The following is a 230,686-nucleotide window of genomic DNA, read 5'->3' on the forward strand; positions in this document are numbered from 1 at the left end:
CTTCGGCAATGGTCTGCAGTTCCCTTAGTTTGAGAGCTACAGGTATGTCCTGGTAGAGCTGTGCAGCATCTTTCATCTTTTGTGCAGCCATGAACTCACCCTCCGCAAGAATTATGCGTGAACGCTTTTCCCTTTCGGCTTCTGCCTGCTTTGCAATTGCACGAAGCATGGTATCATCGATGCTCACATCTCTCAGAGTGACTCCCGTGACCTTGATTCCCCATGGGTCTGTGGAAATATCGAGCAACTCCTGTATGTCCTTATTGATGGTCTCACGTTCTGATAGGAGCTGGTCAAGTTCAATCTGCCCGATAACATCCCTGAGGGTTGTCTGGGAAAGCATGGATGTTGCGAACTTGAAGTTCTCGACCTCTGTGATTGCAGCATCAGGTTTGAGGACCTTATAGTAAATAACAGCATCAACAGCCACAGTAACATTATCTTTTGTGATGACTGCCTGTTTTGGAACGTCAATAGTTACAACTCGCAGATCAACCTTCATCACTGTATCGATGATAGGGATGATAAGGAAAAGTCCTGGTCCCTTTACTCCGCTAAGTCGTCCCAATCTAAAAATAACGACTCGCTCGTATTCTTTGACCATTTTGAGCGCTTGAGTTAAGATGATAACTCCAATTACAAGTATAGGTATTATGTATTCTTCTATCATGGTAACCTCCCCCAATTTATATGGAAGAAGTTATCATAAAAAACTATTGCTTGTGGCAGTCTTCGTATAAGCAAAGACATTAAATCTAACATAAACAATTAAGACTTGATACAATGAGAGAAGAGTGTACTGAATGTGGAGGAAAAGGATATGAAGTTCTCTCCACTGAGAAATGTCCTGAATGTAAAGGCGCGGGAAAATCAAAGTCTGTTAACCTCATGAGCCTTTCACAAAAGGACGTGAACAGTTTTTTGAAAGATGGTTCAGTTTGCCCGAAATGCGGTGGAAGCGGGGAAATTGAAGTAAGAAAAACATGCACGGCATGCAATGGCAAAGGTGCCTTCTATAAATGTGATATATGTGGAAAATCCATTGATGGTCCTATCAATGGAAAGGAAGCTTGCAGTACCTGTGGTAAGGTGGATATCGTTCATGTGCTGGACAATTCCTGCAATCAGGATGAGCTTGAAGTCGGGAAGATGTACCGTGCTACTGTGAACAACCTTGCGAACTTCGGTGTTTTCGTAGATCTGAATTCCAACCTTCGCGGTCTGATACACTCGAGCAATCTTAGTACTCCTCTTGAGGCAGGAGCTACTGTTGTCGTTGAAGTTAAGGAAGTTCGTCGTGATGGCAAGATGGACCTGATCCCAAGGCAGGTCAAGGATTTCAACATCGTGGAAGTTGAAAAGGAAATACCTATCAGGAAGTCTATAGAGCTCGATAAGTTCATTGGTAAACTTATCAAGGTAGAGGGTGAGGTCATACAGGTCAAACAGACTGGTGGCCCTACTATATTTACAATATCTGATGAGGAAGGTCTCATTTCCTGTGCCGCCTTTGAGCGAGCAGGAGAGCGTGCCTATCCGGAGATCGATGCCGATATGATAATAACCGGTACAGGGGAAGTAACATCCCGTGCTGACAGGCTTCAGGTAGAGGTCAAGAGCATGAAACGTCTCACCGGTGCAAAGGAGGAAGCTGTCAAAAAGCGGATCGATGAAGTGCTTGACAAAAGAGCGGAACCTTCAGAGATCGAATTCCTTGTAGAAAGCGAGATACTTGAAAAGCTCAGGCCTGCAATGCGCCAGGTGACCAAGGAGATCAAGAAGGCTATAATGAGGTCAAAACCTATCCTTCTTCGCCATCATGCTGATGCCGACGGAATGACCGCAGCAGTAGCCATCGAGAGGGCTATCCTTCCGATGATCAGGGAGATAAACGGACCTGATGCAGAATATCATTATTACAAGCGTGCACCATCCAAAGCACCATTCTACGAAATGCCGGATGTTACCAAGGATATATCCTATGCACTCGAAGATGCTGCCAGACATGGGCAGAAACTTCCACTGGTTGTCATGGTGGACAATGGTTCCACAGAAGAGGATGTACCAGCCATGAGGCAGGCACAGGTCTATGGCATAGACATGGTTGTCGTAGATCACCATCATCCGGATGAGATCGTTGACCAGTACCTTCTCGGTCATGTGAACCCTGCACACGTTGGCGGGGATTTCGGAATGACCGCGGGAATGCTTGCAACAGAAGTTGCACGTATGATCAATCCTGATGTGACGGATGAGATCAAGCACCTGCCTGCAATTGCTGCGACAGGGGACCGCTCCGAAGCAGGTGAAGCAGAGGCTTATAAGCAACTGGTTGCTGATAAATATTCTCAGAAAGACCTCAAGGACATTGCACTGGCACTTGACTTTGAAGCATACTGGCTCAAATTCAGTAGTGGAAAAGGCATTGTGGATGACCTCATGGATCTTGGTGATAAGACCAGGCATAAGAAGATCGTGAACTTGCTCTGTGAACAGGCAAATACCATGATCGATGAGCAGTTGACCGCATGCATGCCTAACGTCAAATCCCAGGACCTGCCAAACGGTGCAGTCCTAAACGTCCTGGATGTTGAGAACTATGCACATAAGTTCACTTTCCCTGCACCAGGCAAGACCTCAGGTGAAGTGCATGACCGCATGTGCCAGAAACTTGAAGGACGTCCGGTCATCACTATCGGATACGGCCCTGATTTTGCTGTGATCCGCTCAAAAGGTGTTCTTATGAACATCCCACAGATGGTACGCGAGCTTCATGAGGAGATCGTGGGTGCCGGTGTTAACGGTGGCGGACACCTTGTGGTTGGAAGTATCAAGTTCGTAGAAGGGATGCGTTCTGAGGTGCTTTCCAAACTGGTGGAAAAGATCGGTTCTGTGGGAGTGGAGTGAAACCTCTCCCTCATTAATTATTTAAAAAAATCTAAAAAACGTTTTTCTAAAGGATCAAAAGGGGATATTCCCCTTTCAGTCCACACGTGTGATACGTACCAGTGAGCTCATTGGTACATTGGCTATTGAATCTGAGTTCATCTTGTCCAGAATTACAGCTATGGCGACAGGATTTGCATCTACTTCGCGAAGTTGTTCCACCACGTCTGTGATAGTAGCACCCGATGAGACAACATCATCTACGATTATGCAGTTCTTTCCTCTTACATCGGCGAAGTTCCTGCTAAAGATGCCTCTCTGACGACTCTTTTCTTTCTGGTCATCATAGTCGTGGAAAATACCGAATTCAAGTCCGAGTTCTTCTGACATTATTGTAGCGATAGGTATTCCGCTAAGCCCGATCCCTATCACGACGTCAGCTAACTGATCGGTCTTCTCAAGTGACTCTGCAACCATATCACAGAGTGCCTGTGATACACATTTGAGCCTGAAAGAACTCTGTCCGATGCTGCTCCAGTTCACGGAGATGTCCTTTGGTGCAGGAGCAACGACGTCCTTCTTTGAACGTGTCAAAAGCCATGTGACGGTTTCCCGGGATACGTTGAGCTCGTTTGCTATCTGGCCTGTGACAAGGCCGTTAGCTTGCAATTCAACTGCTTTCTGGATCATTTCTTCTATATTGTTCATATTATCCCAGCTTAAATCTCAATTAGAAATATTGTATTCTCTTTCTTTCACCTTGTTATAGGTCATATCTACGGTTATAGTTTTCTTTTCCTGACCTTTTTCAATGGTGACCCACAAACAGGGCATTCCTCACCTTCATCGAACTTACGCCTGCATGCAGTGCACTTCTTTCCCCATACAAGGACATCACGTATCTTCTTCTGTGCAATTGGCTTGAATTCAATACCAAGAACTGATGCGACGTTCTGTACAGCATAATCATCTGTTAGCAGGATAGAGTCCTCTTTGTATTCAAATGCCTTTGCGAGGATATCGATGTCTGTATCCGAAAGCTCCTCGACGTCACGCGTCTCTTTGGCAAGCGAAACCACCTTTTTCCTGATGTCAGGGTCAGGCTGTTCCACCCGGGTACCTGTCTCACAGGCGATCTCAAATCGCATAAGGGCTTCCTGACTCTTCATCTCATTCCTGACAGTAGGTACTGTTATGAATTCTGAAGGGTTGCCATCATAACCATAGATAAAAACTGCGGAGTCTGTAATATAGAATGTCATATTTGTTTAGTCCAAGCCTGTGTTCATATTTTGATATTTCTCATCAGGCTTATAACTATGCATCCTTCCCTTCACTGGGAGGATGGCAATATGATGTCGATTCCGGAACTTCTGACCTCGAATTGCCGGATGCCGGTATCGTGTGCACTTCCACGCATTTTGATAACGGAGATCGTCTTTTCGGTATGTCCTTCTTCTTCTCTAAGGGAAAGGAGGACAGATGAATCCATTCCATAGTCATTGAAATCCCGTATCGTTTCGTTCATATCAGTTATTTGTGCAAACATTGATGTGATACCGTTGGACCTGAAGATGTCTGCAAGGAGCTTGATATGGTCCTTCGCATCAAAAGGAGTCATAAGGTCGCTGAAAACATGGATATCGTCCACAAAAATGCGTTTTATATCCATTTCCTTTATCATTGACCGGAGTTTGATGGCATGTTCTCCTGCTTCAAGGTCTGAAGGCTTGGTGTAAAGGACATTGACGAGTCCGGAGGAAATATGGCCACTAATATCATGTCCTATAGACCTTGCATTGTTGATCGTCTGTTTATCGGATTCGACAAAGGAAACGATCATGCCTTTTTCACCGGCGTTTGCTCCCTCTGCAATGAACTGGGTTCCGATGGTTGTTTTACCGGTGCCACAGCTACCGGATATGAGCATTGTGGAACCTTCGAAAACCCCTCCTTCTGTCATACTGTCAAGCCCGGAAAGTCCTGTTGAGACGCGGGTGGTCGAATATGGTATATCGGGTTCAGGCAGTTCCTGATTGTGGAGTATCACGCCTTCATCTGTTATTGTAAATGGATGTTTGCCGGTCCTGTACCCCTGCCCTCTCAGCTTAAGTATCTCAAGGTGGCGCACCCGGCGTTTGTTAACTTCATCATCCGAGAGGTAAATGACACCATCGGAAACATGGCTAAGGTCGCTTGTCATAAGTTCTTCTTCTGTGAACTCTCCGGTGGCAATTACCAGAGCATCCCATTTTTTCATGCGCAGGAACAGATCATAATAGAACCTGCGTTTTGCTTCCTTGTCAAGTGTGCTTCCAATAGCTGTTATCGGGTCAATGACAATTCGATCCGGCTTTATCTTTTCGATGGATTCCTCGAGGTTCCACATGAACGAATAGATGCCTTTGTCAAGTGTCTCAGTGCCGATAGGTATGTAGTTCATATTGCCGGTGGACAGCAGGGATATATTGTAAAAACTGAGCTTTGACATGAAGTTGTTGACCATTGCAATAGGTTCGTTCAATGATGTGACATACATGCATACTTCCTTTTTCTCGGAAGCAGTAAAAATAGACTGCATTGCAATTGTGGTCTTTCCAGATCCGGCCGGACCTGCGATAAGTATGGCAGAAGGTTTTGGGAATCCACCCTTCAGGATCTTATCAAGTCCCAGTATCTCCGATCTCATCAGATTCATTATAGCACCTACAATATATTAATAACAATTTCTGTGACTACTGTATTAAAGGTTATGTTACATACATTGTATTTGAACGTGAAATCTTAATATGGGGCTAGCCATAATAGTGCTCCTATTATATCATCAAATGGAACTTGATAGCATGGACATTGAAAATGCGAAGGACATTATTGTGGATTTTATCGGGACAAAGCTGGGTGAAGCAGGCATCTCCGGAGCTGTTGTAGGCATCAGCGGTGGCATCGATTCAGCACTGGTGGCATACCTTGCTGTTGAAGCGCTGGGTGCTGAGAATGTACTGGGCATCCATATGCCGGAGAACGCTACTCCCGGATCCGAAGTAAATGATGCAAAAGAGGTTGCAGAAAGGCTGGGTATCGACTTCAAGATCGTTAATATCTCTGACATCCTTGCTACTTACAAGGATACGATGCCTGACATTTCTGAAGCCACAGCTCCTGTTGATGGTAACCTGAAAGCAAGGATCAGGATGTCTGTACTTTACTACTATGCCAATATGCTTGGCAGTGTCGTCATGGGTACCGGCAACAAGACCGAGATCCTTCTGGGATACTTCACAAAATACGGCGATGGCGGTGTTGACCTTGAACCCATTGGTGACCTTTACAAAACCGAGGTCAGGGAAATGTCAGAAATGCTTGATCTGCCTGAAAGCATACTCAACAAGGCACCTTCTGCAGGATTGTGGGAAGGCCAGACCGATGAGGAAGACCTTGGTGTTCCCTACGAGACAATCGACAAGGTCCTTGAACCGATCCTTGCAGGTGAAGGTCAGGAACGTGTGAGTGCAAGACTTGGAGTTCCCATGAAAGACATAACTTCACTGATGAAGCGCTTAAGGCTCAATATGCATAAAAGGACAACCCCTCCTATAGCTGATCTCGATGAGCTTCGGGAAGACTGAAATATCATCTTGATGGGAATATCTTCCCTTCTTCTTCCTTTTTTTCTTTCACACAGCGTACAAGGGGCATTGCAAGATGCCTGCGTGCGCATGGGGGGACCTCATATGTTCCTGTTTCAAGGTCTCTTTTCACTTCTACACGTTCAGCTGAATCCGCAGATGTTCCACACTTCCTGCAACGATAACCCTGCCCTTTGCCTGCGGATTTCATATTCTTGCCACATTCCGGGCACGAAGGGTTAACGGATTTATATTTTTCTGCAAGGGATATTATCTTTAATTTTTCGATGTTCAGTGTATTGTTCTTGACACTACCTGAGAAGACAATCCTGTCTCCCGGGATGAACTTACGGGCAAGTTCCCTGAAGTTCTTGGTAGGCTCATAAGCAGCACAGTCCATCTCGTCTCCTGAATCGTCCCGGATGGAGAATATTGTATGTCCTCCTCTGATGGTCTCCGGATCGGTTGCCACCGTAACTTCGATGGTGTAGGAGTGGAGGTCCCTGATGTCCGAAATCTTTTCTACAGGTATAAGGTGCAGGTCTGTCCCCTGGTCTGTCCGGTATACCATGTGTCGTTCCACAGGTTCGGAGCTTATCATCTGTGAGGTTCTTGTGACCACATCGATGCTGTTACCACGGATGCCGAAAAGCACAGGGTCTCCTGCATGCGGGATACAGACCACAAGGTCGTTTGCAAAGTCCACAGTATCCCATGTGTCCGGATATGTTTCCAAGTCTGCTTTCCTTACACTCTCCTCATCAACTTCCCTTGGTGTTCCCCATGCATTCTTTTCCCTGTATGCAAGGTACTCGTAAGTGTGATCCCAGCCAAGATTTAGCATGGCACCGCAGGCAGCAAGGGCACCGATAAGCCCCCTTCCATTCTTCAATCCCTTTGATGGAAGGCCAAGTTCTGAAATAAGGTTCTTTGCATCCTCTATTTCCAGTACCTCCCGTACAGCCTGCATGAAAAAGTTCCCGAGTGCTTCCTTTACCCTTTCCTGTTTTCCTTCGGGGATGAACACGATTCCCGGGTTTGTCATATCGCTTTGAAGTTCTGCCAGCTCTTCCACTCTTGAGATAACATGTTCCATGACCTTTTCCGGTTCCCTGGTGTCAATTTCAAAGGCTGTAGATGCATTTCCACGAGTCTTGTAGGGTATTGTCGGATTGAGGCGTATGAGTATCGGGCTGTCTATGATATCACCGTACTCTTTCAGCTCATCCATTAGCATTGCACACAGGTACGTAGTGCACATTCCCTCTCTGGAATCGGTATCATCTATAGCTATGATCATGTTCTCTTGTTCCGTGTTCGTTTATATACTAACAAATACCTTTATATAGATGTGCAATCAATCATTTATCGCAATGACAAAGGATATTCTGATACATCAGATCATTGAAGTATTGGAACGCGCTGATTTCACGGTTTCAAATCGATGTAATATCAGGCCTCGGAGCTTCGATCTCGCTGCACGTCAGGATAATACGCTCCTATTCTGTAAGGTCTTATACAACATTGACGGTCTGAACGAAGAGACTGCCCGGGAGATGATAGCTCTGGCAGAGTATCTTGGTGGTTATCCGATACTTGTGGGTGCAAAGACACGTGACCAGATGCTTGAGGATAGCGTAGTGTATATGAGATACGATATACCTGCGTTGAATGTCCAGACGCTTTATGACTATTTTGTGGAGAGTGTTCCCCCTCTCGTATCCGCAGCACCCGGTGGGCTGTATGTGTCCATCGACGGTGATGTGCTGAAGAATGCAAGAATGGACATCTCTATGTCACTGGGAGCGCTTGCTTCCGAGCTTGGAGTATCCCGGCGTACCATCAGTAAATATGAAGAAGGGCAAATGGATGCTTCAATTGACATTGTATTGCATCTTGAGGAGATACTTGATGTTGCACTTGCAAAGTCCATTGATATCTTGCGCAGCTTTGAAAAAGAACTGGAACCTGCAAGTGTCAAGGAAGAAGAACCTGAGAGGGCTACTCCTCCAAATGACAATATCCTGAACCTTATCTATACACTGGGCTATGATGTCCTTTCAACGAACCAGGCCCCATTCAAGGCAGTGTCCAAGGATTATTCCAGTACTTTCCTCACAGGTGTTAGCGAGTACAGCAATGCAATGCTAAAGCGAGCCCACCTCATGAGCAGTATATCGGATGTTATCCAGACACAATCTGTTTTCATTGTGGAAGGTAAGAGCAGGTATGAGTCCGTGGAGAACACAGTTCTTATTGAGAGGGATGAACTTAATTCATTATCCGATGCAGACGACCTTGAAACCCTTATTAATGAGAGGGCAAGGCACAGAAAGGAAAACTGATCGGACGCACTTTTATTCCATAAGTTGCTTTTTAGTTTTTTTTCTGGAAAAACGTGATCCGGGTATTTCTGCTTATATAATCCCAAAACTCTAATATATAGCAATCTCGTATGGGTGAGCAATGACTCTCAATATTGCAGTTCTTGTCTCTGGACGCGGTTCGAACCTGCAGTCCATTATTGATAACATTGAAAATGGCTATATTCCGGATGCTGCCATCAAAGTGGTTGTCAGTGATAAAGGGGATGCCTATGCACTTGAGAGAGCTAAAGATAACGGTATTGATGCGGTATTCGTGGATCCTTCGGCATTTGGCGGAAAGAAGGGCTATGAGGAAGAGGTTCTTAGGAAGCTTGCAAAATATGATATACAGCTGGTTCTCCTTGCAGGATACATGCGTATCATTGGCAGGGATGTAATAGAAGCTTATAAGAACCGTATGATGAACATCCATCCCGCACTTTTACCATCCTTCATGGGACTGCATGCACAGAAGCAGGCATTTGATTACGGTGTCAAGGTTGCCGGCTGCACAGTGCATTTCGTCGATGAGGGTATGGATACCGGACCAATAATTCTCCAGAGATGTGTTCCCGTGCTTGAGGGGGACACCGAGGACACTCTTGCAGACCGCATCCTGGAACAGGAGCATAAGATCTATCCAGAGGCCGTAAAACTGTTCGCAGAGGACAGATTGAAGGTGGATGGTAGGATCGTATCTATCTTATAATCAATTGATCAATTTAAAACGATAGCTATCAAAGGAACGATAAACTATGTCTTATATCTCAGATATCGACCCAGAAATTGCCAATGCATTGGAATTGGAGGCAGAGCGCCAGGATTACAAGCTGAACCTTATTGCTTCAGAGAACTACACAAGCCGTGCGGTCATGGAAGCACAGGGCTGCATTATGACCAACAAGTACGCAGAAGGTTATTCCGGAAAGCGCTATTATGGTGGTTGTGAATTTGTTGATATTGCAGAGACCCTTGCTATCGAGAGAGCAAAGGAGATCTTTAATGCAGAACATGTGAACGTCCAGCCACATTCCGGCTCAGGCGCAAATATGGCAGTTTACTTCTCTGTGCTTAAGCCAGGCGACAAGATCATGTCAATGGATCTTTCCCATGGAGGTCACCTCTCCCACGGAAGTCCTGTGAGCTTCTCCGGCCAGCTCTACAACATCGTGCCATATGGTGTTTCCAAAGAGAACGAGATGCTTGACTACGATGCACTCATGGAGATGGCAAAGGAAGAGAAGCCACAGATGATCGTTGTAGGAGCTTCCGCATACTCCCGAACCATTGATTTCAAGCGCTTCAGGGAAATTGCAGATGCTGTTGGGGCATACCTGCTTGCAGATGTCGCACACATTGCAGGTCTCATCGCTGCCGGTGTTCATCCAAACCCATTCCCACATGCTGACTTTGTGACCACCACCACACACAAGACCCTCCGTGGTCCAAGGGGTGGAATGGTAATGTGCAAGGAAGAGTATGCAAAAGGTGTCGACAAGGCAGTTTTCCCGGGAATCCAGGGCGGCCCCCTTATGCACATCATCGCTGCAAAGGCAGTTGCATTCAAGGAAGCACAGAGCGAGGCTTTCAAGAAGGACCAGGAACAGACAATTAAGAATGCAAAGGCACTTTGTGCAGCACTTCAGGAAAGAGGCTTTGATATCGTCTCCGAAGGTACTGACAACCACCTCATGCTCCTCAACCTCAACAAGTACGACATCACCGGAAAGGATGCAGAGGTTGTCATGAGCAAGGCAGGTATTGTGATCAACAAGAACACCATCCCATTCGAGACCAGAGGTCCATTCATTACAAGCGGACTTAGAGCAGGAACCCCTGCTTCAACAACCCGTGGAATGAAGGAACCTGAGATGATCGAGATCGCTGACTTCTTCGAGACCATCCTCAACAACAAGGACAATGATAAAGTTCTTGAAGCAGTCAATGCGGATGCACAGGAACTCTGCAGCCGTTTCCCGATCTACGAGCACTTGAAATAAACAAATAAGAAGGTGAACTGCAATGTCTGACGAGGACCAGAACAAGATCATTGATGGAAGAGCTGTTGCAAAGAAAGTGGAAGCTGAAGTTAAGGAAGGAGTTGAGAAGCTCAAGAGTGAAAAAGGAATCACTCCCGGACTGGCTACCATTCTTGTAGGCGATGACCCTGCATCAAAGATGTATGTGAGGTTAAAACACAAAGCATGTGACCGCGTAGGCGTTTATGCAGAGGATCACCCGCTTCCTGAGTCCACGACCCAGGAAGAACTTCTTGACCTTATCAGTACACTGAACGCAAGGGAGGATATCCATGGTATTCTCCTGCAGCTTCCGCTTCCCGGACATCTCAATGAGCAGGAAGCAATGAACGCCATTGACCCTGCAAAGGATGCGGACGGTTTCCACCCCTTCAATATGGGTCAGCTTCTCATCGGTATCGAGGAACTTGTTCCATGCACTCCAAAGGGTGTCATCCGTGCACTTGAGGAATACAATATTGACATACAGGGTAAACATGCAGTGATTGTAGGTCACAGCAATGTGGTCGGAAAGCCAATGGCTGCAATGCTTGTGAACAGGAACGCCACTGTTTCTGTGTGCCATGTATTTACTGAGGATACCTCTAAGTTCACGAAAGAAGCAGACATCCTTGTGGTTGCCACGGGTGTGAAGCATCTAATCAAGGAAGACATGGTGAAGGAAGGCGCTGTGATCTTTGATGTTGGTATCACAGAAGAGAACGGTAAGGTCTACGGAGACGTTGACTTTGAGAACGTCATCAAGAAAGCTGCTCTGGTTACCCCGGTTCCAGGCGGAGTTGGTCCTGTGACCATTTCCATACTCATGCAGCATGTCCTGATGGCAGCACAGAAGACTGCTTAAAGGCAGTCTCCACTTTTTCTTTTCAATCGTATTATATATAATCGATAAAAACTCATAATCACTGGTTATACAATGGTTGTTGACGTTGACATATGTGGCTTGAAAATAGGCGATGATCACCCCGTACGCTTAATGGGTGTTATAAACTTAAGCCGTGAATCTTTTTACAAGGGATCTGTGGTGGATACGGATTCCGTTCTTGATGTTGCCCAAAAGATGATCGACGATGGAGCCACCATCATCGACCTTGGTGCAAGATCCACCTGGCCGCTGGCCGATCCTATTACTAAACAGGAAGAATGTGACCGTCTTTTACCTGCACTTGAACTTCTGAAGGACAACCTGGATGCTGTGATCTCAGTGGACACTGTGTTCTCGGACATTGCGGAGAAGGCGCTGGAAAAAGGTGCTGACGTTGTCAATGATGTTGCAGGTTTTGCAACAGATGGCGGTATGCTGGATGTGGTTGCAGACCACGGCTGTCCGGCAGTTGTAATGGCAGCGGGAAAGCTTCCCGGCGATCCGCTGGGAATGGATGCCATCATGCGTTCCCTTGACGACATCCTTGTTCGTTCCGAAGAGCGTGGAATTGATACTGACCAGCTTATCCTGGACCCTGCCATCGGCAAATGGGTGCCGGAAAAACTTCCTATGTACGACCTTGAGACCATCGACCAGTTCGATCGTCTGAAAGTGTTCGAAAAACCACTTCTTGCAGCCATCTCTCGCAAATCGTTCATCGGGGATCTGCTTAACAAGCCTGCAACCGAGCGCCTGTACGGCAGTCTGGCAGCAGCAGCGATCGTTGTCCAGAAGGGGGCACATATCATTCGTACTCATGACGTGGCAGAGACACTTGATGTGGTACATATCGCAGGCGCCATACGCAGCAGGCAGCCGATAGTGGAGGAGGACGGCTTCGAGGTCAGTGTGCTGGACATCGCAAATCCCGACGATGCAGCTCTTGCAATGCGAAACATCGGTGTTACCGGTACGGGTTCCATTATCATGAAAGGTAAGACAGTGAACCGTGTTCTACGCATCAGCAACATCACCACCACCGAGGCCCTGATCATAAAGCAGGAGATCCTGGCACGTGGCGGGGATGCCGCGCTTGAACGTGATGCTGTTTCCCATGAGACCGAGAAGACCGATGTCATCGTAATGGGCACATTGCTCCAGGTCAGGAAACTTGCCGATAAGCTTGAATGCCAGGCAAGGAACCTTCCGCTGATATCAAAGATGATCAAAGAAGCACTGAAACAGGAATCTGATATTGAATACTCCTATATGAGTAAGATCTGAGGAAACCATGATAATCTCATCTTCCAAACCCTTTAGCGAGATCCTTGACATGCTTTCGGACAAGGAGTCCGTCTTTATCGTAGGCTGCAGCGTATGCGCCGCCAAACAGCATGTTGGAGGAGAACCTGAGGTCGAGGAAATGGCATCTAACCTTAAGGACGCCGGAGTGAACGTGATCGGTGGAATCGTTGCAAAGGCAGCATGTAGTGTCCGCTCACTTGAATATCTTGAGGAACTTGCACCTAAAATAAAGGATGCCGATGCGGTGCTTGTCATGGCATGTGGAAGTGGTACTTCCAACATCGCACGTTTTGTGGACGTGGATGTTTATCCTGCAAATAACACCGAATCCCTGGGTGCTATGACAGGGGATAAGGTCATACACCATTTATGCGCCATGTGCGGCCAGTGCACCATCGCCCAGTTCGGTGGCGTCTGTCCCACAGCCCAGTGTCCCAAGGAACTGCTCAATGGTCCCTGCGGTGGTTCCATGGATGGCAAGTGCGAAGTTGATCCTGAGAAGGATTGTGCCTGGGAACTTATCTACGAACGTCTTGAGAGGATCGGAAGGCTGGATCTGCTGGACGAGGTCCGGGATGCGAAGGATAGGCTGGTGAAGTAAGTATTTTATTTTTAGTCTGGTACAGGAGAAAGGAAGGGCTGGCACCACCTTCCAGTTCTTTGATACTGGATTATATTCTGAAATCCCGATCTGCTGATTAACTAGCTAAAATGGCAGGTTCGGATTCCGATATAACTCTTTCCACATCTGCCTTTATTGTCGGACTAATAAAGCATCTTTTGTATTTCCCATCGTTTTTAATATCTACAAGTCCTTCATTGTTCATGTCACTAATATGCCAGTGCACAGTACTTTTGTCCAGACAAAATTTCTGAGTTAGGTCCTGATTTGTTATTCCCGGTTCACGAAGAATGGAAATCAAAATGAATTTTCTTGTATCATTTCGAAGGAAGAATGCAATTTTTTGTTCTGTGTCGGAGTGTTTATAAGAATTCTTAAAAATCATTACCACTCTTCCTTTCCTTACACATTTTACTTTGTTGTAAATCTGAAGCATTTTCAAATGGTATTTGATAGTACCTCTGTTCAATTTGAGTTGTCTTTCAATGTCGGATATTGTAGTTCCAGGATTAGCTGTTATAAATTCGAGAATTCCATCCCGATTTTGATTTTTGCAGTTTTCTTTTACTCTTCCGAGCAATAAAGGCAGGAACTTGTAAACAGCTAGCGAGGCACCCAATAACCCGGAGATATAGGCTATTTGAAGGGATAACGGGATTTCCCAGAAAGTCAGAGTGGTGGTGGCGCCACCTTTATACATGTCCATGTCAGGATCAGGATCTAAAATAATTTCATACTCGCTTGCAGTGGCTAAAGCGGAACTGCAAACGAGTATGAACAGTAATAATAGAATCCATAAATTTTTCATAACACTGGTAATAATTTTCAGATATAATAATCTTCTGTACCTGAAACACTATAACCATAAACCTCATGATGCCATGTTCCGATGTCAATTCCATCTGAATTTCTTATCGCAAATTTAATTCTTCCATCGATGACACCATCGGAACTGTCATAGTATGTTCCGATTAACTGGCCACTCGGAGTGTGCACTTTTAACCTGAGCGAATCGCTTGTATCGCCCCAATTCAGATCAACATATAAAGCAGTTGTGTAGGAACTGATCGGTACACCATGCCAGTTTGTTTCTCCCTGTGTTATAGTGGTAGTTACCCATCTTGGTGTAATCGTAATGTCTGACTTGACAGGAACGATGGTATATCCGTTGTCCTGACTGGCGGTAGCTGCGGCAAAAGATACCGTTATAAGCATTACCATTAGTAGTAATCCAATTTTTCTGATCATCTATATCCTCCGAAATTTTACAATTCATCTTGTAAAAAAACAGGATATAAGTTTTGTGTCCATATCATCCAACTGAAAAGGAACAGTTGGATGATATGGACAGATTATATTTATACAAAGTCAACTCAGGAAAATAAGACATCAAAAAGATGTTTGATGGAGTTCAAATAATCGGTTTCATGTGTATTTGAACTCCACGAGCCCTGAGGCATTGCATTGTTGGTTTTGACATATTTAAAACTTGCTTGTGCCTCTGGAGTAAATTGAATGAGGTAAATAAAATGAAAAGTAAAGGAATTAGAATTTGGTCACTACTCATGGCTCTCTTGCTTGTGAGCGTGTTGTCTGTATCCGCTGCTAGTGCAAATGAGATTTCCCAGAATGATTTAGAGCTAAAGAATGCAGAATCATTAATTACCGACAAAAGTACTGCCTCTGGCTTCGTAATGTTTTCAGATAAATCATCTACAAGATCAGGAGTTACTTATGATTTAGATGTCACCATCACTGGAGTTAAATCATCTGGAAGTTACTGGTATAATCTTAATGGTGATTCTACTGCAACAGCATCTGAAAACATTGATTATATTCAGGCATCTGGGACACTCTTAGGTCCAACACTTACTGCCAACTATGGACCAGTAGGTCGCTACAATGATGATTCAGTAGTTGCATCTGGAACATTAACTGATTACTATTTCTGGCAAACAACATATCAAAATCAAGGACATGGAATGTATAGAATAGATGGAGTGAATTATTATCTCGACTCGACAGCATCTATTACGACATAAAGCCAATTAATAATGAATGAAAAAGGAAGGTGTAGAGTAAATGAGTAAAAAGGAATTAGCCATTCTTCCTTTTTTTATTTTTTTTGTAATTACTATTTGTTTATATGGTTGTTTTGCAAATGAACAATCGAAAGTAAATCTGAATACTACTTCAGCTAAAGAAAGTCTTCTTAATGGGACCAGTATTTACGGTTATGAAACAGCATATGCTGATAAAAGTTTGAAAAATATATCATCAATTTCGATGGATGAAAGTCAACCGGAGATCCTAGAAATTGAAAAATTAAAAGTTCCAGGTACAATTGCTATGGCAATATCAGAGTCCTATCCTTTCAAAAGAAATGAGGTTTGGAACAAGTCATATATTAGAAAAGGAGATTCTCTTAAAAGCTATGTTTTTCTAGCAAATTATAAAAATGAATCACATGATTTTTTGATATTTAACTTAGTTAATTACACGCAGAAGCCAAGTTATTTTGGAGAAAATTCATCTACAATTCACCATCTGACGTTGGAAAAAGATAGTTATATTGTTTTTACATTAGAAACACAACCCTTCGAACAAGTTGGAGAGGAGCTTTTTCAAGTAGCTGTAGTAATCGATCCTTATGAAGCCGAACCGACTGGCAAATACGGATTTTTGGATACGGGCTATTTATACCTGTCTCCAAAGGTATTGGTAAATGTAACTAAGACAGAGATGGAAACAAACATATTTATGAATGATGTGAGGGTGTAAATTTGAACAAGAACACAATCGAATGGGTACTCATCGGAATTATAGTTGTAACAATAATCACAACAGCATTTTATATGGGTCAACTATTATGGGGTATAGCTGCAATAGCTATTGTTTTTTGGCTTTTCATGTTATTTGATTGCCTTCAACGAAGCACAGAAAATTTTCCTCGCACAGGAGAACATGAGAAATTGATCTGGCTAATCGCCTTAGTTTTCTTGAATTTTATAGGTGCAATACTGTATTACTATATGGTCAAAATACAGGGCAATAGTCTAAAAAAACCAGAAGAGTAGATTTATTAAAAAACACAACGCTACTCTATTAAAGAGGATTCCGATAAACCTACATTCGCTTAATTTATGGATTATAAACAAGTGCTCAAATTCTAGGTTTAATCGAAATCCTCAGGAATTTATGATATTGTTTAATTCAGTTATTTTGTTTAAGTTCGACAAAATAACCATAAAATATTTATAATGTACTCAATATCAAAAAGAGTAACAAATTGTAAAGAGTTAATGGGCTCAGCCAGTCTTGAAGGAATAACTGAAGTCCCTGTGCATGGAGGTTTCCATATCGATTACATCCTGAAAGAAGAATTGTGGCGCTCAGTAGCAGTACTCCCTCTCTCTTTTTTGGGGATTTGTGTGCTCGATGAAGCCGGAGTTATTTCAATCAGCGCTTTATCAATTTTCATTCTGGCTTTCTTTGTAACGTTTGTCCACGTTTCATTCATGGTCTGGTACAGGAGAAAGGAAGGTCTGGCATTCTCTAACATTACGTTGATACTGGACCATCTGTTAAGTTCAAGGTCAAATGATAAGTGAATTAAAATTCGATTTAAGGTCAATTTGATCTTGCTTTGGGAAAGAATGTTTGGATAAGATCCAGGTTCTGATAAAATGTATGAGCTATCTTCTAAAAAATTAATATTCATAACAATAAGCCTGATCCTGGTCATCAGTCTAATATCAGCTTTAGTCACTTTGCCTGCAGAACCTTATCACTCAAGCAATGAGTTCAAGTTTTCAGAATTATTTAATACATCTTTTCATAAATATCCGGTTCCTTTGAGTAGCTACTCTGCTTCAAGTGGCTATATCGATTCAGTCATTGATTCCACATCCCTTCGTATTGATCCTCAAAATGTGATCGGTTTAAGCGAGTTTGGAGCAGCAAATATTATACTTATCGAATCTGAGGGGAATATTACTGAAATAATCGCTGATGACAGAGCCAATGTTCTGGAAATAAATGCCCTTGAGATGAAACCAGTTGGCTCAAGAGAATTTTCTGCTACAGGAAATCTAATGGAGAGCACAGTAATAGAATTATATGAACTTGAAATTCTCTTGCCCGATCCAGATAAATCCTCCTCTCTCACTGTAAGTGCTCTTGAGATATCCCATGAAAGCTGGGAAGACCAGATTGGTTGCAAAGGGGACAAGAATAAAGATGTTTACATTGAAGGACTGTTTTTCATTGATAGTTCCGACAATGTGCTTGTTGTGGGAAATTCAGAGGTACTTACAAATTGCACACTGTTGTCGGTTACTGAAAATAAAGAGCACTCACAAAGTGGCAAGACTTTTGGAGAATTTTATAATTCAGTTAAGTGGGAAAGTAAAGGTCTGTTCATATGTTCTAAATCCGAACGAGAACCACATATTGTAGTTGATAAATTTATCACCATCAAAACATGGGTTGCAGAAGATTCATGGCTCATCCTGGGTCTATTCTGAATTGCACATCTTATGGACATGTAATGCTATTCTCAGGATGCCCCATTCTTGTTTGAGCATGCTTTTTTGCTAACTAAAGTTGAAAAGAATGTAAAAATTGGGGATTAACGCAAAGGTACCAATAAAGAACAATTTGATGAAATGGATATAAAATATTTATACTGCTTGGCACTTAGAACAGAATACGACATTGTAAAGACGTTGTGATATTTGAGAATTCTTGACAGAACAGCCAATCCGCATATCAGGGTATAATCTCAGGTTTTACTGTTTACTCCTATGGCTACGTCTTTGTTTCCGGATCAATGGGTTCAAGAGGATATTGCATGAAACTAAAGCTATTTCTGGGATTACTGTTAGTTATCGGCATGATCGGGTCCGGATTGGCAGTTGAAGAAAATGCAGAACAAAGCAATGAGTCTGTTGAAGGGCAGTTGCCAGGAAGGGTCCTGACACCGGACGAAGTAATGGAAGTTTTTGGCAATGCTACGTGGGATTTTCAACTACCCGATGAAGCACCGGATGATTGTATTGTGCGTTCACATGAAGGCACAGAATATGTGTATATGGTACGCAATTTTTCAGATCCGATTTCGCTAATAGAACTAAATGAAGCAAGGGACGATGTGATCAATAGCTATCATGTGAATACGTCGGAGAACGGAGCTTCATATGGTTCTATAATGTATTCAGTACCTCAGGTTCCGGAAGGAGGACGCATTGTAGCGTACTGTTTTAGAATTGATGATGAAGGGATAACAAGTCACTATGTGGGAATTGCGGGTGACGAAAGGTCCGTATTAAAGATCCATGAAAAGGCAGAAATATGGTACAACAATGAAGTTCTGGAGCTGGAAAATGCAGAAGCAATTACAACTGCTGACGATGAACTCATTTCCAATGGCTCAGGCCAGTTCTCATCTGAAAGTTATACAATGGATGAGGATAGGCTCGAGATTGCAAATAAGTTGTATGGTACCGACATTACATATGGCGAATACATTAAGCAGGTCTTCCCTGAAACATACAAGGAATTTCCATCACCTTCTGAAGAAAAACTCTATAATATGGATATGATATGGCCGAAATCTCCCCGAGGAATCAAATTAGTTGTCTGTGTTCTTGTTTTGGCGTTTTTCATGGAGAAAATTCTGGAGAAACTGGATTGATCCGGTTGAAGTAACAGAGCTAAACAGGGAAAATACAATGATTTAAGGCAAAAATTGGTGGGATTGTAAAGTTTAGGGTTTCAAGGATTGAAGCTTATAAAATTGAAAGAAAGCAAACTTGGATGTGTTTTATAGTGATTTGAAAGACAAGGAAGTGATAGAAAATGAATAAGCTAATTGGAGTGCTAATTGCGATTATGTTGGTAATGTGTCTTACATCATCTGCAAGCGCAGCAGCTAGTGAGAATGAGACTTTTGTTGAGGATGCTGCCCAACTAAGACTTGAAGAAACCAAAGAGAGATTGGGGGAAGATGCTGTCCAGGAAATGGAAGATTATCTTGAGTTGCAAAAGAACTTGCCTGCTGTGGTAAGAGCTATGCCGGGAGGTGGTAGTGCCTTAGCTTATGCTGGAACAAATAATGATAGCAGGGTTGTCTATCTAAACTATATTGATGGCATGGATCTTTCTGATGAGGAGAAGGTAGAGTATAAGAACAAACTTATTGATGTCTGGGATCGATATCCAGATGATATAATGGTTACTGATTATGCTTTCATGGCAAAGATGGCTGGTTTGATGGAAGAGGAAGCTAAGAAAGTTAGGGATGAAGCCCATTTCGACGAAGATGGAAATCTTGTGATCATAGTCAATGAAACAACACAGGAAGAACCCGGGACAAACAAGCAAACACCGGGCTTTACCTCAATAATGCTCATTATCGGACTGTTGTTATCGGCAAGGAGTAGAAAGTGATGGGTTTTGTGACAGTATGGAACGAAAAAATATAATTGGATTTATGGACAAAAGAAAAATCATCTATTTCACTCATGGAGAATTGTATGGACCTGAAAACAATGAACAAACTTTCACGCATTATTGCCATCATTGCAATTGTTGTTGCTTTCTATAACTTTTATCTTTCGTGGACTAAAGATGAGTCCAGTCCACTCCTTTTCTGGACAGTTATAGTTCTTGTCCTTCTCTCCGCGATCATTCATGAGTTCATCAAAAGGAATAGTTGAACCCTGACCTTCCCCACTGTCGCGATGCATTTAAAAACCAAACCTACATATTTACCCCACGATGCTATCAACTTTCAACGATGCGCTCAATTCAGACCGCTTCATTGTGACCGCAGAGGTGGCACCTCCGAAGGGCACCGATATCTCAGCGGTACTTGAGGATGCAGACCTTATCAGGGGATGGGTGGATGCTATCAATATCACTGACAACCAGCGTGCGGTAATGCGCATGAGCCCGGTAGCCGTAGGTAAATTATTGATGGATGCCGGTCATGAGGTGATAGTGCAGTTCACCTGCCGTGATCGCAACCGTCTGGCATTGCAGTCCGACATCTTGGCGGCATCGGCCCTTGGTATCAGTAATCTTTGCGTGATGACAGGGGATTATCCTACCAAAGGCGACCATGCGGGCGCAAAGCCGGTGTATGATCTTGATTCTGTACAGCTTCTCTCAGTTATTACTAAAATGATGGATGGATATGACATGGCAGGCAATGAGCTTGCAGGTGCTCCATCATTTACTGTGGGTGCGGTCTCCAATACGGATGCAGCACGCAGGATGCAGATGATAAAACTTCAGAAGAAGATCGATTCAGGTGCACAGTTCATACAGACACAGGCGGTCTATGATGTGGAAGGTTTTGTCGAGTTCATGGATTCGTTCTCTCACCCGGATGTGCCGGTAATAGCAGGGATCATCCCGCTGCGTTCAGCAGGAATGGCACGTTTCATGAATGCCAATATTCCCGGAATAAGGGTTGGTGATGAGATGATATCCCGCATGGAGGATGCCGAATACCCTGTTCAGGAAGGGCTTGAGATATCTGCTGAAAGTATCCGAGAGCTCCGGAAGATGTGCAGGGGAGTCCACCTGATGCCTATCGGTGGCAATTCCAATACTCAGAAACTGCTTGAGATGGCAGGAATTACCGCTTTACAATAATTTATACTGAATTTATAATTAATTTACAAAAACGACATTTAAGAGTAGAATAACATGAGATCCACACAGGTAGAATACGCAAAGAACGGCACGCTGACTCCGGAAATGGAACATGTGGCCAAAGTTGAGTCCATTGATGAGGAAACTGTACTGGCACGGGTTGCTGATGGAAGTCTTGTTGTGATGGTTCGCGAAGGCTGTCCGCCTGTTGCGATCGGCAAAGGGGCGACCACGAAGATCAACGTTAACCTCGGAACATCTTCAGCAAGCATTGATCCCGAAGCAGAGCTGGAAAAGGTAAAGATCGCAGAGAAATATGGTGCAGATACCATCACAGACCTTTCAATGGGTGGCGACATCTCTGCCATCAGGAAGATGGTCTTTGACAACACTACCCTTCCAATTACCACTGTGCCTGTCTATCAGGCCGTGGTGGAATGCGGCATGAAGGATGTTACGGGGGATGACGTGCTCTCCTATCTCAAAAAGCAGGTGGATGAAGGGGTAAGCTCTGTTGTTGTCCATTGTGTGGAAAAGCAGATGCTTGAGAAATTAAAAGGCACAGGCCGTATCATGGGAATGGTCTCAAAGGGCGGTTCCTTTACCAGTGTGCTGATGCTCAAGGATGGCTGCGAGAACCCGTATCTTGAGAACTTCGATGAGGTTCTTTCAATATTGAAAAAGAACGATGTTGTCCTCTCCCTGGGGAACACCATGCGAAGTGGTTGTGTTCATGACCTTTGTGACAGTCCGCAGATGATGGAGATCAAGACAAATGCAAAGCTTGCAAAGCAGGCAAATGAAGCAGGTGTACAGGTAATAATCGAAGGCATGGGCGGCCATGTGCAGGCAAATGACATTCCTGAGCACATCAAAGCGCACCGCTCCCTTTCCGAATTCCCGCTTTTCGTGGCAGGTCCACTGCCAACTGATGTCGGTATGGGATATGACCACATCTCCGGTGCCGTGGGTGCAAGTATCGCCAGCGGCAACGGTGCAGATTATCTTTGCTACATCACTCCTGCTGAACATCTTTCTCTTCCAACACCTGAACAGGTCAGGGAAGGGCTCATTGCTTTCAGAATCGCAGCGCACATTGGTGATTCAATGAAATACGGTCTGGACGAGAGGGACAAGCTCCTTGCTGACAGGCGTGCGAAGTTCGACTGGGACGGGCAGATGGAGCTTGCACTTGACCCTGATAAGCCAAAGGGAATGTGCCCGCAGACAGGTCCCTGTTCCATGTGCGGTGAATACTGCGCTATCAAGATAATGTCCGATTATTTATCCGGCGGTGTATGAATTGAGCTTTGACCTTCCTTCTATGCAGATCATTGGTGTACGCACTCCCCTGATCAAGCCCGGCGATGACATTGTGAATATGCTATGTGGATCACTCAACGAAAATGAGATCTTCCTGCGAGACGGGGATGTGCTGGTGCTGGCAGAGTCTGCGGTAGCCACAGCAGAAGGAAGAATGGTCGACCTTTCTACGGTCATTCCTAGCAAAGAGGCAGAGGAACTTGCAGGCAAGTATTGTGTGGATTCCCGGGAAATGGAACTTGTCCTGTGTGAATGCGATGATATCATCGGTGGCGTTCCGGGAGCAGCTCTTACTATCACAAAGGGAACCCTTTCCCCGAATGCAGGTATCGATGGCTCCAATGCCCCAGAGGGATATGTTGTCCTTCTGCCTGAGAACGCACAGAAGAGTGCAGCCAGGATCCGTGCCGGTATGGAGGAGTTCTGCTGCTGCCATCTCGGAGTGATAGTCGGGGACAGCCGTACGCAGCCCTTGCGCCTTGGGTGCGTGGGTATGGCACTGGGGACATCAGGCATCGTTCCTGTGGAAGATGCAAGAGGCTCAAAAGACCTGTTCGGAAAACCCCTTAACATCACACGCAAGGCGGTCGCGGACAATCTGGTCTCCGCTTCCCAGCTGTTGATGGGTGAAGCAGATGAATGTATTCCGTGCGTCCTGATACGTGGAGCACCTGTGAAGATGGTCAAGGGTTCGGAAGAAATGCCTATTTTCACTCCTGAGGAGTGTATGTATTACAGCAATATCAAGCAGAAATAAGTCGCTTGGTATTAATTCTTTCATATGGGGTATTAATTAATATTCTCTTTATTTGTTGCCGTAGACCAAAATTATTTATAGAATAACAACATGGTTTTGTGTGAAGCATACAATACCCTTTTTACTTTTACAAAACCAAAGGTGATTATCAATGAGCAATGTAGTAGTATTGGACTTTACCGCAACATGGTGCGGACCTTGCCAGATGCAGAAACCGATCCTTGAAGAGCTCGAAGGCGAGATGGGCGACAAGGTAGAATTCAAGATGGTGGATGTCGATCAGAACAATGCCCTTGCAGGCAAATACGGTATCAGTGCAGTTCCAACTCTTATCATTGAGAAGGATGGTGCTGAGGTCAAGCGTTTCACCGGTGTGACAAGTGCCGATGTACTTCGCTCAGAGCTTAACCAGCTCTTCTGAGCTTTTCCTTTTCCTCCACATATTCATTCCCTCTTTTCCCTTATTTTATTCTTTTTAAGTTCTTCATTCTGACAACATGTAAATACCTTGATACATATCCGGTAAACTGAGGTATCACTTGGACAGGCTGATAGATATGGGTGTTCTGGCATGCCGCCAGAAGAATTCGCGAGGAACTTTCAAGCCCCATCTTGCCGTAAGGTTCAGGTCAGAAGATGGGAAGGTTTGTACTTTTTCAGTTGATTCCACACGTGTCCCGAAAAAACAGCCTCAACCGGATGCTTATCTTATAACTCATGCTCATTCTGATCACCACGGGAAATCTGCCATGCTCTCTGAGCTTTCGGTCTGTACTGATAAGACTGCAGTAGCGCTTGAGATCCGGCACGATCGTAAGTTCAAAGGCAAGGTTGTTGACATGTGCGGGTCCATAGAGGTCAATGGCACAACTGTACGGACATATCCCACAGGGCATACTGCAGGAGCAGTTGCATTTTACTGGGTAAATGATGTCGGAACACGCATACTTGTCACAGGGGATGTGAAGGACCCTTCCGCATTGCCAAAATGTGATCTGCTGATCACCGAGGCAAATTACGGAGACCATTCCGACCCGTCATGTCACTTCGAGGATGACCTTGAGGGCTTCAGGAGTGCTCTGGATTCCGGTCCCCAGGTTGCCTTTGGAGCATACGCTTTTGGTAAGGCACAGCGAGCGGTGGAGCTTTTGCGTGAGATCGGCCATGATGGTCCTATTGCCATGGAAGAAAAATCCCTGATGCTTTCAAACAGGCTTCTGGACGAACCCGGGGAGCTTGTGGGATTGGGCGAGTTTGATGAAGATGTTGTTTGCATCGTGCCTCCGTGGGACCTGGGTAAGCTGCCCCGTAACATGGCCAAATATGTGATGACTGGCAGGCAGGACTATTATTATCCCTCCCTCCAGATAAGTGATCATCTGGACGCGAACGGACTTGTGGATATGGTCGAAAGGATCGATCCTGAAATGACTCTGGTATATCATCCGGGTGGAGATCGCCCCGGTAAATTTGCATCTCACCTGAACAGTATTGGGAGAGGAGCCGTTTGCCTTGAGGATGTTGACAACATTCTTGGCAATGACACCCTATAATTTGTAAATATGTAATTTTCGACGATTTTTGTGCTTCAGGAATAAACGTTTATATAGGTTCTGATGTTTATAACACCCAATCATATTTATCCCAGGAGAAGAAGCCAATTGAAAAAAGAAAGCAAAAAGAAGTCAGGTGGCACAAAGGATAATGCAGATCAGTCTGACGCTCCTGTCGTCTCAAAGCCTAAGATTATCAAGGAAAAGACACCTGAGGAACGTAAGGCAGCCCATGTAGAGGGTATAGTCAAGACCGCCATCGCTGCATTCATTGGTATGATCGCAGGATTTGGTGCCTTCTACAGGTTCGGTGCAGGCACTGAAACTCCCTGGTATGCGGCATTGGTTATCATTGCTGTACTGGCATATTATGCGCAGCGTGTTATCTATCCTGCTATCAAGATAGACACGAAGGAGTTCGGTCTCAAGGGCTGGTTCTACGTAGAATTCATCGTAATTGACTTCTGTCTTGTGACATGGACGCTGTTGTTGAACTGACACAGCCCATGATCCTGCTTTTTTTGTATTTACACAGCCATTTCAGCTCAGTTCAATTAGTTTGATTAATTTAATTAATTTATACACTTCATTAAATAACTTCAGTGATGTCCCATGCGAATTGCAATATTGAACAAGGATAGATGCCAGCCAAGGCGATGCAGCCACGAATGTGAAAAATACTGTCCGAGGGTCAGGACCGGCGATGAGACCATTGTCTTTGGAGACGACGGCAAGGCCATCATCTCCGAGGAACTCTGTGTAGGTTGCGGTATCTGTATCAACAAATGTCCTTTTGATGCTATTATGATAATCGGTCTGCCTGAAGCATTGACCGAACCGACCCACAGGTATGGTCCCAATGGATTTGCCCTGTATGGACTCCCCACGCCTCAGGTAGGTAGGGTTACCGGTATCCTCGGACCTAACGGTATCGGTAAAAGTACCTCCGTGCAGATACTTTCAGGAGCTGTTGTTCCTAACTTCGGTGGCGATAACAACGACTGGGATAAGGTTCTGGAACACTATTCCGGGACTGCTATGCATGATTATTTCAAGGATGTCATCGATGGCAAGATCAAGGTATCCCAGAAACCACAGTATGTGGATATGATCCCGAAGGCTTTCAATGGTAAGACCCGTGATCTACTGGAAGGTACTGATGAGCGCGGTGTACTGGATGAGCTTGTTGAAAGGCTCGATCTTGCTCCTATAATCAACCGCAATATCGGAGACCTCAGTGGTGGTGAACTGCAGAGAGTTGCCATTGCAGCCTGTGCCGCAAGGGATGCTGACTTCTACTTCTTTGATGAGATCAGTCCATATCTGGATATTTACCAGCGAATAAACTCTTCAAAGCTTATACAGGAACTTTCAGCCGAAAAGGCAGTTCTTGTTGTGGAGCACGATCTTGCTATACTGGATATGCTTTCGGATGTTGTTCAGGTAGCCTATGGTGTGCCTGGCGGGTACGGTGTAGTGACCCATCCAAAAGGTGTGCGTGTAGCTATCAATCAGTACCTTAAGGGTTTCCTTCCTGAAGAGAACGTCCGTATCCGTCCGGATGCCATTACTTTCGAGGTCCACCCTCCGCGTGTGGAAACAGACATTGCCTCACTTGTGGATTACAGTGCATTCTCCAAGAAATACGGTGATACCTTCTCACTGGAGACAGATGCCGGCTCCCTTAAACAGGGAGAAGTTATCGGTATCGTAGGTCCGAATGGTATTGGTAAATCCACCTTTGTCCAGATTCTTGCAGGGGAGATCGAGCCTGATGAGGGCGAGATGGACATTGATGTTTCCATCTCCTACAAGCCACAGTATATCAAAGGTGAAGACACGATGCAGGTGCAGATGTTCCTCAGGAGCATTACCCGCAGGTTCGATACAAGTTACTATCAGGCAGAAGTTGTCAAGCCACTCCAGCTTGAACCTCTCTTTGAGAAAATGCTCAATGATCTCAGTGGTGGTGAGTTGCAGAGGGTGGCCATTGCTGCATGTCTCTCAAGGGATGCTGACCTGTACATCCTTGACGAGCCAAGTGCACACCTTGATGTGGAACAGCGTTCCCTTGCCACAAAGGCCATCAAGAGATTTGCTGAGAACAACGGTAAGACCGCTCTGGTTGTAGACCATGACATCTACATGATCGACATGCTCAGCGAAAGGCTGATCGTATTTGAAGGTGAGCCTGCTGTTTACGGTAAGGCACATCGTCCATCGAGCATGCAGGATGGTATGAACAAGTTCCTTTCAGACCTTAATATTACATTCAGAAGGGATGAGGATACAGCACGTCCAAGGGTGAACAAACAGGGTTCCCGTCTGGACAGGGAACAGAAAGCACAGGGTGAATATTACTACAGGCTGGATGAGTGAAAGCTCATCCTATTATTTTATTAACCTTTTATTTCAGTCTTTTATTTTCATTAATTTCTTATTTTATCGATCTCTTGTTCTTTGAAAGGTACCACGTAAGGAACTCTGTATAGAGTATGATCCCTATGATACTGGACCAGACGAAAAGCAACAGGTGATAGTTGTTGATGGGAACAAGTCCTCCGGCAAGCCTTGCATGTTCATATGCCAGAAATGAGTTTGCAGTTTCAGGCATGGCAACAATGGTGACCAAAGGGACTAAAAGCAGGACGATGGCTGCCATTAAAGAAGAGTAGTTGACAAGCAGATACAGCACAATAGCGGCGAACAGTGCGAATACCAATACTGCTGTGCCTATTCCAACAATGTCCGTTCCAGATCCTCCTTTAGTTTCTGATAAATTTTATGTTATGCGCTTACTGCAACCTTTTACAGCTATTCAATGCGACCTGCGTATATAAAAATATGCAATAAGCGGGACTATGGAAAGAACACCTGCTATCGTGGCAAATGCGGATAACAGGAAGCTGGCATGTCCTCCTCTTGAGAGGGGCTCATACTCGTTTTTGATGTTCTCACTTTCCATGTTCATTTCAGCTGGTTCAAGTGAGTAAACATAAAGCTTCTCAACGTTCGATCTGAATGTGCCCTGAATATCATCTTCATCGGTGTAGTAAACCATTGCAGGTGGCAGGTCTATGATGCCTTCTTCCTGTGCAAGCATCGTATAGGTGAGACGTTTTTTATCTCCTGCTTCAAGTGAGCCTTCCCAGCTTTTCTCTCCGCTAATAAATTTGAATCCTGCGGGAATGTCATCCGTTAAAGAGACTTCAACATCGATCAAGCCGATATTTGTGATAGTTACTGTTACGTCTACCTCTTCTCCTATGTAAATATCACTGAGGCTAACATCTTTTTCGATCTCCAGTAATGCTCCTTCAACATCGATGGTCACTGCAGCGCCATCCGATACAACGCCATAAGTTTCCCCTTGCGAGTACCAGCTTGCAATTGCAGGTTCCAGTTCATATGTCCCGGCGACTGTAGGCAATGCCTTGTATCGTATATTCTCTGATCTTCCGGCACCAATGAATACTGTCCAGTCCGCTGATTCAATTCTTATGGGCATGAAAGTTGAAGGTATCGGATCATGTATGTTAACTTCATGTCCAATACTTGCATTGTTGTAGAGCACCATCTCGACGATGATCTTTCTTTTAGTTTTGTCCTCTTCTGTCAGAAGATTGGTATCAATTGTTTTTTCAATAGAGATGTACGGTTTCACAATGGTCTGTGCTGTGGTGGAATTTTTGTAGTTGTTTCCCCTGTAGTCATAACCGTCAACGTTCACATCGATCACTATGTTCTCTTTTTCCGGTGTTTCGGGTAATGTGAGATTGACGGGTATCTTGTGGATCTTCAATGTATCAAGCATTGCAAGCTCGTAGCTTACCGGATCAAGTTGTCCGTCACTGGCAGATGCAGTGATGGTTAGACCCCTTGCAGGGATCGTTCCTGTGTTCTTCAGGTATATCTCAAAAGAAGCAGGTATGTTCGGGGAATACTGAGCTCCAAGGGCGTTGATCTCTATTTTGAAGTCCGGTTCGCCAGGCTGGTATGGCTGTAAATTTATCTCCTTTCTGTCCCTGTCGATGTATCTGACCCTTAATAATATGTCATCGGAATACTTTTTGTAGGCATTTGTTTCGTACTCATCAACATACTTTTTTCCATCAATTGTAACTTCTATTGTGGCAATGGTATCGCTAACATTGAGCAATTTGATGATGGCATTGTCTACCTGTGCCGTATCTTCGACTGCAAGTTTCCGGCTCTCAGTCGGTATCCATACAAGTTCGTATTCATGAAGGTACAGTTCGAGAGTAACCTTTGTTCTGTCAATTGAAAGTGTTCTTACCGTGAGGTCCTTGTCATAGACGAACTCATTATTAAGCGAATCATCTGCAAAGAAGCTCTTCTGAAATTCCCCGTTGACATATAGAAGTAATGTAGCGGAAAAACCGTCTTCCTCTTCATTGATCTCGTGGAGCTTGACGGTGTATTTTTCTGCGGGTGCTCTGTCTCCTGTTGCAAGATCAAAGACCCCCTGATGCACCCAGATCTCCTCATACTGGAATTCATCTGCAGCGGAGGATATGCCTGTTAAAAAAAGGACTATCAGGATTGCAAGAGCAATACGCTTTAAATACATTAGCCGTTTTTTATGTGGCTCATAGCGTTTAAATATGCCGTTCAGAGTGACGATGGTTACAGGTCCTTTTGAACATATACTCTCATCCTTCAACAACATTTAATTAGAGGACATTCATTACCTAAACTATGCTTACAAAGAGGATTATCCCGTGTCTTGATGTCACCCTTGATTCAGAAGGTGGCACCGTTGTCAAAGGTGTTGAGTTTGTAGATCTCAAAAAAGCCGGCGATCCTGTGGACCTTGCTAAACGCTATAATGAGCAGGGTGCGGATGAACTTGTTTTCCTTGACATTACAGCATCCCATGAAGGACGCTCAACAATGATAGATGTGATCGAGCGTACTGCTAACGAGGTCTTCATCCCCCTGACAGTTGGTGGGGGGATAAATTCTGTTGAGGATGTCAGGCAGATACTGCGTGCAGGTGCAGATAAGGTATCCATCAACACTTCTGCGGTGAAGAACCCTCAGCTTATCAAAGAGGCTTCTGATATATTTGGTTCCCAGTGTATTGTGACAGCTATCGACTGCAAACGCAATCCGGATGTTGAGAACAATCAGGACAAAACAGTTCTCGAGCTTGAGGACGGAACTCCTGTATGGTATGAAGTTGTGATCTATGGTGGTCGCAAACCCACAGGCCTTGATGCTGTCCAGTGGGCGAAGAAGGTAGAAGAGCTTGGTTCCGGCGAGATCTTGCTGACAAGTATGGACCGCGACGGCACTTATGATGGTTTTGATATCCCGATCACAAGAAAGCTTTCAGAAGAGCTGGAGATCCCTATCATTGCTTCCGGCGGCGTCGGGAAACCTGAGCACATGTATGGAGGTTTCATTGATGGTAAGGCCGATGCCGGACTTGCTGCCAGTATCTTCCACTTTGGGGAGTTCACTGTGCGTGATGTGAAAGAAGCACTGAGGAAAAAGGACATACCTGTCAGGCTTTGATCGCATTTTATCCTGATAACATTTAAGGAGCTGACAATATGGAGATATCAGAATTCCAGAAACTGATGTATGACCTGTACGCACACAATGATAAACGCAGAGGAGCTGCTGCCACCACTCTCTGGCTGGTCGAGGAGATCGGGGAACTGGCAGAGGCAGTTCGCAGGGAGGACATGGAGAACCTGAGGGAAGAGCTTGCAGATTGTTTTGCCTGGATAGGCGCTCTGGCAAACCTCTTTGATATCAATCTAGAGGAAGCATTCCTGGAAAAGTATCCGCTTGTATGTCCTACATGCGGGAAGAACCCATGCATTTGTACTGACTGATCTTTGAGATGGAGTCTTTTGGTTCCATCCAGTTTTTATTTCTACGGATTTGTTCAAAAAGTCTCATTATAGCTTAAAGATCTAAAAAATAAAGAAGATAAAGGAAGAATCTCAGTTCTTCCTTTTCCGGAACAGACAGACAAATTCCAAAATAAACACAGATGCGAGCATAGTAAATCCTGGGATACCTTTTGATTCACTTGCAGGAAGCTCTTCTCCTGAGGGTTCAGTGCTATTAACAGTACTGAGTTGCTCTTCTGCTGAGGTGGTATTGCCTGTTAAAGCTTCAGAATGCATGTCCGCTGCAATAGCAAATGGTGAGAATCCGGGGGTTTTCGCCTCAAAGTAAATGTATGCTCCATCTTCATCGACCTTGGTTGTGGAAAGCTGGTTCCATTCCTCCTCACTATAATGGTATAATGAAATACCGGATACGTCAATACTATTTTCTGAGAGCCATTGCTTACTTACCCTGAAGCCTATTACAGCATCTTCTATCTTATCATCACCAAATGCAGCATTACCGACCCAGATGTTCATGTTCTGATATACGATGCCCGGAGCCTGTGAATCTACAAGCTTTGAAGTATCTTTTAAGACCTCAATAAGTGTGCTGATCTGACCTGCATTGTCTACTCCCTTAAACTGAACATAACCGATGTGGCATTTTTCTTCATTGAATTCGTATCTGGATAACTTTCCTGCAACCACATTAGAAGCTGCAGCATCTTTCACAAGAATGTTCTCAAAAGCTTCACCGGTAGCACCGCCACCACCACCGCTACTAGTGGATTTGCTACCAGGGGATTTATTCTCGTCAATATCAGTAATTTTCAACGCAGTTGACACTTCTTCAGACCATGCACCATCGTTATCCTGTACACTGAAGTAAATGGTGTGTGTACCGACTGAAAGACTGGACGTGCTGAAATTAGCAGAAGTGTTCAACTGACCGTCAAGACTGGAAGTCCAGTTGTAGGCTACAATTGTACCATCTGAATCTGTTCCGGATCCATTGAATATTACTGTCACACCTTCAGGGCTTCCACCCATTGCAATCGAGCCAATTGTTGCAATAGGCGCTACGTTTGGTTTTACATAGGTGGATTCTGTAAATGGATAAAATCTTAAATTTGAACTATTGTCTGCAATTCTCAATGCAATATTTTCTGTTAGATACAAGCTTTTGCCACTTGATAAGTATAGATATCCAGATAATTCCATTGTTATCGTTTGGTCATCAACAGAAGAAACGGCTAACCTTCCAAATCTGTCATCCACATTAATTTCTATAACTTCTTCAGACAATTGCCAGACACCATCAATAATTATGAAATTGCCTGACTGATTAACCTCATCTACATGGAGCATCAATGTAAGAATATCACTCTCATTTAGCATATCCTGCTCGTAATACCATGTCTTATCTGACGTATTTGCATTAATAATTGTGTCATCAACGAACGTACCATTCCTGGTCAACTCGAGCCAGACATTTTCACCATTAACATCGATTTCCTTTGGAGTGACCACATACCCTTCTCCGAGATTTAGTGAATCACCAATTCCGATTATATTAATGCTATTATCATCGATTATAAGTTTGGTAAGGATAGATGCATTGGTGATTGGAACATACTCTTCACCCAAAAATCCAATCTTTTCATATGTAAAATCCATTAATGGATCAGATTCCATCCTGAAGTCGAATTGTGGTTGAATGCCCGGGACTATGGTAGTATTATAGATAAGCTCTCCTATATCAGCATCTAGCATTCTATCCATGTTATCTACTCCGTGAACAGTCAGCACTTCGGATGTAGCATTATTATCAAGATCATACCAGAAGCCAGCAAATGAATTTGCATTCCATGTATAAGTTTTATCTGAAGACGGTGAATCAATAACTGTTCCACGTACTTCATAGATACCTGATTCAGTTTGCTTCTTCTTTAAGTAGAACCTCAATGAAGGATCGTCTGCAACCTGTAATTCAAAGTTATCCATTAAATTATTAGTACTGCCGGCATCCAGAACTATATCCTCATCAAGTTCCATTGTGAGTGCAGTATCATTGACAGAAGACACAACCATCTGACCGTATTTATCATCTGCATTAATTTCTGTTACCTGGTCAGATATCTGCCAGATATCGTCCAAAATTACACAAGGATCATCCTGCCCATATACTGTACTCACATGGATCATCAAGGTAACAACATCCTCCTCACCAGACATGTCCTGCATGCAATACCAGGTCCTGTCTGACGTAGGTTGACTAAAGCTTGCATTAATAATAGTGTCATCCACGAACGTCCCATTCTTGGTCAACTCGAGCCAGACCTTTTCACCATCAACATCAATCTGCCTTGGAGTGATTGCATATCCCTCTTGAAGTTCAAGTAACTGCCCGGTTCTTAAGGTATGCGCATCGTCGTTGTCCGCAAGCAGTTTTGTAAGCTTATCTGGTGTATTATTCAATGGAACATACTCTTCACCAAATAATATCAACAATGGATACTCACTAGAATAACCCATGAATTCGACTTCTTGGATTGTTGTTGTATAGACAAGACCTCCTTGTCCAATTGTCCTGTCTGAGACAAATGATCCGCCGTAAATTCTCAAAGTTTCTGTTGATATATTATCATCAATATCATAGTAGAATCCAGGGAAATCTACTGCAGACAGTTCTAAGAAATCCGTATCTTGTTGACCAATAATATCATCAAGGTCAGTGCCGCTAAACACGGGGCTCCTGAGTTCATGCATTTCTTCAACGATTTGTCCATTTGAAATTAGATGTTCTGATAATGCATCAAAGAACACTGGGGTATAGATTCCGTGGTTTACATAAAAAGCCTGGATTATCTCGTTGATATGTGGAGTTCCATCGCTCAAGTCGCCGTTGTCATCATCGACTATCAATATAGCTTCAAGAAATTCCTGGAAGTTCTGAGGTTCGAGCTTCATGGCTCTGATTATCAGTTCGTCTGCAAGTTCAGCACCCAGAGCCACCCTCATATCCCACATGGCACCTGATACTATAAGGCCATCATAATGAACCTCTCCCATGATATCAGAAGGATATTTATTGTTGTTATTGAGATTTGTGATGCCTTCTGTGTCACCAACACAGAATTCTTCTGAGTTAATGGGATCATTGTTGATCGTAGACCCAAAATAATCCGCCCATCCTTCATTGAGGGCACCCGATTCATCCCTATAAGGCAGATATGTTGTATAGATATGATCGACAACGCAGTGTGTGTACTCATGGTATATAACATCGCTAAGGATGGCGAAAGACTCATAGTATTCGTTCCCTCCATAGAAATATATGTCCGTCCCATCTGACATTGCATTCCCACTAGATGACCCATACTCCACGGTTGCAATGGTCTGGTAGTCCATGGAATTTATGTCAAAGGGGCTGCCTTTTGTGAAGTAGTCGTGGATCACATTGACATGGTAGAAAACATTTGACTCCTCTCTCTTGTCGGATGTATCCATATCAGCCCAGTTCCAGTCATATATTGGTGCGGTCAGATCAAATTCAATGGAGGCATCTTCCTGATCCTCGTTGACAACCTTCACATAGGGACCACTAAGCTCTGAATATATGGTTGCGTTCTCGCTCAGGTCCGTGATGTTGTAATATCCATTTTTGTCAGTTGTTGTTAAGGGGGAGGATAATGTCTCAGCTTGAACACTGAATCCACTTAGGTTCCAGTTCCCATTTAAATCCTCAAGATCATCTGAGAATACCATTCCACTATCACTGGTCACTGTAATGTTGTCTGCATAAAATCCGTTTTTAGAAACACCAAGATCAGTATCATACAAGAATCCGATCCATGCCTGTTTCCCATCCCAGTCTGATATGTCTATGGATTTATCTGTCCATGAGGTCTGATATCCTGTATAATTTGCAAGATTGGTGAAATTATTTCCATCTTCTGAAATGATCACATATGCATAATCATAATTGTATTCAATCTCATACTTTGTGCTGAAATTAAGTTTGGAATTGACTGCACCGGTAAGGTCAATGGGTTCAATTGTTATTGCAGAATTTTCCAGGTAGTCTCCACGCCCTGAATAGAGCACCCTCTTCGGATCTCCAATGATTAATGATATTGTCTGGTTCCAGAAAGGCACATCAACTGGATCCTGCGAGGGGTATTCCTGATATATCCTTCCTGTTACGTTGCCTTCAATGCTGTATGAAAAGATCTTATCATATTTGTGTAATACATTTCCGGTGGTTGCATCTACAAAATATGTCCATGATCTTAAAGGCTCTTTAATGGTAGACAGATCGACCATATACACAAGATGGTACTTATTGGCATCTTCTATCTCCACCGGATAGATTACCAGTGATATGTCCTTTGTTTTGATAGTTTTTGTCTGTGGGGTGGACTTTCCGGACATTTCACTGAGCGAGGTCGAACTCAATGGTATGGAAGGACCTGTGACCTCGATCCCGAGATCATCACTTATTATGGAAAGTGCTTCAGCCTCGGTAATTGTGGGTTTTGTTGGTGCTGTTATGTCCTGAAAATTGTTTGAATCCACAGCTACGACCTTCCCATCATTAACTGTGATTCCCACTCTTGAGGAGTATACAGGAATTCCCTCATATGACTGCTGATATACGATATTGCTAATTCCGTTCTTTCTTTCATATAGGGATGTGTCATGATCTTCTTTTACTAACTCGATCTCAGAGGAGGCAAGACCGAATATCTGTTCGTTTTCAACAATGAAGTTCCTGACCAAAGATTCTGTAATCTGTTCAGTTTGAATAAAAGATGTAGGTGAGAATTGATCATTTTCCTGATCTGATGGAAGAAGTTCTATGCTGCCTCCGATCATTCTATTTGGCAGGTTTGAGTCTTTGTCTGTTGAAACTAGCCAATTTTCACCGTATTTTGCATTAAATAGTTCTTCCTTGCTGGAAGTAGATTGATCATTTATAAGATAATTAGTAACGACTTCATCCTGTGAAGTGTATAGTTTATCACCGTCAGTATCGTAATGGTATTGCTGCAGGGTATCAAATTCAGAATTGTTATTTTCATCAGCAATTGCATTTGTAGATAATATCACTATAAATAATAATACTAATAATATTTTATTCATGTCCTGACATTTCAAGTTATATTATTTAACTATATACATAATTACAGGGGCATGTTAATTTTTGACAAAGTAGGGGCTTGTTGGATAACCCTTTGAGCATTTATCTGTATTTTTCAGTAATTCCCTGATTCTGCAGAAATTTTTGTGAATAAATGAGTGAGATTTTCTCACTTTTTCTTCTTTTGCCACGTTGAATCATGCTTATATATGTTCAGCTGTTTGATAGCAATTATATAGGTCACTATTATTGGAACTTCATCAGACATGACTGCTAATACAATGATTAAAAAACCTGAACTTCTGGCTCCTGCAGGCAACTGGGAATCCTTCATAGCTGCTGTGGAAAACGGCGCAGATGCTGTCTATCTTGGTGCGAAGACCCTGGGTGCAAGGGCTTATGCCGGCAATTTCACCCTTGAAGAGATACAGGAAGCTATCGATATTGCACATCTTCGCGGTGTCAGAGTCTTTGTTACGGTAAATACTTTGGTCAAGGATGAGGAGATCGGAAGAGCTGCAAAAATGCTGTGTTCTCTGAGCGAATACGGTGCAGATGCTGTCATTGTCCAGGATATCGGGTTGCTTTCTCTTGCAAAAGAGGTCGTTCCCGAACTTCCGATACATGCAAGCACCCAGATGACCATTCATAATAGTGAAGGTGTACGTTTTCTTGAGGATCTCGGTGTCAAAAGGGTTGTGCTTGCAAGGGAAATGTCCCTTGAAGAGATCAAGGCAGTAAAGCAGGCTAGCAACATCGAGATCGAAACCTTTGTTCATGGAGCACTTTGCATCTCCTATTCAGGCCAATGTCTTCTTAGCAGTATGATCGGAGGCAGGAGCGGTAATCGTGGGCATTGTGCCCAGCCCTGCAGGAAGATGTACGAACTGGAAAAGGACGGTGAGCTGATCGATACCGATGGGCCTTATCTATTGAGTCCCAAAGATCTTAACACAACAGAAATGGTGCCACATCTGATCGAAGCAGGTGTGGATTCCTTCAAGATAGAAGGCAGGATGAAAAGGCCTGAATATGTGGCAGGTGTCGTGAGCACATACAGGCGTTTGATCGATCGCTACATGGCTGATCCGGATTCGTATTTTGTATCTCCGGAGGAGTCCCTTGTACTTGAACAGCTTTTCAACAGGGAATTCACTGACGTTTATCTTGAAGGTACATCAAGGACAGGTATGATGAGCCGCGAGCAACCATATAATCGCGGTGTGGTCGCAGGTACTGTTGTGGGCTATAACGGCGATGACAGGAGGATCATAGTAGAGCTTTCCACAGAACTGGAATTGGGCGACGGTATCGGTGCTGAAGGGTTGGAAAATGCAGGTGAGAATATCACCCGCATTGTCCTGGACGGCAAAGAAGTTGATTCCGCTACAGAAGGCGATGTCGTTGAGATCCCGTTCTTTGAACAGGTTCGTTCCGGGAGTTTTATCTACAGGACCATGGACCGGTCCTTAATGGACTCACTGAAAAAGACATTCATATCTCCAAAGCCGATTCGAAAAGTGCCTGTGAAGCTCCGGTCAGAGGTCGCTGCAGGTTCAGTATTGCAGCTGGAAATGGTGGATGCTGATGGCAATGCGGTGTCTGTGGATTCTGATTATGTCGTTGAGGTCGCCCAGAAGAAACCGACAACCCAGGAGCAGGTCATCCAGCAGTTCTCAAAACTGGGTAATTCTGTTTTTGAGCCGGTAGGTATGGATGTGACTGTTACTGGAGATGTATTCATCCCCATAAGGGCACTTAACGATATCAGGAACATGGCAGTTTCCCAGCTGGAAGCTGCAAGGATAGAAAAAGGGCGACGTAACCCCAAAGGAAGCTGTAATACTCCTGATGTTGTCTGTGAGGAAGTGCATCCGTATAAGGCCCTGCTGGTTGTAAGTGTAGATGATTCCAGGAGACTTGAGGGTGCTATTGATGGCGGAGCAGATGTAATCTATATCGGAGGGGAAGTTTTCAGGGGTCGCGAACCTCTGGACATGAAGGAAGCCTTCGAGAAGTGCAGAAGTGAGGGTCGGAAGATCTATGTGAACACCCCGAAGATCGTATCGGATGAAGATATGGGGCATGTGCAGGAAACACTCAAATTTGCAAAGGAGCTTGGTTTTGATGGTGCAGTGGTCTCTAACTACGGTACATTCAGGCTTGCAAAAGAAGCAGGTATGAATGTGGTCGCTGATAGTCCAATGAATGTGTTCAATATAAATTCATATGCATCCATAAAGCAGCTTGGTGCAGATTCGGTGGTATTGTCCCCGGAAATGTCATTGTCCCAGGTAGAGGATGTCGCACAATGTGGCTCTGTGGAGTGCATTGTTCACGGAAGGCAGGAGGTCATGGAATCACGTTACTGTATGCTCGGTGACCTGTTCAGTACAGGGGCTGGCTGTTCCTGTCCGTGCGAGGATGGGGAGTTCGAGCTCTACGATGAGAAGGAGTATTGTTTCCCGCTTCTCATGGACAACGACTGCAGGATGCATGTGCTGAACTCAAAAGAGCTGTGCATGATCGAGAGCATTGGCAAACTTGTCAAGGCAGGTGTAGCAGCGGTGAGGATCGAGGCAAGGACCATGGATGCTTCGAAGGTGAAAAAGGTCACACAACGATATCGTGTTGCTCTGGATGGTAAGAAGAAGGCTGGCAAATGCAAGGACATTACTGATGGCTATACTTCAGGCCATTACATGAGGGGAGTTCTATGAAGATCTTCCTTTCTGGTTCCATTCGTGGGGGAAGGCAGATGCTTCCCACATACCAGTTCATTTGCGGGTATCTTCGCAATAACGGTCATGAGGTCTTGAGCTGGCATGTAGCTCACGATGGGGTCGAGGCGACGGAGTCACTCATGAGCGAGAGCCAGATCTACGAACGTGACATGGGTTTTCTAAGGACAAGTGAATGCATGATCGCAGAGGTCAGCCTCGCTTCCACAGGCGTTGGTTATGAGGTATGTTCCGCTATCAACAAGGCTATTCCTATTCTCTGTGTCCATAAACCGGATTCTAACGTCTCTGCCATGATACTGGGGAATACCAATTGCAACGTTACTGTGAAAGAGTATTCTGGTAATGAGGACCTCGAAGTTATCCTTCGTGAATTCCTTTCATCTTTTTGAAGTAACTGTTAAATATCGTTGACATCTATTTTCAATAGATAAACATGGTAATGGAAATTATAGTAGTACTGGTGGCTATCATAATAGCTCTTCTTCTGTACAAGGTGCTGAAGACTGTCAAGAACATGGTAGTGAACACCGTATTGGGTGTGATTCTCCTTCTGATCGCCAACTTTGCACTGGGTCTAAACATTGCTTTTTCATGGGTTGTGATACTGGTCTGTGCATTCACAGGAGTGATCGGAGCAGTTCTGATAGTGCTTTTAGCATATCTCGGTATCTTCTTCTGATACCAGCTGGATAGTTCCGTTGACCATATGGCGGGTGTGTGACTCGCCCTTGAACTTTTTTTCCGTAATTACATCATTGATGTCCAGCATCCCGAAGTCCCGGAATAGGTGCTCAACTTCTTCTTTTGTAAAATAGTGGTAGATTATCCCACTCTGGCGTACAAATGTGTGGGGTTCAATGGCATCTCCTCCATATCGCATATCCTTTATCCCGAATACTTCCAGGAAGATGGTACCTCCAGGTTTCAATACTCGCTTGAATTCTGATACTGCCTTTTCACGCTCATTTTCCAGGAGGTGCTGTAATACTCCGAAACAAACGACTCCCTCAAAGCTGTTGTCTGCAAAAGGAAGGTCTGTTATTGAGGATACTGCATGGTGTGCTTCACGTTCACGTTTTGCAAGATATTCCCTTGAAGCTTTTAGTGCTGTGGGAGATACATCGATGCCTGTGCAATCGTAAAAATTAGATAAGGGGAGAAGGTGGCGACCTTTCCCCGAGCCTGCATCAAGGATACGGCATCCGTCAGGGATGCGGGAGCGGATCGGTTCGATCGGTGCTGCTCCGCCCCATCTGACATGGGCATATTCCCTGTCCCATGCTGAAAAATGAGAGGTGGATGCCGGTCCTTGTGTCATGCTCTTATGGTCTGTATGTTGATGCTTCACTGAAGCGTTTTGCAAGGAAGTCCTGGTCGATTGAAGACAGGAACCATCCTGCTTTTGGTCCTGACTGCTGGCCAAGCACTGAGGTGTAGATTGCCTTGAACATCTCCTTAGGATTGATCTCCAGCTCATCTTCGGCTACGCCAAGCTTTTCAACGATCTTAAGGTGGAGGTCAGACCCTGCTTCCTTTGAGGAATAGACAAGGTTGTGATAATCCTCACCTGTAAGTTCGCCGCTGGCTTCAATGATCTCAGATAATGCTCCGAGGAATGCCTGCTGCACATCAGTGAGCGTTGCGGTCTGCTCAGGAAGTTCATCCTTTACGCTGAACTTTGCGAATGGTGGTGCATACATCTCAAGCCAGTTGGAGACATTGTTTGTCAGTTCCCTGATACATTTCTCGTTGGTTGTATCGTATCCTGCACGTTCCACGATCTTCATGATCTTCTCAAAGTCACCATGTGCTACCTGGGAGATGGTGGTCATGTGCTTGAACGGGATATCCGTGTGGCAGATACCCTTTGCATGGGAGAGCTCCAGCACACGTTTGTCGAGACCTTCCAGATCATCCTTGGCATTGAGACGCTCGTACTCGTCCACAAGTGTGAGCAGTGGTTGTGCGGGGTCGAACTTGATGTGTTTTTCAGGTTTTGTGCGCATGATAAGATAGCGCAGTACCTCAGGCGGTACGACCTTGAGCATATCGGAAATTGAGACGACTACACCGGTGGATGATGACATTGCACCTTTCTGTCCCAGCATGATCCACTCATAGACGATTGGTTGTGGTGGCTCGTGGTCGAATATCTCGCGAACGATTCTCTTTCCTGTGTCATAGGAACCGCCTCTGGAAGCATGGTCCTTTCCGAATGGTTCGACTGTAACATTCATCATCTTCCATTTTGCAGGCCAGTCCACACGCCAGGTAAGCTTTCCGCCTCCTGCCATTGGTACTGTTCCCTTGTGACCACATGAACAATCATATTCAACTGTCTCTGCATCCGCATCGAATCCGGTGACTATGGCTGTGTTGATCTTTCCACATTCCTGGCAGATCGGGTTGAACGGGCTCCACTCAGGCAGAACATCCTTTCCTGATACTTCCTTGAGGATCTTTGCGATATCATCTCTCTTGATAAGTGCTGTCTTGATGGCCTCGACGAACCTGCCGCTCTTGTAAAGCTGGTCTGCACGGTAAACCTCCGGGTAGATGCCGAGCTTTTCAAGGCCTTCAAGGAAAGGCTTGAGGAAGTGCTCTGCATAGTTGTCACATTCACCGCAGGGACATGGGATCTCGGAAATTGGTTTTCCGACATGTTCTGCATAGCTTTCCGGAAGGAAAGGATAGACCTTTCGAAGCGGGTCGAAGTTGTCAGCCATGTAGATGAATTCGGCCTCAGCGCCTTTTTCCACAAGCGTCCTGTATGCTGCATCTGCGGTAACGACCTCTCTCATGTTTCCGATATGTATGTGGCCGGAGGGGGTGATCCCTGTGGATATCTTATGCTTTTTCCCATTTTCCAGGGCTTCGTCAGCAACGACCTCTGCCCAGTGTTTGATCTCTGCCATTGATTATCACCATGTGTATTATCTGATCAGTATAAGTGTTGAAATCTCATGATCTATCTTTGGATCTGAGGAATATCTGCATGTTCTCTTTTATATATAACATGTTTCCTTTTGCCGAAGATCTTGCTGTCACGATGCAGCAACCTGATGTAAAAAAGGATAGTAGACCACCGCAGTGGTCACAATTGTATTCGTAGATGATCGGTTTGAACAATTAAGGTTCTGAAAAGCTGTTCCTCATTCTATTATTTCTGTAGGGATCTCTTCCAGGTCGCAGAAGTTCGAAGTAAAATTGTAAGCTCCTGCATTGATGAACACGATCTCATCACCGATCTTCGGTTCGTCCTTAAGGTACACACGGTACCTGAACAGGTCCATTGAGCATGGCGTACTGCCCTTGATGACGTAAGGTTTGCCGGCATTGTTTCCAACTTCGCCTTCAACTCTCAGTTTCACAGGTACGAGGATCGCATCCATGTCACTGTTGTAGACGGAAGCGTTCACAATGATGTTGTTGTCATAGACGCCTGTGATATAGGTGATGAGCTTCCCGGCAGGTGCTGAAATGAACCTTCCCGGCTCTATCATAAGCTGAATCTCTTTCTCATGAAGCCATTCCCGAAGCTCGGTAAGACGCCTGAAAATTCCTCCGATGACATCGACGTTGGTATTGGCATATTCTGATGGCAGGCCTCCTCCGATGTTGAGGATGTCGATGGCCTCAAGCGTTTCTTCTGACAGCACATCCTCGATGTCCTGCTGGATCTTCCACTCGTTGACGTTCTGTGTCTTCCTGTGGAAATGTACTCCAAGCTGTTCGATGTGGGGATCGTCCTTGAGCTGTGCCACCCTTTCGTTGATGACATCGGATGTCATTCCGAAAACGAAATACCTCTCGGTCCTCAGGGAATGCTCCTTGAGCTTCAGGCGGAGCAGAAGTGTGATCTTCCAGTCGGTGGGCTCGATGGTCGAGAGCAGGACGTCCAGGTCGAACTCATTGTCAACTGCAAAGGAGCGAATGCCTCTCTCATAGAGGTCTTCTACGATCTCGGAGGTCCAGCCCTGTGCAAGGAAAAGTACCCTTGACATGTCCTTTAAGTGCTTGAGTTCGTTGATCATGTGCACGCTAAGGAACCCGTCGGTGTTCTCCTCGATCATCGGGCTGACCCTTGGGTTTGTCTTAGAGCTGAAGGCGGGGATGTCCACGACTTCCCGGACCTTTTTGTATTGCTCAAGGACTACTTTTTTTGATAATGTGAATTTTGGTGATGGGACGGTCGGGCTGCTCATGTGTTCGCTCCTCTGTCCTCATTGTTCCTTTTCAGGCTTTCCAGCAGACCGTCCTCTGCAAGCTCATCAAGTGCATGTATCATGGCAAGCGGGAATGTGATGCTCACGTCTCCAATGACCGTGGCGACATCGCTCTCGTCCTTGACCTTCCCCCATGACTTCGCTTCGTTGGTGTTGGCACCGGACATGCTTCCCGAGGTGCGGTGAGCAGTTGTCATATATACTGCGTATTCGGCACCTCCGTTGAGGAGTGTGCTCAGGATGGCATGGTGTTTTGATATGGATCCGCCCAGTGCGATGACACCTTTGCGGTCATCGAAGCTGCTTGCGAACAATATGTTACCGAAGTCCTTGACAACATCTACCATGAAATCAGGATGGTCCTGCTGGAACAGGTATAAGTGGAAACCGAATGCACCGTCGGTGATGGCCGGGCAGAATATCGGTACGTCGTTCTTTGCTGCCTGGTAAAGGATGGAATTCTCGTCATCGAGCATCAGTCCGATCTCACGCAGCATCTCGGAAACCGCCCAGTGCTTTTGTTTTTCGTAAAGTTTCTTGAGGATCCTCTCGATGAGGCTCTCGAAGTTCATGTAGCTCTCATTTTTGATAAGCAGGTTTCCCACACGGTTAATGCCTTTTTCGTGCAGTTCCACATCATCTGTTTGGAACGATCCAATCTGGAAATCCTCTCCGGTGGCCTTCATTATGTCCTCTTCAAGACCGCCGACAGTGGTAACGATCACATCGGCAATTCCCAGTTCGATAAGCTGGGCAAAGAACCCTCTCAGGCCTGAGGTGACCATGTTCGAGGTAAATGTCAGGAATACCTTTGCAGAATCCTTTTTCATCTTAACTATTACTTCGGATGCCCGCTGGAGCTCAACGCTCTGGAATCCGATGTGTTCGTAGGAATCGACAAGCTCTGACACTCGCATATCCTGTTTCCATTTTAGGTCCTTCACTTTTACCATTAAAGATCACCGTTAAGTATGGGGGTGATGGAATCCCGAAATCATATATAAATGTTGGTCTGCTTTCTTGCAGTCTGTCTATCGAAACATATTTATCTTTCTCTTTAATAGGCTCTCTATGATCCCGAAAAAAGCGTTTGTGGTAAAAGGTACCGGTGTCCATAAGGACAAGCTGGCTTCATTTGAGCTTGCATTAAGGGACGGTGGGATCGAGAAGTTCAATCTTGTAACGGTTTCGAGCATACTGCCTCCAAACTGTGATGTTGTTTTAAAAGATGAAGGTCTTGCTGATCTCAAGCCCGGTCAGATCGTTTACTGCGTCATGGCAAAAAACCAGACGGATGAACCAAGACGTCAGATCGCAGCAGCCATCGGGAATGCTGTTCCTGTCAAGAGCAAAGATTACGGTTACATTTCCGAGCATCATTCTTTTGGAGAGGATGAGAGGACCGCAGGAATCTATGCCGAAGACCTAGCAGCAACCATGCTTGCTACAACATTGGGAGTTGAGTTCGATGCAGACTCTGCATGGGAAGAGCGCGAGCAGGTCTATAAGGCAAGTGGTCACATATTTGATACCACTCACTATTGCCAGTGTGCCCAGGGGGATGAAAATGGCTTGTGGACTACTGTTGTTGTTGCAATGGTATTTGTGATATGATGGGGTATGGGATGGTTGTAAAATCCGAATGATTTTCGGCATGCCGAACCAAAATTTATATATCCAAATCATGGATTATAGCCACTCATTACATTATTGTGTGAACGAAAATGACTGCAGATCGCATTGAAGAATATCTTGAAACGATACTCTCACTTAGTAATAACGGCGAACTTTCTGTTAAGAATAAAGATATAGCTGATGAGCTTGGCGTATCGCAGGCCGCAGTTTCCGAAATGGTGCAAAAGCTTACCGATGAAGGAGTAGTTGATCACCAGCCATATCATGGTGTCCGGCTGACCAATGCCGGTCTGTTGCAGGCGAAAAAATTAAAGCGAAAGCATCATGTGATCGAGAAGTTCCTTTCGGATGTCCTGGAGATCGATCCAGAGGTCTCACATAACGAGTCATGTGGCCTTGAACATGCAGTATCTGACATTGTTGTAGAAAGCATGTGCAGGTTCATGGGAAGTAATAACATTGACTGCAATCCCGTTGATGAGGATGAATGCTGCCTTTTCAAAGAGAACTATGTTGCATTGTCCGATCTCAAGGAAGGCGACAGTGGTACAGTGGTCATGATGACCTTACCTGATTCTTCCAAAGAACGTCTGACATGCCTTGGGCTCATAACCGGGGAAAGTGTGGACGTCAAGCGTAAGCAGAAGCAGGGCTCGACCTCTATCCTGACACGTGGAACAGAGATAGCTCTTGGAAATGAGATCGCCAAGAAGATCTTTGTACGTCTGGGTTCAAGAAAGAGGTATCCACGCGGAAGTGGTAGAAATTAAATCCGGTTCTGAGACTGTTACTGAAAGTTCTATTTCTTCCAAATATGATGTTACCATGGCCTTTGTGGGCAATCCGAGCGTGGGTAAAAGTGCCTTCTTTTCACGCCTTACAGGCATTGGTGTGGTCGTTGCGAATTATCCGGGAACCACGGTGGAACTTACACATGGAAGTATCAATGCAGGTTCCAAGAAAGTGGACGTTGTGGATCTGCCTGGAATATACTCCCTGGGAGCTTCCACGGAAGATGAGAAGGTCTCAAAAAGGTATCTTTTGAGGGAATATCCTGATGTTATCATCAATGTGGTAGATGCTACCCGGCTTGAAAGGAATCTCTACCTTACATTACAGCTTTTGGAACTGGATATCCCAATGGTAGTGGCTTTAAACCAGATGGATTCCGCAAAAGAGATGGGTATCGAGATCGACGTTGAGAAGCTTTCAGATTATCTGGGAGTTCCTGTGATCCCAACAGTTGCTACCAAAGGCCTTGGACTTGATGATGTTGTTCTTTCAGCTCTTGAAGAGGACCTTTCAACTGGGAAAAGACGCAGGGTACATTATGACAATCACATCCTTCGTGCCATTGAAAAACTGGATACAGATTTCCCTGAGATCGGTTATGGGATCAAGGTCAGGGCGCTTGAAAGGGATGAAGAGTTCGTTAAACTGAGTTGCCGTCCCCATGATGGCGACCTTTTGCTTGCTACTTCCGGATCTATTACAGAAGATATCGAAAAAGCTCATGGGATGCAGATATCGGATACCATTGCACGCGATCTGTATGGAGAATCAGGATACATTGTTGATCGGGTTACGACGCAGGTCGAGCACAAGATCACGTTCAAGGAAAAGATCGATTCTATCCTGACCTCTGAGTATGTGGGGATAACCGGTCTTATCATTGCTATTTTAGTTACGTTCTTTGTTGTTTTTACACTGGGTGGTTTCCTTGAGGAGGGGATCGTGTCCCTGTTCGAAACCTACCTTATCTTCCCTGTTGAGGAGATGCTTACAGGTTCATCTCCTATTTTCAGGAACGTTATTATCTATTCCCTTCTGGGAATTGAGGCCGGGTTTGCCATCGCAATTCCGTATATTGCAGTGTTCTACATCATCCTCTCATTGTTCGAGGATTCGGGATACCTTACAAGAGCTTCCTTCCTTCTGGATAACTGGACCCACAAGGTGGGTCTTCATGGCAGGGCTGTCATTCCATTGATCCTTGGCTTAGGATGCAATGTGCCTGCGATCATGTCCACAAGGGCTCTTAATACCATGCGTGAGAGAAGGATTGCATCGGTACTGATAGCACTGACGCCATGCTCTGCAAGGACCGTGATCATTCTGGGACTTGTAGGAACGTTTGTAGGGTACTGGGCAGCAATTTCAATATATGTACTCGAACTTGTGATAATCTTCGGTACTGGCTGGGTCCTTGGCAAAGGGCTTTCAGGTGAAAAGACCGGCTTGATAATGGAGATGGCACCATTGCGCAGACCTGACCAGAGGGCTACTTTGCAGAAGACATGGTTGCGTGTACGAGAGTTCGTTTATGTGGCGTTCCCATTGCTGGTGGCAGGCAGTGCACTGCTTGGACTGCTTGATGCGGTAGGTGTACTTGACATATTCCAGAATGCGGTCGAGCCTGTATCTGTGGGCGTATTTGGATTGCCTGCATTTGCAGCAACTGCTCTTATCTTTGGTATACTCCGAAAGGAAATGGCATTGCAAATACTGGCGGTGCTTGCTGGTACTGCAAACTTTGCACAGGTGCTGACCCCGCTGCAGATGTACTCCTTCGCGGTCATAACAACGATCTACATTCCATGTGTTGCAACCATTGCAATACTAAAACATGAACTTGGCTGGAAAGATACCGGTGTTATCGCAATGTTCACTATTTCCCTGGCACTGCTGGCAGGTTTCCTGATAAATATGGCAGGTATGATGCTTTGAAAGGATGTTTTTGTAAAAATATCCTCAATTTCCTATTTCGGCAGATATTAATAGTACCTAAACAAAGTTTACTATAATGACCCGTATTACAGCTACACCACAAAAGAACTCTATAAGTGCTCTGATCGATATCTTTGAAATGAGCAATATGCGCGAACCTTTCCTTGATGAGGTAGGTAGCATGCTTGAGGTGATGGGCACCCATGGTTCAATTACAGAAGGAGCTGTGGCTTATGAAGATGAAGAGATCTACCATGTTCACACAATGAGCATCATGGCACCTCTGAAGAAAAAATGAGTTTTGAAAATAATATGGCTTAAATGCTCGAATTTAAGAGTTCTTCAATGTCCATATTGATCTCAGGGGTAGAATCCCTGTAAAAACTGTGGTCACGTATGATATTCCCATCCATTGTGATGCTATCAAGGTGGCCATACCAATATATTACCATTCCTGTACCATAATCCCTTTCGTAGTACTGGAACTGTTTTTTAAGATAATGGGCATGTTCTCTTTCATCCCCGAACATTGCTTTGCTCTCGATCCAAAGAATTTCCACATCATCAACGTAGATTGGCTCATCCAGCAGGAAATCCGGGGTCTTTTGCATTCCCATTTCCCTCAGGTCCTCTTCAGTGCTGAAACCAAGTTCCTTGTAGTTAAGCCATTTTTCAATAATTTCTTCTCCCATTTGGCCCCGGATAGACTGGGCTTTATGTGCTTCAGGGGAAAAGAAATGGTCCTCATTTATCGCTTCGCTTATCTCTCTTGCCAGGCGCTTATCTTCAAGTGAATCGAGATGTTTCAGGACATACTTCTTAGAGTAACCAAGCTCCTTGATGATCACTGAAGCCATGAGGGTAGCCGGAACTTCGTTGTCCTTTGCCAGTACAATGATGCTTATGCCTTTGTTCCATAAGTAGAGATAGTTCCTGCTCTTGCTCTGGAGATTGTGCATCTTCCTCTTGACCTTAGATACTATCTTTTGATTGAGTATTGCAGCAATAACTCCTGCAGGCTCATTGAACTTCATCGCCAGATCATCGATGTTTTCCGGTCCATTCACATTTTCATATATCTGGAGATATGTTCGTTTATCCATTCTTTACCTCTTTGTCTTTGAAGGTATGCAAGAGAACACAATCATCACATTGTTTCTTTCCACAGTAGTTCTTGGCATATTCTACTATCAAAGCATGGTATTCCTTGTATAGTGTTACATCTGATGGAAGTTCTGTCTCGAACAGCTTTTGAAGTTGCATATAGTTGCCTTCGATCCCGATACATTTCATGATGCGGGTGGTGTAGGCATCTATAACGAACTTCGGCTTATCTGCAGCATAGAGGACAATACTATCTGCCGTTTCGTTTCCCACACCGTTCAGGGAAAGCATAAGTTCTCTCAGTTCATCCGTGGGTAACTGGAATATGTTAGCCATTCCTTCTGTAGCAAAGAACTCTGCAATGTCTTTCAGGCGTTTTGCCTTCTGGCGATAGAAACCACAGCATCGAACAAGCTCTTCAATATGTTCCACATCTGTATTTGCCAGTTTCTCAGGCTCTATGAGGTCGGAACTTTTGAGAGCATCTATTGCTTTCTCAACATTTGTCCATTTTGTCTGTTGTGTCAGTATTGTTCCGATAACAACCTCAAAAGGCGTGTCAGCCGGCCACCATTGAAGATGCCCGATCATCCCGAGAAGTGTCTCGTAGATGTCACTGACCAGTTCGTTTTGCATCTGGCTTAAAAGATGTTTTCTTATTATATAATATGGGCGTTTGGTTATAAAAATGTTAAAAAGTAGAAAGAAGCTGAGAGTAAAATAAAATATTTACTTCTCTGCTATACGATGTGAGTTAAAGTTATTCGCAAACTTCAATTCCAGAATTCCTTCTCATAATCTTCAGGAAGGTCATCAAGATTCATCATTTTGTCAAGTTTGCTTTTTTCTGCATGATCTTCCTTTTCAGAAATATCATTTACTCCCTCATCTGCCTGTTCTGCCACGACGTTTTCATGTGAGTGGATAACCGTTGTGTGTTCGGTTTCCATCACAATTTCTTCCTCGATCACAGGTTTGAAAGGGATCGTTTCTTCCATTTCAGTTCTGACAACTGGCTGTACAGGTTCCCTTTCATATTTCCTTTCCGGGAATGGTTCCGGTTTATATCCAAGGCGCATGCGGGTTTCTTCGGCATAGGTGTCGGACACGATGTCTGAATGGTTGCCTTGTTTGTGAGTTGAACTGTATCCGATGGTGCAGTTCTCCTCGCCTGTCCTCCAATCCACATGGAATAGGTGGCAGTTCTTTCCCTTGCATTCTAATTCGTTGTCCAATGGGCATATTTCGGGTAACACCATGTAAAAACCACTCCGGGTCTGTTGTCTTTTTATAATTTCTTCAGGAAATCTGCAATAAGAGGTGCAACACTGATGTGACTTTGTGCTTTTTCCAGCGTGTCGGTCGCAATGACCTCATGTACGCCTGCATTGTAAAGTCTCAGGACACCGTTTTTGGTGAGCACCGGGTGTACGCATGCAATGTACACGTCCTTTGCACCCTGGCTACGTAGCAGTTTGATTGATTCTGCCATGGTCCCGCCGGTTGCGATCATATCATCGATCAGTATTACATCTCTGCCTGTAACATCGATGTTCTTTGTCTTGATGGTAACCGTATCTCCGGAAAGTCTTGTCTTCTCAAGATAGTCGTACTCGATGCCAACATCTTCGGATGCACTTTCTGCAAGTGCAATAGCACCAGCATCAGGGGAAACGATCAAGGGGTTTTCCAGATTAAGTGACCTGATGTAGTTACCCAGAAGGTGGGATGCATCAAGATCGAAAGAATCGGCACTGAAATGTTCAAGTACGCTCTTTTCGTGAATATTTACGGTGATGACCCTGTCCGCTTTGATGGTGCGGGCAATGGCACGTGCACTGATGGCTTCTCCGGATTTGAATATCCTGTCCTGTCTGGCGTAGCCCATGTAGGGTATTACCACAGTGATGGTAGGTGCATCTTCGCATGCATCTATCAACTGCAACAGGGAAATAAGGTCAGAATCAGTGGGCGTGCTCTGGATGATCGTGACATCATCAGTTATGTCTTCAAGTACTCTTGTGTAAACCTCTCCATCAGGGAAACGGTTGAACTCACAAAGTGACGGTTCCATATTTAGTTCTCTTGCAACCCGTGATGCGAGCAACTGTGATGCAGGTCCTGCTATGATTTTCAAAGAATGTGCCTCTCCAGTATAATTTTATTGATAGTGATAAAGTGGTATTAACAATAATTCCCCTTTATTACATTGAACCATTAAAAGTCATTGGTTTGTCAGTTGTTCCTTGACCTTCTTGACAACATGTATGTCTTTGATAGCAGTAGAAGGATAGTTCCCTGTATCATCCTTTTCAGCGGATTTGACCATATCCCATATCGTAAGAAGTGCTATGGAGACTCCGGTGAGAGCTTCCATTTCAACTCCGGTCTTTCCTACAGACCTGACCTCAACATTAGCTGTAACGTCCGAATCTCCAATCTCAAATTCCACATCAACTGATGTGATGGGTATCTGATGGCACATGGGTATCATTTCAGGTACTCTCTTTACCGCTAATATAGCAGCAGTCCTTGCAGTTGCAAGGACATTTCCCTTTTCAACGGTTCCACTTCTGATACTTTCGATGGTCGGGTCCGTAAGACTGATTCTTCCGGAAGCCGTTGCATACCTGCTCACAATGTCCTTGTTACTGATGTCGACCATGTATGCACGGTCATCCTTTATATGGCTAAATTCCTGCATCTGATACTTCTCTCCACTTAGTCGATACGCACCTGTTTTCTCTGGTCATAATCTTCGACAGCATCTCCCACCTTTGTGAGTAGATCCTTTGCCTCAGCGATGGAAAGTTTCACTATTTCCTCGTCCTCTCCATGGCTGACAACTATGCGTACCCTGTTCCTTTCAATATCTACTGTTATATTTCTGCTTTTATCCATTTTACCACTCCCTTTATTTCATAACATCTGTAATCCTGTCTATAATATCAGTAGCAATCAGTCCATTACCCTTTTCTTCAAATGCGAGGTCTCCTGCTGCACCATTAATAAAAGCTGCACAACATGCTGCTTCCATTGGAGAACTTATCGCAAAGAGCGCCCCTGTAATTCCTGCGAGCACATCGCCAGTGCCACCGACCGTCATTCCTGCATTACCGGTATTGTTGATGGCAACCCTTTCTCCGTTGCTGATGGTGTCTTCCTTACCTTTAAGAAGTACGGTCAGCCCATTCTCTTTGGAAAATGCCTGCACATCATCTGGCCCGTTACCTCCAAGTGATCTGAATTCCCCGGCATGCGGCGTGATGATCATTGTTGTATCTTCGGGAACGGGCAGTTCGATGCCGTAAAGTCCATCAGCATCCACAACCACTTTCTTACAGAAAGGTATTATCTTTGAGATCGCTGCTTTTGTCCTGTCTGCTCTTCCAAGACCCATTCCAATGACCACTACATCATGTGATGTTATCAGTTCGGCTATCTTTTCAACATCCTCTTCACAAAGGATATCTGATGAAAGTTGTCTTACTATTATATTAGGGGAATATGATGCAATAGTTTCTGCAACACTGGCAGGAGCAGCTACGGTGACAATATCAGCACCTATTCGCAACGCTGCCATGGCTGCAAGTGCCGGTGCACCGGAATAAGGTCCGCCTCCAACGATAAGTATCCTGCCGGAATTGCCTTTGTGGCTATCTGCACGGCGCCTTTGAAGGACTTTCAGGTCCCCTGCTCCGACGCATTTTTCTGCATCTTCACATACTCCGATATTTACGACTTTAACCTCGGAAGTATATTCGCCGGCAAGGGATGTCGTAAGTCCTGTCTTCATTTCATGAAAAGTGAGGGTAATATCTGCGATCACTGCTTTGTCAATCTCTCCTCCATCGGGGTCAAAGCCTGATGGTACATCAACTGCGATCACCGGTTTACCTGATCCGTTGATCAGATCGATGATGGTGGATTCTGTTTCTCTCAGTTTTCCGCTGATCCCGGTTCCAAGCAGTGCATCTACAATAATATCGGAATCATCGATCCATCCTGTATTCTGAAGTTGTGATGCATCTGTGAGTTCAAGGGTCCCTTTAATACTGCAGTGTTTGAGGATATTGAAGTTATGTCTTGCATCATCTGTCCTTATGTGGCTTGACTGTCCTGCAAGTACGACATAAACCATTATTTTCGGATCTGATGCCAGATGTCTCGCAGCAACGAACGCATCTCCTCCGTTGTTCCCCCTGCCTGCAATGAAGAGGACCTTTCCGCTCCCGATCCGCTCCTTTACTTCGCGTGCAATGGCAGCTCCTGCATTTTCCATAAGTTGCAGTCCTTTGAGCCCAAGATATTCACAGTTGGCATCGATTGCCTGCATTCGCGAAGATGTTATCGACCTCATGTTCCTCTATTATTCTTTAGTTTGCATTGTATTTAGATGTATCAATAATGTTACTGATCTTGGATGATGTCCGGAATAAGTTCGATGTTGTTCCCGATGACCTTTTATTCCTGTACATTTTTTCACCGAAAGAACCTTAATACTGGATAAAGAATTATAGCTTACAAGGAGGTATAACAATACCCGCTTTAAAAGAAATGGATGCCCCGGTCAAGAAATGGTTGAATCCAACATATCTGATACTTGGAAGTGGAAGTATCGGTTTTGCTGTTGCAAAGGAGCTTCGTGAGCTCGATAAAGACCTTATAATTATTGACAGGGACACACAAAAGGTAGAAACACTGCGTGAAGAGGCATATGAGGCCTTCGCAGGTGATATTTCAGATCCTGATATTTTTCAGCATGTAAATCCAAAGGAACTTTCCGGAATACTTGTTCTGAGTTCTGATAATGATGCCAATAAAAAGGCACTTGAAAACATAGCCAGTCTGGAACTGGATGATACTTACTGCGTTGCCAGGGCATCTGATGTCATAAGTATGCAGGAGATGGACGGACTTGGTGCAGATCTTGTTGTAATGCCTTCAAGACTGGTTGCAAGATCGGTCGCAAGGTCTCTGGGTCGTGCAGAATCCCTGCGCCGTGGAAACAAATTGTCCCAGTGGTTCAAAGGAATTTCCGGCAAAGACCTTGCTATTGTAGTTCATGATAATCCTGATCCGGATGCAATTGCCAGTGCTCTTGCACTGCAAAAGATCGCGGATTCATTTGATGTGAGATCATCTATTCTGTACCATGGTGAGATAGGCCATCAGGAGAACAAAGCATTCGTAAACCTCCTTGGTATTGACCTTAACAGGATGGAAGAACACAATATCTCTGAATTTGATGATATTGCAATGGTGGATTGCGCTGTGCCTGGTGCTAATAACATGCTCTCTTCGGGTACGCATCTTGGCATCGTCCTTGACCACCACCCTCTGGGGGAGATTGAGATCGATGCTGATTTTGTGGATATTCGCCCCAACGTAGGAGCATCCGCCACAATACTTACCAAGTATCTCCAGGAGCTTAATATCGAAATTGAAAGTGAGCTTGCAACGGCTCTGCTTTATGGTATCAGGACTGATACACTGGATTTCAGGAGAAACACGGATTCAGCAGACCTGTCTGCAGCAGCATTCCTTTATCCTCTGGCTGACCATGAGATACTGGACCAGCTTGAACGGCCATCCATGTCTCTTGAGACACTTGATATCCTTGGTGAAGCCATTATTAACAGGCAGGTGATCGGCAGTTATCTCCTGACCAATGTTGGTGTAGTTCGTGACCGTGATACACTTCCGCAGGCATCTGATTATCTGCTTAATCTTGAAGGGGTTTCAACATCCATTGTTTTCGGGGTTTCCGAAGACCGGATCTTCCTTTCAGGCAGAAGCAATGATATCAGGGTCAACCTCGGTGAAGTGCTCAGGAAGGCCTTCGGAGAGGAAGCCGCAGGAGGTCATTCAAATGCTGCAGGAGCCCAGATCCCGCTTGGAGTGTTCAGCGATATAAAGGATCGTCAAACACTTCTGAGGCTTGTCAACGAAGCAGTTGTTAAGAAATTCCTCAATGCGATAGGTGTTGACGAGACTGTAGAATAAATCTTCTGATACTTAATACGAATAACAGACCATGTTCTCTAATTACCGGCAGTCTTTGATCAAAGGCCTTCAGGAAGAGCTTGAAGCTGCCGGCTCTATTTTAATTGAAGATATTGCATCACAGATACGTGAGATCGGTTTCTCATGTCGGATGTGTGGAAGCTGTTGTAAAAGATCAGGCGGTGACAACCGTGTTTTTCTTACATCTGCGGATAGGGAAATGCTGGAAGGGTGTTCGACATGTCCTAAAGATGCTGCTATTCCAATGCTTCCGGATGGGATGGATATGTACTCTTCATCTTCCGTTCGTGAACATCTTCATGAGTTCGAGCTCGATTCGAAAGGACGGCTGAACACTTTTGGCTGGATGCTTAAAAGGAAGGAGTCGGGAGACTGTCTTTTTCTTGGAAATGATGGGGGGGTCAGTGGTGAAGATGACCTGTGCAATGATGACTTTTGCGAAGGTAACGTTCACAACCGATGCAGTATTTATGCTAACAGGTCGATGCTTTGCAGGACCTATCCTTTCTATATCAACAATGGGGAGTTAAATACCTCTGAGTGTGAGGGATTGGGAGATGATATCTCTTATGAGGATTCCATTATTCTTGCAAGGGATCTGGTCGAGAGGTATGTTACAGAAATAAAAGATACGACCCTTCTCTATGAAAATTTTGAGGAAATACATACCTCTCCTGGCTCGCTTGATATTTTCAATAATATCCTTTCAGGTGGGGATCTCAGCTTTGTTGTTCATGATTGTACTGGAATGTCCATCTTTTCACTTAAATTATATGAGTGACCATGTTCATCGATTGTTTTATTTATAAGATATGCCTTAATTGGACTGATTACCATGGCCAATAGTAATGATCATCCAATGACGATCTCAGAGAAGATCTTCTCCAAAGCTTCAGGAAAACCGGTGAAAGCAGGAGAGTTTGTACTTGCGAACATCGATCGTGCAATGACTCACGACATCACAGGACCACTCGCAGTAGAGGGTTTCTACGACATCATGCGTGACAAGGAAGAGAAAAAGGTCTGGGACCCAAGCAAGATCGTGATCGTTTTTGACCATCAGGTCCCTGCTGATTCTCTCCATGCATCTGCAAACCACATTATGCTCCGAAAATTTGCAAAGGAGCAGGACATACTGAACTATGACGTTTATGAAGGTGTCTGCCATCAGGTCATGCCTGAGATGGGGCATGTAAGGCCCGGTGATCTTATCGTGGGCTCTGACTCACACACATGTGCATATGGTTCCCTTGGTGCTTTCTCTACCGGTGTCGGATCGACCGATATGGCAGCAGTTTTCGCATCCGGAAAGCTCTGGTTCAAGGTTCCTGACACGATCAGGTTCGAGGTTAACGGAAAGCTTCCAAAAAATGTCTATTCCAAGGATCTCATCCTGCACCTGATCGGCGATGTCGGTGCAGAGGGCGCCAGGTACATGGCAGCTGAATATGCCGGTTCCGCCATCGAGGATCTTTCGATCTCAGAACGTATGACAGTTTCCAATATGGCAATTGAAATGGGTGGAAAAGCAGGTATCATCGAACCGGACAAGGTAACAGAGGCATACCTCCAGGAGCGTATTCCTGATTACAAGCTGGATCCATACTGGAAATCCGATGATGAAGCAGAATATGCAGAGTTCCATGACTACGATGTATCTGATCTTGAACCACAGGTCGCATGTCCTCACAATGTTGACAATGTGAAGCCGGTAACCGAAGTTGAAGGTACTAAGCTTGACCAGATCTTTGTTGGTTCCTGTACCAACGGTCGCTTTGAGGATATCAAGATCGTGGCTGAGATGATGGGTGATGAACCAGTCGCAAAAGGCGTACGTCTGCTTATCATTCCTGCATCAAGGACAGAATACATGAAGGTACTGCGTGCAGGATACGTAGAACAGTTCATGGAAGCTGGTGCAATGGTCGAGTCCCCATGCTGTGGTCCATGTATGGGCGGGTCCTTTGGTCTGCTCGGTGATGGCGAGGTCGGTCTGGCAACATCCAACCGTAACTTCAAGGGACGTGAAGGTAGTCCGGAATCATTCGTATATCTTAGTTCACCTGCAACCGCTGCAGCATCTGCACTTACAGGCGAGATAACTGATCCAAGAAAGATCTGAGAGTTACCTCTCAGTTCTCTTTTTTTATTTGGTGACCAAAACAGATATATCTGAATATTGATTACTGAGTCAAGACGTTGGATTATAAACCAACATGATTCCGTCATATTTTGTAGGATTACAAGCCAACGTCACATTGCTTCTTATCCTTAGAATCATTATCTTCTTAAAAAAGAAAGCTGATCCGTTATTTCTGGAACAGCTGTTTGATTATGTCTCTTGCACTGAGTATTCCTATCGGTCGGTAGGAAGCACCTACGGTCTCTTCGGACATGACGATCAGGCGGTGTACTTTTTTATCAACCATCAGGTCTGCAGCATCATGAACGGTGGAGGATGGGCTTATCGTTTCTACTGAGTCGGACATAATGTCTTCAACTGAAGATATCTCCCAGTTCTTGTCCTTCATTTTGCGTAGGATATCTACATCAGATATGACGCCAAAGGTTTCACCGTTCTCTTCTATAGCCACTATGGCAGAGACATTATTGTCTGCCATTGTCCTGGCTATTTCAACAGCATTTGATTCCATCGGTACCGTTACTACTCCTCTTGTCATAACGTCTTTGACCTGCATGTTTTCTGCTATCAATTTCCTTCCTCCTTATTATCTCCGGAATATTCAGTGTTTAGTATTCAGCGTTCGATACCTACAGCATATGGTTACTGTTACAATATTTATTTTTGAAGAACTAGGTATAAATAAGCATCGGGTAATTGAAATCCTTTTTAAAGGAGTAGCACAATAGCTAAGTTATCCGATCCTAGGTTCCGGAAAAATGTTTAATAATTAAATTTACAACAAAAAAATGTTTATAATGGAGTTTTCCCAATGGCTGATGCAGATATGTCTGTCCTGAACGAAGTATTTGATGTGATAATGGATCGCAAGAACAATCCTGTTGAGGGATCATACGTTTGTTCTCTTCTTGAACACAGGAAAGGGATCAATAAGATCCTTGAAAAAGTGGGTGAAGAGACTGCAGAAACGATCCTTGCTGTAAAGGACGATGACAAAAAAGAGATCATCTACGAGACTTCTGACCTTTTGTTCCATCTTCTTGTCATGCTGGCGGCAACAGGTGTAAGCCTTGAAGATATCTCTGAAGAAATGAAAAAAAGAAGGCATTAAGGTCGTATCAGTATACGACCAATTCATGCAATACGTCTGTTTTTGAAATCATTCCTTTTGGAACTCCCTCAACTGTGACAATTAGTCTGCCGATGTTGTGATCATCGAACATTTTCACAGCATCACTGAGGGACGATTCGCCGTCTATTGTGATGATGTTCTTCGTCATGATATCTTTTACTTTGAGGTTGATCTTGCCACTTGCAAGAGTTTCCCCGATATCCATGAAAGTTGCTATGCCTACTATCCTTCCATGCTCTTCTACCGGAGCACCATGTATCTTATTTTTGATAAATACACGTGCAGCTTCCTGAATGGTTGCGTTTGCATCGACCGAGATCGTATCTTTCTTTATATAATGCTTAACTGACTTCTTTGGCAGGGAAACCATTTCGGTTATCTTGAACAGTAACAGATTTTCTGTATCATCTCGTCCAACTACCTCTCCCCTTACTATCAGGCGGTTTACCGGTGTGGGTCCTACCTGAACAAGGTCTCCTCCGGCGAATTCCTTGATATTTCCTAGCACTTTCAGTCTGCCGCTGCACATTTCAGGATGCCTTACTGTTGTAAAACTGATCTCTGCAACAGTAGCTCCCTTGACCATGTCCTCATTTCTGTATAGTGGAACTTCGGCTTCCTTGTCCATGGATGTAACATTCAGTGCTTCATATGCTGCACCTGTAGCGCGATAACCGCCTTTTGGACCGGGTACACCTTCGACTAGTCCCAGCATCTTGAGTGATTGCATCTGGTTCCTTACGGTACCGGGGTTCCTGTCTATAAGCTCAGCGATCTCTTCGCCTTTTACTGCTGAATCCTTCTGACGTTGAAGGTTGATCAATTCGATAATTATCTCTTTTTGAATAGGTGTAAGTTCCATGAGATCACCGTTTTCTTTCGATAAACTTACTCAAAAGAACTATATATACATGTTGTAGGATTTGAAATGGATGATAATGAAAAATACTTCTCAAGGAACAAAACTATATAGCTTACGAGAGTTTCAGCCTGAATATAAAAGGTAAAAATTATGATATTTGAGAAGATTCACACTGTCCCTACTTCTGATGAACTTATAGACAAGGCATTTCGAAGAGCTACGCGTGCAAAAGCAGGCAAGACCGTAAGGGACAAGGATAGTGCCATGAGGGCGCATGAATCAATGATCATGACCTCCGGTAACATTCTTTCTGATAACCTGTCGAACATTGTCAGGCGTTTCCCGAATTTTGATGACCTCCCTGAATTCTATTATGAGCTCGCTGACATAGTGGTAGGTGTTGATGATCTTCGTCAGGCCCTTGGTGGGGTTGACTGGGCAAGTAACAAGCTCCATGAGATATCCAGGGAGTATGTTGGTAAGATCCGTAGTAGCAAGGATCCTGTTTCAACACGTAAAGAGGCATTTGGACGTATGGGATCTATAATGTCAACTGTCAGCAAACACCTCGTTTTCCTGAACGAGGCCCGCAATCTGCTGAGGACGCTTCCTGATGTGCGTGATGAGCCTACCATTGTTGTGGCCGGCTATCCGAACGTGGGAAAATCCAGCTTTGTTTCAATGATCACCGGTGCAAGTCCTGAAGTTGCATCCTATCCTTTCACAACTAAAGGTGTTCTGATCGGTCATTTCATGCGAGGTCTTGAACGTTATCAGGTGATCGATACTCCTGGTCTTCTGGACAGGCCGATGGCTGAACGAAATGATGTTGAAAGGCAGGCAGTAACTGCTATTAAATACCTGGATGCTGTTGTGCTCTTTATCCTCGATGCAAGTGAGACATGCGGTTATGAGATTGAAGACCAGAAGCGCTTGCTGGATGAAGTTGTCCAGAACTTTGAACTGCCGGTCTACGTGGTGGCGAACAAATCTGATCATCCAAGGTTCGAACTGCCTGAATTTGTAGATGTGAAAATGTCTACTGCTACTGGTGAGAACATTGATTCCATTGTAGACAAGCTTGTCGAAATGATCGACGAGAACAAAAAAGAAAATGAAGATGATCAGTCTCTCTTTGACTGATTAAAGTACTTTTTTCATGATCTCAAGTGCCCTGTTGATATCCTCCATGGATGTGGCATAAGAGATCCTTATATAACCGTCACCGTTCTGTCCAAAGGCAGTTCCGGGTACTACTACAACACCGTTTGATATCAATTTTGTAGCAACTTCTGCACTGTCATCCACCTTTGGGAACATGTAAAATGCACCTTTTGGTGTTTCACATTCCATTCCAAGCTCATTGAGACCTTTAACAAGTACATCCCTGCGTCTTTTGAACTCGTCACGCATTTCAAATACTGATTCCTGTGGTCCGGTGATGGCTGCAAGTGCAGCTTTTTGTGCAATTGAGTTGGCACAGGCCTGTACGTACTGGTGAACTTTCAGCATCTGTTCAGTGTATTCCTGATTGGCAGCAGTATAGCCCACGCGCCATCCGGTCATGGAGTATGTTTTGGAAACTGCATTGATGGTGATCACATTATCCGTGAACTGTGCAGGGCTTACGTGTTCCCCTTCATAGATGAAGTACTCATAGACCTCATCAGAAATGAGAGTGACATTATGATCATCTGCAATATCTGCATAAGCCTTCATATCGGCTTTTGAAAGTACTCCGCCGGTGGGGTTACATGGGGAGTTAACGATAATTGCTTTTGTTTTCGGAGTGATTCTCTCAAGAACGTTCTCCGGTCTCATTGTCAGGTCTTCCCCGAGCGGAACTCCGACAACTTTTCCTCCCATAAATCCCGTTAGTGCATTGTATGATACAAATCCGGGATCTGCGATCATGACCTCGTCACCGGGATCGACAAGTGCTGCAAGAGCTATCTCGAGTGCCTCGGATGCTCCGGATGTTACTATGATGCCGTCCGGGCTGACCTCGAATCCATTGTCCCGTTCGAATTTGCGGCTCAATGCTTCTCTTAATTCTACAATGCCTGATCCGTAGGTGTATCCTGTAAATCCCTCGTTAATGGCATCGATGGCTGCCTGCCTTATGTGTGCAGGCGTGTCAAAATCGGGCTGGCCAAGGCCAAGGTTGATAGCATCTGATCCGGCAGCTTCGAACATCTTCCTGATGCCGGATATATCTACATTGAGAACCCTTTGTGCAAATTCTTTGGAACTCATGTCAGATCCTCTTTACTCAAGTTTGGCGTGACGTGATTTCAGATCGTCCTCGGAAGCTCCGGTAATGGAGATAAGTTCTGCTACCATTGCATCCAGGAAAACGAGTGATGATATCTCAAAGGATGTTCCAAGTGGTGTGAGGTGTGAATATTCTCCTCGCATATGCCTTTCGAGGTAGCCTCCGGTATCGTCCTTTGTTCTTCCTTTGATCTCCATGGCGATGTCAGAAAGATTGCCAAGGGTTGATTCCTTGTTTGATGTTACTGTGATAAGGGTTGCACCGATATCTTTTGTGATCCTGCCAAGGTCTGAGATAGATCTTGTTTCTCCTGATCCGGATATTGCAATTACTGCATCTCCTTTACGGACTGCAGGAGTAGTTGATTCTCCGACGACATAGGATCGCAGTCCAAGGTGCATCAGGCGCATTGCAAATGCTTTTCCCACGAGACCGGAACGACCTGCTCCCATGACAAAGATGCTGTCAGCTTCCATGATTTGTGTTAACATCTGTCTGATGTCTTCTTTGTCAATGCTTTCGGCTACACTTTCGAGATGATGTGCCATAAGCTCGATGGATGAGATCAAATGTTCGCACTCTGTTGAAGATATTATATCTTTCATTAACTATATTCCTCCTGCACTTAAGGGCAAGTATCAGCGCTTACCTTACTCTTTGTATATAATCTCTTTTATGCTCCAGCCTTTTATCTTCCTGAATTCATCTGAAAGCTTGGTAATATCCGAATCGTCGCCGTTCCAGTAGATGTCCAGATTAGCATCACCGGTCTTCAGTTCTTCGATAATATTCTCTGCCAGGTGGAACAGTGCTTTGTTGCTATGGAATGGCACATTGAACATGGCGCGATATCCATTATCTGCTTTAGCATATGATACCAGCACATATCCATTGCTTTCATAGTTGGTTATGGAATCAAAATCACAAATAAGCTCGGTTTCGTAGACTGCTGATTTATCTACTTTTGAGATGGCAATAAGGGTCTGGCCTACTACGACATCAGGGGTCTGCCGGCCAAACCATACCGATATCTTACCATAAGTGCAGACCACATTCACGTCGTCACTTCCCATCTCATAGGATGAAAGGGAATGGACCTGGACGTTGGTCCTGGATCTATCGTAAGAGTTTTTCATTAATTTACCACGCGGTTATTTGTTTGACACAAGTGCACTTATCATGTCACGATCTTTTTTCAGTGTTTTTAACTTATTTGCAGGCCCAATTACAGTAAGTCTGGTGCGTACAACATTCTTCTTGAACAGCTTTCCGATCAACGAGCCATCTGGTTGTGAAGGGTAACTTTCCATTTCAATGCCTGCAAAGTCATCCGGCTGGATCTGTGTCATGGTCATTTCGATAAGAGTTGCCTCCTCTTCGGGAGTGAGTCCTTTCTCAAGAACAAGGATCTTGCCACTCTTGACCTCGTCTATAATAAATCTGATCTTCTCAACAGGTGGCATCTTTGCAAGCCTGTCCTCTGAGACCAAGTCCATTTGAATACCCTGCATTGCGATCACCCAAACCTCTTAGCGATCTCATCATAGAAAGTTTCTATGTTCTTTCCTTCAAGGGCTGATATTGCTACCATTGGATGCTGTGGGAATGCTTCTCTTATTGTAGATGGGGATGACTCCGGCAGATCTACCTTGTTCGCAACGATCAGCAGAGGCAGGCTTCGTGCTTCCATGTTGCCTATGACCGTTACATTGACCTGTGTGTAAGGGTCTTCCGTAGCATCCATCACCAGGATAACTCCGTCAAGGTTCTCCAGCCATTTCACAGCTTCAATAACACCTTCAGTAGCTTCCTTTGCTCTTCTCTTGGATTCTGCTTCATTCATACCCTGTTCCATGAACTCATGGAAATCGATCTTGGTAGCAAGACCCGGGGTGTCAATAATATCAAGGCTAATGGAACCGCCGTTGGACTGTATGGTCACACCTTCTCTACGCCTTGCACGGCGTGTTTCGTGAGCAATGTGTGAAACAGAACCCATTGCGTCACCGGTCCAGTCCCTGACTATCCTGTTTGCAAGAGTTGTCTTCCCGGCATTAGGCGGACCATAGATTCCTATCCTTGCATTCTTTTTGTTAAACAACTTCTTGAAGAAGTTTGAAAAATTTTTCTTAAAAGATCTTATTACGCCCATCCATTTCCTCCGAGTTAGATCGTGATATCTACTAAAATCTATGATGATTTGATATTACTCATACCTTATAAATAATCGCTTAAATTTTCATTTGATCCTGTTCCGTCCTGACCTCATTGGACCATTATTTGCTCTGGACAATTGCCATTGACAGATTGATCGCAAATTCTGCAATATTTGCCCCGTACTCTCCTATTCTGTCGATACTGTCTGCCACGGTCCCCAGCGCCACAATCGCTTCAGGGGAATCAAGGTCAAGAAGTGATGCGTTCAGTTCATTTATCCTTGCTTTCGTACCATCGACCTTTGATATCACCTGGTTGGCAAGATCAGTGTTCTGGTTGTATAATGCATCTATGGCATCTTCCACCATATCCCTTGAAGTGGTGCTGGAGCTTTCGATGAGTGCCATGGTATCTGCCGGTATCGGGCTGTCAAGTGTGGCTGCTATCTTTGCTATCTTGAATGCGTGGTCTGCGATACGTTCCAGTGAACTTGCAGAAAGACGCAGGTCGTGGTACTCATCAATTGTGGTCTCTGATGTATCGGGAAGGCGGCTTCCCCGAAGTACTGTCCTGAACTGTTTTGAAATAAGCAGGAAAAGCCTGTCCACTTCGTCATCACGTTCGATAACATCAAGCGCAAGGTCGTGGTCCTGGGTTTTCAGTGCCTGCATTGCGTCCTTCAACATTGAATTTGATATCAGGAACATTCTCCTGACACTTTTTTTAATTGAAACCTCGTTGGGATTCAAAAGGTCCTGGATCAGCACAGAGTTTGCGGTCTCTTCGATGATCTCCGGCCCAATGAGCTTGTAACAGATGTTCCTTATGATCTTCTTTTGCTCAGCCTGTATTCGGTTGGCCCTGATCTCAATTATGTCCGGACCCGATAGATATGCTGCTATCAGCAGCCTTACAAGTTCGTCTCCAAAGCATGCGTTAACATCAATAATATTCTTTTTTTTAGAGTTTCTGGAACTTCCCTCAGCTGCAATGTTTAGGGTTCCATCTTGCTGTGGCTGGAGCGTTACCTGTGAACCAGTTGTAATTCCGGCACGTTCGGCCCACTTCTTTGGAAGGGATACAATATATGTGGATCCGCCGGTCTGCTGTATTTTTCTAGTTTCCATATAATCCGCCTATCTCAGGTCATAAATCTATGTATGAGTATATAGTTTGGCGTGTGTATATATGTTTAGGAAAAGTTAGGTTAGATAAGTAAAAAATATTGTTAAAAAGCATGGTTTGCTGATATGATCTTCAATATCCATACTTCCCAATAAGTGGCACAAAAATAACAGCTCCCCAAGACTTGTAGCTGACCTTGCCTTTCATATCTTTTTTCACAACGACAAGTTGCTGCTCACCATTGCCTACCGGGATCGCCATTATGCCTTCAGGTGCCAGCTGATCAATAAGTGGTCGTGGAACTTCCGGTGCTGCAGAGGTCACACTGATCCGTTCATAGGGTGCATGTTCGGCTAGGCCACAGGACCCATCGTCCTGAAGAACGGTGACATTCCTGTATCCTGCTCTTTTGAGGTTCTTCTCTGCAAAATAAGCCAGCTCGGGTATGCGTTCCACTGTATAGATGTGACCTTCATCTCCTACAAGTTCTGCCATAACAGCAGCATTGTAGCCCGACCCACTTCCAACCTCCAGGATCTTCATTCCACTGGAAATGTCCAGCAGTTCACACATGATCGCGACCATGTGTGGTGCCGAGATCGTCTGGTCATGCCCGATAGGGAGGGGCATGTCCATATATGCGGTCTCCTGAAATCTCTCAGGTACAAAAAGGTGCCTTGGGACGTGCATCATCGCGCCAAGGACTCTGTCACTGATCCCGTTTATCTTCAGGGAATCTATCAGTATCTTTCTTCTCTCTTCGAACTCCATGAAGTCTTTGCCTCTCCCCATCCTCTTTTATGTGCTTCGGTAGCAAAGATACGTTTGATATACTTAGCAGGAACTCGATCTCCTTTACGGGACTGGAATCCTCCATCCCTTATCTTGATCTTGGTTATGTGGAAATCCTTCCTTTCAGCATTGTAGTTCTGGCCTACAACGAACTCGAATTCTCCCGGCACTCTTTTTTCCACAGATGTCGATCCGTTGCGGACCTTTATTGATATCTTTGTGGTAACTTCGTCTGTGGCACGTCCCCAGATTACATCGATGTTCTCGATCGCTTCCCGGTCTAACCGACGACCGCCTGATTCGATAGCAGTGACGATGATCGGGTATACCTCATCTGCTTCTTCATCATCTACCACAAGTTCGTCATCGATATAGATCATTTCTCCGGCGTCGATGTCTGTGTGAAGTGTGAATGAAACGTCATCCTTGCTGACGATAACCTTAACTTTAACAGGCTTTTTTTCTTCGATTGTAGCGGGATGCACTGCTCCGCATTCGTGGCATTGGACTACAGGGTTCTGTCCTGGTCTTAAAACATCATGTCCCACTGCATCCTTTGGTGAACACATTGGGCAAACTACTATTATTTCCTCTGTCATGGTCTCTGTCCATATGATTGTTGGGGGTGTGTATAAACTTAACCATGAAGAAATATCAGTTCATTGAAGCAGCGTGTGCAGCAATGAATTCGCGGATAAGTTTTGTACCAAGGATGGCAGTTTGGCCGCTGTCATATTCGGGTGCGATCTCCACTACATCGAAACCCACTGACATGGGGGCAAGTCCTCTTACGATATCTCTTACTTCCACAGAACTAAGGCCGAATGGTTCCGGTGTTCCCAGTGCAGGTGCATATGCAGGATCGAGGGCATCCATGTCCAGTGACAGGTAGATGCTGTCGCAGTTAAGATATTCCTTTATTTCCTGAACAAGTACTTCGGGTCCCTTGGTAGCGACATCCTCAGGTGTATAATAACAGATGTCATTATCTTTTGCGAAATCCCATTCTTCCCTTGGGCCACTTCGTACACCTATGGTCACATAATTATCAGTGACCTCGTCACGTATATGTCTTGACACGCAGGCATGGTTGTACTTCACACCTTCAAATTCATCACGAAGGTCAAAATGTGCATCCAGTACGACAACTCCAAATTCTCCATCTGCGTTCTTCGCACAGGCTTTAACACATGGTAGGGTAAGGGAGTGTTCTCCGCCCATCATTATGGGTATCTTTCCTTCATCAGTAATTCCAATGACGTCCAGATAGAGCTCACTAAGCACATCTTCGACCAGAACTCCTGCTTCGAAGTTCCCTGCATCATATATGGGAAGCTCAGCAAGATCAATGTCAAAAAAAGAGTTATAACTTTCAAAATTTGCAGAGGCACTCCGCATAGCATCCGGAGCCCATCTGCTCCCGGCACGGAATGAGGATGTACGATCAAATGGTACTCCAAAAAGGACATACTCGGCAGATTCGGGATCTGCCAGTGCATCCATCATGCCAGGCCGGTAGAACATATTATCCCTTTAAAAAGGGTTTATCTAAGGTCGATCTTCATCTTGCCCATGGATGTAAGGTATGTGATATCTCCGCCTTCAACGACTCTGTCCTTGAACTGTTCAGGGACGGATAGTTCGAATGTGGAGTAATCTTCCATGTCCATGAGTTGAGCAACATCTCCGGAAATGGACAATACCTGTGCTGTCTTACGTTCTACGATTGGAACGTATGTCTTGGCGGAAACTGAGCTTATAATGGAACGCTTCTGACCGTCGAAGATACCAATTGCTTCGATTCTTGCCTTTGCGGAACCATGCTTACCTGGTTTTGATTTTGTGATGCTCTTGATCACACATGGTTCATCACCTTCAAGTACGTACTTACCTTCTTTAAGTTCTTTAACCTCTACCTGCTGTTTCATTTATGATCCTCCTGTCACTCGTAAAAAAGCGTCAAGTTTTTTATTAATGGATAAATCTGTGCTTATAATTCTACGTTCTGTATAAGAAGTTAACGTATAAAGCCTTTCAAATGAGTGGAGGTTTCTAAACTATTTAAATTAATGTCCTTCTGAACGTTCTTTTCAGCTATCATTTAAAAGCCCAAGTTCTTCAAGCTTTCTTTTTGAAGGCTTTCCACTTTGATGCCAGTCCCGGAAGTGGAATAATCAGACAGAACGCCCTCAAACGCTTTCCTTTCATTTTTATCTCCGGGTAATTGTTCTGCTCAATTTTACAACGTGGCGGTCACTTCATCTCTTTGAGAAGTTCATTCTCAAGCCGCTTCCTTCTTTTGTGATATCGTAACCAGCCTACTCCAAGATATCCTGATATCCCAATGGCTATCAATATGCTTATGACTATAAGCGGATAGGTTGTTTCTACAAGAAGTGGATTCAGATTCTCCCTTTGCTCATAGGTGGGGTACATAATGTCCCTTATGTCATTGCTGTGGCCAAGTCCAAGGGCATGACCAAGTTCATGAGTGACAAGTTGTTCCATATTGTCATCGCCGTATTGTTGCCAGGAATAACCTTTGTAATCCCCTACCTCCAGGACGATGTCTGCGTGGACGTATCGACCATTAGCGATCATCGGTCTGCAAAAACCGGCAACTCCTTCTTCTGCACCGGTGACCTCTTCCATATTCTCCACCCACATTATGTAGATGTCTGCATCAGAAGTATTGGTAAGTTCAAAAACAGGTGTGTAACTAAGCTTTCCGTTTCCACCATTTTCCCAGTATTCCAGGGCCCTGATCACCGTGGGTTGATATGATGGGCTGTAATGCGGGGGTGTGTTCTGCTCATCTATATACACTGTAATTGGGGAATGGTCCCATGGTTCTTCTAAGAATTTGGGATATTCCTTTTCACCTAACAGGCTGGAACCCGGAATTACAAGTGCAATTATAAGCAGTGCTATGATTATTATTTGCCTGGTGTTCATAATCTCTCATTCGTTGCAAAGTTGCTTGCTACATTAGAGTTTATTTTCAAAGGATAAGTCTTTTTTGGAAGGGACTAAATTCCGGAAGTTGATAGTATACTTTGAGCCTGAACTTCCATCAATATGGATCTCGCCCTGGATCTGTTCTACAAGTTCATTTACCAGTTTTAGGCCAAGGGTGTCTGTTTCTAATATATCCTTTACAGAGAATCCAATGCCATCATCTTCTACTATAAGGGTGAAACGATCGTCAATTTGCTGGAAACTAATGGAGATGGTTCCCTTTCCATCCGAGAAAGCATATTTGAAACTGTTTATAATAAGCTCATTTAATATCAACCCCAGATTCGTTGCGGTATCAAAGTTCATGAAAATGTCCTTTGATTCGATATTTATGTCTATTAACTCGATCTGGTGTTCGTTCATGTGCTACAGGTAGTTCACGACATCCTGCACATAATTGGAAAAATTGACTTTTCCCTTCTCTTTTGAACGGTAAATTCTCTCATTGGCAATTGCGATTGAATGGACTCTGTCCCTGCTTTTCTCGAAAGCACTGGCAATATCCGGGTCACTGAATTTGGATGACTCAAGGTCAAGAAGGCTGGAAATTACCTGAAGATTGTTCTTGATCCGATGATGTATCTCCTTCTCATGTATCTCCTCTGCTTTGATAAGTGCCTCTTCAGCCCTTTTTCTATCGGTTATGTCTTCCCCCGAGCATAAGACTCCGATGATCTCTCCCTCTCTGTCATGCAGGAGTGAGTTATGCCACTGTATGTGTCTCTCCTTGCCATCCAATCTCAGAATTGGGGCTTCGAAGCTTTCTAAGCCTTCTGTATTCCCTCCGATAAAACGGTAGAATTGTTCAATTCCCTCTTTTCTGTATCTTTCGGGCACCAGTGTTTCGTAAAAGTCTGCTCCGATCAAAGAACCATCTCTGCAACCGATTATCTCGCATCCTTTTTTATTCATTAGCTGGATCTTTCGGTCAGTACCAAAAACCGTGATCATAACTCCGGCAATGTTCAGGTAATTGCGTGCAAGGTTGCGTTCAGATTCATTCTTCTCGTTAAGTTCCTTGATCTTTAGAAGTGATCGGATCCTTGTTTTAAGTTCCAGCTGATCAACAGGTTTTGTCAGGAACTCATCAGCACCGGCTTCAAATCCTTTTATGCGATCTTTCCTGTTTGAAAGGGCGGATACTATTATCACAGGTATAAATTGGGTGCGTGGATCATTTTTCAATATGTTGCAAACTTCGTATCCTTCTATATCAGGCATCATAATGTCTATCAGAACAAGGTCGATGTCTTCTTTTTTAATGATGTCAAGACCCTCTTTTCCATTGTAAGCAGTTAGTACTTCATAGTCAGAGGTCAGGTAGGCCTCCATCAGTTCTAAGATCTTCTGGTTATCATCGACAACCAGTATTTTTGGTAAAGTGTGGTTCTGCAATCTAGTTACCTTCCTGTGGATAAAATTGTTCTATTGAAGGACACTTACTAACGTAACAAGTTTCCTTTGCTAACCTTGTATATATAGTAAACTATTATCTTTCGGTATGATATATTTCTGAAAAGTATCATCTCTTTTTTTCTATTTTTGACACGTTGGTATTTGGAGGAAACTTGAAATATCTTGATGAAAACCTCCTCCTATGCGTAAGATCATTTTGAGTCTGTTCCTCTTAAGTTCCATCCTTTCACTATCAGGATGTGTTGGCCCTGATGAGGCAGCTCCGGAGCTAACTGTTACTTTTGCAAATGTGACAGAGGTTATCGATGGGGATACCTTTGTCATATCTACTGGTGAGAAGGTCCGTCTTATCGGGGTGGACACTCCTGAAAGGGGGGAGCCATATTATGATGAAGCAAAACAGTATATGATCGACAATCTTCCTGGAAGGACGGTCAGGCTCGAAGCAGATGTGAGCGATACGGATCGATATGGACGTCTGTTAAGATATGTCTGGCTTGATGGTAGTATGGTGAACAATGATCTGGTGCTTTCGGGATTGGCGGTTTCAAAAACCTATGAGCCGGATACATACTATCAGGATCAACTGGAGGGCTCTGAATCCTATGCAATGGAAAGGGGCGTAGGATTATGGTCTGAGGCAGCCTCTCAGGAAGTATCAAAGACTATTATCTCTTATCTTGATGCAGGAAAATATGTGGGGCAGACGGTAACTGTTGAGGGAACTGTGGTGCGCACAACAAAACATGATGGGAATGGTATTATTTACCTCAATTTCCATGATCCTTATGAAGGTTATTTTACTGTCGTGATCTGGTCGGAAGATTGGGACCGGTTCCTGCAGAGTCCTGAGGTTTACTATGATGGCAAGCATGTGATGGTGACCGGGAAGGTCATTGAATACAAAGGCAGTCCTGAGATAATTGTTGAGAACCCTGCTGAAATTGTTATCGTAAGTGATTGAAAGGATCACTTCTCTTTTTTGAGAACATAAGATTAATAATTGGTTATGTCGAATCATACCAACATGCAAAAAAGCATAGCTGCAGTTTTTGATAGTGCAGGAACCCTGTTACACATGTATCGTGTGGCAAAGGATATTAACAGCGGGAAAACGATCACAGGTGTGGAAAGTACTGCTCTTGTAGCTCAGCGCAAGGGTCGTGCACTGATAGTGCTTCATACAGAGCCGGCTGTGATCCTTAGTGTTGACCGCAACATGCGCGTTATTGATTTCATTGAAGATCATGGGGTAGCTATCGATATAAGTTGTGCAAGTATTCCTTTTTCTTTGGACGAGGCTTATGATATAATCAAGGATAGCAATATTAAGATAGGTGATATCCTTCAGGTGGTCGATGCGGTGAAGGTCCATTGCCCTAAAATATTCTATGTGGCAGCAGGCATAATCGTTGATAGAAATGATCACACTGTTCCATATGTCCTAAGTACAGGAGGCCGAATGTTCCATGATACTAAGGGTACCATCGATCAATTGAAAGCACGCGGGGTGGATGTTTATATTGCATCAGGTGACAGCAGACGAAATCTCAAGCAGCTTGCAGGATGCATCGATATACCTATGGAAAGGGTGTACGATATTGCCACTACCCGCGAAAAGGCACGTATAGTTCTTGACCTGAAAGAGAAATATGACCGTGTTTTGATGGTTGGCGATGGTATGAATGATATCCTTGCCTTGAGGGCTGCGGATATTGGCGTTGTAACGCTTCAACAGGGGGATGAACGCCCCGAAAAACTGGAGAGATCTGCAGATGTGGTGATCAGGGATATCAGGGAAGTTCTGGACATCGTTGATTCTCTGTAATGCAATTTTTGCTGTTGTCTGAATGCGGTATTGCTTCGTTTGATATTGTTTTTGAATGTTAACGGCGATATGGCAATGCGTTATGTTTATGTACTGCATTATGTAATGCTGATATATCCGTAGAGGATAAATTCTTAATAATGTTTCAAATTCAAACGTAGTATAAGCGACACTTTAGCGGTTTTGTACAGAAAGTACAAATCTGTTAAGTAGCATAAAATATCATGTAACAAACAGGTACTTACGCTCAGCCAATATCGGAGGAAAGCAAATGTCATTGTTCATTGAGGTCAAAGACCTGACTATATCTTATGATGGTGTTAATGTTCTGAAAAACATTAATCTTAACATCAATGAAGGTGAGGTCATTGGAATTTTGGGTCGAAGTGGCGCAGGAAAAACCATCCTGATGCACGCTTTGAGGGGAGCCGAAGAATATGAGAATATCTCTGGTTCGATCATCTATCATTTGGCAAGATGTGATAAATGTGATCATATCGATCCGCCAAGCAAGGTAGGTGAAACATGCCGTCACTGTAAGGGTGACGTGATGAAAGCATTTGATGCGGACTTTGTTGCATTGTCCCTTCATGCTCACGAACGCAAAAACGTTTCCAAACGGATCGCAATCATGCTCCAGCGTACGTTCGCACTGTATGGTGATGACCAGGTAGTTGCAAATGTCATGAACTCTCTTACTGAGATCGGTTACACTGGTAATGATGCTATGTCAAGGGCAATGGAGCTTCTTGAGGATGTACGATTGTCCCATCGTATGATGCATGTTGCACGTGACTTAAGCGGTGGGGAAAAACAGAGGGTAGTTCTTGCAAGACAACTTGTAAGAAATCCAATGCTGCTTCTTGCTGATGAACCTACAGGTACCCTTGACCCAAGGACTGCAGATGTTGTCCACGATGTCATCGAAAGGGCTGTTAAGGCTTACAACATGACCATGGTAATTACATCTCATTGGTCCGATGTTATCGAGGAGCTTGCAGACAAGGCCATCATCCTCGACGATGGCGAGGTCGTCATGGAGGGTGATCCCCATGAGGTCGCAACTGAGTTCATGAAGATGGTATCACACATTGAAAAGAACGAAAATATCGTTCTTGGTGAACCTATTATCGATGTAAAGAACCTTGTTAAGAAATACATCTCTGTTACCAGGGGTGTCGTACATGCTGTCAATGATGTTTCCTTTGAAGTAAAGGAAGGAGAGATCTTTGGTCTTGCAGGTACCAGTGGTGCAGGGAAGACAACAACCTCTGAGATCCTCATGGGTATCGTGCAACCTACAAAAGGAGATATTCGCGTGCGTGTGGGTGATGAATGGATCGATATGACAATTCCGGGTCCTGACAACAGGGGTCGGGCTACCAAATACATGGGTATCCTGCATCAGGAATATGGACTTTACACTCACAGAAGCATTATTGATAACCTGACAGAGTCTATCGGCATCGATCTTCCTTACGAGCTTGCAGTTCGCAAGGCAATAAAAACACTAATTGCTACCGGTTTCTCTGAAGAGAAGGCAAAGTCTATCCTGCCAAAGATGGCTGATGACATTAGTGAGGGTGAGAGGCACAGGGTTGCTCTTGCACAGATCCTTATGAAAGAGCCAAACATCATTGTGATGGACGAACCTACCGGTACAATGGATCCTATCACTAAGATAGAGGTTACAAGGTCCATTCTTAAGGCACGTGATGAGATGGGTGACACATTTGTTATCGTTTCACATGACATGGATTTCCTGCAGGAAGCATGTGACCGCGTTGCCCTAATGAGGGATGCTAAGATAGTAGCTGTTGGCGAACCTAATGATGTTCTTTCCCAGCTTACCGAGGAAGAACGCTTACTTGTTGCGCAGGAAGCATAAGTTTAAAATTGAGCTCCCTATATTATGTAGTGGAGGCGATAATCCTGAGCGGTAAGATTAGTGTTGAGGTCAATAATAATCAGGTAGCATTGCCCCCGGGTTCTACTCTGGGGGATGCTATTAAAGCATCGCAGGCTCCTTACAGGAAAGGTACCGCTATAGGTATTCTTAAGAAGGACGAAGGTCGCAAAAGCGGTGCTATAATAGATTATGTGGTGAAGACCTCGAAAGGGGACTTCAGGATCGAACTGGAAGGCGATTCAGCATCTGCCGATGTATGGGCAGAGCATTTTAATGAATATGAAGGTACAAAGGTTCGTTGGGATTCCAGGGATGCATTGGCATTTGGTCCCTTCAAAGCTGACATTGTGCCAACTCATTCTTTATTATCACTAAACAAATATGATGTTGTTTTCGGAGCAGGCGGCCTTGACCCGGATAACACTCATATGATAATTGCACTGGAGGACCATTCTTCGGAATATGGTACTCCGGAAGATGGTATTTTTGGTAAGGTCGTAAGCGGGATAAATATCCTGTCCGAGCTTGGCAGCGGTGACAGCATAATTGGCATTGAGCCTGCTCTGGAATGGGAAGAGACCGGAGAGCATGTGTGTACCACTGACCTGAATACGGTCATTGAGGAAGGTTTCAGGATATTCACTTACATAGAGGTCGAGATCGACCCGGAAGCACCTGAGGGTGCAGAACATTTCTTTGCGTTGACGCGAGATGGTACCTTCGATGTGGGATTTGTTTCAAGCTCTTTTATTTCTGATCATTCATTGCATGGCGAGATGTGCAAATTTGAGAATTTTGATCCCCGGACAAAAGGTTCGGTATGGGTCAGGACAGTGGGTTACGGGACTGGAAAGATGTTCATCGCTAAGGATGACAGGCCTGCAAGTATCATGCATTCGGTTGTAGGAAATCTTTCTCACGGAATAGAGCTTGTCCAGATGGCAGAGTCCGACCAGAAGCTGATGGTGAAAACCTCTCCTGAACCGGTCTGGCTTTTAGGCCTGTCCTTTAAGGAAGCTGAAGATAAGCTTTCATCTCTTGGCATTGAGCTTGTAAAGCAGGGTTATACTGAAGATGATGCTGTTATCGTTGAGCAGAAACCTGCACATAGTATTGATGTTCTGAAGGAAGGAAAGGTGGAAGTTGTAGGTGTTCCGGACTCAAAGCTTGTGAACGTTGAACTTTATGACGAACTTGCTCCCAAGACACTTGATTTCTTCAGGCATGCTATCGACCTTCAGTTCAAACCGGTTGGTGCACTGCCCATCATGATGACGTATGAGAATACGTACATCTTCAAGGCAGAGAAATCCGCTGAAAAATACAAGGAGATCCTGCCCGAGAACGTTCCTCAGGGAAAGGTGGCAGCAGGTGAACTTGGTGTTACTAACCAGGCAGCAAAAAGGCATGGTATGGTCGGTGTGAAGCTTGAGGACGATGACATGTTCGGTCCTACAGGTGAGAAGTTCACAAGTACGAATATCATAGGCCGTATCCTTGAGCCTGAAAAACTTAAGGGCATGAAGGACGGGGATATAATGTATGTTATTGAAGCTACAGGGAGTGATCAATGATGGCTGAAGCTATTGAGGATAATATCACCAAGATCGTTGTGATAAGTTCTGACAGCGTCCTGCCAATGGACGCAGCCATGAAGGTATATGAGTCCGAGGACGCCATCACTATCAAAGAGACCTGTTTCGGGACAATGGTGAATGGTCCCAGGGATGCTGTTAACAGGGTTGTGGAAACCCTCCGCTCCATGGACCGCAATCACATATTTGTTAAGGAAAGGGGCTTTAAGCCTGGTGCGGAAGTAAGATGTCGTGCCGGAAGGGGCGGTGGCCCAAGGCCTGGTTTCCATTTCCTGAGGGAAGAGGTTAGCATGCTTCCAATGATAGGCAGGGCACTGGACGAGTATGATGCCGGTGAGCCGCTTGAAGAAAAGGAAGTTCCCCAAAAACTGGATGTATCGAAGTTGAAAAAGATCATTGATTCAGAATTATGAGGTGTTATTTTGGCAAAAGTTATCATTTATCCAACAAACAGCCTTATCCTTTCCGACATGGTCGAGAGATTCGGGCATGAGCCTCTTGCTATGATGGAGAAGATACGCGAGAAGATCACTACAGTGGGTGTGGATTCTCCTCCTTTGAACATAACTCCCGAGGGACCAAAGCATGGTCTGAAATATGCAGCTGTGGAAGTTCCGGCAGGTGTCAGGGGCAGGATGTCCATCATTGGTCCGCTAATCGATATTGCGGAAGCTGCAATTATTGTCGGTGATGCGTCCATAAGCTTTGGATGCATGGGATGTGCACGTACAAATGAGCTGACGAAGTTTCTCATAAGGGAGAAGGACATTCCTGTTCTTGAAATACAATATCCTCACACGGAAGAGGAAGGAAAGGCTTTCGTGTACAATATAGCAGAGTTCCTGAAAGCCTTGCCAACCGGGGGTGATGATGAATGAGTGAAAAAGATCAGGTATTGATAGCACTTGTTTCATGTGGAAGTGAGTATGCAGGTGTCCAGAAAGAGCTGGAAAGTGCTGCAAGCACCCTGAATGCAAAGTTGGTCTACCCTGAGATGGATGTTGCATCACTTGACACAATAGGTATGGAGTTTGGGCTGGAAGTCGCAAGCCCTGACCTGAAGCTCATGATGGCAAGGGCAAAAGCAGTTGTAGAAGGCGTTGCCAAGGTGGATGGTGTGTTCGTGACATCATGTTTCCGCTGTGCAGAAGCTGCTATTGTCAGGAATGAGATCCGCAGGTATATTTTCCAGAACTCAGGGCTTCCTGTTATCAGTTATTCATTTACTGAACGTACTACGGCAGCAACTTTGCTGACCCGTCTTGAAGCACTGACCACCATTGCAAGAAGGAAGCACTTACTTGCCAGGGAACATCAGGTCGGCATCACTGCCGGAATCGATTCCGGCTCGACCACAACCAAGGCAGTTGTGATGAAGGACGATGAGATCATCGGTGAGGGCTGGGTCCCGACAATCAAGGTTCTTGAAAGTGCGGATACTGCTCTGCAGCAGGCACTGGACCAGGCAGGATTGAAGAGGGAAGATCTCCAGGCAATAGGTACTACCGGTTACGGTCGTTTCCTGATAGGTGAGCATTTCAATGCTGATCTTGTGCAGGAAGAGATCACCGTGAACTCAAAAGGCGCCGTTTATCTTGCAGGCAAGCAACAGGGCAGTGCAACTGTCATCGATATTGGCGGAATGGACAACAAGGCCATATCCGTACAGGATGGTATTCCCGGCATGTTCACAATGGGTGGTATCTGTGCCGGTGCTTCTGGTCGCTTCCTCGAGATGACCTCTAAGCGTCTTGGTGTTGAGATCACAGAACTTGGTGACCTTGCTGTGCGGGGTATGGAAAAGAACGTGGAAATGAACAGTTACTGTATCGTTTTCGGTATCCAGTCCCTTGTAAACTCCCTTGCGAAAGGTTCGATCCCTGAGGATGTAGCCGCTGCAGCTTGCCACAGTGTGGTCGAGCAGATATTTGAACAGCAGCTTCAGGAAGTGGAAGTTAAGGAACCACTCATCCTTGTAGGCGGTTCTTCGCTCATTGCAGGTGTTCCAAAAGCCCTCGGCGATCTTTTGAAGGTCGATGTGCTCGTGCCTCCACATTCACAGCTTATCGGTGCTGTGGGTGCAGCACTTCTGTCATCCGGTTTTGTAAAGGGGTGATCTTCATGGAACCCCTTGAGATATTCATTGTAGAGACTACCGAGCCTTCTGAGGCAAAAGCATACGAAAGCATAATGAAGGATATTATCTCTGAGCTTGCTTTTGTAAGGACCATTGGTAGGATAAAAGTGAGGATAAGGCCCGAGGACTCGCTGTTCATGATGGCCATCGTCCTTCGTAGTGGTCTTCCTCCTATAAAGGCAAAGGAGATATCGTCTACCGAGCTCGACAGGCCCGGATCAAAGGTGGTAATCACTGTGACGGATGAGAAGACGATCCCTCAATTCCTGGAAAAACTATGGACACAATTTGGAAGGGCGAATGTCATACAGCCTCAGAGGAATCTGATCGAGGTGATCTCTGATGACCTGGAGGCAACTGAAGATTCAATCGGTGATATTGTTGTAGATGATCCGGAAAAGTCCCTTCGTGAAAGGCTTGCGGATATGGCAATACGTGCCACTCCTGAGGGTTTCAGGATACGTTACCATTCTCTTGATGATGGTAAGTTCATATTTGTGGCATCAGAGGATACTATGCAACAGGAATGGATAGACGAGGCCCGTGTAATGCTTGAAGATCTGACAGGAGATGATGTTAATGGCAGCAGTGCTTGAACCATATATCTATGAAGGCGGTATTCACAAACACAGTCTCATCCTTGAACTGCTGGAAGACCTTGGTGGTTATCTTGTACAAAAGACCCCTGCTTCCACAGAAGTAACCCTTGTCATGCTTATTCCGAAAAAAGATGTTCCTCTTGTGGAGGAACTTTGCAATAAATTGCTGGGGAAACTTACTTCTGCCCCTCTCACAGGTACTGAGATCGCAGTTGTATCACCTACCCTGGCTTCACATCACCTTCCACATTCAGCATGTGATGTTGCAGAATTCCTGCGTCGAGGAGGTGCAAACACCAACATGATAGGTCTTGCAAGAGGAATGGGAAGAAGGGTAGCACTTTCAGCAGACTATGAAAGGAGACTTATCAACGAGCACGATGTTGCAGTGTTCTCCTTCGGCACTTTCAAGGATTGTATCATCAACAAGAAGCCAAAGCTCTTTGAAGGGATCGACATTCCGATAATTGTTACCGGTGGACCGGACCTTAAAACAGAGGATGTTCCCGGTTGTGATATCTATGTGGGGGGTATTGGCAGGGTCGCCCACAGGATGAGGAAAGGCCCTGAACTCGATGCAATGGATGTACTTAATGAAAAGGTCGGTGAGATCATAAACCTCAAGAGGGAGAGGATCTCAAAAGATCCGCTTGTTGTGCTTCCTGCAAGGCTGATGAAGGAAGTGCAGGAGCAGGTTCCTGATATCCATGATGTTCTTACACCCGCACCAATTACACTTCAGCTCGATGGAATGAGGGTTAAATTGCCGTTTGAAGAGTATCATGAAGCTATTGGTAACATTGAGTTTGATGAAGGTTTCAAACTTTCAGATATTGCGGACATCATGCCTTCAAAGATGAAGAACTATGTTCTGATAAAGATCAAACGCAGGTCTGAGGTAGGATCAATAATTTAATTATATTAGTAGTAGTGAGGATCATTATGGATTTCGAAAAGATCAGGGAGATTGTGGAAAAAGAGCCTGATGAGGCAGTTTCGGAGGTATTGGAGGGTGTCAGGGAAAGATATGGTGAGGTTCCCTATATCCTGAACTTCATGAAGGATATGCCAGACCTTCTGATACCAAAAGTGATGTATGACAATTCCATCATGAGGGAGTTCGAAAGGCTTGATCCCAAGACCATCGAACTGATATGTATCGGCGTTTCTTCTGCAATTCGCTGTGATCACTGTATGAAGATGCACATTCGTGTGGCACACAGGCTCGGTCTCACAAAAGAAGAGATATTTGATGCTGTCCTGATCGGTGGCGCAATGTCCAATGCGTCTGTCCTTGCAGAAGGTACCAGAGCTCTTGATCTTGAGTTCAATGGCTCGAAACCCGACTGTGATGAGGAATGTGATGTCTGTAACATCGCTCCCGGTAATAATCGCAATGGCTGTAAGGTCGACAATGAAGATTAATTTTCATTGATGTATCACTAACAAAAAATGAGTATCAACAATTAATAACAGAAATGAGTGATGTCCACTTTGACATTTGACATTTAACATCACTCTTTGTCATTTCTATTTGTATCTAAACTTCTGATCTTTGCTCTATTTCTTATCTGTTTGTTCTTATCCAAGGATCGGTGTTCCTGAGAGCAGAGCACCTGCAATGTATCCAAGGATAACTCCGCCATTTAGGAATGGCAGTCCTGCCTGTGGTTTTCCTTTCATGACGAAGATGCTCAGTGCAAAGAAACCTATGATCGTTCCTATCATTGCTCCAAGGGCAGGCTGTGAGATAAATCCGGTGTGCTCGATGAAGACATTTGCTGATACGACCAGAACTGTGGGCATGACCGCATCGCCCAGACCCATGAAGAATGCATCCCTCTCGCCTTCTGCTTTAAGGCTGTCTTTTATGAATGAATAGTTCAGCTTTTTTGGGATGACGAACAGAATGGGCAGTTTCAGGTCCATGACCCCTTCTGCAAGAGCTATCATGTGTTTTGTCTTGTAGACTGAAATGGCATCATATATTGCCAGCAGGCTCAGGAGTACTATGGCGGGGACTATCCCGAAGGATATTCCAAAAATAGAACTTGCAGCTGCTCCGATTATTATGCCTGTGATGTCGATGACATACCATTCAGGAAACTTGTAAAGCAGTGCTGTCAGGCCTATTGCAAGGGGAATTGCAATTGCATTGCTCATCGCCGGGTTGAATCCTAGGATGAAGAATATTGGATAGAATCCATAGTAGACGGTTGCTGCTACTGCAAGAAGTATTGTGAGCTGTATGACCCATTTCATGTTCCTTTTGATAGCCATAAGCAGAAGGAACGTGAATACAAGTATGAATCCGATATAATACAATGAATTTGCTGTAGATTCGGGATTTTCCACAGCCCTCATTCCCAGATCTTCCATGGGGGATGCCAAGAAAAGTGCTAAGGACTGTACAACCAGTATTAATCCGGCCATTACGACCATTGGAATGTAATCCCGGAATGTGTCTTTTTCAGAACTCACAATATATGCTCCCTTTCTATCAAAATTTCTCTGGAAATCTAAATATCTGCACAGTATTTAATAGTATGTAAGAATTATAATACGTATCATCAGCAAAATATTGCTGCAAGCATTTGTAAATGAGGTAAAAATGATGGATACTCGGGACATTGTATTTTCACTTGTGATGGTTGTATCGTCTTTTGTGCTGACCTATGAATGGCTGGGTAGGTTCAAATATAGTCCTGCAAACTCTCTGATCATATTATCTGCCATTGTTATGGTAGGTGCATTGGCTGCTATGATCCTCTCTGTGGACATAAGGCTTCGAAAGATCGAAAAGAGGCTGGATGAGAAGGAACGTTCTCTTCGCATAAACGTGCAGAGCATTGAAAGTTCAATGGACAAGAAGATGAATGAAGTTATCACTGTGGTCGATGAAGCAATGGATACAATGAATAGGAGAACATATCGCTAATCTCCTATCTTTCTATTCTCTTATTAATTTAAAATTGATATTCAAAATCAGTATTAATTTATTGCAACAGTCGACAGATGCCGTAAAGCATATTAATGTGGCAGTATTATGTGGACTATATTATAGTACTAGATTTATTGGATTGTTATGTTATAGGGGAGCGTATATGCGCATTAATTTAGAACCGATAGGCATAATCAAGAAAGCTGGAAAATATTCAGAGGTGCTTATATACTCTGAATTTGAGCAGGTTGTAAAGAACCTTGTTTCTAAAGTTGGGAAAAATCCTGTTTGTGGTCAGGAGCTATTGATTGTACATAAGAACGGTAAAGGTGATGATGTACATCAGGTGGAAGTAACTAAAACAACAGTTCTCGACCGTGTAGGTAATATCCTTAAAGTTGGCAAGATCAATGCACACGACGATTCAGTAATAGATGTGCGTATCGATGTCAATGAGGACTTTTCGGGAAACAACTGACTTTTTTTACAATAAGCAGGTAACATGGGCACGGATATTGGGGATCTGCTTCAGAAACATACTGTTGAAATAGCTGAGCTTTCAAACAAGGTCGTTGCTATTGATGCCTATAATACACTTTATCAGTTCTTGAGCATAATCAGACAACGTGACGGCACTCCTCTGAAAGATTCAAGCGGGCAGGTAACATCCCACCTTTCAGGTATCCTTTACAGGTTCACGAATCTCATTGAGAGCGGTGTCAAGCCTGTTTTTGTTTTTGATGGTAAACCTCCTGAGTTCAAATCCGGTACCCTTGAAAAGCGTCACGAGATACGCGAAGCTGCAAGTGCAAAATGGGAAGGTGCCAAAGCACAGGGATTTGAGGAAGAAGCATACAAGTATGCTCAGGCTTCATCAAAGGTCACTAAGGAGATCATTGAGGATTCGATAAGACTTCTGGAGCTAATGGGCATACCCTATGTGAAAGCACCTTCTGAAGGGGAGGCACAGGCTTCCTATATGGTACGTAAGGGGGATGCTGACCTCATTGGTTCGCAGGATTATGACTCTCTGCTCTTCGGAGCACCTTCTGTTGTACGGAACCTGACAATAACCGGTAAGAGGAAACTCCCTCGCAAGAACCTTTATGTGGATGTTAAGCCGGAGCTGATATCTCTTGAGGAAAGCCTTGAAGAACTTGGTGTGACACGTTCACAGCTCATCGATATTGCTATGTGCATAGGGACCGATTACAATCCGGGGCTTGAGAACATCGGTCCGAAAAGGGCTCTTAAATTTGTAAAAGAACACGGTAGTATCGAAGGTGTTCTGTCCGAGACCGGCAAGGATATCGAGGATCTTGATGCCAAAAAGGAGTTCTTCATGAACCCTCCGGTAACTGATGATTATGAACTTAAATGGAAAAAACCTGATCGGGCAGGGATCATTGATTTCCTTTGCAAACAGCACGATTTTTCAGAAGATAGGGTAAATAAGGTACTCGACCGCCTTGAAGCTAACATGGGTGGCGGACAGAGTACTCTTGACCAGTGGTTCTGATCGCAGTATTTCTGACTGGTTTGTTAGTTCTCTACTCATTTTTTAGTTACGGCATTTCTGATTATTCTTTTATTATCAGGGAATGACCTGTCATTTCGGCTGGCTGTTCTATGTTCATGACGTTCAGGATGGTGGGGGCTACATCCGAAAGCCTGCCCTTTGATAGTGAAATTCCTTTGTCCTTTGTAACATATACAAAGCGAACCGGGTTACTTGTATGTGCAGTGTGGACGTGTCCTTGCTCTGTGGAGTGATCGACCATCTTTTCTGCATTTCCATGGTCAGCCATTATCATGGCCTCTCCTCCTGCTTTCAAGACACGGTCGACTATCTTTCCAACACAATCATCAACGTCTTCCACTGCTTTGATGGCAGCTTCCATTATTCCGGTGTGTCCGACCATGTCCATGTTCGCCAGATTCAGTATGATCACGTCATAATCATCGGATCCTATCTTTTTGATGAGCTCTTCGGTGACCTCGTATGCACTCATTTCAGGTTTGAGGTCATAGGTAGCAACCTTTGGCGATGGGATCATGCATCTTTCCTCACCTTCGTTCTGTTTTTCCACTCCTCCGTTGAAGAAGAATGTTACATGGGCGTACTTTTCAGTTTCTGCAATGCGCAACTGCTTTATCCCTGCCTTGCTGAGGACCTCTCCGAGTGTGTTCTTAAGTTCCTCTGAAGGGAATGCAATGGGCACTGTCAGTTTTTCATCATATTCGGACATGCATACGTAGTGAACTTCAGGATGCACCTTGCGTTCGAATTTATCGAAATCGTCGTTTACAAAGGCGTATGTAAGCTCTCTTGCACGGTCAGGCCTGAAATTGAAGAATATCACGGAATCATTATCTCTGATCGTGGCAACAGGTTTTCCATTCTCATCGACAATCACCGTAGGTTTGATGAACTCATCATCCTCATCTCTTTCGTAACCTTCTGAAATCGCGGATACCGGGTCCTTTGACTGAAATCCTATTCCCTGGGTGATGGCATCATATGCTGCCTGTACACGATCCCAGCGGTTATCCCTGTCCATTGCATAGTATCTTCCAGCGACTGTCGCTGTTCTTGCACACCCTGTGGATTCGCAGAGCCTGACGTGCTCTTTCATATCTTCAAGAGCTGCTCTTGGCGGAACATCGCGACCATCAAGGAATGCATGTATGTAGATCCTGTCAAGTCCTTTGTTCTTCGCAAATTCAATGAGTGCACGCATGTGGTCCATATGGCTGTGTACTCCTCCATATGAAAAAAGTCCCATCAAATGAAGGGCTGAACCTTTCTCCTTTGCATTATTGATAGCTTCCAGCAACACAGGGTTTTTGAAGAAATCTCCGTTGACAATATCCCGGTTGATACGGGTCAGGTCCTGGTAAACAACACGTCCTGCTCCTATGTTCAGGTGCCCTACCTCTGAGTTCCCCATCTGCCCTTCAGGAAGCCCGACGTCCTCTCCCGAAGCACTGAGTATCGTATCTGGATACTCCTCTACCAGATGATCAAGGTTGCTGGTGTCAGCCAGTGCGATGGCATTTCCTTTATCTTCCGGTGAGTATCCCCAGCCGTCCAGTATCATCAAAAGGAGTGGTCTTTTAGTTAATTTCATGGGGGTTAGAATGTATTGATGATAATTAAATGCACGGATTTTATTTTCATTTCCGATAATGTAGCTAAAAACAAGGATAGGCTATTTCTATATGTATGATATATAGCAGAATCCGGACTTACAAGTGGAATTGCTGACCAATTTGGGCAAATTTGAGATTTCCAAAAGCAATATTCACACAATTTCATAATAATTGATGCTAATAAAGAAACTCAGGGTTTTCATGGACTCTCAGTAACTAATGGATGAAGAAAAATGAGTTACAAGATAGGAATTATGGGCGCTACTGGTGCAGTGGGCAGGGAAATCGTCGAAGTTCTTCATGACAGGAACTTTCCTGTGGAAAGCTTAAGGCTCTATGCATCCGAGAGAAGTGCAGGTAAAACGATCGAGACACCTTTCGGTGCCATCACTATTGAAAATGCCGGCTCGGCAGATTATTCACAGCTTGACATTGCATTTTTTGCGATCAGCGGGGGCTGGAGCAAGGAGAATGCCAAAAAGGCAACAGATGCAGGTTGCTACGTGGTCGACAATAGCAGTGCATTCCGGTATGATGATGCGGTGCCATTAGTTGTTCCTGAGATCAATACTGATGCTATCGGTGACTCTAAGCTTATCGCCAATCCTAACTGTACGACTGCCATTGCAGCCATTCCTCTGTACAACCTCCACAAGGAGTATGGTCTGAAGAAGGTCATCATCAGCACCTATCAGGCTACCAGTGGAGCCGGAGCTGCAGGAATGAGCGAACTGACCGAGGAGACCAGAAACTATCTGGAAGGCAAGGATGTCAAGAACGAGGTCTTTGCTCATCCTATTGCCTTTAACACAATTCCGCACATCGACAGTTTCCAGGACAACGATTACACCCGTGAGGAGATGAAGGTCGTCTGGGAAACCAGAAAGATATTCGGTGAACCTGATATAGCTATCAGCTGCACATGTGTAAGGATTCCTACAATGAGAGTACATGGGGAAAGCATAGTGATCGAGACCGAAAAGGCGATCTCACCTGGGGATGCAAAGAAATTATTGGGCGAAATCGAGGGCGTTGAACTAAAAGATGATATTGAGAACAACGTTTACCCGATGCCACTGACTGCCACCAAAAAGTATGATGTGGAAGTTGGCAGAATCAGGCAGAACCTTGTATTCGGTGACCACGGTCTAGAGTTCTTCGTATGTGGTGACCAGATCCTCAAAGGCGCCGCTTTGAATGCTGTGCAGATAGCTGAAAAACTTTAACAAAGGATCTTGTATTTGCTAAGGTTAAGGGAACTCATACGTAGTTCTCTTTCCTCTTACTCTTCTTTTTCGGTTTAATCTTGTTCTCCTTAATACTCATTTTCCTAAGTTTCATCTCTTCTGAATATTTGAATTTTCTTGAATATTCTCCTCTTTTTATGGAGCAAAATCTTTTTTTGATAACTTCCCATATTCTTGTCTATGGATATCAGGGACGTCGACTGGAACGAAGTTTGGAAGGAACAGATGAGACTCTATAATGAAGTGGATGGGTCATTGGAAAAGGTGGATATCTGGGAGACCAAAGAAAGTGCCAGGAGGTACTGGGAAATGTCCAGGGACAAAGGCGCTGCCAGGATAGAGCATACTCTAAGTGAGATTGACCTTAAACCGGATTCACGGGTCCTTGATATAGGCTCAGGACCAGGGGCACTTGCAATTCCTATCTCCAAGCGTGTCAGGGAAGTTGTTGCTGTCGAACCTTCTGATGGTATGATGTCCGTTCTGCAGGAAAATATTGATGAGATGAACATCGACAACATCCGATGCATACACAAAGGCTGGGAAGACATCGATATCGAAGAGGTGGGGGATGACTATGATGTTGTCATTGCTTCCTATTCGCTGAGCGTTCCAGATATCAGGCAGGCCTTTGAAAAGATACAGGCAGTTTCCAGCGGGTCTGTCTATATTTACTGGTTTGCAGGGGAAACCTCCTGGGATAAACAATATAGTGCCATATGGCCTGCCCTTCACAATGAGGAATATCACAGCTCGCCCAAGTGCAACATAATGTACAACGTTCTCTACGATATGGGCATCTATCCTAACATGAACGTGTTTCCGATAGAGCGAAGTATGTTCTTCTCTTCACTGGAGGAAGCTGTAAAACACTACATTCCACACTACAGGGCATACACTCCTGGAAAACTAGAGATCCTGAGGGAATATCTGGGTACGGTCCTGCCCCGGAACGAGGATGGTTCCATCCTGCACATTGGTGATACGATGCGTGTCAGGATGTGGTGGGACAACAGCAGCAATAACCACAACAACAATACTAAAAAGTAACAAAAATAATGGCAACGATAGCAACAGCTGACGTTCAGTTCTTCCATCGTTGTATCATGCAATGGTGTCCTTAAAAGCGCTGTATTCCTTTGCCAGCATTACGAATGTCACAAGGAATGAGAGGCTATCGGATATCGGGAAAGCTATCCAGATTCCTTTCAGCTGGTAAAATTGGGGGAGTATCAATACCAGGGGTATCAAAAAGAGGACCTGTCGACTGATGGAAAGGAAGAATGCAGGTCTTGCTTTTCCAAGTGTCTGGTAGATGGATGCTCCTACTATCTGGAATCCGACAAATGGCAATGCAAGCACCATGATGCGTGTGGCAGACCTGCCTGCGTCTATCAATTGCTGGTCTGTGGTAAAGATGCTGAACAGCTGGGATGGGAATAGGAACAGTAACAGGAATCCTGCCATCGATATTACGGTGGTGACCTTTATGGCAAGTGATGTTGAGCTAATGACCCTGTCAAAGTTTTTAGCACCATAATTAAATCCTACAATAGGCTGCAATCCCTGCACTATGCCTATCATTGGCATAAATGTGAACATGAAAAGGCGGTTGACAACACCAAAGACCGCTATGGGTATATCTCCTCCGTATATCGCCAGTGCATTGTTTATTACAATGATCATCAGGCTTCCTGATGCACTTCTTGCAAAAGAGGATGTTCCGATGGTAATTGTCTCTCTGAAAACATCTGAATGAGGGATGAGGTTACTTGCATGAAAGTTCAGGCTGCTCATTCCAGTTCTGAAATAATGTACCAGATAGATGGCGCTGACTGCCTGAGATATCACTGTTGCGATGGCAGCACCCTCTATTCCCATATCAAGGCCGAAGATGAATATAGGGTCTAGTATTATGTTCAGTCCGGCAGATATGAGCATTGTCAGCATGGCAACCTTTGCATTGCCTTCTGCGCGAACTATATTATTGACTGTCATTGAGAATGCAAAAAAGATCGTCCCGTACAATATTATTCTCGTATAGTCAAATGCGAATGGCAGGATTGTCTCAGTAGCGCCGAACAGTTTCAGAAGGGGTACAATGTAAATGCTTCCCAGTACTGTGATAAGTATGCTGAGTGCCAGTATTGCAGATATGGCATTCCCAAGTGCAATATCAGCACGTTTGTAATCCTTTGAACCAAGGCTTCTCGATATTATGGAAGCACTTCCAATTCCAATTGTAAGTGCAACTCCCATTATTATCATCTGGATCGGGAATGCTATTGTAATACCTGCTATTCCTTGTACACTCTCAGTCCCCAGTGCTCTTCCGACAAATATTGTGTCCACGAGGTTGTAAAGTGCCTGAACTACCATCCCTATGGTTGCTGGCACTGATAGTTTGAAAAGGACCTTTGAGATGCTTTCTTCTGCAAGCATCCGGGCTCTGGGGTTCATTGGTGTTTTCCTCGAAAAGGTTTGGTGGTGAGAAAGAAAACACCTTATAAAACAGTTCCGTATTATCTCTTTTTACGGATATTGTGGCATCGATCGTCTATCAATAGGGGTATGGTCTCATTGGGCTGTATCTCATTGTAGAAAAAAACAAGTGCCATGGATGACCACTCGATCCTGATCTTTCTGGGGCTGTCCTTTCCGGGAGCTATATGGTCTAAGATGCTGATCTCGTCTGCAAGATCATAGCCAAAAGTTCTGGCATTTGCAGATTCCATTTCGGGAAATTCCTGTATAAATATGTTCGAAATAAATTTGCTTACTACTTCTCTTGAATGTCCGATCACATTTGTGTCGCAGGAGCCGATGTGTATGTTCAGGCCATTTGTATCAGTCCAGTAATGTGAATTAGGTCTGAATAGTACGTTTCCGGATGGTTCAAAGGGACCGTTTGATCGAGATCGTATATCCATCATCTTTAGTTTCCACATGTTCTTCGGGTTGGAGGATTCCTTGTAGCAGGTTCTGGTGTTTCTCTACTGATTTCTATCTGTATAGTTTGTGATCTCTGTCGGGATTGAAGGACAATAGTTTTTCATTTTCAGCCTCTTGAGTTATCAGGATTTGGTCATTCAATAACTCATTCGACCATCCCGAAATCTTCGTTTTTCTGCTCTTTCAGATCCTTTCCAGATACTTCATCCGGATAGTGTAATACAATTGGTAGTTATTTTTCCAAGGGTATATATTAGTGATTTAGTTATTTCTTAGTTGAGTGGTCTAAATTAGTCCAATGGTATAATCATATTTTACTTTAATAATATCTGGAAGTCCACTACTATTATACCCATGGCTGAAAAAACAGTAATTTCCACAACTCAGTTAAGCTATCCGAAAAACAACAACAATAGCAGCAATCACTTAGTTCTCCCGGACATTTCTAGGCTATGGCCAACCCTGCATCTGTTGAACAGTTCCACGCTGGTTTCAATTTCAGGGGCTTTGAGGATATATCTTGCTTTCCTTCTGCTCCAGATGCAATTCAATCTTCTCTCTTGTGTTGCAGGTGGGTTGGTCGTCTATGCAGTATATACACTGGATCGTGCACTTGATTCTGAAGAAGATGCTGTCAACAGGTCTGAGCTTACAGGTGCGAGAAGGGATGTAGCACTTTTCGTTTCGTTGCTTGCATTTTTAGCAGGTGCTTATTTCCTGTTCCTCGATGGAATATTACTTCTCGCATTCCTTCCTCTTGTTACCGGTTATCTTTACAGTAAAGGGCTAAAGGTCGGCAAATACCATTTAAAACTAAAAGGTGGTCTTGGAGTAAAAAATCTTGTTGTGGGTACAACATGGGGTGCCTTCATTGCCGGTATTGCAGGCTGGTATGCTGAGAGTCTTTTCCCTGTGATCGCAGTTTTCCTTTTCTTTGGGATCAAACTTTTTGTTAATTCATCTGTCTATGACTTCAAGGACATTAAGGGTGATGCTCTTGCAGGCATCAAGACTCTGCCAGTGAGTCTTGGTCCACAAAGGACCCGTGATCTCCTGCTGGGCATGCATCTGTTCTCGCACTCTCTTCTGGGACTTTTGATACTTTCAGATACCATTGCCTATGAGCCTATTATTCTGGTCTACAGCTTCCTCGCAGGAATGATCTGCATACATCGGTTCACAGTACCTACGGAAAATGAGTCAAAGGGCAGAATGCACAAGCGCCTGTTCGTTGTAGATGGTGAATCAAGTGTGGTGGTAGGATTAAAGGCATTTACAGGGATGTAATTTCCCTTGCCTCTTTTTTGTAATGCTCAAAGAGTTCCTTTCCCCAGTTTGCAATGGTATCTCCTGTGCCTACCAGATCTCTTTGTGGGTCATAGCTCCCATTCTTGAAAAATAGGGACAGGGAAAAGAAGTTGTCAGTTGCGACGAATGCAACCTTCGCATTGTCAATAAGGTAAAGCCTTGTTGTGTCTGAATCCAAACAGCTCTGCATCATTTCGGTGTACTCATTTTTCACTTTTTCAAAGACGTTCCTTGTTAATATAAGGGATGTGGGTACGTTGTTCTTTGAAAGGTTTGAGAAAAATTCCGGATAGCTCGGTATGAATATTGATGAAACTCCGTAGACCTCTTTTGCTTCGGCAATACTATTAATGAATATCTTGTGGGAATCGTATATGTTCTCAAGACCTTCTTCATGGATGGAACACTCACCAAGTTCACATATTCTGTCAAGAAGGTGTTGTGGAATGCCTTCCAGGATGTGTTCTTTCCAAAATGCCTCATTTTTCTCTATTGAGTGAAGTGTATCGACCAGTGGTCTCAGGTATTTGGCTGCAACTCTGCCAATGGGGGTTATGTGATACTCTTTTTCATCCTTGTAGATAAAGTTGGCAGCTTCCATTTCTTTCAATCGGGGTGAGATCTCTGGAGAACTGACGTTAAAATGTTCCCTTATTTGGGATAATGATCGTGGTCCTTTTTCTAATAGGAACAGGAGGTCCTTTCGTTTTTCAGAAAATGTTAAAATGCTTAGTAGCCCTGTTGATTTCAGTTGCATCAACTCCATGGGTGATTGTGTATCAATTGTATATATAGTTTAGGAAATCTTATTTATATATTCCTGATTTGCTGATGGGGTCACAAATGTGAAATTCATATGACCTCATCATTGTGAGGTCACATGATATCGATATGTTTTATTTGTAATCTATTATTCTAATATTTTTACTGAAATACAATTAGACGTATTTGAAACCACATTGGGCTAGCTAACTCCATAAAAATCAAAGGATACAAAAAATAAGGGAATGTGTAGTTATGTACACATTCTTTTTTGTCTTTCAGTGCAGGAAGTGTCTCATTCCTGTGAAGACCATGGATATGTTCAGGCGATTTGCAGTGGTGATGACCTCATCATCCCTGATCGATCCGCCCGGGGATATGATGTATCTGATGTTGCTTTCGTCAGCATGAATTATGCTGTCGTCGAATGGGAAGAAAGCATCTGATGCCATGACACATTCGGAAAGTATGGATTCCCAGTACTCTTCAAAGGGCATATCCGGCTTTTCCCTTTCATAGATCTTTTCAAGGTTCTCTTTTGCTTTTGTGGTTGCAAGCTTGCGGATGGAATCAACACGGTTTGGTTGTCCTGCACCCATGGAAAGCATCACGAAACATCCTTCACTATATTCATATGCCAGAGTTACAGAGTTTGACTTTGTACTCTTACAGGCAGCGATACAGAACTCTGATAGTTCCCGCTTCTCTTCAGGGTATTGTGCATCTGTCACACAGTCCCATTTCTCGTAGAGGCCGATGTTCCTTTGCTGTTTCAGCATGCCTCCAATGACATACTTGTATGTGCTATCTGTATCAAAGCTCTCATTGAACTGTGGAAGCTCAAGCAAGCGAAGGTTTGCGCTTTTTTCCTTCAGGTATTCCAGTGCATCATGCTCGAATCCAGGTGCCAGAATGATCTCGACGAACTTTCCTTTGAGGAATTCTGCGGATTCCATGTCGAATACGGTGTTCGTACAGATTATACTGCCAAAGGCGGATATTGGGTCGCCGTCCCATGCATGCTGCAATGCTTCAGTAAGGGTATTTCCAGTTGCAAGTCCGCAGGGGTTATTGTGCTTGACAATAGCAACAGCTGGTTTCTTGTTCCCGACCTCTTTGATGGTCTGGAGTGCATTGTCGGCATCAACGTAGTTGTTATAGGAAAGCTCCTTTCCATGCAGTTGTTTTGCATTTGAGAGTGCAGGACCTTCAATTCCCTTCTCTTTGTAAAATGTTGCTTCCTGGTGCCAGTTCTCACCATAACGCAGTTTGACACCATCTGTGAAGTTCATGCGTAGAACATCCTCTCCAAGCAGTGTTTTGCTCAGGTATGTGTCAATGGTGCTGTCATAGTCCGCAGTGTGGCGGAATGCCTTTACTGCAAGTGTTTCCCTTGTCTGGTCAGAAACAACACCGGATGATCTTAATTCCTTGAGGATATGTCCATAATCATCGGGGTCGCATACTACGGCAACAGATGAATAGTTCTTTGCAGCAGAACGTAACAATGTAGGTCCGCCAATATCGATGTTCTCGATCGCCTCTTCCAGGTTAACACCTTCCTTTGAGATGGTTATCTCAAATGGATAGAGGTTGACTGCAACCATGTCGATAAGCTCTATTGATTCCTTTTCTGCTTCTCCCATGTGTGAAGCATCTTCCCTAAGGCACAAAAGGCCACCGTGTATCCTTGGATGCAAGGTCTTTACACGGCCTCCCATCATTTCAGGGAATCCTGTCACTTCTGAGACATCGGTAGTCTCAATACCCGCATCACGGAGCATCCTTGCAGTTCCGCCAGTCGATATGATCTCTATGTTCAGTTGCTCCAGTCCTCTTGCAAACTCTACGATTCCAGTTTTGTCAGAGACGCTCAGCAGTGCTCTTTTTACCAAAAAATCACCAAATTATGTTGTTATATATTATGTATAAACGTTCTGGTTGGCCAATGTGGTACATTGGTCCTTTCAGCCAAATTTCACGATCGGGCAAATGTCAATACAGGCGCCACAGTGGATGCATGTTTTTCCAATGACTGCTTTTTCGTCCTTGATGGTGATGGAGTTGTTTGGGCATTTCCCCACGCAGACGCCACAACCCATGCATTTCAGGGCACGTCTGACAGATCTTTCCACATTGGTCATGAATTTGCGTGCACTCTTCTCGTCATTGCCTCTTGCAGTGATAGTTCCTGAGGCAAAGATCTGTGCACGGTCATCTTCATGCTGTACTGAAGCCACTCCCTCAATATAAGCAGGCTTTCCGGCAGCACGAAGCTGTCCGGTGCTTTCAATAAGTTCCATATCAAGTGCAATGCCAAAACTACCTTCTGCAGACATTCCACCTTCGCGACATGGCCTGTATCCGGAGGTCACAGCAAAGTTCAGGTCGCCCTTTACTTCGCTCTTTGGTATGATATTTATCCCTTTCTGTTTTGCCACTTCTGCAATGGCAGGCGGCAGGGTTTGCCATCTCCACAATCCGTGGTCCACCCATTCTTTTGAGAGTCCCATACGTTCTGCATATTCCAGCAGGTAGTCATTAAGTCTCTTTTCCATCTGTGGGTGTGTTTCCTTTAAACGCACAATGTCTGCCAGTGATGAGGACGGGCACAGCCAGCATCCGATTCTGTCAAAACCGCGTTCATACATCACGTTGTATGGTACCTTTGTCTTGAAAATATAAAGCCAGACGTGCATTGCGGTCCAGTCCTGTATTGGGGATGCACCCACCTGGTTTCCTACCCATGGGTTCTTCCACACACGTTCGCTCTTTGCCCGGGCATCGGACTCATACTTTCTCTGGCCGATAAAAGTGAGACATCCGTTCTCGTAGTTCTCTTCGATTATCTGTGTGATGGGGCCGAGCTTACATACCTTGCAGCACCAGCGTGCTTCCACAGATGGCGGTCCAAAATTATCAACGCTGTCCCAGAATGCTTCCTTTGCATCTTTTGTCCTGAGTGGTCTATTGTATAATTTCTCGATCTCTTTTACATTTTCGATGGTTTCAGGGAATTCCAGTCCGGTATCTGCAAAGAGAAGATCATAATTTTCCAGGCATTCACTTGTCAGCTGTAGTACCGCAAGACTGTCCTTGCCACCGGAATATGAGACCGTGACCGGTTTTTTAACGGTTTCGTTGACGTTTTTGATAAATGAATGTGCTTTCTCCTCAAAACGATCGAGGATTTCCGAGTTTGCCTCTACGGCATCGTCCCAGGTCTGCCCACCTTCCGGAACGTTCAGTTTCTCAGGCTTGCCTTTCCAGCGGGTCTTGACTCCGACACCACGCTTGTGTTCCAGCATATCGGCACCTGACATGCGTGCTCGACCGGCAGCGATGATATCTCCTTCGGGGGTAAGTACGACCGTTTCATCGGAATTCTGTATCTCAGGGTCGGCATCAACGATTCCCGGTGCAAGTACGCTTGCACCCTTTAATATGAAATTCACAGCTCCGCTGTCCAGTACGACCCATCCTCTCATATCTTTGAGGTCCTTCCCTTCGAAAAGACGTCTTGCGCCGGGCAGTCTTGGCAATAGTACCCACTGGAGTTTCTCTATCTCAAAACGAATGCTTGCGAGAACTTCTCCATCAACGATGATCTCTTCCATCCTGTCATCGTATGGGGCTTTGTTCATCACAACAAGATGTCCTTCCGGTATAAGCGGTGCGTTGAACTGCTTCATTGAAACGGCATTGATGTTATCTATATCGTACTGGAATGCCGGACGTATATCTCCGGGAGGGGTGACCTCTACCTTTTGAGTGCTCTCTCCACAACTGCATTTCTTCCCAAGTACGGGTACATTACAATTACTGCACCAGTGGAGAAGCAGTTTTCCAAGATATACAGGTTTTGACATCGTAGATGGTCACTGGAAGAATGCATAAATAGGTTTTGGGTGCTGTAACCTTCTCAAAAGAGTTTGGAAGCAAGGGATGACTTCTTAGTAGTGCAGAATTTTGCAAAACTACAATATTTGCAGATAGGCCCTTCTTTCTTTTCAGGCAGGATACCTTCCTTTATAGTGTCAACACGCTTTCGTATCTTCAGGACCTGTCGGCGGTCTTCTGGTCTGATCTTAACTTTTCGGATATTCCCATGTCTTGCGTATTGTACAAAACCATGCTCGACACTATCCTCGTAGTTGTCCTCGAGAAGCATCGCAATAGCTGCAATGTGGATCCTGTCATTTGCCCAAACGCCGGAATCCGGGTATTTGCCTGTTCTGATACTAAGTGGTACCATCTTTTCTTTGTAGTGCACGATTGCAGAAGGTATGCCTGTCATCTTCAATTTATCAGAATGCAGCACTGGCTCTGTACGACATGGTCTTATCATCTGTATGATCTCTTCCCGGCCATGTTTCCTGATAGATTCCGAAAGGTTCGCAGCAATGCTGTCGATCTGCTCAGAAACAATATTTTCAGCAGTTTCCAGTACTTTGTGAGGTAGGTCCCGTAGTTCGGTAGAATATATTAGTTCCAGCTCGGCCTTTACTCGTTCCATTTCGATGTTAAGTTCGTCATGGATATTCTGTTTCTCATCCGTAGTTCTCTCAATAGCATCCGGATATCCAAGAGAAAGTTCCTTTAACATCATGTGCTCGAGGTATTCAGGAGTTATCTCTGGGGCAAGCTTATGGTTTCGGTATGCATAGTATACTTGGCGGGGACACTTCAGGTAAAGGGTCAGTTCAGAAACATTTGCATGCAGTTTGAGATTTATCAAGGGCATGATTTATAGGACATTATCGGCATTTTATAAATACTTGAACAACATAAGGATTTTTATTCGTCAATTGTCGTAATACCATTCGCTAAATATATATGCAGATTCCTCCTCTTGACTAACGAAGCATGACCGAAGATATGGCCCATGAGAACATCCGTCAGCGTCTGGCTGAAAAGATGGCAGGTGAGATTACTTTATCTGAGAAGCCCGGAGAGGCTTTGAAGAAGTGGCGATTGAACTTTGATATTGCCCAAACCGATCTGTCTGGTTATCTTGGTGTATCCCCTTCTGTGATAAGTGATTATGAAAGTGGCAGAAGGAAATCTCCTGGTACTCTTATTGTAAGCAAGATCGTAGATGCACTTTTGGAGATAGATACCTCCAAAGGTGGACAGAAGATCCATAGCTATGAAGGTATGCTTTATACGGATCCGGGCGCCAAGGCAGTGTATGCCACGTATGAGTATACGTATCCTATACAGCTTGCAAAGCTTGCAACCCTGATCGAAGCAGATGTTGTGAACAAAGGAGTTGAAAAGCCGCTTTACGGTTTCACTGTTGTGGACAGTAAAAAGGCAATTCTTGAGCTTTCATCCCATGAGTTCCAGAAATTGTATGGCTGGAGCACCGAACGTGCAATGATATTCACAAAGGTTTCCACCGGAAAATCACCAATGGTGGCTATCCGCGTCACGAATCTGAAACCAGGTGCAGTGGTCATTCACGGAATAAGGGGTAATCAGGTCGATCCGATGGCCAGGAAGATGGCAGAGATAGATCGGATACCACTTCTTGCAACGACAATGGATATTGATGAACTGGTGGATGTCCTGAAAAAGTACAGCCAGTATCATATAATCGAGTGAAAGAGTATCTCTTTTGGATATATCTTGAAAACTTTTAATACATCAAAAGGTGAATAAAAATGAGTGTAGGGATTGTCTCGTATGGTGCTTATATTCCTAAATACAGGATAAAAGTAGAAGATATTGCCCGTGTATGGGGAGATGACGCAGATATTCTCAGTGCAGGTCTGATGGTAAATGAAAAATCAGTGCCTGACATGGATGAGGACACTGCTACAATTGCAGTGGAGGCTGCAAGGTCCGCAGTAGCACGAAACAACCTAGATCCCAAACGTATTGGAGCCGTTTATACGGGTTCTGAAAGCCACCCTTATGCTGTAAAACCTACAAGTACTATTGTGGCTGAGGCTATTGAGGCAACACCAGTTATGACTGCAGCTGATTTTGAATTTGCCTGTAAGGCAGGTACGGCTGCGATCCAGGCATGTATGGGTCTGGTCTCCAGTGGAATGGTAGATCTTGGACTGGCTATTGGTGCCGATGTTTCCCAGGGAGCTCCTGGCGATGCACTGGAATACACTGCAGCAGCAGGTGGTGTCGCCTGTATCATCGGTAACAAGGAATCTGAGATGGTAGCAGTTATTGAGGATACTTACTCATTTACTACTGATACCCCTGATTTCTGGAGACGTGAGGGTATGCCTTATCCTGAGCACGGTGGAAGGTTCACCGGAGAGCCGGGATATTTCAAGCACGTAAGTGGTGCTGCAAAGGGTCTGATGGAAAAGATGGGTACATCACCTTCTGATTATGATAATGCTGTTTTCCACCAGCCAAATGGTAAATTCCCTTCAAGGGTCGCCAAGATGCTGGGATTCAGCAAAGAGCAGATCAAACCCGGTCTGGTCGTCCCAAGGTTGGGCAACACATACTCCGGCTCATGTATGATGGGTATTGCCGCAACACTTGACCAGGCAAAACCAGGTGACAGGATATTCGCAACAGCATTCGGTTCAGGAGCTGGCGGAGATGCCTTCAGTTTCAGAGTGACCGATAAGATCGATGAGGTACGCGATGCAGCACCTACAGTTGAAGGACTGCTGGCAGATCCGATCTATATGGACTATGCAATGTATGCCAAGCATAAAGGAAAGATCAGGCTCGGATGAGGGGTGTTGATATGAGAGATGTAGCAATTATTGGTGTAAAGAACACAAAGTTCGGTGAGATGTGGGAACGCTCCTTCAGGGATATCGTTGTGGAAGCAGGTATCGGAGCTATTGAGGATTCCGGAGTTAGCGGCGACAGGCTGGATGGCATGTATGTCGGTAACATGAGTGGGGGTCAGTTTGTTGAGCAGGAGCACATTGGTGCTTTGATCGCTGATTATTCAGGTCTGTCATTGGACCTTCATATTCCTTCAACACGTGTGGAAGCAGCCTGTGCCTCAGGTGGCCTTGCATTCAGGCAGGCCGTTATGGCAGTTGCTTCAGGCCATGAGGATATTGTGATGGCAGCAGGTGTTGAAAAGATGACCGATGTTTCATCCACAGCAGCTTCTTCAGCTCTGGCAGCAGCGGCAGACCGTGAGTGGGAAGGCATAATGGGTGCAACGTTCCCGGGTCTTTATGCAATGATCGCAAGGATGCACATGGACAAGTATGGCACAACCAGTGAACAGATGGCATCTGTGGCGGTCAAGAATCACAAGAATGGTTCCATGAACCCTATTGCACAGTACAAGAGCCCTATAACCGTGGACAGTGTACTGAACTCTATCATGGTGGCAGATCCATTACACATATTCGACTGCTCTCCGATAACAGATGGTGCTGCGGCAGTTGTTCTGGCTCCTGCGGATATTGCACATGAGTACACAGATACTCCTATTTACATAAAAGCAACAGCACAGGCAAGCGATACCATTGCACTGCATGACCGTCGTGACATCACAACACTGGATGCATCCGTGTCAGCAGGCAAGCGTGCATTCGAGATGGCAAAGATGACACCAGCTGACATTGACCTTGTTGAGGTCCATGACTGTTTCACCATTGCTGAGATATGTGCTATCGAGGACCTTGGCTTTGCAAAGAAAGGCGAGGGTGGAAAGATGACCGAAGATGGAGAAACAGCAATTGGCGGCAAAGTAGCTGTGAACACTTCAGGTGGTCTGAAATCATGTGGTCATCCTGTTGGTGCTACCGGTATCAAGCAGGTTGTGGAGGTCACACAGCAATTGCGCGGCGAGGCTGGCGGACGTCAGGTAGACGGTGCTGAGGTAGGAATGACCCACAACGTCGGAGGTTCCGGCGCGACAGCAGTTGTACACATTTTAGCGAGGGAGAGGTGATATTCGATGTCTGTAGCAAGATTCTGGAGAAAGCAGATAAACAGGTATAATCTGGTTGGAACGCACTGCAAGACCTGTGATTCATACTATTATCCCCCACGTAACGTATGCCCTAAATGCAGGCGTGATGGTGAGATAGAGCCTCACAAGTTCTCCGGCCCCGGAGATATCGTGACCTACACTATCATTCACACAGCAGCAGAAGGTTTTGAACATCAGGCTCCTTATGTGCTTGCTATCGTTCAGCTGGATGAGGGTCCAAGGTTCACAAGCCAGATAGTTTGCAACCCTGAGGATGTGCATATCGGAATGAAGGTCAAGCCAGTGTTCAGAAAGCTCGGTGAGAGCGGTGACAATGGTATGATCTATTACGGAACTAAATACGTACCTGCATAAGATGATAGAGATCGAGATCAAGGTGCGTGCCGACCATGGTCCTGTCCTGAACAGGATCCTGGGGATGGGCGCACTCAAGGTCCGAACTGAGGATCACCTTGATGTGTATTACAATGCACCTCATCGTGATTTTGCAGAAACTGACGAAGCATTGAGATTGCGCAGTGTCAACGGCGGCACGCGCATGACCTACAAGGGCAGGAAGCTTGACAGTGTCTCCAAGACAAGGGAGGAATTCGAGACCCCTGTGGACGGGACGGCAGCAAAGGGCATTCTTGTCTCCCTTGGTTTTTTTGAATCCGGTATTGTGAAAAAAACACGGGATATCTATCGATACGACGATATCACCATCTGCCTTGATTCAGTTGAAGGCCTGGGTGAGTTCGTCGAAGTAGAAACCGTTGCAGATTCGGATATTGATTCTCACAGGGAACGGTTGTTCGAGTTCCTTGAGAGCATCGGGATAAAAAAAGAGGATTCCATCAGGACATCCTATCTTGAGATGCTGATGGAGAACTAAAAGGAGAGTTGTTTCTCCTTTCTTTTTTAATTTAGGTTCGAGATCAACTTCACATTTGGTGTTGAAGTTTTCCTCGCACCTGTAATTTAATTCACTTTATGTTGACTTGCTGATCTCTAAATTTACATTATGCCATTTCCAGCATTGGTACCTTTCTCAGGCTGCAACAGGATCGCTTTACCGTCCTCATCGGTTCCTGCAAGTATCATGCCGTTGGACTCCACGCCGCAGAGCTTTGCAGGTGCGAGGTTTGTAAGTACAAGAACCTGCTTGCCGGGTAATTCTTCCGGAGAGTGTGACTCTTTGATACCTGCGACGATCTGGCGTGCTTCTTCCTCGCCAAGGTCGACCTGCAGTTTAAGCAGTTTCTTGGATTTCTTTATTTCTTCAGCAGAAACGATGGTTCCTATTCTCAGGTCAAGCTTTGAAAAGTCGTCGAATGTGATCAGTTCTTTCATCTCCTTTGGTTCTTCTTTTTCTTCCTTGCCACTTTCTTTTGCAATGGCTTCCTTAACTCTTGCAGATGCGATTGCTTCCATCTGTTCTGTCTTTTCATCCTCTATCTTCTCAAAGAGGATGGATGGTTTCTCAAGTGGTGTACCGGCCTTAACAAGTTCTGTGGCTTCAGCATATCCTGCGGCATGCACATCTGTTGTCATTCCAACCTGCTTCCATGCATCTTCCATTTTGCTTGGCAGGATCGGCTCAAAGAGCAGGCACAGTGCCTTTCCAAGCTGTATGCAGTTTGCAACAACTTCGCCGCATGCTTCCTTATTCTCTTTGATGAGCTTCCATGGTTCGTTGGCCTGGAAATAGCTGTTTCCATATGATGCCAGTGCCATTACGCTGTCGGCATATTTCTTGAACTCATAGTTCTCCATTGCCTCATTTGCAGCGTCAATGGTTGAATTGATCTCATCCAGGGTTTCCTGCTTGATCTCACCTACAGGGATTTCCTTGAAGTTCTTATGGGTGAACAGGAGTGTCCTGTACAGGAAGTTTCCGAAAACACCTACAAGTTCGGTATTGATTTTGTCCTGGAATACCTCCCATGAGAAGTTCAGTTCCTTGGTGTGGGATGTGTAGCTTGCGAGGTAGTAACGGAGCAGGTCCGGGTGGAATCCATGGTCCAGATAATCTTCTCCTACCCATACGACGTATCCGCGGCTCTTTGAGAACGTCTTGTCCTCTATCTTCACCATTCCTGACGCAACAACTGCCCAGGGTTGGGTGTATCCGGCACCTTTGAGCATAGCAGGCCAGAAGATGCAGTGGTGGTATATGATATCTCCGCCGATGAAGTGAACGATGCGGGAATCTTCTTTCCAGAACTTCTCCCAGCTCTCATTATTTGCTTCTGCCCACTCTTCAGTGAATGCGATGTAACCGATAGGTGCATCCACCCATACATAGACCACAAGATCATCATGTCCCGGGAACTGCACTCCCCATTCAAGGTTCCTTGTGATGCACCAGTCGGTGAGTTCCTGTTTTACCCATCCAAGGGCATAGTTCCTTGCATTGAGGGTCCCTCCGAGATTTTCAAGGTGCTCTATAAGGAAATCCTTAAACTCGGACAGCTTGAAGAAAAAGTGCTCCTGGCTCCTGTATTCGGCAGGTCCGTTGCATGTGGTACAGGTCGGGTTCTCAAGTTCTCCCGGTTCAAGATGTTTTCCACATCCCTGGTCGCACTCATCTCCCCTTGCCTCTTCCTTGCAGTGCGGGCATGTTCCTTTCACATACCTGTCCGGGAGGAAGCGGTCACATGAAGGACAATATGCGATCTCGATGGTCTTTGGGAAAACATAGTCGTTTTCTATAAGCTTGTTGACAATGTCAGTAGTGCGGTCGTGATTTGTTTGATCATCGGTTGTGCCGAATGCATCGAACATCACGCCCATTTCCTTGAAAGTCTCATCGAAATGCTTGTGGTATATCTTTATCAGTTCTTTAGGTGTGGTGTTCAACTCTTCAGCGTTGAATACGATGGGTGTTCCATGCGTATCGGAACCACACACAAAAGTGACCTCCTGTCCTGTCTTTCGGAGGGATCTTGTGAATATATCCGCTGGGATATATGTACGCAAATGGCCGACGTGTGCCTTTCCATTTGCATATGGCAGCCCACATGTTACGAGGACTGGTTCATTGGATGGGAATTTGGACATCTTTTATCTCCATTATCATTAGTTTCCTTTTGCATGGTCTACAATAATAAAATATATTTCGCTTATATTATCAACAAGAGAAGCTTTTTGAATGTTCAGGTCAATCTACAATATATATCAGAGGTATTGGATGACCAATAGTGAAGAACCTTTTAATTTAAAAGATGATAATGAAGACCTTCTGGATGAAGTCCTGGAAGAATCCACTGAGGAGGTGCCGGATCTGGGGGTATTTGAGATGACTCCGGAACCTGATTACACTGAGATCCTGGACAATGCTCATGAGGATGGTGGCATGACGGACAATGTTGTTGTACCATCGGTTGAGTCTACGGAAGAAGGTATTGTGGCATATAATCCTCCTGTGGAGGTTAATGAAGGGGGATCAACAATACCTCCAAAGGAAGCAATGGGCGTAAAGGAAGAAAAACAGGTTAAACAAACTCCTTCTTCTCCGAAAAAGAGCCACAAATGGCAATATGTTGCATTGTTTACCGCATTGCTGTTGATAATCGGTGGTAGCTTTGCAGTCATTTACCTGTCCTTCGGTGGCGAGATATATACTTCTGACAATAAGGTTGCAGTTATCTATGTGCAGGGAACCATGCTGACAGGTAATCTTCCCTCCGGCTTTGGGTACGCAACATCTGAGGATATATGCAACAGCCTGCGTGAAGCTGCAGCCGATGAAGGCGTCAAGGCCATAGTGCTTAGAGTGAACAGCGGAGGCGGATCGCCGGCAGCAGCAGAGGAGATCATAACTGAGATCGAGAATGTTCAGGCACAGGGTATCCCGGTAGTTGTTTCCATGGGTGATGTGGCTGCAAGCGCTGCATATCATATTTCTGCACCTGCAGACCTGATACTGGCAAACCCTTCTTCGATAACCGGAAGCATTGGTGTGATCGGAGTTTACACGAACCGGTCGGAATATTACGATAATGAGGGAATAGATTTCTACATCTCCAAATCCGGTGAGTTCAAGGATATGGGTGGCGACTGGAGAGGCCTTACCTCTGATGAAAAAGAGTATGCTGACACTGTCGTTCTCAAGGTATACGACCTTTTCATTACCAGTATCTCAGAGCACCGTAATATGACAAAGAGCGAGGTTAAGGATATTGCCGATGGTCGCATCTACATAGCTGTGGAAGCAAAAGAGATCGGGCTGATCGATGACTTTGGCAATCTGTACGATGCCATTGACGCAGCCGCAGAGCTTGGCGGAATCGAAGGTGAGCCTACAGTATACTATATTAACAGGCCTTCTCTTTCGAGCATACTTTTCGGCACAGAGGAAACGTTCTCTAAAGATACTGTAAAACAACTGGCAAGTTATTATGAGGAAAGTCCGGTTGGAGTGATCGTCGAGTGATTGGCGGTCAATCTTTCTGTTTTTGTTCTGAAGTTATTTGAAAAAAGTAAAGTGATCTTCTATTGATCACTTTTATCCTATATTGGAAAGCTCCCATCCGAGATGTTCCTTGATGATGGTGTAGGCCATCTGTGGGGGGAATGCTCCGACCTCTGTAATTATCATGTCAATGTATTCGGCAGGTGTTATGTCGAATGCAGGATTTTTGACCTTCACATTTGGCATTTCTGCAAGGATCGCCGGGTCGATTACTTCATCTGCTGACCTTTCTTCGATGTCGATCATGTCACCAAGTATCGTGTTCGGACTGAACTTGAAAGTTTCAGCAACACTAAGGACATTCTTCCTTGCTTCGTGTGCGGCATGTGCCAGTTGTGATGTTCCTACTTTGTTTACAAGGGCACCATTCACGGTTATTGCATCAGCACCAACTATTACGGTGTCGACCTCCTTCATGGAATATCTTACCGCAGAATCCACTATCAATGTTGTGGGGATGCCGTAATCGTTCAGTTCCCTTATGGTAAGCAATCCCTGCCTTCTTGGGCGTGACTCGGTTGCTATTACCGAGATGTCCTTGCCCTGCTTGAAGGCTGTGGATATAACCGAAAGTGCTGCATGGGAATTGCAGTGTGTCATTATGACGTCTCCGTCATGTATCCTTTTAGCACCGATCTTTCCCATCTTTTCAAGAGCTTCTCCTGCCTGTTTGAGGAATACTTCTGCGTTGTGAATTATCTCTTCACGTGCTCCGGGCACATCATCAGAAACGTGGCGCTTTGTGATCTGCACTGCATTTGGAAGGGATACGGCGGTGGGTCGTGTCTGGATAAGGATATTTGCTGCCTCATCCACTTTTTTGTTAAAATCTTTTATGTTGGTGACCTTGAGGCTTAGTACGTAATCACGAAGTGCAGCAGAGGCAGCTTCGGCGATCCTTCCTGCTCCACGTATCTCCATTGTCCTTATTTTTTCTGCGGTGTCAAGTAATTGCTGCATAAAGATACATTGGGAGTTAATGCATTTATATATTGATGTCAAATCCGCCTCTCTTATATCAAATCAGGATCAATTAGCCAAATATGAACGCAATGGTCTCAATAAATCCTGCAAATGGGAAGGTCAATGGTGATTTTGAATTCCATACTCCTGATGGGGTAAATTCGATACTGAAAAGGTCCGGGGAAGCGTTCCTGGAATGGAGTGCACTTGCTGCTGCAGAAAGGGCAGTTTATCTTGAGGAAGTCGCTGCTATGCTTCGAAAGGAGAAACAGGACCTTGCAGAGATCATTACAAAAGAAATGGGCAAGCCCATAAAACAGTCGCTTCCTGAGGTTGAGAAATGTGCAAGCATGTTCGACTATTTTGCCTCCAACATTGAGTCACTTCTTGAGCCTGACGTTGTGGATGACGACCCCTCAGCTTTCATTTCATTCGAGCCTATGGGGGCGATACTTGCTATCAAACCCTGGAATTTCCCTCTCTGGCAGGTGCTGAGTGCTGCTTCCCATGTACTTGCAGGTGGAAATACCATGGTTTTGAAGCATTCCAGCTATGTTCCGATGTGTGCTCTTAAGATCGAAGAGGTCTTTGAGAAGGCAGGTGTTCCAAAAGGTGTGTTCCAGACGCTTCTTGTAGACGGACCTATGGCTTCCTCATTGATATCAAGGCCGGAAATTGCTGCGGTGTCATTCACGGGTGGGCTTCCTTCAGGTCAGAAAGTGGCTGAAACGGCGGGCAGGAACATGAAGAAATGTGTTCTTGAACTTGGAGGCAGTGATCCTTTCATCGTATTGGAGGATGCAGATATTGAAATGGCTGCAAAGGTTGCTGTTTCAGGTCGTTTTATCAATACCGGTCAGACCTGCATTTCATCCAAACGCTTCATTGTGGCTGAATCAATTGCAGATGAGTTCACAGCTCTCTTTGTGGAAAAGACCCGCGCACTTAAAATGGGTGATCCGATGGACCCTGAAACAGACCTTGGTCCGCTGGTGCGTGAAGATCAGATGGGACTGCTTGAAGCACAGGTGAATGAAGCAGTTTCAATGGGTGCTAAAGTGGAACTTGAGGGTGGTAGTATGGGTGGTGAGGGTTACTATTTCTCACCTGTTGTCCTCTCTAATGTGACGCCTGATATGGAGGTCATGAAAAATGAGACATTTGGTCCGATAGCTCCTATCATTGCAGTTAAAGATGAGGTGGAGGCCATGAGAATTGCCAATGCGACGGAGTTCGGTCTGGGTGCAAGTATCTGGAGCGGGGATGAGGTAAAGGCCTCTTCACTTGCATGCCAGGTCCAGGCGGGTGTCGTTGGTGTGAATGGCTTTTTCAGGCCCGAGGCAAATTTACCATTTGGCGGTGTGAAGAAGAGTGGAATTGGAAGGGAACTTTCAAGGTTCGGCTTCTATGAGTTCATGAACATTAAGTCCACAAAAGTGTATTGATGAGTTGTGATTAATGAGATCTTACAATGCGTGGTTCATTACAAGCGGTGATCCTTCCAATGACTTCCTTTGAGCATCCCGATGACTTTCCTGAATGTATACGTCATCTTATTCCCAAACGTTTTGATATTGTCGGGGATGTTGCAGTTGTATCGATCCCTCCCGAATTGTACGATCATAAATTCTCTGTTGCAAAGTATGTAGCTTCAAGGAGGGGCAATATCCGTGGTGTCCTTAACAAGGTGACAAAGCTGGAAGGTGACCATCGGGTTGCAGGTTTCGAACTTTTACTTGGGGATAGCTCGTTAACAACTCATGCGGAGTTTGGGATGAGGTATAAGATGGATCTGAAGGACGTTTTTTTCAATGGCAGGCTTGCATTTGAAAGAAAGCGTGTATCCTCCCTGGTTCAAAAGGGGGAAGATGTGCTGGTTCCTTTCTGCGGTGTCGGTCCATTTGCAATACCTGCTGCAGCAAAGGGTGCAAATGTCATTGCTCTTGAGAAGAACCCGGCAGCTTGTAAATGGCTGGCTGAGAACATCAGACTGAATCATGTGGGGGATAACATCAGTTCTCTCCTTGCAGATGCATCATTTATTGGGAATATGCTGAATGCAAAGTTTGACAGGGTAATAATTCCAACCCCCTATGGAATGGATCGTTTCCTTGAGGATGTGCTTCCGCTTGTAAAAATTGGTGGATATTTGCATTTCTATACTTTCAAGACCCGGGAGCAGATCGAAGTTCTGATCGGGAAATATTCTGATATGGGACTTGATGTGATCAATTACCGACGTTGCGGGAACATTGCTCCGGGTGTTAGCAGGTGGGTATTCGATATGGTAAAGGTATGATCCTTGTCTCAATCGTTGTCGGCGGTAAATGTTATTAGTTGTGCTGTTCTAGTTTCTGCAAATAAAAACGCTGAAGGACGCAAGTATGGTGTATGTATGACAGAGGTCACGAAAGTATTGTTGCTGCTCAAAAATATGGTCTATGAAAGTACCAGTCCCATGGAGACCCTTCGGTTTGCGAATTACTATCGCAAAAAGGGTCTTGATGTGATGGTCGTCCTGTTCGGCCCCATGGGTGTCATTCTTGGAAAGGCTGACAAGTGTGGGTCCCCTGCCTACGATGAAAAGATCAGGGAATGCATGGAAATGGGTGTGCAATTCAAGTGCTGCAAACTTGGAGCATCGATCATAGGACTGAAAGGGGAGGAGCTTATCTCTGGTATTGAGCTCATCGAGTCGCAAGAGATAGCTGAGATGTTCCTGGAATACTCCTAGGAAGGGCAACTGATCATTACTTTATGAGTCAGATCTGAATTTTTGGATATTTTCTCCGTCGATGTCATGAATTTGTTTATTTATGGTTTCCACATCAATCTATCTATATATTTTCAACAGCCACGATAGTTCCAATCGGAAAGGATATATTATAATTTGGAACTATTTCATATGTTCTTGGTTTGGTTCGTATTTTTGTCGATCCGAACAAAACTTAGAATACATATATTGATTTTGAGTGTCAAACCTGGATCGGAGTCCTATAACTATGCAGACAACTAGCGATAAGGAAAGTTCTACAAACATAATCATTATCTGTTCCACCGTTGATATGGCAGGACAGAACATAAAGGATCATTTGCTAAGGCTCAGGGAATGGACCCCTCTGGAGGTTCCTTCTTCTATGGTCGAAGATGTTGCTGAGGTTTATGAGAGTGGCAATTTCCGGATCGTTGAGGTCAAGGAACATCATATCTATCAGGATGGCGTCGATGAAAAATTAAAGAATGCCGGTCTTCCCTGTGATCTCATAATTTTTGCTTCCAAGCACAGGAGTGCAGATGGGCGGCGGTTGCTTACTTCTCATTTTACAGGAAATCCGGGATCAGCTGATTTCGGTGGTAATCCGGGTGAGCTGGCAAAAGCAGCTCCATTTGCTTTACGTTCCATTCTTCTGTCAATGTCTGAAATGGTTGGTGATATTGGCTATGACGTTTCTATGGAGTCAACACATCATGGTCCTTCAGACCTGAACGTCCCTTCGGTTTATGCGGAGATAGGAAGTTCTGAATCAGAATGGGTCGATACTGCGGTTGGTGATATCGTTGCTCGTGCTATCCTTGCTGTGGAGCAGGTAAAATGTCCTGTTGCAATTGGTTTTGGGGGTGGGCATTATGCTGCAAGGCAAACTAACCTTATTTTTAGTTCTGATGTGACATTCGGGCACAATTTCCCGAATTACCAGTTACAGAATGTTGATGAAGGTATGTTCCGGCAGGCAGTTGAGAGGTCAGGTGCTGATCTGGTATACTGTGACAGGAAATCGATGTCATCTGGGGACCGGAAGAAAGTAAGCGATCTGGCGGCTTCCTTTGGTCTTGAACTGCTAAGGGAGAGTGACATCAAAGAGATGAGGGGTGTCCATTGGGATGATCTCAGGATCTTCCTGCATAAGGTGAAGGAGCATGATCCATCGGGTCGGGTTAAGTTCTCCGAAGGTATTCGAAAAAGGTTGGGTGAGGCAGACCTGGCTGACTCAGATAAAGATGGCAGATCTGTAATAACTATAAGGGTGGATCCGGAACTTATCAAGCTGGCCAAATCAGTGGATATTACAGCTTTGAAGAACGTACTTCAGAACTCAAATATTGTGTATTTTGAATTGGAGGATGCAACTGTCTCAAATGTGTTCTTTACTTTCTGGAAGCAGGATGCAGAGGACTTCCTTGCCTTTTTGGTAAACGAATGCATTAAAATACTAAAAGAACGTTATGATACTGAATACGTTTTCGATGAAAACGTGTTGCATATCACGGATGATAGGTTCAACCCAGATCTCGCACGAAAAATGGGAGTTCCTCCGGGCCCCATGTTTGGGAAACTGGCCAATGGTGGGTCGGTTACAATAGATGGAAGGGTTATCGGGCCAGAAATGGTACGCGAAAGGACAAAAAAAAGTGTTGTGTTGAATAACGCAATCCTTTGAATGAAAGATGGTAAAGTATAATACAAATATCTATCATGTGTATGGTATTAGTATTGTATAATTCCAATAATACATTTGATCATTTTGCTATAGTGGAGAATATGTTATGAAATCCATAGTAGAAGAGGCATTGGCACGATCTGTAGAAGAGACACAAATTCGTTCCAGCGTCCCGGAACAGAATGACATAAATGCGGAACTCGAAGCGATGCTTAGAGATCTGCAGACGAACATCAAGGTCATTGGTTGCGGCGGCGGCGGTTCAAACAGTGCTCAGCGCATGGCGCAGGAAGGCATCAAGGGCGCAGAACTTGTTGCAATAAACACGGATGCACAACATCTTTTGAATGTTTCTACCGAGAGCAAGATCCTTATCGGCAAGAAAAAGACAAGAGGTCTTGGTGCTGGTAGTCTGCCGCAGATCGGCGAAGATGCTGCCCTTGAAAGCATTGATGAGGTGCGTGGGATCGTAGATGGCACTGATATGGTGTTTATTACTGCAGGGCTTGGCGGTGGTACTGGTACAGGTTCCGCTCCGGTTGTTGCAGAGGCTGCACGTGATACAGGCGCTTTGACAATTGCCGTGGTAACTCTTCCATTCGCTGTCGAAGGTCAGGTAAGGCGCACAAACGCCGAGGCAGGACTTGAAAGGCTTAGGGATGTTGCAGACACTGTTATCGTAGTTCCTAATGACAAGCTCCTTGAGGTTGTCCCAAGATTACCATTGCAGGCTGCCTTCAAGGTCTCAGATGAGGTTTTGATGAGAGCTGTAAAAGGTATTACCGAGCTTATCACAAAACCTGGTCTTGTAAACCTTGACTTTGCTGATGTAAGGACCGTCATGCAGAACGGTGGCGTAGCAATGATAGGTCTTGGTGAAGCCGACGGTGAGAACAAGGCTGTGGAATCTGTCCAGAAAGCATTGAGGAGCCCTCTTCTTGATGTGGATATCTCCGGTGCTACTTCCGCTCTTGTGAATGTTGTAGGTGGTCCGGATATGACCATTGCAGAAGCAGAGAGCGTTGTACAGGAAGTCTACAGCAGGATCGATCCAAATGCAAGGTTGATCTGGGGAGCACAGGTAGATCCTGAGCTTGAGCACTCTGTCCGCACAATGCTTGTTGTAACAGGTGTGAAATCTCCACAGATCTATGGTAGTGGAAGTTCCCAGAACGTTACTCGAAAATACGGTATTGATTTCGTAAAATGAAAAGGAGTTATCTCCTTCTCTTTCTAATTTGAACCAAATTATTTTTGTGGGGTTCAATCGAAAGGTATTTTATATAGTACGTTATTTAAACGCCGCTAGAATTTATAGTCTGATCGAGGTGTTGGTACTCTGAATTTGGTCAACCCCGGTCAATCATATTTAATATACTGAAACTGGTTGTGAGAAGTTTGGCAGGTAATATGTTTGAAGCGCCTAAGATAAACCGTAATGTCGGTCAAGTCCTTAAGTCATACCTGAGGGTATTGAAATTGTCCAAGAAGCCTTCAAGGGAAGAGTTCCTCATGATCTCTAAGGTTGCTGGTGCCGGTATTTTGCTAGTAGGTTTTGTTGGTTTCATTATCTATGTACTGCTGACGGAAGTGCCGAAGTGGGTGTAACTGTATGAGTGAAGATGCCGCTATATTTGTTGTTAAGACAACTGCTAATCAAGAGCGTTCAGTTGCCGGGATGTTGGCTCAGGTTGCCAGAAAGGACAATCTCGACATAAGAGCTATAATTGCTCCGGATGAGCTTAAAGGCTATGTACTTCTGGAATCGTCCGATTCCGGTGCTGTAGAACAGGCTATTCAGACGGTTCCTCATGCAAGGACCGTTGTTAAAGGCCAGTCCAGTATAGCGGAGATCGAACATTTCCTTACACCAAAACCAACCGTCACAGGTATTGTGGAAGGTGCGATCATCGAGGTAACCTCCGGTCCTTTCAAGGGCGAAAAGGCACGTGTAAAGCGTGTTGATGAGGGTCACGAGGAAATCACGGTCGAGCTGTTCGATGCTGTTGTACCAATACCTATAACTATACGTGGTGATACTGTACGGATACTCAGGAAGGAAGAATCCTGATCTGTACCGCATGATTATATTCATTAACTAAAACTAAATTTATAAAATTAAAAAGGTGAATCTTAATGGCAAGTGTTGTAGAAGCCTTGGTTCCTGGAGGTAAAGCAAATCCGGGCCCTCCACTTGGTCCAGCATTGGGACCTCTTGGTGTAAATATCAAAGACGTGATCGATAAGATCAATGACAAAACTAAAGATTACAATGGAATGCAGGTTCCTGTTAAGGTAATTGTCGATGACGACAAGAATGTCGAGATTGAAGTGGGTACTCCACCAACATCCGCATTGATCCTTAAGGAACTGAACATTGAGAAAGGCTCCGGTGAAGCCGGTACTGTCAATGTTGGTGATCTTTCAATTGCACAGGCTGCAAAGGTCGCTCGCATGAAAAAAGACGATATCCTTTCCTATTCCCTCAAGGCTGCAGTTAAAGAGGTCATGGGTACATGTGTACCAATGGGCGTTACTGTAGAAGGTCTTGATCCAAGGGAATGCCAGAAAGCTGTTGATGAGGGCAAGTTTGACGAAGCTCTTGCAGCAGAAGCATGGAATTAAGGATCGATATCTGATCTTAGTATCAAATGAATTGGTCGGCCGCCCAGGCTGACCGACAAGTTTAAAATAATTGCTTCATTATTGAAGTGCTCGTAATTGAGATGAAAATCTCCTTACTTTAACCGTAGTAGGCCGTAGCGGTCGCATCGGTTGGCATGCAATCTCGTGTGCCCTCCGGATACGGGGTATGACCCTGTATCTGAACATTTGTTCATTAACTACGGGAGGAATAGAATGGTAGAAGAGACTACTTTAAATCTAGTAAAAGAGTTAGTCGAAGGGTCCCCTGAACGTAAGTTCTCTGAAAGTGTGGATCTGGCAATTAACTTAAAGAACCTCGATATGAGTCAACCTAAGAACCGTGTGGACGAAGAGATAATTCTTCCCAATGGTCTTGGTAAATCCCTTAAGATCGCTGTTTTCGCAAAGGGTGAAGTTGGACTCAATGCTAAAGATGCTGGTTCAGACTATGTTCTGACCGAAGAGGATATCCAAGAACTTGGCGAGGATAAATCCAAGGCAAGAAGTCTTGCAAATGAGTGCGACTTCTTCATTTCAGAAGTGCAGTACATGCCTCTGATCGGTAAGACCCTCGGTGCAATTCTCGGTCCTCGTGGAAAGATGCCTGTACCTTTGACTCCTGATAAGAACGTCGCAGATCTTATCAACAGTACGAAGAACTCTATTCGTATAAGGTCAAAAGACAGACTTACGTTCCACGTAGCAATTGGTCGCAGAGACATGGATGTCGAAAAGCTGGCAGAGAACATCGAGACAGTTCTGAGCAGGGTCGAGAACTCACTCGAAAAAGGTAAACATAACCTTAAATCGGTCTATGTTACGACTACTATGGGTAAATCTGTGAGGTTGGTATAATGGCAGAACTTCACCACAGTGAACATATCCCTAAATGGAAGAAAGATGAGGTAGAGGACATCAAGGGACTCGTCACATCATATCCATTATTAGGTGTTGTGGGTATTGGAGGCATTCCTGCAAAACAGCTTCAGGCAATGAGAAGGAGCCTTAAGGACGTTGCTGTCCTGAAGGTGTCCAGAAACTCTCTCATAAAAAGAGCGCTCGATGAGTCATCCGATGATATCAAGAAAATGGATGATTATGTTGAGGTTCAGACTGCACTGATATTCACAGAAGAGAATCCTTTCAAACTCTACAAGTTGCTTGAGAAGAGCAAGAGTCCTTCCCCTATCAAAGGCGGAATGGTCACTCCTAATGATATTATTGTGGAAGCAGGTCCAACAAGCTTCCCACCAGGACCTATACTGGGCGATATGCAGGCTGCAGGAATTCCTGCTGCAATCGACGGCGGTAAGGTCGTTATCAAGGAGACCAAGGCAGTTGCAAAGGCCGGAGAGGTCGTACCCCAGAAGCTCGCAGCTATGCTTACAAGGCTGGAGATCTATCCACTTGAAGTGGGTCTCGATCTAAGGGCTGTTATGGAAGAAGGATCAATCTTTACTCCTGACGTACTCGCAATTGATGAGGAACAGATCTTCGCAGACTTCGTACAGGCTACTCAGCAGGCATTCAACCTGTCTGTCAACGCAGTGTACCCAACAACTGAAAACATCAGCACATTACTTGCAAAAGCAGCTTCAGAATCAAAGAACGTTGCTGTCAACGCTGTGGTATTCGAGCCGGATGTCATGGATATCCTGCTTGGTAAGGCACAGGGCGAGATGATGTCTGTTGCATCCGCTGCATCCGCTAAGGATGAGGGCGCAGTTGACGATGAGCTGAAAGAGGCACTTGGCGCAGCTGCATCAGCAGCACCAGTTGAATCTGCAGCTGAAGAGGTCGTTGAAGAGAAGGAAGAAGAAAAAGAAGAGGAAGAAGAGGGCGGCATGGCTGCTGGTCTTGGAGCACTCTTTGGATAAACTACTATTAAAAAATTAATATTAATAACATAAAAGGTGATTTACAATGGAATACATATACGCAGCACTTTTACTACACAACGCTGAGAAAGACATTACAGAAGAAGCAGTTACAGCAGTACTCACTGCAGCTGGAGTAGACGTTAACGATGCACGTGCAAAGGCACTTGTCGCAGCACTCGAAGATGTTGACATCGCAGACGCAATGGCAACCGCAGCATTCGCTGCACCTGCAGCAGCAGCACCTGCAGCAGCAGAGGCACCTGCAGCAGCTGAAGAAGCTCCTGCAGAAGAAGAGAAAGCTGAAGAAGAAGAGAGCGGCATGGCTGGTCTCGGAGCACTCTTCGGATAATTTCTTTCAAAACGATACTCGCATCATGCGGGTATCACCAATCTTTTTTTTCTTTACTCACTTTAAATTCATAAATACTTACACTGTCTCTTTTTACTGTTTGATCTCTCTATCAGAACTATCGTTAGTCAAAAATCGAATAGATCCTTATGGGCAATCATAAACTTATTTTAAAGTAGCTGTCCAATGATTCTTAATTCTCATCGGCAAGCTCAAAAAATGGGATTGTGGTATCCTTACTCCATTTTTCAAGAAATACCAGCATGTGATATTTCATAAATACATGCAATGGCATGATTCCCATTATTGAGAAAAGTATCAACAATGCTATCTCTATGGCTGCAAATGGTGCAAGGATCAGCCATATGATACTCTGCTGAACGATTTCTGAAAGTGCAAAGTATATAATACCATCAATTAACAGGAAAAGCAATCCTGGCATCAACATGAGGAGGAGTATAATGATTCCGAATGCAACCCCACCTCCGGTCCAGAGGATGAATCTTCCGAACCAGTAAGCTATCATCTGTTTCCAGTCCTGCCTGAATGTTGCCACTACTTTTTCCAGGGCCTCAATTATCCCGATCTCATCATACATCGAAATGGGGATGCATAGGTAGATAAAAGAGTATATAATGGTGCTAAATATCCATATTATCAATATGATTGCAACAAGGCTCATTCCTCCTGCAATAAGCATGGGCATAAAACTTGTGGCAGGGTCATTGATCATCTGAATGATTAGGGGTAGTGCTGCCATTATGAATATGGCAAAGAAACCTATTGCCAGAACAAAGCGTATTATGAAAAGGTTCAGTCCCATCCTCATGTATCTTTTAGAGGATTCCCATAACCTAACATCATTTTTTGTGATGGATTCCACAAAAACAAAATCCATTACTGATGAGATATACCACAATATCAGGATAAATAGTCCGATAGATCCTACAATTGCAAGTATCAATGGCAGGTCGGGTGTGGATGTTATCTGGTCAACGAATACATTTCCATTTGGAATGTAAGAAAAAGGGAGGTCTGGTAAGTCACTGTTGCCTGTGTTAGGTGTTGAACCGTTGTAACCTGAACTTCCTCCTCCGCCTGCTAAGGCGACGATGATCGCAAGTTTCAGCCACTTTTTTAGATCGAACGGTTCCAGCAGGCATTGTCTCGTTCTTCTGAGAGCTTTGCCTACTGCATTTACTACAAACCAGTCCATAAAAAGAACTAATGATGTTTATATAAAAAGGTGACCGGTAAGGTCACTCTGTCTGTCTTTTAACTCCGGTTCTCTTCTTAAATCCGGTACGTGCGCCGGATTTTTTGGATCCGCCATATCCTTCTGATCTTCCAGAGCCTTCACCACTTCTTGACTTAGATCCATCATATCCTCCGGACCTTTTTTGGCCTCCGCGTCCTTCTGATCTTCCAGAGCCTTCGCCACTTTTCGGCTTAGATCCGCCATATCCTCCGGACCTTTTTTGGCCTCCGCGTCCTTCTGATCTTCCAGAGCCTTCGCCACTTTTCGGCTTAGATCCGCCATATCCTCCGGACCTTTTTTGGCCTCCGCGTCCTTCTGATCTTCCAGAGCCTTCGCCACTTTTCGGCTTAGATCCGCCATATCCTCCGGACCTTTTTTGGCCTCCGCGTCCTTCTGATCTTCCGGAGTCTTCATCACTTTTCGGCTTAGATCCGCCATATCCTCCAGACCTTTTTTGGCCTCCGCGTCCTTCTGATCTGCGACGTCCGCCGGATTTTTTGAAGCTGTTCCTGTCATGACGTTTATCTTTTTCGTCCTTTATGACTACCCTTTCAACATCAGGTACAGCTTCCTTTGTGATTGTGAACTTGCGGTGATGTCTCACGAGCTTTTGGAAAGCATCTGCCTCTCTGTCTGTTAAAACGTTGATGACCTTTCCTTCCTTGCCTGCTCTTGCGGTTCTGCCTATCCTGTGTACATATTCATTAACATCATCAGGGATGTCATAATTGTAGACATGTGATACATGAGGAATGTCCAGACCACGAGCAGCAACATCTGTACAGACAAGTGCATGTGCTTCACTTGAATGGAACTTGTGGAGTGTGCTCTTTCTTTTTGCCTGGGTGTGACCACCATGTATAGCGATCGCATCAATGTCATTTTTCCTGAGGTTCTTCTGGACGAAATCTACATTGCTTCGTGTGTTACAGAAAACCATCACTAATCCTGACCTCTCTTTTTTCAGGAGGTGGACAAGCAGGGAGAATTTAATTGGTTTTGGAACATCATAATATACCTGTTCAAGCTTTTCAGGGTCTACATGTGCTTTTGCAAAGACTTTCTGAGGCTCGTTCATGTACTTGCGTGAGAGGTACTTTATGTCCTTGGAAACAGTTGCTGAGAAAAGCAATGTTTGTCTTTCTTCCGGACACTCTTTAACGATATCTTCAACATCATCGATGAATCCCATGTCAAGCATTCTGTCTGCTTCATCAAGGACCAGCATTTCTACGTTGTCAAGGTCTATTGTACCTCTTCCAATATGGTCCAGAAGTCTGCCAGGTGTCGCAACAACAATATCTGCTTTTTCAAGTTGCCTCATCTGTGGGCCAATTGCAACTCCACCGTAGATTGATGCAATTTTTAATCTCTTGTGACGGGAGAACTCTTTCAGTGAGTTATGGACCTGCTCTGCCAGTTCCCTTGTAGGGGTGAGGACCAGGGCCTTTATTCCCCTTCCAGTCTCAATTTTCTGGATAATGCCACATCCGAATGCGAGTGTTTTGCCGGATCCGGTAGCTGCTCCTCCAATTATATCCTTTCCTTCAAGGATAAGCGGGATTGCCATTGACTGAATTTCCGTAGGGGCTTCAAAATTCTTTTCTTCGATTGATCTTAGGATCGCTTCTTCGATCCCTAGGTTTTTAAATGATTCCATGATGATTACCTGTTAATATATATCTAATTCTTAAAAGAAGAAGAGCAACGTCTTTGTCTCTCGTTCTTGGCAAATCCCCACCGGAAATCTTGTTAGAAATCATTTTTATATTAATTATGATGGGGGTTTTTAACCTATTTCGTTTCAGATGCCCTTTCATGAATCTTTCTGCTTATAAACATTGTCCTATAAGAAGCAAAAAAAGGAGCTTTGGAAACATCCTTTCAAAAATATAGTAGTATAGTATATACCGGACAAATGCTAAGTTTTATCAATACCGATGGAAGATATAGTGCACTTTAATGAGCATTCGATCAAAGAGTAACCATGTCTAAATTTTCTCCCACCATCGCAGCACGTGCGATCTGGCAGATGAGGGTACGAAAGAGACCTTTTGTTCTCTCACATGCGGTCAATTCGAGATGTAACATGAGCTGTAGCTTTTGTGAATACTGGAAGAAGCCGGGAGATGAGATGAGCCTCGATGATATTTTCAGGATGCTTGATGATGCTCACTCTTTCGGTATTGGGGCCTATAATGCCTGGACGGTCGAACCTCTTCTTCGGGAAGACCTGCCCCAGATCCTTGCGTATGCTAAAAGTAAGGGTATGATCACGTCCCTGATAACTAATGGTAAATTGCTGAAAGAAAGGATAAATGACCTTGATGACCTTGATTATCTTTCTGTTTCTGTGGATGGGACAAAAAGCTACAAAGAGATACGTGGCATTGATTTTGAGATAATACTGGATGCCATTATGGCTGTCAGGGACAAGCTGAAAAATCCTCTGTTGATGAACTGTGTTATCAGTGGTAAGAACCTTGATGACATCGAAGAACTTATCCAGCTGGCACAAGATATCGATGTGAAGATCTCATTTGAGCCTCTGTATGAGTTCAGGGGGATCAAAGAGGATGTCTGGGGCAACATGGGCATTCGTGATATGGAAAAATACCGATGTACGGTAGATCGCATAATCGAGATGAAAAATGCTGGTTATCCAATTATAAATTCACTTACCTATCTAAAAATGATAAAAGAGCTGAAAAAGGGATATAATTGCCATGTCAATAATTTGATCCTGGATGTTACTGCAGATGGTTCTATTGAGAACTGCCGTATTCACAGGGAGCGTTTAGGTAATGTGAAGGACGGTATCGTCAATGTGTGGAAAAGCTCAAAAGTCCGTCAAAAGGAATTGACAGAAAATTGTGAAGGATGCTTCTTTTTTGGTTATGTTGAAAATAGCCTGATGTATGATCTGAATCTCGAGGTCTTACAGCATTATGAGTGGATGTGATCTTTTCGAATATTTCTTAGTTCATCTGTATCTATAATGATGTGAAATATGGTAGTTTTCATCCAGTTTTTAAATATTGTTCTCCATTAATTTGATGTATTTTTTGAATGTGAAATTGCTTTTTATTTTGAAAGAGTTTATATATTAAACCAAATATGTCCTTAGTACTCTTTAATAAGAATATGTTATTTGGTTCATTTCAATAATTTAGAAATACATCTTGATAAATGAAATAAATTATTTTGAGGTTTAATTATGGATGGTTATCAATTGTTTATGGCAATGCTTGCAGTCTACCTTTGTGGACTGATCGGCGTTGGTTGGTACTTTACAAAAAGACAAAAGACAGTAACTGATTTCTGGCTCGCTGGTCGTAAGATCGGTGCGATAGGAATCGGATTCTCATCGGCAGCTTCGTGGCTGACCGCTGGTGGAATATTAGCCGTGATAGGATTCTTCATGCTACTTGGAATGGGCTCTATATGGGGTTTCGTAGCACCGAACATTCTTGCACTGCTTATAATCGCTATATTCGTGAAAAGGATCAAACACCTTCCTGCTATCACACAGGCAGAGCTTCTTGAACAGAGGTACAGTTCTGCTATCCGTGCTCCGGTGGGGATCATCATTGCTATCGTGATGATACTTTTCGCAGTTGCTGATATCAAGGGTTTTGCTCTTGTTCTTCAGATATTCTATGGACTTGATCCGATATATGCGGCTCTGATCGTTGCCCTTGCAGTATCTGTGTATGTTACCCTTGGTGGTTTGAGTGCTGTTGTCTGGACCGATGTGATCCAGTTCGCGTTCCTTTCCATATTTGCAATTGTAATGGCATTCCTCGCAGTTGATTCAGCTACCTCAGGTGTTGCTGATATTTCAACAGCAGCTGATCTTTTCTCTGGTGTTCCTACTGACTGGTGGAATCCATTCATCATCGGTATGCCAATGGTTCTGATCTTCGTATTTGCGATCGTTCCGGGATGGATCACTGAACAGGACCCATGGCAGAAGGTCTGGGCAGCTAAGGATTCAACTTCCGCAAGGAATGGTCTGGTACTCGGTTCCCTTTTGGTCACCATCGTATTTGCTGCATGTGCAGTTATTGCCATCGGACTGAATGCATTGTATCCGGAGATCGCTGCAGCAGGATTCCCAATGGGAATGGCTCAGGCAGAGCCTGCATTACTGACCTATATAGTAAGCACTTTTTCACCTGCAGTGATCGGTATAAGTGCAATTGGCCTTGCAGCAGCTTCAATGTCCTGTGCTGATACTTTTGCTACATCAGGTGCATCATGTGTCTCACGTGATATTTACCAGAGATTTGTAAAACCGGATGCAACAATGAAGCAGATGCTTGCTATCAACAGACTCAGTGTACTTTTCATAGTTGGCGCAGCAACTGTGGGCTCATTCTTCATTAACAGTATCATCGATGCGATCCACATTGCAACTTTCATCGCAAGTGCGTCCTATTTCTTCCCTCTGATGGGTGGACTTTACTGGAAACGTGCTACAAAGGAAGGTGCATTGGCAGGTCTTCTTGTTGGTGCTATTGCACAGATCTCCTTTACTGTCTATGATCTTTCAATGACCGCACCTATGGCTCCTCCATATCTTGAAACCGTACATCCGGTCCTTATGGGCCATGGTGTCATTGTCGGAATGGCATTGAGTGGAATTGCATTCTTTGGTGTTTCGTTTATGACAAGGCCATCCCACATCATCAATCTTGCTCCATTCTTTAAGGAAGCAGCAGAAGAGCTGGCAAGTCACGAGGCACAAACAGTGGATGAGAAGAGTGCAGAGTACCAGAAATTCCTCAATAATGTCGATGCGCAGGTCACAGGGGAGCGTGCACACCTTCATTTGAGACTTGAAGGCTCTGCAACAGTTAACTGGACTAAATTCGTTGACCAGCTAAAAGAATCCTATCCTGCATGGGTCACTCCAACAGGCATTGATTCTGTGTACCGGTTGATCCAGGCTGACATGCTTGCATGTGTTTCCATCACACGTGGTGAAAGCGAGAAAGATATCTGGTTTGCATCCGAGCCACCTGTAGATTCTGTTGAGATGCAGAAAAGGGAACTTTTCATTGCATATAAAGAGGTTGCAGCTGCTCTTGAAGAGACAGGTGTTCTCCTCACAATGGCAAACAACGAGTAATTTTTAAGTTTCACTCCCGTTCTTCGGGAGTGCTATCTCTTTTTTTTCAATAACCTTTTTTACCAATGGGACCCATTATTTTTTTGATAAACTGTTTGTGATGTGTACAATGAATAAACAAATTATAACAGTAGTACTTCTCTTTGCCCTTGCGATAATGGCATCAGGCTGCATCGATGAGCTTGTGCCTGTGGACGAAGAAGTGGCACCAGCTGACCTTTCCATGTATGAGCTGGAGGTCTTTAACGATCCTGCAGAAGATGGTGGGTTTGTTAATACGACTACGTTCTATCTTACAGATAACGGGTCTGCAAATGTTGTTCATATGATAGTGAACGCTTCTGTTATTGAAGTCATACCTCTGGAAGATATGCTGAACCCGAACAAGGAAGCGATCTCAAATATTGTGATCCTTGCAGGTAGCTCAAATGACACGGAACCGTCCTTTGAAACATTTGAGGGACTTTCAACATCTTCAGTAGAGGATATGCCGGTTTTTAATTACACTATGGATGATGAGGTCCTTCGTGGGCAAAAACACATCTACATAAGGTTCAATGAGAGCATCACAGGTATTGTGGCCTATAGTCTGGCAACTCCCGGTGGGCAGGATTTCATGTATGTCCCGGCCCATGATTCTGTTGTGAGGTTTGTTTTGCCGGAAGGATATACTACCGGAAATCCCTTTGTGGGAAAAGTGAGCCCTGATCCTGAAGATATATACTTCGATGATCTCAACAGGGAAGTTCTTGTGTGGTATAATCTGCGTGCAACGCCCGGTTCATTTACAGAAATGGCAAGGGATTTCCTGAAAGTTGAGGTCTCTGATGAAGACTTTCCATATAAACCAATAATCATCAAGTTCTATCAGGAATCTGCTCCACGTATGCTTCTGATAGGCACAAGTATTCTTGGTGCAGGCGTGCTTATAGTCCTCGGAAACTACCTTTCAACAAGACGAAAACTTCGGAAAACGCGTGAATTGATCGAAGAAGACTTTGATCAGAAAAGGAAAAATTGAAATTAATAATTGAAAAGAACTGAGATCTGATGTAGGTCCGATCTCAGAATGTAAATTCCATTCCGTCATATCCTAACGGGTATGTTTCGGATGCCTCGTTGTGAGGTTTAAAATAATGGCTCAGGTGTGTCATAACGACCTCCTTTGCCCTGATATTTTCAGCCATTTCCAATGCTTCTTTTGCATCCATGTGCTTCTTTACATGGAATCCTACATCATCGGGTATAATGGCATCCACTATGAACAGGTCGGGTTCCATAATAAGTTCAAGGCTATTCTCCGGTATGTTATTATCAGTATCACCACTGATGACAACCTTTTTTTCACCTTCGCATATCATCACACCTATGGCTCTTTCCACAGGTGGGTGATTCACTTCGAATAGTGTGAATTCAAGTCCTATGAGATCAAAAGTTTCGCCGGGATGGACGTCATGCCTTCTTGGTCTTAAAAATGAGACATAATCAAGTATGTAGTCCAGTGTTTCGGTCACTCCGTAGACATCCACATGGCTCTGAACACGGTGGAACTCACCAAAACCGGTGTAATGGTCATAATGGCCATGTGTCCAGATGACTCCGTCAATATGCCGGATCCCCTTGTTGAGCATCTGTTGTCTCATGTCCGGGCTTGTATCAATAAGAACTCTGCCTTCATCGGATTCCACAAGGACTGAAAAACGTGTGCGGTTACTTTTACCTCCGTTGCGGGCATCCGTGCATGTACGACAATCGCAACCGATAATGGGTGTGCCGGGCGCATCACCTGTTCCAAGGAGTGTTATCTTCATGGGGTTTTAGAAACCCCCGGTATTGACAACATATTCATCGGATTTTATGTGGGCGCGCTTGTTGAACCTGTTCACCGCTTCTGTGAGGTCCTGCTGATTTATGCTGGTACGCTCTTCAACTAGGGCATTGAGCACACTTTCGCGGATTACCATGCGCAGATCTGAACCAGAGTATCCTTTGGTGAGCGGTGCAATTTCTTTCGTGTTGAACTCACCTTCTATTTCCATGGTTACAATGTCGAGGATCTCTTTTCTCATTTTCTCGTCAGGAAGCGGGAAGTCCATTATCTCGTCGAACCTTCTCCATGCTGCAGAGTCCAGCATCCTGGGATGGTTCGTAGCGGCCATCAGAAGGACACCATCATTGGTCAGGCTGATCTCATCAATGGCCTTGAGAAGCGTGTTGACGGCTCTCTTTAAAGCTGCATGTTCATCTGATGCCCTTGTTTTGGCGACGAAATCGAATTCATCTATGAAGAGTATGCATGGGCTTAAGCGCTTGGCAAGTGCGAATACCCTGTCGATGTTCTTTGCTGTTTCCCCGAGGTACTGGTCTGTTATCATGGAAAGCTTGACTTCCACGAATGGTATTGAAAGGCGCTCTGACATCGCTTTTGCCACAGAGGTCTTACCGGTTCCAGGTGGTCCTACAAGGAGCACCTTTCCGATATCATACAGGCCGATGCGTTTGAGATAATCTCTGTACTCAATGGCCTTTACTATTTTTTCGACCTCTTCTTTCTGCTCTTCTGAAAGAACAAGGTATCTCATAGGTTGAACAATGTCCTCCGGGGCCATAATGTGCACCAGTTTAAGCATGTCTTCTCCAGTCTCTTCTTCGGAGATCTCACTGATAAGGGACTCGATCCATTCCCTGTCGACCTCTTTAGGTCTTGTTGCAGCACGTGCTTTCGCATAGCTGGCTCCAGTCACATTCTTCTTTTCTTCAAAATAGTATGCAAGTGCCGGATTCTGATCGATCCTTTGAGAAGCAGTCTCCTGCTTCTGGAACCAGTCAGCAGCAACATCAAAGGATGTGAATTTTATCTTTGAGGTGAGCTCATCGATATCCAAAAAAGGAAGGGTGAATACCTGTCCCTTTATCTCTTCTATCCCAAAGAGTTTTTTTATGTCCTTTCGGGAAACGCTGATGGGCTTTGGGACGCCTTTTTGCGCACGGCTCCAGTAGTTCTTTCTGATTTCCTTTGGAAGATCATTAACATCCATTTCCGGATACTTGTTGTATATTTCTGCTGTCAATAGAAGTTCTACAATGTCAAGGGTTGTCGTGTCGGACATGTTCTTACCTGTATAATGGGAATAATTTGATAACAATTTGATAAATGATTTGTATGCTCATGTTCCTGAGCAGTTCAGTGAACCATACGATTATGTGGTTCTTTTAGATATAATTTATGTGTTTGGCCCCGATCGAATGTTGCGTTCCCTCTCTTATCTTTCATGGGACAACTCGAACATATCCTTTTTTTGGGAAATAGATGTCTCCCTTCTGAAGCAGTTTTTCCAGCGTTCTTTCAAAGTTCTCCTCATCAAGTTCCTGCCTGCGCGCATGGTCTTGAAGTTCGGTCCTCTGCATTTCACTCTGTGCTTTTTCAAGGATGGATAATATTGTCCTTGCAGGGTCCTTCTTTTTAGGTCGTTTTGTGGCAGGTGTATGTGTTGCAGACGTGTGAATGGCAGTACCGTCTGTTTCAGCTGGATGTGTGGAATTTTTCATCCTGTTGAGTTTGGCTTTGTGGTCCCTTGTCTGGAACTTCAAGCTCGTGTCCTCTTCTGTGGGGTCGGATGTAAAAGTTGAGAACGTGTGCCCGTCCGACATTGTGTCATATCCTTCCCCAAGTATCTTTGCCTGCAGATTAGTGCGTACTGCAATGGCATCTTCAAGGACATCTGTTGTGTGGAATATCCGCAATTTCCTTGTCTGCAATGTAGCTCCGCATCGCTGGCATCTTGTTGTCTTTGCTCCTTTCTGCTCTATCAGCTGTGCAGATCTTCTGCACTTTGGACACACTATGACCGAATAAACTGGCATCACTGACTGGTTGTACTGTCTCGTATAAGTATAGCACCCTGCAATGTCATAACCTTCAATTTATCACCGATGATGTCATAACTCCCTCACATGATACGGGTAGCTACAAGATCGGATATTCCTTCGATCGTAGAGATCGAGAATCTTTCCTTTGACGCTCCATGGTCTTCAAGTGTGTTCCGGTCCTACGCAGATTATCCCGGTTTTATTGTCCTGGAGTCTGAAGGTGTTATTCTTGGATATGCTGTTCTTGTGGTCATTAAAAGGGCTGCACATCTGGCAAGTATTGCAACCCATCCAAAGTATCGAAGAATGGGGGTCGCAACGGCTCTTCTCGAAGGGTGTATACTTCTTGCAAAGGAGAATTCGTATTCTCTCATCCGTCTGGAGGTAAGGGAGAAGAACAATGATGCTCAGAAATTCTATCTTTCGAACGGGTTTGAGATGAAAGGGGTCATTCCAAATTACTATCCGGATGACAATGCCATTATAATGGAGTTGGATCTGGAATGTTGACCATTCGTTGATCATTTCCCGAAGCGACGCTGCCTCTTCTGGAAATCCCGTATAACTCTTAACAGGTCTATTTTCCTTAGGTCATGCCAGTTGACATCTGTAAAATAAAGCTCAGAGTATGCGGATTGCCAGAGCAGGAAATCAGATAGGTGCTTGCCACCGGCACGTATGATCAGGTCGGGCTCTTCCTGAACCAGAAGGTGACTCTCAATGACATTCTCATCGATCTCTTCTGGTTGTATTTTTCCATTCTTCACATCTGAAAGGATCGAATTGATGGCTTTTGTGATCTCCGCTCTTCCTCCGAATCCCACTGAAATGTGAACCGTGAGCGAAGTTCCTTCACGTTTTTCTTTGAGGTTTCCGTTCTCATCGTATATGAAAAATCCCACATCATCTGTAAGTGATCTTAACATTTCCTGCATGCCTGTCGTAAGCATGGATGTCATCTCGACCTGAATCTCTTCTTTTGTATCCAGTACATCAATGTAAGCGCTGATGGTAGCGATGCCAAGCTTTTTACACCATGTTATAAAAGACCTGAAGTTATCTTCACCTTTCTGATCAAGCAGGTCGGACCCTGAGAGTATTATTGTTATATGTTCTGGTATCTGCTCTGGTGAATTGTTCACCTGGTCGAGCAGATATCTTTCATATAGGGTTCTTATCATAAACGCCATCTTTTAATGTTTGTTCTTTCAAATGATGTTTAATGAATGATGATCACTGATCATTTAGCTGTAGAGACGATCTTGACAACATCGCCATCTTCAAGTTCGTGTTTTTCTCCAAGTCTCATTTTTGTTTTCCCGTCCACTGCATAAAGGAATCTGTCCCCGATATCACTATGTACACGGTAGGCAAGGTCGTGGGCTGTGGACCCTTTCTTCATGAGGAACGCGTCAGGCAACATCCTGTCGTTCTTGTCAGACCATTTTCCTTCATCTTCTACCGGGTATACTACGATCAGGTCGAGAAGGTCAAAGACCGCCCTGTTGATGCACTCCTGTATGCCGCCTCCGCCGGTTCCGATCTTGTCCATGAGGTCCTTGAGGCTGTCCAGGCCTTTTTTCTGTGCATCATTTATGTTCTCGGAGACTATCTCGAAGTCATCATCTCCTGGGAGGTAGTTTATGATCTCATTCTTTGCAGCTGATCTTAATGCAAGCTCTGCAGCAGCACTGGTGGGTACTACTATAAGGTCGAGATCATTGAGGTTCTTGGCGTTTTCCTCAGGTGCGATATCGATCTTGTTGGCAGCTATCATTGTGGGTTTGCTGATGGCACGGATGGCATCACAAAGCTTGACCATTTCCTCATCTGTCCATTGAGTGCATTCACCTGGCATGTCGCAGCAAAGAAGTGCTTCGTGTGCCTGTGATTCATTAACTCCGGCACCCATTAGCTGATCAGATATGACTTCTGACATTTTGAGTCCCTCTGCTTTGATCTTCCGTGACAGCTTTTCCCAGTTACGTTTGAGAATACCAGTCATCCACATGGTGATCTCACGGTTGAGGAAATCCACGTCCTCAAGAGGGTCGTGCTCCCCGATGTCCACCGGGTTCCCTTCTATGTCCGTGGCTCCGGCTGCATCAATTACGTGAATTATTGCCTGTGCCTGCCTGAGCTCATCAAGGAAAGCGTTCCCCAGACCACGGCCCATGTGTGCATCAGGCACAAGGCCGGCTACATCGATCATTTCAATCGGTACGAACCGGATCCCATCCTGGCAGTTGCCACATCGCTTATCTTTCTGCGTACATGGGCACTCCACCCTTGCGTATGTTACACCCCTGTTAGCATTGATCGTGGTGAACGGATAGTTCGCGATCTCCACATCTGCAAGGGTAGCTGCCTTGAAAAAAGTTGATTTTCCTGCATTTGGTTTTCCTGCAAGGCCTATGGTCATTGACATGCTTTACACATCATCCTTGAAGCATTTAACTTTTATTCATGATGAGTTTCCATTTGGCATAATCTCGATCAAATCAAATATTCTCCTGACCAGTAATATTTATATTGCAGTAAGTTATTTAGGAGTCTGTCCAACGTGTCCTGGTAGGGTAGAGGATATCCTTGGGGCTTGCGGAGCCTTAGACCCGAGTTCGATTCTCGGTCGGGACGTACCACTTAGGGTTTGACACCCGGACGCTTTGCAAAGGTTAGATCTTAACTAACCTTTGTGGAGTCCTTTTTATGATCATTTACCACCATAATCTATTATGCGGATGATCGATCATCACATTTAATACCAATTTAAATTCGGTAGAAACGCTACTTTTGTTCGGTATATTCTCATATAATTCCAATATGGTTTGTTAATGCAGATGCTATTGCAACTACTATAAATGTGATCAAAACTGTTGGGGCAAATATCGACGTTTGGTCCTCGTAAAGTTCTTTGTATCTTGGATGTTCTACTTATCACATTGGTTACCCTTATATAGAAGTTCATTCATCTAGAACGAACAGATTGAGTACATAATGTGTATTATCTATGTATTCCCAATCTGCATTTCAAAATAATTAAAATTAATTTATCAATGCTATTTAGGAGGGCTAAATATCTTACCAAATGGAAGTCAAAGTATCCGCGGAAAGGATGCTCAGAGTATCAATATCCTTGCAGGAAAGGCCGTTGCAAATTCAGTTCGTACAACACTTGGTCCAAAGGGAATGGACAAGATGCTTGTGGACTCTATGGGAGACATCGTCATAACCAACGATGGAGCTACCATTCTGAAAGAAATGGACATTCAGCACCCAGCAGCTAAGATGATCGTCGAAGTGTCCAAGACACAGGATGATGAAGTCGGGGACGGAACAACTTCCGCAGCTATCCTTTCAGGTGAGCTGCTCGCAAAGGCAGAAGAGCTTATTGACAAAGGCGTTCACCCAACTATTATATCTGAAGGTTACAGGCATGCTGCAAAGAAATGCCGTGAGATCCTTGAGACCATCACAATTGACGTAACTCCTGAAGACACAGATGCTCTCATGAAGATCGCAGCAACTGCTATTACAGGCAAGGGTGCTGAGGCATACAAGGACAAACTCTCCAAGCTTACTGTTGATGCAGTTAAATACGTAGTCGAAGAGGAAGATGGTTCCTTAGTGGTCGACACTGACAATATCAAGGTCGAAAAGCGTGCAGGTGGCAGTATCACAGATTCTGACCTTGTGGAGGGTCTTGTTATCGACAAGGAACGCTCCCATCCAAACATGCCTGAAATGGTCGAGAATGCAAAGATCCTTCTCGTAACCTGCCCTATCGAGTTCAGAAAGACCGAAATGGATGCAGAGATCAAGATCACCTCACCTGACCAGATGCAGATGTTCCTGGACCAGGAAGAGAAAATGATGAGGGAGATGGCTGAGAAGGTAATCAACAGCGGTGCAAATGTTGTATTCTGCCAGAAAGGTATCGATGATATGGCACAGTACTACATCGAGAAAGCTGGAATTTACGCTGTAAGAAGGGTAAAGAAGAGCGACCTTAAGAGGCTCAGCAAGGTTACCGGCGGCACACTTATCCAAGACCTCGATGAGATCGTACCTGGGGACACAGGAACTGCAGACCTTGTAGAGGAAAAGGAAGTCAGAGGTGCAAAGATGACCTATGTGACCGGATGCCAGAACAACAAGGCAGTAACAGTACTCCTTCACGGTGGAACCGATCATGTAGTAGCTGAACTTGAGCACGCAATGCACGATGCTATTCGTGTAGTCGGAGTTGTTATTGAAGATGGTAAGGTCGTAGTGGGTGGAAGTTCACCTGAGATCGAACTCTCATTAAGGCTCAGTGAGTACGCATCCACTCTTAAGGGAAGGGAGCAGCTTGCAGTCAGCAAATTTGCCGAAGCTCTTGAGGTCATTCCACAGACACTTGCAGAGAATGCAGGTCTTGACCCGATCGACATATTGGTCGAACTACGTTCCCAGCACGAGCAGGGCAACAAGAACGCAGGTCTGAATGTCTACACCGGCGATGTTGTCGATATGTGGGAAAACGATGTAATTGAACCACTGCGTATCAAGACACAGGCTATCAACGCTGCAACTGAAGCTACTGTCATGATCCTCAGGATCGATGATCTGGTGGCATCAAGTGGTGGAGCAGGAACTCCAGGTCCAACACCTGGTATACCTGATATTGACCTGGACATGGACGCAGCATACTGAGTTCAATTCCTTAATTACTTACTAACTCGTGTCGGGTTTTCCGACACAGTTCTCTTTTTATTATTGATCTTCTTTTGTCTATGTAGGGATTCTTAATTTTTGGACAATATTCTAGAAAATATTATGGGATTTGTTCTGCCCTGTTGGAATATGGTCCTGGTTCCAGTCAATTGATGTTGCTCAAGATTGTTCTTCTTCAAAACCGGGATATTTTTTTAGATTTATATCATAATGATAATTAGTATAACATCTTAAAATCATTCAATATGTTCATATGCTATTAATGTACCATTATATTTCAGTGACCATACTACGATTCGCGATTTCGTGGTACGGTCTGAAAAACGAAAGTGTGGTTGTGGTTCTGCTTGGTGGTGGTTCTACGATATTATAGAGATTTTTGACAATTTCCAGTTCTCTTTCATCCTCTCTTTCTTTGAGCATTTCAATTTCCTTTCATCGGAATAGTGGAGATCCTCAAACAAATTAAAACACGATTTTGGCATGCCTGTCTAGATTGTTCGTCTGGAAGACTCGTTTTTTAAGGGTAAAGTATTTATCAACCGTAAACCAGTTAGGGAAACATGGTTAACAATACTACAAATACTTCTATAGCATCGTCCCTTCCTGCAACCGATATCAGAAAAATGGTCTATGCATCCCTATTTGCGGCATTGACTGCCATTGGGGCCTACATCACTATCCCGCTTGGTCCGATCCCGTTCACCCTTCAGGTTGTGTTCGTCCTGCTGGCAGGTGCAATGCTGGGAAGTAAATGGGGTGCAATAAGTATGACCGTTTACACTCTGCTCGGGATTGCCGGCCTTCCGGTATTTTCAGGCGGTGCTTCAGGTCTCGGTGTGATCCTTGGTCCTACAGGTGGTTACATCATTGGTTTTATCGCAGCAGCATTTGTTGTGGGATTCCTTTTCGAAAAGAACAGGACTGAAAAGGTTCTTTTCAATGCGATCTATGTTCTCGTGGGGTCACTTGTGATCTATGCCTTCGGCCTGACTCATCTGATGCTTGTTGCAGATATGTCCTTCATGCAGGCAATCACTGTAGGCTTTCTTCCTTTCATTGGTGGAGCTCTTGTAAAAATAGTAGTTGCTGCATATATTGCTACCAGCTATAAGATATAATAAAAAACTCAATAGCTCAATAACCCCATACTTGATAGATCGATAAACAATGATAAGGTTTGAAGGAGTAAGTTATAGCTATCCGGATGGTCACCTGGGACTCAATGGGATTGACTTCCGGATAGAAAAGGGAACGTTCACTACGATAATAGGTGACAATGGTAGTGGAAAGTCTACCCTTGTACGTCACATGAACGGGCTCCTTAAGCCTTCACAAGGCACTGTCTCAGTATGTGGAATGCAGACTTCCTGCCCCGGGGATATTTGGAAGATTCGCCAGATGGTCGGAATGGTATTCCAGGACCCTCATTCCCAGTCTGTGGGCGCTACTGTGGAAGACGATGTTGCTTTTGGTCCGGAGAACCTGGCACTTGAGCGTGAAGAGATCCGCAGTCGTGTGTCTGATTCTATCCTTGATGTAGGTCTTGAAGGCTTCGAAGAATACCTGTTGATGAACTTAAGTGGCGGACAGTTGCAAAAGACAGCACTTGCCGGTGTACTGGCCATGAAGCCTGAATATCTTGTGTTCGATGAGGTCACATCAATGCTGGACCAGGAGTCCCGGTCCCAGGTACTGGAAATCGCACTGGAGCTTAACAGGATGGGGAAAACCATTGTCTATGTAACCCATCATATGGAGGAGGCTCTTGCATCAGACCGTGTCATTGTGATGGAGGGTGGGTCAATTAGCATTGATGGGTCTCCTGGAGATGTGTTCCGTGAACTTTACAATTCCGGAAGCCGTATCCCTCCTCTCATGGAGCTCGCGTTCAGGCTTCAGGATTCCAGAATACTGGATAAGGGTGTGCTGCCTCTGGGTCCAAATGCTCTAATGGAGGAGCTATGTCGATCGATGTGAAGGATCTGTGCTTTTCTTACGGGAAAGGAAAAACTGAGGGTCGGGTCCTTAGCGACATCTCATTTTCCATCGATGGCAGCGAGTCTGTGGGAATTGTTGGTAAGGTAGGATGCGGTAAGACTACTTTGATAAAGCATCTAAATGGTCTCCTTGTGCCGGATTCCGGAAATGTTCTCGTTGATGGTCTGCTTTCTTCTGAAAAAGAAGTGTGTAAAAAAGTAGGTATTCTTTTCCAGCACCCTTCAAAGCAATTGTTCTGCAATACCGTTTTTGAAGATATTGCGTATGGTCCGAAGAATTTCGGGGTAAGTGGGGATGAACTTGATGGGTGTGTTAATAAAGCTATAAGGGGGGTAGGTCTTGCTGAGGAGATACTTGAAAGATCACCTTTCAGTTTGAGTGGTGGTGAGATGCGCCTTGTCGCTCTTGCAGGTGTCTTATCCTCATTTCCGGATTATATTGTTCTGGACGAACCTACTTCCGGCTTAAGCAGCATTGGAAAAGCTAATCTTTTCAGGATACTGGACTCTCTGAAAAAGAATGGTGTCGGAATTGTACTTGTGTCCCATCAACTGGAAGAAGTACTTGATGTTGTGGACAGGCTGATCTATCTGGACGATGGAAAAATTACATTTGAAGGAACGCCTTCGGAATATCTTGCGTCTATGCCTTCGCCGGTACCACAGGTCACAGAACTTATGAGGGGATTGAAGAGATCCGGCATTGATGTGAAGGATGATATCTTTTCCGTGGATCACGCCTTTGAGGAGATCTATGCTGCCTGGGCAAAAAAAAGGAGTGTCCTCTAAATGGCAGGACCACTTTTCTCCTATGTGAGGGGAAACTCTTTTCTTCACAACATGGACCCGCGTGCGAAGATCATTTCTGTGATGTGTCTGAGCATTCTGATATTCAATGTTTCCGTGCTGTCTCATTTGTTCGTTCTGGCAGTTCTTTTTGCGATGCTGACAAACATAGCAGGTGTGAGCATAACCCTGGCTATACGATCCCTCCGTCCAATGGTCATCTTCTTTGGTTTTATTTTTCTTATCCATCTGTTCTTTACAGCCGGAAATCCGATATTTTCTCTTGCCTTTTCACCAACATACGAAGGCCTTGAAAAAGGGGCAGTTGTCGCCGGTCGTTTCATCCTGTTGATCCTGTTTGGTTCCCTGGTAACTTCCACCACAAGACCGGCTTTGATAACCAGTGGGATAGAGCACTTGCTTCGTCCTCTTCCTTTAAGGAAATTGGGGACCACTTCTTTTGAAGTAGCGACAATGATGTCACTGGCAATTTATTTTGTTCCACATCTGCTGTGGTATGTGGGGCAGATAAAGGATGCACAGATGTCTCGCGGATTGAAGTATGGGCACCATCCTATATCCGGAATGTTATCTCTGGCAATACCTGCTTTGAGAGGTTCAATGCGTATGGCTGATGATGTTGCACTGTCAATGGAGTCCCGTTGCTATCAGGGAAATTATCGCACATCGCTCTTTGAAATGAAAATGGCAACATCTGATCTTCTTATCTGTATCTTCGTAGTTTTTGGAACAGCGCTAATGTTATATGCATGAGCACATGTTCATATATTCATGGTAACATCTCATACATGTGAACTGGTAGATAAGGAAGCTATAAACTCCCTTATATCCAACCTTCCTGAAGACGATGCAATAGTGAGGGTGTCCAATATCTTCCATGCACTTCAATCAGGTCCCCGCCTGAAGATCATGTATCTCTTGCTGGAAAAAGAAATGTGTGTATGTGAACTTGAATTTGCGCTTAAGATGAGCCAATCGGCGATATCTCACAATCTTCGAACCCTTCGCCAGCTCGACCTTGTCAGGACCAAAAAGAAAGGTCGTTTCGTTGTCTATTCAGTTGCAGATGAACACGTAAAAATGCTCCTTGATCTGTCTCGCAAGCATGCCATGGGGTGTGCATTCTGAGCGTTGTTGATTCCGTTGCAGAAGCACTCTCAGGTATACTGATCGAGTCATGGCATATCTTTGCCGAAGCTGCTCCTTACCTGTTACTGGGTTTTGGTATAGCAGGTTTATTGCATGTTTTTGTTCCGGATGATAAAGTAATGCAGTATCTGGGCAGCTCTGCAGGAAAGTTCAGGTCTGTTCTCAACGCATCTATTTTAGGGGTGCCTCTGCCACTATGCTCTTGCGGGGTCGTGCCTGCTGCACTATCTCTTCGGAACAGGGGTGCTACAAAAGGTGCAACTCTCTCATTCCTGATCTCGACCCCGCAGACAGGGGTGGATTCCATTGCTATAACCTATGCCCTTCTTGATCCAATAATGACAGTCTTCAGGCCGGTGGCAACATTTGCTACTGCTGTTGTCGCGGGCGTGACCGAGAATATATTGAACTTTTCAAAGGAAGTGCCTGGTAAGGTTCCACTATCTAAAAGTGCAGTACCATTAGCGGTGCTTCCAATGACCTCTGCCACGCCAGATGCATGTGGATGTGGTTCATGTGGTGGTCCTGATGAAGAAGCTGGGAATTTTGTGCAGAAAGTGAGGTCTGGCGTAAAGTATGCTTACATTGAATTACTTGGAGATATCGGTTTCTGGCTTATTGTCGGGGTCGTAATTGCAGGTATTATCTCTTACTTCGTACCAGCAAACATGGTGGGCAGCTATCTTGGTGGCGGAATTGGATCCATGTTGCTTGCTCTTGTTGTGGGGATACCACTTTACATCTGTGCAACTGCTTCCACTCCACTTGCAGCGGTTCTTATCTTAAAAGGGATGAGTCCCGGTGCTGCATTCGTGTTCCTGCTTGCAGGGCCGGCTACTAACGCAGCCACGATCACCATGGTACTGAAATTCCTTGGTAAAAGGACCACTGTAGTTTATCTTGCATCGATAGCATTGTGTGCAATTATCAGTGGACTCGTTCTCGATCAGATATACTCAAGTCTGGGCATCGATGCACTTTCAATAGCAGGAAGTGCCAGTGAGATCATGCCCGATGAAGTAAAGAACGTTTTTGCAGTATTGCTACTACCATTGTTGGTGTATGGCATGTACAGTAGAAAAAAGTGCGTTGATAAATAATGCTATAATGCTATCTGTTTCAATGGTTCTTATTGTGCCTGTGATCAGATAACATGTTTCGCATACGCTCTTTGAAACCGTCGATGATAACATCACCAATTTCGTTATCATCGAGCATCATACGGTTATTGACCATTGTGTGATCATCGACAGCATCCTCTTTTTCTTCAGATATCGGGATGGCAACAATTTTTCCGAAACTTTCAGGGTACTTTATGTGGTTGTTCTTCCATGAGAAATCGTGTTTTTTCATTCGAGTCACTTCCAACGTATATCTTGACGATATATCTTCAAGTTCGACTATGGTGTTATTGGTATATATAAGTCACGATTAGCAATTAATATATTTAGATGCCCATTCTTATATATCTTATTGCGAAATTCGCAGCATGGGTTCTATATTTTTAAATTGAAGTATTGACGCTACCATTGTTGGTGTATGGTATGTACAGTAGAAAAAAGTGCGTTGAAAAATACTGCTATAATGCTATCTGTTTCAATGGTTCTGATTGTGCCTGTGATCGGATAACATGTTTCGCATACGCTCTTTGAAAGTGTCGATGATCCCGTCACCAATTTCTTCATCACTGAGCACCTTATGATCATTGGTCATTGTGTGATCCTCGGCAGCATTCCTTTTTCCTTCATATATTGGGATTGCAATTATTTTTCCGAACCTTTCCGGATACTTTTTTTCTTCAAATACTGGCTTGGGAACTATTCTTCCGCACCTTTCCGGATACTCGATCTCGTTGTTTTTCCATGAGAAATCATCTTTTTTCATTCGAGTCACTTCCACCACATGACTTGACGATATATCCTCATGTTTAACTATATAGTTATTGTTATATATGCATCACGAGTAATAATTAATATATTTAAAGATTCATTCTTTACTTATCTCATTTAGAAATTCTCAACGCTTGCCTCGACATTTCTAATGATATTGAATCAGCTGCAGGGGGTCATCAATTTCCTGGTCATTTTCAATTTTAAGTCCCTTGAAATTATAGAACTGAGAATAGGTGGAAGGCTGAATGGAAGATTGGATGGATGGACCTAATATGTTAAAATTTGAAGATTATCATTGTTGGATTCTCTTTTTTCCTACTTCCAATCCGATCATCTATTCTTATAAATGGAAAGTTTAAATTATTTCTTGCCTTTTTTTCTGATTATTTATATTATGGACGTGTCGATTGATGTCGTTTTTAGAAGTTAACAGTGATAAATAAATACGATATCTTTATGTATAGGTCACCTTTTTAATCGATTAGTTAAAGGCCAGTTTGAAAGGCCAGCATTCAAATTGTTCATTTCATGAGATAAAGGAGTTGTTTTGGATGAAATACAGTCTTGGTATAGACGCAGGTGGAACTTACACAGACGCAGTACTCCTGAGGGATTCGGATGAGGTTATCATTGCTTCTAACAAAGCACTTACAACATATCCTGATCCTCTGGAGGGCATAAGAAATGCGATCGATGGGATCGATGGGGAATATCTCAGGGACATTAAGGTTGTATCCGTTTCAACCACACTTTCCACGAATAGTATTCTGGAAGGCACGGGTTTTCCTGTAGGTCTGATTCTTGTTGGAAACTATGAGGTAAATAAGGACCTTCCAACTGAACATTTTGCTCAGGTAAATGGTGGGCACAACTATAATGGTATAGAGTCATCACCTCTGGATGAGGATGCTGTAAAGGCCTTTGCAGAAGGTATCAAAGACCGTGTTGCGGCATTTGCGGTTTCGTCCTATTTTAGTATTCGTAATCATGACCATGAACTAAGAGTAAAAGAGATCGTCAAGGAAACTACAGGGCTTCCTGTTGTATGTGCTCATGAGCTTTCACAGGACCTTGGAGCTTTCGAAAGGGCAGTTACTGCATTCTTTAATGCCCAGCTTATTCCTATCACTGAGAATTTCATGTCTACTGTGGAACAGTATATTGTTTCCAAAGGTGTGGATGCAAATGTTTTCATGCTCAAATGTGATGGTTCTGTCATTGGTATCAGAAGTGCCCTTGAAAAGCCGATCGAGTCTATATTCTCAGGCCCGGCGGGCAGTCTTGTGGGTGCATCTTTCCTGACCGGCAACGAGACCTGTGCGGTGATCGATGTGGGTGGGACGAGTACTGATATTTCTGTCATAAATGGCGGTGTTCCGGACATGAGTGAGTCAGGTGCTGTCGTGGGCGGCTGGAAGACAAGGGTCAAGGCCATCAAGATGGAGACCTCTGCAATGGGGGGTGACAGTGATGTATGGGTCAAGGATAACCAGGTCAACATCGGGCCAAGGAGGGTGATCCCACTTTGTCGTGCTGCAGATCTTTATCCTGAATTCCTTGAGCAGCTTAAGACTAACCCCATGCCTTCTAAAGGATTGCTTGGCACGAATTTCCAGCCAACCAAGTTCTTCATCAGGACCGGATATGACCCGATCGATATAACCGACATGGAAAAAGAGGTACTTGCCGCAATATCAGAAACCCCTACATCATTAAGGGAGATCAAGTATCGTCTGAAAAAGTATCCTTCAGCTAAACATATCGATCTTCTGCTTCAGAAACGCCTGATCCAGACCATCGGTTTTACACCTACAGATGCATTGCACGTGCTTGGTGACTATGAAGAGCACACTGTCGAGGCATCGGAAATAGGCGCAAAGTATCTTGGTTCCCTGTGCAAGAGGGATGCTCAGGAATTTGCTGCTTTTGTAAAACAGGAATTTGCCAAGAACATGGCATCTGATCTCATGTCCTTCTTCCTGGAGGGTGTGCCCAAGAACGAGATCCGTAAGATATTTGACATCGAGTCCCCGACAAAGTTCAAAGTAGAGATGCCTGTGGTCCTGATAGGCGGTCCTGTGGTTGCATATCTTGATAACCTCAAAGAGATACTTGATGCGGATATAGTGGTCCCTGAATTCTCGAATGTTGGTAATGCAGCGGGTGCGCTGGCAGCAAAAGGTATTCGCAGGGTGGATTTCCTTGTCAGGCCTGTTTCAATGGCAGCTCCTGACTGGGAATTCTATGTTTTCTCTGAGAAAGGACGAATGAATTTCTATGAGTATGAAGAAGCTCTTGAATATGCCACGACGACAGGAAGGGAAACGATCATCCAGTATATGTCCGATGCAGGTCTGGATCCTGAACATGTAAAGGTTGATGTGGAGAAAGAAGAGATCATCCCTGACGGCTGGGACCACCCACTTGAAACAAGAATACGCGTTATGGGTGTTGGTGCCAGTCTTGTGGAAGAGGAGTGTTAATTAATACAATATCTCTCCTTTTTCTTCCCATTTTTGTCTTTGTCTTTTCCTTTTTCTGTTTCTATTTTTCTGTTTTTGTCAGATGGTTTAATTTCCCACTCTCTTATAAAAATTGAAATAGCTGTAAGTTCAATCTTTATATGATAATTTCTTCTGTGCAGTGTGGGGTGTATGCTGGATGAAATTGTGTTACAAGAAAAATAAAGGTGACAGGGTAACCTGTCCGACAGTGGGCTTGATCTCGATACTGGTATTTGTGATACTGAGTATTTTGATCTATGAATTTGTAATAGTCAGGTTGATCCAGACTATCTCTGGTTCCTGAGTATTACAAGTGGCCTTTGAAGAAGGTATGCTATATCAGCTATATCAAAAAGAGCAGAGCTTAGTTCTCACTCTGTGGTCTCTGCACTGTTCATCTTGTTCCTTTCATAATTGACTATTCTGCGAACTACCAGCTTTTTCTTTCCCATCCACATGTTCGGTTCTTCCGGATAGTTCTCTTTTGCATAGTTGTAGATTTCGTCAGTTGTCATGTTTGAAAGTTTATTTTCCAGTTCCAGGAGATGTTTCATTGGCTTAGCCCCCTCATTTTATCTTAATCTCATTAGATGTTATGTATTTATCTTTTTTGGTATTTTTATTTCATATTTGAGCGATTTAATTTTGGATAGAAATGATTATGAATTGAAACGTCTATTATGTATCAAAAATAGCTGAAAGAAATTTGAAGGTACCAATATGACCAATAATAATTTTGAGCCAATACCAAGTTCATTAATGTTTAAGAGCCTGCTTGACAAGGACACTATTATAATGACCGCTAACCCGAGGATAGCACTTGTCATGAAAGGCATTATGCGCGCTGCTAAGGACATGGATGCACCGCTCATCTTCGAGCTTGCAAGGTCCGAGTGTAATCTTGAAGGTGGATATGCCGGATTGAAGCCATCAGACCTTTCAAGGATGGCAAGAGAGGCAGCAAAGGAAGTCGGTTTTGATATGTGGGCTTTGCATGCTGATCACATCGGTATCAAGAAAGGGGATGATGGGGATATTGAATCTACAAAGGCCCTTGTAAGCGGACAGATCGATGCAGGATTCACATCATTTGCAATTGACGCATCCCATCTGTTCAACTTCCAGGGTGGCAACCTGCGCGAAGAGCTTGCTGACAATATCGATGCAACCACAAAGATCGGTCTTCACATCAAGGAGAACATGGGGGACAAGGGATATGGTCTTGAAGTAGAGGTTGGCGAGATCGGCAGGGAAGATGAGCACGGAAGGGTACTTACCAGTCCGGAAGAGGCAGTTACATTCATCAAGGCATTGAACGAGAATGGTGTCTTCCCTCACTTTTTGGCAATCGCCAATGGAAGTGCACACGGAAATACCTATGATGCCAGCGGAAATCTTATTGAACAGGTGTCCATCGATATCGATCAGACAATTGCAGTTGCACAGGCACTGAAGGACAACAACCTGGATGTGAGGATCGCACAGCACGGTATTACAGGTACCCCACGTGATCTGATCCACAACAATTTCCCTCACGGCGACATCGTCAAAGGAAATGTGGCAACTTTCTATCAGAACATCGTCTGGGACATATTCAAGGTCTACGAACCTGAACTCTATCAGGATATCCGTAACTGGACCATTGAGACCTATAAGGAAAAAGCACCTGGTAAGAACGACACTGAGATATTCGGCAAGTTCAGCAAGTTTGCAGTCAAGCAGTTCTTTGACAGGATATACTCTGTGTCCGATGACACAAAAGCTGCAATTGACGCAATGTGCTACGCTGAGACCCTTCTGTTCATTAAGGCATTCAAAGGGGAAGGTACTGCCCAGATGGTCAGGGACTCGATTAACTAAGTTTTAATTGCCGGATCTTTGATATCCGGCATCTGTTTTTTCTGGTCAAAAATAAATATCTGCTTTTACGCTGTTCTCTCACTCGTAACGCAATGCATCGAGGGGTCTCATATTCGATGCTTTCCATGCAGGGTACATTCCGCCAATAAGGCTTGTAGCAACACCGAATAGGATTCCCTCAAGTATGTAGAGTAATGTTGATAATGAGAACAGGTATGATGTATTCTTTACCACCAGTGAAAGTATTAGATATCCTGCTCCGATGGTAAACAAACCTCCGATAAGGCTTGCAGCAATTCCCAGAAGCAGAGCTTCCAGAAGGAACATTGTGAGCACGTCCTTTCGTGAGGCTCCGACTGCTTTCATCACACCGATCTCTTTGGTGCGTTCCATTGTGGACATGAGCATGACGTTCAATATGCTGACACCTGCTACTATTAGTGAGATCGAACCTATCCCCATGAGGAAAAGGGAAATGGACTTGAATGCTTCATTGATGCTCTCAAGGATAATATTGGTCGCGAAAACGGTTATTACTTCTTCTTTCCTGTTCAGAAGATTTTCAATATCTTCTTTTATGTCATCAACCTTGTCAAGTTCCTCTGCCCGGACGACGACAAAATCATATTCATCCCCCTCTTCAGGGTACATCTTTTCATACATCTGAACCGATGTGAACACGCCTGTATCTGCATTGATATCGAATCCCATTCCGCGCTCTTTCAGGATGCCTATTACTCTGAGCCTTGAATCTCCTATTTCTATCTTGCTCCCGGTCTTCAGGTCAAGGGTATCAGCAATGGAGGCTCCGATCACACAATCCGTGGAGCCGGATTTGAAGAACTGTCCGTCTTCCACCTCTACCAGCTTTTCCAGGTCCTCTCGTTCGATGCTATAGATGGACCCAAAGGTATAGCTGTTCTTGTATTCGACCCGGTCTCCTGTTGAATAGGCAGGGATTATGGCATCTATGCCGTCCACCTTTTTCATTTGGCTGATCTGCTTTTCGGTAACCCCGTCCTCTCCAGGTGCAGGGTATATGAGAAGTTTGTCTCCAATGTCCCCGAATGAATCGGTGACCGACATTTTCAGGCTGTTCCCGAGTATCCCCATGGATGAGATGGCAATGACGCCAATGATTATACCTATGGCTGCAAGTACTGTCCGGAAGGTCTGACGCTTGAGATTTCTCTTTGCAAGTTGCAGGTACATGTTGCTCTGTATATCTTCAATAGATATCATCGGAAACCTCTCCGTCCATTAGTACGATGGTCTTATTGGAGTATTCAGTAAGTTTATGGTCGTGGGTGACAACTATCAAGGTAGTGCCTTCTTCATTTAGCCGGACCAGCAACTCCATGATACTCTTCCCGGTTTTTGAATCAAGGTTTCCGGTAGGTTCATCAGCAAGAAGTATCGGTGGCTCATTTGCAAGGGCACGGGCAATAGCAACTCTCTGTTGCTGTCCTCCCGATAGCTCGTTCGGGCGATGGGATGCGTATTCCGGATCAAGCTGTGCCTGTTCCAGTGCATGCATGGCCCGCTTTTTTCGCAGGGTTGGTGTGATCCTGCTGAATATCATGGGAATCTCAACATTCTCGATCGCAGTCAGGGTTGGGATCAGGTTGAACTGCTGGAAGATGAAGCCTATATTGTCCCTGCGGATGGCTGTAAGCTTGTCATCATCAAGTTTGGTTATATTCGTTCCATTGATCTTGACTTTACCTGATGTGGGTGTGTCAAGACAGCCTACCATGTTAAGAAGTGTGGATTTTCCTGAACCGGATGATCCCATTATTGTGACAAAATCTCCTTTTTCAATGGATATGTTGACTCCATTGAGTGCATGTATCTCACTTGTTCCCAGGGTATAGATCTTCCTGACATTTTGTAACTGGACTATCGGATCGGACATAGGTTCCCCATCATTCTTCGATTTCATCAGCTTCGTCTTCATCGAACCCGTCTTCGTTCTCATCGTCCGGTTCTTCCTGTTCTGCTGTCTCGCGTTTCTTCCAGGTGTAGACGATGACTCCGGCAATTGCAATGGTTATGATCCCGATGACTCCCCACATCCATATGGGGGTTTCCTGCTCTCCGCCTTCTGGGGCTGAAGCACTTTCAAGATCAATGTAGCCTGTCACAGATGAATATACGTTGTCTGTGTCACGGAATTCGATAAGGATGGGTATTTCTTTGACATCAGGGGTCAGGATGCGTGCAGATAGTTCGAAACTGCTAAAATCATCTGCTTCCAGTGTGCCTACGAAGTAGTTCGCATAAGGCTGCATGGGTGTGATATTTTCTGATTCAGCAATAGACACCAGTACGTTCTTTGCATCGGTCGTACCGAAATTATTGATATCTCCAATAAGTGAATACCTGTTCCCGCTCTTTGTCACTTCAATACCGGTGAAGATCAATGATGGCTGGCTTACTACGTTTATTTCTGTATCTTCATTTCCGGAAATATGGTAGTTATCGCCATTGAAAAATGAGGCTGTGAACGAGATGTTCTTCGTTCCGCTTGAAGATGCCATGGTGTTGAGAGTGATATCCACTGTAGTCTTATCGCTTGCAGGTATGGTTCCCACGAAGATCTCTGCAGGATTGAAATAAACATTTTCTCCTTCGGCTTTGATTATGACATTGTTAACATCATTTGGCCTTGTGTTGATGATATCCAGTTCTATTGTTGATATCTCGTTCATCACCGTTGTTGGCATTGTTGTCATTATAAGCCTTAAGTTCCTGCCATCGATCTTGACTGGGATGTTGTAGTTAAGATCGTTCATGTCACTGCCACCCACAAGTTCCATGGTAAGGAAGTGGACGCCATTCTCTGCTGTTTCCTTTGCACGTATGTTGAATGCCAGCTTTATGGTGTCTCGGGGTCCCAGAAGGCCGATATCCGTATGCTCTTTATTGAGGATCTCGATATCGTCGTTACCTCCAAGTGCTATACTGGCAATGTAAGCGTTCATGTCAAAGGTCTTCTTATCTTCCTGTACATAGATCTCTCCATTTGCCATATTTTCTATGGATATGGTGATGGTTCCGGTATCTCCGGGCATGAGGACCGCAGGTTCCATGGAATAGTCTACGACCACGGTTGGGCGTATGTCAGTATCGGCTGCTACAGGGGCAGTAAGTGCCAGGAGCATTACCATTGCTATGCTTATAATGGCCTTTAGTGTCACTTTATGCACCTATGAATTTACTTGCAGTGTATAATACATAGAGTCCTACAGGCACCAGTACGGATATAGCTGCGTTCTTCACGGTCATGTGTCTTGCATGAACAAGTCCGAATATCCAGATGTTAGCACTCCATAATGTGAAAAGGATCCCGACTATCATTGACATTTTCATGGTGGGGTCATTGAGCATTGCCTGTTCCATAAGTTCCGGGTTCTGCATGTCAAAGTTCTCTAATGAGAATGATGTTGCCATTACTATGATACCTATGATACCGCTTGCAATGGATGGGATGAATCCGTAGGCAACAACTTCGAGTACTCGCTTGAACGTTCCTTCTCCGCCCAGGATGGATGAGATCGCATAGAATACTCCTGAATAAATGACCCACATAATGATCGCACCGATAAATGCACCGATTCCTCCTGCAATTGCCCCTATGCTTGCAAATGCTGCTGCTTCAGGTGGCAATATTTCCATGATCTTCTGCGTCACTATTACGGCGTTTATTGCGCCGAGGACTGCAATGAGAAGTACGATCATAAGCGGGGTTTTCATTTCCACTTCGGTCTTCATCTTTTCTGCAAAAAAGCCGTTTGGATTTGTAAGAACTTGAGTAAGTGTCATTCTTTTTTATATACGAACCATTGTATATATTATTGGTGGCTTCGTTATTTCGACAAGCTTCAACTTATATTCTCGAAACACTCTCTGAGCAACCCTGCTGCTTTACTATAATCAAGGTCAGTTATCTCAATTGTTTTTTTTGTGCTTCTTGCACCTGACCTTATACTGATGCTTGAAGTGTTTATCTTAAAGAAGTCTGCGAGGGTCTCTATAAGCTCATTGTTGGCCTTGCCTTTCTGGGCAGCGGCTGTAAGTTTTATTTCAATGCGCTCCCGCCATTGGTTGTATCCGCCGGGAAAACAGGACTTTTTTGCGCCAGGTGTCACTTCCAGATCGATTGTTATGCTATCCCCTTTATCCTTTAGTGAATTTTCAAAAGACATGTCTGTGACCTTTATGTGAATTATATGGGATATGATATGATCGAGAAGATGTCGATAATGCTGTAGCCCGGCCCACTAACTCCGAAAGATCATCCTATTGGGATCCCCGCTGTCCCTTCCGGTTTCCCTCGTGTCAGGCGTATGTTGCATTATCGTATGTGCCGCATTGAGGTTGTCTGTACATTCACAGAAAGGCTCTGCCATATTCTCGTGCAAGGACCTTACAATGCGCCATGGAGTACTATATGGTAGTGTAATATAAAGATGACGTACTGTGGTGGCAATAATTCAGTATGGATCCTTTTCCGGGGGTCAGTTTTGCATTGATTGATCCTATTGATCTGTCAGTAGGATCTATGCGCCTGAATTATGGTCTTGAACTAGTTATCAGAAATGTCAAAGAAAAAATGCCGAATTCGAAAGAGTTGGTGGCAATTTTAAGGAATGATCTCTTCTAATATCTCTCTCTTCTTCTCGTTTTCATATCTTATTTTAATTAATTGGAAGGTAATTCAGAACCGAAGCAATTATATACTTCATATCGGTAATAGCTAGCCTAGTCATCACACTGGTGATAACATCTTTATAACTACCAATGAGATGATCACAATAAAGTGTTAACAAAAAAGGCTATATAATTTCCATGGCTTTTTTAAAAAATAGAATTAATATCTAAAATTAAATGCGAGGTAAATCACATGGCAGAACAGAACCCATTTGAAAATGCAAGAAAGCAGTTACAGAAATGCGCAGACATCATGGAGCTCGATGAAGGTATCCACGAGATCCTCAGAAACCCAATGAGGGAAATGCACGTATCCCTTCCTATCCGCATGGACGATGGTTCCATCAAGGTATTCCAGGGATTCAGGGTACAGTACAACGATGCAAAGGGTCCAACCAAAGGTGGTATTCGCTTCCACCCAGAAGAGACCGTTGACACAGTCAAGGCACTTGCAGCATGGATGACCTGGAAATGTGCAGTAATGGACATCCCTCTCGGTGGAGGTAAGGGTGGAGTTATCTGCAACCCTAAGGAAATGTCCGCTGGTGAACTCGAGCGCCTTTCAAGAAAGTTCATTTCAAGCATCTCAATGATCGTAGGTCCTGACAAGGATGTACCTGCACCTGATGTCTACACCAACCCACAGATGATGGCATGGATGATGGACGAGTTCTCCAAGTTCGCCGGTAAGAACCAGGCTGGTGTCATCACCGGTAAGCCACTCAGCATTGGTGGTTCACTCGGTCGTGGCGACGCAACAGCTCGTGGTGGTCTCTACGCAGTCCGTGAAGCAGCAAAAGAGATCGGTCTCGACCTCAAGGACGCAACAGTAGCAATCCAGGGATATGGTAACGCAGGTTACTTCGCTGGTACTCTCTGTGAAGAGCTCTTCGGATGCAAGGTCGTTGCTGTCAGTGACAGCAGGGGCGGTGTCGTGAACATGGATGGTCTCAGCGCACAGGCAGCACAGGACCACAAGATGGAAACCGGTTCAGTTGTCGGCCTCGCAGGAACAGAACCAATCTCCAACGAAGACCTCCTTGAGCTTGATGTCGATGTACTTATTCCAGCAGCTCTTGAGCACGTCATCACACACGAGAACGCAGACAATATCAAGGCAAAGATCATCGCAGAACTTGCAAACGGTCCAACAACACCTGAAGCAGATGAGATCCTCTTCAAGAAAGGTATACACATGATCCCTGACTTCCTCTGTAACGGTGGTGGAGTTACTGTGTCCTACTTCGAAATGGTCCAGAACTTCTACATGTACCGCTGGAGCGAAGAGCGTGTCCACAACCGTCTCGATGCTAAGATGACAAACGCATACCACGCTGTCCTCGAGGCATCCAAGGAATACAACATCGAGATGAGAACCGCTGCATACGTTGTCGCTATCAACCGTGTTGTTGAAGCAATGTCAGACCGTGGATGGTTGTACTAAGCATTGCTTAAGAATTCAAAAATACCTTTTGGGTCTTGAAGAGATGGGTTTTTCCCCTCTCTTTTTGCCCGTATTGCTTTTCTACTCGTCAAAACAGATATAACTAACTTGGAAGATTAATGGGATTGTTATGAAGATCGCAATACTTGGTGGAACTGGTAATATTGGTAAAGGATTTGCTTTACGCTGGGGTCCGAAACATGATGTGGTAATAGGCTCCAGAAGTGCAGAAAAAGCCATGGACGTTGCAGCTGAATATACTCAGGTCCTGCGTGATAGGGGTATTGATGCAACTGTCGAGGGAACGGACAATAAGTCCGCAGCAGAGGGTGCAGATATTATTCTCTTTGCAATACGCTATGAGCAGGTGCCATCTGTCATTGAGCTGATTACTCCTGTCCTGAAAGATCAGATCGTAGTTTCCGTGGTGGTTCCTATGGAGAAGGACCGCTGTTACATCCGGCAGGATGATCATAGCAATAGTCCTGTGACCATTAATGCTAAGGATTCAGAATACAATGCTGATTATTTCTGTTATACAACTCCTGCTGCAGGTAGTGCCGCCGAGGAAATGGTGCGTCTCTTGCCACAAAACATTGAGCTGGTATCAGCTTTCCATAATGTTCCTGCAAAGAAGCTTGCAGATCTTGACCTTGAACTGGATTATGATATCGCAGTCTGTGGAAACTGCATGCACTCCAAGAAAATAGTCTTCGATCTTGTAAGAGAGATCCCAAATATGCGTCCTCTAGATATTGGTCCGATTGAGACCTCAGGTATGGTGGAGTCACTGACACCTCTGGTGATAAACATTGCCATACGCAACAAGATGCATGATGTGGGCATTCGCTTTGTTTAAATAGATCATAACAGGGGTTAGGCGTAAAAGTTGATGGTTTTTACCAGTGACTATATATCCTACTCCTGTCAATTATAGATTGGCTTCTGATAAGGGAAACTGAAAGATTCCGTCCGTCAAAATAATTGGATTTCAAGAAATATCCCCTCAAACAGGGATCTCCAGTTCCCTTCATTTACCTTATCCTTTTACAGACTAATTTTCAAAGGATCTATCCATTTTTATATCAAAGGAATATCCATTTTTACCAAAAACATGATATATGAAAGGTAGGTTTTAAACAATAATATCCTATATATCTGTAAAGCAATTAGGCACAAATCAATCCATTGATGTGGGCGATTCAATGAATATTAATACCAAAGAAGATGTACTCAAGGCCATTGAGGCAAACAATGTTAAGTTTATCAGGTTGCAGTTCACGGACATCCAGGGTGTCGTGAAAGACGTTGAGATCCCGGTGACACAGGTAGAAAAAGCTCTTGGTTCGGGAATCTCCTTTGACGGCTCTTCTGTTGAAGGCTTTGTCCGTATCAATGAATCGGATATGGTCCTGAAACCCGATGTCTCCTCATTCGCAATACTTCCATGGAACCAGGACAAGGGCGTTGTTGCAAGGATGGTGTGTGATGTCTATCTGCCTGATGGAACTCCCTTTGCAGGAGATCCCAGATATGTCCTCAAGAAAGTTATGAAAGAAGCTGAGGATATGGGCTTTACACTTAATGTAGGTCCTGAGCTTGAATTCTTCCTCTTCGAGAAGGAGAATGGCAAAGCAACCACAATACCTCATGATTTCGGCAGGTACTTCGAGTTTGCACCTGCTGACCTTGCAGAGGATGTACGCCGTGATATCGTACTGACGCTCCTGGATCTTGGATTTGATATCGAGGCATCTCACCACGAGGTCGCTTTCGGTCAGCATGAGATCGATTTCAAGTATGGCGGTGCACTTTCCACTGCTGATGATGTAATGACCTTCAAGTATGTTACCCGTACTATTGCAAAGCTCAATGGATTACATGCAACGTTCATGCCAAAGCCTATCTTTGGTGAGAACGGTTCCGGTATGCACGTGAACATTTCCCTCTCAAAGAATGGGGAAAATGCGTTCTACGATCCTGAGGGTGACATGCAGATCAGCGACGAAGCACGCTACTTCATTGGCGGACTTCTCAAACACGTCAAGGCTATTACAGCTATCTGCAATCCACTTGTCAACTCATACAAACGTCTCGTACCAGGATATGAGGCTCCAGTATACATTGCATGGTCCGGTGCCAACAGAAGCTCACTTATCCGTATCCCTGCTGCAAGAGGCAAGGGTACACGTGTGGAGCTTAGAAGCCCTGATCCATCCTGTAATCCATACCTTACTTTCGCTGCTATCCTTGCAGCAGGTCTGGACGGTATCAGGAACAAGATCGATCCTGGGGAGAACAGGGAAGAGAATATCTTCGAGCTTTCTGAAAAGGGCTTAAGTGACCTTGGTATTGAGACACTTCCGCCAACCCTGAAGGATTCTGCAAATTATCTTGCTGAGAACGATCTGCTTCGTGACGCTCTTGGTGAGCACGTCCACGAGAACGTCCTAAGGCTTGCAAGGGCTGACTGGGATGCATATCGTATTCAGGTACACGACTGGGAGGTCGAAAGATATCTTAACACTATATGAGAGTACTTTAACTCTCATTTTCTCTTCTTTTTTTTGTGTTCATTTCTTTTGCTGTTGCTTTTTCAATTTATGGCCTGGATATTTATTGCAGTATCATGGGTAATTGATATTTATTACACTCAAGCGGGCAGGAAAATTTAAGAGTCTTTAATGTTTAGTTCCTCTCATGACAGATGTGATGCTGATCTGGGATAATCCATTGCTTTTTGAAAAACTGTTTGAAGAAAATGGCCTGAAATGTCAGCGTGTTCTTTCTACGGCCATAGGTACTCCTTTTCTTCCTGGATGTAAATGCGTCATCGTCCCGACAGGGTTTGCTAATTCAGCATATACAAAGATACTTTCGGGAATTGAAAGGAACAGCAAGGCATTTGAGAAGTTCGTAAGTGCCGGTGGTTCACTCGTTGTCTTTGGAGCACTTGTCACAAAATATAATCACAGCTGGTTACCGATGCAGCTTACATACATAGAAAAACACGGGGAAACACATCTTCACAGAGTGGATGAGCATGAAGCACAGTGCATAGTCGAGGACCCTGGTCAGATGGTGGAGTGTGATGGTTACTTCTCTGAAACAGACGGTGATGTCATCTTAAAGAATGACGATGACCAGGCTGTAATGGTGATAAAAAAAGTAGGGGATGGGATGATAATTGCCACTTCAGTTCACGAGTTCCCTTCCCCGGGTTTTCTTGGTTGCGTCATGGAAAATGCAAGAAGATCAAAGATCTGATCATTTCATTTCATTGCGTATCTTTTCGATCTCGTCCTGTGCATCCGGAATTCTCAGGATGAAAAGACCGCTGCAGGGTTTTATGAACTGGAATATGAGATCATTTCCTTTGATCCCTATGGGAATGGAATCTCCGCCGCGGAGAAGCACTCCTCTTATCTTGTAACCACCTTTAACGTGATAGACCTCATCACATTCTTTTTTGACAAAGTCCTCACATTGCTGTGGCGTTGCTCCTTTCAGGAGTATTTCATAGGGTATGTCGTTGATGCATGCCATGTTATACTATCTCGAGGTCACCAACACGAATTCCGCTTTCGACGATCTTTCCGACGATCTTTCCGCCTGTCATCTCTGCAGCCTTCTTAGCGTCAGCTTCCGGAAGAACTATCAAAAAGCCCATTCCCATGTTGAAAGTGCGATACATCTCGAGATCATCCACATTACCTTCTTCCTGGAGGAACTTGAAGATATCATTTGGCTCGATAGGATCTGTAAAATCAAATCCAAGATCGGTAACCCTTTTAAGCTTCAGGAGTCCGCTTCCGGTAATATGTGCAAGTCCGTGGACGTCACATTCTTTTATTACATCGAGGACTTCCATGTAAATGCGGGTTGGTATCAGTAGTTCGTCACCAATGGTGGTCTCAGGGTTGTATGGGAACTTGTCGTGATATGAGTGTTCTGACTGGTCGACTATATTCCTTACAAGGGTGTAGCCATTACTGTGAACACCGCTACTTGGAATTCCTACAAGGACATCACCAAGCTGCACTTTTTCACCGGTTATTATCTCATCCTTCTTTACCATTCCAAGGCAGGTTCCTGCAAGGTCAAAGCCATTTATGATCTCCGGGAGGGTTGCTGTTTCCCCGCCGACGATTGTCATCTTTGATATTTCTGCACCCCGGGTGAGTCCTTCACCGATCTGGCGTGCGAATTCATCAGTATGCTCTTCAAGTGCAAGGTAATCCACAAAACTGATCGGTTCTGCACCGATGGCCAGAAGGTCGTTCACGTTCATGGCGATACAGTCAATACCAACTGTGTTCCAGCGCTTCATTTCATTTGCAATGAGCACCTTTGAACCGACGCCGTCAGTTGCCATTGCCAATGCATATTCTCCGAACTCGATGAGTCCTGCATAGTGGCCAATATCAGTGAGCGGAGCACCAAGACCCTCGCGTCTGTATGTCATTCCACTTGTCAGTGCTTTGATGGTGGATTCCTCTTTCTCGATATCCACTCCGGAATCTGCGTATGTAAGATGTTTATCACTCAACTTTGAAGGCCTCCTTTTATTGTCCGGACGTTTTCTTTGATCCGAGGTCGAATTCCTGATGCAGTACTCTGACTGCCTCCTCTGCATCCTTTTCACTGATGGCGAAGGAGATGTTGTGCTGGGATGAACCCTGGCTAATCATTATTACGTTGATCTTGCCCTTTCCAAGGGCTCCGAATACTTTTCCTGCGACGCCTGGTATGCCATCCATTCCGGCACCTACCACAGCGACCACACAGACATCTTTGTCATAGGCCACTTCTCCGACAACATCTTTGTTGAACTCGGATTTCAATGCTTTTACAGCACTCTTGAGGTGGGCATCATCAACAACAAGGGACATGTTGGCTTCGGATGAGCTCTGGCTGATCATAATTATGTTGACGCCAGCCTTTGCCAGTGCGGAAAATATCCTTGCTGCTGTACCGATAGCTCCTACCATCCCGGCTCCTGATATGTTTACGGCAGCCACATTCCTGATGAGTGTCACTGCTTTTACCACATCTTCCTTTCGGGTCTGATCTGCAACGACAAGTGTGCCTGGATATTCTATGTCAAAGGTATTCTTAACACGAACCGGTATGCCATGTTTTATTGCAGGCTCGATAGCACGTGGATGAAGTACCTTGGCGCCGAAATATGACATCTCCATTGCTTCGATGTAAGATATCTGGGGGATGGATGATGCTTCGGGAACGATCTTCGGGTCAGTTGTCATAATGCCGTGTACTTCTTTCCAGAGCCAGATCTCATCTGCCTGGATGGCAGCACCTACAATGGATGCCGTAAAGTCAGAACCACCCCGTCCAAGGGTTGTGATGATGCCTTTCTTATCTTCTGCAATGAAACCGGTTATCACGGGGATGGAGGTTTCCACACGGGTCGATATATTGTTCTCCACTTGCTCATAGCTTTTTTCAAGTGGCTGGGCATTTCCGTAATCACTTGTTGTGACAATGCCTGCTTCTCCACCGGTAAACGGCATTGAGTCCGTTCCAAGTGAGCGTATTGCTCCACTGATGATCGGCACTGCCAGGCGTTCTCCGTATGATGAGATGTAATCAATGGAACGTGGTGTCAACTCACCGAGATAACATATTCCAATAAGTGCTTTTTCAAGTTCATCTATACGGCTGTCGATAGTTTCGATAACATCATCAGCGATCCTCTCATCATCAATTGCATAGCCAATAGCATCATAGTGTTTTTTGGCAAGGTCTGTCATGAACTCTTTTATCTGGGAGACCTTTCCTTTTTGTGATGCTTCAGCTGCGTTGGTGAGCAGTCCGTCAGTAACGCCTCCGAGAGCAGAAGTTATGGCAACTACCTGATCTCCGGCATCTCTGTAACTGATCAAAAGCTGTGCAACATGACGTATCTTCTTCCCATCAGCAATGGATGTACCGCCAAATTTCATTACATATCTCATAGTCTGATCACGTTCTGTATTAGGCTTGATTTGGAATGTGGCTATAAACACGGCAGTGTAATATAAAGATTATGAACGATGAACTAATGTATCTATTTTCCCTTTGTGAAAATAAAAAGAAAGAGTTGATCAGCTAAACTCTCTCTTGAAGAAGAATGCGGTAAGTGCAAGAAGGAATGCGACTACAATATATGTGAATGCAGTGGACTTTGTTACGTCTTCAACTGAGTCGGAAATTTCACTGCTGGTATTCTCGGCATCCTTGATGATATCATCAACCTGTTCCGGTACAGGGATTTCCTCTTCGGACACAATATCCTCGGTCGAACTCTCTCCGTCAACTGTAAATGAGGTCTCTTTTGAAGAGATACTGCCATCTGTTGACACGGTTTCAATCATCACTTCATGAGTTCCCCTATCCAGCTCTTCGGTGATTGTCTGGTAGGTTCCTGCATCAACATCATTGCGGACGTCTATGCTGTCCTCATCAAGAAATATCGTTACTTTGGATGCATCATTTTCAAGCTCGTAGGAAATGATGGCCTTTTCACCATCTCTGACAACGTTTCCTGATAATCCCTGGATGCTGATCTCAACATTACTCTCAACTTCCACATCTTCCCTTTGCGAGATCTCCTTCAGGAATAGTATATGTGATTCACTGCTCTCAAAAAAGTCATAAACATTTGCAATGAAGATCGTACGGATCTCTCCGTCTACGTTCTTGTAGTAGCTGAAAATATCCCCTGGTTCCATTTCCTTTACTTCTTTTACCACATGATCGTTCTTTTTCAGTGTTATTGTAATGGTCTCTTCATCCACATCAAGGTCTGATGCTGAGAGTGTGTAGCCTTCTTCCAGGTCCATCTCCTCGCCTATGTTCACTGAATCCGATCGGTCATATATCAGGAAATCCTTTATGTCCCTTGTAGGGTCCCGGAATTGCTCTATCCTTATTTTTGTAGCTGTATTCGTTCCACTGGTGACGAGTTCTTTTGGGGTGACCCGGAAGATAAGGTATTCGTCATCCTCCTCGTCATTATCCTCTGCTTCAATGGTCAGTATGTATTCAAAAGGATCGTTTTCCTTCCCAGATCCTTCTCCATCTTCGACCAGTTTCCCATTGTGGCGTATCTCTACCCAGACATCCCCGTTGTCCTCATTGATATCAACAATTTCAAGCGTATATCCCTGAGCCAATGATAGTTTTGTATTTCTCTCTACGACACTATCTGAGTAATGTATTATCGGGTCACTTGGATCAAGAGATGCTGCAGGGGTTGCTGCAAACAGTATGACAAATATTGCTAGAAGTACAAAATATATATATTTCATTAAACCTCACCATTCACGAAGCACATTTAAACATTGTTGAAATGAGCATATTGTCTTTATAGTTTTGTCGATACCTTCATTTGAAGGTTCCGTGTTTATTACAAAAAGAGGTGTATCATTGAAATATATTATTCTCATCGGCGACGGAATGGCAGATTTTTCCATGGATGAGCTGGGCGGTAAGACGGTTCTTCAGAGTTCCAATACTCCTAACATGGACTACATGACCAAAAACGGGCTTGCCGGACTTGCTATCAATGTTCCTGAAGGCTTGCCTCCGGGAAGTGATGTTGCGAATATGTCAGTTATGGGTTATGATCCGAATGTCTATTATTCAGGTCGTGCTCCGCTTGAGGCTGCCAGTATGGGTATTCCACTGGAGAAGAACGATGTTGCGTTCAGGTGCAACCTTATCACAATAAATGATGACCATATTGCAGATCACAGTGCAGGTCACATAACAAGCGAAGAGGCCCGGGAGCTTATGGAATCTATTGATAGTGAGCTTGGGACTGATGAGCTGAGGTTCTATCCGGGTATAAGTTACAGGCATCTGCTTGTTGCGTCCAATGATCTTGGTGCTAAGGCAGACTGTACTCCACCTCATGATGTGATAGGCGGGGAAAGGATGGGGCATATGCCAAAAGGAGATGGTAGTGATGTCCTGTGCAGGCTGATCGAAGAGTCGATACCAATACTTGAGAACCATCCTATCAATGAAAAAAGAAGAAAAGAAGGTAAGCATCCTGCAAATGCCATCTGGTTCTGGGGTCAGGGTTATGCCCCCTCCTTCCGCACATTTGATGAGCTCTACGGTCTCACAGGTTCCGTGATCTCGGCTGTGGACCTGATAAAGGGTCTTGGCATATATGCCGGTCTTGACATTATCGATGTTCCGGGTGCAACCGGGTACCTTGACACCAATTATGTTGGTAAGGCGGAATATGCAATGGAATCTCTGAAGGATGGGGATATTGTTGTGGTGCATGTTGAAGCTCCCGATGAGGCAGGCCACATGGGTGACCTGGGTGCCAAGATACAGGCTATCGAGGATTTCGATGAGAAGGTCGTAGGCACCGTTCTGCGTGCTGCAAAAGAGGATGATGAAGATTACATGATAGTCGTACTTCCGGATCATCCGACACCTATCGTCCTCAGGACCCATACATCTGATCCTGTCCCGTTCCTCATTTATTCAACTCTGGAGAACGAGGCTGACGATGTGGAAACATTTGATGAGGATTCCATGAAAGAAGGTTCCCTTGGCATTGTTCGGGGATGCGATATTGTTCAGATGCTTATCGATAAGGCAAAGCAGGCATAAGTTTGCTGCTTGCTATTTTTTCATGACCATTACCTTTTTAACCGTATTTGTCATTTATTCTCTTGCTTAAAATTTCAGGAGTGGAATTATATGAAATTCGGTTTAACGCGTAGGGGTTCCTCTGGATTATCCCGCTGGGATCCATTTGAAGAGATAAGGCAGACACAGGAACATCTCAACCAGTTATTCAGGGAAGTTTCCCCTTTCGGAGGCTGGCCTGAGGGAAGATCAATTGCTCCTCTGATGGATATCAAGGAAGAAGGTGACAATGTTATCGTTACTGCTGATCTGCCAGGGGTTGACAAGAAAGATATTGATGTAAGTGTGAAAGACAACATTATTGAGATTAGCGCAGAGTGTGGAAAGGAAAGTGAGTCTGAGGAAGAAGGTTACACTCAGAAGGAACGGACCTATAGTCGTTTCTCAAGATCTGCTGTTCTTCCATCGAACGTTACTGATGAAGGTGCGAAGGCAAAACTTGAGAATGGTGTGCTGACTATCACACTTCCAAAGACAAAGATTGAAGAAAAGCCGAAGATCATGATCGAGTGAACGATCATTCTTCTTTTTTTTTATTCCGAACATTGGTTTGTTTGCGGCATCAGTCAGAGTTTTTCGTCATATTTTGCTCGGTCGGGGTAACTCTCATCATCGCCGCGAGTCTGTCTATATGGATAGTATTATTTATTTTTGATGCCATTTCACCTTCTGAGGTATCATATTGAGGATGGAACTGTTTACCATAGATGGTTTGCCGCTTATCAAAAAGGGAGATGACCTTGCGGCTATGATATGTGAACGTGCGGAACTTGAGGACCATGATTCTGTGGTGATCGCTTCTACTATTGTAGCAAAGGCCGAAGGGGCAATGGTGCAGAAAAGTGATGTGGTGCCATCCCAGCGTGCAATAAATATCGCAAAGAGGCTAGGTAAGGATCCTGTACTTGTGCAGCTGGTCCTCGACAGAAGCTCTGATGTGATCATTGAATTCCCTTTGTTACTTGTGGAGAACCTCAATGGGCATGTGAGCATCAATGCCGGTATTGATGATTCCAATGTGGATGCGGATTATCTTCTGGAACTTCCACATGATCCGGATGCTTCTGCGAAGGCCATGGGCGAGAGAATAGCTGATCTTTGTGGCAGGGATGTTAGCGTGATAATTACAGATACCAACGGAAGGGCTTTCAAGATAGGGCAGACCGGTGTCGCAGTTGGTGTCTATCGCATGCACCCTATCAGGAATTGGCAGGGGGAGAAGGACCTCTTCGGAAAAGAACTTGAGATCACCGAAGAAGCGATTGCAGATGAGCTCGCAGGGGCTGCAAACCTGCTGATGGGAGAAGCTGCAGGGGGGAATCCTGTGGTGATCGTACGTGGTTTTGAATATCATACGAGGGACGATGTTAGTGTAAAGGAGATGTATCGTCCTGAGGATGAGGATATAATAAGAAAAGGATTAAGGTGCCTTCGTCAGTCCTCTGACTGAAGGTTCACCATTTCGACACCGGCAGCAGCGAAGAACTCCGGGGTGTCGGTATCAGGGTATTTTGTGCTGAATACTACCCTTTTGATGTTGGAATTTATTATCATTTTTGCGCACAGTATGCAGGGCTGGTGTGTGCAGTACACAGTTGCTCCTCCTATCCCTACCCCATGAAGTGCTGCCTGTATGATGGCATTTTGCTCTGCGTGCACTGCCCGGCATTTCTCATGCCTAGTGCCGGATGCAATATTGTTCTGCTGCCTGATACACCCGATCTCAAGGCAGTGTTCCATGTTGCTGGGAGCACCGTTGTAACCGGTTGAAAGTATCCTTTTATCACGGACAATGACAGCTCCTACCTTGTTTCTCAGACAGGTGGAACGCTTTGAGACCACCTCTGCGATCTCCAGGAAATATTCATCAATTGACGGTCTTTCAGTCATACATGAAAAGAAAACAGCAAGTAGTATATATAAGTTGTAGTGTATGGATTGGACATAAACCAGATATTGATATTTGAAATCTTTTCTGATAACGGAGCATCAAAAAATGGGATCAATCCTAACAGAATATCTTGATTCATTCATAAGGGGGCGTGATGACAAACAGCTTATCACCATTCCCCTCGTAGTTCTGGCACTCGCACTTTTGGTGTCAGTTGTAGTATTTTCAAGCACAGGTGCACCTGTAAAGCTCGGACTTGAGTTCGAGGGTGGTACCATGATAGCCTTCGAGACGCAGGAAACTGCAGATGTTCTTGAGCAGGCATATTCCGGTTATTCATTGGATGATGTCCGTAAGGCAGGAGACCGTGCTATTCTGCAGTTTGGTCCCATGGAAAGTGAAGATCAGAAAGAGCTCGAAAAGGATATAACTTCAAAGTATTCGAACGTTGAGATCAAGCAGATCGGTGCACTATATGGAAAAGAGCTTCAGTCCCAAGCATTGAAAGCAATTGGTCTTTCATTCATCGGAATGGCTATAGTCGTGTTCCTTATCTTCAGGACCGCTGTCCCATCTATCGCAGTAGTGCTTTCTGCAGTCTCTGATATTGCTATCGCTGTCGGTTTCATGAATCTGGTCGGAATTGAACTTTCTCTTGGTACCGTGGCAGCTTTGTTGATGCTTATCGGGTATTCGGTGGACAGTGACATACTGCTGACAACACGTGTGCTGAAGAGAAGAGGTACTGTCAATGAGAACATCGGAAGGGCAATGCATACCGGTCTTACCATGACCACCACAACACTTGCAGCTCTTGTGGTGATGTATCTCGTATCCACATTCTCATATCTTGTGACATCGTCAGCTTCCCAGGTCAACCTGCTTTCCGATATATCCATTGTACTGATATTCGGCCTGGCTGCTGATATCATGAACACCTGGCTGCTTAACACAGGTATACTGAGGTGGCATGTGAACCGCAGCAACCCAAGGGGGCGAAGAGCATGAGGGAAGAAGAAGTAAAGAAAGGCCTGAAAAGCGATATTCGTGTATGGTTACTGGTAGCAGCGGTACTGTTCTCAGTTGTCATGATACATCCATGGTACTCCTCTGATGAGGGCGCAACTACAGATCTCAATTACGGACTTGACCTTGAAGGCGGTTCATGGCTCCAGATCAGACTACAGGGTGCTGTGGCTCAGTTAGATGCTGATATTTCACAGACAGTGCCTGCCATTATTGAACCTGTTATTGGATCATCCATTGATGTGAAAAGTGTTACAGGACATACGGGAAGTGGGTATTCTTCCGTTGGCACTACTGTTGTATTTACAACTGATGTATATGTTTCAGATCTCCAGATGGACCTTGCAGGTATCGGTGAATCCGATGTCAGTTATTCTGGGAACACTTCCGAGATCATTCTTTATACTAACAAGCAGACGCTTATCACCCAGTATCTTTCCGATTCACTTGATGCTGAGGTAATTCCTCTCTCTCTTGGTGATTCTGTTGAATATGAGGTCCGTAAGGAGATCTCGCAGGAGGATCTTCATGTCCTGATGGATGCAGTAGGCGGGTCAATTCTGATAGAAGCAGATGGCACTCCGATATACCGTGAAGGTGTCAGGACCGAGACTCGTGATCTTACTCGTGATATTCTCAGTGACAAGCTGAACTCACTTGGTCTTAAGGATATACCTGTACGTACCGTGGGTGAGGATTACATCCTTATTGACTTTGCAGGTACCGATCTTACAACCGCAAAGGAGATCGTTGAAAAACCCGGTAAGTTCGAGATTCGGGTACAGACGCAGGACAATGAGACTGCCCATGTGCTATATGGTGATGCGATAGAGAAGGTCGGTGTTGTGACCTTCCACGACGGCCAGTGGCATACTCCTTTCACTCTTAATGAAGAAGGTGCCCTTGCCCTGCAGAAGATCGCCATCGAGACCGGTGCGACCAACGATCCTAACTCACACTGGCTCTACATGTATCTTGATGATAACGAGATATATGGTGCCCCGTTAAGTTATTCAGCAGCTACAAGGCTCACAGAGGTCCCGATCTACTCTTGGGAAGCTTCAAGTGGTCCTGATGAAGAGAGCAAGTCACAGGCAGAGGAGCTTCAGATACACCTGCGTGCAGGTGCGTTACCTGTGAACGTGGTCCTCATGGGCTCCGGGCAGGTGGATGCGGCTTTGGGTGCACAGTTCAAGAAACAGGCTTTATTTGCCGGGCTTTTTGCACTTCTTGCAGTGGCGATTGTCGTGTTCAGAAGGTATGGTAAGAAAGAGATCCTGCTTCCAATGGTGGGAACCTCCATCTGTGAGCTCATCATGATCCTTGGAGTTGCAGCAACGATCAACTGGCAGCTCGACCTGGCGGCTATTGCGGGTATAATTGCTGCGATAGGTACCGGTATCGATCACCTTGTGATCATTACTGATGAGGTGTTGTACGAAGGTAAACTGCCTTCCACAAAAGTATATCTTGAAAGGATCACAAAAGCATTCGGTATAATCTTTGCAGCAGCTGCGACAACTACCATTGCAATGTCACCATTGGTCGTTATGGGATTCGGTGCACTCAAGGGATTTGCCATTACCACTATCATTGGTGTGCTAATCGGTGTGCTTATCGCAAGGCCGGTATATGGTAAGGTCATAAAGGTAGTTCTTGATGAAGCAGAGTGATCTGTTCCTTAAGAGGTGTTAATGATGAAGGATATGTGGACTGTGAAATATCGACCAGAGATGCTTAAAGATGTCCTGGGCAATGAGAATTCCCTCAACGCCCTTGACCAGCTTGTCCGTTCAGGCAACCTGCCTCATCTGGTATTCCACGGTCCGGTGAACTCCGGTAAATCTTCAACTGCCTTTGCCCTGGCACGTGAACTGTACGGAGATAGCTATGAGAATAATTTCACATACTTCAATGCTTCCGATTTCTTTGATCAGGGAAAGCGCTATCTTGTTCGTGATAAGCGCTTCACTCATATTATCGGGACGGATGACCCGAAGAAGATCTACTCCAGTGTTATTTCCATCTTCAAGACAGTGATCAATGAATTTGCAGGAATGGGTTCAATTGATGCGGATTTCAAGATAATCTTCATCGACAGTGTTGAGTCTCTGGATACCAGTGCACAGCATGCTCTGCGTCGTATAATGGAAAAGTATACTCGCACATGCAGGTTCATCCTGTCCACTACTCAGCCTTCAAAGCTGATCTCCCCTCTGCGTTCAAGAGGGCTGGAGCTATTCTTTACTTATGTTCCCGATGAGGTGCTAAGGTCGTATATAGTTTCAGTTACGGAACAAGAAGGTATTTCCATTTCTGAGGATGGTCTTGATGCCCTTATGTATTATGCCGGTGGCAATGTCTCAAAGGCTTTGCTGACACTTCAGTTTGCTAATATTAGCAAGCCAGATGCAGAGATCACAGGTGAGTTACTATACGAGGAATCCCTTTGTGAGGTTTCTGATAACGTGACAGAACTTCATTCTGCAGCTATCGATCATGAGTTCGTGAAAGCGAGGAAACTGATCGACACTCTTCTCATTGAGGAAGGGTTTACCGGGGACGAGGTCCTGCAGCAGTTACATTCTGTAGTGGTAAAATCGGACCGTGCCGAATACGAGATCGCAAAAGCGGTCCGCAGGATAGCAGATGCAGATGCAATGATCATCGACAGCGCGAACGCAAGAATCCATCTGGAATCACTTGTTACGGAACTCTACTGAACCGGGAATTTACCATGACATCTCAAGAGGATGAGAATTTCAGGGCTGCATGCCGAAAGTTGCTGGATATGGTACTTGAGGGTAAGGTATCTGGTAATCTGGAGCTAAATGAGGCAAAAAAAGCTGTTAGCAAGGAGTTCAGGCTCTCCACCCTTCCAAAGAACCCGGACCTTATAATGGTGGGAACTGAAGAGGAACAAAAAAAGGTGCGTGATTCCCTTCGCCGGAAACCGGTCCGTACCATCTCAGGTGTTGCGGTGATCGCTGCCATGACATCTCCTTGTGCCTGTCCTCACGGTGTTTGTGTGCCATGTCCGGGAGGCCCGAATTCTACATTCAATTCTCCTCAGAGCTATATGGGTAGGGAGCCAGCCACAATGCGGGCCATGCAGCATGAGTATGATCCCTATCGGATAGTTTCAGGTCGCCTGTCCCAGCTAAAACAGATCGGGCATGAGGTCGACAAAGCAGAGCTTATCGTCATGGGCGGGACATTTTCAGCCCGGGCCATCGATTATCAGGAATGGTTCACAAAGCGTTGCCTTGAGGCGATGAACGATTTTTCCGGGACTGGGTGGCGTGATGATGTGCAACTTATTGGAAAGGCCCAGCCGTATGTGACGGTCGAGGATGTTCAAAAGGCCAATGAGACCGCAGCTATCAGGAACACAGGTATCACTTTTGAAACGCGTCCGGACTGGACTGATGTAGGGCACGTGGACCGCATGCTGGCACTGGGTGCCACAAAGGTCGAGATCGGTGTCCAGAGTGTATATGATTTTGTGCTTGAGAGGATGAGGAGGGGGCACACGGTGCAGGAGACTGTGGAGTCCAATCGGATCCTCCGGGATAGTGCGCTTAAGGTCGGTTTCCATATGATGCCCCATCTTCCGGGAATGGATTCTGCAAGGGACCTTCGGGGCTTTAAGAAACTTTTTACGGACAGCAGGTTCATGCCTGATTACCTGAAGATATACCCCACTCTTGTCACAGAGGGCACACAGCTCCACGATATGTGGGGAAGGGGTGAGTATGAGGCACTGGATGATGAAGCTGCCACGGAGCTTCTTGCAGACATCAAGGCCATACTACCAAAATGGGTGAGGATGCAGCGTATACAGAGGGATATACCTTCTCCTCAGATCATTGCAGGCGTGAGAAAGAGCAACATCCGCCAGCTCGCAAAGGAGAGGCTGGAATCAAGGGGTGGCAGGTGCCGGTGTATCCGATGCAGAGAGGTCGGTCACAATGTCCTCAAGGGCAATGAACCAGATCCGGAAAGCATTGAGCTCACAGTAGAGAGCTATGACTCCTGTGGCGGGAAAGAGCATTTCATCTCATTTGAAGATATGACGAACGATATCCTGATAGGTTTCCTGAGGTTGCGTTTCCCGAACTCTCCTCACAGGGATGAGCTACAGGATGCTGCCCTTGTGAGGGAGTTGCATGTTTATGGTTCCATGGTACCTGTGGGCAGGGATGCGAGCAGGACTGACTGGCAGCATCGCGGCTATGGTGCGGAACTTCTTGAGAGTGCAGAGAAAATGGCTTTGGAGGCGGGATATTCGAAGATCTCTATCATCAGCGGGATCGGTGTGAGGGAGTACTATCGCAAGTTCGGATATCATCGTGATGGTGTTTATATGTCAAAGGAAATTTGATCTTGTCTGGCAGATCTATAAGAAAGCCAAAAGCTATTGTATTTCTGTAACTCTTCAATACATTTATAATATAGTTGGGTATATTTCACTATAAACCTCTCATTATGATGGGGCCAAGAATTTTGTAATAATTACTCGGTGATGTCAAAATGGCCATTGATGATTCCAACGAAGAGATCGTGAGACTTTTGAAGGAGATCAGCGGAAAGCTGGATCGTATCCTTATGCAGGGTACATCTGTGAAAGAGTCGGATGACGGTATCTTTGATGTACTGGATGTAATGACACTGCTCACACTTCCTGATCATCTGCGTGCGACAGCAACGGCTCTCTTCGAACTGGGGTCGGCAACCGCCGAAGACCTTGCAGAGAAAACTCATAAGGAACGTGCTGTAGAGAGCAATTACCTGAATCAGCTTGTGAGGATGGGGCACGTTGTTAAAAATCGTTCAGGCAGAAAAGTTTACTTTAGTATAGGGGAAGGTCTGGGCAAATAATTATTCTGATGTTGTCCAGAGATCTATGTGCTCATATGTAATGTATATTAATGCTTAATAATACTCAATAATTGTTTCATATCAATACGAATCAAGCATATTTGATTTAAACGCAAATTTTCTATGAAATACTATTATATAGAAGTTTATCATCATATCTCATAAGGAATAACATATGCTCATAGGGGATATAAATGGGAAAAAGTATCGCGGTACATTCATCAAAAGGTGGTTCAGGTAAAACCTCTTTTTCTATCAACCTTGCATTTGCATATGCATCCGCCGGGAAGAGCGTATGCCTCCTTGATGCCGATCTTAAGGCTCCAAGTGTTTTTAATTATATGTTTCCTGATTCTGACTGCTGGCTGAACGATGTCCTTGATGGTAAATGTGGTATCATGGATGCGATCGTTGAGGTCGTTGATGACTCAGTAGCACCTGGTAAGTTATGTGTGGGCTATTGCAATCCTGACATCGATGCAGTTCGTGAGATTTCGGGCAAGGATCGTAAATGGCAGTCAAAGGCCCTAAAGATCATCATGGGCATAAAGAATGATCTGTTCTCTTCCGGAATAGATGTGCTTATCATCGATACAGGTCCCGGTGTGGATTTCACCTCGGTTAATGCAATAGCTGCAGCGGATTATGTGATAATGGTGACCAGGCCTGACAGATCTCACCAGAAATATATGGAGCAGATCATTGATGGTATTTATATTCCGCTTGACAAAGATTATGGTGTCATTATGAACAAGTGTCATGAAAAGGATCCTATCTCAATATCCGGTATGACCAATTCGGAGGTTCCTTTACTGGCATCAATACCCTGCCTTTGTGATATTGCCCTGAGGGGCGATTCAGAAGTATTGGTGGTCACAGATCCGGAAAATCCTTTCTCAAAAGCTGTTTTCACAGTTGTTAAGAATATCGAAGAGTGCCTTTCCCTAAGTGATTAACTCATTTTTTATCTTTTTCAAGCATATCCTTCACTTCATTTACATAGTTCAGGATGTCATCCTTTTTTGCATCCTGAATATTTTCATGGAATGTGTCCGATTCCATGAGTGTGTTCTGAAGTGATATTATCAGCAGATACATTATCGAAGCTGCTGCCAATGCAAGTGTGATCCTTTCGATAGGATAGATAGTGATGACCGATACAAACATCTGAGGTGGCAGGTCAAAGAGTATTGCTGCACTTATGCTGCCTGCAAGATGGTCTGCCAGGATTGCCATAAGTGCTGCAAGAAGCAGGAATATAAATTTGAACAGGTTCTCTTTCCTGTCCTTTAATTTGTAGTTGAATACGAGGAAGGCTCCAAGGGTGATAACGTGGAACCACGGGTAGTAGTATACGGTCCTTCCGAGGGGTGTGATGTACCAAAGCAGTATAAGAGCCCCAAAAATTGCCATTGCAGCTTTTTCTTTCTTTGTGATACAAAGACCGGCCACTGCCGAGGCCATTGCCACAAAGAAAGGGGTAAGCAGATGGAATGTGTCCGGGCTACCTCCTCCTCTCACTAAGGTATGGCCCATAATAGCGGTAAATGATGCGATCACTCCCCAAAAGGGACCAAGTAGCATTCCATTCAATGCACCAAAAGATACTACCGAACTTATCCTTGCTCCCTCTATGCCGATGAGGTTCTCAAAATCGGGAAACCAGCTTGCAAAGTATGTTATTACTATGGCGGAAAGAACATACAATGGTGTGAGGTTCCTTTTTTTGATAAGCTGGTTGTATATATCAATGATCACAATATTCTATTATCCTTATTATTATATAATGCTTTAAGGAAACATCTGCCTTTTTTTAGAATTCACAGCAGATTTCTCATCAGAACTGATATATATAGTCATGGCAATTTAGCGGATTGATAACTATGATGTTTATTGGAGAAGCACTAATTGGCGAGGCACCAGAACTCGCACACGTCGATCTTATGATCGGGGACAAGGAGGGACCTGTCGGACAGGCGTTCGCAACAGGTATGACCCAGCTTTCAGCAGGTCACACTCCTCTTCTTTCCGTCATTCGCCCGAACTTACCAACAAAGCCATCTACACTGATCGTTCCAAAAGTGACAGTGAAGAATATGGATCAGGCCTCACAGATATTTGGTCCTGCTCAGGCAGCTGTTGCTAAGGCTATCGCTGATGCAGTGGAAGAAGGAATTGTCCCGAAAGACCAGGCTGAAGACCTTGTGATCATCGCAAGCGTATTCATCCATCCACAGGCTGTTGACTACAACCGTATCTTCAGGTACAACTACGGTGCTACAAAACTTGCTCTTAAGCGCGCACTGGACAATTTCCCATCCATCGACACTGTGCTCGAAGAGAAGGACAAGTCCTCACACGCAATTATGGGATTCAAGGTATCAAGGCTCTGGGATGCCCCATACCTGCAGGTTGCACTTGACAATCCAAACATCGATGCTATTCGCAATGTCGTCAAGCAGCTTCCAAAGAGCGACCACCTTATCCTGGAAGCAGGTACACCTCTTATCAAACGCTATGGTGTGGACGTAATCACCAAGCTTCGTGAGATCAAGCCTGACGCATTCATCGTTGCTGACCTTAAGACACTTGATACAGGTAACCTTGAGGCACGTATGGTAGCAGATGCAACCGCAGACGCTATTGTCGTTTCCGCACTTGCACCTATTGCAACACTTAACAAGGCTATCGCAGAAGCACACAAGACCGGTATCTCTGCTGTCATGGACACACTGAACCAGCCAGACCCTGTAGCTGTACTTGAACAGCTTGACGAGCTTCCTGATGTCGTCGAACTTCACCGTGCGATCGATATCGAAGAGACTGCTCACGCATGGGGCAGTATCGAGGGTATCAAGGCGATCGGTGAGAAGCGCAACAAGAAGATCCTTGTAGCAGTTGCAGGCGGTGTACGTGTTGACACTATCTCCGCTGCACTTGGCGCAGGAGCTGACATCCTCGTTGTTGGAAGGGCTATCACCAACTCCAAGGACATCAAGCAGGCAGCTGACCAGTTCATTGAAGGTCTGAACAAGCCTGAGATCGACCAGTTCAGAGTAATGACCGATTTCTAAGCGTGCGTTTCTTCGCACGTTCCCTTTTTTATGGTGGGGTATGAATGAAACCATTGATCGTATTGAATCTGAAGACCTATCTTGAAGGTACTGGAGAAGGTGCTGTCAGGATCGCTGAGGCCTGCAGAGCCGTAGGCGAGGAAAGTGGCATCGAGATCGCAGTGGCACCTCAGCTTTGTGATGTCTACAGGGTTGCATCCCAGGTGGATGTGCCGGTGTACTCACAGCATATTGATGGTGTTGGTGCCGGAAGTTTCACAGGTCATGTTTTTGCAAGATGCGTCAAGGACGCCGGTGCAGTCGGCACACTTATCAATCACTCCGAGCGCCGCCTGAACCTTGCGGATATTGAAGCATCCATTACCACTGCAAAGGGAGAAGGTCTTCGCACGATAGTGTGTACCAATAACATCGCTACGACAGCAGCAGCAGCTGCACTGGGACCTGACTTCGTTGCAGTGGAGCCACCGGAACTTATCGGTTCAGGTATTCCTGTTTCAAAAGCAGATCCTGAGGTCGTAAGAGGTTCAGTTACTGCCGTTGAGCGCATCGATTCTGATGTGAAGGTGCTCTGTGGTGCAGGTATCTCAAAAGGAGAAGACCTTAAGGCTGCAATGGAACTCGGTTCTGTTGGAGTTCTCCTGGCATCCGGTATTGTCAAGGCTAAAGATCCAAAGGCTGCGCTTGAGGATCTGGTAAGCCTGATCTGATACCTTAATAGAATTATTATAAAAAGAAGTAAGTGATGCCCTATGGCATCCTTTTTTTAAATTTATTTTTCCCTTATAGGAAATACCATCCGATCAATAGCAACAGTGATGAGAATCCTACTTTAATTCCCATGGTAAGTTCCAGGTGAAGGTTGCGTGCAACCATGTTGGATATTCCGATAGGCGGTGGTGATAGTAGTAGTGCTGCCAGGAACAATGAGATGCCTGATATGTAATTGTTTTCCACAATAATAAGGTAGAGTCCTGAAATACCCAGGTATATACCGAAAATGGAGATTATCAGAAGTCCCATTTTGTAGAATCGAAGGTATTTTTCGATACCTCCGGGAAGCATATTGGCAGTTTGCAAATTTTCAGTCTTTTTCAAAAGATCACCGCGGTCAGTGTTTAAACGGAATACTAAATTTGTTTTCATTGCATAAATATCAGATGGAATCCTGACCCCTTATTCCGCAACCAAGGCCGACAAACAGTTTTTCGATATCTCCCTGTACCTCTGCAACAGGCAGGTCTCCAAGTATGTTGATGCGGTATGTAACACTGAGCCTGTCATCGGATATGCCTGAGTAAGTGTCAATGATGCTGACAGAAACTATCCTCTCATCACAATCGATGACCTTCTCAATGATCTGTGGATTTGCTCCGACAGGTATCAGGACCGAGATATCCCGGGCATGATGTGTAAGGTTATCGATCTTCCACTTTTTCAGTTCTGCATCGTTAAGCAACCTGATATTCTCTGTTCTAAGAGATACGGTCCTGTCTCCCTTTGATAGCGTTACTGTCCGGGGTGTGACCTTTTCGATGATGCCAACATGAGTAACTCCAGAGTAGTTATGCAGAAGTCCTCTTTCTTTTCCGACGGATGCTATCATTTCCTCGAACTCGGCTATCTTTGCATTGATCAGCTTATCAGATCTGTGCAATGCAGATGCAGTGTCCTTGAAATGGGCAGCTGCTTCGGTCATCTTTTTGCAGAAGGCTTCTGTGTCCTCTTGCCGGACTATGTCCGAGAGCACATTGCATTCGTTTATGAATGCCTCATGGACCTTGAGCACCTGGTCGTTCTTCATCTGGATGTGGGCGTACAGGTATGGGTTCTGTCCTAATATCCTGCCCACGAAGTCTACCATTATCTCATACACCGGGCTCATGAAACGGCGTGACTTGCTCACATCGAAATCAAGGCTTTTGAACGTCGTCCCGATTGTTATGTATGCAAAATGTGTCAGACCTTGGACGACGGAGACGAACTGATCGTGTTCCTGTGGGTCGATTATCTCAATATGTGCACCGCTTTGTTCGAAGAGGTCGTGCATGATCGGGAACCATTTATCACAACGTCCTTTTGTGGGGCTCATTATGACTATCTGGCCCTGTAATGTGGGGATGGAAGGGCCGAACATTGGGTGTGTTCCCAGAATTTCGACACCTTCCGGAGCGTATTCCCTCATTGTGTTGACGGGCTCTGCCTTGATGGACGTAAGGTCCATTATCAGGCTTCCCGGCTTCATTTTCGGAGCGGTTTCCTTGATCACCCTTGCAGTGATGTCTATGGGTACGGTAATTACCACGACATCGGCTCTCCTGATCTCTCTGTCAAGGTCAGTGGCAAATTCCACTCCCATCTGGTCTGCGATCTCGGTCTTGCCACTGCTTCCCCATACGATCACTTCATAACCGTGCCTGAGGAAGAACTTAGTGAACCACTGCCCCATTCCTCCGGTACCGCCGATTATGAGCATCCTCATAATTTCAGGGCCTCCATTACGGCCTTTTTCATAATGTCCACAGGTGGTTCCACGCCGGTCCATATGCGGAATGCTTCTGCGCCCTGGTAGACCAACATCATGATGCCTGTGACTGGATTTGCTCCGGCAGCTTCGGTTTCCCTGAGCAATTTTGTCTTCAATGGATTGTAAACGACGTCAAAAACGGTGAGGTTGGAATGCATCTGGTCAGCGGTGACGATGGTGTCGCCTATGCAGGGGTCCATTCCAACAGTTGTTGTATTGATGAGTATATCTGTGTCTTCCAGGCACCTGTCCAGTACGTCCAGCCCGAAGCCGTTGACATTTCCGATCTCTGCTGCAAGGGTCATTGCCCTTTCAGGGGTCCTGTTGGCAATGTTGACCTTTGCACCGGCTTCTGTGAACGTGAAGGCTATTGCCCTGGCAGCGCCTCCGGCACCGAGGATCAGTACGTTCTTATCCTGTATGTCTACACCAGCATCTTCCAGTGTCTTCTGCGCACCGAGGCCATCTGTGTTGTAACCTTTGATACCGTCCTTAAAATCGATGGTATTGACAGCTCCTATCCTTGCAGCCAGTTCGTCGGTCTCAATAAGTCCGATGGCAGTCTCTTTTAGCGGGACTGTGAGGTTCAATCCTCCAAATCCCATGGCCTGTGCGCCTTTTAAGGCATCGCCAAGATCCTGCTGCTTTACTTTGAATGCATGGAATGTGCAGTCCATTCCAAGAGCTTCGAAGGCTGCATTGTGCATGATGGGTGAGAGTGAATGGGCGATCGGATCTCCCATAACTCCGAATACCTGTTTCATTGAAGCATCTCCAGTGCTATTTTAAGTTCCTGTACTTTCAACTGTCCGGGTGCTACAGCGCTTGATACGCTGGCATAGGTAAGTTTGGAACCATAAAATGGTCCTACGATCCGGGTGTGCTTTCCAAGCTGGCCCATTGCGATGGTGCAAACGTTATCCTCACTTAATGTGACCTCGAGCAGGTTTAGGACGTCCTGCATGCTGTTTGGCATCACTGCGAGCTTTGCGATATCGGCTCCTGCCTGTTTTGATCGTTCAAGGATATTCCTGATAGTTATTTTGTCAGGTGTGCTCTCAAAATCGTGGGAGGATATGATGACAGTTTTCCCTTTTTCTTTTGCCTTTTTTACAAGCCTGTCCCGAATATGTTGATCTGCACTGAGCTCTACATCAATTGCATCTGTGAAAACAAGTATCTCTTCAAGCAAGTTTAGCCTGTCTTCTTCAGAGCCTTCCCAGTTTCCTCCCTCAGCTTGTAACCGATTGGTTGCAATACACGGAAGTCCTGTGTCAGATCGAAGCTTTTTGAGAATATCTGCTGCATTTTCGGGTGTGTTTATCCCGAGCAGGTCAAACCTGATCTCAAGGACGTCAGCACCCAGCTTTGCAGCGGCTTTTGCCTGTATCAGAGGTTCCTCGTTGATAGCTGCAACAAGGGCTGCCCTCTTATCCAGATCGAAATTACCTATGCTGACCATGTCTCATTTCTCTATGATGGTCTCTTCAACCTTCATGCCGAAGTGGCGTGCGCCTCCCTCGTAGTTTACCATTACTTCATCTCCGGGCTTAAGCTCGGCAATGGAGATAGGTTCACCGTTGGCGTCTACAAGTTTGATGGTTTCGGCATTCTGGAGTATGTTCTTGATAATGTTTCCATTTACCTCTGCTTCAACAAGCATTAGCGGGCGTCTTTCGATCTTGACCCTGCCGACAATGCCTGCACGCTGGTTGCCCTGTGCATCAACGATGGTGACATCATCACCGGATTTGAGTTCAGAGAGGTATCTGGTCTTGTCGCCGACCTTCACGTATGCATGCACTGCTCCTGCATTTACCCTGAACGGCCTGGATGCCACGTACGGGCTTTCCTCGGATTCGGAGTGGACAAGGAACATACCGCTTGCCTGGGAACCGACGAGCATTCCCTCACCACGTGTCATCATGTTACATGTATCGACACAGACGCGGTCTCCCATTCCCACAGGTTCGACCTTTGTGACCTTTGCAGCGACGAGTTCCAGTGCATCCACGCCTGAGCTCTCGGCTACTGTAACAGTGGCCTTGATGGCATTGGGATCTTCACTGTCAAGCAGGACACCTTCTGAACCATGCTCCATGGTCTCAAGGGCAAGCTTTGCTTCGTCAGCATCCCGGACACCGGCAATGATCTGCACATTGCTGTCCTGAAGACCTGCGATGAGGTTCTCAAGAGGAATGACCTTCCAGTCGGTACCAACGATGATCAGGAAATCACATTCCTTTCCGATCTGTGCTGCAAATTCCTCGTATGCCTTGTTCTGTATGACCACATATGCACCTACGGTGAGGCCTTTTTCCTTTAAACGGATAGCTGTGCTCATGTCAAGGGATCCGATGGGGTCAGGAGACAGAGGTCTTGTACCGTCGCCTTCTCCTCCTTTTCCGACGACCACAACGTCAGCGCCTGACTTATCGTCATTGGCAAAAGCAGCGACCTTGATGTCGCCAAGTTCTCTCACTTTTTCCACTTCGCCAGCGTTTACAAGAACGTAGTTTGCACCGGATTCCAGTCCGGTGGTTATCCTGTCCTTGTGATCTTCCCAGTCGCCTTTATCGGCTTTGATCCAAATTGTCTTGTCTTTCATATGTATACGCCATTTGCCGTCATCATTTAAGTGTTTGTAGTGCTTCCTCAACACTGCGGCCTTTGTGGACGATCTGTGTGATGGCCTGTGTCATCTTTGTGGGGTCAGGATGCTGGAACACATTCCTTCCGATGGCAACTCCTCTTGCTCCGGATTCCATTGCACCGTTGATCATTTCCAGGAACTGCTCATCGGTCTCGGTCTTTGGTCCGCCTGCAATAACAACAGGTACCGGGCATCCCTTTACAACGTCCTTGAAGCTGTCAACATCTCCGGTGTAGACGGTCTTGATGATGTCTGCGCCAAGCTCTGCTCCGACCCTGGCTGCGTGTGCTACCATTTCCGGATCGTGTGGGTTTGTGACCTTCTTGCCTCTTGGGTACATCATAGACAGGAGTGGGATTCCCCATTCGTCACATTGTTCTGCGACATATCCGAGCTTCTTGAGCTGGTCGGATTCGGTCTCAGAACCGACGTTCACGTGAATGGATACGGCGTCAGCACCCATTTTCATGGCTTCTTCGACCTTGCAGACAAGTACCTTGTCGTTAGGGTCAGGTCCAAGGGATGTGGATGCGCTCATGTGAACGATAAGCCCGACGTCATGGCCGTATCCGCGGTGGCCGTGGTAAACCATTCCTTTCTGCATGAGGATTGCATCTGCACCTCCTTCTGCGACCTTGTTGATGGAATCTGCAATGTCTATTACTCCCCGGATGGGTCCGTCAGACATTCCGTGGTCCATCGGAATGATGACCATGTTCCTGCTTTCCCTTTGCATGATCCTTTCTATTCGAATCTTTTTACCTATCTCAGCCATTTTATCACTCTCTTATCATCGGTATTTGTTAAATCGTGTTAGTATGTGACATAGTAGCACAAACAACTATTTAAATCTTGTTATTTTCTCCCTTTCTTAAAATCTGGAATAGTCTTATATATAGATTCATCATTACTGGCAATATCGACTCAACCCGGTGTGATTTTCATCATGAGAGAGTTAAAGATCCTTGTTATCAATAATTATGGCCAGTTCTGTCACCTTATTCACAGAACCGTACGCGATCTCGACATGGAAACGAAGATCGTAGCGAACACGACCTCTGTGGAAGATATCCTTGAGGAAGAGCCGGATGGCATCATTTTAAGCGGTGGTCCGTCAATGGATCGTATAGGCATTTGCCAGGAATATGTTGAGAGTATCGACAGGCCTATCCTGGGAATCTGCCTAGGACACCAGCTTATAGCCAAGACCTTCGGTGGACAGACCGGTTCAGGTGAGTATGGCGGCTATGCAGAGATCGATGTGGAGGTCCTGGAAGAGGACGATATCCTTAAAGGGCTTGGCCCGAGAACATCCGTATGGGCTTCCCATGCTGATGAGGTCACTGTGCTTCCTGAAGGGTTCCTGCACCTTGCACGCTCGGACGTGTGTGAGATCGAGGCAATGCGCCATCCTGAAAGGCCGATCTACGGAGTGCAGTGGCATCCTGAAGTTGCTCACACCGATAAAGGTGAAGAGCTTTTCATGAACTTCTTTGAGGTTTGTGAGAACTATTGAAGTCAGAACTCCTGCCTTATCGCAAAGCAGGAGCTAAATCTGTCTTTCCTTTCAATTCTTTTTTACATTTCAGTATTCCTGAATGTATTCTGGAGTAGCAAAGCATCCTCCTCCAGATTCGGACTCTCGCATATCACAAGCCCCTTCACATTAAACTCCCGGAATGCTGCCATCAGGTCAGCATAATTGTAATCTGATTCCCGGAGTATCAGGTGGTTCTTTTCTCCTTTCTCCCCGTACGCGATGCCGGAAACGTGGCAGTGCATGTCCTCAAGCCCTTCTCTGCCAAGGTATTCCTCCACCTTCCCGAGCACGTCCCGGTACTCCTCAAGCGTATTGAACTCTCCGCTGCTTCGTGCGTGCAGATGTGAGAAATCGATACAGGGCATGACTCCCTCGATGGCTGAAGCCATCATCAGTGTCTCCTCCAGATCGCCGAACTGTGTCGGTTTGCCGGTGGTCTCCGGGCGAAGCACAGCGTCGATGCCTTCATCCGCAAGCCGTGATGCTAACTTTCCAAGCAGCCCGTTGACCCTTTCCATTACCATTTCACTGTCCTGCTTGTGGTAGTAGGCAGGATGGAATACAATGGATGATGCGCCGCAGAGTGCACCGATGCGGGCTGACTGGTAGATGCGCTCGATACTGGCATCGATCTTCTCCTCCTCCGCAGAGTTGAGATTGATATAATAGGGTGCGTGGACGCTGAGTTCCACTTCCTCTGCTTCAGCCGTTGTCCTTACCCTTTCTGCCATACCTTCCTTCATACGCACCCCGCGCACGAATTCCAGTTCCATGCACCCCAGGCCAAGCTCACGGATGCGCTGAATTCCTTCGATGCTGCCCCTCTTCTTTGCACTGATAGGGGTCCCTGCCGTTCCGAAGAGCAGCTCTTTCATAAGATCCCCAGTTTGATCCGAAGTTCCTTTTCCCGCTCCTCAGATACCTTCTCTCTCACCATGTCAAAGAATGAATCCACATCATCTTCATCAAGGGATCGGATGTCCTCCTTGCCCTCCATTGCAAGCCCTGCAAGGTATTCCGCTTCCTCGGGGTCCAGCTTCTCCAGTCTCTCCCTGAAGTCATCCGAATCCTCAGCGATCTTGTGAGATATTGGTCTTAGTATGAACGGATATGGGTGTCCCATTTCTGACATATGCGTTCCGCCGTTCTCCGGTGCAAGCTTGTTGAAGATCTTCTTATCCATTTCTGAAAATTCTCGTCCCATGAGGTTTGATTATGTGGGGGGTGGTATAAAATTATGTCTTCTTATGGCGTGTACTTGCGGACGCATGAATATAATATCTAAAATTTCACAAAAAAGATCTTAAGTTAATTGTTGTGTATACGAACTTTATTATTTGGAGATTTCCTTCCGCTGTTTTTGTATTTCTGCTTATGTGCATATCCATACTTCTAATTAGGATCTGTTTATTTCATAATTGATCGTTTGATGCTGTCTATTTTTGAATTTTTACTAATAGTTCAGTTCTGTTAACTTACTCGTTTATATAATATCATTTATTAATATTTACTTTGGGAGGTTGTGGGTTATGTGCATCTTTGCACTTAATACTAAAATTGAATGTGGGGTGTGCCAATGAATGTTGTGGCAGCCATTCCTGCATACAATGAAGAGGTTAACATCAAGCACCTCATTAAAAGAACGAAGCTCTATGTGGATAAGATCATTCTTGTTGATGATGGGAGTAGCGATGCGACAGCCTATATTGCTAAGAACATGGGTGCACAGGTAATCAGGCATGGTGATAATCTTGGGAAGTCTGCGGCATTGGCAACAGCTTTTGAAGAAGCGAAAAAACTAAACCCCTCTGTGCTTGTGACTATCTATGCGAACGGCTTTCACAATCCTGATGATATCCCTGCAATACTGAATCCTGTACTTTCCGAGGATGCGGATGTTGTGAATGGTGCTTATGTCACTTCATCGGGCATTGGCTTTGGCACTGCTTCCGAGTATGCGAAGGCTACAGACAAGAACAAGTTTTTCATGAGCAGTGGCTTCCGTGCGTATTCTTCAAAAACACTCGATGTTTTCAAATTCACAAAGGGTGATGATGCTATTGAGGTGGAGTTAATAGATGATGCTGTCAAGTCCGGTTTTAAGGTGCGTGAGGTGCCTATCAAGATAATCGATCCGGTCAAGAGAGAGTTGTTGGCAAGCAAACGCATAGGTGTGGTAGTGCCTGCGTATAATGAAGAGAAGCTTATAAAAGCTACTGTTGATGGTATTCCCCAGTACGTTGACCGGATCTATGTGATTGATGATGCGAGTATTGATAATACTGCAAAGGTCATTGAGACACTGAACGACCCAAGGTTGTTTGTGATAACGCACGAGATCAATAAAGGTGTGGGTGCTGCAATTGTCAATGGCTACAAGCAGTCACTGAAAGAAGAGATGGATGTCGTTGCGGTAATGGCAGGGGATAACCAGATGAACCCTGCCCAGCTTCCAAAGCTGCTTATGCCCATAATCGAGGGTAGAGCTGATTATACTAAAGGCAACCGCCTGTTCAGTGAGGAGTACCGCGGGGGCATGAGCGGATTGCGCCTGTTTGGCAACTCGATTTTAACTTTCATCACAAAGATCGGAAGTGGATACTGGAATATAATGGATCCTCAGAATGGCTATACTGCCATCTCAAGGGAAGCACTGGCGGAGATAGGTTTGGATGAGATCTATACGTATTACGGCTACTGCAACCATATTCTTGTGAGGTTGAATGCCTTTGGTTTCAGGACCCTTGATGTGGTCATGCCTGCCAGATACGGGAAAGAGAAGTCAACGATCAAGTACGGTCCGTACATCGGCAAGGTATCGTTCATGTTGTTCAAGAAGTTCCTCTGGAGATTGAAGATGAAGTACATGATACTCAACTTCCATCCGCTCGTCTTGTTCTACATCCTTTCAATGCTCCTCCTTCCTGTAGGTGTGCTTCTCGGTATGGCAATACTCATAGCCTGGCTAATGCAGTGGTCAGTATCTTCGAATCTTCCAATACTTGATGCTTTTATACTTGTTTCAGGTACTCAGTTCCTGCTGTTCGCAATGCTTTTCGATATGCAGGAGTCGGATAAAGATATGAGAGGCGAGAACCGGTTATATGGCGATTATTGATAATGAATTCAGTTGTAGGGCTAAATTGATTCGTTCAGTTCCTGTGCTTGTACACAAGGAACAGAACAATTAGCAGGCCACTTATTTCAGAAATTAGGGCAAAAGAAAAGTCAGGGCTGTAAACATGTCTCGCGATATTCATGAAATATTCCAGAAAGCTCCCATAAGAGTGTCCCTGAGCAAACTCCCATCCAAAGACCGGCCAGAAGAATGTCTGTGGAGCCATCCACATCCGGTCTTCCAGCAGATGCAGGAAACTGGCTCCGGCTACAAGCATGATTCGGGAATCTCCTCGGTGCCTGAAATAAACATATCCGGCAACCAGAATTACAATAACAAAAACAAGAGTGTGTGCAAAAAGCCTTCCACTTGCAAAAACATCTTCAAACAAGATCCTGCCTATGGGTTTATCTATCAGGTCCGGCAGCAGGGCTCCCAGTGCGATGAACCGGTAATCAAGATGACGTTTAAGAGAAGGAATGGCAAGGCTTGCAATGTAGAAGACTACGAGCGTGATTCCTATGTGGCCAAGGATGAACATTGTACATCTATTATGGGGTGTACATTTAAAAAACTTCATACTCGTAAGAAATTGCTGTGTGGTGATCTCTGATGCTGAGTATTGATGACCGTGATTTTACGATCTATAAGTTTCGGCGCCTCTGTGAAGCAATAGCTACAACGTATCCAACGATCACAATGGCAGAATACCTGAATAATGAGCATCCTTCCAGATTCGTACTGATGCGCCATGATGTTGACCGGATGCCAGGAAAAGCACTGGAAACCGCACAGATCGAGCATGAACTGGGCATCAAGGCAACATACTATTTCAGGTCGACCAAAAGCGTGTTCAAGCCTGAGATCATGAAGCAGATCCAGAATATGGGGCATGAGGTCGGTTACCACTATGAGACATTAAGTGAGGCAAATGGTGACCCGGAGAAGGGAATCGAACTATTCCAATCTCATCTAAATGATTTCAAGAAAATTGCCAATGTTAGAACTATTTGTATGCACGGTAGTCCTTTGTCAAAGTATGATAATCGTGATCTTTGGGATGTATATGACTTCGAAGATTTTGGAATTCTCGGAGAGGCATATTTATCCGCCGGAGAAGACCTTAATTATTTTACTGACTCTGGAAGGACTTGGTGTTTCGGGAGTAGTATGAGAGACTATATTCCCGGAAAAACAGAACATCTTAGTGCTGATACAACTGATGATCTTATTGAATTGATCGAGAAAAACGAATATAATAATTTCTATATTCTTGCACATCCAGAAAGATGGTCTTCGACTGTTGCCGGATGGGGTCTATATTATTCAATGGACATTCTATTCAATCTTGGCAAGAAATTTTTGATGGGGGTAAGTGGTGTGAATAATTGTAAGGATGGGTTGGAAAATAGTAGTATCTCAATAACAGTCGATATTGAAGACTGGTATCATATTCCATCCGTTTGTGGATCCGATTTCTCGGTTTACAAAGATGTAGACGAATTTTTTGAAAGATGGGGTAAAAGGTATGATTATTTAAGTGAGCCGACAAAAAAAATACTGGATATTCTTGATGAATTTAATGTAACAGCCACATTCTTTGTTGTTGCAGATGTTGAAGAACATTATCCTGGTCTGATTGAATCTATTTCTAAAAGAGGTCATGAAATTGGGTGTCATGGAGCTCATCATTCATGCGGGATCAACTCTAAGACCAAAGAGCCGTTGATGACCATTAAGGAATTTGAGGCAGAGACCTTGGAGGCAAAGAAAAAACTTGAAAAAGCATCGGGAAAGGAGGTAATTGGTTATCGTGCACCAAATGCACTAGTTACAGGAGAGATGCTTGATTCACTTGAAAAAATTGGATTTAAGTATGATTCGTCAGTCTCTGTAAATTCACTTTACAATAAAACAGATTCATCTTTGAAAGGAGTTTCATCAGTCCCTTATCATCCAGCCCATGGAAGTCTGGAGCCCGGGGGGGTCAGAAGCTTTATTGAGTTCCCATGGTCCTATTATGATATCGGTGCAAAGATTCCTACCTCTGGTGGACCCATGCTAAGGTTTTTGGGTAGCCAGATTATCTTGAAAGGACTAAGACAGAGCTTGAATAGGGGACATACAATATTCTATTTTCATCCCATCGACATTTCAAATGAAAAGTTTCCAGATGTGGGGAAAGGTAGGCCATTTTACTGGGCAGTAAAAGGAGGGATTGTTGAAAAAAGGATTCGGCATGTATTGAAGAATTTAGAACATGTTAACAAAGTTCCCCTTAAGGACATGGTGGGATAAATAATATGGGATTTGAGACAAAAAATTTGAAACAATTGATGAAATGAGTATTCACTAGCTGGAAGATTAGCTAATAACACTGAAACTACAACTACTCATTTGAACATGGGCAAAAATCTTTTAGATATGATCATAGATATATTGAATATGGGGTAATGTGTAATGTTAAATTTTCATGATCTTGATTTTACACTTGACAAGTTCCATGAACTCTGTTCTGCAATAGCAGGTAACTATACCACCATTACTATGGAAAAATACCTATCCTCAGACTCTGTGCTACCTGAGCGTTTTGTCTTGATGCGTCATGATATAGATGAATGGCCCAAAACCGCACTGAAAACCGCACGTATAGAATAGGAACTTGGGATTCACGCAAGTTACTATTTCAGAACCCGTAACAACGTGTTTGATCCTGAGATCATACAAGAGCTTGAAAAGATGGGGCATGAGATTGGATACCATTATGAAGTTTTGAGCACTGCAAAAGGTAACTATGAAAAAGCCATCAAATTGTTCGAGGGTGATGTGAATAGATTCAGAGAGATCTGTAACCTTAAAACAATTTGTATGCATGGAAAGCCTCTGTCAAAATATGATAATCGAGACCTATGGGATGTCTATGATTTCAAGGATTTTGGAATTCTTGGAGAGGCGTATTTGTCTGCCGGAGATGATCTCAATTATTTTAATGATACGGGACGGGGCTGGAACTCAAAGAACAACTTAAGAGATTTTATTCCTGGCAAAACAGAACAGTTTTTTGCTGATACAACCGATGATCTTATTGAATTGATCGAGAAGGGTAAGGTCAATACTTTTTATATTTCAACGCATCCGGACCGCTGGACTTCAAATATTTTTAGCTGGGCTTTGTTCTGGTTACAGGATCTTGCATCAAATTCGGGGAAGATGATTTTGAGGGTGGTGAGGAAATAATCGAAATTGTGACTAAGGTTGAAGAGAACGAGTGGAAATCGTTTTTGGATAAATATGGTGATTCGACAATCTATCATACTCCTGAATGGAGGCTGCTTTTACAAAGGACATTTAATTATAAGTCTAATTATATTTTTGCGAAAGACGATTGTGGGGAAATTGTTGGATTCTTACCTTTGTTTTACATTAACAGCAAATTAACTGGAAATAGATTATGTTCTGTTCCCTTTTCTCATATATGTAGTCCCATAGGCAATAAGGAAGTATTCAATTGTTTAATAGATGAAACTGTTAGTATCTTTGACAGTTCTGATGCTAAATTTATTGAAATTCGGGACCATGTTGACTCGAATAATTTTGTAAGCCAAAATTCATTCTCAACGTATATCTTAGATGTATCTAAAAATCGTGATGAGTTATGGGCGAACATGTCGAGATCTACTAGACATAATATTAATAAATCAAAAAAAAAGGGTACAAGTGTACGTGTCACAAGAAACTATGAAGATTTAAAACAATTCTATGAACTAAATTGCATAACAAAAAGAAAAATTGGAGTTCCCTGCCATCCATGGAAATTTTTTAAAAATTTATTTGACATTTTCAAAGAAAATGTTTCTTTGTATGTTGTAGAATATGATGGGGAAATAATTGCGGGGGGTATTCGAGACTTTTATCACGATACTGTTTCCGCAAAATACGCTGCTTCAAATCCTAAATTTACTAAATTATATCCATATAATGCTTTAAATTGGAAGTGTATTGAAGATGCATCTAATAATGGATACAAGTATTACGATCTTGGAAGAGTTTCCTACGACAATAAAGGATTAATATTTTTTAAACAAAGATGGGGCGCCGTTGAAAAAAGAATATTCTATTCTTTTTATCCAAAAAACCCTATGTCTTTGACTGAAAACAGAGACAATTTGAAATATAAAATCGGGACAAACGTGATTAAAAAGATTCCTATGCCAATTTATCAAAAACTTAGCAATGAAGTATTTGGAAATTTTGGGTGATATCATGAGAATTATTGTTGAAATGGGACATCCTGCACATGTTCATCATTTTAAGAACATGATATGGGAATTAGAAAAAAAGGGTCATCATATCAAGATATGTGCTACTGATAAGGAAGTTACACTTGATCTATTAGATGCATATGGGTTTAATTACAGTGTTTTGGGGGTAAATAGTGGATCGGGACTTATAGGTAAAATCCCTCTTTTGATTGAATCAGAACTTAAGATGTTCAAAATAGCTAAAAAATTTAAACCCGACCTGTTTATCTCTAAAGGTTCCCCGGTTTCCGCTCATATAAGCAGCCTTTTCCGTAAACCTTCTATCTCCTCTAACGACACTGAGCACTCAACATTTGTTGATTCGATAGTATTTCCTTTTATGGATACAATATTGACGCCCGCTTGTTTCAAAAGAGATCTTGGCAAAAAACAAATCCGATATGATGGTTATCATGAATTGGCATATCTGCATCCAAAATATTTCACACCTAGCCCTGAAGTGTTGAACGAATTGGGTCTAAGTGAAGATGATACTTTTATTATTTTACGTCTTGTTTCGTGGGCTGCCAGCCATGATATTGGTCATCACGGTATACAAAACAAACTTAAATTTGTTAAAGAGCTTGAAAAGTATGGGCGCGTGCTAATCACCTCCGAAGGTCAGTTAGGTCCTGAATTTGAAAAGTATAAGATCAAAGTTTCTCCAGAGAAATTGCATGATCTGCTGTATTATGCTACTCTGTATGTTGGGGACGGTGGTACAACTGCAGCTGAAAGTGCTGTATTGGGTACTCCATCGATTTACGTTTCTTCCCTTGTGGGAACAATGGGCAATTTTATAGAATTGGAAGAAAAATATGGTTTGATGTTTAGTTATAGTGATTCAAAGACAGCTCTTGAAAAATCAATAGAATTGATTAAAAATCCACATGTTAAGACTGAATGGGGTGAGAAACGGGAACAAATGTTAAAAGATAAAATTGATGTTACTGCTTTTATGGTGGGTTTTGTGATTGGACATTAAAAAATTCGAGTTTAAATCATGGGGACGGTGGTAATATTTGTTAGATATCTACAGTATTCTAAAGGGCAATTCAGAAATATGGGACCAATTCTCTAAAAAAGAAGAATATTCTCCGATAATGTTGGATGCTCGTGAACGATTTAGCTATTCAAATACTATATATAAAGATGTATTTAATCCAAATGTTTCAGAATATTCTGTTCAAAATGGTTTTCAAGTAGAATATCCTGATAACAAACGTTTTGCTGTTTGTTTAACCCATGATATTGATGAGATATATCCACCATTAAAACACACTATTTTATCTTCAGCTTATTGTTTAAAAAATTTAAATTTGGGTGAACTAAAAAGACAAACTTTCTGGAAAATAAAGGATAGAAGGCAATCTCCATACATCAATTTCAGAAGAATTATGGATTTGGAAGACAAATACGATGCAAAATCATCTTTTTATTTCATTGCTACGGAAAAAGATCCGATCCGATTCCGATACAATGTTGAAGATGTCGAAAATGAATTAGCTTTTATTTCGGATAACGGATGGGAGGTTGGTCTGCATGGTGGGTATTACTCATATAATGATCTTGATGAAATTTTGAAAGAAAAACAGCGGATTGAGTCTGTTTTAGGTAAAAATATCATCGGGTATAGAAACCATTATCTTAGGTTTAAAACTCCCGATTCTTGGGAATTACTCTCAAAAGCTGGTTTTAAGTATGATACAACTTTTGGATATACTGATATGGTTGGTTTTCGTAATGGTATGTGTCATCCATTCAAACCTTATAACCGGAATGAGAACAAAGGAATAGCTATCCTGGAAATTCCTTTAGTGGTAATGGATGGTACGTTATTTGATGTTGCTAATTCTTTTGAAGATGCATGGGGATGTGTTAAACAACTGATCGACATTGTTGAAAAATACAACGGTGTTATTACATTACTGTGGCATAACAATGCATTTAATTGCTCCTTTAGAACAAATTGGAGTAATTTATATGAGAAAATCTTGAAGTATTGTTATGAAAAAGGTGCTTGGATGGCAAGTGGGGAAGAGATTTGTGAATGGTGGAATAATTTATAATCACAAAATATCAATTTATTATTATATCTTGAATTGGGGAGAAGAATCTTTGAAAATCGATAACTGTGCTCTAGCTTTGGGAGGATATATCAATGGATATTCAATAATTCAGGAATTGCATGGAATGGGTGTAAAGTTTCATGATCCTGATGCAAAATCCATTAAGGCAAAGGTTGGAGGTCTCTGTTCTGAAGAGAGAATAGAAGATGAATTGAAAGATAGGGGGGCGTGGTGTGTTTGTTATTGATCATGATGAATTTTGGAAATTAGATTCTGATGGTTTTATGAATGGTATTTCAGCATCGGTTGTGATTGGTCGTAAGACTATGCTTTCAAAATTAACAGATATTGTATTTGCTGCAATTGGAAAAGGGTTTTGATATGTTCTCTAAACAAATATTTGTCCTTGTACATCAACTTGGAGATAGGAGTTTCTATCCAAATTATAAAAAACTGCTCAACTCCCAGTGGAAAACTTATTCTGAACAAAAAGAAGATCAGGAAAAACAATTGAGGCATATGATCAGTTTTGCCTATAGTAATATTCCTTATTATCGTAAGCTTTTCAATTCTTTAAAGCTTGACCCTTCAGATATAACGGGACTTGCTGATCTTGAAAAACTCCCCATATTAACAAAAGATATTATCAAAGAGAACTGGGAAGACTTCAAACCAGTGGGTCTGGATCAAATGAAATATTATGTCAATTCAACAGGTGGATCAACTGGCACTCCTTTCAAATATCGGTTACTAAAGTATGATCGCTTTCTTTCTGGTGCAATGCTGTATCGAGGATGGGGATATGCGGGGTATGAGCTTGGAGACAAGATGGTATTCCTGGCGGGCTCATCATTGGATGTCGGATCAAAATCTGTTATACTTACAAAGGCTCATGAGGTTTCAAGAAACCTCCGGAAACTGTCTTCTTTTGATATGGGTAGTGGGGAGATGCAGAAGTACGCCGATGTAATGAATTCTTTTAGACCTCGATATCTGCGTGGATATGCCTCATCCATCAATTTATTTGCCAGCTATATCATGGAAAATGATGTCGAGATACTATCTCCTTCAAGTGTATTCACAACAGCAGAGAAATTATTGCCAAATATGAGGGCGAACATAGAAGATGCTTTTGATTGCGATGTTTATGATGCCTACGGTCTGAATGATGGTGGCGTGGGTGCTTACGAGTGTTCAGAGCATAATGGACTCCATATAGATACGGAAAGAAGCATCATGGAGATTATCGATGATAATGGCTCCCAGATGGAAGACGGAGTTGGAAGTATTCTGGCTACTAGTTTGCATAATTATGCTATGCCTTTCATAAGGTATGATACAGGAGATATGGGTCACATTATTGAAGATCAGTGTGGATGTGGAAGGAAATCGAAGCTATTAAAGGAAGTAATTGGAAGGCAACAGGAGATGTTACAGACTCCTGAAGGAAAGTTTGTTCATGCAAGTTTTTTTAATTATATTTTTAAATATATTGATGGAGCGAGAGAATATCAAGTAATCCAGACCACTTTGGAAAAACTTGTAATTAAAATTGTTCCACATCATAATTTTGATAAAAAGCAGTTGGACATAATCACTTCATTTATTCATAATAAATCTCCTTTCTGGAATGTGGAGTTTGAAATTGTTGATTCGATTGAAAGAACAAAAGCCGGGAAATACAAATTTGTTATTAGTGAGTTGAAATAATGACTATGAGAAATTTGTTGGTGATAACTAATAATTTTCCGGATAGTATGGACACGTATATTAGAGATGTATTTGTAAAGGAACAGCTAAAGTATATTAGAAAATCATTTGATACTGTTTATGTCATTTCTCCCGTTGCTTATGGTCTGGACTATCTAAGAAAGACACAGTATGAGGACTACTCTTTTGATAACGTACATGTATTTTTCCCTAAATATTTTAATTTCCCCCTCTTCTATAAGTATGGCAGAGAGTTTTGGGTAAAACTTGAAGCACATGCAATTTCTAAGTTATTGAAAAAACAAAATATCAAGTTTGATATAATTCATGCTCACTTTACTTGGCCTTCTGGTGCAGTTGCAGTAGAATTAAAGAAAAAGTTGGGGGTGCCTGTAGTTATTACAGAGCATACATCTACTACATTTCAGAAAGCGATAGATCGAAAAGATCCAATATTTATTCATTCATGGCAAATGTCTGATGCAATAATACGTGTTAGGAAGAGTGATATTTCTCTTATGGGGGATGTAGGAATCAATTTAGAGAAAGTACACCATGTCCCCAATGGCTATGATCAAAAGAAGTTTTATCCTTTAGATAAACAGCTATGTAGGGAAAAACTTGGTTTGCCAAGAGACAAAAAAATCATTCTTTATGTTGGAAGTTTATACGGTGATGTGAAAGGTCATTTTTATTTGATAGAAGCTATGGAAAAAATTGTCTCCAAAAAGGATGATGTGTTCTGCTATATTGTGGGTGATGGTATACTTAGGAAGAAATTAGAGAGGCAAATTTCATCATCCAATTTGCAAAAGCATGTAACAATAGTGGGTAGTAAACCACACCATGAAGTACCTCTTTGGATGAATGCTTGTGATGTATTTGTGTTGCCAAGCTTGAATGAAGGTAATCCAACAGTTCTAGTTGAATGTTTAAGCTGTGGTAAACCATTTGTAGGAACACGTGTTGGTGGTGTTCCCGAAATTATAACCTCTGATGATTTTGGATTTCTGGTTAAACCGGGCAATTCCTTGGATCTGGCTGAAAAGATAAATTTATCCTTAGATATAAATTGGAATGAAGATAAAATTGTTAATCATGCAGAACGCTATAGTTGGGAAGTCATAACAGAGCAGATTTTGGATATTTATATGGATCTTCAAATATAATCTCTTCTCTCTTAGTGTAAATTAATATACTTCTTATTACAATTTATAATTAAGAAAGATCAACCAGACACAATTGAAATATCTTAAATATCTTAACTTTGGGGTAGTGGGTATCTATGAATTTATTACAATCAATGTCAAACTGGGACAAAAGTTTAGTTGAAAAATTTGCTCTCATCTTTCCGTATTTGATACTTTGTGTTATTTTGATTGGTTACATTGCTGCTTTTTATATTGGAAGGCCTGATTTTGCTATTAGGGGTTGTGTTATAGGAATTCCCGGTATAATTGCAGCAATAGTTCTAACTAAAATGCATGGAAGTGGGATCAAAACGGCAAGTCTCAATTTTGCTATGGATTTTGATCAAAAACGTTTATCGATGATTTTCTTTATTCTATATGCTTTGAGTTCAGTCATTGTAATTACATCGTCAATCAGACCTTGGTACTATTTCGTAACTATATCGCTACTTTATACTATAATTCTTTTTCAAATATTCTCTAAAACAGTCAATCAAAATCTAGTTTTATCAGAGATAATTTTATGTATGATAAATTTAGTTTACAGTCTTACTTTAAAGAATAATTTGTATTTTGGTGGCACTGATATATTAGGTCATCTTTTCATGTCTCAAGTAACCTATTTGTCCGGGCACACTATTCCTGAATCTCTGAGTCTTGGTTATGCTAATTTTCCTTTATTTCATATTTTGATGGCACAGGCTTCATATTTGCTAAATTTAGATATAACGACTTCTTATTTTTTAATTAGTCCTCCAATATTCACAATTTCAGTTATTTTTTTGTTTTACATTTTTTTAAATACTACTAAAAACATCAAATTATCTTTACTTTCAGTTGTTCTATTTTCAACTCTGAGTACAGTAGTTTATTATGAAATGTATGTGGTTACCAGAGTCGTAGCATTTATCGCATTTTTAGTACTTATGTATTTAATCTATAAAAATTCAGAAAAAAAGAATCCTAATTTCAAAATTTTAGGCATATTGTTCACTCTTTTTATAGTACTTGTTCATCAAGTATCAACACCTCAAATAATCGCTATAATGATATTATTTTTAGTGTCTGAACTTATATTAACTCATTTCACGGGCTTGAATAGTAAATTCTACAATAACAATTACATTTTGTTATTAATTGTGACGTTCTTAGGATATTGGTTTTATGTTGCAGATTCGTTTACTACTATGTTACTTAGCACCAGGGAGGCTTCATTATCATCCGAATCAATTGCGATAAAAGAGACAGTTCAGGTTGGAAATGAGTGGATATTCATTGCAAATAATGTTGATACAATGATTCTCGCTCTTTTTGTTTTTATTGGGATTGGAGCAACTTTATGGAAATATGGTAAGAAATACTCTGCAGTTTTTGTTTTAGTATCTTTATTTGCTTTACCATTGTATTTGCCAAATCCGTTGCAAACTCTTTGGCAAACAATGATTCTTTTTAGATTTGATCGATTTATGCTACTTGTAAGTCCATTTATAGCTTTTTCGATGGCTTCTGGTTTTTTCTTTTGTTACAAATTATTAATAATAAAAAATAGGAAGGTCATATCTGCCTTTTTAATAGTTACAATGCTTTTTTCGGGATTTGTATATTCTTCTTTAATAGATGGTAGTCCAGAATATGAAGGTACTATTAGTAGTAGACCTTATTTCTTTTCAGATGAGCTAATAGGCTTTAATTTTGTTTCCGATTTTGTTCCGAATGATTCAACCCTATATTCAGATCGTGCCACTTCTCGATTTTTCCCCCCTAAAGTTAGTGAATTTGACGATTTTGGGATTAAGCATTATAGAATTAAAAAATTCGATGTTTTAAACTTCAGTCTCAAAAATGGCTATTTTATTTTGAGAAATAAAGCTTTAGATAGGGGGATAGTATTTGACTCGATGGTCATTAATGATGATAATATATTAGAATGGGAGGGATTAAATTCAAATTTAAAGATTAACAATAAAATTTATTCAAATTCAGCGATTGATATTTATGAGGCAGCATAATGAAATATTTAACAAAGTCCTCTGCAAAAGATAAAAACCAAATTCCGAAAAAAGGGTTAATCATTTTGATGGGGACTAAAGCATCTTACAGCATTGTCCAGTCTTCGAGGGCGTTACACATTTTTAACGAGATAAAAAAGCATTATCCTAATACTTATTTAATGTTGCAAAAAAATGAACTAAATGAAGTGTTATTAGAAAATTTAGTACAAATAAAACCTAAAATAGCTATTGATGGTAAATTAATTTTGTTGAAAGGAATATTATTTAGATTGCAAATGTCTTTGCAGATATTTCATTTTTTAATATCAAAAAAAATCGATTATGTCCTTTTAAGAGGATATGATACCATTATCTTATATCCTTTCTTAAAACTATTTAATATAAAAATTTATTATGATTTTCATGGAAGATATGATCTTGAACTATCTCAAAAAAAGCGTTTTGTGCGAGCCTTTATGGTTAAATTGATTAACAAGGTTATTTTTAAACATTCTGATAAAATTATAGTTATAAGTGATGGAGTTAAAGCTCAAATCGAAGAATATGCACATAAATGCATCTATTTGCCAAATGGAGTCGATATAGAGAAAATTGAATCGATAGACACGGTGAACCCTATAAATATTCCAGAAGACAAGAAAGTTATAGGATTTATTGGGAATTGGGAGCAGGTAATGAAGATTGATGATATATGTGATTCAGTTGATTATTTACGAGATGTTGTTGTTGTAATTGTTGGGCAAGGTTATCAATATAATAGAATTATCAATAAATATGGTCGAAAAGAAAATGTTATTTTAACTGGGCGCATTGAACAAAATTTAGCATTTTCATTATTGAAAAGGATGGATATTTGTATTGTCCCTTACGACAAAAATTTTTACATGTCTAAAATAAAGAACTTTTTCTCTAATAGAAAAATATCCGAATATCTTGCAGCAGGAAAACCAATGGTAATTGCAGATATAGGGGGAATTCCAGGATATTTAAAAGAAAACATTAACTACATAAAATATGATTCTAATAATCCCCAAAATCTTGCTAACAAAGTAGAATATTTAATAAATAATACAAGGTTGTATTCACAAATGTCTAATGATAATAGAACATTAGCAAAAGAATTTGATTGGGAGTCAATTGTAACAAAATCTGGACTGTTTGATGACCTGTGAGTTGTTAATATTTTATATAATTCAGAGTTATTGATAAGCAAGTTTAGATCACGATTCAGAAGCCTTTCAAATAATGGTGGTTGTAATGATTAAAACAAAACAGCATTATGAGTACAATTTAGAAGCAGATAAGATAGCCCTTGGAGAAAAATAAAAAACCCTTTTTTGGTGATAAAGTATGAAAATTTGAAAGGATGTTAAGGAAAGTGGAATACTGTCACAATTGTAAAAATAAATCTGCATATTATTTTTAAAAATTATTCTTATCAGTACGAGGTTTTGTCATGAAAATACTATCAGTTATCGGTGCTCGGCCACAATTTATAAAATGTGCTCCACTTTCCCGTAAACTAAGAGAATCACATGAAGAGATACTTGTCCATACAGGACAACACTATGATCCAAAAATGTCTGATATTTTCTTCAAAGAACTGGGAATTCCGGAACCGGATTACAATCTTGGTATTGGTTCCGCTACACAAGGTGAACAAACAGGTAAAATGTTGATGGAGATCGAGAAACTTCTCATTAATGAAGAGCCTGATATAGTATTGGTATATGGTGATACAAATTCTACTATTGCAGGTTCTCTTGCAGCTTCCAAGCTTCAGATTCATGTAGCTCATGTTGAGGCTGGTCTCCGATCATTTGACAGGACTATGCCTGAAGAGATCAATCGCATAGTTACAGACCATATTTCAAATCTATTGTTCTGTCCTACAAGAACAGCAGTAACAAATCTTGAAAACGAAGGTATTACTGATGGTGTTCACAATGTTGGTGATGTGATGATGGATGCACTGCATTACAACATAAAGGTAGCAGAGGAAAAGTCCACGATACTTGATGATTTGAACCTTTCTCATCAGGATTTTATGGTTGCAACTATACATCGTGCTTCAAATACAGATGACATTGAAAATCTATCATCCATTGTGAAAGCTTTTTGTAGTGTGGATGCTAATATTTTATTCCCTGTACATCCAAGGACTAAGAAATGTCTCCAACAGTATGGGCTTTGGGATAAGCTGCGTGAAAATGTAAATGTCATATCTCCTCTCGGTTATCTTGATATGTTAAAGCTCATGTCTAGTTCTAGGAAGATTCTTACCGATTCTGGGGGCGTACAGAAAGAGGCTTATGTGCTTGGTGTTCCCTGTATTACGATGCGCAATAACACCGAGTGGGTGGAAACAGTGGACGATGGGTGGAATGTGTTGGTTGGAGCAGATTGCGGTTTGATCATTGATGCTATTAATGGATTTGAAGGTACAGGTATGAAAGGAAATATGTTTGGATTCGGAGATGCTTGTGAGATGATATATAAAATTATATCTTCAAGAATTTAAGTATATCTTCAAGAATTTAAGTATATCTTTAATAATTATTTATTTACTATTAAGTTTTCAAAATTATATCTTGATTTAATCGGGTATCTAATGTCAAAAACTAAATTCATCAAAGATGTAGGTCTTATAGGTATTACTCAGGTAATTACAAGTCTTGGCGCCTTTTTACTTTTGCCTATCATCACTAAATCTCTTGGTACGTATTATTATGGAATGTGGGCCCAGATACATGTGACCATTGGCCTGTTGACGCCTCTTGCTATGATGGGGCTTTCTATGGGATTCATGCGCTTTTTTTCTTCTGTAACTGATAAGGAAATAATCAAAGAAGGCTTATATTCGATTTTGATTTTCATAGTTTGCTCAAGTCTTCTTTTTTCATCGATCTTGTTTTTTTCAGCAGATTTACTGGCTTCTATCTTTTTCCAGGATCAAAATGCTTCTTATTTTCTCAGGATAGCATCATTTCTCATCTTTTTCAATGCTACTAATATGATCACTCTTTTTTATTTCCGTGTGTTTAGGCAAATTAATATATTTTCTTACTTTTCCATTTTTAAAAGTTTGGGAACATTGATTCTTGCAATGTTATTTTTATGGGCAGGATTTGGTTTATTTGGTTTAATTCTAGCTTTTTTAATAATTCAATTTATTCTTTTCATTGTTTCAATGTATGGGATCATCTCACAAATTGGTTTCATCTTTCCAAAGTTCATTTACATAAGAGAATATTTACGATTCTCTTTGCCACTGACACCAAATTCTCTGATAAGATGGATCACGGATTCAAGTGACAAATATATGGTAACTTATTTTCTTGGCCTTGGAAGTGTAGGTATTTATTCTGCAGCCTATTCGATAGGTTGGTTGATCCACTTATTCATCTCTCCAATTCAGGTTATTTTATATCCTGAATTGTCCAAACTTTACGATGAGGGAAAAGAAGATCAGGTTAAATTATATTTGTCATATTCGATGAAATATTTTTTGATGATTGCAATTCCGGCGGTTTTTGGTTTGACAGCTTTGGGAAAACCTTTATTGGAAATTTTGACCAATTCTGATTTTGTATCAGGAAGTATTGTTATACCATTTATTGCTCTTTCTGGAGTATTAGCTGGTGTATTTCAGATATTGATTAATATAACACATCTTGTGAAAGATACAAAGTTTAACTTATACATTTATCTCATAGCTGCAACTTTCAATATTATTTTAAATTTAATATTAATACCTAAAATTGGTATTTTAGGTGCAGCCATATCCACGATGATATCATTTATTGTGATGGTGATTATCTGTATTTATGTAACATTCAAACATATTAAATTTAGTTTGAATTTTATTTTTATAGCAAAATGCATACTATCATCTTTGATAATGTATGTTTTTGTTTCATCTTATGAATCAACAAACTATTTGTTAATTTTGTCAGAAACAATAATTGGGGTAATAATTTATTTCTTTGTGATGTATTCTATCAAAAGTTTCAATCAATATGAATTAAACCAGGCAAAAAAAATATTAATTAATGTGAAGAAAATGTTAAAATAATCAAACCGCACTTTTAAAAATTAATTATAATATGTTTATTACAGAGTTTACTATTTGTGAATCATTTCGGAGGTTCATGAGACAAATACGATACATTAGATTTAAAAATGTAATTACTTATGTTGTCTTCCGAAGAAATTTAATAATTGATTTTTACGTCCCTTGTCCAGTTCATTTTCCAGTGGGGGTATGTGACCTGAAAACATAATGGGAAAATATTGGGTGGCCTTACTTGGTTTAGTCTTCTGGTTGATATCTCCAAACATTAAATGGGATTGAAATTGGAATATGTAAGAATCGTTTTCGGCGTCAAAATTATTCTGCAAACCATAATATTTATAATTTTGATGATCATACTAAGATTCCTCTGTAATAATAGGCGATATGTTATAGTAGATGCTGATTTTTCGTCACAAAAAGTTTTCCTTCTATATATTAGTCGAGTTTTGCAAAAATAATCAAAAAATGGTGTGTATTCAGCTAAATCTGGTTGGTAAATTGTGCTTTATTATACTATTGGAGTTAAATGTCTACGAATTTAAATAATAATATTGCAACAAAACAAAACCCCACATTTAAATTCTATATCTAATTATTTTAACAGGATTTCGACAGCAATTCCATATATGGGTACATTTATTGTAACTACATACCCTAAAGAATCAACTGCAATAGGGCCAATGTTCACACCTTTGAGAATCGTACATTTGCTCAAATTTGGGCATTGTCACCAATCTTAATGTTGTCGAAAAATGACAAAAAGCTTTCATATAAAAGTTATTTCCAATAAAAATTATGGGATTACCATTGAGTCTGCAGTATGGTTCAATTACAGCTAATCCTGAAAATTCAACACCATAAAATGTACAATTATTGTAGATGATTTATCCTTTTCTTTTCAACAATACTCTCTTTATAATCAACATTATGTAACTTTTAATGCTTTTAAACATATGCTTACAAGACTTTTAATTATATCTTTACAATCAATTAGAAATGGTTTAATGTCTCTTATATCATATAGTGCAAAATAAGTTTTGTTGGATTTAAATACGTTGTTTAAAAATATACGGTAGTATCCTCTTCTTGCAAGTGTATTTATTACTTCATGCTTCAAATAAACAAAATGGATGTCTTTGTCTTTTATTTGATTTTGTTTTGGTACTTCTTTTCCAATTGCGTCTAAGTATTGAGTATATTGTAGATTTACTCCTGAGATGTTCCCAACTCTATGCCACATCATTGAGCGAAGGTTTATTTCCATTAATTTATATTTATCATCCCTGTGATCATACTTAAATTCAGGTTCTGCTATTCCTTTTATGTCCATCCCATCTAATAATATTCTTCCTAAATTCAATACCTCTCCTGGGGCTTCATTGGAAGCGCTTGAAAAGACCCCAAAATCATCTGGATACTGGGATAGCTTTTTGCCGGTCCATTCATTTAATATTTTTCCACTTTGACTTCGATATCCTACATATGCATAGATATTTGATCCATTTCCGGGTATTACTTCCGATGCCAAAAATACAATTCCCATCTTTAGATAATTCTGTAATTTTTCTCTATTATTTTCAAGATCATTTTGATCATTTAATTCTAAATTCCTAAAAACTTGAACTTTTAGATCTTCTCTTTTATTAGGCTTTATTAGTACTGGATATTGTACTGATGATATTTTATCTATATCTTCAATAGTTTCTATGGTTAATGTTTTTGGATATGGAACTCCAAGTTTTTCACAGTATGAATATTGAACATATTTATCAGAAGATTCTAATATATTTTCATAATTGAAAGGCAAAAAACAGAATGATTTGATTTCATAATATATCTTGTGCAAATACTCCAACTCTAGGTCATTTGTTGGGTATACCACAATTTTTTCATAATCTTGGTGTAGTTTTTTTATTTCTTGGGATAGACTCTCAGGTGTTTTATCAATCAATACAAATCTTTTAATTTTATTACTATATGCTCCAACTTTCTTTGTCACATCAAAAAGGATTATATGCTCTACATCCTTTTCATGCAATTCATGTATTATTGAGTATCCGTTGACATATCCTCCCAAAACTAGAGCACAGTTGTCGATTTTCAAGGCAAGTCCCCCTCCAATTTGATATAATATGTTATGTAATTATAACTTATTCGTCCATTCACAAATTTCTTTCCCACTTGTCATCCAAGCATCTTTCTCATAACAGTACTTCAATATTTTCTCATAGAATTCCAAATATTCATCTAGCATGTATGTGTTGTGCCATAGTATTGTGATAACTCCATTATACTTTGCAACAGTGTCAATAAGCTGTTTTGTAAGATTCCAGGAACTTTTAAAGTCTAATCTCATATAATCTCTGAGAAGTGTGCAGTCCATGATTGTTAGGGGAATTTCGACTATGTCTATCTCTTTTCCTGTTTTCAGATTTATTGGCCTGAATGGGTGACACATTCCATTTCTAAAACCTGCACAGTCGTTGTATCCGAATGTTGCATCATATTTTAAACCTGCTTTACTTAGCAACTCCCAGGTTTCAGGAGTTTTGAATCTTAAGAAATGGTTTCGATATCCGATAACTTTTTTCCCAAGAAAGGATTCAAGCTTATTTTTCTTTTTAAGGAGGTCTTCGTAATTATTGTATGACCTGTGTCCACCATGGAGCCCTACTTCCCATCCTCTGGCATCTATGAATCTGATCTCGTCTTTGATGTATTGTAGGTCGTAGTTGTAATCCCGTTCTCCTGGATCCAGTGCAAGGAAGTAGAAACTTGATGTGGCACCATACTTTTCTTCCAGTTTTATCGTTTCACGGAAGTTCCAGTATGGGTGTTTTTTTTTGTCTATTGCATAGGTGGGATATTTTATTGCACCTTTAATGTCACCTTTAATGCAAGATTTCACGGAATTGAGTGCATAACTTAAATATCTCTGTTTAATTGCGTCAATATCGTGTGTCAGACAGACTGCAAATTTTTTCCCATCTGGATATTCTGGTTTAAAGCCATTTTCTACCAGATATTTTGAAACCTTAGGTTCAAAGACATTTCGGTTATTGCTTAAATAATGGGGGAATCTACTGTATTTGTCTAATATGTGGGGGTTGTATTCCTCCCTTTTTGTAAAAAGATCCCATAGTTCTTTTTTTTCTTTCAATTTTTCGATTAATGTACTATCAGGTATCATATATTCTCATTGGATGTCTTGCTAACATCCTCTCCTTATAATCTCTCGACAAACTGACCTCTCATCAGTACATTTATCAGACGATATCACGTTTCTATAATCTACTACGAGAGTCTGATCTTCTCAAACCTGCACTAAATTATACTGTAAAGTGCTGCTCATGCTCTTCAAACAACCCTCTAGCGTACAACACATATTTTTTTTGGCTACGCTCTTCTCTACAATGACCTATGCCACTACCGGGCATGTCTTCTCTATCTTGATCAGACTTACCCTTAAACCCTTTATAATATAAGCTATAAAAATATTTAAGCAAATTGGTTCTCTTCCTTTTGAACTTAGTATAGAAGAAACAAAAATTCTGATAACTTATTAAATTTGTATGTTGCTGGTGTTACTCTTGTCTTCCGTCGAGGCGATGAAAATTCTGTACTCATTTTATGGCATTTCAAATATCTTTTTTGGTAGTAATACTTCTTCCGACATATAATTTGACTTCCATCAGGCTTCCCACAAGCCATTGCTTCGATTAGAGCTCTACTTGTTCCTCAATATCGAATGTTACATATATTAGCATTCATCCCGAGGTATATAGTTGTCTCGATTGGCATATGTGCCCATTTATAAAAACGCAACTATATTTATTTGTATTTTAGTTTTCAATTTGTTTCTATCTGCTTATTTTGCTATCGCATCAATGGCGATATTCTATGTTTTTTCCGATTGAATCTCAGATTTATGGTGGCGTTTATGGCCACATATTTGGATTATGTACGCGCAAAAGGAAACGAATGTATACGCAATGTTCATATGGGTGGACGTCAAAACCGTTATATGCTGACTGTGATGGCGAAGAAAGACAACTTTGGTTTATTATATCCAAAGTTTTTGGTAGGGGATATAATTCATAACATTTATATGTAATAATAGCCCTGAACTCCCAATTACTAATATCGAATTGAAATATAATAATACAGCATAAATGTTTTACAAGTAAAAATTTGTGATTACTATGAAGAAACTAAAATTATTATTAATGTTCTCATTCATTTCATTAATAGCCCTTCCAACTGCTTTTGGTAGTACTGCTCCAATCGTATATGTTTCCACAGATGGCAGTGGTGACTATAACTGTGATGGCATAAAAGATGAAGTTGAGATCAATGCTGCCCTTCAGTATGTAAGGGATAATGCAGATTATAACACTGTTTATCTACTGGATGATGGTGGAGCAAATGATTATATTATTGCTGGGACAATCGAAATTCCAGACAATACAATTCTCACAGGGGATATGGGTACAACGGTCAAACTTGTATCCAACTTTATTCCTCCACGTTCTGACTGGCAGATGATTTCTGGTGCAACTGCAATTAGTGGTCGTGGCTATAAGAGTTCTTCTAATGTTACTTTGTCGAACCTCGTAATTGATGCAGACAGGTGGAACCAGGGAAATATAGCATCTTCTGATAAGGATACATACCCTACCATCGAAATGCGTGGAAAAGATTTGACATTTCATGATCTATCATTCACTACTGGTATTGGGGATTTTATCAAAGTTGTACATTCTAGAGAAAAATATCCAAATTTAAACATATATGATAATTATTTCGGCAGATCTGGGCATAGTGCCGTGTATGTGTTACGTGCCGGTTCAACGGGTGAAAATAGGGTCTGGATCCATGATAATGAATTTGGATATGTGGCTGCAAATGCCGGTATTCGCCTGGATGAGTGTTCAGGTTCATTGATTGAAAACAATACATTCACTTCAAATAATCAGGGTGACTCTGCTATTTATCTCATATACGATAATGACGGGTCTAACATTGGGTTATCTGACAATGAGATAAGATATAATACGATATCTGGTGTAAGGGAATATGGTATTGTCCTCATGGCGTCAGTAGATGGTGACCATATTGTTGATAAACCTGAAACGACTGGCAATTATATCCATCATAATCTGATATCCAATACAGAGGGTGATGATGGTCGTGCTGGCGGTATAAATATTCACGGAATTGATGATGTTCTCATCGAGTACAATACCATTGTAAATTGTGAAGGTGACGGTATCTCAACAAGGCGATACTCTACTATTAATCCTACCTACACAACAGGGTTTACTATCACTGCAAGAAATAATATTATTAGTGGTATGAAAATCTACCAAAGCGCCGGGTATGGTATCAATAATGTCGAAGACTCCAAGCATACCATCATTTCAGACTATAACAACATCTATGACAACGAATTAGGTAACTATAACAATGTGGCTGAGGGTGCACATGACATTCATGATTCCACCCAAACTACAATTCCTGATGACCCAACAATACCTGAAAAACCCACTACTTCCGTGAAGCCTACCGCTTCCGCTGGTCCTGACCGCACAGTTTCTGTTGGTGAGACCGTGACTCTGGATGGATCTGCATCAACAGACGATGTTGGTATTGCATCCTATAAGTGGGATTACGATAATTCTAATGGAATCCAACAGGATGCCACTGGTGTCGTTGTTCAGCACTCCTATAGTTCAGCTGGAACCTATACAGTAACACTTACGGTGGCAGATGGTGACGGTGAGGTTGACACGGACGCTGTTCTTGTAACAGTACGTGACACTCCATCGGACATTGGCAACGTAAATCTGGACATCGTAAGTGGCACAGCTACTATCGACGGTGATCTTACTGACTGGCAATACGTCGCAGGGACTACGATTTCCGGTGTTTCCGACAATACTGCAACAGTAAAAGCAATGTATGATAGCACGTACCTTTACATTTCATATGATGTGACAGACTCCAACCTTCAGGCAGATGGTCTGACCGAGACCAGCGGTCTTCATCTGGATGATAGTGTTGAGATATATCTTGACACTTTACACAACGCTGGATCTGCAATGCAGGCAGATGACTATCACTTTATCATAAACCTGAATGGTGCAGTAGTGGATGATGTGGGCACCGGTACTGGAAAGGACTACAGTTACACAAGTAATATTCTCAATAGTGTGAATTTGCAGGGTACCAAGAACGATGCCAGTGCGGATACCGGCTACATCGTGGAGGTTGCAATTCCTTGGAGTGACATCGGTGGACAACCTTCAAGCGATATCAGTGGTCTGTTCCTTGCAGTAAATGATCAGGATAATACAGGTACTGTATATCTCCTTAATTGGTGCGATCTGACCAGCTCCTATTCTGTTCCTGATCTCTGGGGGGATGCAACCATTGCAGCTACAAGCAACACAGTACCCGTCATGACCCCTATTGATGACAGGGTAGTGGATGAAGGAAACACTGTAAGCTTTACTGTCAGTGCATCGGATGCTGAAGATCACCTCCTCACCTATTCGGTCAGCGGCCTTCCAAGCGGTGCATCATTTGATGCTATTTCAGGTGTATTCAGCTGGACTCCTTCCGATGTTCCGACAGGTGACTATGGTCTGGTGTTCGAAGTTACCGATGGCGAACTTACTGATTCAGAAGCCATGATCATTACTGTGAATGCGGTAAACAATGATCCTCTGGTCAATAACCTTCCAGTGATCACTGCACTCTCACCAGCTAATGATGCGGTCTTTGAGGTAGGAGATGTGATCAATATTGTAGTCTCTGCCTCTGATGCAGATGGACAGGAATTGAACTATCTTCTGAAGATAGATGGCCATGTTGTCAGTACAACTTCCAGTTATGCATGGAAACCCGATTTAGGTACTTATACCATCGAAGCAGTTGTAAGTGATGGAACTGATCAGGTGAAAGCCCAACACGTGCTCACTGTGATCAAGATGCACCCACGCTGGGATGTGAACAAGGATGGTGTAGTGAATATTCTGGATGTCACTATTGTGGCTCAGAACCTCGGTACTGCCAAACCTCACCCAAGCTGGGATGTAAATGGGGATAATGAAGTGAACATTCAGGATCTCACCATTGTAGCACATTACTTCGGTGAAACTTACTTCGAGATACAGTGAGATGCAGATTCTGCATCTCGTTTTTCTTCTCTTTTTACATCTGCATATTTAAAAGCTGAGATTTCCCTACACATCTTTATTTTTATTTAGATGTAACTATTTAGGGGTAGTAACATCTTAACTTATCCCAAGTTTGACTGTCGTATGTTGGTTTGAGATACTCGCTAATATAGAATACACAATTTAAGACAATGTGGCCCATATTTGTGAAGAATTCCACTGGTGGGTGATAATATTATAGAATAGTATCATTTCGAATTATCTTCAACAATCAATTTTTTGATAACTCGAACCGGAAAACCCAAAGCAACACAATTTGGAGAAATATCACGACTAACCACAGATCCAGTTCCTATTATGGAATTTTCTCCAATTGTAACTCCTTGAGTGATTATGCACCCCGGATTAATACAAACACCACGTCCGATTTTTATGGGTGCTGTGGTTCTTGGGTATGCATCTCTTGTAGTTAAACTGCCTCGTGAGTGGGCAGATAATATACTGCGATCACCAATTTCAGCATACTCTTCTATTGTAATTAATTCTGGATGAAGTCTATCAAAAACTACATTATAGCCGACGTATACATTATTTGCAATATTTACGCCCCGCATTCTATGCAATTTCGCTCTCCAAGAAGGGACGGGACAACTTGATGCAAGTTGTTCTAAAAACCAGTTTTTAAAATATTTAAGTCCAAACAAAATTTTATTCTGATGGTAATATCCAGCTACTTCCCCATAAGTTACTTGATCTCTGTTAGATATCATTGTCATTACCAGTTCAAAATATGTTGTTCATCTTAACTTTACACAAGTGAATCCTTGGAACTTGGGAGTGGAATGCGGGAGATTTCAATTATTTGTTGATATAATAATCTAAGTAGGAGGTGAGATGTGATACAGTTGCAATACTGATGAAAGATCATTATTTATCCTTCATTGTTTTGGTCAATTTAAAGTTGACTTGTTAAACCCCATAATTATCTTGTAGATATAATTATTTAAGCTAATTGGTTTGTTTTTTGATATATCTCCATAGCACGTTACAACTGTTTAGAGCACTATTTCTAAGATACTCTTCCTTGACTGTGAGTATAGAAAAGTACTATGATGACATCAAAATTTTATCATTCAGATTAATGCTGTGACCCTTTCAAATGACCATGCACATCGATCTCCCCATGTACGATCCTTGTAGAAGAAATAGGAATATCATCATCGGCCATGACGTATTCTATTCTGACGATCTTGATCTCAGGCTTGCCGGATTTCTTTCTAAGTTCGTTGATCTTCAGGGCTACGGGGTAGGTTTCGGGGGAGACCACGATCGCATCGTAGTCGTCTTCCAGGGTGGTTCCGTAGGGCGTGGTGAGCATCCGGATATGATAGCGTTCTTCCGGGATGCCGAGCTCTTTGATAAAATCGGTGAGATTCTTCTCGCGTGTTGGGTAGTCGGGAATGTCACGGTTCTTTTCTCCGGCCATGCCGTTGGATGTGAGGCCGATGTCCAGGATTTCGTCTCCGGCTGTCTCGAAGGCTTTTATTATCAGTTGTCTGTGTCCGTCGTGGAGTTGTTCGAAAGTTCCTCCAACCGCTGTTCTTCCCATTGTTTTCTGAAATGGGTTTTGTGTAACATAAGTCTTTGTGTTGGTTTAGGGCTGTCTACGAAGTTCGACTAGTCAATCATAACGTTTCTGTTGCTTTTACCAATAGATCTTCGGAACCTTTGTCGCTTATTTTTTTGGCTGGAACACCTGCAATTGAAATGTTGCTTTCCATAAATGATCTGTTTACGACAGAATTTGCTCCAATTGCGATCCCATCGGCAATTTTTATATCGCCAAATAACTTGGCACCTGGGCCGATATAAACATTATTTCCGATCTTAGGTGCCAGGCCAGAATGTCCGGCTTTAGTTCCAATGGTTACACAGGTATGTAGTCTGCAATTAGCTCCGACCTTAGCGTTCCCATTAACGACTATGGTGCCGATATGAGCAATACTTAAACCCGGGCCAAAAACATTTTTAGGTATGGTAAATCCTAATTTTACACCCATTGAGTGATATCTCCATTTTAAATATAGGATATAAGGTTTCCAAAATATCGATCTTTTACAGTTGTGGTAGTATTCTACTTTCCTTAGCAGTCTCTCAAATTTCCATATTTTATCGCCAAAAAATGGGTTTTTTCCTTTTTTCCCTATGGCCACCCTGTCTGCTTCTAAATAAAATGTATAATGCTGCTTTGATCTGATCATTGCAATCACCTTATTTGAGCGTCCTCGATTTCGTTTCCCCAAATTACTGAACTGGAACTCTGGATCCAAAGTATAACATTCCAAATAAATCTGTATATTCTTACTTTTATTTGCATTTGTTAGAATGCGAACCAAACTAAGACATATTATATTTATGCTGAATATCAAGTTAACGCCGTTACTCATTCAAATATATGAATATGTCTACTTCTTTGTTTATGGTCCTTGTGGAAAAAATAGGCATGTGATCATTGGCCATGGCGAATACTTTCACACCGCTTAGCTCATGCTTAAATACTCCGCGGAGATAAAGAAGAACGAATGTGCACGCTACGAGAAAAACTGTGCACCATAAGGAGCTATCAAAATGAGTGAAGTTTTATTGGAAGATCTTGATCATGTGGGGCCGGCGACGGCGCAGAAACTTAAGGACGCCGGTTTTAACACGGTCGAGGCCATTGCTGTGGCATCCCCTGCGGAGCTTGCCAACAGTGCGGAGATCGGCGAGTCCACTGCGGCTAAGATCATCAATGCTGCCAGGCAGGCTGCGGATATCGGGGGTTTTGAGACCGGTGACACTGTGCTTGAGCGCAGGAAACTTGTGGGCAAGCTCACCACCGGTTGTGAGGAGTTTGACGAGATGATGGGCGGTGGCATTGAGAGCCAGTCCATCACAGAGATGTACGGCGAGTTCGGCTGTGGTAAGACCCAGGTCGCCCATCAGCTGGCTGTTAACGTGCAGTTGCCTCCAGAGCAGGGTGGACTGGGCGGTTCTGTTGTGATCATCGATACCGAGAACACCTTCAGGCCTGAGAGGATCGCACAGATGGTCAAGGGACTTTCCGAGAAACACGGCGTGGAGTATGATCCTGAGGAGTTCCTTAAGAACATCCATGTGGCACGTGCTTACAATTCCAATCACCAGATACTTCTTGTGGACTCAGCTTCCGAGCTTGCAAATGAGCTTAAGGATTCCGAGATGCCTGTCCGCCTTTTGATCGTGGATTCCCTCACGGCCCACTTCAGGGCTGAGTATATTGGCAGGGGTACGCTTGCCGACAGGCAGCAGAAGCTTAACAAGCATCTTCACGACATCCAGCGTTTTGGTGATCTATTCAACTCCTGCGTGGTAGTTACCAACCAGGTCATGTCCAAGCCGGATGCATTCTTTGGGGACCCTACCAAACCGATCGGCGGTCACATCCTGGGTCACACAGCCACCTTCAGGTTGTACATCAGGAAGTCCAAAGGGGACAAGAGGATCGTCAAGCTGGTGGACTCACCCAACCTTCCGGATGGGGAAGCTATCATGTCCATCACCACGGACGGGCTCAGTGACGCTTGAGATGAACTGAAATTGCAACTGGAACTTAAGTTGAATTTAAGCTCATCTTAAGACAACCCTCAAGAATAAGTTTAAGATACCTTCCGTCATATCTGAATACATGGTCTTCAAAGCCCTTGTAGTTGATATTGACGGAACTATAACCAATCACGACAGGACACTGGACCTTCGGGTCGCGAAGAAATTCCGTGAGCTCAGGGTTCCTGTCATCCTTTCCACAGGTAATCCTCTTTGTTACGTTCACGCTGTAGCCAGGCTCATCGGCATCAGCGGTATGGTGATTGCAGAGAACGGTGGTGTTGTATCCACCGGGTTTGACAGTCCTTCCATCATAGCCGATGGCATGGAGGAATGTGAAAAAGCATATGATCTGCTATCCGGGTATTTTGATCTGGTAAAGCTCGATGCCACATACCGCAAGACCGAGGTCGTACTGCGTAGGGGTATGGATGTTTCAGAGCTTCGCAGGATCGTTGAGGGCAACGGTATGGATGTGGAGATTATCGACACTGGCTATGCTGTTCACATCAAGAACAGTAACATGAACAAGGGGACAGGGCTTCACACAGTGGCCGAACTAATGGGTATTCAGGCCTCTGATTTCCTGGCCATAGGTGATTCCTGCAACGATGCTGAGATGATGCGTGAGGCAGGCCTTGGCATAGCTGTTGGTAATGCTGATGATGAAGCCAGGCAGGCAGCATCCATGATAACGAAAGCCTCATTTGGTGAGGGTGCGCTGGAGGCCATCGAATATGCTCTTTCCAATGGCCTGCTGGAATAAAAGAAAAAAGTAAAGGACCTTACTGACGATCGTATGGGAGTCCCTTTGCCAGGACCTTGTCCACTACGATATAGTCCTTTATCGCGCTCACGGATTCAAAAGGTACAATAATGTACTGACCGTCCTTCTGGTACTTAGAAGTGTCAAGGCCGATATCAGGCTTAACGATGAGGTCTTCCAGTTCTCCGGTCTTTCCATCCATTACGATGTTGTTCAATATGCCAAGCTCGGTTCCGTCAGTAGCCATTACCTGTTTGTTGGACAGGTTCTTTGCAAACACTTTTGCCATCTTTCGTCTCCCTAAGTAATTAACAGATTATTTACATATATCCCATATAAGAACTTGTTTCTTGCTTATGGGTGCTTCCCTTTAGTTTTTCCTGCATCTTGCCGTAGAATTCAGCCATATCCTCGGTGATAGTAGGCTTGACCTTGCCCATTGCTGCAAGGAAATGACTCTTTTTCACAGACTCCGTTTCGAAGTTCTCACGCAGTGCAAGCATCACAGCTTCCCTGCATACAGCCTCGATATCAGCTCCCACATACCCTTCGGTCATCGCTGCAAGCTCTGATATGCTGACCTCGCTGTCCAGCGGGATATTGCGTGTGTGTATGTTGAATATGTTCTCCCTTCCTTCCATTGTGGAGTTACCCACAAGGACGAGCCTGTCGAACCTTCCTGAGCGCATCAGTGCAGGGTCTATCATGTCCGGCCTGTTGGTAGCTGCAATTACCACTACTTCTTTCAGTGCTTCCAGTCCGTCCAGTTCGGTCAACAGTTGGTTCACCACTTGCTGTGAAGCTCTTCCGGTCTCGCTGTCGGCCATACGGGTAGTTGCAATGGAGTCTATCTCATCGAAGAATATGATACATGGTGAGACCTGCCTTGCCTTCTTGAATGTCTCACGGATCGCCTTTTCGGATTCTCCCACGAACTTGGAGATCATCTGTGGTCCCTTGATACTGATGAAGTTCGCATTGGACTCGTTGGCCACTGCTTGTGCCATAAGTGTCTTTCCGGTGCCTGGCGGGCCATAAAGGAGTATTCCCTTTGGTGCTTTGATGCCCATCTCCATTATCCTGTCAGGACGCTTTAGAGGCCATTCCACAGCTTCCACAATTTCCTGCTTTGCCTCATCAAGACCCCCTACATCATCCCATTTAATGGAAGGTATCTCTACCAGCACTTCCCTCATTGCTGAAGGTTCGACCTCTGTAAGGGCATCCTCCAGGTCCTCTGTGGTGACTATAAGTTTCTCCAGGACCTCGTCGGGTATCTCTTCCTCGTCCAGGTTGATCTCCGGTATGATCCTTCTTAAGGATCTCATGGAAGCTTCCTGTACAAGTGAAAGTAGGTCTGCACCCACGAATCCCTGGGTGTGATCTGCAAAGTATTCAAGCTCAACATCCTCTGAAAGCGGCATTCCACGGGTATGGATCTGCAAGATCTCCAGACGGTCATCGCTGTCAGGCACGCCGATTTCGATCTCCCTGTCGAATCTTCCCGGCCTGCGCAGTGCAGGATCAATGGAATCCACACGGTTGGTGGCACCGATAACTACGATCTGTCCCCTCTCTTCCATACCGTCCATAAGTGTGAGCAGCTGGGCAACCACCCTGCGCTCCACTTCCCCGGTTACGTTCTCACGCTTTGGTGCGATGGAGTCGATCTCATCTATGAATATAATAGAAGGTGCATTCTCTGCAGCTTCCTCGAATATCTTTCTCAGGCGTTCCTCACTTTCTCCGTAGAACCTTCCCATGATCTCCGGTCCCGCAATGTAGTGGAAATTTGCCCTTGATTCGCCTGCAACGGCTTTTGCAATAAGCGTCTTTCCGGTGCCTGGCGGGCCGTACAGTATAACTCCTTTTGGAGGCTCGATATTAAGACGCTGGAAGATCTCATGGTGCTTGAGGGGCAGCTCGATCATCTCGCGTACCCTCTGGATCTCATCACCAAGTCCGCCAATATCCTCATAGGCGATACCGCGGGCAGCGTCCTCATAGCCCTTTGCAGGTTTCTGGCGCAGTTCGATCTCCGTATTTTCAGTAATGATAAGTATTCCCTCTTCAGGTGTTGTCTCGATAGCAACAAGAGGTATTGCCTGGTTACCCGGTGTTGGCTGTGTCATCGAACTTGTTATCGGAATGACATCACCTGCAACAAAGGGTTGTTTCAGGATATTATGTTTGATAATGGCTTGGATGTTTGTCCCGAATTCCATTGTAATTCCTTCGGGAGGTGCAAGTACTACCTTCTCCGCAGGGGTGACTTCTGCCCTTTTGATAAAGGCCCTTTCCCCTATGCCAACGCCGGCATTCTGCCGGGTGAATCCGTCGATGCGACCAATTCCCTGTCCCCAGTCCTGTCTGTCTGCACGCCAGACCTTTGCAGCCGTTGTTTTCTTGCCTTCTATCTCAACGATATCCCCTGGCGAAAGTTGCAAGCTGAGTAAAGTGCTCGGATCAAGCCTTATGATTCCACGCCCGAAATCGATCGGGTGTGCTTTTTCTACTTTGATCTGTAGTTCTTCCATTGGTCTCATCCTTAATTGTTTTACTATTTTATTCTGTCCAAGGCATAAATAATATCTGGTTCTATGCTCTGCTTTTGCATTCCACTACATCCGGCGATGGTGTTGGTATGCCAGCAATATGAAACTAAAAAAGACCTTGATACGTTTCCCCGTTGTCAGTCTCTGATCATATCTTAAGGAACTCTTCAAGTCCCTGCTTAAGGTCCACCTTCGGTACAAAACCAAGTCCTTGTGCCTTTGAAATATCTGCAACACTGTGGCGGATGTCTCCTGCAAGTGGTTCTTTGTGCTCTATCTCAACATCTTTTTCAAAGAGTTCTATAATGATGCTCGCAAGCTCATTGATCGTGGTACTCTTGCCGGTCGCTGCGTTGAACACTTCTCCAACAGCTTCTTCTTTGTCAATGACAAGTTCCACTATGTTGACAATATCATGCACTGAGATAAAGTCCCTTGTCTGCTCCCCATCGCCAAAAGCCATCGGGTTCTGACTGTTTCTCACTCTCTCCATGAACTTTGAGATAACTCCAGAATAGGGATTTGAAGGGTCTTGTCGGGGGCTGTATATGTTGAATGGTCGTATGCATGTAGTGGGTAACCCGTATGCCCTGTTGTACATGAGGCAATATTTCTCACCTGAGAGCTTGCTGGCACCATATGGTGAAAGAGGGTCTTGCGGGTGCTCTTCGCTGATCGGCACTTTTACGGGGTTTCCGTATACTGCAGCTGAACTGAAATATACGAACCTCTCAAGATCTGCATCCCTTGACGCCTCGAGCAGGTTAAGTGTGCCCATTACATTGTTCTGTGCATCGAAAAAAGGTTCCTCCATAGATCTTGCAACGCTGATCTGAGCAGCGGTGTGTATAAGTATGTCGGAATTCTTCACAAGATCCGAAACATCGTCCTGAATGTCGATCTTTACCACTTCCACATTTTCAGGCACATCTTCCTGTGTGGTGGATGAATGATTGTCTAATACAACAACTTCATTGTCTTCATGGAATCGATCAACAAGGTAACTTCCGACCTGTCCCAGGCCTCCTGTTATGAGGATCCTTTGCATAACATATACAACGGGTGCTTTGTTTATAATTATTTGGGGGATGTGACATCTTGACCTGGATGATCATAATGGGACTAAGGACGTTAAAACATAATTCACAATGTTAATATATAATAATTTTATTATTATATATTATAAAAGATGCGGCAATTTAACGATAAAATTTGTGTTTCTTAAAATCAAAGGTCGCGGTGGTACGACTTTGGTGGTATGGGGGGCACAGAATGTGCGAACGGTGGGACTATGGGGGTGTTCCACCTATCTCCTATTCTTTGTTTCATGTTGTTTCAGCTCTTTCCTTCATTTTATTACAATCGGTTATATCTCATAATAATTATAATAGTCACATGCAAAAAAACATTCGAAACGCTAATATACTATTGCTATGTAGTGGGGGCTAGCGTACGATCAATGCTATTGCGTTGTACAGTGGTATTATCGTACGAGAAAAACGTTCTTTGTTTCGTCATTTATATGACCGAATCGGGGGGACATATCCAGTCCCCCTTCATCCCCTCTATTTTTGAGAACTTTGACTCAGGTCATTAGCTTATGATCTATAAAAGAAAAAAAGTGAAAAGAACTTTAGATCTTTTCTGCCGGTGGTGCTGTATTGAGCTTAACGTATTTGACACCTTTAAGCGCCATGAGCCTCTCATCCATATCCTTTACATGCTCCCCTTCCCCATCGAATATTATTACTTCAAGGCAATTGTCATGGTCAAGGTGGATGTGTACGGAAGATTTTATAAGCTCTGAATAATCGTGTTGTATATCTGCAATAGCATTGGAAAGCCCTCTTTTTGTATGATCATAGATAACAGTGATAGTACCAACACGGCGCCCCCTTATGTCGCTCATCCATTCATACTGGTTTATGTAGTTCCGAATGGCATCTCTGATCCCCTCGGAGCGGGATGAATATCCTCTGCGTTCAATGATCGAGTCAAATTTGGTCAGAAGGTTGTCCGGAAGTGACACTCCTATTCTCATAAGTTCCTGTTCCATTTTTTCACCTAAGCGCGTAATTGGCATAAAAGGTAATAACATTATGTATCATTTTTCTTATGTTTGTTGCGTTTCTGTCCTAAAAATTACACATAGCACATGTATTTATATTCAGCATTCCTATATAGTAGTTAAAATCCGGAGATGAATTTCATGAAAACGGAAGAACTTTACTCAGGCAAAGCTAAGACCATCTACAAGACTGACAACCCCTCTGAGCTTATTTCAGAGTTCAGGGACAGTCTCACCGCTTTTGACGGAAAGAAGAAGAGCGAGGCAGCAAAGAAAGGCTATTACAACGCCCAGATCTCAAGGAAGATCTTCGAGATGCTTGAGGAAGAAGGCATCAAGACACACTATCTTGGCATGGTCTCCGACACAGAGATGCTCGTGAAGAAAGTGGAGATCGTTCTCATAGAAGTAATTCCAAGGAACATCGCAGCAGGTTCCATCACACGCAAGTATCCGATAGAAGAGGGTACTGTTTTCAAGGAACCGGTGTTGGTATTTGATTACAAGAGCGACGAGTATGCCGATCCGATGATCAACGATGATATTGCTGTCGCAATGGGCATTGCAACCCGCGAAGAGATCGACTACATACGCAGTATGGCATTCAAGATCAACGACATCCTCAAGAGCTACTTTGAAAGCAAAGGTTTCCTGCTTCCTGACTTCAAACTGGAGTTTGGAAGGGTGGACGGCGAGATCGTACTTGCAGACGAGATCTCATGTGACACCTGCAGGTTCTGGGATGTCGAGACCGGAGCGTCCATGGATAAGGATATTTTCAGGTTCGATAAGGGTGACCTTTCAAAAGCATATGAAGAGGTTGCACGTCGCCTTGTCCCTGAGATCTTCTGAGGGGTAAATGGTAAAATATGATGTCATCGTGGTCGGAGCCGGCGCAAGTGGGCTGCTGACTGCACTTACATTATCCAAGCATGGAAAGAAAGTGCTCGTGCTTGAAAAGATGCATGAAGTGGGGGGAAACTGCAACAGCTATACGGTAGATGGTTATCAGGTGGACACCGGTCCCCATGCTATCACTCATCTTGTAGAAGGGCCGCTCAGGCGCCTGATGGATAATTATTTTGATTACCAGCCGGTCTTTGAGAACTATGGTCACTATTATGTGAGGACAGAGGACCGTTTCCTTAAGGTACCATCCACCATTCGTGACTTCGTGACCTTTGATGTGTTCCCAAGGCTTGATCGTCTTGCTATTACTCAGTCCATCACAAAAGCTCTTACTCTTTCCTCTTTCGGTGTCGATCTCTCGAAACAGTCTGTTTCTGACTCCCTTCCGGCAAACCTCTCAAAGGAGACCTATGAGTTTGCAGATGCGATCTCCTATTTCCTCTCAGGTCGCTCCATGAGTGAGACCTCTGCCCAGAGAGTACTTGCAGGCAGCAGTTTTGTCAGGGACAGTGTAACACAGGAGCAGTTCGAGGAATTCATAAAAGAAGAGAAAGTACCACGCCCGGAGTCAATTCTCCAGTCCGTCCTTCCTTCGAATCTTCACACATCTCTCCATTCAAGGATCAACAATGTTTCCAGTCTTGGAAGGCTTGCCACGAACAAGGTTCACATCTCGCAGGGCTATCCTCGTAAAGGTCTGAAGGCACTGCTTAATGCCATCCTTTATTCCCTTCCTTCATCTGTGGAGATCAAGACCGGGTGCAAGGTCGAACGTATACTTACAAAGGACGGTAAAGCATATGGAGTCGAAGCGGATGAGATGTATGAAAGCGATCTTGTGGTATACACAGGCTTTGCATCATCTTTACCATCCCTTATGGATGATCTGCCTTCATCATATCTGGAACTTCTGGATGGCATCGTTCATAGCAAAAGCCTTACTGTATGGCTGGGTCTTGACAGGGTCATGGATGAGTTCAATTACATGGGCTCGGAGATCTGGTTCAAAGACACCCCGTATTGGGCCATGCCCATCAGTAATTATGATGCATCTCTTGCTCCCAAGGACAAACAACTTGTTGGGTTTGCTTTCTTCCTTGATGAGAACGAGGATGTAAAAAAAGGAATAAAGAATGCTTATGAGACCATCTACAGTGCGATCCCTTCCATACAGGACCGCGTGGAAATGAACCACGATCAGTTACTTGTTCCCGAAAAGGCAGCAGTGACCATTGATGGTAAGTTTGCTGATATCCGCTCCCCTGTTAAGAACCTGTACATTGCAGGAACGGATACTGACAAGCGCAGCATGGGTGTGACCCGGGCTGCTTATTCTGTCATTGAATTATTGAAAGTACTAAACGAGGACGGTAATCTTCACTGATCACCGTCTGAGTATCATTGTCCTTAGCCTGTCGGCTGCATGCTCTGCCTTGTCTGCGATATCTGCAATGGTACGCACAAGTTCTACAAGGTGGAACACTCCCACAGCACCCAGCTCTTCTTCATGTGAGTATATCTCTTTGAGAAGATCTTTCTCTATGAGGTCTACCCTGTGCTCCATTTCTTCAATAGTAGGTACCAGTACCAAAGACTCTTCAACCTCACGTTTACTGAAGGATGTTTCCAGAAGTTCGCTTAATGAATCCACCAGTTTCTCGTATGCCTCGACTGTCTCAAGTGTAAGTGCTGATAGCTCACAGAGTCTTGTCTTTATTGGGTCCGGCATATCGCAGGGTCTCAATGTCAGTATAAATGCAGCTTCCTGTGCCACATCTGCAATGGAGTCCTGCGGCTTAAGGAAATTGAGCAGGTCCTCTGCTTTTACAGGCAGCATAATGGAAGATGATAGCTGTCCCCTGATAGTCTGCTTAATGATATCTGCCTCATGCTCGATGCCGTCTATCTGATGGCTTAGCTCTTCTACAAGTGGCATGTTACTACAGTATGCGTTGACTGCCTGGTCCAGTATCCTTACAGTTTCCACTCCCTTGGATGCGTGCAGGTATAGCGGTTTGAAAGGCGATCTGGCAAACACGTCAAGTACAGAACGTATGTATTCCATTTTCTTCATAATCCAACCCCCAATAATGCCACGAAGACAAGTGCCGATGTAAGTGCTGCAACAGGCACTGTGATGATCCATGACATAATGATCTTTCCTATAACACTAAGGTCAACAGCAGCAAGACCTCCTGCAAGCCCTACACCAATTACTGAACCCACGAGGGTGTGTGTGGTGGAGATCGGCAGGGAACTATAGCTGTGAAGGACGACAACGGATGCAGTTGCAAATTCTGCTGAGAATCCCCTTGTAGGGGTAAGTTCGGTTATCTTTGTACCAATGGTCTCGATAACACGGTATCCCCATGTTGCAAGTCCGATCACCATTCCTATGGCACCAACAATAAGCACCCATATAGGCACCACTGCTTCTGCTAAGTTAAGTGCATTAAGGCCTGCATAGAGTGGTCCAACAGCATTTGCAACATCGTTAGAACCATGTGCGAACGCAATGAAACAGGCGGTCCCTACCTGCAGAAATACGAACTTCTTCTCGATGTGGTACGGGTTCTCCGCTTTTTGCAGTAGTAGTACCCGGATAACTGAAAATATCAGGTATGCCAATATAGCTCCCAGGACAGGGGATACCAGCCAGCTGCCTACTATTTTTATCAGCACTGCCCAGTTTATGTCTGAGAATAAAATAATGTCCTGGTATACTGCAACAATTCCAAAACCAAGGACTGCACCCACAATCGAATGTGTTGTTGATACCGGCAGGTTATAGAATGTAGCGAACGTGATCCAGAATCCAGCTGCCAGAATTGCTGCAAGCATCCCTATGGCCACAAGGTTTGGATCGATCGCCTTTATGGCATCAATGGGCACAATTCCTTTTGCAATGGTGGATGTGACCCTCTTTCCGAAGAAAACAGCTCCGACGAACTCAAAGACACCAGCTACTATAATTACCTGTTTGAGTGAGAGCGCTCCGCTTCCAACCGATGTCCCCATAGCATTAGCAAGGTCATTGGCCCCTATGTTCCAGGCCATATAAAGACCCGCGAGCACTAATAAAACCACAATTGGGTTTAATAATTCTATCATAATTCTCTTCCTTATGTTACTCTTCACGCCGATAAGGTTCCATCTGTGATAAATGTATCAATATCCATTTTTTCATGCAATGGCTGCTATCTCCTCTTTTGCCTTTTGTGCTTCTTCATTATCAGGCTCAAGTTCAAGCAGAAGTTCATAGGTCTTCAATGCATCTGGGATGTTGTCTTCCTGTACACAAAGTTCAGCGGCATTTGCAAGTATTTCCTTTGCTTCTTCTTTGTGTCCGAGCTTGTATAGCAATTTCCCTCTCTGCCTCCAGAGGTTCACGTTGGTCACATCTATCTCAATGGCGCTCTCGATCGCATTCAGGGCATCCATGTATGCATCCGGACTATTGGTGACAAGTGCTTTCATCTCCCATATCTCGGCAGCTGTAAGGAAACACTCCAGTGCATCCTTTGTTTGTCCGAGTCTTCGATGTGCCACTCCTTTTATGAATATAGGTTCAGTGGCATCTTCCATCAGCTCTATTGCAGAATCCAGTGCGCCGATCGCTGCACCATATCTTTCTAAGTTGAAAAAGACCATTGCCTTGTTGTACCATGCATGTCCCATATCGGGCTTAAGCTCTATGGCCTGATCAAAGTTTGCGATCGCCTCATCCGCATTTTCCATTTCCGCAAGGATGCTGCCTCTTAAGAAGTAAGTATCAGCATCATCGGCAGCGATCTCGGCAAGTTTGTTGAATGTCTTAAGTGCACTTGCAAGGTCTCCCTTTGTAGCAAGGACATTGCCTTTGAGTTTGAGCACTTCTGCATCGTCACCCAGTTTCAGCGCCTCTTCGGTAGCTTCAATGGCTTCATCAAGAAGGTGAAGTCCAAAGAGGATCTGTCCTTTAATAAGCCATGCTACTGTGGGGTCCGGGGCGTGTTGGATAGCCTGCTCCACAACATCCAGCGCCTGCTCATGCTGGCTTTCCCTGCACAGAAGACGTACTTTGTTAAGCAGGAAATCTGCCAGTTCCTGTGGTGACATATTGTCTTGGTTCTCAGACATAATGCCCAATTGTATCGTACCATTTTAATGTCTTGCGGAAAGCTTACAAAAAAGAGTCAAGTGTTCTCTGGAAACGGACGTCTGAAAGCATTTTGGTCTTAGCTTTCCATTCCGGCGCAGGTGTACGTACACGCGTTGCCATATCATCAAGAGCCTCCTCGATGGTCTCGAAGGTGCGGGGGATGGATGACATTGCATTTCGGGCAGCTTCCCGCACGACCCAGACGCCCAGTGGTGCCCAGTACTCGGGTGTGATCTCCCTTATCATGAACACCGACGCCTGCCTGCCAACATCTTCCATATATTCCAGGGCAGCGATGCGGGCTGCATAGTAACCACCTGCAAGGTTCGAGTATCCTTTCTTGCCATTGATGTCTTCCATGTCCTGTCCTATCCAGGAGGATCCGCCTGACCAGACGGACCGTTTCATCCAGATCTCCAGAAGCTCGAAGGAGTACACTCTTGGAACGAGCATTATCTCAAAATAGTTGCCGAAGCATCCGCCACTGAACACGGATATCTCACTGACAAGTGGCATATCCCGGACACGGTCGATGATGTCCTTTCCTGCCATATCATCGGTCGCGGTTATGGCCCATCGGGTGGGTACAAGCTTGCGCTGCTGCCCCAGAAGACCGATTGAAAGCAGCCTTGTGATATGTTCGGTAGGTATGTCGCTTCTGAAAAGTTCGCATACGACATCCTTTGCAAGTGCATCAGTATCATATGCCAGGTAGTCGACCTTCTTCGGGACCTTCGGGTTCTCTGCTATATCGAAGTCCTTTACTGCTCCTGAAGGCCCCATTGGTGTCAGGACACTGTCAAACTTCAGTTTTTGTTGAAGGGGTTTCGTGAACCATGCCTCTGTGTCTACCGGTGATTTGGAGAGAGCCAGCTCCTGTGATTTTTCCAGCAATTTGTGGGGCTTCATCGCATCTTTTATATTGATGGTGGTGTTTGCCCTGACAAGTTGGCAACGGGCGGATATCACATCCTGGATATCCATGGATAGCCACTCTTTTGGATCTTCAAGTGCCATGGCATCCTTTGCATCCACCTGGGGTGGTATCATCGGACCTGCTTTCACCTGGGGATAGCCGTATCTTCCTACAAAAACAGCTGGTGGGGATGCACCAAAAACAGAACCGTCTGCCGAGATCGTCGCTGTGGTATTCTCGGTTGACCTGAATTTTTCAAGGATGGGACATAGCGGTCGCCCGCAAAGTCCTTTTCCCTTACATTTAATACAAAGGCTTTTGCTCAATCTTCCTCGTCACTTTTGCAAAGGATGCAGTATTCTGCTCCGGGTACATTTTTGTATAACCAACCTGAACGCTGTACGAACTTGCATACATTGCACATCCCTTCGGTCAACACTTTGTCAGAGGACCCGTTCACAAGGTTTGTGGCAAATGTTCTTATCTCTTCCACGGTCTCGTCTGAAAAACCAACCTCTGCTCCTCTTTTTGCACTGACATACTGGGAGACAGCTGCTCTTGAAAGGCCTAATATATCTGCAACTTGTTGTTGGGTACATCCATGATCGATCATCATGGAACGTGCAAGTTCGGCACGTATGGCAGGTAATACTTTCTGTACCATTATTTCGCAGGTAGGTTTCATAATTATAGTTCCTTTTTTCGTCCTATATGTCTTTTTTCGTCAGGCGTTCAAGTTTGAGCATTTCAGCTTTATGGGTGGATGCCTTTAAATTTAAAAAAGGAAACATGGCAATTTTGTATGGCCATGTTATGTATTCGAAAAGTTAAATGAGTTGATGATGCACAATGTGCATATTCTTTGATCAGTCTTTGATCTGTTCCGGAGAGAAACCTTTCTGGACAAGGACTTCCTTCATACGGGTCAGATGGTTGCCCTGTAGTTCAACGGCACTTCCTTTTACAGTTCCACCACATGCGAACTTTGATTTAAGGTATGTGGATAGTTCATGTAGGTCGATCTCGTTAGCATCGAATCCTTCCACAACTGTTACTTCTTTACCGTATCGTCTTCTGTTCACTTTCACTGTAATTCGCTGTTGCTCTTTTGCCACTTCTTCGCATATACATAGCTCTGATGGCAAACCGCAAACCGGGCACATTTCTGAACTCATCTTCTGGTATTTCCTCCGATTATTTACTCACCTGTATACTACTTATATAAATTATAAACAGATATTGTATCTTGTCAACTATGCTATTAAAATCTAATGGTTATACCATCGCATCGGATGTTGAATATGCTAAAAGCATGCTCAGTCAGGCAAAGGGCCTGATGTTCAGAAGCTCTGTTCCGGATAGCTATGCTATGATTTTTGTTCTCTCTTCTCCAAAGAAGATCTCCCTGCATATGCTTTTTGTTCCTTTTCCTCTTGAAGTTCTTTTCCTGGATGATGAAAAACGAATCGTCAAGACCACTTATCTTCGATCATGGGTGGGTCTGGGTGACTCCGGTAAAAAAGTGAAGTACATAATAGAGCTTCCTGCAGGCACAATTTCCCGTTCGGATCTTTCGGTTGGCGATCAGGTTATGTTCGATGAACTCTGAAACTGTTATTACCGTTGGAAATCTTTATCTAATCTATGGTTTATTTAAGCCTAAATCATACTCCTTATATAATGAGGCGCACAAATGTTACCGGAAAATGACCTGAAGATCATAACAGAAGAGATGGGCAGAGAACCAAACCTTGTTGAACAGGGATGCTTTTTGAACCTATGGAGTGAGCATTGCTCCTACCGTTCCAGTGCTCCTTTGCTGAAGACCTTTACAACTGTTGGCGACCGTGTGATAATCGGACCTGGTGATGATGCCGCAATTATCCGCTTTGGTGATGGCTGGGTACTTGCGATCGGCATGGAAAGCCACAACCATCCTTCATATGTGGACCCTTACAACGGCTCCGCAACTGGTGTTGGTGGTATTGTGCGTGATATCATTTCCATGGGTGCAAGACCTATCGCACTGATGGATCCTCTTTATTTCGGTCCGCTGGACACTCCTAAGAACCTCTACCTCTTTGAGCATATCGTAGAAGGCATTGCAGGATACGGTAACTGTATCGGTGTTCCTGTCGTCAGGGGAGAAGCATATTTTGACGAGACCTACAGTGGAAATCCACTTGTCAACGTCGTCTGTGTTGGCCTTGCCCGTGAGGAGAACATCGTAACTGCCTGTGCACAGAAGGCAGGCAACAAACTGGTCCTTGTGGGTTCTACCACAGGACGCGATGGTCTTGGTGGCGCATCGTTTGCTTCTCGTGACCTCTCTGAAGAAGCAGAGGCAGAAGACCGTCCAAGCATCCAGATCGGCGATCCTTTCACCGAAAAGCTCCTGATCGAGGCAACACTTGAGGCAATAGGTACCGGTCATGTGCTTTCATGCAGGGACCTTGGTGCTGCAGGTCTTGCAGGTGCAAGCTCTGAAATGGCATCCAAAGGCGATCTGGGAATGCGCCTGGTGGCTGACAATGTGGTACTTCGCGAGTCAGGAATGACCCCTTATGAGATCATGATCTCCGAGTCCCAGGAACGTATCCTCTTTGAGGTCGAGCCTGAGAACGTGGATGAGCTTCTTGACATCGCGAAGAAGTATGACCTTCATGCCAGCATGATCGGTGAGCTTACAGAGCGTCTCTATTACACTGTCGAGTTCGAAGGTGAGGTCGTCGCAGATATGCCTGTCAAGCTTCTCACAGAAGGTGCACCTACCTTTGAACGTCCATCAACAGCTCCTCAGGAACGTGACATCGGCGACAAGCCGGAACTTCCAGCTGACCTGAAACAGGCAGTACTGGACATTCTTTCATCTCATAACATTGCCTCAAAGGATTGGATCTACAGGCAGTACGACCATGAGGTTCAGATCCGTACCGTTGAAAAACCAGGTTCAGATGCAGGAGTCCTTCGCATTGCAGATGGCAAGGGTCTCGCAATGTCCTGTGGTTGCAATCCGGGTCACACCCTTCTTGACCCGTATGAAGGTGGAAAAGGAACCCTCATTGAGAACAGCATGAACCTTGCTGTAAAAGGTGCACAGGGTATAGCCCTTGTGGATTGTCTCAACTTTGGTAACCCTGAAAGACCTGATATCTACTGGCAGTTCAAGCAGGCGATCCTCGGCCTCGGTGACGCTGCAAGGGATCTTTCCATACCGGTTGTCGGAGGTAATGTCTCCCTCTACAATGAGAGTGGTGAATACGGCACAGCTATCGTACCAACACCATCAATCGGTCTTATCGGAATAACCGATGATATTGAGACCGTCCCTGGTTCTTTCTTTGAAGGGGAGGGCAGTTCTGTGATCCTCGTGGGAAGCACCTTTGATGAACTGGGCGGTTCGGAATATTACAAAATAAAAGGCCTCAGGAGCAATGGTCGTGCACCAAAGGTACGTGAAGACGCTCCAAAGATGGTAGAGTCCATCATAAATGTTATCAGAAGTGGAAATGTCGTAGCAGCTCATGATGTGTCTGCCGGTGGACTTGCAGCAGCTCTTGCTGAGATGTGCAATGAAATTGGTGCAAACATCGACATCACAGATATCTGTGAAGATCTCAGGCCTGATGATATCCTGTTCTCAGAATCCCATGCAAGGGCTCTCCTTGTGACCTCTGAGAAAGACAAGGTTGTCGAAATGCTTGGTGATATCCCATATTCCGTCATCGGTAATGTTGGCGGAAATGACTTACGCATAAAGGGAAGGGAATTTGACATCTCTCTTTCCCTGAATGAGATTGCAGAAGCAAGGGCAAGTCTCACAAGATTGATGATGGAATAATCTCCATTATCTTCTTTCTCTTTATTCTTTTATTCTTTTCAAGTTTGAGTCTTTCTATTGCGCAAATGCATGCCAAATGTCATCAATTTTACAGATTTTGCAGTATTTAAAATGACAATATATTTATAATTGGACTGTCATTCACCTCTCCCATAGGTGCATTATGCTTCTTCGTCATAAAACATTGCTTGTGGTAGGGATCATGTTTATTTTTATGATCTTTGCTATTACTGGTTTTTCCCAATTAATTTTAAAGGGAAGTTATATTGAATTGGAACAGCAGCAGGCAGTTAAAGATGCTAACGGGATGCGAGGGTTCATTGAATCTGATCTGAAGTCATTGGAGGCGGTAAACCTTGACTATGCTATGTGGGATGATTCTTATGAATTCATTTTATCCCATGATGAAGAATATGTCCGATCCAATATGGTCGTAGATACTTTTGCGATCATTCCGCTTGATCTTGTTGTTTATCTCGATTCTTCCGGGGATGTCGTTTACGGGTCAACTTTTGATGAACAAAATAATGAGCTGAAGCCATTATCTGGTGATATACTGGAGTTTCTGTCATTTTCAAATTGTCTGACCAGCCCTGCAGACGCAAATTGTAGCACATCCGGTTTCCTTAATTTGCCGGAAGGTTTGTTGCTTATCTCCTCATGTCCAATTACAAAAAGTAACGGTGATGGTCCGGTTTGCGGAACTTTGTTTATGGGACGTTTTTTAGACTCTGATGAACTATCCTATCTTACAGGAGATTCGGGTATTTCGATAGAGCTACTACCTCCAACTGATCCACAGCTACCTCCGGGAACTTGGGATGAAGGTTCTTCTGACGTTTTCATAGAATCTGTTGATGAAGATGTGCTTGCAGGCTATTATTTGATACATGATGTTTTTGGTGCTCCAGCAATGGCTGCCAAGACCACAACTCCTCGTTCGATAACAAAACAGGGGTCAGAGACATTATATTATTTTATTCTGGCACTTCTCTTTGTGGGTGTTGTTTTTGGTTTTTTGCTGATGTTCTTCCTGGACAAGACCGTGCTTAGGCGTATCTCAATTCTTAGTGAGGATGTACAATACATTGGAATGGGTAAGGACTTCTCTTCCCGTCTGCATATGCTGGGTGATGATGAACTTTCCTACTTATCTGATTGCATAAACTCGATGCTACAGCAGCTTGAAGGGACGCACAAAGATATACTAAAGCACAAAGCTAAGGACAGTGCTATTCTGAAAGCTATACCGGTTTTGATCATTCAAATGAAGCCTGATGGTACCATCCTACACCGCAATTATCCACAGAATGATGATCTGTTTCTCCTTTCCTCTCTGGATGTTAACAATATCTATGATGTCCTCCCTGAAGATGCTGCAAAGCTTGCGAGAAGGAGGATGCAGGATGTTGTCCGGTCTAAGGAAATTGGAGTTGTAGAATACAACTTCCCTGTCGGGGATCGGATGTTTAATCTTGAATCAAGAATCCTGGCATACGGTGAAGAGGATGTGCTTGCGATAATTACGGATAATTCTCATCGCAAAGCTGCAGAATATGCTCTTATACAGGCAAAACTGGAAGCTGAAGCTGCAAGCCGTACAAAGTCTGAGTTCCTTGCTAACATGAGTCATGAGTTACGCACTCCCTTAAATTCAGTTCTCGGCTTTTCAGATGTCATGTTGTCCGGTACTTTTGGTGAATTGAACGAAAAACAAAAAAAATATGTGTGCAACATCTATGACAGTGGTAGTCATCTTCTTGGGATCGTCAATGATCTCCTTGACATATCAAAAGTAGAAGCCGGAACAATACATCTGTCATATGAAAGAGTTGTTGTATGCGATGTGATCAGAAATGTAAGGAGCCTCATAGCTCCACTTGCAACTAAAAAGAACCTTTCTGTTACTGTGAGCGTTGATCTGGAAGATGTTTCTATCAATGCTGACAGGGGTAAGCTCATCCAGATTCTCAATAACCTTGTGGGCAACGCTGTTAAGTTCACACCGGATAACGGGAATATAACACTTGGTGCAAAAAAATCCGGTGAATATCTTGACTTTTTTGTGAAAGATACTGGTATTGGTATTGCTCAGGAAGATATCGGTAGATTGTTTATGCCATTTGTTCAGATTGATTCATCGACTACCAGGGAGGTGGGAGGCACCGGTCTCGGTCTTTCTCTTGTGAAGAAGTTCGTGGAATTGCATGGTGGTTATGTACAGGTGGAAAGTACGGAAGGGGAAGGAAGCACCTTTACGGTCTCCTTGCCATTCGAAAGGGATGTTAGCACATCCCTAAATGAGCAGAGCTAAAAAGCTCAGGCGAGCATTGTTATCTGCTCAACACCCTCTATCAATGAGTCTACTTCTTCTTCTGTATTATATAATGCAAAGGATGCCCGAACTGTCCCTTCAACTCCCAGCATGTCAACGGACGGCATTGCACAGTGGTAACCGCTACGAACACAGATCTTCCTGGTCTCGTCCAGTATCATGGCAACATCATGCGGGTTCATACCTTCCACATTGAAAGGGACGACTCCTGTCCTGTCCTTTGGTCCGTAGACCTCTACGCCTTCGATCTCTGCAAGACGTTTTACAGCATCTGTGGTTAGTTCCTTCTCGTATTTTTCTATATTTTCTACACCTATCTCCTGCACATACTCAACAGCTCGGCCAAGGCCTATAACTCCCGGGATGTTCGGTGTACCTGCTTCGAACTTTGAAGGAGAAGGTTCCAGCTCATAACCTTCTGTAGTGACAGCATGGACGGTGCCTCCGCCAATGTAGGTTGGTTCAAGGACATCAGGATCTTTGATGCAGAGTATTCCCGTTCCCTGTGGGCCGAGCAGTCCCTTGTGTCCGGGTGTGGCAAAGAAATCGCAACCTATCTTTTTGATGTCCACAGGCATATGTCCTGCTGACTGGGACCCGTCCACTAGTACCATCGCGCCGTTTTTCTGTGCGATCTGTGTTATTTTCTCAACATCTCTGATCGAGCCGAATACATTGGATACGTGGTTGACAGAGACGAGCTTTGTCCTGTCAGTAATTGCAGCATCAACATCTTTCGGGTCCACACATCCTTCCCTGTCGGACCCCACGATGGTTATCTCGACACCTTTTTCCTTTAATCTCATCCAGGGTAGGAGATTGGAATGATGCTCCACAAGGGTTGTAACAACGTGGTCGCCTGCTTTCCACCGGATTCCAAGGGCGACCATGTTAATACTTTCACTTGCATTTTTGGTCAGGACTGTGCTCTCTGGTGTAGTGTTCAGGAAATCTGCAACCCTGTCTCTTGCATCTTCATAATTATCAGTAGTTTGCCGGGCTAGCCTGTGAGCTCCGCGGCCATGATTTGCTGCGTACTTGAAGAAGTAATCATTCATGGCATTAACTGCCGGGACAGGCGTCTGGGTTGTAGCGCCATTGTCCAGATAGATCACTTCATCAAGGACTGGGAAATCTTTGCGTACGGAATGAATATCATACATACACTTCCTTACGCAAGATAGCTAAAAATATGTTTTGCAGGCGTTATTTTGCCAGCATTCCGCCGAGAATGAACTTGCAAAGTTCCAATTCTTCAGCATTCAGATTTTCAGTGGTTTGGCCACTTACAACTGAATGGTATTTCCCGTTTTCTTCACATCGTCTGCATTCATCACTTATTTTCGTGATTTTTCTCATCATATATTTCCTCCTGTCTCTTCAATTAAGTTTTTAAAAATTTAGCCTGTTGTATATGGCTTAAACATAACATTATGTTTCTATAATATATAGTCCTTTTGGGTAATGTATTTCTCAGTTTTGTCGCAAGAAATATAAGTTGCAAAAGACTTCCGATTAACATGTCCCATATCCCAATCGATCGATCATTACAGTATATGGATGGTACGCAGCGAGTTTTTGACGAGGAGACAACTCTTGGTAACACCAAACCCCACCTTGAAGAGATAGGGGTTACAAGGATAGCCAGTATCACCGATCTGGACCGGATAGGCATTCCGGTATTCTCTGCCATCAGGCCTTCAGCTGCAGAAGGTGCTATTTCTATCTATTCCGGTAAAGGGGCAAGCGAGACACAGGCAAGGATCTCGGCTATGATGGAGAGCTTTGAGAGATGTCTTGCGGAGCGTGTAGGCGTAAATGCTGATATTGTCGAGGATGTTCTCGCAGAAGAGTTCATTGAGTCTGTTGAAAATGCAGCAAAGGAATGTGAACTTCTTGATCCGCATAGCCTTCTCCTGGCCGAGCCTCTACCTCCTGAAAGCCTGGTAGAATGGACTCAGGCCTGGGACCTCTTACGTGAGAAGGAGGTCTATGTCCCATCAAATGCAGTATATCATCCATATGATTCTCCGGGAATGTCCGCAAGGCTTTTCAGAAGCAATACCAACGGCCTTGCATCGGGAAATGTCATAGAGGAAGCAATATTGCACGGTCTGCTTGAGGTCATCGAGCGTGATGCATTGAGCATTGCCGAGTTCAACAGAAATCCGGGCAGGGAAATTGTCCTTACCGAAGAGGACGGTATCAACTATGAGCTTATGAAGAAGTTCGAATCGAACGGAGTACAGCTCAAACTATGGCTACTTTCACATGATACAGGCATAACCTCTGTTGTGGCAGCTACAGATGACCTTGACCTGAAAGATCCTGCTTTGCTTGTAATGGGTGCAGGTTCACACCTGAAACCTGAGATCGCAATACGGAGAGCCATCACCGAGGCTGCCCAGTCAAGGGTAGTGCAGATCCACGGTGCCCGCGAGGACACTGACAGGGAATCTTTTGTGAGGCAGATAGGTTATGAGCGCATGAAGAGGATGAACAATTTCTGGTATGAAGGAGCCGACTCCGTCACAACCGGACAATTGACTGATATCTCCAGGTCAACTCCTGCAGAGAACATCGATGTTGTTCTCGATGAACTGCGCAAGATCACTGACAGTGTCATTGTGGTCGACCTTTCTCGCAAGAAAGTAGGTGTTCCTGTTGTAAGGGTAATAATTCCAGGATTCGAGCAGTACACGCTTGACCGTGAACGTGTAGGCCATCGTGTGAGACAAGGACGCAAACGATCCACATCTGGCGAGAAACCCTGGAAAAGAAGGTTCGGCAAACAAAAGTGATCCAATGAGAGCAGTTATCTTTGCAGGTACGAGTATCAGCCATGAAGATTCAAAGGCTATCCTTGATGCAGTTTACCTGCCACCTGTGGCAAGAGGCGACATCGATAAGGTGTCAGGTCAGGACTATGATGTAATTGGTATCATCGATGGTGTTTTCTTTGACAGGGCTGCAGTAGCCCACAAGGAAATAATCCGTGCGATGAAAAAAGGTATCAAGGTAGTTGGTGGATGCAGTATGGGTGCGTTGCGTGCTTCTGAGCTTGACAGTCATGGCATGATCGGTGTGGGCAAGGTCTATAGCTGGTACAGGGATGGTGTCATCGAGGCGGATGATGAGGTTGCAGTGACAACAAATCCCGAAACCTTTGAACAGGTCTCAACACCCCTTGTTAACATAAGGGGGACCTTCAGGGAAGCAGTTGTCAAAGGCATTATTGATAGTGAGATCTGCGAAGGTCTTATCAGGATAACAAAAAGCATCCACTATCCTCAGAGAAGTTACCTTGGAATAATTAAAAAAGCAGTTGAGGAAGGACTTCTGGAAGATCGTGAGCCTCTTCTGGAATATTGCAGGAACAATGCTTCAGATGTAAAAAGGGAAGATGCAGTATTGGTGCTTCAGAAGGTAAAAGAGATCCTCGAAGCAGGCAAATAAATCTTATTCATCTTTTTTTTCGTGGTGCTCATGTTTAAGGTTGCAGCTGTCATGTTCGATCCTGCCGCAAACTCCTATGGTTGGATGTCCCATTGAATCGCAAATGGCATTTATGGCCTTTTTTGACACATAGCCTTCAAACCTTGCAACCTCTGCACACGATTCCTCTGCAGTGAGCCCGTAATGGTTAAGCATCAGGCTAAGTATCCTGTGCCTTCTCAACAGGAAGTGTGCATAATCCTTTCCTTTCTCCGTAAGACTGAAACCCCGGTAAGGAACATGGTTGACATATCCTGATGAAGCAAGCTCATTGATAGCTTTGGTAATGGTGGAAGGGTCCACGTTCATGTGGTTGGATATCTCGGTGGTGCGTACATTGTCACCCCTTTCAAAAAGGTATTTCAGGTATTCGATCTTCCTTGGCGAAAGTTCCAATCCTGTTATATCATCCATATGGAGGATTATACACAGATTTATTTAAAATTTGCGTGGGTACCAAAGATCCGTCTGTTTTATTTGCAACTTTCGTGTTTGTCTATGAAATGGTCAATGAGGGCACGTGAGATGCTCTTCTTTCCCGGAAGCTTCGGAATGTCATCCACATGGAACCAGCAGGCATCTTCGATCTCATTAGCATCGACTTCGATCTTCCCTTCTGCAAAGTCCGCTGTAAATCCTATCATTAGCGAGGACGGGAAAGGCCAGGGTTGGCTTGCAAAATAGTTCAGGTCCTTTATGGAAACGCCAACTTCCTCCTTTATTTCCCTGTGAGCTGCGTGCTCGATGGTTTCCCCGGCTTCTACAAAGCCTGCCACAAGGCCATAGACTCCATCAGGGAAATTCTTTGAGCGGGCCATAAGAAGGTGATCTTCCCTTTCTATCAGTACTATGACTGCAGGGCTTATCCGCGGGTACGTTATGTGGTTACAATTATGACATTGCATTCCGGTTTCTTCCGGTACGTAGTGGGCAGCTCCTCCACACAGTCCGCAATATCGGTGGGTGCGGTAAAAGTCAGCCATTTGGACTGCCCTGGAAGCGATACCGAGCATTTCCTCATCAATTGCACCATAGAGGTCGTGCAGGCCAAAGTACTGCATATTTCCTTCTTCAAGTTCTTCCTTAAGTTCAAAACAGTAACATGGTACTCCATCAAGTGTTCCGATGTAGATAACTTCAGTGCCGTCGGAGATATGCTTTTTTTGATAGCATGAAAAATAGTCATCAGGGTGTCTTTCAGCATCTATCAATATCTTTCTTTGATGCACAGGGAAATAGAGTGCTTTTCCTTCTGTATTGCTCTCATCGCCATGGAACACCAGTTCTTCAGTTGCAAAAGAAGGTCGGTACTGTGTATTCATTGATATCACTTCATAAGGGATGTTTTGAAAGGTGTTCACATCTAATGCATATAGTCTTTCCCTTGATCTTTAGAATCCGATATTGCTGGTGTAGCTGCTCCACAGGTACAATGTGGATATGCCCACAATAGCTATCAGTAACATTGTATTTCTTGAGCGGTAGTAGAGCTCCTTTGATCCGGATATCCTTACAAGGACCAGCTTGTTGAGCGTACTGATGATCCCTGCTATCACTGCGGTCTGTGCAGCCACACTGTATGATACGTTCCCACTGAATGCCAGTGCAGCAACGGATGCAGTTACAGCCGAACTGCTGACAAGTCCGCCAAGTGCCGATGCATAGACTCCGGCAGTACCGAGGAATTCGCTTGAAATGCTGGTGATGACAAGAAGCACTGTGAAGATCGCACCGAACCTGAAAGCAGGTTTCAGTGCAAATGGTGAACCGATCTCCAGCGGTTCGGTCATAATATCATTTTCTTTTCTTCTTATTATGACGATCCCGGTCGTCACGATGAGCATTGCCAGTTGCGGAGGTAGCATCATGAGCATTGTACTTGCACTGGGATCTACTATCAATGCGATCAGGGTGTTGCTGATTATCATTGAGATGTTTGACATCAGTATCCCGATGTACAGTGCGTCCATCAGGGTGGATCTGCTCTTTGACATGTTTGCAAGTGCAGCGGTGGTTGCCTCACTGCTTATGAACCCTCCAAATAGTCCCGAATATGTTATTCCTCCCCGGGTTCCAAATCTTTTGAGGGAAATGTAACTGACAAAACCGATGAACATGACAAGTACCACGATAAGGATTGCCGATTTCAGGTTCAGAACTCCCATTACAGGTTCTTCCGGCATCAGTGGATAAAGAATGAAAGCGACCACAAGGAACTGGACCGCATTGAGTATTTCCTCATCTGAGAGATGTTGTGCAAAGGAGTGAAGCGGTTTTTTCTCAATTAGCAGTAAAGTAATGAGCACAGCTATTATAATGGCAAAAAGGTAACGTCCCGTGGCTACCAGCACACCAAGCAAGTAAGTTGAGAACAGGGCGATGGAACTTGTCATCCCAAGCTTTCCGCTGGCTGTGTATATCCTGTATACGAGCACAAAACAGGAGGCTGCAACCAGTGCCGTGGTAATCTGCAGTATGGCGATATTCATCACCTCTGAAACATAGCTTGCAAGCATGCCGCTAAGACATACTATTGCAAACGTGCGTACTCCTGCGAAAACTTCCTGATCCTTGCGTCGGTGCTCCCTTTCTATACCTATCAGTATTCCTATCAAAAGGGAAAGGATCGCTTTTGTCAGAAAATCATATAATTCAGGGTCCAACCCAAGGTCAAATGTTAACACAACGCACCCTCAAAGTTGTAAAAGAATCTTGTTTTCGATCACTTTATATTAATAATATATATCTCATGAACCCTTATAGTGTTTTTGAAGTCTTTACGATATTGCCATCAGTTCTTGCATTCAGAAATCAATATTTAGCATTTAGAATTACCATTTGCTTAATAGATGGCTCAAAAGGGTGGGAGGTCCTTAATTTGATCGTTCAGCAGATATTTACAAGTGGAATAGCTCATAGTTCATACCTTCTTGGTGGTAACAATGCCTGTGCAGTGATCGATCCCGGTCGCGACATCGATGTTTATATGGATGCTGCGGCTCAGATGGGCTGGAAGATAACACATGTCCTTGAAACGCATCTGCATGCGGATTTCATTTCCGGTCACATGGAAATTCAGGCTAAGACCGGCGCATCGATAGTAGTTCCACGTTCTGCAAATTGCAAATTCGATGCAATGGAAGTCTCAGGTGGTGATTCCTTTGGGATCGAGGACATGATCATAGAGGTTCTGGAAACTCCGGGACATACGCCTGAACATGTCTCCTATGTGGTGACCGACAGTTCACGCGGTGAGGTTCCTGTATGTGTCTTCTGTGGTGACACTCTTTTCGTAGGTGATGTTGGCAGGCCTGACCTGTTCCCGGGAAAAGCTGAAGAACTGGCCTCGAAACTCTATGACAGCCTCCAAGGGAAACTGCTGGAACTGCCTGATTTTTGTGAGGTATATCCTGCACATGGTGCCGGCTCATTATGTGGCAGGGCAATGGCTGCAAAACGCAGTACGACCATCGGCTATGAAAGGCTTTACAATTATGCATTGAACATAGGTGACAGGAAAAGTTTCATCCGTTCACTTACGGAGGATATGCCTGCAACTCCAGACCATTTCAACAGGTGTAGCGATGTTAACAGGGCTGGTCCGGAAATTATTGAGGATCTTCCTCCATTGAAAGCAATACCTTCGGAGGAGTTCCTGGGGCTGCTGGATGATCCTGACAATATAGTACTTGATATCCGGTGCTATGAGGCATTTGGTGGTCGTCACATACCAGGTTCATATAGCATTGACCTTAACAGCAATTTTGCCACGTTCTCAGGCTGGCTGCTACCGCCTGACAAGAATATATTGTTGATTGTAGATTCTCCCGAAAGGGCTGCGGAGGCAGCTATCTGGCTTCACAGGGTTGGCCTTGACAGAATAGTCGGCTTCCTTGATGGTGGAATGCACTCCTGGTCCATGGCAGGTCTTCCCACAGAACATCTCTGTCAGGTATCGAGCTTAGAGCTTGACAATATGGTGAGGGACGATGAGGATTTCGTTCTTGTGGATGTTAGGGCAGTTTCTGAGTTCAGTGGCGGGCATATACAACATGCCATCAACATTCCGGTACACGAGCTCAGGGATTCTTACAAGGAACTTGACCCCGATGCAAAGACAGTTGTCATCTGTGGAAGCGGACAGCGTTCAAGTATGGGTGCAAGTATCCTGCAACAGAAAGGTTTCAGTGATGTACACAATGTTTCCGGTGGGATGACCGGTTACAATGCTGCAGGATTTGGCCCAGATTGTCCGCTGTGTGCACTTCCATGGCTGTCTTCCGGGAAAGAAAAGAAAGATGGATGAACTATACTTCCGAGTTTTCTCAAGTACCAGTTTATGATCAAATATTTGAAGAGAAAGTGAAGTATCAGCTTCGCTTTCTCAATGCCAGATAAGCACATCCTAATATTGTCATCAATATACCATTTGACAGTAGTGGAAGAGACATGCTTTCAGATGCTGTTTCTGTGTTTGATTCCACTGTGCTGTTTCTCACCGTTACATCCGCTAATTCCGAACTTGGATCTGTAACTTCTATTTGTTGTGCAGAACCAACAATGGCAAAAGGTGAAAATCCGGGGGTTGTGGCTTCAAAGTAGATATATTCCATATCTTCGTTGAGTATCGTGGTAGAAAGCTGTGTCCATTTTCCATCATGATTCCTGCATAATGTTATTGTTGTTTCATCAATATCATTTTCAACGATCCATGACTTGCTGACCCTGAACCCAATGACCGGGTCCACAATATTGGTCTCTGTTGCAAAACCTGCTTTCCCAACCCAAATATTCATGTGCTGATAGGCCATGCCTGGTGGATTTTCGGTAACAAGTGTTGATTTTCCGTTAAGGACTTCGATAGTTGCTGATACTCTTCCTGAGTTCTTCAATGAATAGAATCCAATGTACTCGATCTTGTCATCTTCCTCTTCGAAGTGATAGATAATCTCTGAATCTTTATTGGTAAATATGGTCTTCACTTCTTTCAGTGCAATATTCCCGAAGGCTTCACCGGTGTTGCCTGAACCTCCTCCGCCGGATGAAGATGAGCTGGTTTTACGTGGAGTACTGGGGAGTGGGGGTATATCAATCGTGAAATTAACCATTGCTGATCCCACATTGCCTACTGTATCGTTGGCGAACACGGTGACATTATGTTTACCTTCTGGCAAAGTTAGTGTAATGTTTGGGGTAAATGTATGATTGCCTGTGGAATTGACGTTGTACATCCAGGTATTTACTTCTAAATTTGCAGACACGTTCAGGAAGATCGAACCTGTGCTGTAATTGTAACCTTCCTGCGGTTCATCTACCGTTATGCTGAAAACAGGTCTGTCAAGGACAGTAATATTCGTTGAATTTGTTACACTACAATTGCTTGCCAATATTGTAGTGTTGCCCGTAATGTGTGCGGTAAAGAGTCCTGAGGTTGCATTAATGGTACCAACAGTCTCATTCTGACAACTCCAGACAACATTAGCATCAATTGGATAATTATACTGGTCGAATGCTTCCTCGTTGAATTGCAAAGTTTCTCCTGCATATATGGTATCATTTACCGGATCAAGTATGATCTTTGCAACATGCGGCTCATCAGTAAATGCCTTGATGCAGATGCTTGTATTTTCATATGATTCCGTTATGTCGGACCAGGAGGTGCCATTCGGACTTACATATCCTTCACCGGGATTGGCTGTTGCTTTGCTACTGTAGTTTGGTCGTTGTTTCTCTATTGCGACAAGATTGGCATAATCCGGGTCAGTGAAATTGATCACAACGGAAAAATTCTGATTAGGTTTGAGTATAACAGTTTCACTCAGATCGAGCGTATGGTATCCTGCATACTCAAAGGTACCGGATGTGAAATATTCATATCCGGAAGAGTTGATGGGTCCTTTATCCGGATTTATATATATGTATAGTTCATAGTCCGTCATCTCATCCGGTGTGTAGAAACTGACTGCATTTAGATATTCGTTGGAGCCTGCTGTAAAAATGTTTGCAGCCCATGAAACATTGATAGTTTCATTCTCATATCCCATGCTATCTGTATATCCCAATGGGTCGTACTGGTAGATATTATCGTAATTATCCACCTCCTCCGCACTGACAAAGACTGCTATCTGATCCATGTCACGATTAAATGTTTGTTCATAATACGAGATATAGAAATACCCTTCATCACCAACACTGGTGTTCCAACTGTTCTTACAGATAAAAGCACCGTCTCCAGGAGGTATGATATTAAAATTTTCTTTTGGATACGAATCGTTCCAGCCCACCAGGGCAACAGCGTGACCTCCTACATAATTAGTCTCATTATAATAGTAAGTCAGAGCGTTGTCATCAAATCCAGTCCAATTGACAGCAAAAGAAGAGTATACTGCTCCATATTTCATGACTGCATTTTTCAAAAAATCATCATCATGTGAAGTTTCATAATCCCTATCTGGAAGGTAGATGACCTCTTGAACATGTTTTCTTTCAGGGATGCTGGTATCAGAATAAATTGATGTGTCGTTATATGGGTCATCGGATTCATTTACCGGCCCGGTCCAGCGGGTCAGGTATGCTAAGGCTTTATTGCAGTTTCCACCATCGATATTGGGGTCCTGATCATATCCTTCTGAATAATTCTCTGACATTATGTTCTTAAGATGGTTCTCGGAAAAGTCATAAAATCCGCTATCGGGGATCATGCATGATTCTAGAGATGCATATGCAGCAAATGCCCAGCAGCTTCCTGATGTTGCCTGATTCCTTACAGGAGTTACCCTGCTCTCATTGCGAAGGTCGTAATATGAAGGTAAGGTTTCTTCAGATGCTGATAAAAAGAAAATATCATTTGCATCGGATGAATAGGTCCTGTATATATGTGAATTGTCAACCGGGGATGGAATTAGGCCATTTACAGGATATCTTTCTTTTATTGATTCGCCTGTGCTTAGCGATGATGATTTTATGAAGTCCTGCCTATCCTCGTTTTCTTCCAGTTTTTCCATATACTCAATGAATGCCGGATTAAGGGGGGCCAACTCTGGTGCTGGAATTATAGTTTCATTTATTGCAGGTGAATTATCGTCTGAAGGAATAGCAAGTGCAACATTAGCTATACAAAATATTAATATTGTCAGTGTAATTATTGTAACAGGTCGCATAAGAACAAATCCTGATTGTTGGAAAATTCAAAGGGAACATATATTGTTGGCTAATTCCGAACTTGGTAATATAATATTATTAAAATATAATTGGTCAAGTCGGTAGCTACACATAGTAAAAATAATAGTATTTATATATTATTATAGCTGCTTATAAAGTTCAGAATACATATATAGAAAAATACAAAAGAGTCACATTTACTTGTGTTTTCTCTTTCATGGATATTTTCCTGGTCAAACGTTGTTCTTCCTCTCAAAGGCTATGCTGTGTCAGCCCGAATCCGCGATCCTTGCTCAGGTTTATGCTCTTTGGTCGGTAGAGATCCCCTGCTTTCCAGGAATTAATGGCTTCTTGTACCGTACCATCAGCACCCACGAAAATATCAATGTCATTCTTGTTCAGCAGGTCAACGATCTTCTGACCGACCCCGGAACACAGGACGATATCAACTCCATTCTTGACCAGCAGTTCATGTGGAAGCCCCTTCCCGCCCACGTGGACACTCGTGTTCTCAATGATCTCAACTTCTTCTGTTTCGCTGTCGTAGATCGTATATGTTGCAGCCTTTCCGAAATGGAGTTCGATGTCATCATCCAATCCGCCTTTTTCCGTGCTGGGTATAGCAATTTTCATATTCTCACCTTTTCTCTGAAAGAATATGTTCTCACTGTTTGATATACTTCTGCATCATGTAAACTTTCAGTCATCTGGAAGTGCACTATCGGGCAATTCAGAGCTTGAAACGGGACCCTGCTGGAATAGGCACAAAAGCATTCGGAAATTTTGTTCTGATGGTATCAATATTCGATGTGCAGTGTCCTGCACCTATGAACTCAAGTCCTTCCAGCAGATCGTATTCCTGGCTATCATGCAATCCCCCTATGATGCCACTGACATTACCCTCGTTTTCTGCTGCTCCTATAATGGCCTCTAGTCCCGGATGTGCACAGCCTGTGATTACATATATTCCGGTGGCCGTTTTGAGCATAAGTGACTGCTCCTTCGGGTTATTTCCGAGTTCACCTGTAGAAAAGACGTTGTTGCATATCCTGCATTTTTCGGTGACCTCGTGCAAAGTTGAATGAGCTGACATCTCATTTTTAAGTTTCTCTGAAAATGATGCAGGAGCATAAATTTCGAGGTCAGGGTTAGCATCCAGTATTTCCGGAACACCTCCGATATGGTCCCAGTGCTGGTGGGAAAGTACAAGGATGTCGATATCCTCGATCGGGATGCTAAGTACTGAAAGATTGTTCCTTAAAGCACAACCGTTCCATCCGGTGTCGAACAGTATTTTCCGGTCTTCGGTTTCGATATAACTGGAAAATCCCCAGCCCTTTTTGAGGCCAGTCTTTGCTTCATTGTCATAGACGATGGTAATTTCCATCACATTTTCTCCAAGCCGAAACGTTTCTTCAGGTAATATCCGGAATAAAGTGCTCCTGCAGGATTATGTGTGAGTACCCGGTCCTTTACAATGAATGTAGTAACAGGTGCTTCAGAATGCTTGTTGAACAATATATCATGACCCATGCAGAGTCCTACGATGATATTAAGTTCGGTACCTGCGCGGTTGAGCATCATTGCCTGTGCAATGGGGTTGCAGGTAGTTTCCCTGCCGTCTCTGATCTTGTCCAGTCCGTATTCTTCCTTGTCTACACCACATATCTTGCAGCAGACGGATTCAACAATGAAGTCCTTTTCAAGTATCTTACAAAAGGTCCTGGCCTCGTTCTCAAGGCCCACGCAAAAAGCGACTCCAAGCTTACGATATCCCATCTCTTTTGCAAAAAGGACCAGCTCTTCAAGCCTTGTTTTCTCCATGTAGAAGTTCGCCTCTATCTTTGAAGCTGCCTTCATCATCTCAAGGTCTTCTGAAGCATATTCTGGTTGTACTTCTCTTGGAGTGCAATCTTTTCCCTGTCTGCATCTTCTTGTATCACAGGACGCACATTTCATGACCTGTTCACCTCTTAAAAGTTAATCTGTTTTCCGGATCATTGATCTTCACAGAGCTTTGACCTTACCTTTCTCCAGATGTTCCGGAGTTTTTCTGAGAACTCATTGTCTTCATATTCAATGATGGTCTTTTTGCCGATCATCGCTTTGTTCGGAACTGTATCATATGGAAGCTTTCCTGCTACCATTATGCCATTTTCCTCGCAGGAACTTTCGATCTGCTTTGTGTTCCCTTCATTGATGTTATATTTATTAATACAGACGATTGCCGGTATCCTGAAGTGGTCAGTTACCTGTATGATCCTTTCCAGATCGTGTATTCCGGATAAGCTCGGTTCTGTGACAATAAGGGCAAGGTCTGCACCTGTAATGGCTGCTATTACGGGGCATCCGGTTCCGGGGGGTCCATCACATATTATAAGCTCGGCTTCATTCTCATTGGCAAGTGATGCTGCATGTTCTTTTACTGCAGTTACCAATTTTCCGCTTGCTTCTTCCCCGATCATGAGCTCTGCATGTACCATTGGACCATATCTGGTCATGGAATTAAAAACACTTCCGGAAGGGTTATTTATCATCTTGATAGCATTTTCAGGGCAAACATATTCACAGACCCCGCAACCTTCGCATTTGCAACTGTTTATGGAATGGTCTGTATGGATAGCATCAAAATTGCAATTCTCGATACATATATTGCATCCGGTACACTTTTCAGAATCGATCTGTGCGATTTCCATTCCGTAGAAGTCGGAGGTATCGATTATCTCAGGCTCCAGGATCAGATGCAGGTTCGGGGCATCAACATCACAGTCAGCAATTATGGCATTCTCTGTCATTGATGCAATTGCAGCGGTGATAGTGGTCTTCCCTGTTCCTCCTTTACCGCTGATGATCACAAGTTGCTTCATGTTTCTATCTCCCTGCTATATCTGTCCTGTATCGAGCTGTAGAGTTGTATGAACTTCTCTTTCCAATGTCCCATTTCCTGCACAAATGGTATCCCTTCCGAATACAATTGCGCTATCTTTGTGTCATGGGGTATCTTCATCAGTATCTCTACATTTTCGTTCATGCAAAATTCTTCAACACTATTATCACCACTACCACTTCTGTTGATGATTATCCCATGTGGGATCTCA

The 230,686-nt window shown here is 43.8% G+C and carries 228 protein-coding genes and 1 tRNA gene (2 of these 229 only partly in view); 127 read left to right on the forward strand and 102 right to left on the reverse strand.

The window, feature by feature from the left end:
- Nucleotides 1-670: the 5' portion of a slipin family protein gene (locus J7W08_RS10335; protein WP_233084377.1), read on the reverse strand. 89 nt of this gene lie to the left of the window's left edge; the window shows 670 of its 759 coding nt (coding positions 1-670); its start codon is at nt 668-670; the stop codon falls past the left edge of the window.
- Nucleotides 671-783: 113 nt separating this feature from the next.
- Between J7W08_RS10335 and J7W08_RS10340 the strand changes: the two genes are divergently transcribed.
- Nucleotides 784-2,907, forward strand: a complete 2,124-nt coding sequence (locus tag J7W08_RS10340; protein ID WP_233084378.1) for a DHH family phosphoesterase — start codon at nt 784-786, stop codon at nt 2,905-2,907.
- Nucleotides 2,908-2,982: 75 nt separating this feature from the next.
- Here the strand turns inward: J7W08_RS10340 and J7W08_RS10345 are convergent, their stop codons facing one another.
- The 3 genes from J7W08_RS10345 to J7W08_RS10355 form a co-directional block, all read right to left on the reverse strand.
- The gene (locus tag J7W08_RS10345; RefSeq protein WP_048193407.1) at nt 2,983-3,594 is read right to left on the reverse strand and encodes an orotate phosphoribosyltransferase-like protein; all 612 of its coding nucleotides are present in this window, start codon (nt 3,592-3,594) and stop codon (nt 2,983-2,985) included.
- 74 nt (nt 3,595-3,668) lie between these two features.
- A complete protein-coding gene (locus J7W08_RS10350) occupies nt 3,669-4,148 on the reverse strand; it encodes an NOB1 family endonuclease (protein WP_048193408.1) in 480 nt (159 codons plus the stop codon).
- 71 nt (nt 4,149-4,219) lie between these two features.
- The gene (locus tag J7W08_RS10355; RefSeq protein ID WP_233084379.1) at nt 4,220-5,584 is read right to left on the reverse strand and encodes an ATPase domain-containing protein; all 1,365 of its coding nucleotides are present in this window, start codon (nt 5,582-5,584) and stop codon (nt 4,220-4,222) included.
- 130 nt (nt 5,585-5,714) lie between these two features.
- Here J7W08_RS10355 and J7W08_RS10360 point away from each other — a divergent pair, with 130 nt between their 5' ends.
- Nucleotides 5,715-6,512, forward strand: a complete 798-nt coding sequence (locus tag J7W08_RS10360) for an NAD+ synthase (protein WP_259370106.1) — start codon at nt 5,715-5,717, stop codon at nt 6,510-6,512.
- A 4-nt stretch (nt 6,513-6,516) separates the two neighbouring features.
- On the opposite strand, the gene J7W08_RS10365 is transcribed toward J7W08_RS10360, so the two are convergent.
- A complete protein-coding gene (locus J7W08_RS10365) occupies nt 6,517-7,812 on the reverse strand; it encodes a tRNA(Ile)(2)-agmatinylcytidine synthase (RefSeq protein ID WP_233084380.1) in 1,296 nt (431 codons plus the stop codon).
- A gap of 73 nt (nt 7,813-7,885) precedes the next feature.
- Here J7W08_RS10365 and J7W08_RS10370 point away from each other — a divergent pair, with 73 nt between their 5' ends.
- From J7W08_RS10370 to J7W08_RS10395, 6 genes are all read left to right on the forward strand, one after another.
- Nucleotides 7,886-8,857 (forward strand): transcriptional regulator, encoded by a 972-nt coding sequence (locus J7W08_RS10370; protein ID WP_233084381.1) that lies wholly within the window; start codon nt 7,886-7,888, stop codon nt 8,855-8,857.
- 121 nt (nt 8,858-8,978) lie between these two features.
- Nucleotides 8,979-9,587: a phosphoribosylglycinamide formyltransferase gene (purN, locus tag J7W08_RS10375; protein WP_233084382.1), complete on the forward strand. Its 609-nt coding sequence runs from the start codon at nt 8,979-8,981 to the stop codon at nt 9,585-9,587.
- A gap of 46 nt (nt 9,588-9,633) precedes the next feature.
- The gene (gene glyA / locus J7W08_RS10380; protein ID WP_233084383.1) at nt 9,634-10,878 is read left to right on the forward strand and encodes a serine hydroxymethyltransferase; all 1,245 of its coding nucleotides are present in this window, start codon (nt 9,634-9,636) and stop codon (nt 10,876-10,878) included.
- Nucleotides 10,879-10,900: 22 nt separating this feature from the next.
- Complete coding sequence (locus J7W08_RS10385; RefSeq protein WP_233084384.1) at nt 10,901-11,761, forward strand: bifunctional methylenetetrahydrofolate dehydrogenase/methenyltetrahydrofolate cyclohydrolase; 861 nt, start codon at nt 10,901-10,903, stop codon at nt 11,759-11,761.
- 72 nt (nt 11,762-11,833) lie between these two features.
- Nucleotides 11,834-13,066 (forward strand): dihydropteroate synthase, encoded by a 1,233-nt coding sequence (folP, locus tag J7W08_RS10390; RefSeq protein ID WP_233084385.1) that lies wholly within the window; start codon nt 11,834-11,836, stop codon nt 13,064-13,066.
- A 7-nt stretch (nt 13,067-13,073) separates the two neighbouring features.
- On the forward strand, nt 13,074-13,688 hold the full coding sequence (locus J7W08_RS10395) for a methylenetetrahydrofolate reductase C-terminal domain-containing protein (RefSeq protein WP_233084386.1): 615 nt from the start codon (nt 13,074-13,076) through the stop codon (nt 13,686-13,688).
- Between the two features lie 97 nt (nt 13,689-13,785).
- Here J7W08_RS10395 and J7W08_RS10400 read toward each other — a convergent pair whose 3' ends face one another.
- Complete coding sequence (locus J7W08_RS10400; protein WP_233084387.1) at nt 13,786-14,517, reverse strand: winged helix-turn-helix transcriptional regulator; 732 nt, start codon at nt 14,515-14,517, stop codon at nt 13,786-13,788.
- Nucleotides 14,518-14,534: 17 nt separating this feature from the next.
- Nucleotides 14,535-14,957, reverse strand: a complete 423-nt coding sequence (locus tag J7W08_RS10405) for a peptidase domain-containing protein (protein WP_233084388.1) — start codon at nt 14,955-14,957, stop codon at nt 14,535-14,537.
- Nucleotides 14,958-15,238: 281 nt separating this feature from the next.
- On the opposite strand from J7W08_RS10405, the gene J7W08_RS10410 reads away from it, so the two are divergent.
- From J7W08_RS10410 to J7W08_RS10480, 15 genes are all read left to right on the forward strand, one after another.
- The gene (locus tag J7W08_RS10410) at nt 15,239-15,751 is read left to right on the forward strand and encodes a hypothetical protein (RefSeq protein ID WP_233084389.1); all 513 of its coding nucleotides are present in this window, start codon (nt 15,239-15,241) and stop codon (nt 15,749-15,751) included.
- A 40-nt stretch (nt 15,752-15,791) separates the two neighbouring features.
- Complete coding sequence (locus J7W08_RS10415; RefSeq protein ID WP_233084390.1) at nt 15,792-16,490, forward strand: hypothetical protein; 699 nt, start codon at nt 15,792-15,794, stop codon at nt 16,488-16,490.
- A 74-nt stretch (nt 16,491-16,564) separates the two neighbouring features.
- On the forward strand, nt 16,565-16,786 hold the full coding sequence (locus J7W08_RS10420) for a PLD nuclease N-terminal domain-containing protein (RefSeq protein ID WP_259370140.1): 222 nt from the start codon (nt 16,565-16,567) through the stop codon (nt 16,784-16,786).
- 225 nt (nt 16,787-17,011) lie between these two features.
- Complete coding sequence (locus J7W08_RS10425; RefSeq protein ID WP_233084391.1) at nt 17,012-17,320, forward strand: hypothetical protein; 309 nt, start codon at nt 17,012-17,014, stop codon at nt 17,318-17,320.
- Nucleotides 17,321-17,395: 75 nt separating this feature from the next.
- Nucleotides 17,396-18,235: a hypothetical protein gene (locus tag J7W08_RS10430; RefSeq protein WP_233084392.1), complete on the forward strand. Its 840-nt coding sequence runs from the start codon at nt 17,396-17,398 to the stop codon at nt 18,233-18,235.
- Between the two features lie 326 nt (nt 18,236-18,561).
- Nucleotides 18,562-19,404, forward strand: a complete 843-nt coding sequence (locus J7W08_RS10435) for a hypothetical protein (protein WP_233084393.1) — start codon at nt 18,562-18,564, stop codon at nt 19,402-19,404.
- A 197-nt stretch (nt 19,405-19,601) separates the two neighbouring features.
- A complete protein-coding gene (locus tag J7W08_RS10440; protein ID WP_233084394.1) occupies nt 19,602-20,159 on the forward strand; it encodes a hypothetical protein in 558 nt (185 codons plus the stop codon).
- A gap of 86 nt (nt 20,160-20,245) precedes the next feature.
- A complete protein-coding gene (locus J7W08_RS10445; RefSeq protein WP_233084395.1) occupies nt 20,246-20,428 on the forward strand; it encodes a hypothetical protein in 183 nt (60 codons plus the stop codon).
- 61 nt (nt 20,429-20,489) lie between these two features.
- Nucleotides 20,490-21,371, forward strand: coding sequence for a methylenetetrahydrofolate reductase (locus tag J7W08_RS10450; RefSeq protein ID WP_233084396.1), 882 nt, complete (start codon nt 20,490-20,492; stop codon nt 21,369-21,371).
- 54 nt (nt 21,372-21,425) lie between these two features.
- Nucleotides 21,426-22,673 carry a phosphomethylpyrimidine synthase ThiC gene (gene thiC, locus J7W08_RS10455; RefSeq protein WP_233084397.1) on the forward strand — a complete coding sequence of 416 codons (1,248 nt, stop codon included), beginning with the start codon at nt 21,426-21,428 and terminating at the stop codon, nt 22,671-22,673.
- A 1-nt stretch (nt 22,674) separates the two neighbouring features.
- A complete protein-coding gene (cofE, locus tag J7W08_RS10460; RefSeq protein ID WP_233084398.1) occupies nt 22,675-23,451 on the forward strand; it encodes a coenzyme F420-0:L-glutamate ligase in 777 nt (258 codons plus the stop codon).
- Nucleotides 23,452-23,602: 151 nt separating this feature from the next.
- Nucleotides 23,603-23,872, forward strand: coding sequence for a thioredoxin family protein (locus J7W08_RS10465; protein WP_233084399.1), 270 nt, complete (start codon nt 23,603-23,605; stop codon nt 23,870-23,872).
- A 136-nt stretch (nt 23,873-24,008) separates the two neighbouring features.
- Nucleotides 24,009-25,004 carry an MBL fold metallo-hydrolase gene (locus J7W08_RS10470; RefSeq protein ID WP_233085767.1) on the forward strand — a complete coding sequence of 332 codons (996 nt, stop codon included), beginning with the start codon at nt 24,009-24,011 and terminating at the stop codon, nt 25,002-25,004.
- A 108-nt stretch (nt 25,005-25,112) separates the two neighbouring features.
- Complete coding sequence (locus J7W08_RS10475) at nt 25,113-25,502, forward strand: EMC6-like membrane protein (RefSeq protein ID WP_233084400.1); 390 nt, start codon at nt 25,113-25,115, stop codon at nt 25,500-25,502.
- 114 nt (nt 25,503-25,616) lie between these two features.
- Nucleotides 25,617-27,383 carry a ribosome biogenesis/translation initiation ATPase RLI gene (locus tag J7W08_RS10480; protein ID WP_048193433.1) on the forward strand — a complete coding sequence of 589 codons (1,767 nt, stop codon included), beginning with the start codon at nt 25,617-25,619 and terminating at the stop codon, nt 27,381-27,383.
- 58 nt (nt 27,384-27,441) lie between these two features.
- Here J7W08_RS10480 and J7W08_RS10485 read toward each other — a convergent pair whose 3' ends face one another.
- Nucleotides 27,442-27,726, reverse strand: a complete 285-nt coding sequence (locus J7W08_RS10485; protein ID WP_233084401.1) for a hypothetical protein — start codon at nt 27,724-27,726, stop codon at nt 27,442-27,444.
- A 96-nt stretch (nt 27,727-27,822) separates the two neighbouring features.
- The gene (locus J7W08_RS10490; RefSeq protein ID WP_233084402.1) at nt 27,823-29,595 is read right to left on the reverse strand and encodes a COG1361 family protein; all 1,773 of its coding nucleotides are present in this window, start codon (nt 29,593-29,595) and stop codon (nt 27,823-27,825) included.
- 128 nt (nt 29,596-29,723) lie between these two features.
- Between J7W08_RS10490 and hisF the strand changes: the two genes are divergently transcribed.
- Nucleotides 29,724-30,545, forward strand: a complete 822-nt coding sequence (gene hisF / locus J7W08_RS10495) for an imidazole glycerol phosphate synthase subunit HisF (RefSeq protein WP_233084403.1) — start codon at nt 29,724-29,726, stop codon at nt 30,543-30,545.
- Nucleotides 30,546-30,583: 38 nt separating this feature from the next.
- Nucleotides 30,584-30,871, forward strand: a complete 288-nt coding sequence (locus J7W08_RS10500; RefSeq protein WP_233084404.1) for a MazG nucleotide pyrophosphohydrolase domain-containing protein — start codon at nt 30,584-30,586, stop codon at nt 30,869-30,871.
- 111 nt (nt 30,872-30,982) lie between these two features.
- Here the strand turns inward: J7W08_RS10500 and J7W08_RS10505 are convergent, their stop codons facing one another.
- Entirely contained in the window at nt 30,983-35,986 is a 5,004-nt protein-coding gene (locus tag J7W08_RS10505) for an MA0829/MM1976 family S-layer protein (RefSeq protein WP_233084405.1), read from the reverse strand.
- 297 nt (nt 35,987-36,283) lie between these two features.
- Between J7W08_RS10505 and J7W08_RS10510 the strand changes: the two genes are divergently transcribed.
- From J7W08_RS10510 to J7W08_RS10520, 3 genes are read left to right on the forward strand one after another with little or no spacing between them, the layout of a single operon-like run.
- Nucleotides 36,284-38,737 (forward strand): U32 family peptidase, encoded by a 2,454-nt coding sequence (locus J7W08_RS10510; protein WP_233084406.1) that lies wholly within the window; start codon nt 36,284-36,286, stop codon nt 38,735-38,737.
- On the forward strand, nt 38,734-39,150 hold the full coding sequence (locus J7W08_RS10515; RefSeq protein ID WP_233084407.1) for a TIR domain-containing protein: 417 nt from the start codon (nt 38,734-38,736) through the stop codon (nt 39,148-39,150). The genes J7W08_RS10510 and J7W08_RS10515 overlap by 4 nt, the downstream gene beginning before the upstream one ends.
- A 44-nt stretch (nt 39,151-39,194) precedes the next feature.
- Nucleotides 39,195-39,440, forward strand: a complete 246-nt coding sequence (locus J7W08_RS10520; protein WP_135610410.1) for a pro-sigmaK processing inhibitor BofA family protein — start codon at nt 39,195-39,197, stop codon at nt 39,438-39,440.
- On the opposite strand, the gene J7W08_RS10525 is transcribed toward J7W08_RS10520, so the two are convergent.
- The 4 genes from J7W08_RS10525 to J7W08_RS10540 form a co-directional block, all read right to left on the reverse strand.
- Nucleotides 39,414-40,079: a class I SAM-dependent methyltransferase gene (locus J7W08_RS10525; protein WP_233084408.1), complete on the reverse strand. Its 666-nt coding sequence runs from the start codon at nt 40,077-40,079 to the stop codon at nt 39,414-39,416. The genes J7W08_RS10520 and J7W08_RS10525 overlap by 27 nt on opposite strands.
- A gap of 4 nt (nt 40,080-40,083) precedes the next feature.
- Entirely contained in the window at nt 40,084-41,676 is a 1,593-nt protein-coding gene (gene lysS / locus J7W08_RS10530) for a lysine--tRNA ligase (protein WP_233084409.1), read from the reverse strand.
- Between the two features lie 237 nt (nt 41,677-41,913).
- Nucleotides 41,914-42,966, reverse strand: coding sequence for a decarboxylase (locus J7W08_RS10535; RefSeq protein WP_233084410.1), 1,053 nt, complete (start codon nt 42,964-42,966; stop codon nt 41,914-41,916).
- The gene (locus J7W08_RS10540) at nt 42,963-43,940 is read right to left on the reverse strand and encodes a deoxyhypusine synthase family protein (RefSeq protein WP_233084411.1); all 978 of its coding nucleotides are present in this window, start codon (nt 43,938-43,940) and stop codon (nt 42,963-42,965) included. Before J7W08_RS10540 ends, J7W08_RS10535 begins: the two co-directional genes overlap by 4 nt.
- Nucleotides 43,941-44,058: 118 nt before the next feature.
- Here J7W08_RS10540 and J7W08_RS10545 point away from each other — a divergent pair, with 118 nt between their 5' ends.
- The 4 genes from J7W08_RS10545 (at nt 44,059) to J7W08_RS10560 (ending at nt 47,647) form a co-directional block, all read left to right on the forward strand.
- Nucleotides 44,059-44,601: a pyruvoyl-dependent arginine decarboxylase gene (locus J7W08_RS10545; RefSeq protein ID WP_233084412.1), complete on the forward strand. Its 543-nt coding sequence runs from the start codon at nt 44,059-44,061 to the stop codon at nt 44,599-44,601.
- Nucleotides 44,602-44,711: 110 nt separating this feature from the next.
- Nucleotides 44,712-45,392 (forward strand): metal-dependent transcriptional regulator, encoded by a 681-nt coding sequence (locus tag J7W08_RS10550; protein ID WP_233084413.1) that lies wholly within the window; start codon nt 44,712-44,714, stop codon nt 45,390-45,392.
- Complete coding sequence (gene feoB, locus J7W08_RS10555; RefSeq protein WP_310742492.1) at nt 45,379-47,349, forward strand: ferrous iron transport protein B; 1,971 nt, start codon at nt 45,379-45,381, stop codon at nt 47,347-47,349. Before J7W08_RS10550 ends, feoB begins: the two co-directional genes overlap by 14 nt.
- Before the next feature lie 76 nt (nt 47,350-47,425).
- Nucleotides 47,426-47,647, forward strand: a complete 222-nt coding sequence (locus J7W08_RS10560) for a hypothetical protein (protein WP_135603694.1) — start codon at nt 47,426-47,428, stop codon at nt 47,645-47,647.
- 19 nt (nt 47,648-47,666) lie between these two features.
- Here the strand turns inward: J7W08_RS10560 and J7W08_RS10565 are convergent, their stop codons facing one another.
- The 7 genes from J7W08_RS10565 to J7W08_RS10595 form a co-directional block, all read right to left on the reverse strand.
- Entirely contained in the window at nt 47,667-48,452 is a 786-nt protein-coding gene (locus J7W08_RS10565) for a C15orf41 family protein (protein WP_233084414.1), read from the reverse strand.
- Nucleotides 48,445-49,089, reverse strand: coding sequence for an endonuclease III domain-containing protein (locus J7W08_RS10570; RefSeq protein ID WP_233084415.1), 645 nt, complete (start codon nt 49,087-49,089; stop codon nt 48,445-48,447). Before J7W08_RS10570 ends, J7W08_RS10565 begins: the two co-directional genes overlap by 8 nt.
- Before the next feature lie 137 nt (nt 49,090-49,226).
- The gene (locus J7W08_RS10575) at nt 49,227-49,688 is read right to left on the reverse strand and encodes a hypothetical protein (RefSeq protein ID WP_233084416.1); all 462 of its coding nucleotides are present in this window, start codon (nt 49,686-49,688) and stop codon (nt 49,227-49,229) included.
- Nucleotides 49,689-49,741: 53 nt separating this feature from the next.
- Nucleotides 49,742-50,590, reverse strand: a complete 849-nt coding sequence (locus J7W08_RS10580; RefSeq protein ID WP_048193450.1) for a ribose-phosphate diphosphokinase — start codon at nt 50,588-50,590, stop codon at nt 49,742-49,744.
- An 87-nt stretch (nt 50,591-50,677) separates the two neighbouring features.
- Entirely contained in the window at nt 50,678-51,157 is a 480-nt protein-coding gene (gene moaC, locus J7W08_RS10585; protein WP_233084417.1) for a cyclic pyranopterin monophosphate synthase MoaC, read from the reverse strand.
- Between the two features lie 17 nt (nt 51,158-51,174).
- The gene (locus tag J7W08_RS10590) at nt 51,175-51,354 is read right to left on the reverse strand and encodes a hypothetical protein (protein ID WP_048193452.1); all 180 of its coding nucleotides are present in this window, start codon (nt 51,352-51,354) and stop codon (nt 51,175-51,177) included.
- A gap of 13 nt (nt 51,355-51,367) precedes the next feature.
- Nucleotides 51,368-52,813 carry an NAD(P)H-hydrate dehydratase gene (locus J7W08_RS10595; RefSeq protein ID WP_233084418.1) on the reverse strand — a complete coding sequence of 482 codons (1,446 nt, stop codon included), beginning with the start codon at nt 52,811-52,813 and terminating at the stop codon, nt 51,368-51,370.
- 197 nt (nt 52,814-53,010) lie between these two features.
- Between J7W08_RS10595 and J7W08_RS10600 the strand changes: the two genes are divergently transcribed.
- The 3 genes from J7W08_RS10600 to J7W08_RS10610 are packed head-to-tail and all read left to right on the forward strand — an operon-like array spanning nt 53,011 to nt 56,602.
- Entirely contained in the window at nt 53,011-54,459 is a 1,449-nt protein-coding gene (locus J7W08_RS10600) for a DHH family phosphoesterase (protein ID WP_233084419.1), read from the forward strand.
- Nucleotides 54,460-54,490: 31 nt separating this feature from the next.
- Nucleotides 54,491-55,261 (forward strand): YkgJ family cysteine cluster protein, encoded by a 771-nt coding sequence (locus J7W08_RS10605; RefSeq protein ID WP_233084420.1) that lies wholly within the window; start codon nt 54,491-54,493, stop codon nt 55,259-55,261.
- A 54-nt stretch (nt 55,262-55,315) separates the two neighbouring features.
- Nucleotides 55,316-56,602 (forward strand): 3-isopropylmalate dehydratase large subunit, encoded by a 1,287-nt coding sequence (locus J7W08_RS10610; protein WP_201770290.1) that lies wholly within the window; start codon nt 55,316-55,318, stop codon nt 56,600-56,602.
- A 187-nt stretch (nt 56,603-56,789) separates the two neighbouring features.
- On the opposite strand, the gene J7W08_RS10615 is transcribed toward J7W08_RS10610, so the two are convergent.
- The gene (locus J7W08_RS10615; RefSeq protein ID WP_048193457.1) at nt 56,790-57,194 is read right to left on the reverse strand and encodes a CBS domain-containing protein; all 405 of its coding nucleotides are present in this window, start codon (nt 57,192-57,194) and stop codon (nt 56,790-56,792) included.
- 240 nt (nt 57,195-57,434) lie between these two features.
- On the opposite strand from J7W08_RS10615, the gene hisE reads away from it, so the two are divergent.
- Complete coding sequence (hisE, locus tag J7W08_RS10620; RefSeq protein WP_233084421.1) at nt 57,435-57,734, forward strand: phosphoribosyl-ATP diphosphatase; 300 nt, start codon at nt 57,435-57,437, stop codon at nt 57,732-57,734.
- A 7-nt stretch (nt 57,735-57,741) separates the two neighbouring features.
- On the opposite strand, the gene J7W08_RS10625 is transcribed toward hisE, so the two are convergent.
- A complete protein-coding gene (locus J7W08_RS10625) occupies nt 57,742-58,617 on the reverse strand; it encodes a CBS domain-containing protein (protein ID WP_233084422.1) in 876 nt (291 codons plus the stop codon).
- Between the two features lie 150 nt (nt 58,618-58,767).
- Here J7W08_RS10625 and J7W08_RS10630 point away from each other — a divergent pair, with 150 nt between their 5' ends.
- The gene (locus tag J7W08_RS10630) at nt 58,768-59,760 is read left to right on the forward strand and encodes an NOG1 family protein (RefSeq protein ID WP_233084423.1); all 993 of its coding nucleotides are present in this window, start codon (nt 58,768-58,770) and stop codon (nt 59,758-59,760) included.
- Here the strand turns inward: J7W08_RS10630 and J7W08_RS10635 are convergent, their stop codons facing one another.
- The 13 genes from J7W08_RS10635 to J7W08_RS10695 all read right to left on the reverse strand — a co-directional run bounded on the left by J7W08_RS10635 (nt 59,761) and on the right by J7W08_RS10695 (nt 69,379).
- Complete coding sequence (locus tag J7W08_RS10635) at nt 59,761-60,873, reverse strand: pyridoxal phosphate-dependent aminotransferase (protein WP_233084424.1); 1,113 nt, start codon at nt 60,871-60,873, stop codon at nt 59,761-59,763.
- A 12-nt stretch (nt 60,874-60,885) separates the two neighbouring features.
- The gene (hxlB, locus tag J7W08_RS10640) at nt 60,886-61,497 is read right to left on the reverse strand and encodes a 6-phospho-3-hexuloisomerase (RefSeq protein WP_048193462.1); all 612 of its coding nucleotides are present in this window, start codon (nt 61,495-61,497) and stop codon (nt 60,886-60,888) included.
- A 45-nt stretch (nt 61,498-61,542) separates the two neighbouring features.
- Nucleotides 61,543-62,028, reverse strand: a complete 486-nt coding sequence (locus J7W08_RS10645) for a hypothetical protein (RefSeq protein WP_233084425.1) — start codon at nt 62,026-62,028, stop codon at nt 61,543-61,545.
- A gap of 15 nt (nt 62,029-62,043) precedes the next feature.
- Entirely contained in the window at nt 62,044-62,403 is a 360-nt protein-coding gene (gene dipB / locus J7W08_RS10650; RefSeq protein WP_233084426.1) for a divisome-positioning protein B, read from the reverse strand.
- 5 nt (nt 62,404-62,408) lie between these two features.
- On the reverse strand, nt 62,409-63,044 hold the full coding sequence (gene dipA, locus J7W08_RS10655) for a divisome-positioning GTPase DipA (RefSeq protein WP_048193465.1): 636 nt from the start codon (nt 63,042-63,044) through the stop codon (nt 62,409-62,411).
- 124 nt (nt 63,045-63,168) lie between these two features.
- The gene (locus J7W08_RS10660) at nt 63,169-64,176 is read right to left on the reverse strand and encodes a phosphate uptake regulator PhoU (RefSeq protein WP_233084427.1); all 1,008 of its coding nucleotides are present in this window, start codon (nt 64,174-64,176) and stop codon (nt 63,169-63,171) included.
- 130 nt (nt 64,177-64,306) lie between these two features.
- Nucleotides 64,307-64,966, reverse strand: a complete 660-nt coding sequence (locus J7W08_RS10665) for a protein-L-isoaspartate O-methyltransferase (protein WP_233084428.1) — start codon at nt 64,964-64,966, stop codon at nt 64,307-64,309.
- On the reverse strand, nt 64,915-65,565 hold the full coding sequence (locus J7W08_RS10670; protein WP_233084429.1) for an HVO_0476 family zinc finger protein: 651 nt from the start codon (nt 65,563-65,565) through the stop codon (nt 64,915-64,917). Before J7W08_RS10670 ends, J7W08_RS10665 begins: the two co-directional genes overlap by 52 nt.
- A gap of 55 nt (nt 65,566-65,620) precedes the next feature.
- Nucleotides 65,621-66,490: an agmatinase gene (gene speB, locus J7W08_RS10675; RefSeq protein ID WP_233084430.1), complete on the reverse strand. Its 870-nt coding sequence runs from the start codon at nt 66,488-66,490 to the stop codon at nt 65,621-65,623.
- 20 nt (nt 66,491-66,510) lie between these two features.
- Nucleotides 66,511-66,894, reverse strand: coding sequence for a translation initiation factor IF-5A (locus J7W08_RS10680; protein ID WP_233084431.1), 384 nt, complete (start codon nt 66,892-66,894; stop codon nt 66,511-66,513).
- Nucleotides 66,895-67,219: 325 nt separating this feature from the next.
- Nucleotides 67,220-67,921 (reverse strand): M57 family metalloprotease, encoded by a 702-nt coding sequence (locus J7W08_RS10685; protein ID WP_233084432.1) that lies wholly within the window; start codon nt 67,919-67,921, stop codon nt 67,220-67,222.
- Between the two features lie 33 nt (nt 67,922-67,954).
- Nucleotides 67,955-68,347: a sensor histidine kinase gene (locus J7W08_RS10690; protein WP_233084433.1), complete on the reverse strand. Its 393-nt coding sequence runs from the start codon at nt 68,345-68,347 to the stop codon at nt 67,955-67,957.
- Between the two features lie 3 nt (nt 68,348-68,350).
- Nucleotides 68,351-69,379: a response regulator gene (locus J7W08_RS10695; RefSeq protein ID WP_233084434.1), complete on the reverse strand. Its 1,029-nt coding sequence runs from the start codon at nt 69,377-69,379 to the stop codon at nt 68,351-68,353.
- 202 nt (nt 69,380-69,581) lie between these two features.
- On the opposite strand from J7W08_RS10695, the gene J7W08_RS10700 reads away from it, so the two are divergent.
- From J7W08_RS10700 to J7W08_RS10745, 10 genes are all read left to right on the forward strand, one after another.
- Nucleotides 69,582-70,364, forward strand: a complete 783-nt coding sequence (locus J7W08_RS10700; RefSeq protein WP_233084435.1) for a thermonuclease family protein — start codon at nt 69,582-69,584, stop codon at nt 70,362-70,364.
- Nucleotides 70,365-70,427: 63 nt separating this feature from the next.
- A complete protein-coding gene (locus J7W08_RS10705) occupies nt 70,428-71,228 on the forward strand; it encodes an HAD family hydrolase (RefSeq protein ID WP_233084436.1) in 801 nt (266 codons plus the stop codon).
- 271 nt (nt 71,229-71,499) lie between these two features.
- Nucleotides 71,500-73,116 carry a methyl coenzyme M reductase system, component A2 gene (atwA, locus tag J7W08_RS10710; protein WP_233084437.1) on the forward strand — a complete coding sequence of 539 codons (1,617 nt, stop codon included), beginning with the start codon at nt 71,500-71,502 and terminating at the stop codon, nt 73,114-73,116.
- A gap of 8 nt (nt 73,117-73,124) precedes the next feature.
- Nucleotides 73,125-74,711, forward strand: a complete 1,587-nt coding sequence (gene mmp3 / locus J7W08_RS10715) for a methyl-coenzyme M reductase-associated protein Mmp3 (RefSeq protein ID WP_233084438.1) — start codon at nt 73,125-73,127, stop codon at nt 74,709-74,711.
- A complete protein-coding gene (locus J7W08_RS10720; RefSeq protein WP_233085769.1) occupies nt 74,711-75,145 on the forward strand; it encodes a methanogenesis marker 6 protein in 435 nt (144 codons plus the stop codon). Before mmp3 ends, J7W08_RS10720 begins: the two co-directional genes overlap by 1 nt.
- 9 nt (nt 75,146-75,154) lie before the next feature.
- On the forward strand, nt 75,155-75,610 hold the full coding sequence (locus J7W08_RS10725; RefSeq protein WP_233084439.1) for a methanogenesis marker 5 protein: 456 nt from the start codon (nt 75,155-75,157) through the stop codon (nt 75,608-75,610).
- Nucleotides 75,607-76,848 (forward strand): methanogenesis marker 15 protein, encoded by a 1,242-nt coding sequence (locus J7W08_RS10730; protein WP_233084440.1) that lies wholly within the window; start codon nt 75,607-75,609, stop codon nt 76,846-76,848. The genes J7W08_RS10725 and J7W08_RS10730 overlap by 4 nt, the downstream gene beginning before the upstream one ends.
- Nucleotides 76,849-76,853: 5 nt before the next feature.
- Nucleotides 76,854-77,465 (forward strand): methanogenesis marker 17 protein, encoded by a 612-nt coding sequence (locus J7W08_RS10735; protein ID WP_233084441.1) that lies wholly within the window; start codon nt 76,854-76,856, stop codon nt 77,463-77,465.
- The gene (locus J7W08_RS10740; protein WP_233084442.1) at nt 77,449-78,384 is read left to right on the forward strand and encodes a methanogenesis marker 7 protein; all 936 of its coding nucleotides are present in this window, start codon (nt 77,449-77,451) and stop codon (nt 78,382-78,384) included. Before J7W08_RS10735 ends, J7W08_RS10740 begins: the two co-directional genes overlap by 17 nt.
- A 26-nt stretch (nt 78,385-78,410) precedes the next feature.
- The gene (locus J7W08_RS10745) at nt 78,411-78,893 is read left to right on the forward strand and encodes a carboxymuconolactone decarboxylase family protein (protein ID WP_233084443.1); all 483 of its coding nucleotides are present in this window, start codon (nt 78,411-78,413) and stop codon (nt 78,891-78,893) included.
- Between the two features lie 156 nt (nt 78,894-79,049).
- Here the strand turns inward: J7W08_RS10745 and J7W08_RS10750 are convergent, their stop codons facing one another.
- Entirely contained in the window at nt 79,050-79,949 is a 900-nt protein-coding gene (locus J7W08_RS10750) for a presenilin family intramembrane aspartyl protease PSH (protein ID WP_233084444.1), read from the reverse strand.
- 130 nt (nt 79,950-80,079) lie between these two features.
- On the opposite strand from J7W08_RS10750, the gene J7W08_RS10755 reads away from it, so the two are divergent.
- The 3 genes from J7W08_RS10755 to fen all read left to right on the forward strand — a co-directional run bounded on the left by J7W08_RS10755 (nt 80,080) and on the right by fen (nt 81,928).
- Nucleotides 80,080-80,406: a hypothetical protein gene (locus J7W08_RS10755; RefSeq protein ID WP_310742493.1), complete on the forward strand. Its 327-nt coding sequence runs from the start codon at nt 80,080-80,082 to the stop codon at nt 80,404-80,406.
- Between the two features lie 166 nt (nt 80,407-80,572).
- Nucleotides 80,573-80,887 (forward strand): hypothetical protein, encoded by a 315-nt coding sequence (locus tag J7W08_RS10760; RefSeq protein WP_233084445.1) that lies wholly within the window; start codon nt 80,573-80,575, stop codon nt 80,885-80,887.
- A 24-nt stretch (nt 80,888-80,911) separates the two neighbouring features.
- Entirely contained in the window at nt 80,912-81,928 is a 1,017-nt protein-coding gene (gene fen / locus J7W08_RS10765; RefSeq protein ID WP_233084446.1) for a flap endonuclease-1, read from the forward strand.
- Between the two features lie 61 nt (nt 81,929-81,989).
- Here the strand turns inward: fen and gpmI are convergent, their stop codons facing one another.
- Nucleotides 81,990-83,540 (reverse strand): 2,3-bisphosphoglycerate-independent phosphoglycerate mutase, encoded by a 1,551-nt coding sequence (gene gpmI, locus J7W08_RS10770; protein ID WP_233084447.1) that lies wholly within the window; start codon nt 83,538-83,540, stop codon nt 81,990-81,992.
- A 255-nt stretch (nt 83,541-83,795) separates the two neighbouring features.
- Between gpmI and J7W08_RS10775 the strand changes: the two genes are divergently transcribed.
- Nucleotides 83,796-84,788, forward strand: coding sequence for an aspartate-semialdehyde dehydrogenase (locus J7W08_RS10775; RefSeq protein WP_233084448.1), 993 nt, complete (start codon nt 83,796-83,798; stop codon nt 84,786-84,788).
- 201 nt (nt 84,789-84,989) lie between these two features.
- On the forward strand, nt 84,990-85,859 hold the full coding sequence (locus tag J7W08_RS10780; RefSeq protein WP_233084449.1) for a class I SAM-dependent methyltransferase: 870 nt from the start codon (nt 84,990-84,992) through the stop codon (nt 85,857-85,859).
- 54 nt (nt 85,860-85,913) lie between these two features.
- Here the strand turns inward: J7W08_RS10780 and J7W08_RS10785 are convergent, their stop codons facing one another.
- Both J7W08_RS10785 and J7W08_RS10790 read right to left on the reverse strand, forming a co-directional pair.
- Complete coding sequence (locus J7W08_RS10785) at nt 85,914-87,269, reverse strand: MATE family efflux transporter (RefSeq protein WP_233084450.1); 1,356 nt, start codon at nt 87,267-87,269, stop codon at nt 85,914-85,916.
- 62 nt (nt 87,270-87,331) lie between these two features.
- Nucleotides 87,332-87,742 (reverse strand): hypothetical protein, encoded by a 411-nt coding sequence (locus J7W08_RS10790; protein ID WP_233084451.1) that lies wholly within the window; start codon nt 87,740-87,742, stop codon nt 87,332-87,334.
- A 373-nt stretch (nt 87,743-88,115) separates the two neighbouring features.
- Here J7W08_RS10790 and J7W08_RS10795 point away from each other — a divergent pair, with 373 nt between their 5' ends.
- Nucleotides 88,116-89,048, forward strand: coding sequence for a UbiA family prenyltransferase (locus tag J7W08_RS10795; RefSeq protein ID WP_233084452.1), 933 nt, complete (start codon nt 88,116-88,118; stop codon nt 89,046-89,048).
- On the opposite strand, the gene J7W08_RS10800 is transcribed toward J7W08_RS10795, so the two are convergent.
- The 4 genes from J7W08_RS10800 to J7W08_RS10815 form a co-directional block, all read right to left on the reverse strand.
- The gene (locus tag J7W08_RS10800) at nt 89,035-89,826 is read right to left on the reverse strand and encodes a helix-turn-helix transcriptional regulator (RefSeq protein WP_310742494.1); all 792 of its coding nucleotides are present in this window, start codon (nt 89,824-89,826) and stop codon (nt 89,035-89,037) included. The genes J7W08_RS10795 and J7W08_RS10800 overlap by 14 nt on opposite strands.
- Nucleotides 89,827-90,109: 283 nt before the next feature.
- Nucleotides 90,110-91,726, reverse strand: a complete 1,617-nt coding sequence (purH, locus tag J7W08_RS10805; protein WP_233084453.1) for a bifunctional phosphoribosylaminoimidazolecarboxamide formyltransferase/IMP cyclohydrolase — start codon at nt 91,724-91,726, stop codon at nt 90,110-90,112.
- A gap of 72 nt (nt 91,727-91,798) precedes the next feature.
- Nucleotides 91,799-93,700 (reverse strand): phosphoadenosine phosphosulfate reductase domain-containing protein, encoded by a 1,902-nt coding sequence (locus J7W08_RS10810; RefSeq protein ID WP_233084454.1) that lies wholly within the window; start codon nt 93,698-93,700, stop codon nt 91,799-91,801.
- Between the two features lie 53 nt (nt 93,701-93,753).
- Nucleotides 93,754-94,575, reverse strand: coding sequence for a CRISPR-associated protein Cas4 (locus J7W08_RS10815; RefSeq protein WP_233084455.1), 822 nt, complete (start codon nt 94,573-94,575; stop codon nt 93,754-93,756).
- 122 nt (nt 94,576-94,697) lie between these two features.
- Between J7W08_RS10815 and J7W08_RS10820 the strand changes: the two genes are divergently transcribed.
- Genes J7W08_RS10820 through cyaB form a run of 5 tightly spaced genes read left to right on the forward strand, consistent with a single transcriptional unit; the run spans nt 94,698 to nt 98,647 of the window.
- The gene (locus J7W08_RS10820; protein ID WP_048193489.1) at nt 94,698-95,438 is read left to right on the forward strand and encodes a helix-turn-helix domain-containing protein; all 741 of its coding nucleotides are present in this window, start codon (nt 94,698-94,700) and stop codon (nt 95,436-95,438) included.
- A gap of 59 nt (nt 95,439-95,497) precedes the next feature.
- The gene (locus tag J7W08_RS10825; RefSeq protein ID WP_233084456.1) at nt 95,498-96,547 is read left to right on the forward strand and encodes a hydroxymethylglutaryl-CoA synthase; all 1,050 of its coding nucleotides are present in this window, start codon (nt 95,498-95,500) and stop codon (nt 96,545-96,547) included.
- An 11-nt stretch (nt 96,548-96,558) separates the two neighbouring features.
- Nucleotides 96,559-97,731: an acetyl-CoA acetyltransferase gene (locus J7W08_RS10830; RefSeq protein ID WP_233084457.1), complete on the forward strand. Its 1,173-nt coding sequence runs from the start codon at nt 96,559-96,561 to the stop codon at nt 97,729-97,731.
- A gap of 6 nt (nt 97,732-97,737) precedes the next feature.
- On the forward strand, nt 97,738-98,127 hold the full coding sequence (locus tag J7W08_RS10835) for a Zn-ribbon domain-containing OB-fold protein (protein WP_233084458.1): 390 nt from the start codon (nt 97,738-97,740) through the stop codon (nt 98,125-98,127).
- Nucleotide 98,128: 1 nt separating this feature from the next.
- Entirely contained in the window at nt 98,129-98,647 is a 519-nt protein-coding gene (gene cyaB / locus J7W08_RS10840) for a class IV adenylate cyclase (RefSeq protein ID WP_233084459.1), read from the forward strand.
- Between the two features lie 122 nt (nt 98,648-98,769).
- Here cyaB and metG read toward each other — a convergent pair whose 3' ends face one another.
- Nucleotides 98,770-100,815: a methionine--tRNA ligase gene (gene metG / locus J7W08_RS10845; protein ID WP_233084460.1), complete on the reverse strand. Its 2,046-nt coding sequence runs from the start codon at nt 100,813-100,815 to the stop codon at nt 98,770-98,772.
- 130 nt (nt 100,816-100,945) lie between these two features.
- Here metG and sppA point away from each other — a divergent pair, with 130 nt between their 5' ends.
- Nucleotides 100,946-102,190 (forward strand): signal peptide peptidase SppA, encoded by a 1,245-nt coding sequence (sppA, locus tag J7W08_RS10850; protein ID WP_233084461.1) that lies wholly within the window; start codon nt 100,946-100,948, stop codon nt 102,188-102,190.
- A gap of 72 nt (nt 102,191-102,262) precedes the next feature.
- On the opposite strand, the gene J7W08_RS10855 is transcribed toward sppA, so the two are convergent.
- On the reverse strand, nt 102,263-103,189 hold the full coding sequence (locus J7W08_RS10855) for a ribose 1,5-bisphosphate isomerase (protein WP_233084462.1): 927 nt from the start codon (nt 103,187-103,189) through the stop codon (nt 102,263-102,265).
- A gap of 83 nt (nt 103,190-103,272) precedes the next feature.
- On the opposite strand from J7W08_RS10855, the gene J7W08_RS10860 reads away from it, so the two are divergent.
- From J7W08_RS10860 to rpl12p, 11 genes are all read left to right on the forward strand, one after another.
- Nucleotides 103,273-104,637: an NAD-dependent succinate-semialdehyde dehydrogenase gene (locus J7W08_RS10860; protein WP_233084463.1), complete on the forward strand. Its 1,365-nt coding sequence runs from the start codon at nt 103,273-103,275 to the stop codon at nt 104,635-104,637.
- A 26-nt stretch (nt 104,638-104,663) separates the two neighbouring features.
- Nucleotides 104,664-105,491 (forward strand): class I SAM-dependent methyltransferase, encoded by an 828-nt coding sequence (locus J7W08_RS10865; protein ID WP_233084464.1) that lies wholly within the window; start codon nt 104,664-104,666, stop codon nt 105,489-105,491.
- A gap of 96 nt (nt 105,492-105,587) precedes the next feature.
- Nucleotides 105,588-105,926: a DsrE family protein gene (locus J7W08_RS10870; protein WP_233084465.1), complete on the forward strand. Its 339-nt coding sequence runs from the start codon at nt 105,588-105,590 to the stop codon at nt 105,924-105,926.
- A gap of 268 nt (nt 105,927-106,194) precedes the next feature.
- Nucleotides 106,195-107,631, forward strand: coding sequence for a D-aminoacyl-tRNA deacylase (locus tag J7W08_RS10875; protein WP_233084466.1), 1,437 nt, complete (start codon nt 106,195-106,197; stop codon nt 107,629-107,631).
- A 106-nt stretch (nt 107,632-107,737) separates the two neighbouring features.
- Complete coding sequence (ftsZ, locus tag J7W08_RS10880) at nt 107,738-108,841, forward strand: cell division protein FtsZ (protein WP_233084467.1); 1,104 nt, start codon at nt 107,738-107,740, stop codon at nt 108,839-108,841.
- Between the two features lie 200 nt (nt 108,842-109,041).
- Entirely contained in the window at nt 109,042-109,239 is a 198-nt protein-coding gene (locus tag J7W08_RS10885) for a protein translocase SEC61 complex subunit gamma (protein WP_233084468.1), read from the forward strand.
- Between the two features lie 4 nt (nt 109,240-109,243).
- Nucleotides 109,244-109,702 (forward strand): transcription elongation factor Spt5, encoded by a 459-nt coding sequence (locus J7W08_RS10890; RefSeq protein WP_048193500.1) that lies wholly within the window; start codon nt 109,244-109,246, stop codon nt 109,700-109,702.
- Between the two features lie 65 nt (nt 109,703-109,767).
- Nucleotides 109,768-110,256, forward strand: coding sequence for a 50S ribosomal protein L11 (locus J7W08_RS10895; protein ID WP_233084469.1), 489 nt, complete (start codon nt 109,768-109,770; stop codon nt 110,254-110,256).
- A 234-nt stretch (nt 110,257-110,490) separates the two neighbouring features.
- Nucleotides 110,491-111,132, forward strand: a complete 642-nt coding sequence (locus J7W08_RS10900) for a 50S ribosomal protein L1 (RefSeq protein ID WP_233084470.1) — start codon at nt 110,491-110,493, stop codon at nt 111,130-111,132.
- Entirely contained in the window at nt 111,129-112,154 is a 1,026-nt protein-coding gene (locus J7W08_RS10905) for a 50S ribosomal protein L10 (protein ID WP_233085771.1), read from the forward strand. The genes J7W08_RS10900 and J7W08_RS10905 overlap by 4 nt, the downstream gene beginning before the upstream one ends.
- Before the next feature lie 46 nt (nt 112,155-112,200).
- Nucleotides 112,201-112,506, forward strand: coding sequence for a 50S ribosomal protein P1 (gene rpl12p, locus J7W08_RS10910; protein WP_048193504.1), 306 nt, complete (start codon nt 112,201-112,203; stop codon nt 112,504-112,506).
- Between the two features lie 193 nt (nt 112,507-112,699).
- On the opposite strand, the gene J7W08_RS10915 is transcribed toward rpl12p, so the two are convergent.
- Nucleotides 112,700-113,722 carry a DUF7544 domain-containing protein gene (locus tag J7W08_RS10915; protein ID WP_233084471.1) on the reverse strand — a complete coding sequence of 341 codons (1,023 nt, stop codon included), beginning with the start codon at nt 113,720-113,722 and terminating at the stop codon, nt 112,700-112,702.
- Between the two features lie 43 nt (nt 113,723-113,765).
- Entirely contained in the window at nt 113,766-115,424 is a 1,659-nt protein-coding gene (locus J7W08_RS10920; protein WP_233084472.1) for a DEAD/DEAH box helicase, read from the reverse strand.
- A 327-nt stretch (nt 115,425-115,751) separates the two neighbouring features.
- On the opposite strand from J7W08_RS10920, the gene J7W08_RS10925 reads away from it, so the two are divergent.
- The 3 genes from J7W08_RS10925 (at nt 115,752) to J7W08_RS10935 (ending at nt 119,919) form a co-directional block, all read left to right on the forward strand.
- The gene (locus J7W08_RS10925; RefSeq protein ID WP_233084473.1) at nt 115,752-116,726 is read left to right on the forward strand and encodes a radical SAM protein; all 975 of its coding nucleotides are present in this window, start codon (nt 115,752-115,754) and stop codon (nt 116,724-116,726) included.
- Nucleotides 116,727-116,981: 255 nt separating this feature from the next.
- Nucleotides 116,982-118,898 (forward strand): sodium:solute symporter family protein, encoded by a 1,917-nt coding sequence (locus tag J7W08_RS10930; RefSeq protein WP_233084474.1) that lies wholly within the window; start codon nt 116,982-116,984, stop codon nt 118,896-118,898.
- 109 nt (nt 118,899-119,007) lie between these two features.
- Nucleotides 119,008-119,919: a DUF5803 family protein gene (locus J7W08_RS10935; protein WP_233084475.1), complete on the forward strand. Its 912-nt coding sequence runs from the start codon at nt 119,008-119,010 to the stop codon at nt 119,917-119,919.
- A 43-nt stretch (nt 119,920-119,962) separates the two neighbouring features.
- Here the strand turns inward: J7W08_RS10935 and J7W08_RS10940 are convergent, their stop codons facing one another.
- The 3 genes from J7W08_RS10940 to J7W08_RS10950 form a co-directional block, all read right to left on the reverse strand.
- Nucleotides 119,963-120,709: an MBL fold metallo-hydrolase gene (locus J7W08_RS10940; protein ID WP_233084476.1), complete on the reverse strand. Its 747-nt coding sequence runs from the start codon at nt 120,707-120,709 to the stop codon at nt 119,963-119,965.
- 6 nt (nt 120,710-120,715) lie between these two features.
- Nucleotides 120,716-122,008: an ATP-binding protein gene (locus tag J7W08_RS10945; RefSeq protein WP_233084477.1), complete on the reverse strand. Its 1,293-nt coding sequence runs from the start codon at nt 122,006-122,008 to the stop codon at nt 120,716-120,718.
- Between the two features lie 160 nt (nt 122,009-122,168).
- Entirely contained in the window at nt 122,169-122,762 is a 594-nt protein-coding gene (locus J7W08_RS10950; RefSeq protein ID WP_233084478.1) for a DUF5817 domain-containing protein, read from the reverse strand.
- A gap of 90 nt (nt 122,763-122,852) precedes the next feature.
- On the opposite strand from J7W08_RS10950, the gene rimI reads away from it, so the two are divergent.
- The gene (rimI, locus tag J7W08_RS10955) at nt 122,853-123,278 is read left to right on the forward strand and encodes a ribosomal protein S18-alanine N-acetyltransferase (RefSeq protein WP_233084479.1); all 426 of its coding nucleotides are present in this window, start codon (nt 122,853-122,855) and stop codon (nt 123,276-123,278) included.
- A gap of 11 nt (nt 123,279-123,289) precedes the next feature.
- Here rimI and uppS read toward each other — a convergent pair whose 3' ends face one another.
- Entirely contained in the window at nt 123,290-123,949 is a 660-nt protein-coding gene (gene uppS / locus J7W08_RS10960; protein ID WP_233084480.1) for a polyprenyl diphosphate synthase, read from the reverse strand.
- A gap of 59 nt (nt 123,950-124,008) precedes the next feature.
- Nucleotides 124,009-125,196, reverse strand: a complete 1,188-nt coding sequence (locus tag J7W08_RS10965; RefSeq protein WP_233084481.1) for a redox-regulated ATPase YchF — start codon at nt 125,194-125,196, stop codon at nt 124,009-124,011.
- Nucleotides 125,197-125,333: 137 nt separating this feature from the next.
- Here J7W08_RS10965 and J7W08_RS10970 point away from each other — a divergent pair.
- From J7W08_RS10970 to J7W08_RS11005, 8 genes are all read left to right on the forward strand, one after another.
- Nucleotides 125,334-125,405 (forward strand) — tRNA-Arg (locus tag J7W08_RS10970).
- A 411-nt stretch (nt 125,406-125,816) separates the two neighbouring features.
- On the forward strand, nt 125,817-127,463 hold the full coding sequence (gene thsA / locus J7W08_RS10975; RefSeq protein ID WP_375141068.1) for a thermosome subunit alpha: 1,647 nt from the start codon (nt 125,817-125,819) through the stop codon (nt 127,461-127,463).
- A 584-nt stretch (nt 127,464-128,047) separates the two neighbouring features.
- Nucleotides 128,048-128,605, forward strand: a complete 558-nt coding sequence (locus tag J7W08_RS10980) for a biotin transporter BioY (protein WP_233084482.1) — start codon at nt 128,048-128,050, stop codon at nt 128,603-128,605.
- 49 nt (nt 128,606-128,654) lie between these two features.
- The gene (locus J7W08_RS10985; RefSeq protein ID WP_233084483.1) at nt 128,655-129,464 is read left to right on the forward strand and encodes an ATP-binding cassette domain-containing protein; all 810 of its coding nucleotides are present in this window, start codon (nt 128,655-128,657) and stop codon (nt 129,462-129,464) included.
- Nucleotides 129,449-130,273, forward strand: a complete 825-nt coding sequence (locus J7W08_RS10990; RefSeq protein WP_233084484.1) for an ATP-binding cassette domain-containing protein — start codon at nt 129,449-129,451, stop codon at nt 130,271-130,273. Before J7W08_RS10985 ends, J7W08_RS10990 begins: the two co-directional genes overlap by 16 nt.
- Entirely contained in the window at nt 130,274-131,044 is a 771-nt protein-coding gene (locus tag J7W08_RS10995) for an energy-coupling factor transporter transmembrane component T family protein (protein WP_233084485.1), read from the forward strand.
- Nucleotides 131,045-131,062: 18 nt separating this feature from the next.
- Nucleotides 131,063-131,419, forward strand: coding sequence for an ArsR/SmtB family transcription factor (locus tag J7W08_RS11000; protein ID WP_233084486.1), 357 nt, complete (start codon nt 131,063-131,065; stop codon nt 131,417-131,419).
- Nucleotides 131,416-132,540, forward strand: coding sequence for an SO_0444 family Cu/Zn efflux transporter (locus J7W08_RS11005; protein ID WP_233085773.1), 1,125 nt, complete (start codon nt 131,416-131,418; stop codon nt 132,538-132,540). Before J7W08_RS11000 ends, J7W08_RS11005 begins: the two co-directional genes overlap by 4 nt.
- A 19-nt stretch (nt 132,541-132,559) precedes the next feature.
- Here J7W08_RS11005 and J7W08_RS11010 read toward each other — a convergent pair whose 3' ends face one another.
- Together J7W08_RS11010 and J7W08_RS11015 are read right to left on the reverse strand one after the other, a co-directional pair.
- Nucleotides 132,560-132,793, reverse strand: a complete 234-nt coding sequence (locus tag J7W08_RS11010; protein WP_233084487.1) for a hypothetical protein — start codon at nt 132,791-132,793, stop codon at nt 132,560-132,562.
- A 243-nt stretch (nt 132,794-133,036) separates the two neighbouring features.
- A complete protein-coding gene (locus J7W08_RS11015) occupies nt 133,037-133,324 on the reverse strand; it encodes a hypothetical protein (RefSeq protein WP_233084488.1) in 288 nt (95 codons plus the stop codon).
- Nucleotides 133,325-133,883: 559 nt separating this feature from the next.
- Here J7W08_RS11015 and J7W08_RS11020 point away from each other — a divergent pair.
- Both J7W08_RS11020 and J7W08_RS11025 read left to right on the forward strand, forming a co-directional pair.
- Complete coding sequence (locus J7W08_RS11020; RefSeq protein WP_233084489.1) at nt 133,884-135,815, forward strand: hydantoinase/oxoprolinase family protein; 1,932 nt, start codon at nt 133,884-133,886, stop codon at nt 135,813-135,815.
- 178 nt (nt 135,816-135,993) lie between these two features.
- Entirely contained in the window at nt 135,994-136,140 is a 147-nt protein-coding gene (locus tag J7W08_RS11025) for a hypothetical protein (protein WP_233084490.1), read from the forward strand.
- A gap of 67 nt (nt 136,141-136,207) precedes the next feature.
- Here the strand turns inward: J7W08_RS11025 and J7W08_RS11030 are convergent, their stop codons facing one another.
- Complete coding sequence (locus tag J7W08_RS11030) at nt 136,208-136,390, reverse strand: hypothetical protein (protein WP_233084491.1); 183 nt, start codon at nt 136,388-136,390, stop codon at nt 136,208-136,210.
- A 166-nt stretch (nt 136,391-136,556) separates the two neighbouring features.
- Between J7W08_RS11030 and J7W08_RS11035 the strand changes: the two genes are divergently transcribed.
- The gene (locus J7W08_RS11035; RefSeq protein ID WP_233084492.1) at nt 136,557-137,696 is read left to right on the forward strand and encodes a class II fructose-bisphosphate aldolase; all 1,140 of its coding nucleotides are present in this window, start codon (nt 136,557-136,559) and stop codon (nt 137,694-137,696) included.
- A 78-nt stretch (nt 137,697-137,774) separates the two neighbouring features.
- Here J7W08_RS11035 and J7W08_RS11040 read toward each other — a convergent pair whose 3' ends face one another.
- The 5 genes from J7W08_RS11040 to J7W08_RS11060 are packed head-to-tail and all read right to left on the reverse strand — an operon-like array spanning nt 137,775 to nt 141,904.
- Nucleotides 137,775-138,938, reverse strand: coding sequence for an ABC transporter permease (locus J7W08_RS11040; RefSeq protein WP_233084493.1), 1,164 nt, complete (start codon nt 138,936-138,938; stop codon nt 137,775-137,777).
- Nucleotides 138,925-139,638 carry an ABC transporter ATP-binding protein gene (locus J7W08_RS11045; RefSeq protein ID WP_233084494.1) on the reverse strand — a complete coding sequence of 238 codons (714 nt, stop codon included), beginning with the start codon at nt 139,636-139,638 and terminating at the stop codon, nt 138,925-138,927. Before J7W08_RS11045 ends, J7W08_RS11040 begins: the two co-directional genes overlap by 14 nt.
- A complete protein-coding gene (locus J7W08_RS11050; protein WP_233084495.1) occupies nt 139,622-140,896 on the reverse strand; it encodes a COG1361 S-layer family protein in 1,275 nt (424 codons plus the stop codon). Before J7W08_RS11050 ends, J7W08_RS11045 begins: the two co-directional genes overlap by 17 nt.
- A 1-nt stretch (nt 140,897) precedes the next feature.
- A complete protein-coding gene (locus tag J7W08_RS11055; protein ID WP_233084496.1) occupies nt 140,898-141,521 on the reverse strand; it encodes a YIP1 family protein in 624 nt (207 codons plus the stop codon).
- A gap of 59 nt (nt 141,522-141,580) precedes the next feature.
- Nucleotides 141,581-141,904: a DUF167 domain-containing protein gene (locus J7W08_RS11060; protein ID WP_233084497.1), complete on the reverse strand. Its 324-nt coding sequence runs from the start codon at nt 141,902-141,904 to the stop codon at nt 141,581-141,583.
- A gap of 698 nt (nt 141,905-142,602) precedes the next feature.
- Here J7W08_RS11060 and J7W08_RS11065 point away from each other — a divergent pair.
- The 4 genes from J7W08_RS11065 to J7W08_RS11080 all read left to right on the forward strand — a co-directional run bounded on the left by J7W08_RS11065 (nt 142,603) and on the right by J7W08_RS11080 (nt 147,120).
- Nucleotides 142,603-143,853, forward strand: coding sequence for a Glu/Leu/Phe/Val family dehydrogenase (locus tag J7W08_RS11065; protein WP_233084498.1), 1,251 nt, complete (start codon nt 142,603-142,605; stop codon nt 143,851-143,853).
- 130 nt (nt 143,854-143,983) lie between these two features.
- Nucleotides 143,984-144,712, forward strand: coding sequence for an NAD(P)-binding domain-containing protein (locus J7W08_RS11070; RefSeq protein ID WP_233084499.1), 729 nt, complete (start codon nt 143,984-143,986; stop codon nt 144,710-144,712).
- Nucleotides 144,713-145,058: 346 nt separating this feature from the next.
- A complete protein-coding gene (gene glnA / locus J7W08_RS11075) occupies nt 145,059-146,387 on the forward strand; it encodes a type I glutamate--ammonia ligase (RefSeq protein ID WP_233084500.1) in 1,329 nt (442 codons plus the stop codon).
- Between the two features lie 166 nt (nt 146,388-146,553).
- On the forward strand, nt 146,554-147,120 hold the full coding sequence (locus J7W08_RS11080) for a hypothetical protein (RefSeq protein ID WP_233084501.1): 567 nt from the start codon (nt 146,554-146,556) through the stop codon (nt 147,118-147,120).
- On the opposite strand, the gene J7W08_RS11085 is transcribed toward J7W08_RS11080, so the two are convergent.
- The 4 genes from J7W08_RS11085 to J7W08_RS11100 all read right to left on the reverse strand — a co-directional run bounded on the left by J7W08_RS11085 (nt 147,121) and on the right by J7W08_RS11100 (nt 151,166).
- Entirely contained in the window at nt 147,121-147,399 is a 279-nt protein-coding gene (locus tag J7W08_RS11085; protein ID WP_233084502.1) for a DUF1894 domain-containing protein, read from the reverse strand.
- A gap of 1 nt (nt 147,400) precedes the next feature.
- Nucleotides 147,401-148,402 (reverse strand): phosphoribosylformylglycinamidine cyclo-ligase, encoded by a 1,002-nt coding sequence (gene purM, locus J7W08_RS11090; RefSeq protein ID WP_233084503.1) that lies wholly within the window; start codon nt 148,400-148,402, stop codon nt 147,401-147,403.
- A 16-nt stretch (nt 148,403-148,418) separates the two neighbouring features.
- On the reverse strand, nt 148,419-149,819 hold the full coding sequence (locus J7W08_RS11095) for an aspartate kinase (RefSeq protein ID WP_233084504.1): 1,401 nt from the start codon (nt 149,817-149,819) through the stop codon (nt 148,419-148,421).
- A 141-nt stretch (nt 149,820-149,960) separates the two neighbouring features.
- Nucleotides 149,961-151,166 carry an S-layer protein domain-containing protein gene (locus J7W08_RS11100; RefSeq protein ID WP_233084505.1) on the reverse strand — a complete coding sequence of 402 codons (1,206 nt, stop codon included), beginning with the start codon at nt 151,164-151,166 and terminating at the stop codon, nt 149,961-149,963.
- Between the two features lie 118 nt (nt 151,167-151,284).
- Here J7W08_RS11100 and J7W08_RS11105 point away from each other — a divergent pair, with 118 nt between their 5' ends.
- The 3 genes from J7W08_RS11105 to J7W08_RS11115 all read left to right on the forward strand — a co-directional run bounded on the left by J7W08_RS11105 (nt 151,285) and on the right by J7W08_RS11115 (nt 153,979).
- Entirely contained in the window at nt 151,285-152,490 is a 1,206-nt protein-coding gene (locus tag J7W08_RS11105) for a cofactor-independent phosphoglycerate mutase (RefSeq protein WP_233084506.1), read from the forward strand.
- A 90-nt stretch (nt 152,491-152,580) separates the two neighbouring features.
- Entirely contained in the window at nt 152,581-153,042 is a 462-nt protein-coding gene (locus J7W08_RS11110; RefSeq protein ID WP_233084507.1) for an Hsp20/alpha crystallin family protein, read from the forward strand.
- 169 nt (nt 153,043-153,211) lie between these two features.
- Nucleotides 153,212-153,979, forward strand: coding sequence for a coenzyme F420-0:L-glutamate ligase (locus J7W08_RS11115; protein WP_375141049.1), 768 nt, complete (start codon nt 153,212-153,214; stop codon nt 153,977-153,979).
- Here the strand turns inward: J7W08_RS11115 and J7W08_RS11120 are convergent.
- Nucleotides 153,964-154,419 (reverse strand): deoxycytidylate deaminase, encoded by a 456-nt coding sequence (locus J7W08_RS11120; RefSeq protein WP_048193548.1) that lies wholly within the window; start codon nt 154,417-154,419, stop codon nt 153,964-153,966. The genes J7W08_RS11115 and J7W08_RS11120 overlap by 16 nt on opposite strands.
- Nucleotides 154,420-154,525: 106 nt before the next feature.
- On the opposite strand from J7W08_RS11120, the gene J7W08_RS11125 reads away from it, so the two are divergent.
- The 6 genes from J7W08_RS11125 to J7W08_RS11150 all read left to right on the forward strand — a co-directional run bounded on the left by J7W08_RS11125 (nt 154,526) and on the right by J7W08_RS11150 (nt 161,283).
- The gene (locus J7W08_RS11125; protein ID WP_233084508.1) at nt 154,526-155,428 is read left to right on the forward strand and encodes a protein translocase subunit SecF; all 903 of its coding nucleotides are present in this window, start codon (nt 154,526-154,528) and stop codon (nt 155,426-155,428) included.
- Nucleotides 155,425-157,119 carry a preprotein translocase subunit SecD gene (locus tag J7W08_RS11130; RefSeq protein ID WP_233084509.1) on the forward strand — a complete coding sequence of 565 codons (1,695 nt, stop codon included), beginning with the start codon at nt 155,425-155,427 and terminating at the stop codon, nt 157,117-157,119. Before J7W08_RS11125 ends, J7W08_RS11130 begins: the two co-directional genes overlap by 4 nt.
- A gap of 21 nt (nt 157,120-157,140) precedes the next feature.
- Nucleotides 157,141-158,169, forward strand: a complete 1,029-nt coding sequence (locus J7W08_RS11135; protein WP_310742496.1) for an AAA family ATPase — start codon at nt 157,141-157,143, stop codon at nt 158,167-158,169.
- A 14-nt stretch (nt 158,170-158,183) separates the two neighbouring features.
- On the forward strand, nt 158,184-159,830 hold the full coding sequence (locus tag J7W08_RS11140; RefSeq protein WP_233084510.1) for a tRNA uridine(34) 5-carboxymethylaminomethyl modification radical SAM/GNAT enzyme Elp3: 1,647 nt from the start codon (nt 158,184-158,186) through the stop codon (nt 159,828-159,830).
- Between the two features lie 149 nt (nt 159,831-159,979).
- Nucleotides 159,980-160,327, forward strand: a complete 348-nt coding sequence (locus tag J7W08_RS11145; RefSeq protein WP_233084511.1) for a helix-turn-helix domain-containing protein — start codon at nt 159,980-159,982, stop codon at nt 160,325-160,327.
- A 194-nt stretch (nt 160,328-160,521) separates the two neighbouring features.
- Nucleotides 160,522-161,283, forward strand: coding sequence for a tyrosine-protein kinase family protein (locus J7W08_RS11150; RefSeq protein WP_233084512.1), 762 nt, complete (start codon nt 160,522-160,524; stop codon nt 161,281-161,283).
- A gap of 1 nt (nt 161,284) precedes the next feature.
- On the opposite strand, the gene J7W08_RS11155 is transcribed toward J7W08_RS11150, so the two are convergent.
- Entirely contained in the window at nt 161,285-162,085 is an 801-nt protein-coding gene (locus J7W08_RS11155) for a hypothetical protein (protein ID WP_233084513.1), read from the reverse strand.
- Between the two features lie 125 nt (nt 162,086-162,210).
- Between J7W08_RS11155 and J7W08_RS11160 the strand changes: the two genes are divergently transcribed.
- Complete coding sequence (locus J7W08_RS11160; RefSeq protein ID WP_048193556.1) at nt 162,211-163,401, forward strand: bifunctional 5,6,7,8-tetrahydromethanopterin hydro-lyase/3-hexulose-6-phosphate synthase; 1,191 nt, start codon at nt 162,211-162,213, stop codon at nt 163,399-163,401.
- Nucleotides 163,402-163,445: 44 nt separating this feature from the next.
- Nucleotides 163,446-164,111: a triose-phosphate isomerase gene (gene tpiA / locus J7W08_RS11165; RefSeq protein ID WP_233084514.1), complete on the forward strand. Its 666-nt coding sequence runs from the start codon at nt 163,446-163,448 to the stop codon at nt 164,109-164,111.
- Between the two features lie 73 nt (nt 164,112-164,184).
- Here tpiA and J7W08_RS11170 read toward each other — a convergent pair whose 3' ends face one another.
- Genes J7W08_RS11170 through J7W08_RS11195 form a run of 6 tightly spaced genes read right to left on the reverse strand, consistent with a single transcriptional unit; the run spans nt 164,185 to nt 169,356 of the window.
- Nucleotides 164,185-164,499, reverse strand: coding sequence for a hypothetical protein (locus J7W08_RS11170; protein WP_233084515.1), 315 nt, complete (start codon nt 164,497-164,499; stop codon nt 164,185-164,187).
- A 58-nt stretch (nt 164,500-164,557) separates the two neighbouring features.
- Complete coding sequence (locus J7W08_RS11175; RefSeq protein ID WP_233084516.1) at nt 164,558-165,883, reverse strand: prephenate dehydrogenase; 1,326 nt, start codon at nt 165,881-165,883, stop codon at nt 164,558-164,560.
- On the reverse strand, nt 165,880-166,692 hold the full coding sequence (locus tag J7W08_RS11180) for a shikimate dehydrogenase (protein WP_233084517.1): 813 nt from the start codon (nt 166,690-166,692) through the stop codon (nt 165,880-165,882). Before J7W08_RS11180 ends, J7W08_RS11175 begins: the two co-directional genes overlap by 4 nt.
- The gene (gene aroD / locus J7W08_RS11185; RefSeq protein WP_233084518.1) at nt 166,689-167,390 is read right to left on the reverse strand and encodes a type I 3-dehydroquinate dehydratase; all 702 of its coding nucleotides are present in this window, start codon (nt 167,388-167,390) and stop codon (nt 166,689-166,691) included. Before aroD ends, J7W08_RS11180 begins: the two co-directional genes overlap by 4 nt.
- 3 nt (nt 167,391-167,393) lie before the next feature.
- A complete protein-coding gene (locus tag J7W08_RS11190; RefSeq protein ID WP_233084519.1) occupies nt 167,394-168,536 on the reverse strand; it encodes a 3-dehydroquinate synthase II in 1,143 nt (380 codons plus the stop codon).
- Nucleotides 168,537-168,558: 22 nt separating this feature from the next.
- The gene (locus tag J7W08_RS11195; RefSeq protein WP_233084520.1) at nt 168,559-169,356 is read right to left on the reverse strand and encodes a 2-amino-3,7-dideoxy-D-threo-hept-6-ulosonate synthase; all 798 of its coding nucleotides are present in this window, start codon (nt 169,354-169,356) and stop codon (nt 168,559-168,561) included.
- 171 nt (nt 169,357-169,527) lie between these two features.
- Between J7W08_RS11195 and J7W08_RS11200 the strand changes: the two genes are divergently transcribed.
- Nucleotides 169,528-170,097 carry a GMP synthase subunit A gene (locus J7W08_RS11200; protein ID WP_233084521.1) on the forward strand — a complete coding sequence of 190 codons (570 nt, stop codon included), beginning with the start codon at nt 169,528-169,530 and terminating at the stop codon, nt 170,095-170,097.
- A gap of 62 nt (nt 170,098-170,159) precedes the next feature.
- On the opposite strand, the gene J7W08_RS11205 is transcribed toward J7W08_RS11200, so the two are convergent.
- Entirely contained in the window at nt 170,160-170,996 is an 837-nt protein-coding gene (locus J7W08_RS11205; protein WP_233084522.1) for a TIM barrel protein, read from the reverse strand.
- Entirely contained in the window at nt 170,993-171,325 is a 333-nt protein-coding gene (locus J7W08_RS11210) for a hypothetical protein (protein ID WP_233084523.1), read from the reverse strand. The genes J7W08_RS11205 and J7W08_RS11210 overlap by 4 nt, the downstream gene beginning before the upstream one ends.
- A 372-nt stretch (nt 171,326-171,697) precedes the next feature.
- Between J7W08_RS11210 and J7W08_RS11215 the strand changes: the two genes are divergently transcribed.
- A complete protein-coding gene (locus J7W08_RS11215) occupies nt 171,698-173,239 on the forward strand; it encodes a glycosyltransferase family 2 protein (RefSeq protein WP_233084524.1) in 1,542 nt (513 codons plus the stop codon).
- 34 nt (nt 173,240-173,273) lie between these two features.
- On the opposite strand, the gene J7W08_RS11220 is transcribed toward J7W08_RS11215, so the two are convergent.
- Entirely contained in the window at nt 173,274-173,780 is a 507-nt protein-coding gene (locus J7W08_RS11220; RefSeq protein WP_233084525.1) for a metal-dependent hydrolase, read from the reverse strand.
- 71 nt (nt 173,781-173,851) lie between these two features.
- Here J7W08_RS11220 and J7W08_RS11225 point away from each other — a divergent pair, with 71 nt between their 5' ends.
- The 14 genes from J7W08_RS11225 (at nt 173,852) to J7W08_RS11290 (ending at nt 188,596) form a co-directional block, all read left to right on the forward strand.
- On the forward strand, nt 173,852-175,537 hold the full coding sequence (locus tag J7W08_RS11225; RefSeq protein WP_233084526.1) for a polysaccharide deacetylase family protein: 1,686 nt from the start codon (nt 173,852-173,854) through the stop codon (nt 175,535-175,537).
- 162 nt (nt 175,538-175,699) lie between these two features.
- Nucleotides 175,700-175,897 carry a hypothetical protein gene (locus J7W08_RS11230; protein WP_233084527.1) on the forward strand — a complete coding sequence of 66 codons (198 nt, stop codon included), beginning with the start codon at nt 175,700-175,702 and terminating at the stop codon, nt 175,895-175,897.
- A 45-nt stretch (nt 175,898-175,942) separates the two neighbouring features.
- Nucleotides 175,943-176,476, forward strand: a complete 534-nt coding sequence (locus tag J7W08_RS11235; protein WP_233084528.1) for a hypothetical protein — start codon at nt 175,943-175,945, stop codon at nt 176,474-176,476.
- Between the two features lie 8 nt (nt 176,477-176,484).
- Nucleotides 176,485-177,498, forward strand: coding sequence for a lipid II:glycine glycyltransferase FemX (locus J7W08_RS11240; RefSeq protein WP_233084529.1), 1,014 nt, complete (start codon nt 176,485-176,487; stop codon nt 177,496-177,498).
- A gap of 4 nt (nt 177,499-177,502) precedes the next feature.
- Nucleotides 177,503-178,525, forward strand: coding sequence for a DUF354 domain-containing protein (locus J7W08_RS11245; protein WP_233084530.1), 1,023 nt, complete (start codon nt 177,503-177,505; stop codon nt 178,523-178,525).
- Between the two features lie 37 nt (nt 178,526-178,562).
- Nucleotides 178,563-179,609 (forward strand): polysaccharide deacetylase family protein, encoded by a 1,047-nt coding sequence (locus tag J7W08_RS11250; protein ID WP_310742497.1) that lies wholly within the window; start codon nt 178,563-178,565, stop codon nt 179,607-179,609.
- Nucleotides 179,587-179,856, forward strand: a complete 270-nt coding sequence (locus tag J7W08_RS11255) for a hypothetical protein (protein ID WP_233084531.1) — start codon at nt 179,587-179,589, stop codon at nt 179,854-179,856. Before J7W08_RS11250 ends, J7W08_RS11255 begins: the two co-directional genes overlap by 23 nt.
- Entirely contained in the window at nt 179,843-179,989 is a 147-nt protein-coding gene (locus tag J7W08_RS11260) for a hypothetical protein (RefSeq protein WP_233084532.1), read from the forward strand. The genes J7W08_RS11255 and J7W08_RS11260 overlap by 14 nt, the downstream gene beginning before the upstream one ends.
- A 1-nt stretch (nt 179,990) precedes the next feature.
- Nucleotides 179,991-181,319 (forward strand): phenylacetate--CoA ligase family protein, encoded by a 1,329-nt coding sequence (locus J7W08_RS11265; RefSeq protein ID WP_233084533.1) that lies wholly within the window; start codon nt 179,991-179,993, stop codon nt 181,317-181,319.
- Nucleotides 181,320-181,366: 47 nt separating this feature from the next.
- Nucleotides 181,367-182,488: a glycosyltransferase family 4 protein gene (locus J7W08_RS11270; RefSeq protein WP_233084534.1), complete on the forward strand. Its 1,122-nt coding sequence runs from the start codon at nt 181,367-181,369 to the stop codon at nt 182,486-182,488.
- A gap of 116 nt (nt 182,489-182,604) precedes the next feature.
- Nucleotides 182,605-184,518, forward strand: a complete 1,914-nt coding sequence (locus tag J7W08_RS11275; RefSeq protein ID WP_233084535.1) for a hypothetical protein — start codon at nt 182,605-182,607, stop codon at nt 184,516-184,518.
- Nucleotides 184,518-185,693 carry a glycosyltransferase gene (locus J7W08_RS11280; protein ID WP_233084536.1) on the forward strand — a complete coding sequence of 392 codons (1,176 nt, stop codon included), beginning with the start codon at nt 184,518-184,520 and terminating at the stop codon, nt 185,691-185,693. Before J7W08_RS11275 ends, J7W08_RS11280 begins: the two co-directional genes overlap by 1 nt.
- 284 nt (nt 185,694-185,977) lie before the next feature.
- On the forward strand, nt 185,978-187,042 hold the full coding sequence (gene wecB / locus J7W08_RS11285) for a non-hydrolyzing UDP-N-acetylglucosamine 2-epimerase (RefSeq protein ID WP_233084537.1): 1,065 nt from the start codon (nt 185,978-185,980) through the stop codon (nt 187,040-187,042).
- Between the two features lie 90 nt (nt 187,043-187,132).
- A complete protein-coding gene (locus J7W08_RS11290) occupies nt 187,133-188,596 on the forward strand; it encodes a flippase (protein WP_233084538.1) in 1,464 nt (487 codons plus the stop codon).
- Nucleotides 188,597-189,521: 925 nt separating this feature from the next.
- Here J7W08_RS11290 and J7W08_RS11295 read toward each other — a convergent pair.
- Together J7W08_RS11295 and J7W08_RS11300 are read right to left on the reverse strand one after the other, a co-directional pair.
- The gene (locus J7W08_RS11295; protein WP_233084539.1) at nt 189,522-190,700 is read right to left on the reverse strand and encodes a carboxylate--amine ligase; all 1,179 of its coding nucleotides are present in this window, start codon (nt 190,698-190,700) and stop codon (nt 189,522-189,524) included.
- A 39-nt stretch (nt 190,701-190,739) separates the two neighbouring features.
- Nucleotides 190,740-191,756: a polysaccharide deacetylase family protein gene (locus tag J7W08_RS11300; RefSeq protein WP_310742498.1), complete on the reverse strand. Its 1,017-nt coding sequence runs from the start codon at nt 191,754-191,756 to the stop codon at nt 190,740-190,742.
- Nucleotides 191,757-192,798: 1,042 nt separating this feature from the next.
- On the opposite strand from J7W08_RS11300, the gene J7W08_RS11305 reads away from it, so the two are divergent.
- Nucleotides 192,799-195,777 (forward strand): sugar-binding protein, encoded by a 2,979-nt coding sequence (locus J7W08_RS11305; protein WP_233084541.1) that lies wholly within the window; start codon nt 192,799-192,801, stop codon nt 195,775-195,777.
- A 248-nt stretch (nt 195,778-196,025) separates the two neighbouring features.
- Here the strand turns inward: J7W08_RS11305 and J7W08_RS11310 are convergent, their stop codons facing one another.
- From J7W08_RS11310 to J7W08_RS11320, 3 genes are all read right to left on the reverse strand, one after another.
- Complete coding sequence (locus J7W08_RS11310; RefSeq protein WP_233084542.1) at nt 196,026-196,547, reverse strand: acyltransferase; 522 nt, start codon at nt 196,545-196,547, stop codon at nt 196,026-196,028.
- A gap of 368 nt (nt 196,548-196,915) precedes the next feature.
- Nucleotides 196,916-197,386 carry a phosphopantetheine adenylyltransferase gene (locus tag J7W08_RS11315; RefSeq protein ID WP_233084543.1) on the reverse strand — a complete coding sequence of 157 codons (471 nt, stop codon included), beginning with the start codon at nt 197,384-197,386 and terminating at the stop codon, nt 196,916-196,918.
- A 76-nt stretch (nt 197,387-197,462) separates the two neighbouring features.
- Nucleotides 197,463-198,038, reverse strand: a complete 576-nt coding sequence (locus J7W08_RS11320) for a serine O-acetyltransferase (RefSeq protein WP_233084544.1) — start codon at nt 198,036-198,038, stop codon at nt 197,463-197,465.
- A gap of 367 nt (nt 198,039-198,405) precedes the next feature.
- On the opposite strand from J7W08_RS11320, the gene radA reads away from it, so the two are divergent.
- Together radA and J7W08_RS11330 are read left to right on the forward strand one after the other, a co-directional pair.
- Nucleotides 198,406-199,383, forward strand: coding sequence for a DNA repair and recombination protein RadA (gene radA / locus J7W08_RS11325; RefSeq protein WP_233084545.1), 978 nt, complete (start codon nt 198,406-198,408; stop codon nt 199,381-199,383).
- 100 nt (nt 199,384-199,483) lie between these two features.
- Nucleotides 199,484-200,167, forward strand: coding sequence for a phosphoglycolate phosphatase (locus J7W08_RS11330; protein ID WP_233084546.1), 684 nt, complete (start codon nt 199,484-199,486; stop codon nt 200,165-200,167).
- A gap of 19 nt (nt 200,168-200,186) precedes the next feature.
- Here the strand turns inward: J7W08_RS11330 and J7W08_RS11335 are convergent, their stop codons facing one another.
- From J7W08_RS11335 to nikR, 4 genes are all read right to left on the reverse strand, one after another.
- The gene (locus J7W08_RS11335) at nt 200,187-200,456 is read right to left on the reverse strand and encodes a PRC-barrel domain-containing protein (protein ID WP_048193579.1); all 270 of its coding nucleotides are present in this window, start codon (nt 200,454-200,456) and stop codon (nt 200,187-200,189) included.
- 31 nt (nt 200,457-200,487) lie between these two features.
- The gene (locus J7W08_RS11340) at nt 200,488-202,704 is read right to left on the reverse strand and encodes a CDC48 family AAA ATPase (protein WP_233084547.1); all 2,217 of its coding nucleotides are present in this window, start codon (nt 202,702-202,704) and stop codon (nt 200,488-200,490) included.
- Between the two features lie 166 nt (nt 202,705-202,870).
- Complete coding sequence (locus J7W08_RS11345; RefSeq protein ID WP_233084548.1) at nt 202,871-203,770, reverse strand: NAD-dependent epimerase/dehydratase family protein; 900 nt, start codon at nt 203,768-203,770, stop codon at nt 202,871-202,873.
- A 585-nt stretch (nt 203,771-204,355) separates the two neighbouring features.
- The gene (gene nikR, locus J7W08_RS11350; RefSeq protein WP_048193582.1) at nt 204,356-204,778 is read right to left on the reverse strand and encodes a nickel-responsive transcriptional regulator NikR; all 423 of its coding nucleotides are present in this window, start codon (nt 204,776-204,778) and stop codon (nt 204,356-204,358) included.
- Nucleotides 204,779-204,931: 153 nt separating this feature from the next.
- Here nikR and purC point away from each other — a divergent pair, with 153 nt between their 5' ends.
- On the forward strand, nt 204,932-205,642 hold the full coding sequence (purC, locus tag J7W08_RS11355; protein ID WP_081955720.1) for a phosphoribosylaminoimidazolesuccinocarboxamide synthase: 711 nt from the start codon (nt 204,932-204,934) through the stop codon (nt 205,640-205,642).
- 7 nt (nt 205,643-205,649) lie between these two features.
- The gene (locus tag J7W08_RS11360; RefSeq protein ID WP_233084549.1) at nt 205,650-207,083 is read left to right on the forward strand and encodes a protoporphyrinogen/coproporphyrinogen oxidase; all 1,434 of its coding nucleotides are present in this window, start codon (nt 205,650-205,652) and stop codon (nt 207,081-207,083) included.
- Here J7W08_RS11360 and J7W08_RS11365 read toward each other — a convergent pair whose 3' ends face one another.
- From J7W08_RS11365 to yciH, 6 genes are all read right to left on the reverse strand, one after another.
- Entirely contained in the window at nt 207,084-207,773 is a 690-nt protein-coding gene (locus J7W08_RS11365; RefSeq protein WP_233084550.1) for a TIGR00153 family protein, read from the reverse strand. It abuts the gene before it with no gap.
- Nucleotides 207,770-208,810 carry an inorganic phosphate transporter gene (locus J7W08_RS11370; protein ID WP_233084551.1) on the reverse strand — a complete coding sequence of 347 codons (1,041 nt, stop codon included), beginning with the start codon at nt 208,808-208,810 and terminating at the stop codon, nt 207,770-207,772. The genes J7W08_RS11365 and J7W08_RS11370 overlap by 4 nt, the downstream gene beginning before the upstream one ends.
- 72 nt (nt 208,811-208,882) lie before the next feature.
- On the reverse strand, nt 208,883-209,818 hold the full coding sequence (locus tag J7W08_RS11375; protein WP_233084552.1) for a tetratricopeptide repeat protein: 936 nt from the start codon (nt 209,816-209,818) through the stop codon (nt 208,883-208,885).
- 43 nt (nt 209,819-209,861) lie between these two features.
- The gene (locus J7W08_RS11380; RefSeq protein WP_233084553.1) at nt 209,862-211,082 is read right to left on the reverse strand and encodes an Nre family DNA repair protein; all 1,221 of its coding nucleotides are present in this window, start codon (nt 211,080-211,082) and stop codon (nt 209,862-209,864) included.
- Nucleotides 211,079-211,441, reverse strand: a complete 363-nt coding sequence (locus J7W08_RS11385) for a transcriptional regulator (protein WP_233084554.1) — start codon at nt 211,439-211,441, stop codon at nt 211,079-211,081. The genes J7W08_RS11380 and J7W08_RS11385 overlap by 4 nt, the downstream gene beginning before the upstream one ends.
- Before the next feature lie 181 nt (nt 211,442-211,622).
- Complete coding sequence (gene yciH / locus J7W08_RS11390; RefSeq protein WP_048193589.1) at nt 211,623-211,931, reverse strand: stress response translation initiation inhibitor YciH; 309 nt, start codon at nt 211,929-211,931, stop codon at nt 211,623-211,625.
- 80 nt (nt 211,932-212,011) lie between these two features.
- Here yciH and J7W08_RS11395 point away from each other — a divergent pair, with 80 nt between their 5' ends.
- The 3 genes from J7W08_RS11395 (at nt 212,012) to J7W08_RS11405 (ending at nt 216,911) form a co-directional block, all read left to right on the forward strand.
- Nucleotides 212,012-212,365: a DUF192 domain-containing protein gene (locus J7W08_RS11395; protein WP_233084555.1), complete on the forward strand. Its 354-nt coding sequence runs from the start codon at nt 212,012-212,014 to the stop codon at nt 212,363-212,365.
- An 84-nt stretch (nt 212,366-212,449) separates the two neighbouring features.
- Nucleotides 212,450-214,597, forward strand: coding sequence for a phosphoribosylformylglycinamidine synthase subunit PurL (purL, locus tag J7W08_RS11400; protein WP_233084556.1), 2,148 nt, complete (start codon nt 212,450-212,452; stop codon nt 214,595-214,597).
- Between the two features lie 271 nt (nt 214,598-214,868).
- Nucleotides 214,869-216,911: a CHASE4 domain-containing protein gene (locus J7W08_RS11405; RefSeq protein WP_233084557.1), complete on the forward strand. Its 2,043-nt coding sequence runs from the start codon at nt 214,869-214,871 to the stop codon at nt 216,909-216,911.
- Between the two features lie 5 nt (nt 216,912-216,916).
- Here the strand turns inward: J7W08_RS11405 and J7W08_RS11410 are convergent, their stop codons facing one another.
- Together J7W08_RS11410 and J7W08_RS11415 are read right to left on the reverse strand one after the other, a co-directional pair.
- Entirely contained in the window at nt 216,917-218,095 is a 1,179-nt protein-coding gene (locus J7W08_RS11410; RefSeq protein ID WP_233084558.1) for a cysteine desulfurase, read from the reverse strand.
- A 43-nt stretch (nt 218,096-218,138) separates the two neighbouring features.
- Nucleotides 218,139-218,294, reverse strand: coding sequence for a hypothetical protein (locus J7W08_RS11415; RefSeq protein ID WP_233084559.1), 156 nt, complete (start codon nt 218,292-218,294; stop codon nt 218,139-218,141).
- A 158-nt stretch (nt 218,295-218,452) separates the two neighbouring features.
- Here J7W08_RS11415 and J7W08_RS11420 point away from each other — a divergent pair, with 158 nt between their 5' ends.
- Nucleotides 218,453-219,733: a YcaO-related McrA-glycine thioamidation protein gene (locus J7W08_RS11420; protein WP_233084560.1), complete on the forward strand. Its 1,281-nt coding sequence runs from the start codon at nt 218,453-218,455 to the stop codon at nt 219,731-219,733.
- A gap of 4 nt (nt 219,734-219,737) precedes the next feature.
- The gene (locus J7W08_RS11425; protein WP_233084561.1) at nt 219,738-220,388 is read left to right on the forward strand and encodes a TfuA-related McrA-glycine thioamidation protein; all 651 of its coding nucleotides are present in this window, start codon (nt 219,738-219,740) and stop codon (nt 220,386-220,388) included.
- Nucleotides 220,389-220,391: 3 nt separating this feature from the next.
- Here J7W08_RS11425 and J7W08_RS11430 read toward each other — a convergent pair whose 3' ends face one another.
- The 3 genes from J7W08_RS11430 to J7W08_RS11440 form a co-directional block, all read right to left on the reverse strand.
- Complete coding sequence (locus J7W08_RS11430) at nt 220,392-220,841, reverse strand: metal-dependent transcriptional regulator (protein WP_048193596.1); 450 nt, start codon at nt 220,839-220,841, stop codon at nt 220,392-220,394.
- Between the two features lie 59 nt (nt 220,842-220,900).
- Nucleotides 220,901-221,749: an NAD(+) diphosphatase gene (gene nudC / locus J7W08_RS11435; protein WP_233084562.1), complete on the reverse strand. Its 849-nt coding sequence runs from the start codon at nt 221,747-221,749 to the stop codon at nt 220,901-220,903.
- A 69-nt stretch (nt 221,750-221,818) separates the two neighbouring features.
- On the reverse strand, nt 221,819-223,111 hold the full coding sequence (locus J7W08_RS11440) for an MgtC/SapB family protein (protein ID WP_233084563.1): 1,293 nt from the start codon (nt 223,109-223,111) through the stop codon (nt 221,819-221,821).
- A gap of 194 nt (nt 223,112-223,305) precedes the next feature.
- Between J7W08_RS11440 and J7W08_RS11445 the strand changes: the two genes are divergently transcribed.
- Nucleotides 223,306-224,733, forward strand: coding sequence for an MBL fold metallo-hydrolase (locus J7W08_RS11445; protein WP_233084564.1), 1,428 nt, complete (start codon nt 223,306-223,308; stop codon nt 224,731-224,733).
- Nucleotides 224,734-224,797: 64 nt separating this feature from the next.
- Here the strand turns inward: J7W08_RS11445 and J7W08_RS11450 are convergent, their stop codons facing one another.
- From J7W08_RS11450 to J7W08_RS11475, 6 genes are all read right to left on the reverse strand, one after another.
- A complete protein-coding gene (locus J7W08_RS11450; protein ID WP_233084565.1) occupies nt 224,798-227,587 on the reverse strand; it encodes a PGF-pre-PGF domain-containing protein in 2,790 nt (929 codons plus the stop codon).
- Nucleotides 227,588-227,840: 253 nt separating this feature from the next.
- A complete protein-coding gene (locus J7W08_RS11455) occupies nt 227,841-228,221 on the reverse strand; it encodes a NifB/NifX family molybdenum-iron cluster-binding protein (protein ID WP_233084566.1) in 381 nt (126 codons plus the stop codon).
- A gap of 97 nt (nt 228,222-228,318) precedes the next feature.
- On the reverse strand, nt 228,319-228,975 hold the full coding sequence (locus tag J7W08_RS11460) for an MBL fold metallo-hydrolase (RefSeq protein ID WP_233084567.1): 657 nt from the start codon (nt 228,973-228,975) through the stop codon (nt 228,319-228,321).
- Nucleotides 228,975-229,547, reverse strand: a complete 573-nt coding sequence (locus J7W08_RS11465; protein WP_233084568.1) for a DUF1847 domain-containing protein — start codon at nt 229,545-229,547, stop codon at nt 228,975-228,977. The genes J7W08_RS11460 and J7W08_RS11465 overlap by 1 nt, the downstream gene beginning before the upstream one ends.
- Nucleotides 229,548-229,585: 38 nt before the next feature.
- The gene (locus tag J7W08_RS11470) at nt 229,586-230,455 is read right to left on the reverse strand and encodes an ATP-binding protein (RefSeq protein ID WP_233084569.1); all 870 of its coding nucleotides are present in this window, start codon (nt 230,453-230,455) and stop codon (nt 229,586-229,588) included.
- Nucleotides 230,452-230,686, reverse strand: partial view of an ATP-binding protein gene (locus tag J7W08_RS11475; RefSeq protein WP_233084570.1) — the end only. Its footprint extends 623 nt past the window's final position; the window shows 235 of its 858 coding nt (coding positions 624-858); its start codon lies beyond the right edge, outside the window — the gene reads right to left on this strand; the stop codon is at nt 230,452-230,454. Before J7W08_RS11475 ends, J7W08_RS11470 begins: the two co-directional genes overlap by 4 nt.

Origin of the sequence: Methanococcoides orientis, from assembly GCF_021184045.1 — an archaeon.
GTDB lineage: Archaea > Halobacteriota > Methanosarcinia > Methanosarcinales > Methanosarcinaceae > Methanococcoides > Methanococcoides orientis.

Bases quoted from the DNA above. Each gene is read 5' to 3' on its own strand.
- J7W08_RS11070 (WP_233084499.1), top strand. From the start codon at position 143,984: ATGAAGATCGCAATACTTGGTGGAACTGGTAATATTGGTAAAGGATTT.
- J7W08_RS11100 (WP_233084505.1), bottom strand. From the start codon at position 151,166: ATGAAATATATATATTTTGTACTTCTAGCAATATTTGTCATACTGTTT.
- J7W08_RS11320 (WP_233084544.1), bottom strand. From the start codon at position 198,038: ATGATCAGATCAAAGCAGCATTATACATTTTATTTAGAAGCAGACAGG.
- J7W08_RS10755 (WP_310742493.1), top strand. From the start codon at position 80,080: ATGATGGATACTCGGGACATTGTATTTTCACTTGTGATGGTTGTATCG.
- J7W08_RS11330 (WP_233084546.1), top strand. From the start codon at position 199,484: ATGGTCTTCAAAGCCCTTGTAGTTGATATTGACGGAACTATAACCAAT.
- J7W08_RS11230 (WP_233084527.1), top strand. From the start codon at position 175,700: ATGTTAAATTTTCATGATCTTGATTTTACACTTGACAAGTTCCATGAA.
- J7W08_RS10705 (WP_233084436.1), top strand. From the start codon at position 70,428: ATGCAAAAAAGCATAGCTGCAGTTTTTGATAGTGCAGGAACCCTGTTA.
- cyaB (WP_233084459.1), top strand. From the start codon at position 98,129: ATGATAGAGATCGAGATCAAGGTGCGTGCCGACCATGGTCCTGTCCTG.
- purN (WP_233084382.1), top strand. From the start codon at position 8,979: ATGACTCTCAATATTGCAGTTCTTGTCTCTGGACGCGGTTCGAACCTG.
- thiC (WP_233084397.1), top strand. From the start codon at position 21,426: ATGAGATCCACACAGGTAGAATACGCAAAGAACGGCACGCTGACTCCG.
- J7W08_RS11010 (WP_233084487.1), bottom strand. From the start codon at position 132,793: ATGAAAAAACACGATTTCTCATGGAAGAACAACCACATAAAGTACCCT.
- J7W08_RS11205 (WP_233084522.1), bottom strand. From the start codon at position 170,996: ATGAAAGAGCTGCTCTTCGGAACGGCAGGGACCCCTATCAGTGCAAAG.
- J7W08_RS11370 (WP_233084551.1), bottom strand. From the start codon at position 208,810: ATGATAGAATTATTAAACCCAATTGTGGTTTTATTAGTGCTCGCGGGT.
- J7W08_RS11225 (WP_233084526.1), top strand. From the start codon at position 173,852: ATGCTGAGTATTGATGACCGTGATTTTACGATCTATAAGTTTCGGCGC.
- J7W08_RS10795 (WP_233084452.1), top strand. From the start codon at position 88,116: ATGGCTGAAAAAACAGTAATTTCCACAACTCAGTTAAGCTATCCGAAA.
- J7W08_RS10405 (WP_233084388.1), bottom strand. From the start codon at position 14,957: ATGATCAGAAAAATTGGATTACTACTAATGGTAATGCTTATAACGGTA.
- J7W08_RS10500 (WP_233084404.1), top strand. From the start codon at position 30,584: ATGGAGATATCAGAATTCCAGAAACTGATGTATGACCTGTACGCACAC.
- J7W08_RS11410 (WP_233084558.1), bottom strand. From the start codon at position 218,095: ATGTATGATATTCATTCCGTACGCAAAGATTTCCCAGTCCTTGATGAA.
- J7W08_RS10520 (WP_135610410.1), top strand. From the start codon at position 39,195: ATGGTAATGGAAATTATAGTAGTACTGGTGGCTATCATAATAGCTCTT.
- J7W08_RS11135 (WP_310742496.1), top strand. From the start codon at position 157,141: ATGATGAAGGATATGTGGACTGTGAAATATCGACCAGAGATGCTTAAA.
- J7W08_RS10425 (WP_233084391.1), top strand. From the start codon at position 17,012: ATGGGCTCAGCCAGTCTTGAAGGAATAACTGAAGTCCCTGTGCATGGA.
- J7W08_RS10360 (WP_259370106.1), top strand. From the start codon at position 5,715: ATGGAACTTGATAGCATGGACATTGAAAATGCGAAGGACATTATTGTG.
- J7W08_RS11345 (WP_233084548.1), bottom strand. From the start codon at position 203,770: ATGCAAAGGATCCTCATAACAGGAGGCCTGGGACAGGTCGGAAGTTAC.
- J7W08_RS10925 (WP_233084473.1), top strand. From the start codon at position 115,752: ATGTCTAAATTTTCTCCCACCATCGCAGCACGTGCGATCTGGCAGATG.
- speB (WP_233084430.1), bottom strand. From the start codon at position 66,490: ATGTTCTACCGGCCTGGCATGATGGATGCACTGGCAGATCCCGAATCT.
- lysS (WP_233084409.1), bottom strand. From the start codon at position 41,676: ATGGCAGAGATCAAACACTGGGCAGAGGTCGTTGCTGACGAAGCCCTG.
- J7W08_RS10945 (WP_233084477.1), bottom strand. From the start codon at position 122,008: ATGTCCGACACGACAACCCTTGACATTGTAGAACTTCTATTGACAGCA.
- J7W08_RS10385 (WP_233084384.1), top strand. From the start codon at position 10,901: ATGTCTGACGAGGACCAGAACAAGATCATTGATGGAAGAGCTGTTGCA.
- J7W08_RS10895 (WP_233084469.1), top strand. From the start codon at position 109,768: ATGGCAAGTGTTGTAGAAGCCTTGGTTCCTGGAGGTAAAGCAAATCCG.
- wecB (WP_233084537.1), top strand. From the start codon at position 185,978: ATGAAAATACTATCAGTTATCGGTGCTCGGCCACAATTTATAAAATGT.
- folP (WP_233084385.1), top strand. From the start codon at position 11,834: ATGGTTGTTGACGTTGACATATGTGGCTTGAAAATAGGCGATGATCAC.
- J7W08_RS11340 (WP_233084547.1), bottom strand. From the start codon at position 202,704: ATGGAAGAACTACAGATCAAAGTAGAAAAAGCACACCCGATCGATTTC.
- hxlB (WP_048193462.1), bottom strand. From the start codon at position 61,497: ATGAAAGATATAATATCTTCAACAGAGTGCGAACATTTGATCTCATCC.
- J7W08_RS10430 (WP_233084392.1), top strand. From the start codon at position 17,396: ATGTATGAGCTATCTTCTAAAAAATTAATATTCATAACAATAAGCCTG.
- radA (WP_233084545.1), top strand. From the start codon at position 198,406: ATGAGTGAAGTTTTATTGGAAGATCTTGATCATGTGGGGCCGGCGACG.
- J7W08_RS10735 (WP_233084441.1), top strand. From the start codon at position 76,854: ATGGAACCCCTTGAGATATTCATTGTAGAGACTACCGAGCCTTCTGAG.
- J7W08_RS11385 (WP_233084554.1), bottom strand. From the start codon at position 211,441: ATGAAACCTACCTGCGAAATAATGGTACAGAAAGTATTACCTGCCATA.
- uppS (WP_233084480.1), bottom strand. From the start codon at position 123,949: ATGATAAGAACCCTATATGAAAGATATCTGCTCGACCAGGTGAACAAT.
- J7W08_RS11190 (WP_233084519.1), bottom strand. From the start codon at position 168,536: ATGAAAGACAAGACAATTTGGATCAAAGCCGATAAAGGCGACTGGGAA.
- J7W08_RS11025 (WP_233084490.1), top strand. From the start codon at position 135,994: ATGAAATTGTGTTACAAGAAAAATAAAGGTGACAGGGTAACCTGTCCG.
- rpl12p (WP_048193504.1), top strand. From the start codon at position 112,201: ATGGAATACATATACGCAGCACTTTTACTACACAACGCTGAGAAAGAC.
- J7W08_RS10810 (WP_233084454.1), bottom strand. From the start codon at position 93,700: ATGTCAAAACCTGTATATCTTGGAAAACTGCTTCTCCACTGGTGCAGT.
- yciH (WP_048193589.1), bottom strand. From the start codon at position 211,931: ATGAGTTCAGAAATGTGCCCGGTTTGCGGTTTGCCATCAGAGCTATGT.
- J7W08_RS11145 (WP_233084511.1), top strand. From the start codon at position 159,980: ATGGCCATTGATGATTCCAACGAAGAGATCGTGAGACTTTTGAAGGAG.
- dipB (WP_233084426.1), bottom strand. From the start codon at position 62,403: ATGCAGGGTATTCAAATGGACTTGGTCTCAGAGGACAGGCTTGCAAAG.
- nudC (WP_233084562.1), bottom strand. From the start codon at position 221,749: ATGAATACACAGTACCGACCTTCTTTTGCAACTGAAGAACTGGTGTTC.
- J7W08_RS10940 (WP_233084476.1), bottom strand. From the start codon at position 120,709: ATGAAGATAACACTCCTTGGAACAGGTGATGCGCCCGGCACACCCATT.
- J7W08_RS11415 (WP_233084559.1), bottom strand. From the start codon at position 218,294: ATGATGAGAAAAATCACGAAAATAAGTGATGAATGCAGACGATGTGAA.
- J7W08_RS10720 (WP_233085769.1), top strand. From the start codon at position 74,711: ATGGCTGAAGCTATTGAGGATAATATCACCAAGATCGTTGTGATAAGT.
- J7W08_RS11395 (WP_233084555.1), top strand. From the start codon at position 212,012: ATGCTATTAAAATCTAATGGTTATACCATCGCATCGGATGTTGAATAT.
- J7W08_RS11275 (WP_233084535.1), top strand. From the start codon at position 182,605: ATGAATTTATTACAATCAATGTCAAACTGGGACAAAAGTTTAGTTGAA.
- J7W08_RS10855 (WP_233084462.1), bottom strand. From the start codon at position 103,189: ATGCAGCAATTACTTGACACCGCAGAAAAAATAAGGACAATGGAGATA.
- hisF (WP_233084403.1), top strand. From the start codon at position 29,724: ATGCTTACAAAGAGGATTATCCCGTGTCTTGATGTCACCCTTGATTCA.
- J7W08_RS11085 (WP_233084502.1), bottom strand. From the start codon at position 147,399: ATGGCATGCATCAACGACATACCCTATGAAATACTCCTGAAAGGAGCA.
- J7W08_RS11000 (WP_233084486.1), top strand. From the start codon at position 131,063: ATGGTAACATCTCATACATGTGAACTGGTAGATAAGGAAGCTATAAAC.
- atwA (WP_233084437.1), top strand. From the start codon at position 71,500: ATGTCATTGTTCATTGAGGTCAAAGACCTGACTATATCTTATGATGGT.
- J7W08_RS11020 (WP_233084489.1), top strand. From the start codon at position 133,884: ATGAAATACAGTCTTGGTATAGACGCAGGTGGAACTTACACAGACGCA.
- J7W08_RS10685 (WP_233084432.1), bottom strand. From the start codon at position 67,921: ATGAACACCAGGCAAATAATAATCATAGCACTGCTTATAATTGCACTT.
- J7W08_RS11450 (WP_233084565.1), bottom strand. From the start codon at position 227,587: ATGCGACCTGTTACAATAATTACACTGACAATATTAATATTTTGTATA.
- purC (WP_081955720.1), top strand. From the start codon at position 204,932: ATGAAAACGGAAGAACTTTACTCAGGCAAAGCTAAGACCATCTACAAG.
- J7W08_RS11080 (WP_233084501.1), top strand. From the start codon at position 146,554: ATGACAGATGTGATGCTGATCTGGGATAATCCATTGCTTTTTGAAAAA.
- J7W08_RS10610 (WP_201770290.1), top strand. From the start codon at position 55,316: ATGGCCAATAGTAATGATCATCCAATGACGATCTCAGAGAAGATCTTC.
- J7W08_RS10535 (WP_233084410.1), bottom strand. From the start codon at position 42,966: ATGAGCAGCCCGACCGTCCCATCACCAAAATTCACATTATCAAAAAAA.
- J7W08_RS10570 (WP_233084415.1), bottom strand. From the start codon at position 49,089: ATGCAAAACGAACTGGTCAGTGACATCTACGAGACACTTCTCGGGATG.
- J7W08_RS11195 (WP_233084520.1), bottom strand. From the start codon at position 169,356: ATGGCTGAGATAGGTAAAAAGATTCGAATAGAAAGGATCATGCAAAGG.
- J7W08_RS11120 (WP_048193548.1), bottom strand. From the start codon at position 154,419: ATGACTGAAAGACCGTCAATTGATGAATATTTCCTGGAGATCGCAGAG.
- J7W08_RS11180 (WP_233084517.1), bottom strand. From the start codon at position 166,692: ATGAAACAGGTATTCGGAGTTATGGGAGATCCGATCGCCCATTCACTC.
- J7W08_RS10480 (WP_048193433.1), top strand. From the start codon at position 25,617: ATGCGAATTGCAATATTGAACAAGGATAGATGCCAGCCAAGGCGATGC.
- hisE (WP_233084421.1), top strand. From the start codon at position 57,435: ATGGCTGATGCAGATATGTCTGTCCTGAACGAAGTATTTGATGTGATA.
- J7W08_RS10820 (WP_048193489.1), top strand. From the start codon at position 94,698: ATGACCGAAGATATGGCCCATGAGAACATCCGTCAGCGTCTGGCTGAA.
- J7W08_RS10790 (WP_233084451.1), bottom strand. From the start codon at position 87,742: ATGATGGATATACGATCTCGATCAAACGGTCCCTTTGAACCATCCGGA.
- J7W08_RS10625 (WP_233084422.1), bottom strand. From the start codon at position 58,617: ATGGAACTTACACCTATTCAAAAAGAGATAATTATCGAATTGATCAAC.
- J7W08_RS10985 (WP_233084483.1), top strand. From the start codon at position 128,655: ATGATAAGGTTTGAAGGAGTAAGTTATAGCTATCCGGATGGTCACCTG.
- J7W08_RS10645 (WP_233084425.1), bottom strand. From the start codon at position 62,028: ATGAAAAACTCTTACGATAGATCCAGGACCAACGTCCAGGTCCATTCC.
- J7W08_RS10400 (WP_233084387.1), bottom strand. From the start codon at position 14,517: ATGAAAAATTTATGGATTCTATTATTACTGTTCATACTCGTTTGCAGT.
- J7W08_RS11220 (WP_233084525.1), bottom strand. From the start codon at position 173,780: ATGTTCATCCTTGGCCACATAGGAATCACGCTCGTAGTCTTCTACATT.
- aroD (WP_233084518.1), bottom strand. From the start codon at position 167,390: ATGGTCAGCATAGGTAATTTCGATCTGGATAAGAGGGCAGCCCTTGTT.
- J7W08_RS11055 (WP_233084496.1), bottom strand. From the start codon at position 141,521: ATGACACTTACTCAAGTTCTTACAAATCCAAACGGCTTTTTTGCAGAA.
- J7W08_RS10660 (WP_233084427.1), bottom strand. From the start codon at position 64,176: ATGGAAACTAGAAAAATACAGCAGACCGGCGGATCCACATATATTGTA.
- J7W08_RS10410 (WP_233084389.1), top strand. From the start codon at position 15,239: ATGAAAAGTAAAGGAATTAGAATTTGGTCACTACTCATGGCTCTCTTG.
- J7W08_RS10760 (WP_233084445.1), top strand. From the start codon at position 80,573: ATGCGCATTAATTTAGAACCGATAGGCATAATCAAGAAAGCTGGAAAA.
- nikR (WP_048193582.1), bottom strand. From the start codon at position 204,778: ATGGAACAGGAACTTATGAGAATAGGAGTGTCACTTCCGGACAACCTT.
- J7W08_RS10670 (WP_233084429.1), bottom strand. From the start codon at position 65,565: ATGACAGAGGAAATAATAGTAGTTTGCCCAATGTGTTCACCAAAGGAT.
- J7W08_RS10540 (WP_233084411.1), bottom strand. From the start codon at position 43,940: ATGGTAAAAGTGAAGGACCTAAAATGGAAACAGGATATGCGAGTGTCA.
- J7W08_RS10450 (WP_233084396.1), top strand. From the start codon at position 20,490: ATGCTATCAACTTTCAACGATGCGCTCAATTCAGACCGCTTCATTGTG.
- glnA (WP_233084500.1), top strand. From the start codon at position 145,059: ATGAATATTAATACCAAAGAAGATGTACTCAAGGCCATTGAGGCAAAC.
- J7W08_RS10440 (WP_233084394.1), top strand. From the start codon at position 19,602: ATGTTGGTAATGTGTCTTACATCATCTGCAAGCGCAGCAGCTAGTGAG.
- J7W08_RS10420 (WP_259370140.1), top strand. From the start codon at position 16,565: ATGGGTCAACTATTATGGGGTATAGCTGCAATAGCTATTGTTTTTTGG.
- J7W08_RS11035 (WP_233084492.1), top strand. From the start codon at position 136,557: ATGACCAATAATAATTTTGAGCCAATACCAAGTTCATTAATGTTTAAG.
- J7W08_RS10730 (WP_233084440.1), top strand. From the start codon at position 75,607: ATGAGTGAAAAAGATCAGGTATTGATAGCACTTGTTTCATGTGGAAGT.
- J7W08_RS11125 (WP_233084508.1), top strand. From the start codon at position 154,526: ATGGGATCAATCCTAACAGAATATCTTGATTCATTCATAAGGGGGCGT.
- ftsZ (WP_233084467.1), top strand. From the start codon at position 107,738: ATGAAATCCATAGTAGAAGAGGCATTGGCACGATCTGTAGAAGAGACA.
- J7W08_RS11015 (WP_233084488.1), bottom strand. From the start codon at position 133,324: ATGAAAAAAGATGATTTCTCATGGAAAAACAACGAGATCGAGTATCCG.
- J7W08_RS10395 (WP_233084386.1), top strand. From the start codon at position 13,074: ATGATAATCTCATCTTCCAAACCCTTTAGCGAGATCCTTGACATGCTT.
- J7W08_RS10785 (WP_233084450.1), bottom strand. From the start codon at position 87,269: ATGAACCCCAGAGCCCGGATGCTTGCAGAAGAAAGCATCTCAAAGGTC.
- J7W08_RS11160 (WP_048193556.1), top strand. From the start codon at position 162,211: ATGATGTTTATTGGAGAAGCACTAATTGGCGAGGCACCAGAACTCGCA.
- rimI (WP_233084479.1), top strand. From the start codon at position 122,853: ATGATACGGGTAGCTACAAGATCGGATATTCCTTCGATCGTAGAGATC.
- gpmI (WP_233084447.1), bottom strand. From the start codon at position 83,540: ATGAAATTAACTAAAAGACCACTCCTTTTGATGATACTGGACGGCTGG.
- J7W08_RS11175 (WP_233084516.1), bottom strand. From the start codon at position 165,883: ATGAGGATGCTCATAATCGGCGGTACCGGAGGAATGGGGCAGTGGTTC.
- J7W08_RS10605 (WP_233084420.1), top strand. From the start codon at position 54,491: ATGTTCTCTAATTACCGGCAGTCTTTGATCAAAGGCCTTCAGGAAGAG.
- J7W08_RS10875 (WP_233084466.1), top strand. From the start codon at position 106,195: ATGCAGACAACTAGCGATAAGGAAAGTTCTACAAACATAATCATTATC.
- sppA (WP_233084461.1), top strand. From the start codon at position 100,946: ATGACCAATAGTGAAGAACCTTTTAATTTAAAAGATGATAATGAAGAC.
- J7W08_RS11365 (WP_233084550.1), bottom strand. From the start codon at position 207,773: ATGAAGAAAATGGAATACATACGTTCTGTACTTGACGTGTTTGCCAGA.
- purL (WP_233084556.1), top strand. From the start codon at position 212,450: ATGTTACCGGAAAATGACCTGAAGATCATAACAGAAGAGATGGGCAGA.
- J7W08_RS11465 (WP_233084568.1), bottom strand. From the start codon at position 229,547: ATGAAATGTGCGTCCTGTGATACAAGAAGATGCAGACAGGGAAAAGAT.
- J7W08_RS11150 (WP_233084512.1), top strand. From the start codon at position 160,522: ATGGGAAAAAGTATCGCGGTACATTCATCAAAAGGTGGTTCAGGTAAA.
- J7W08_RS11140 (WP_233084510.1), top strand. From the start codon at position 158,184: ATGACATCTCAAGAGGATGAGAATTTCAGGGCTGCATGCCGAAAGTTG.
- J7W08_RS10690 (WP_233084433.1), bottom strand. From the start codon at position 68,347: ATGAACGAACACCAGATCGAGTTAATAGACATAAATATCGAATCAAAG.
- J7W08_RS11375 (WP_233084552.1), bottom strand. From the start codon at position 209,818: ATGTCTGAGAACCAAGACAATATGTCACCACAGGAACTGGCAGATTTC.
- J7W08_RS10980 (WP_233084482.1), top strand. From the start codon at position 128,048: ATGGTTAACAATACTACAAATACTTCTATAGCATCGTCCCTTCCTGCA.
- J7W08_RS10860 (WP_233084463.1), top strand. From the start codon at position 103,273: ATGAACGCAATGGTCTCAATAAATCCTGCAAATGGGAAGGTCAATGGT.
- J7W08_RS11210 (WP_233084523.1), bottom strand. From the start codon at position 171,325: ATGGGACGAGAATTTTCAGAAATGGATAAGAAGATCTTCAACAAGCTT.
- J7W08_RS10470 (WP_233085767.1), top strand. From the start codon at position 24,009: ATGGGTGTTCTGGCATGCCGCCAGAAGAATTCGCGAGGAACTTTCAAG.
- J7W08_RS10745 (WP_233084443.1), top strand. From the start codon at position 78,411: ATGGATTTCGAAAAGATCAGGGAGATTGTGGAAAAAGAGCCTGATGAG.
- J7W08_RS11280 (WP_233084536.1), top strand. From the start codon at position 184,518: ATGAAATATTTAACAAAGTCCTCTGCAAAAGATAAAAACCAAATTCCG.
- J7W08_RS11060 (WP_233084497.1), bottom strand. From the start codon at position 141,904: ATGTCTTTTGAAAATTCACTAAAGGATAAAGGGGATAGCATAACAATC.
- J7W08_RS11305 (WP_233084541.1), top strand. From the start codon at position 192,799: ATGAAGAAACTAAAATTATTATTAATGTTCTCATTCATTTCATTAATA.
- J7W08_RS10990 (WP_233084484.1), top strand. From the start codon at position 129,449: ATGTCGATCGATGTGAAGGATCTGTGCTTTTCTTACGGGAAAGGAAAA.
- J7W08_RS11110 (WP_233084507.1), top strand. From the start codon at position 152,581: ATGAAATTCGGTTTAACGCGTAGGGGTTCCTCTGGATTATCCCGCTGG.
- metG (WP_233084460.1), bottom strand. From the start codon at position 100,815: ATGTCCAAATTCCCATCCAATGAACCAGTCCTCGTAACATGTGGGCTG.
- J7W08_RS10565 (WP_233084414.1), bottom strand. From the start codon at position 48,452: ATGGATAAACGAACATATCTCCAGATATATGAAAATGTGAATGGACCG.
- J7W08_RS10870 (WP_233084465.1), top strand. From the start codon at position 105,588: ATGACAGAGGTCACGAAAGTATTGTTGCTGCTCAAAAATATGGTCTAT.
- J7W08_RS10950 (WP_233084478.1), bottom strand. From the start codon at position 122,762: ATGCCAGTTTATTCGGTCATAGTGTGTCCAAAGTGCAGAAGATCTGCA.
- J7W08_RS11040 (WP_233084493.1), bottom strand. From the start codon at position 138,938: ATGATATCTATTGAAGATATACAGAGCAACATGTACCTGCAACTTGCA.
- J7W08_RS11420 (WP_233084560.1), top strand. From the start codon at position 218,453: ATGTCCCATATCCCAATCGATCGATCATTACAGTATATGGATGGTACG.
- J7W08_RS11335 (WP_048193579.1), bottom strand. From the start codon at position 200,456: ATGGCAAAAGTGTTTGCAAAGAACCTGTCCAACAAACAGGTAATGGCT.
- J7W08_RS10560 (WP_135603694.1), top strand. From the start codon at position 47,426: ATGACCCGTATTACAGCTACACCACAAAAGAACTCTATAAGTGCTCTG.
- J7W08_RS11360 (WP_233084549.1), top strand. From the start codon at position 205,650: ATGGTAAAATATGATGTCATCGTGGTCGGAGCCGGCGCAAGTGGGCTG.
- J7W08_RS11095 (WP_233084504.1), bottom strand. From the start codon at position 149,819: ATGAAATTTGGCGGTACATCCATTGCTGATGGGAAGAAGATACGTCAT.
- J7W08_RS10550 (WP_233084413.1), top strand. From the start codon at position 44,712: ATGACTGCAGATCGCATTGAAGAATATCTTGAAACGATACTCTCACTT.
- J7W08_RS11065 (WP_233084498.1), top strand. From the start codon at position 142,603: ATGGCAGAACAGAACCCATTTGAAAATGCAAGAAAGCAGTTACAGAAA.
- J7W08_RS10365 (WP_233084380.1), bottom strand. From the start codon at position 7,812: ATGATCATAGCTATAGATGATACCGATTCCAGAGAGGGAATGTGCACT.
- J7W08_RS11200 (WP_233084521.1), top strand. From the start codon at position 169,528: ATGAGAGAGTTAAAGATCCTTGTTATCAATAATTATGGCCAGTTCTGT.
- J7W08_RS10600 (WP_233084419.1), top strand. From the start codon at position 53,011: ATGGATGCCCCGGTCAAGAAATGGTTGAATCCAACATATCTGATACTT.
- J7W08_RS10865 (WP_233084464.1), top strand. From the start codon at position 104,664: ATGCGTGGTTCATTACAAGCGGTGATCCTTCCAATGACTTCCTTTGAG.
- J7W08_RS10935 (WP_233084475.1), top strand. From the start codon at position 119,008: ATGAATAAACAAATTATAACAGTAGTACTTCTCTTTGCCCTTGCGATA.
- J7W08_RS10510 (WP_233084406.1), top strand. From the start codon at position 36,284: ATGACTGCTAATACAATGATTAAAAAACCTGAACTTCTGGCTCCTGCA.
- J7W08_RS10445 (WP_233084395.1), top strand. From the start codon at position 20,246: ATGGACCTGAAAACAATGAACAAACTTTCACGCATTATTGCCATCATT.
- J7W08_RS10340 (WP_233084378.1), top strand. From the start codon at position 784: ATGAGAGAAGAGTGTACTGAATGTGGAGGAAAAGGATATGAAGTTCTC.
- J7W08_RS10930 (WP_233084474.1), top strand. From the start codon at position 116,982: ATGGATGGTTATCAATTGTTTATGGCAATGCTTGCAGTCTACCTTTGT.
- J7W08_RS11470 (WP_233084569.1), bottom strand. From the start codon at position 230,455: ATGAAGCAACTTGTGATCATCAGCGGTAAAGGAGGAACAGGGAAGACC.
- J7W08_RS10630 (WP_233084423.1), top strand. From the start codon at position 58,768: ATGATATTTGAGAAGATTCACACTGTCCCTACTTCTGATGAACTTATA.
- J7W08_RS10995 (WP_233084485.1), top strand. From the start codon at position 130,274: ATGGCAGGACCACTTTTCTCCTATGTGAGGGGAAACTCTTTTCTTCAC.
- J7W08_RS10635 (WP_233084424.1), bottom strand. From the start codon at position 60,873: ATGAGTTCCAAAGAATTTGCACAAAGGGTTCTCAATGTAGATATATCC.
- J7W08_RS11030 (WP_233084491.1), bottom strand. From the start codon at position 136,390: ATGAAACATCTCCTGGAACTGGAAAATAAACTTTCAAACATGACAACT.
- J7W08_RS10900 (WP_233084470.1), top strand. From the start codon at position 110,491: ATGGTAGAAGAGACTACTTTAAATCTAGTAAAAGAGTTAGTCGAAGGG.
- J7W08_RS11460 (WP_233084567.1), bottom strand. From the start codon at position 228,975: ATGGAAATTACCATCGTCTATGACAATGAAGCAAAGACTGGCCTCAAA.
- J7W08_RS11455 (WP_233084566.1), bottom strand. From the start codon at position 228,221: ATGAAAATTGCTATACCCAGCACGGAAAAAGGCGGATTGGATGATGAC.
- J7W08_RS11130 (WP_233084509.1), top strand. From the start codon at position 155,425: ATGAGGGAAGAAGAAGTAAAGAAAGGCCTGAAAAGCGATATTCGTGTA.
- J7W08_RS11215 (WP_233084524.1), top strand. From the start codon at position 171,698: ATGAATGTTGTGGCAGCCATTCCTGCATACAATGAAGAGGTTAACATC.
- J7W08_RS10435 (WP_233084393.1), top strand. From the start codon at position 18,562: ATGAAACTAAAGCTATTTCTGGGATTACTGTTAGTTATCGGCATGATC.
- dipA (WP_048193465.1), bottom strand. From the start codon at position 63,044: ATGGGCGTAATAAGATCTTTTAAGAAAAATTTTTCAAACTTCTTCAAG.
- J7W08_RS10515 (WP_233084407.1), top strand. From the start codon at position 38,734: ATGAAGATCTTCCTTTCTGGTTCCATTCGTGGGGGAAGGCAGATGCTT.
- J7W08_RS10835 (WP_233084458.1), top strand. From the start codon at position 97,738: ATGTCTGTAGCAAGATTCTGGAGAAAGCAGATAAACAGGTATAATCTG.
- J7W08_RS10825 (WP_233084456.1), top strand. From the start codon at position 95,498: ATGAGTGTAGGGATTGTCTCGTATGGTGCTTATATTCCTAAATACAGG.
- J7W08_RS10545 (WP_233084412.1), top strand. From the start codon at position 44,059: ATGATCCCGAAAAAAGCGTTTGTGGTAAAAGGTACCGGTGTCCATAAG.
- moaC (WP_233084417.1), bottom strand. From the start codon at position 51,157: ATGCAGGAATTTAGCCATATAAAGGATGACCGTGCATACATGGTCGAC.
- tpiA (WP_233084514.1), top strand. From the start codon at position 163,446: ATGAAACCATTGATCGTATTGAATCTGAAGACCTATCTTGAAGGTACT.
- J7W08_RS10415 (WP_233084390.1), top strand. From the start codon at position 15,792: ATGAGTAAAAAGGAATTAGCCATTCTTCCTTTTTTTATTTTTTTTGTA.
- J7W08_RS10740 (WP_233084442.1), top strand. From the start codon at position 77,449: ATGGCAGCAGTGCTTGAACCATATATCTATGAAGGCGGTATTCACAAA.
- J7W08_RS11315 (WP_233084543.1), bottom strand. From the start codon at position 197,386: ATGGGAAGAACAGCGGTTGGAGGAACTTTCGAACAACTCCACGACGGA.
- J7W08_RS10465 (WP_233084399.1), top strand. From the start codon at position 23,603: ATGAGCAATGTAGTAGTATTGGACTTTACCGCAACATGGTGCGGACCT.
- J7W08_RS10590 (WP_048193452.1), bottom strand. From the start codon at position 51,354: ATGGATAAAAGCAGAAATATAACAGTAGATATTGAAAGGAACAGGGTA.
- J7W08_RS10680 (WP_233084431.1), bottom strand. From the start codon at position 66,894: ATGAAACAGCAGGTAGAGGTTAAAGAACTTAAAGAAGGTAAGTACGTA.
- J7W08_RS11245 (WP_233084530.1), top strand. From the start codon at position 177,503: ATGAGAATTATTGTTGAAATGGGACATCCTGCACATGTTCATCATTTT.
- J7W08_RS10920 (WP_233084472.1), bottom strand. From the start codon at position 115,424: ATGGAATCATTTAAAAACCTAGGGATCGAAGAAGCGATCCTAAGATCA.
- J7W08_RS11310 (WP_233084542.1), bottom strand. From the start codon at position 196,547: ATGATATCTAACAGAGATCAAGTAACTTATGGGGAAGTAGCTGGATAT.
- J7W08_RS10370 (WP_233084381.1), top strand. From the start codon at position 7,886: ATGACAAAGGATATTCTGATACATCAGATCATTGAAGTATTGGAACGC.
- J7W08_RS10780 (WP_233084449.1), top strand. From the start codon at position 84,990: ATGGATATCAGGGACGTCGACTGGAACGAAGTTTGGAAGGAACAGATG.
- J7W08_RS10490 (WP_233084402.1), bottom strand. From the start codon at position 29,595: ATGTATTTAAAGCGTATTGCTCTTGCAATCCTGATAGTCCTTTTTTTA.
- J7W08_RS10350 (WP_048193408.1), bottom strand. From the start codon at position 4,148: ATGACATTCTATATTACAGACTCCGCAGTTTTTATCTATGGTTATGAT.
- J7W08_RS10800 (WP_310742494.1), bottom strand. From the start codon at position 89,826: ATGCAACTGAAATCAACAGGGCTACTAAGCATTTTAACATTTTCTGAA.
- J7W08_RS10665 (WP_233084428.1), bottom strand. From the start codon at position 64,966: ATGGGGAGAGGCAAAGACTTCATGGAGTTCGAAGAGAGAAGAAAGATA.
- J7W08_RS10885 (WP_233084468.1), top strand. From the start codon at position 109,042: ATGTTTGAAGCGCCTAAGATAAACCGTAATGTCGGTCAAGTCCTTAAG.
- J7W08_RS10830 (WP_233084457.1), top strand. From the start codon at position 96,559: ATGAGAGATGTAGCAATTATTGGTGTAAAGAACACAAAGTTCGGTGAG.
- J7W08_RS11425 (WP_233084561.1), top strand. From the start codon at position 219,738: ATGAGAGCAGTTATCTTTGCAGGTACGAGTATCAGCCATGAAGATTCA.
- J7W08_RS11290 (WP_233084538.1), top strand. From the start codon at position 187,133: ATGTCAAAAACTAAATTCATCAAAGATGTAGGTCTTATAGGTATTACT.
- J7W08_RS10815 (WP_233084455.1), bottom strand. From the start codon at position 94,575: ATGCCCTTGATAAATCTCAAACTGCATGCAAATGTTTCTGAACTGACC.
- J7W08_RS10965 (WP_233084481.1), bottom strand. From the start codon at position 125,196: ATGTCAATGACCATAGGCCTTGCAGGAAAACCAAATGCAGGAAAATCA.
- J7W08_RS11430 (WP_048193596.1), bottom strand. From the start codon at position 220,841: ATGGATGATATAACAGGATTGGAACTTTCGCCAAGGAAGATCGAATAC.
- J7W08_RS10890 (WP_048193500.1), top strand. From the start codon at position 109,244: ATGAGTGAAGATGCCGCTATATTTGTTGTTAAGACAACTGCTAATCAA.
- J7W08_RS11045 (WP_233084494.1), bottom strand. From the start codon at position 139,638: ATGAAATCGAAGAATGATGGGGAACCTATGTCCGATCCGATAGTCCAG.
- fen (WP_233084446.1), top strand. From the start codon at position 80,912: ATGGGCACGGATATTGGGGATCTGCTTCAGAAACATACTGTTGAAATA.
- J7W08_RS11265 (WP_233084533.1), top strand. From the start codon at position 179,991: ATGTTCTCTAAACAAATATTTGTCCTTGTACATCAACTTGGAGATAGG.
- J7W08_RS10595 (WP_233084418.1), bottom strand. From the start codon at position 52,813: ATGAGGTCGATAACATCTTCGCGAATGCAGGCAATCGATGCCAACTGT.
- J7W08_RS10525 (WP_233084408.1), bottom strand. From the start codon at position 40,079: ATGACACAAGGACCGGCATCCACCTCTCATTTTTCAGCATGGGACAGG.
- J7W08_RS10915 (WP_233084471.1), bottom strand. From the start codon at position 113,722: ATGGACTGGTTTGTAGTAAATGCAGTAGGCAAAGCTCTCAGAAGAACG.
- J7W08_RS10775 (WP_233084448.1), top strand. From the start codon at position 83,796: ATGAGTTACAAGATAGGAATTATGGGCGCTACTGGTGCAGTGGGCAGG.
- J7W08_RS10345 (WP_048193407.1), bottom strand. From the start codon at position 3,594: ATGAACAATATAGAAGAAATGATCCAGAAAGCAGTTGAATTGCAAGCT.
- J7W08_RS11270 (WP_233084534.1), top strand. From the start codon at position 181,367: ATGGACACGTATATTAGAGATGTATTTGTAAAGGAACAGCTAAAGTAT.
- J7W08_RS10700 (WP_233084435.1), top strand. From the start codon at position 69,582: ATGCGTAAGATCATTTTGAGTCTGTTCCTCTTAAGTTCCATCCTTTCA.
- glyA (WP_233084383.1), top strand. From the start codon at position 9,634: ATGTCTTATATCTCAGATATCGACCCAGAAATTGCCAATGCATTGGAA.
- J7W08_RS10355 (WP_233084379.1), bottom strand. From the start codon at position 5,584: ATGAATCTGATGAGATCGGAGATACTGGGACTTGATAAGATCCTGAAG.